The organism is Pedobacter sp. MC2016-15, assembly GCF_026239695.1.
Lineage (GTDB): Bacteria > Bacteroidota > Bacteroidia > Sphingobacteriales > Sphingobacteriaceae > Pedobacter.
This window is the reverse complement of the sequence record NZ_JAPIVS010000001.1, coordinates 576,714-807,399: the sequence shown is the minus strand read 5'-3', so window position 1 is coordinate 807,399 and position 230,686 is coordinate 576,714. Positions and strand designations below refer to the sequence as shown.

Genomic DNA, 230,686 nt, shown 5'->3' with positions numbered 1-230,686 from the left:
ATATTGATGAGCTGATCAGAAGAAGGGTACAGAAGGACGATCCTAAGACTGTCCGGATTACTAACTGGAGGGGCTGGGCTGTTGCGGCATCGCTGGTGCTGGTCAGTACCATTGCTGGACTGTGGTTTTTCAGGGCTCCTCAGCAGGAGACATTGGAGCAGCGGGTGACTCAGCAGCAGGAGAAGTTGCAGCAACAGGAGACCTTGCAGCAGCAGGAGACTGAGCAGCTGAGTAAAATCAAGCAAAGGCCCGCTGAGAAAGAAGTCAATAAACAGGATTCTGTTTCCAGGGATCATACCATCCTTGACCGCATGCCTCAGCCTGAAGCGCTCTCTGTGAAGATCAATGTTGATGCAGCAGGGGCAAAGGGCGCTCGTCCTCAGAAAATTGTTGAAGGAATGAACTCTTCTGCTCAGGAATCTCTCATTAAAGGTATACCAGATTCAGCCTTGAAAGGGGATCTGGCGAAGCTTGATCGACTGGGTGATGCCGATTTAAATGAGGTTGCTGTGGTTGGTTACGGGGCACAGAAGAAAGCAATGCGTCCTCCTTCTGCAAGTGCAATAGTTAAACCGGATAGCTTCCCCCATGCGCTTGAAGGAAAAATCGCCGGCGTCAATGTAGATGCAACAATAGACTCCATGAACGCATATAAAGGGGGACTGTCAGAAGTAGTGGTTGTTGCAAGCGGAGTTGCCAAAAACCGTGCTTCGCAACCAGTTGTAAAACCTGTGATATTGGGCAAAGCACATCCTGCCATAGGTTGGGATGCCTACCATCAATATCTAAAGGAAAATGCTTCAGTACCTGATTGTAGCAGGGGGACAGTGACCCTGGCTTTTATGATCGGTGCAAATGGCGCTCCTGATCATGTGATGGTGGTTAAAAGCCTGAATGAAGCAGCAGACCGGAAGGCTTTATCGCTGATTCGCAATGGTGCGAAATGGATAGGCGATCCTGAAGAGCTGGAAAAAATTATCACTTTGAAAATCAGGTTCCGTTAGTGGTCTAGGGCTTTATTCTTTTTGCCAGATCGAGCTCAAGCGCGCGGATATCTGATAACACAATCTCGGCCATCTTTTTTGCCCCGAGCTCGCTGAAATGGGTATCGTCAATCTTCCCTTCAGGATAATTCGGGCTTTCCCCTGGTCGTAAATGGTTGAAGAACTTTTTCGATCCTTCTGCTCCGGCTTGCTGCAGGAGTGCCTGGCTTTCTCTGTCGAGATCGATCAGGGGGACACGCTGTGCTGCGGCAACTTTACGCACAAGTGCAGCATACACTTCATGGGTACCTTCTAATTTTCCTTCAGCATTAAACTTGCGGCGGGCTGCAGGGGTAATCAATACTGGATATGCATTCTTAAACTTTACGTCTTTGATAAAACGGCTGAGATTTTCTGTGAACTCATCCTCAGTAGTATAACTTTTCTTGGTAGGTACTTCATCATTGTGCCCAAACTGTATCAGGACATAATCTCCTTTTTTCAGACTGTCGGTAATAGATTTCCAGAGTCCTTCATCAATGAAGGTCTTGGTGCTGCGGCCGTTTTTTGCAATATTCTTTACGGTGACACTACTGTCAAAAAAATGCTGAAAGGGCATGCCCCATCCGGTTTCCGGAAAGGCTTTGGCTGCTTTATCAGACATAGTTGAATCTCCTGCCAGATAGACGGTGATGTGCCTTGGAGCCAGCACAAACGACATCGTTACGATTGCCATGACTGCTATCAGGATGTAGCTTACATATTTTGATGTTTTCATAATTGATCCGATATCAAAATAAATGTAACCAAAAGAGAATACAAGAACTGATCAAAATGCGCAATCGTTCCCGGAGCAATAAACCTCGCTTATGCTTGTTTCTTTTTGAGCGCTCTGCGCATATTTCTGATATACGAAACCGGAACATCAGCAATGCGAGCCGCTTGCTCATCAGTGATTTTTAGCTCTGATAGGAGGTTTGCTACGACAATGTCTGTTTTCTTTTTCTCTGCATACTTGTAAAAAACATCATTCTCAACCTTAAAAAATGAACCTAATGAATCCATAACCTTTAATAATTCTTGTTCAACACCTGTACGTAATCGTGCAAATATACGTAATTGTTTAAAATATCTACTTTTATTTAAATTTTGAGCTAATGATTTATCGATTCCATCTACAATGGTCTTAACGACTTTGTATCGGCTATCACTTCTATAATTGGCGAGTATTCCTAACATCTTTATCTCTGGATTTTCTGACCTGAGAAACAGTTTGTAATCGATATCATTTAATCTGATTAGTTCGAAATCGAATGTTAAGTGTTCATTTACGATGTTAGTTGGCATTTTAGGATTCTTTTCGGATAGAAATATTACGAACTGTTTCACAGGAAGTTTATATTTCCGCAATAGCATGATATAATAATCTGCCATGCGATAAACCATTTCGCTATCATCACTGCGTTGAAATTCCAGATGAAGTACATATGATTTCCCCTGAGAATCCGTGATTTTCTTCAGCGCATCTGGTTTTCTTTCCTTGGTATGCTGAATATCATCAGGCAGCTCCTCACTATCACATACGTCCAAAGCAAGCACGTCCCTGATGATTACCGGCAGGGTGACGTCCAGATTCTCCTTTATGATCTTGTCATATTGGCTGGCTTGCTGGGTTGCTTCGCTTCGCATTGACACGAAGCAATGGTACTTTACTTTAAATCACAAAGTCAAATTTTAAAATAAATAATTTTCAGAATATATGCGAGATTGAATCATAGTATGACTTCCCCCGGAATCCCTAAAATCAGTGATGGATTTTTCAGAAGTTGAGATAACTGAATTAATCCTAGTAAAACTGTAGTTTATTTTATAATATTACGATTTGGAATTTCACCTGTTATCAATGAAACACGTTTATACTTTTGTCGCGCTCGGAACCCTGATGATATGTAGCCTAACTGCCTGCAGGCAAAAAACTACACCAGCAACAGTAGCTACAGAAAAAAAAACTCCCACTTATAAAAAAGCAGCAATTTGCTGCGAATCCAATATCCCAAGCCGCTTTAAACTGGCAAGTGTAGACCTGGATGCAGACCCTCTTGCTACAGCCGGACCTGCTGGTTCACACAAGAATATGGTCTGGGTGAAAGGTGGTGATTTCATGATGGGGGGCGACAATAAACAGGCCGGACCTGATGAGTTTCCAAAACACAAGGTAATCCTGGATGGCTTCTGGATTGACGTCACAGAAGTAACCAATGCACAATTTGCCGCCTTCGTAAAAGCGACAGGCTACAAAACTACAGCTGAACAAAAACCAGACTGGAATGAACTTAAAAAACAAGTGCCCCCGGGAACTCCTGAGCCAGATCCAAGTCTGCTGGTACCGGCTTCGCTGGTGTTTAAACCTACGACGGGAGCAGTAGAACTCACCGATTACAGTCAGTGGTGGACCTGGGAGAAAGGGGCCGACTGGAAGCATCCGCAGGGGCCGAAAAGTAATATCAAAGGCAAAGACAATTATCCCGTGGTGCACATCTCCTGGTTTGATGCGAAAGCATATTGCAAATGGGCCGGGAAAAGGTTACCTACAGAAGCGGAGTGGGAATGGGCAGCCAGGGGTGGATTAAAGAACAATATCTACCCATGGGGGAATGAACCCATCAATACCGGCAAGTCAAAGGCCAATACCTGGGAAGGTAATTTTCCTTACAAAAACACCCTAAAAGATCATTTTTATAATGCTGCGCCGGTAAAGTCTTTCCAGGCAAACGGATATGGATTATATGATATGGCAGGTAATGTATGGGAATGGTGTTCGGATTATTATGATAACAAATACTATCAAACGATAAATAAACCGGCTGGGGTGAAAGATCCTTCAGGCTCTGCCTCGTCGTATGACCCCGAAGAACCATATGCAAAAAAACGTGTCATCCGTGGAGGATCCTTTCTTTGTAACGACAGCTACTGCTCTGGTTTCCGCGTGGCGCGAAGGATGAAGAGTACGGAGGACAGTGGTATGGAACATCTGGGCTTCAGATGTGTACAGGATAAGTAATAAAAAAGGGGAAATACAAAGTATTCCCCCCAATTTCAATTTACAATGAAACAGGTCACAATTGGCGTTGGCGCCTGTCTCAGATCACGAATTAAAATTGGTGTAAAGATATGACAAATATTCAAAATGCCCGACGCTTATCCGGAAGGCATGAATAAGAATGGAACCTATTTAATTATAATTCTATGAATATCAGATATTTACTTGTGTTATTGCTCGCTGGCTCCGCCCTAAGTAATATAGCCTCTGCGCAGACAGCTCCAGCTAAATCCAAACGTCCCAATATTATCTTTATCCTCTCGGATGACCATGCCTACCAGGCAATTGGTGCTTATGGCAATAAAATAGCGAAAACACCAAACATCGACCGCCTGGCAAACGAGGGTGCACTGTTCAAAAATGCGATCGTAACCAATGCCATCTGTGGTCCCAGCAGGGCAACTTTCCTCACGGGGAAGTATAGCCATAAAAATGGCTATCCCCTGAATGAGCAGAAGTTTGATACGGATCAGCAATTGTTTCCCAGCCTCTTACAGGAAGCCGGATACCAGACCGCATGGCTTGGGAAATGGCATCTTGGTAACCTGCCGAAAGGATTTGATTACTACAACATTCTCAATGCCCAGGGCCAGTATTATAATCCTGATTTTATCAGTTCCGCAAGAGATACCACAAGGATTGAAGGGTACGTAACCAATATCATTACCCAGCTCGCCACACAGTGGATCGATAAACGCGATAATTCGAAACCCTTTTTCCTGGTAGTGGGAGAGAAGGCTACACACAGGGAGTGGTTTCCGGATCTGCCGGATTTAGGTGCATATGATGATATTACTTTCCCACTGCCCTCCACGTTTTACGATTCTTATGAAACAAGGCTCGCTGCGAAGGATCAGGACATGACGATCGACAAAACGATGGTGCTGACAGACGACCTGAAGGTGCATGCAGATTATGACCTCAGCGCCGAAGAGCTGAAACAGGAGCGGGAGGCTTTGATTAAAAAGCTTTTTGGAAATTCGAGGCCCACTGCCGCTCAGGAAAAAGCGATCGATAAAATACTTAAGGGAGGTATGTACCGCAGGTTTAACCCTGAACAGAAACGTGTTTTCTCTGCCTATTACAACAAGATCACAGCGGACTTTGATGAGAAGAAACTCAAAGGAAAAGCCCTGGTGGAATGGAAATTCCAGCGATACATGAAGGATTACCTGGCTACAGCGAATTCACTCGACAGAAACATCGGTAAGCTGCTGGACTATCTGGATCAGACTGGCCTTGCAGAAAATACGGTGGTGATTTATGCCTCAGATAATGGTTTCTACCTGGGAGAACACGGTTGGTTCGATAAACGTTTCATATATGAAGAGTCGCTGCATGTACCGCTTGTTGTGCGTTATCCGAAAGTCGTGAAAGCGGGTTCTGTTGTCAACGGCATTGTACTGAACAACGACTGGGGTCCTACGGTACTTGACATCGCAGGACTTCAAACACCGGCAGCCATGCAGGGGAGATCTTTTCTCCCGCTCCTGAAAGATGAAGCTACAGCAAAAGACTGGAGAAAGGATGCCTATTATCACTATTATGAATTCCCGCGTCCACACCATGTACATCCGCATTTTGGTATCCGCTCCGACAGGTATACTCTGGCCAGATTTTATGGTGAAATCAATAGCTGGGAACTGTTCGACCTCCAGAAGGATCCGCAACAGCTGCACAATATCTACGGAACCAAAGCTGCTGAAGCTATAACGGCCGACCTGAAGCTGAGGCTGAAGAAACTGATCGGGCAGTATGAGGATACTGAAGCACTGAAAATATTCGGCGAAAAGATCTGAGCGTATGCTGATATAGCTGAGGGCATCTACAGGAAGAATACTGCGCATGACAGTAAAAGGTTTGTGCAGTGTTTTTCTATATTTACAGCGTGAAACCAAATAAAGATTTCCCGCTCCATCACCTCCCTGCAACTCATTTTCTGGCAACAGATCAAAGTACAGCATTCGGAGAGCATATGCCCAGTCACCGCATAGATTTCTATGCAATCGTATGGTTTTTGGAAGACGGCGGCACTCATTATATTGATTTCGAACCTCAGCCGGTGCAAAAGCACGTCATCTACCTGATCGGTAAAAACCAGGTACACTCTATCCCTGTGGCCTCATTGCCAGGGGCCAAAGTAATTGCCTTTTCTGCAGCCTTCTTTGATCAGATTCGGGAACCTTTTTTGCGGCAGTTATTTTCTCCCTTTCAGAATGCGGGGCTACCGATTCCGGAAAACATGATCGAACCGATGTCACAGTTATTCAGCCTGATCTTACTGGAGCATCAGCAGGAGGCAGACGGCGACTTGCTTAAAACATACATCACTGCTTTTCTCACCCATTTATACCGCTTTGGTAAACATCAGCAGGTAACGGCAGAAAATGAGGACTTCAGGATGTTCCGCGTATGTCAGCTGATAGAAACACATTTCAGGGAGGAGCGTACGGCTGCCTTTTATTCCGGCATCATAGGTCTGACCCCCAAGCGCATCAATGAGATCCTGCGACAAAAATCAGGTATCACCATCAGCGGATTGATCAATCAGCTCCTGCTTGTTGAAGCCAAACGTGAACTGTACCATCGCCGGCTATCGGTCAAGGAGATCGCCTACAAACTCGGCTTTTCTGATCAGTCGTACTTTGCCAGGTTTTTCAGGAAACATACAGGCATGACACCCGAGCAGTTTAAAGCGAAAGAAGCTTCATCCAGAATCCCCTAGAGCAGCGAGAAACTGTTAAAGTTCAGATTGTGCTGATTAAGGTTCGTATTGTGCGGTACTTTGTCTTCACTGTCCCCAACCTTTGTTTGTTATATATTCAGAATATTTAAACAACGCAAATGGAAAGATTAAAAGATAAAGTAATCGTGATTACAGGCGCCGCTATGGGCCTGGGTTATGCTGCAGCTCTGGAAGCCGCTAAAAATGGCGCTTTGCTGTCGCTGGTCGACTATAACGGAGAATCACTGGAGAAGTCTAAAGCCGATATCCTTGCCCAATATCCTCAAACCCGTATCCGCATTTCAGTAACTGATGTGTCTGAAGAAGCAGTGGTAAAACAATATGTTGATGATACGATCGCTGAGTTTGGCCGTATCGATGGATTTTACAACAATGCAGGAATAGAAGGCCGTCAGGCACCGATGGTCGATTACGATCTGGATGTCTTCAAAAAAGTAGTTGATATCAACCTGATGGGGGTATACTATGGTATGAAATACATTATCCCGGTGATGCAAAAGCAGGAGTATGGCCGTATCGTCAATGTAGCTTCAGTAGGAGGAATCAGGGGTGTGATGAACCAGACCCCGTATGTGGCGACTAAACACGCTGTCTCAGGTATCACCAAGACTGCTGCCCTGGAATACGGAAAGTTCGGTATTTCCACCAATGCTATCGCTCCGGGAGCAATACTGACGCCGATGGTTGCCGAAGCCTTCAGACAGGTAAATCCTGAAGATCCTAAAGCTGCCGAAACCGTGTATGCACAGGCCAATCCAACCAAGAGATTAGGTTTACCGGAAGAGGTGGGAAAACTCGTCGTGTTCCTGCTGAGTGAAGACTGCAGTTATGTAAACGGGCAGATCATCGCCATTGACGGCGGACAATCCAATTCTTACGGAAACGTTTAATACTTGCAGAGCTTACCAGACAAAAGCTGGTAAGCTTATTTTATTTTCGTAAACAGCATCAGTCCCGTAGACCAGTTGAAGGTCGTCTGCACAAAGTCGCTTCTCTGTTTGAGCGTTTCTACCAATGCATCCACTCTTGACGAATGCCCTTCAGGCCAGTTCGGCTGTGGCAACAGGTCATCGATCAGGTAAAATCCTCCCACTTTGATCAGCTCAAGAGTCTGATCCAGTACTTCAAATTTCCCCGGCATGGCATCTGCAAAGATCAGATCAAACTGTTCGCCATCGTAAAATGTCAGCCATTCATTGCCATCCGCAGTATCAATTGATATTCTCAGGTCATCACTAAAAGTATCAATGGCTACCTGCTGAAAATCCGCATTAATATCAATTGATATGATCCTCGAACTTTCATCTGCGCCTTCAGCGATCCAGGCGAGAGATAGCCCTGTGCCAGTGCCGATATCCAGGAAATGCCCTGATGGTTTTGAAGCTACTAAGGTCCGGAGCAGCGATCCTGTTTTCAGATCGGATGGCATACTGAATTGTAATTTCGCACTAGCCTCCAGTAGCTGAGCGTAGTATTTTGGGACAATAATCTGTTCGTCGTCTAACATGCTGATGGTGATGTGTTTTCTTGTGATTACGTCCTGTAAACTATGTAATAAATTCCGTTATCCCGAAAAAATGTGAAAAATAACGCAAAATGCCCAAACATTTTAGCAGTAATGTTGTATTAATTACTCCGCACTTGCGGAACCAATACTCCTTCTAATCAGATATATGAAGCTATTGCTACCAAAGAAGTACATTTTCCTGGCCATGCCCTTACTCGTTTTTACCGCGCAGGCACAGGAAATACCCGATACGCTAAAGCGCCGGCAAGTACAAACCGATTCACTGAAAAAACCAGTGGCCCCGAAAGATTCTGTACCTCCAACCACTGCCAGTCAGGCTGATACTGCTGCACAGGGAATTGTGAAAGGGATTGTGAAAGATGAAAAAGGGCTGCCCGTTCCGGGAGCTGTAGTGCAGATCCGCGGACAAACCTCAAAGGTGCTTACTGATGCCAAAGGGCAGTTCAGTATTCGCCTGCCCAGCGTGACCAGCGCGATACAGGTTTTATTTGTAGGTTATACGACCAAGATCATTCGTCCGGGGGAACAAAAAAACATCACGATCACGCTGGTTCCTTCCAGCAAAGTGCTGGATGAAGTAGTGGTGACAGGATATTCTTCACAGCAGAAGAAAGACCTTACAGGTGCGGTATCCATTATCAAACCTTCTGACATTGACAATATGCCCGTTGGTGGTGTGGATCAGGTACTGCAGGGTAAAGCTGCCGGGGTTTCTGTAACCCAGGGAACAGGTGCCCCTGGTGAAGGTATTGCGGTTCGTATCCGTGGTATCGGTACCATCAACAATAACAACCCGCTATATGTGATCGATGGGGTGCCTACACCTTCAGGCATCAACCAGATTTCTCCCTCAGATATCGAAAGTATCAATGTCCTCAAAGATGCATCTTCAGCATCCATCTATGGGGCAAGAGCATCGAACGGGGTAGTGGTTGTAACCACTAAAAAAGGACAATCCGGCAAAGCCAAATTTAACATCAGTCAGTATACCGGTGTGCAGGTGCATGGGGATCTGATTAAGATGGCCAATACACAGCAATACGTAACTGCTTTCAATACTGCGGCAGCAGCCGATGGCAGGGAGCAGATCCCGGCAAGTCTCGCTGCAGGACTACCTGATGTGAACTGGCAGAAGGAAGTACTGAAACCGGCGGTGGTAAACAATACCAACTTTTCTGTGAATGGTGGAAATGAAACCGGCAATTATATGGTCTCCGCGAATTATTTTAAACAGGATGGACTGATCAAAAATAGTTCGTACGACAGGCTGAACCTGCGTACGGCCATCAACAGCACATTATCAAAAGTATTTTCAACGGGGGTAAACCTAAACCTGTCTTATGCAAAAACCAAACAAGTAGGTGCATCAGGCGACGGCTTTGGGGATGGAAACCAGGGAGCCAGTGTAATGCGTTATGCGTTGTTCCGTACTCCTGCCACGCCAGTATTTAAAGACAATGGTGATTATGTAGATCTTCCGGAAAACCCTGCCTTCTTCGGAGACGGACTTAACCCGGTGGGTTATGCGGATAACTTTGACAGGGGTTACAATGCCTATAGTGTGTTGGGAAGCATCTTTGCTGAAGCTAATATTGCAAAGGGCCTGAAGCTGCGCACAACATTTGGCGGTAACCTGGTGATTACAGACTTTAAGCAGTTCTTCGCCATCTGGGGAAGCGACCGCTCGCTGAACTCCCCGGGAAGTCTGGCACGTTCCAACTCCAACCAGTTTGATTACAACTGGACAAATACCCTGACCTATAATATCAAACTTGATAAAAACCAAACGCTGAACCTGCTTGCCGGAACAGAGGCGATCAAGAGTCGCACGAATGGCCTTTCCGCTTCAAGGTCGATATTTCCTAACCAGTCGCCCAACTTCCAGTATCTCGATAACGGAATAGGCGTACAGCAAAACGGGGAGAACGAATCGCGCTGGGCACTATTTTCTTTATTCGGCCGTGCCGATTACCAGTATGCTGATAAATACCTGGCCAGCTTCACGGTTCGTCGTGACGGATCATCGAGGTTAAGTCCTGATAACAGGTATGGGAACTTCTATGCAGGATCCATAGGATGGCGCCTTGATCAGGAGGAGTTCCTCAAAAGTTTTGAGCAGCTATCTCTGCTGAAACTGCGTGCCAGTATCGGGCAGACGGGTAACCAGGAGATCAGCAATTATGCGTATACGACACTCAATTCCTTCGTAGGTTTCTATCCGTTTGGGGGATCGCCTCAGATCGGAAACTCACTGACATCGAGGGGAAACAGCAATATCACCTGGGAAACAAGTACACAGACCAACTTCGGACTTGATGTCGGCTTCTTTGATAACAACCTGCAGTTAAGTGCTGATTATTTTATCCGTGATAATAAGGATATCCTGTTTGCCAATCCGCTGGCGCCAAGTGCCGGGGGTGGAACGAGTCCTTTTATCAATGCAGGAAAAGTACGCAACCAGGGATTTGAACTGCAGCTTTCATACCGCAGAACCTTGTCTGACGACTGGAGTTTTGATGTTTCGGGAAACCTGGCAACACTGCAAAATAAAGTGCTTTCACTGGCGGGTTTACCAATATTTGGCGGACGTATAGGAAACGAATACAATGCTACATTAACTACCGTAGGGCAGCCGATCGGTGCATTTTACCTGATCCCAATGGAAGGGATCTTCCAGAATGAGCTGGACATCTTTACGCACGCTTACCAGGGTGTGGGAATACGTCCCGGAGATGTAAAGTATAAAGATACAAATGGTGATGGTGTCATCAATGAGAACGACCGCGAGATTGCCGGCAGCCCGATTCCAAAACTGACTTACGGCTTTACCGGTAATGTAAAGTTCAAGAGCTTTGACCTGAGTTTCTTCTTCCAGGGAGCTTATGGAAACAAGTTATACAATCAGGTAGCTACAGATTCTGAAGGTTTCTACAGGGCTTTCAATATTACGGAAAGGGTGGCTACAGGGAGCTGGACCGGCGAGGGAAGTACCAACGAGTTCCCGCGTTTGACATGGAACTCCGCATCATCTACCAACAATACCAGACCTTCTACACGTTTCCTGGAGAGCGGCTCATACCTGCGTCTGAAAAATGCGCAGATAGGGTATAGCTTTACGCCAAACATGTTGTCAAAGCTGAAGATCGCGTCAATGCGCGTATATGTCAGCGGTCAGAACTTGCTTACGTTTACCAAATATACCGGACTTGATCCTGAGATTTATACCAGCAGTAATGCGCAGGGCGAAGGCGTAAGAGCTGTTGGAATCGACTGGGGTACTTATCCCTCGGCCAGAATTTACACTTTAGGCCTTAATGTTAACTTTTAGATCCATGAAGAATTTATATATACTACCGCTATTTGTTTTGCTGCTGCTTGGTTCAGGGTGCAAGAAATTCCTTGATCAGCCAGCGCTGGGTTTTTACTCTGACGAAGACCTCTTCAGTACGGATGCCACTACGGTCACTGCGGTGAATGCTGCCTATATTCCTTTAACCTTTACGGATGCTTCTGCCAACCCGGTGTGGGTGCTGGGTGATGTAGCCTCGGATGATGTGGTCATCGGTGGAAATGCGGGTGAGCAGGCCGACTTTACAGGTGTCGATTTGTTTAATATTCTGCCTACAAATGCTGCCGTGCAGGCTGTATGGTCGCGCTTTTACAATGGCATCAACCGTTGTAATGTGGTTACCGATGGACTAACGGCAGAAAACACCAAGGTATCTGAAACAGTGAGGACGCAGGCGCTGGCGCAGGTGAAATTCCTCAGGGCTTACTACTATTTCATGCTGACGAATTTCTACGGGAATATTCCCTTGCGTTTGAAGGTGGCTACACTTCAGGATGGCAAGGTTCCGGCATCTACACAGGCACAGGTATATACGCAGATTGAGAAAGACCTGACGGAAGCAGCAGCAGGTTTACCGGAAAGATGGACAGGCACAACAGATATTGGCAGGGCTACAAAAGGGGCAGCGCTCGCCCTGCTGGCTAAAGCATCTTTGTTCCAGCAGAAATATACTGAAGCTGCGGCTTTTGCCACACAGGTAGAAGGTTTGGGATATCAGCTGACAGACAATTTCAGGGATAATTTCAGTGCTTCAGCAAAAACGAATAATGAGGTGGTTTTCTCCGTATGGCATACCCGCGGGGCACAACCGCTACAGGGAAATTCACTGAACTACTGGTTTGCACCGCGCTCTTTAAACGGGGCAGGGGTGTTTTACCCTACACAAAGTCTGGTGGATAACTTTGAGAGCAACGACCCGCGTCTGGATCTCACCGTAGCCAGAACCGGACAGCCTTATTTTGACAGCGAATTTCAGACATCCTGGACGACCACAGGATATCTCTCCAAAAAACATGTACAGCCGATCAGTGAGGTTCCCTCTACGACAAAAAATGATGGTAACCTCAATTTTGAAGCGATCAGGTTTGCAGATGTGCTGCTGATAAAGGCTGAAGCACTAAACGAACTTGGACAGTCCTCGGCTGCTTTGGTGCCTTTAAACAGGATCCGTGACCGTGCCCGCAGGAACTTCAGCGGTCCTGCGCCAGCAGGATTACTGCCTGCACTGACGACGACAGATCAGTCGGCATTGAGGACGGCCATCCGTCGCGAGCGCCGTTCAGAACTGGCACTGGAATTTCAGCGTTTTCTGGATGTGATGCGTTACGGACAGGCTTATGCGGAAGCGGCTATTCGTCCGGGAGCGCCTAATTTCAACTATACAACCAACAAATTCTTCCCTATTCCGCAAACAGAAATAAATGTGAGCGGGGGACTATAATCTGAATGATCATGACTCTTAAGAAATATAATACATTGTTTTTTGCTTCCCTGCTGACTGCGGTGGTGGTTTCATCCTGTAAGGATGATGATGTAAAGCCGGATTATGCATCCAATAAGGCGACTTTGCAGCAACTCACAGATTCTGTCAGTCAGGTATACACACAGAGTGTAGAAGGACACGATCTGGGCCAGTACCCCAAACAGGCGCGTACGACCTTAAAACAGGCGGTAGACCTGGCTACGCAGGTCATCACGGGAGAGCATACCCAGGCAGAAGTGAACAATGCTTTTGCCAACCTGCGCAGGGCAGTGGTAGATTTTACGGCCAGGAAGATCGCAGAAGTGGCGCCGGAAAACCTGGTGGCAAAATGGCTGTTTAACGGAAATCCGATGGATGCCACGGCTAACAAACATGATGGTACGCTGATGTCGGGTATTATTGGCAATGCAGCAAACCACTCTGACGGTGGTGTTTTGCCTGTGCTGACGACCGACAGGTTTGGTACTGCCAACAGTGCATATGAATTTGCCAATGGTGCCTATGTTGAAGTACCTTACGCTGCCGCACTGAATCCGGAAATCCTGAGTCTGAGTTTATGGATCAATCCCAAAGAATCTTACGGTGATAATTATATCATGTCACTGAACAAATGGAATGGCTTTAAGTTCCAGCTGCAGTCGGACAACTTCCTGTTCCTGACACTGAAAACTGGCTCGGCAACGTACGACCGTGACAGTAACCCGGGTAAAATGGTGAATGGTGCATGGCATCACGCTGTGGTTACCGCCGGAAATGGACAGATCACGTTTTACGTAGACGGTGTACAGGTGAAGTCGGAAAGTGCTGCGGGAACAGCATTTAAGCTGGTTACGCCGGTGAATCTGGCAATCGGGCAGATCCTGCCAAAAGGAATCCTTAACTTTACTGATACTACAAGTCCTTTCTATTTCTCCAATGCGGCGTTTTTTAAGGGCTCTCTGGATGATATCAGGTTCTATAATAAAGCGCTGAGCTCTGATGAGGTCATGAGAATATACAATAATGAAAAACCAGATTAATCGCTTTATACAGTTAGAATACAGTAGTGGTATCATTCTTTTATTCAGTGTTTTAATAGCGATCCTTTGGGCTAATTCGGGTTTCCAGGGATCGTACCACCACTTATGGGATATCAAACTCGCCCTTGGGGCTGGTTTGTACCAGCTGAACGAACCCATTCATATCTGGATCAACGACGGACTGATGGCGATCTTTTTCTTTGTGATCGGGCTGGAGCTGAAAAGGGAATTTCTGGAAGGGGAGCTGTCCTCGCTGGGCAAGGCCACGCTACCAATGGCTGCCGCCTTAGGAGGGATGATTGTGCCTGCCCTGATTTATTTTCTGATCAATAAGGATACCTCAGCAGAACATGGCTGGGGGATACCGATGGCTACTGATATCGCTTTTGCTTTGGCCTTGTTATCTATGGCAGGAAAACATGTTCCGGCATCAATAAAGGTATTTCTCTCTGCATTGGCCGTGGCTGACGACCTGGGGGCTGTACTGGTAATTGCCTTCTTTTATACCTCAGGAGTGGATTTTGTAGCCTTAGGTATCGCTGCGATATTTGTGTTTGTGCTGGTGGCAGGAAACAAGGTCGGGATTACTTCTGTATTTTTCTATCTCGTTGTCGGTATCGCCGTCTGGCTCTGTTTCCTGTTATCAGGCGTACATGCTACACTGGCAGGCGTTGTTGTGGCCTTTACGATTCCATCCGGGAGACTGCTGGAAAGGATGGAGCACGGTCTGCATCCATGGGTGGCCTTTCTGATTATGCCGCTGTTTGCATTGGCCAATTCCGGCATCAGTATTGGCGGAGATTTTCTGAATACGATTGTCAATCCGGTATCCATCGGCGTAAGTGCCGGACTGGTGCTGGGTAAATGCATTGGGATATTTCTCTTTACCTGGATCATGGTGAAGATAGGTGCTTCCAGGCTCCCTTCGGGGGCAACCTGGAAACACTTGTTTGGCATGGCGCTTTTGGGCGGAATCGGCTTCACGATGTCCTTATTTATCAGCGGACTGGCATTTAAGGAGTCACTGCTGATTGATCAGGCCAAGTATGGGATTTTGATTGGATCTGTGGTAGCGGGAGTGCTGGGAAGTATGGTGTTACGCGCTGACTAAATCTGCAATGATCAGTTTTTTCATTTTCATGACTTCCTGTAATACGCGCTGGCCGCGTTCGGGATCTGTTACCAGCTCTCCGATATTTTTAGGTACAATCTGCCAGCTGAGGCCATATTTATCCCTTAGCCATCCGCATTGAACTTCCTGTCCGCCATCTGCGGTCAGCTTATCCCAATACTCATCGATCTCTGCCTGAGTATCACAGTTCACTACCAGGGATGTTGCTTCATTGAATACTGCATGGTGATCTGCTGAGCTGTCCATTGCGGTAACAATCAGGTTGTTGATCGTGAATTGTGCATGTTTAACCAGTCCCGCTGTGTCATCATCCTCCCCGGTATATTCCATGATACCCCCAACTCCCGAATTGGGAAAGAGCTGACTGTAAAAATTCACTGCATCTATAGCTTTGCCCGCATTGTCGCCGGTAAACATCAGCGAGGGCCAGATCTTTTGTGTGACGCCATCATTGCTGCCGGTATACAATTGCCAGGAGACCCCGAATTTATCCTGCACCCAGCTGTAACTTTCACTCCAGTCGTATTTGTCGAGCGGCATGAATACCTGCCCACCTTCAGTAAGACTTTGATGGTATCTGGCTGTTTCTTCAGGTGTTTCACTGATGACCATGAAGGAAAATGTAACATTGGGTACCGATGCAGTACCATCATTGAGCAGCATAAAGTGTTGTCCGCTGAGCTCAAGAAAGGTGACAATAGGGTTAGTGCTGAGCACTTTTCCCTTTCCAAAAGTCTGCAGATAAAAATCTGTGGCTTCTGCTACCTTGTCTTTCAGGATAAGGCAGGGATAGATTGCATTCTTAACTGTTGGTGTTTCCATAAGAGATGTATGTTTGTGAAACCTGGTCGGTTATCACAAACATACTATCCTTTTGAAAGAATTACCGGGTGTGTGCACGACATCATGAGGGGCTGATCGCGACAACGTACGATCTGTTTCAATCGATATATTCAAGTGCAATGTTATTTTTCTTTGTGAAGTGTTCAATAATTGCCTGATACTGTTTTTTATCCAGGGCATCAGGATAATACCTTTTATCCCGGCTGACATCTGTTTTTTTAATGCAGATTTTTTCTATATCACGGCTAAACACAAGATTCCCGTGGATCTGAGCCTCAATATATTTGAACATCGGAATAGAGTCTGGCGCCAGACTGATGCCACTGACCTGTTTGTATAACCGCTTGAGTATAGCTTCATGCATATGCAACAGAAGTCTGTCCATGTGGAAATAATCAGCAGTATAAAGAGAGATGTCTGGTTGTGATTTGTAACGAAAGGAATCACGGTCTGTAAAGGTACATCTATGCTTTACATGCTCTTTCAGCACCATATGCGACCAGCCATAATCTCCTGCAACGGCTCCAAATTTTTGTTTTTCGAAATTAATGGCAGCATATTTCGGACGTAACTCCGGTTCAAAAGAGCGGTTATTTCCTTCATCATATGTACCAAATAATTTAATTCTGGTTGTCACAGAATCAAGAGCTGATGAAAATGCGTTTTTGTGAGTTAGTCTTCCGCGGTTAGCAGAGAAGTCGAACATTTTTTCCTCAACTTCATCCCGGTGCTCCATATACGTTTTTGATTTGGGACGGCTGAAGCAGTTTTCAAAAATATCTTTGTTCAGGGGAACTTTAAAGAGCGCATCCGCTTCAAAATTGATCGTCAGTTTAGAGTCTCTCAAGTGAGCAATCATTTGTTTTCGCACTTCAGCTGATTCATGGACGCTTATTTTCAAATCTCTTGCCAGCCGAAATTCCACCTGAACTTCGTCCAGCACCTGCGTATGTTCAAGCTCATGGTCGGTGAGCGATAAAATGTCACTGGCAGCGAGCCGCGCTTTTACCCTGTTTTTTGGTTCAGGTATGCGTTTGGGCCTTTTTTGTAATTTCATATCACCTCGATTCTATTGTAGATATAAAATTATAGCACATAGAATCGAGGTTCAATACCCTAAATAGGTGAGATTAGAATTTAATCTGCAGCTTCTCTGCAACGAGTTTTCCACCTGCATAATATTCAAAAATCCAGTTGTCATTCTTTTTGAAGACAATACCGTTGGCAGTCCCGTTGCTGGCAATAAATTGATTTTCTGCTGAAGTTTTGTAAAGGGTAAGAATGATTTTTGGCGCCGTGTCAATTAACTGATATCCGTTGGCAGTAGGCTGCGCATACAGCGTTCCGGCTGCAAGTTTGCTTTCTGCAGCATTAGCGCTTGCTGTGCCTGCCGGAACTGCAGTAGAAGCCGCTGGTGCCGTCACTGCTGCTGAAACAGTTGCTGCAGTAGCTGGGCTTGTTGTAGCGGCGGCAGGTGTATTGGCAGAAACTGCTGCACTCGCCGCAGGTGTACTTGTGCTGGCAGAGACAGGAACGGCCGCAGTTGCAGCTGAAGCGGGCTGATAGGCATAAGGAGTATCACTTAGTGAGGTGAATGCATCTCTTAAGGCCAGATTATAGGATACATTATATTCTTTTTCCCTGCTTTTTCCCTGTTTAGTTTCAAAAACAGTCTTACCATAACAGTCTTTTAACAACATCGTTACGTTGGTGCTGAACATGGTGTTTTTTTCAAGCAGATCAGCCACCAGCGCAGTACATTTATTGTTCGCAATTTCTGTTGGCAGCTCGTCATTATCCAGATATACCGTAAAACCTTTGTCCTGCAGCAATGCCTTGGTGAGGGTATTTAACTTATACTGATCTTTTTGTTTAAGAAAAGCGAATTTCTCTGGTACGATCACATATTTATAATTATTAATCGTGTTCTGGGCAGAGACTGAAAAGGGGAGCAGTACAAGAAATAATAAAATGTATTTGTTCATATCGTAAATGGATTTATCCAGCAAATATATAAAAACCATTATCCTTTTTTCTACGTAGGTGAACCATATCAATCTATAATTGACAGTTGAAAATCCATATCGCCCACAACCATTACGGATCTTTATCGTAATAGGACTTATCTTTCTGATAGGTCTTAAGGTCGCGGCACCGGTACTGAGGGTTTCAAAGCTTTTTGTGAAGACGGTTACGCTTACCCCTGACGCGGAATCGGAAAAGTCGGATAAAGAAGCCGACAGCGATTATAACAAGAACAAAGAGTATTACAGTAACTATAACAGTAATGATCATTGCCATTCATGGTATACCGAAGTTGTCCATTTTTCTTCGTATGCCATCGATTATGTTTCTTCCCACTATTATCAGATTACCACACCGCCCCCTGATTCAAGTTTACAATCTATCGTTTAATATCGGGCTATTGAGCCTCACATTTATCATTGTAAACAACATCCTATCTTATGAAAAACTTTAAATTACCCATGGCGGGTTTGGCGATCTTATGTGCCACAGTTCTAACTATATCAGCTTGTAAAAAAGACAAAAATGACAGCGTAAACAACGAACCGGGCATTATTGGTCCTGATCTGGCATTATTTGCGCTGACAAACAACAATCAGCTGCTGACCGTGAATGCGAGAAACGTTTCTTCCATTACCAAACAATCGGGCATCACGGGTCTGCAAACTGGCGAAACCTTATTGGGCATTGATTTCAGACCTGCTACCGGAACATTGTACGGAATCGGAAGCACCAGCCGCATTTATGTAATTAATACAACCACAGGTGCAGCTCAGGCAGTTGGTACGGCACCATTTACCCCTGCAATCAGTGGTTCTGCTATTGGTGTGGATTTCAATCCTACTGTAGACCGTATCCGTCTGATCACCTCTTCGGGACAAAATCTCAGGTTACACCCCGAGACAGGAGCTGTTGCCGCAACGGATGCGCCGCTCAATGGCGTGAATAATGCAATTGTGACTGCTGCAGCGTATACCAATAACCGCGCAGGTGCAACATCAACCGTATTATTTGACATCGACGTAACCACAGATAAATTGTATAAACAAGACCCGCCAAATGACGGTAAACTTGTAGAAGTTGGAGCCCTGGGTTTTGATGTGGAGCAAGCGGGTGATTTTGATATCAGCTCGGATGGAACAGTTGCTATTGCGGCGTTAAAAGTTGCCGGCCAAACCAATTTGTACAGCATCGACCTCACTTCAGGTAAAGCAACCAAAATTGCAAACAATTTCAGCAATACGATTATCAGCATTGCTATACCAATCGCACCTGTAGCATTATAAACAGGCAATGTCTGCTTAGGGTAACATTATTCCCTATGTTAAACAACATGGTAAATATTGAGTTGATTTGCAAGAATTGACTCACACAGGGTCAGCAATACTATTGTCTGGCCCTGTTATATTTTAATAACATATGGAATATATCAGATTAGGCAAAACAGGAATGTCTGTCTCGCGCATTGCGCTGGGCACCATGACTTATGGTACGCCAACAGAGCGCTGGCCATGGGCATTAAATGAAGAACAAAGCCGGCCCTTTATCAAAAAGGCGCTGGAACTGGGCATAAACTTCTTTGATACGGCAGATGTATATACAGACGGGGCAAGTGAGGAAGTGCTGGGAAGAGCCCTGCGCGATTTTGCAAAAAGGGATGATTATGTATTGGCTACCAAAGTATTCATGCCGATGAGTACCGATAAAAGCCTGAATGGTAAAGGTTTGTCGAGAAAACATATCATGAGTGCTATTGACGCGAGTTTAAAACGTCTGGGGACTGACTACGTAGACCTTTACCAGATTCACCGCTGGGATTATGAAACGCCCATTGAAGAAACAATGGAAGCGCTTCATGATGTGGTAAAAGCCGGAAAAGTCCGCTACATCGGGGCTTCATCCATGTACAGCTGGCAGTTAGCGAAAGCACAATACACGGCAGACCTAAATGGATGGACGCGTTTTGTGTCGATGCAGCCGCATTATAACCTGATCTACAGGGAAGAAGAAAGAGAGATGATTCCTTTCTGCCAGGATCAGGGACTGGGAATTATCCCATGGTCGCCACTTGCCAGGGGATTACTTACCGGTAAAAGGACTAAAGAACGTAACGAGACAGAACGCTCAAAAACTGATGCTTTCGGTAAATCTCTGTATTCCGTGGATTCGGATTTTGATATTGTAAACAGGGTTTCAGAAATTGCTGAGCAAAAGGGTATCCCTAATGCACAGGTGGCGCTGGCCTGGATGCTTTCGAAAGATGGTATCACCTCACCGATTATTGGTGCAAGCAAACCCGGACATATTGAAGATGCAGTAGCAGCAGTTTCTGTAAAATTGAGCGATGAAGAGATCCAATCTTTGGAAGAGCTTTATCAACCTCATCCTGTATTAGGATTTGAATAATATCATTTTAGATTGGCCTTTCATACAGAGAGGCCAATCTTTTTTACTTTCCTACTCTCATCAGGATTGGGAAGGTGACATCTCTCTCTGCATCGCCCCAGGCATCCTGTAAATCTGAGATGACCAGATCCAGCGGATTGCTGTCGTTGGCCTTTTTGTAATGTTGTACGGCCGACCAGGTATTCAGATACCCGATGAGTTGTTCAAAATTCCAGGAAGTTTTAATGGAAAGCTCCGGGACAGGTACCTCCTGAAAAGGAAAAGGCAGGGTATGGTAACCCTGATCGATGTACTTCCGCTCCTCATCCCAATAGGGGCCTAAAATTGTCTTGTACAGTTTATGGATAATGATATCCAGCTCTTCATTGATCTGCATCACCCCATATCCGAAGGCTGCAAAAATCCCGAAAGGCTTTAAGGTACGTTTCACCTCTGCATAAAAAGCATCGAAATTGAACCAGTGGATAGCTTGTGCAACCGTAATCAGGTCGAACGTGTTATCCTCAAAAGTACTTTTGTCAGAACTCTGCAGCAGGTAGGTGATATTGTCTTTTTGTACGGCGTGCGACAATTGGTTCTGACTGATATCCGTACCATACACGTCTGTGAAATGTCTGGCAAGCTCCCGGGCAACCTGGCCATTACCTGTGGCACAATCCCAGGCGGTATGCTGCTCACTTAAAAGGGAAAAAAGAAAGTCGTATAATTCGGATGGATACGTAGGTCTGAACTGTGCATATCCCGCTGATTGTACTGAAAAATTATCCTTCATAAATGGGGTTAAATGTTTAAAGCCGATTTAAAACTAACTTGTAAAACCTCCAAAAAACGAATAATGTTTTTCATGCTGAGCTTTTCGACTGAAATGCACACGATTGTTACTGAGTAATCACAGGTTTGTATTTTGTAATCTTTGCTTTGAATGTTGCAATTTTTGCCTTTACGGGCCAGCTAATTTTGGGTATTCAAAAAACAAAGACAATATGGAAAATTTAAATCAACATCCTGCAATACAGGATAAAGTAGTAGTCATTTCAGGGGCCAGCAGCGGAATAGGAGAGGCCATCGCCAGACATCTGGCAAAAAAAGGAGCGAAGGTTGTTCTGGGCGCAAGGCGGACCGACAAGCTGGAAGGGATCTTAAAAGATATTGAGAGCGAGGGTGGCAAGGCGGCTATTTTTGCACTTGATGTAACGAACCTGAACAATTTCAGGGAATTTGTGTCTTTTGCTGAACAGACCTTCGGAAGTATCGACGTACTGGTGAATAATGCTGGTGTAATGCCTTTGTCGATGATCAATGCCTACAAAACGGATGAGTGGAACCAGATGATTGATGTGAACATCAAGGGAGTACTTAATGGCATCGCTTCGGCACTTCCGGTTTTTGAGAAAAAAGATAGCGGACAATTTATCAATATTACCTCTGTAGGAGACCGCTGGGTGGGACCAACATCTACAGTTTACAGTGCCACAAAGTTTGCCGTGCGGGCAATCAGTGATGGTTTGAGACAGGAAGTGAGCCATAAAATCAGGGTTACCATTGTTGCTCCCGGGGCGACGGAATCAGAACTTTCCAACTCCATATCCGATCCGGAACTGAAGAAAATGGCTGATGAACAATTCAGGTCCAATACCATTCCTGCGGAAGCAATCGCCAGAGCCGTAGCATTTGCGATTGAGCAGCCCGAAGATGTGGATGTAAATGAGCTGGTGGTACGTCCTACGGCCCAAAAGGCCTATTAAGGCTGGTCTTTGAGGTAGCCGAGCGACTTCAGAAATGCGGTAGCTTTTGAAAGGGTAAGCAGGTAGTAGTAACTATCCCCCGAAGGTCTGTAGTTGAAAAAACCATGTACCTGTCCTTCGTAAAATAGTAACTCACACCTGTTGCCGTTCTTCTTCATCGCTTCCTGATATTTTTTGGCGGTATCTACAGCAACAAGCTGGTCTTTGGTCCCAAAGAAGATAATCGATGGAGCTGCCCCGGGCTTGATGTTATGAAATGGAGATACCTCCGGATAGCGGGCGCCAATACGGTCGTAACCATAATTTCCGGGGCCGTTGTTAAATACAGGGTTGAACAAAAGGAGGGCATTGGGCCTGGAGCTGATCATCAGGTCTTCACCTTTATTGTGATCCGGTGTGAGATCTGCCGCTGCAGCAAGATGTCCTCCTGCAGAACCACCTCCGGCAGCCAGTTTATCCGGATCTATGCCCAGTTCAAGGGCATGCTGACGCAGGTATCGTATGGCCGACTTAGCATCGGATACAGCTTCAAAAGGTGTGGTATGATTGCGTTTCTGATAACGGTAATCTGCAGTAATGCCGATCATTCCTTTGCCGGCGTAATATTTAGCCTGTTCCTGGAACTGTGTCATTGAGCCGGTGATCCAGCCACCCCCAAAAAAGAAAACTATTGTCGGGTACTTGCGACCTTTTACGTAGTCCTGAGGGTAGTACATTTTGAGATGAAGGGCTGTGGTATCGATTTTCTTGTAAATCACATCTTTCACCGGAGCTTGTCCGAATCCTGACTGAGGCTCAAGAAAAATGCAGATGGCGGCTGAAAAAAGGTATAGGTAAAATAACTTCATACCTAAAGGTAGTGATTTCAAAAGAAAACCCTGCGGTTTACAAACACGCAGGGTTTCAATTCCTATTTGGTTAGTTTAGGGTTACATCCTGCCGGGTCCCTGCTTTGTAATACAGTTCGGCAAGTGTCTTTTGATAGCCGGAAATCATACTTTCCCGCTTAATTTTCATATCTATCAGTTTTGATTCACGACTGTTGATCAAAAACAGTGTGCTCTCTCCAAGTTCAAACTTCTGCGTTTCACCTTTCAGCAAAGTCTGCTGATTGTTGATGCTTTGTATTTGAACATTCAGCTGTGCAGAGTAGGCAGTAAGGTCGTTATAGGATGCCAGGATGTTATTCCTGATCTCGCGACCTGTCTGCTGAACATCGTAATCCAGCTCACGCTGTTTGATCTTCACCTCTCTGAGCTTTCCGCGCTCAGCACGTAAAAACAGCGGGAAGGCAAATTCAATGCCCACCTTGTAGTTGCTCCAGTTAAAATCATAATAATCAGGCACATTGTTCCTGAAGTTATTGCGGTTGGCGATGAGGCTACCACTGACATTCAGTTTAGGTTTTAACATTTCCTGTCTGTAACTTCTTTCAATGGCCAGCTGTGCACCTTTACTTCTCAATTTGAGCAGTTCAGGGTGTTGCCCCGAAGCCCTGCCGATCAGCGTATCCAGTACGGCCTGCTGAGGTTTGTTAATATTCTCGTCGATCAGCTCTGGCATCGCTTCCAGGGGCAGTTCGAGTGGGTTGCCCTCAGCGCTCCAGAGATGGTTTGACAACACGAGGCGTGCATTCTGTAACTCGATCTTCGTTTTTTCTTTCTGTATAATACGCTCCTGGACGGTGATGTAAGCCTCCACTGAGTCGATCACCGGTTTATCACCGATGGCCGTCTGCCTGCTTAAAGCTTTAAACCTGCGCTCTGCAAGTTCTACACCTTCATTTACGAGGGTAAACTGTCTGTAAGCATAATACCAGCTCCAGTAATCCTTGACAACAGCATACCAGACACTGTTGATCTGCTTCAGCTGTTCTGCCTCGGCATATTGTACCATTGCTTTAGACTGTCTCAGTGTGCTGCGTCGCGCATCAATGATCAATCCCTGTCCTAATGGGATGCTTAATCCAACACCGGAAAGTCCACCTGCAGGGGTACGTGTTTCAGGGTTGGTATAAGTGCCCACACTGCGGTCGTAACCTACTTTCAGATCAGCTCCGGCAAGCCAGAGTGGCACTTTGAGTTCACTGTTCCAGTTGTTGTAATATTCTGTATCACCAAACAGCTTGCGACTGAAACCGGCCTTTATTGCCGGGTCAAAATAACCCAGCGACTGCAATACATTGGCCCGTGCAGATTCGCTGAGCAGGGCAGCCTGTTTCACAATAGGGTGGTATCTGAAAACCAATACCTGCAGATCTTCCAGCGTAAATACTTTTGCTGTATCCGTTACAGGTTTGGTTTGGGCAAGCGTATTGAATGAGGCAAGCAGCATAAATATGAGCATGCCTGCGGCAGGAAATCTCCTGAAAAATATCTTCATCTGACGACCTCCATTATTTAATCTTTCTTACTTTTACCATCTCCTGATGGCTCTTTTTCAAGGCTTGGCGGGAATCCGTTAAGCTGTCGCCAGATCTCATACCATAGTGGTACTGACCTGAGGATGATCCTTCCGTATACTCCCGAACCCTGGCGCAATTGCTCCGGCCATGGCTCATCTTTGGTTGGAACAGGGTTAGCCTGGCTGATCAGCACGCGGTATTTACCACCAGTACTGCTCACGCGGTCGATCGCATAGATTTTACCTGCAAAGGTACCCACGGCAACCGATGGCCATCCTGAAAACTGTACCGAAGGCCAGCCTTCAAACTGTATCCTCACATCACTTGTATCCAGAATCAGCGGTACATCCATTGCACTTACATAAAGCTCTGCTGCAACCTGTGGTGAGCTGGGTTGTAAGGTAGCCACTGATTCACCTTCCTTAATGTTTTCACCAATACCGGCCTTCATCGTTTTAACGATAAATCCATCTTGTGGTGCCCTGACAATATATAAACCTCTTCTGATGGTGATGTTGGAGATATCGTTTCTCAGTTTGGCAATCTCGCCCTGTGCACTGGCTCTGCTGGAAATTGCAGAGCTCATGTCTGACTGTGCCTTTGCCAGCGACTCCTGATATTTCGCCCTGATGTTATCCAGGTCTATGCTGGAGTTCAATAGGTTTTGTCTCGAGTTATTGAGCTTGTTCTGCGAACCAATTACTTTTGCATTGTCTTCCTGCAGTTTCAGCCTGCGTGTTTCAATGTCTGTAAGCGAGAAGAGTCCGTTTTTATAACCGGCTTCATAACGTTCCAGACGTGCTTTGGTCGTTTCGAAATATTTCTCTACAGCAAGCAGTTCTGCACTGTCAATCTTCACATAGTTCTGCGCTTGTTTCACTTTATTTTCTGCGGCGCTCAGCTGGAACTTCAAACCATTGGTCATGGCCCTGATTTGTGAATTAGTAGCTTCCATCTTTTGCGTTGCTGCAGTTTCGCTGCCACGTTTCGCATTAAGCTGCTCGTTTAAGCGTGCCGGAAGTTCAGGGTCGAAATAGGACTGACTGGTTTCCGAAATCACCAGAATAGTATCTCCTTTTTTTACGGCCTGGCCCTCACGTACAGCCCAGTGTTCAATACGTCCGCCGATTTGATTTTGTACCGTCTGAGGCCTGTCTTCCGGTCTCAGGGCAGTGACTGTACCACGACCCGGGATGGTTTGTCTCCATGGTAGCAGCAGCAGGATCACAAAGAGAACCAGCACGAACAGCATAATGCGCCCCAGTAATTTTGGCCCTTTTGCCTGCAGTAATTTGGAATTTGTCTGCAGGGACAGCTGCTCCCAGTTTTTGATCTGGGTTAAATTTTTAGTCATATTACCCATGTGTTCTATCTCCTTCTTCGAGTTCAAGATCAGTAACTACAGCAAGTTTCTCACTGCCGGTTACCATATCAAAAACGGTATTTAAATTGGTCATCAGTTTTTCGATGGCATAACTGATCTGTACGATAATCACTTCAGCTGCTACAAACTGTCCGAATGTCATCTGGCGTTCTACTACAAAGTATGAACCCATCAGCAACAGTGCACCCATGAGTACGGTACGCATGGCAACTGCGCTAAAGAAGAATCTCTTCAGGATGCTAAAGTGCTCATTACGAGCCTGGATGTAATTAGCCGTAATCTCATCAGTACGGGTTAGCACTTCGAGACGTTTGGCCGGATCCTGTCTGTAGGCATCCAGGTCACCTGCTACTTCCTCGAGATAGGCAACCACTTCATATTTATGACCTGATTCTTCAATGCTGGTATTGAGACCTTGTCTGTAATACAGCGCTACAATCAGCACAATTACAAGCAGAACGAATATACCGAAGGCCATAAATACCGGATGGTAGAAGGAGAGCAGGATCACGCTGAAAAATATCAGCACTGCTGCAGCAACGATATCCACGAGAAGTTTTGTTAATCCTTTTTGTATGGTAAGGATATCAAAGAAACGGTTAACCAGCTCTGCAGGGTTTTCACCTTCGAGCGCCTGTTTTTTGATACGTGGTAAGCGGAATGCAAACTCAAGCGCAGCTTTTGCAAATATCTTTTGTTCGATCACCTCTACAAGGGTAAGCTGACCGATCAGCAGCAGTCCGCCACTGACAATACCGATCAGGATAACGCCGATGAGAATGTAAGTTGAACTGTACATTGCGCCGTTGGATAACAGGTTAAAAACCGCACTTGTGCCCAATGGGAGCGTTAAGCCGATTAACCCAATCAGCATCGCATAGATGTAAATGTAATTGATAGTTGAACGTTCGTAATGTAGTATACGTACGAGTCTTTGCCAGGGCGTTGGAGCACCGGCAGCATGATGTTTCTTCATCCTGTTGGGAAATTTTTAATAAAGTAATTTTGAATGTGTGCAGGAATAATGCACGTTATAAGTTATGCAAGTACGTCCGGAGGCGGCGTGGGTACGGCTTTCAGCGGGTGGCTGCCGATCTGCATAATGTACGAGTAAATGCTGAGTGGTAAAGGGTTCACCCATAGCAGATCACCATGGTCAACGTAGATAAATTCACATCTGATCAGCTTCTTTTCAGTTTTATCTGTAGCTTCTTCTTTTGCGTCTTTACCTTCGTCTGTACTTTTTTCTACAGCAATAGGATCAATGTTGAGTGAAAAATGAGAAATAGAAAGCGCGCAGACTTTTAGCAGCATGGAACTGAGGAGCAGCATGCTGAAAAGGTTTCTGAGCGACTTTGTATTAATTATATTTATCATCAATCGCGACAAATATAATAATTAGTTTTTTTCGGACGTAAGCACTTTAAACATATTAATGCAAGATTGCTACACAAAACCGGAGATATTTCCCTAATCTTTTGCTTTAAAAACCTGCTTGCCGCCAACTACAGTACTTAGGACCTTAACAGATTGAATCTGAACCGGGTCAATTTTAGTGATGTCTTTATCCAGGATGACAAAATCCGCCAGCTTACCATTCTGCAGAGATCCTTTAATCTTTTCTTCAAATGTTCCGTAAGCGCCGTTGATGGTGTAAGCCTTTAAAGCTTCTTCTACGGTAACTTTTTGTTCAGGGATCCATCCCTCAGGGTTTTTATTGTCGAGTGTGCGACGCGTTACTGCGGCATAAATTCCCAGCAGCGGATCAGCAGGAGCTACGAACCAGTCGCTTCCAAAAACCAGCTTTGCACCTTCGTCCATTAAAGTGCGGAATGCATAAGTAGTTTTTGCACGCTCATGTCCGATAATAGTTTCTGCCCATTGTCCGTCATCAATGGCATGGTATGGCTGCACACTTGCCATAATATCCAGACCCTTAAATCTTTTGATATCCGATGGAAGAATATGCTGTGCATGTTCAATTCTGAATCTTCTGTCTTTTTTACCGTTTTCTTTTTCGAGTTTTTCAGCCAGATTGAGTAGTGTATTGATGGAACGGTCTCCAATTGCATGAATCAGTAAATGGAGATTTGCACTGTCAGCAGATTTGATACGCTGATACAAGACATTTGCCGGCACGACAAAGAAACCTGAGTCGCGCGGAGCATCAGTAAAGGGTTTCATAAAGGCCGCTGTATGTGATCCCAATGAACCATCTACAAAACCTTTAACACCACCAAAGCGTAACCATTTATCGCCGGTACCTTCCTCTTTGATCTGTTGTGCTATTTTCTGCCAGTTTTTTAATTCTGCTACCGCATATATTCTGGTTTTGAAATTTCCTTTTTTCGCAGCTCTTTTCAGGACATCGAAATAATCGCCGTAGCCCGTACCCGGAACGGTAACGACAGAGGTGATGCCACGTGCTGCATAATAATCCATTGCTGCATCAAAGGCTGCCTGTTCCTGCTCCGGTGTAGGATGAGGAACAGCACTTCGAATATAATTCAGTGCATTATCTTTAAATAATCCTGTGATTTGTCCCTTAACCCGGATTACTTCGCCTCCTTTGACGTCTTTGACCTCGTTGGTGATTCCTGCTAATTTTAAAGCTGCTTCATTGGCAAGCGCCATGTGTCCGTCGATACGGTTTACCCATACAGGATTGTCCTTTGTTACAGAATCTATCCAGGTGTGGTTGGGCAGCTCGCCTCCCCAGTTATGATGGTCAAAATTGCCGCCGATAATCCAGGTGCCGGGTTTCAGCGTTTTGGCATAATCCGCGATTCTTTGTATAAACTCTTTTTTTGTTTTTGCCTCATGCAGTTGTACAGATGCCAGTTCAAAGCCACTTTCTACAAAGTGTGAATGGCTGTCAATAAAACCCGGAACTACCAGATGATCATGCCCGGCATCCGTAGTCTTAGTATCTTTGCCCGTAAGGGCCTGCATCTCTTCTTTGCTGCCAATTGCCATCAGCGTGTCGCCGGCAACAGCCATAGCCTCTGCCCATGGTTTTTCAGGGTTGCCTGTCCATATTTTTCCAACAATTACTTCATCGGCAAATTGTTTCTGCTGACAACTGGTGATACCAAAAATGACCAGCATGCTTAATGCTGCGGCACTTTGAAACTTATTGCGGAGGCTAAGAGTTGATTTCATCAAATGTTAATTTAATAATATGATCTGCATATATATTAAACTTTACTTGAATAAACCGGCTGTGATTAATATCGTTTAAGCTTTGGACAATATTTGACCTCTCAGACCAGATGCACTATTCTGCATCTACAGGCTCAAAATATTGAGCAACCAGTTCCTGCAGGTTATTAAGAATTAAAGGTTTATGCAGATAGGTAACAACATCCTCATAACTTTCTGCTCTTTCTCTGTCGCTGGGGTTTAGTGACGTGGTCAGCATAATGATCGTGATCTTCGCCTTTTGTGCTTCAGGGAGTTTTCCGTATTCGTCAAGGAATTCCCAGCCATTCATAGCAGGCATATTGATATCTAAAAAGATAATCCCCGGCTGAATCATCTTTTTCCCTTCGTAGGGGCCGGTGCTGGTGAGATAGGCGAGGGCATCAATCGCGGAGGTGTGGGTTTGGACTAAGGCATCGATACCGGCACGTTTGAGAATCATTGTGTGCAAAAAGTTTGTCGGGGTATCATCATCAATTAACAGGATGCATTCCAGTCCTTTGTACTTTGTCATTAAAATTATATGTGTTTTGATATTGAAAAATAAAACTGACTTCCAGCAGCTGGTATAGACTCCACCCAGATATCACCTTTGTGCAATTCACAGATCTTCTTACAGTTGGCCAATCCAATACCATTGCCCTGGTATTCGTCCCGGTTATGCAGACGCTGAAAGATCAAGAAGATCTTATGGATATATTTAGGTTCCATGCCAATACCGTTGTCGCTCACTTTGACGGTCCATTCATCTTCATCTTCCTGGCAGGTGACTTCAATAATGGGCTTGCGGAGTTTTGAGCGGTACTTGATGGCATTGCTGATGATGTTCTGAAAGAGCTGGATGATCTCGGTCTCATAGCCGCGGATCACCGGCAAATCGGTATAAGTGATCGTGGTGCCTGTCTCTTCGATGAGCTGGAAGAAGTCAATTTCAATATCTGCCAGTATCTGATTACAATTGATATCTACAATTGTCTTTTTGATGCCTATGCGTGAATAATCCAGCAGGCCATGTATCAGGTTTGTCATTCGGCTGGCTGCCTGGTCAATGATCTCCAGGAACATCCCCGCATTCTGATCCAGCTGGGCACCGTAGGTTTCTTTGAAAAGGGCATTGAAGCTGGAAATTGTTCTCAGCGGCTCCTGCAGATCATGAGAGGCAATATAGGTGAATTGTTCCAATTCTTTATTTTTACGATCCAGTTCGGCAATGTGCTGCAGCTGCGCCTGTTCAGCGATCAGTTTGTCGGTAAGATCGCGGGTCACCTTGGAGAATCCTATTGTATTACCTGCGGAATCGTGCAGTGCGGTGATGGTGATTAATCCCCAGAAGCGGGAGCCATCTTTCCTGAAGCGCCATCCCTCCGCCTGCGCCCGGCCTTCGTTTGTAGCGAGTTCAATAAAACTCTCCGGAAGTTTGGAGGCCTGGTCTTCTGCAGAATAGAAGATACGGAAGCTCTTACCAATGATTTCCTCAGGTGAATAACCCTTTATTTTTTCTGCTCCTTTGTTCCAATTTTCGATGTTGCCATCGAGATCCAGTAAAATGATTGCATAATCTGTGATTTCCAAAATCATTTTACTGTGGCGGTCTTCGTAGACTTGTAACTGATCTTCTGACAATTTTGTAGCAGTGCGGTCGCGCAGGATCTTGGTGAAGCCAATGACATTGCCACGCTCATCGTGAATGGCAGTGAGGAGGATGTTTGCCCAAAACCTGGAGCCATCCTTACGTATCCTCCATCCCTCATGGGTAACTTTGGAATGGGTGGCAGCTTCATTAATTAACTTTGATGGTAGCTGCGCTGCCCGATCTTCTGGTGTGTAAAAGACCTCGAAGTTGGATCCCAGAATTTCATCAGCAGTATAACCTTTGATTTTCTCCGCTCCTTTATTCCAGTTTTCAATGTTCCCTTTCTCATCAAGAAGCACAATAGCGTAGTCCTCAATTTCATGAAACATATTAAAGAGGCGTTGCTGGGAAAATTCAGGATTATTCGTCATCTCATCAATTAGGAAGCAAATATACTTACAATCTATGCTGAGCAGGCTAATAATATTGAATTTTAGGCAAATAAAAGTGTATTTATAGTAAGTATAATTTTATAATTGCAGGAAAATTATACTTTTAAACCAGTAACATAATAATTAATTAAAATGTTTAAACACTGAAGGTGTCTTGTTGTTTTAGCCATCAGCTTTAAGGGAAGAAATGGGTGTAAGTGTTGCGGCTCTGTACGTTTGATAGAATATGGTAGCTGAAGAAATAAAGATGGCGACCATGGCACCGGCAACAAAAAACCACCATTGAAGATCTATGCGGTAGGCAAAGCTGGAAAGCCATCTTGAACACATGATATAGGTTACTGGTATGGAGATGACTATAGAAAATAATACTGGTTTGATAAAATCGAGGGATAAGATATAGATGAGTTGAAATGTCCGGGCACCCAGGACTTTCCTGATGCCGAGTTCTTTAAATCTTTTTTCTGCAGCAAATGTTGCGAGACCGAATAGGCCCAGGCTGGAGATCATGATAGCCAGAATGGAGAAGTAAGTTGCGAGGGCTGCCATCCTCGTGAGGGAGCTGAACTATACCCAATTCATGGTTGTGTTCAATATATTAATATTAGGTCTATATCTGATCATTAACGGGTATATAACCGGAAGTTGAGAGGACTGTGCAACAAGTTTGCAGCGTGTTTCAAACGACTAACTGTCGTAACAAACACGTCGGAAACTCGTTGCATAGTCGTTCCAAACCCCTTCCAAATACCGGTTATATACCGATAGCTTCCCCAAGACTGACCCTGCAATATCAAGCATAACAATCGGTTAACTTATACAATAGCTTTTTCTGGCAACAAAAGCTATTGCAGCTTTTTGTGATCAGGTTAGAACCCTTTCATAGTCACTGGGATGTAGTAATGTACGCTCATATTATACGTTTTATTGGTATATACCACACCAAAATAGTACTCAGCATTCACCCAGGTTTTGTCTCCGCTAATTGTACCTGGAGAAACATTATTGTCTGTTGATGCACCTATCAGGATTTCCTTCGGGCTAAAATTCGGAAGACCCACGTAATTTGTAAAATAATCAAGAGCAACCATGCCCCTATGTTCCCTGAAGTCGGTTACAATAACTTTTGAAAAATCAATCTTTTCTACAGATTCAGGTAGGTGCCCGGCGCTTTTCCTAACCAAAAAGTTATACATCACCCCATCACCCTTTACCTTGCTGATATCAACAAATCCTTTTAATTTTTCATTTTTAGCGAAGCCTTTATCCTCACCCAGCATAAATCCGCGGTTGAGGATATACACATAACCTTTATCCACTTTCTGCAACATCAGTGAATATAGCTCTGGGTTTACAGGAAGACTCTCGGCTGTAACCAGTTTAATGGCGTGTTTTTCTTCCAGCACTGTTCCGTTCTCATCCGTGACCTTAATAATGAAATCATAATCACCGGTAGGAGCCTCTTTCGGGATCGTGAAATGTTTGTGAACATTGGTGTTTTTTGTACCCTTAAATTCTGTCCAGATCAACTCAAATGACCAATTGGAGGGATAGGTAGTGCCTGTCTTTTGACTAATATTGATCTGAACAGTGTTGATCTTGTCGCCGGCAGTTACGTCCATATCCAGATGGAAGTCTCTGCCAATGATGCCCTGACCGTTATTGCCTGATCCTATCTCCAGGTTGGCAATCGTTGGTGCCGATAGTGCCTGATCATCACTGTCTTTTTTACAGGAGATGAAAAACATGGACGCAATAAGAAATAGTAGTAATGATTTTAAAGATTTCATCTTAAAAAAAAATATAGTTAAAGTTGTAAATGAGTATGCATTAGAATTACTCCAAAGCTGATTGAGATCGGCAATGGTGTTAAAATCGTTCAGTAGAGAAAGCTGTTTTAGGAAAGTAATGTTGGGGGACCTCTATTGCTAAAAGCCTGGAGGGTGCATTCGTAATCACAGACATAGGAACTGCATGGAGGTGATACCTCATTTGTTGCAACTACAATAACATTGTGTACTAAATGTACAGGAAGATAAGTGCTGTGTTTATGAATTATAAAATCACATATCTCACACTTTTCAACGGCAGACACAGCATCTGTAGAAATATCCTGTTTATCAAATGCAAATACTTTGTGGGCATGAGCAAGCTGTAAAATGGAGATAAAAAGCAGAAGCATCACCAAAAACATCGACAGGAACCGATGAATTTTATTTGGAGAGGAGAGCATCTGCTTATACATATGCTACAAAGTTGCATCAATTATTTTAATTATCAAGATATTTTGAGACAAATATTTTAATAAATTATCTGCAAGGTATGAATGCTCTCAGAACAATTGTTATGATACTAAAAAGGCATTCATTTAATTAGATGCCTTTTTAGTATCGTCATTGGTAATACTGCGTTCACTTTTCTTGATTGCGCCTTGCAGCTTACCAAATTTCCAGTTCAGTCCCAGCGTAACACGCCTGAAAGGATTGTCGCGCGTTTGTTCCTGTGTAAAATTCACACCTTCGCTGTAACTTCTGAAAGTCCTGAATTGCTGGAAGGGATTGGCAACCATGGCAGAGAAGGTCAGCTTGTCTTTAATGATGTCCTTACTGCCGCTCAAACCTATAAAATAATAGTAATTGGACTTGCCCTGTAGTAATACATCCGGTGCGCCATAGTTGTACGAGAGGCTCGCCTTCCATTGTTTCTCAAATTTATAGCTGGTATTTAAGTTCGCGTACCCTGTAATGCCACTATTTTTGGTATTAACTCCATTGATTACGCCCTCCAGCCAGAGATGATTCAGGTTAGCACTTACGTTCATGTTCCATTTATCTGTCAAGGGGTAAGTGAAATTGGCATTTGTTCCCAGCATTTTGTTTTTCCCGATGTTATATGAGGTAATTCTGGTTAGGTTAAGGCTCTCGATATATTCAAATACCTGTTGCTGCGTGTTATTGGCAAAGTTGTAGCTAAGGCTGAGGTTGACTGAGCCCTTTTTAAAATTACTGTAGGTGAGTTCAAAGTTATTACTGAGGGTAGCCTCAAGATTTGGATTCCCAAAGGTTTCGAAGTTTGGCCTGGATTTATCTACAAATGGGTTAAGATCCCATATTGCAGGGCGCTGTATGCGTTGGGTAAAACCCAGACTGATACTCTGGCTGTTCTTCAGGGTACGGTTAACGGAAACTGAAGGGATCAGGTTAAAGTAATCTGACTTCACTGTAGAATTTGTGCTTTCAAAGTTTCCGGTTACATAGGTACCCTCCAATCTGGCCCCAGCCTTCATTGTCCAATCTTTAAGCTTCAGGGTATAGGTATTGTAGATGCCATAGATGTTCTGATCATTACTATAGCGGTTACTTTGTGCGGGATCAATCAGATAGTCGTTTTGCGACTGGTTAAAATTGAGAAACTTGAAGTCACTCTGTCCGTTACGCAAAATAGCTTTAGCCCCGGCCTCAAAAATAAGCTTTTTAAAAGGGTTGATGTAGTCTATCTGGGCAGTTTGCTCCTTTGATTTGCTGATATTGTCCTGTTTGTAATCAGGTCCTGTAAAGTTCACTCGATTATTAAACATCACATCATTCAGCTGCGGCTCTGAACTGTCAAAGAACTTGTAGGAGAACGTAAGCAGGTGCTCCTTTTTGTTCTTAAAGCCTTTTTGAAAATTAAACGTATAATCAGTTCCGCCCCATTCGTACCTGGTGCGGCTATCCATGTCATACGTAGTACGCAGGTCGCCATCAGTGATCACAAACCGGTTATTCAGATCCTGCTGGTTGTGCCCGCCATATGGGTTGATCTCAACGGTAACCAGATTTAGCGAATCAATTTCATAGCTGACTTCTCCGCCCCCCCATGCCCATTTGTTATCAATTTTTTGAAAGCCTAATGAATTAAGGCTTGATGGTACTGCTGTACCGCGACTGTTTCTGTTGTCAGTCAGTTTGATCCCATCAACTTTCCAGATGCCTGTTCCTCCATAGAGATTTACCCCTAGTTTATTGTGTTTAACAGTAACGTTCATATTGCCACTGGGACCACCAGGAAACTGCTGGCGAAAATTCAGGTTGCCATTATAACCATTTTCCACTTTCCTCGAGGTCATGATATTAATGATGCCCGCCAATCCTTCACTTTCATATTTGGAAGGGGGAGTGGTGATCACTTCAATCTTCTGCACACCAGCAGCAGGCATACTTTTGAGATATTCTTTAGGGTCACGTGTAAGAATCCCTGAGGGTTTTCCATTGATCAGGATTCGATAATTCCCGGTTCCTTTGAGCTTAACGTTATCATCTGCATCTACTGAGAGCAAAGGTACTTTGCGCATCATATCCATCACTGACATCACCTTGCTTTCCGGATCAGCCTGAATATCATATGTGATACGATCGGGCTCTTGTTTGATCAGGGGTTTGCTGCCCGTAATTGCTACTTCATCGAGTTTGTTGCCGCTTGCGCTCATGTTGATCGTGCCGAGATTTACATCTCCCTTCAGGTTGCTGACTATTTGCCTGGACTGATATCCTATTGAGCCGATGACAAGGGTATATTTCCCGCTGCGGATTCCTGTAAAGGAGAATTTTCCCTGCTGATCAGATATTGTACTTTTTAGCACCGCTGAATCGTTTTTTAGTGCGATCGTAAAAAATTCGCCTGGTTTATTGGTAAGGCTGTCTATCACAGTGCCAGCAATCAGGTGTTTGGTTTCCTGCGCTTTTAAACTGATAACATTTAAACTGCATTGCAAAGCAATGAGAAAGGAGAGTAGATACTTGGTCATAAAGGAAATGTCTTACAATGATTAACATTGCTAAATAGATGCAGCAGTTTCCCAAATGTTGCAAACATCTTGGTTATTGTTACAGTAGTAAAGTTTTTCCAGGACGAGACAGACTGGCTTTTACTATTTATCCGTTACAGATTTTGGTAACATTAACAAAAACGGTAAAGCTTTTGAATAATCCAGATCAGGATATTCCAGACCTAATGCTCTTATGTTTTTATAATAAGTTTCATGCTGAGTATAGTAGTATTTCTCAGACTGAACAAACCAGGATTTATATCCCAGCTTCTGTGCAAGGAACCATTTTTCAAATAATCGGGCACTACGACCATTTCCATCATTCCAGGGATGTATCTTTACAAATACAAGGTGTAGCATGCTGGCAAAGAAGAAAGTTTCTGAGATAGTCAGTTCAGCGCCCAGCAATATTTCAAGATCGGCGTATAATTTGTCCATTTCAGACGGTACTTCAATTGGAGTAGCTGCTACATATTCGATACGCCCGTCTTTAGTCGTAACAAACATATTCTGATTTCTGAATTTACCAAGCCAATTGGTAGAGACAATATGTCTCGCCAGGATCATATGCATCTGAGCAAACGTCTCTTTCCCTGGTCTATTTTGAGAGGCGAATTGATAAGCAAGATACAGGTCGTCTATTTTACGGGTATAGTCAGGCTGAAATTCAATATTGAAGCGCTTATGCTTGATGTAGGAATCAAGCTCTATTGCTTCTCCCTCAATTTTGCTCGAATACACGGAAGCCACTGAAGTATAAAAGCTAAATTCAGTTGTTGAAAGTTCAGCATCTTCCAATTGATTGAATGCAGTTAACAGAGCTTCTTCTGAAACCACATCTTTATAGTGATCTAATAGATCAGTAGGAATGATATGTAAGTCCTCTCTTGTCAACATTGAGACTAGAATTAGTTATAAACAAAAAAAGGTTTAAATCTAGATTTAAACCTTTTTTTACTATTTCAGCGGAGGAAGAGGGATTCGAACCCTCGGTACCGTTGCCAGTACGACAGTTTAGCAAACTGTTCCTTTCGGCCACTCAGGCATCCCTCCGTTTAAAATTGTTACCCGTTTTCCGGGGTTGCAAATATAGTAATAGAAATATATTTACAAAAATTATTTTAAACGTTTTGCAGGTAATCTATACGCACATGATAGATGCTCATAAGCATGGTCTTGAATATCAGTTTGATAGTTTCAAGATCTTTTAATGTTAAATCGCAATTATCTAATTGATTTTGTTCCAATTTATAATTTATGATGCGTTCTACGAGGTCATTTATGTTTTGAGCGTCCGGATTTTTGATACTTCTTGAGGCTGCTTCGACCGAATCTGCCAGCATTAATACCCCTGTTTCCTTAGAAAATGGAATAGGACCAGGGTATCTGAAGATATTTTCGTCCACAAATTTCTCAGGAGAATTCTTCAGGAAAGACTGGTAGAAGAAATCCACACGTGTATTTCCGTGGTGCGTTCTGATGAAGTCGATCACACTTTCCGGTAATTGGTTTCTGCGCGTAATTTCTATGCCTTTATGCACGTGTTTGATGATGATCTGGGCACTTTGTTCATAAGGCAGCTTATCATGCGGACTGAGCGAGGTATTCTGGTTTTCTATAAAATACTGTGGGTTCTCAATTTTACCGATATCGTGGTACAGCGCACCCGCTCTTACCAGTAATGAATTACCACCGATCTTAAAGATGGCAGCCTCAGCCAGGTTCGCTACCTGCAGTGAATGCTGAAAAGTACCCGGTGCTTTAAAAGCAAGCTCCCTCAGCAATTTATTATTGGTATTGGTCAGCTCTATCAATGCCACATCGGATGTAATGCCAAATACCCTTTCAAACGCATAGATCAGCGGATATGCAAGTAATGATAACAAGACGCTGATTACAAAAGGCACAAAGTTAATCCATTCGATTTCCTGGAAAGATCCTTCGCGCAGCAATGCTATACCCAGGAAACAGATAAAATACGCCGTGAGGATAAACATTGCAGAAAGCAGCAGCTGCTCCCTCTTGATCAGGTTACGGATACTGTAGATCGCCACCATTCCCGCAGTAGTTTCATAAAATACAAACTCAAAGCTGTTGGGTACAAAAAAGCCTGCAATCAGGATCACCAGTAAATGGAGATACAGCGCCAGCCTGGTATCAAAGAGGATCCTGATAATAATGGGAACGATACAAAAAGGAATATAGTAGACGTTGGGTAGGTTCAGTTTGATCGACCAGGTTAAAGCCAGCAGCATGGTGGTAATCACCAGCAGGAGCAGGGAAAGCTGTCTGTTATCAGCAAAGATATCTTTTCTGAATAAGTTCAGGAATACCATCTGCAGACTTAATACAAAGGCCACCAGAAGAATCTGCCCAAGATAAACCAGCTTGCTGTCGCCGATTGTTTTGGTTTGCGCCTCATAAGTTTCTTTAAATGATTGCAGCTTTTGATAAGCTTCGTCATCAATTACATTGTTTTTGGCAATGATCACCTCACCCTTCTGCACCATTCCGCGGGTAGTGGAAAGACTGTTGATCGTATTGTCCTGCACAATCGCCGTCAGCTTTTCATCAAATACAATGTTTGGCTGCAGGTGGTCTTCAACCAGATTCATCACCACTTCCTTCTCCTTCAGGTTGATGGAAGTAAAAGTGCTGTTGAAATAATCCAGTCCGCCCTGAACCGTAAACAAATCCTGCGTGCTAACGGTAGTAGAGATATTATTGTCCAGAAGGGAAATATCATAAAACTTGCTGCCCTTCTCATGTTTGGAGTTCGTTGCAATGATCCCCCTGTCGTAAATACTTTTGAGCAGCTTCAGCGAGGCAGCTTTCGTCGGTTCCTTGGCTTCCTCAGGAAAGGTATTGCCGCGCCATTTGACATCAAATTCATTGGTATAGGCTTCTTCAACACTGTTGAACAGATCCCGGTTATAGCGATAGATCGGCAGCACATTTGCCAGTGCATCTTTTTTATCGGTACTTACCTGCGGAGCGGTTTTGAGTATCGCAAAGCTGAAGGGGGAGATCAGGTCTTTGTTGAGCCACACCCTTCCTTTCTGAAATTCATATCTGAACCGGGGCTGCTTGGGTAAGAAAAAAGTAATGATCAGCACAGTCAGCGCCATCATAATATATTTAATATTAGAGGAGTACTTTCTGTAGAGTATTCTGTGAGAGTTCTTTTTGATTTTCGCCAAAATGATTAAATTGATATGTCAAAAATAGGAAAAAAGATCACTATTCTAACGTTTAAAAAAACCGCTGAAAAAGCAGTTTGTGTAGTTTATACAAACGTGAATAAAAATTGTTTGGATTATTTAAAAAAATATTTATCTTCGATTACTAACCAAAAAATAACGGTATGATTACAGTAGTTTTAACTTCAGTATTAGGGATCATCGGTCTGGCTCGTTTACAAAAGAACGTACGCTAAAACCTTTTAAAAAAAATTGCAATAACAAGCTTCCATCAGCCATGGAAGCTTTTGTTTTATCGGGCTATTCTATTGTTATTATCAGTATTTTTGCTGAAATTTTTAACCATGCAGCAAAGTGTCCTGATTATTGACGACGAAAAAAAGATTTGTAGCCTTCTCGCAAGAATAATTGAACTGGAGGGTTTTACGGTTTTTCAGGCCAATACAGCAAAAGATGGACTGAAAACGCTTGCTGCACATGAAATTCAGGTAGTGATCAACGATGTGAAACTCCCCGATATCAATGGCATAGAGCTGGTCAAACAGATTAAAGAACTGAAGCCCTATGCAGAGGTGATCAGTCTCACCGCATTCGGAACCATTCAGGATGGCGTGAAGGCCATGAGAAACGGAGCTTTTGATTATATCACTAAAGGTGATGATAATGATAAGATTATTCCTCTGGTTTATAAAGCTATGGATAAGGCCAGACTACAGTACCGTGTCTTTGAACTGGAGTCCAAAATTCAGAAACAATATGACTTCAGCTCTATCCTCGGACAATCCAAATCCATTCTGCAGGCGGTCGACCTGGCCAGGAGGGTAGCACCAACGGATACTACCGTATTGTTGCTTGGAGAAACGGGAACAGGGAAAGAAGTTTTTGCCCAGGCCATCCATTATGAAAGTCCGCGTAAATTAAAGCCTTTTGTAGCTTTGAATTGCAGTGGCTTTAATCCCGACTTACTGGAAAGTGAGCTTTTTGGTTACAAACAGGGGGCATTTACCGGAGCACTGAAGGATAAAAAAGGATTGCTGCAGGAGGCAAATGAAGGCACGTTATTTCTGGATGAGATTGGAGAGATGAGCCTCGATCTGCAGGCCAAACTCTTACGCGTACTGGAGAGCCAGACCTTCATTAAGGTTGGAGATACCCAAACCTCGAAAGTTAACGTAAGGATCATCGCCGCGACAAACCGCGACCTGAAGGCAGAAGCTGAGGAAGGACGTTTCAGGCTGGATCTCTATTACAGGCTTTCTGTATTTTCTATTGAACTGCCTGCACTGAAAGACAGGAAGGTGGATATCCCACTGATCGCCGGCCACTACCTCAGGCAGTTTTCAGCAAAAGTGAATAAACCTGATTTTACGATGGACAAGCAGTTCATCACGCTGCTGCAGAACCATGCCTGGAAAGGAAATATCAGGGAACTCAAAAATGTGATTGAAAGGGTCGTGATCCTCGCAGATGAGGCTGTGCTGGAAGCTGGCTTACTCCCCTATGAGTTTCATCAGGGCATTGTAGAAGGCGATTCCATGAAAATGGAAACGGTAGAAAAGATGCATATCCTCAAAGTATTAAAGTATACGCAGAATAATAAAACCGAAACCTCAAGACTGCTTGGCATCGGATTGACAACACTTTACAGAAAACTGGAAGAGTATCAGATCAGCTAAAACTAATTAGATTCATTCTATACTGTATTTTCTCTGTTATTATAGGTCTTTCGGTCAAACAAATGCTCGAAATTGGTAGTTCATACCGAACACTATAACGTACCCTAATGATAGAAAAAGATTCCCGCCGCGACTTCCTCAAGAAGTCATCTGTGATCACTGCCATTGCTTTAACCCCGGTAGCCGCAGTTAAAGCATCTGATCTCAAATTAGACGAAAGACTTTCCGAAGCCATTGAACAGATGCCGCTGAGTATCGAGATCAATGGTAAACAACATAACTTAAAAGTAGAACCCCGAACAACCTTGCTCGACCTTCTCAGGGAGCGGTTAAAACTGACGGGAACCAAGAAGGGATGTGACCAGGGCCAGTGTGGTGCCTGTACTGTCCATGTAGATGGTGTGAGGACGCTTTCCTGCCTGCAACTCGCGGTAATGAATGACGGTGCCAAAATTACTACAATTGAGGGCTTGTCGGATGGAGATAAGCTGCATCCCATGCAGGAAGCTTTTATCAAACATGATGGTTTCCAATGTGGATACTGTACCCCCGGACAAATCATGTCCGGCATTGCCTGCATCAATGAAGGTCATGCCAATTCTGAAATGGAAATAAGAGAGTTTATGAGCGGAAACATTTGCCGCTGTGGTGCTTACGGCAACATTGTCAATGCAATTAAAGAAGTGAAGGAGGGAGGCAAGATATGAACAATTTCCAATACAAAAGGGTAAGCAGCCCCCTGGCAGCGATCACTGAATTGTCAAAGAATCCCGCTGCAAAACTGATTGCCGGTGGAACAAACCTGGTTGATCTGATGAAATATGGAGTGATGGCACCGGAGAAACTGGTGGATGTCAATCATCTGAATTTTGATACGATTACTAAGAAAGATGGCTTGCTGCACATTGGTGCGACGGTAAGAAATGCTGTCGCCTCGGAGAATGCCGATGTGCTGAAATACCAGCCGCTACTGTCACAGGCCATGCTTGCGGGTGCTTCGGCGCAGCTAAGGAACAAGGCAACAATGGGCGGTAACTTGCTGCAGCGCACGCGTTGCGGATACTTTTACGATGTCTCTGCACCCTGCAACAAGCGTGTACCCGGATCTGGTTGCGGGGCCATGGAAGGATACAACAGGATGCACGCGATATTTGGCGCCAGCAGTTCCTGTATCGCCGTTAACCCTAGTGATATGAATGTCGCTTTGACGGCATTGGATGCGGTAATTTTAGTGTCTGGCCCTAAAGGTGACAGGAAAATTCCCATCAGTGAATTTCACCGTTTGCCGGGCACACATCCTGAACTGGATACGACACTGGATAAAAAGGAGATCATCACAGGGATCAATATTCCTGATAATAATTTTGCTGCACATACGACCTACCTGAAAGTGCGCGACAGGATTTCTTATGCCTTTGCATTGATATCGGTAGCGGTAGCGCTGGATTTGGAAGGTACAACAATCAGGGATATCCGCCTGGCAATGGGTGGTGTGGCGCACAAACCATGGCGCTTAAAAGAAGCAGAGCAGATGCTGAAAGGCAAAGAAGCTACTGTAGAGAATTTTAAAATGGCGGCCGAACTGGCAATGAAAGGTGCCAAAGCATATGAGCATAACGCTTTCAAGCTGAAATTAGCTCCAAACACAATGGTTCAGGCCTTAAAAACAGCTTCGGGCATAAAGGGATAGAAGATGAGCAAAAAACATTTAGAAAACGCAGATATGGAAACCGCACTGTCACGTGTGGATGGCCGTGTGAAGGTGACAGGAGCTGCGAAATACACGGCAGAGGTACAACTGGAAGAACTCACTTACGGAGTTCTGGTAGAAAGTACCGTAGGTAGCGGTGTGATTACCGCGCTGGATACCAAAAAAGCAGAATGGGCACCAGGCGTAATCGCTGTAATCTCACATTTAAATACGCCCGGTGTGCCCGAATACAAGCTGCAGAATCAGGATGTGATCCAGAAGCAGCTGCGTGCTTTCGACAGCCCGAATATCTATTATAACGGTCAGCCAATCGCTGTCGTGATTGCTGATACTTTTGAGAGAGCCCGGTATGCGGCGACGCTGGTGAAAGCAACTTACGCTAAACAGCAGTCATATAGTAACCTGGAGGATAACCTGTCAAAGGCTATTATTCCAAAAAAAGCAAAGGCAGACCCTAAGGGATTTACGACCGACTTTACACGTGGCAAAGCCATGGCTTATAAAGATGCAGAGTTTCAGGTGAATGAGGAGTATATCCAGCCATCTGAGGCGCATCATCCTATGGAGTTGCATTCCATTATCGCCAACTGGGAAGCTCCCGATAAACTGACACTGGTGGATAAAACTCAGGGCTCACAACAGACTGCGGCCAGTATTGCCAAGTCTTTCCAGCTTCCCGTAGAAAATGTGAAGGTGTTATCTACGTATGTAGGTGGTGCTTTTGGCTCTGCCCTGAGGGTATGGCCGCATGAGATTATTGCCATTCTGGCGGCAAAGAAAGTACAGAAACCGGTGAAACTGGTACTGCACAGAAACCAGATGTCGTACATGGTGGGCTATCGTCCCTATACCTTGCAAAAGGTAGCGATCGGTGCTTCAAAGGATGGGAAGATTGTAGGTTTATCGCATGCTTCCTATGGTAAAACTTCCATGTATGAAGAGTTTACAGAAAATGTCCTGATCATGTCGCGCATGATGTATGATATTCCTAATGTGGATACCAAATACAGGATCGTTCCGCTGAATGTGAGTACACCGGCTCCGATGCGCGGTCCGGGCGAAGCTACAGGCTCCTTTGCACTGGAGTGTGCTTTGGATGAGCTTTCCTATAAGCTGAAGATGGATCCTATCGCTCTGCGCCTGGCCAACTATGCTGATAAAGACCCCGATAAACAATTACCATGGTCGAGCAACTACCTGAAAAAATGTTACGAGCTGGGCGCTGAAAAAATCGGGTGGAACAAGCGTAAAACTGAGCCTGATGCCAACCAGGAGGGAGAATGGAAAGTGGGATACGGTGTGGCTACAGGAACTTTTGGTGCCTTCCGCGGCGGCGCCTCGGCAAAAGCTACATTCAGACCTGACGGTACACTGCTGCTGCAATCCGCGATCGCTGATATCGGACCTGGTACGGCGACTTCAATGACGGTGATTGCCTCCGAGAACCTGGGAATCTCCACAGAGAAGATCAGTTTTCAATTGGGTAACTCCACTTTTCCAAAAGCCCCTATGCAGGGTGGTTCGAATACGGTAGCTACCGTAGGATCTGCCATTATCGCTACCTGTGAAAACCTGAAGGTTGAACTGGCTAAGCGTGCTGCCAAGCAGAAACCGGAATGGAACAATGCTGTGGCCAGGGATATAAAAATTGTAGGTAATCAGCTGGTTAATTCCAATGATCCTTCGTCAAGAGTGGATATCGCTTCACTGTTTAAGGGGGATAATCTGCCTGAACTGGTGATCAAAGGCGATGCTGCGCCGGGTGAAGAAAGCAAAAAATACTCGTTCTACTCTTTCTCTGTACACTTTATTGAGGCGCATGTACATGAGCTGACAGGAGTGGTGAAAATCAAGAATGCAGTTTCTGTAATTGACTGTGGTACAGTGGTGAGTCCTAAGACGGCGCGGAGCCAGAGCATGGGCGGACTTGTGGGCGGTATTGGCATGGCGCTGATGGAAGATGTAGTGCTGGACGATCGTACGGGTCGCACGGTTACTGCCAGTTTTGGCGACTACCATGTGCCTGTGCATGCAGACATTCCCCAGATGGAACTGATGTTTGTTAACGAAAAAGATCCGTATCTTAACCCCATGGGCTCAAAAGGCTTAGGGGAGATTGTGATCATCGGCGTAGCACCGGCTGTAGCAAATGCAGTATACAATGCAACGGGCAAACGGGTGAGAGATCTGCCTATTACACCAGATAAACTGCTATAACATGAATAACCCGCAAGAGCAAAATCATTTGGAGGTACATAGTTTCCCGATCGGGCGCTTTGTACCTGCAGAAAACTATACTGAAAAACTGCTGGAACGCTGGATAGGTTCTATCAGGTCCGTTCCGCTGTTATTTGATTACTGTATTGAGAATCTGGATGAAGCGCAGCTGAACACTCCTTACCGCGAGGGAGGTTGGACAATTATCCAGGTGGTGCATCATGTGGCTGACAGTCACATGAATGCCTATATCAGGATGAAGCTGGCGCTGACCGAAGAGCGTCCGGTGATTAAACCCTATGAAGAGAAACTCTGGGCGGAGCTGCCGGATGTAACGGATGTGCCTTTAAATGTATCGGTTACGCTGATCCATTCCCTGCACAGACGATGGGTATCACTGATGATGCAGCTGACAGACGAGGATTGGAAACGTGAATATTTCCATCCCGGGGATCAGAGTTATATCCCTTTGTGGCAGATGGCCAATAATTATAACTGGCATGGCAAACATCATGCAGAGCAGATTCTATCGCTGCGATCGAGGATGGGCTGGTAGAGCCTTTTATGTTTGCGGATAGATAAGTAACCTCGATTGATGTTCAAATAATTGCTCCAGTTTACTTTGTGTATAGGTTAGGGACAGCAGGTAATTGCTTTCCACCTTCCGGTCGAGCACAAAGATCAGCAGATCATCTGTCATTAACCTCGACTTCAGTAATTTCCACTCTTTCCAGACTTCAGTTGGATTAAAGATAAAGTTGGCATTTGTTTTCGTCACTGCGAGGAAATGTTCGATATGCAACTGTGTAGGCTCATCGCAATAGCAGATCACATCAAGACTCAATTCTGAACTCAGTTTACAAACCTTTGATAACCAGACCGCCATGTTTTTCTCCATCAGATCTGCGGGAGGGCAAACCAGCTGAATATTCTTATGTACAGTGATAGGTTTCGCCAGGTGCAGCACAAACAGGTTGGCAGAAGAGTTTTCGATCAGCGCGGATGATTTATCACCCAGAAACTTATCAATAACTGTAGTGCGTCTGCGCCAGCCGGTAATAATAATATTGGTCGATTTTTCTTTTGCTATCCGCAATACTCCGCTGGGCACATTGTGGTCCAGCGTTGCGATAATCTCTACCTCGGTACCATTTCCCGAAGCATATTTTACGGAGTCATTCAGTTTTTTGCGTGCAATGAGCAGGTTAGCCTGGGCATTATCGCTGTCAGGAACAACGGAGAGCAGACTGATGGGCTGTGTGCTGTTCTTATCCTTAAATAACACTGCAAGATCCAGCATGGAGTCCATGTTGTTGAAATCGGCAATGGGAATCAGGATATTCTCTGTATAATGCTGGTCAGGCCCGCTGATCTCTTCGGCAGACACGATAGCGCGGCTGGCACGCTCGGTGGCGAATGAGGCTACTACGCAGGTCACCAGGATCAGGATGATTGTTCCGTTCAGGATATTGTCGTCAATGATCTTTGCCTGGTAGCCCACGAGAATAATAGCAAGCGTTGCCGCGGCATGTGCACTGCTCAGACCGAAAATCAGTAAGCGCTGGTTTTTAGTGTATTTGAAAATCCATTGCGTAAAAGTTGCGGAAAGGTATTTTCCCAGAATCGCTACCAGGGTGAGTGAGCCTGCGATGATTAAGGCATCCGGCCCGCGGAACAACACCCGAAGGTCGACCAGCATCCCTACGCTGATCAGGAAAAATGGGATAAACAAGGCGTTACCTACAAACTCTATCCTGTTCATGAGAATCGAAGAATGGGGAATCAGACGGTTTAATGCCAGTCCGGCCACGAAAGCACCGATAATAGGTTCAATCCCTGCCAGCTGGGCGAGGAATGCCGAAAAGAAAACGACCGACAATACAAAAATATAATGTGAGGTTTTTTCACTCTCCAGTTTGGTAAAGAACCATTTTGCAATCTTTGGAATTACAATAAATACCGTAGCCGTGAAAATGGTCAGTGAAATTGCCAGCTGAATCCAGAAGGCACTGTTGAGCTGTCCGTCTACAGCACCCATAATAATCGCGAGGATGATCAGTACCGCAGTATCAGTGAGGATGGTACCCCCAACGGTTACTGCTACCGCTTCGTTTTTAGATATACCAAATTTGTTGACAATAGGGTAAGCCACCAAAGTATGCGTGGCGAACATGCTCGCGGTAAGAATGGAAGTCAGCATGGAATAATGCAGTAAGTAATAACAGACAGGGAAACCAATCAGGATAGGCACGGCAAAGGTCAGGAATCCAAAAACAAAACTTTTGTGTTTTTTACGCTTAAAATCTGCAAGGTCAAGTTCTATACCGGCAATAAACATGATATACAACAGCCCTATCGTAGAGAAAAGCTCAATTGCAGAATTTTTTTTAAGGATGTTAAAGCCATTGGGGCCGATCAGGATGCCGGCAATAATGAATCCTACGATGCCCGGGATTTTAATTTTTCCGAGTAGAATAGGGGCGATGAGTATGATAAATAGAATCAGCGAAAAGATCAGGACCGGATTGGTAAAAGGGAGATCGAATTGTTTGGTAATATGATCAAAAAAATTCGTGTGCATAGCTGTTAATGATGTCAAAAGCAGCAAAGTAGTCTTTTTTTCGCTGCTTTCCATCTGTTGAATGTCATTCTGACCGCTGAGCGTAATATTTCGAAAATTATTTCTTAAGCTACAACTAATCCTATATTTTAGTGAAATCTATGGAATATTCAATTTTAGGAAAGTCTGATCTTCATGTGAGCAGGATAGGTTTTGGCTGTATGTCCCTCACCGGGACTGCCAGGCAAAATGAGCAGATTGTTCAGCGTGCATTTGATTTAGGTATCAACTTTTTTGATACGGCGGATCTGTATGAAAAGGGAGAGAACGAGAAATTGATCGGCGAACTTCTCCATACTAAACGTGATCAGGTGATCATTGCTACCAAGGCAGGTAACCAATGGCGTGCAGATGGCAGTGGCTGGGACTGGAATCCTTCCAAAAAACACATCCTTGCCGCAGCAGAGGAAAGCCTGAAACGTCTGAAAACTGACTACATCGATCTTTATCAGTTGCATGGCGGTACGATTGATGATCCTATAGATGAAACCATAGAAGCTTTTGAACTGCTGAAAGAGCAGGGGAAAATCAGGTTTTACGGGATATCCTCAATCCGCCCTAATGTCATCAGGGAATACGTGAAAAAATCCAATATAGTCAGTGTCATGATGCAGTATAGCCTGCTGGACAGAAGGCCGGAAGAGGAATGTTTTGCTCTCCTGGAAGAACATCAGATCAGCGTACTCAGTCGCGGTGGTGTAGCCCAGGGTTTACTGGTAGACAAACCTGCCAAGCCCTATCTGAACTGGTCTGCCGAAGAGGTAGCCCGCGCTGCATCGGCGATTCAGGAACTGAAAGCCGCAGGAACTGCCGCCCAGACGGCCTTGCGTTTTGTGCTGCAGCAGCAGGTTGTGGGTAGCGCTGTGATCGGCATCCGTACGCTGGAGCAGCTGGAGGATATCGCTGCCGGCATTGATCTTCCAAAGCTCAGTGATGAAGAAATGAAGATATTACAATCGGTTACGGCCTCACAATATTATTCAGACCACAGGTAGTTATGAAACTCTGTTTTGATACCAAGTTTGGCCCTCATTCAAATTATTTCCTGGAGAAGATCTGGAAGGGATTGCTGGATGGGCCCGGAAATCTGGACCATAGTTATTTTACCTATCTGGAACGTTATATCGCACGGTACGGTGAAGGCTGGGAAGGCGAGAAGTTCAGTGAGTTCCTGGAACCCAAGCTACACACCATCCGCAGGGATCCTGAAAACAAATGGGTTGCCGGAATGGATATACAGCCTGTGATCAACATCAATACCAGTGATGAGTTTCAGTTTGCGCCCACCCTCAAATGCCAGTCGGTACAACGCATACAAATTGACTATTCGGGAATGATCAATCCCTTTGGTCCTGCAATATTTATTGATTACCAGCTGCTGGATCATGCATCCCTGTCAAGGATGGTCAGAAATGATGGATTTCCTACGGTAAAAGACTTCCTGTACTATTTCAATGAAGATTTTACAGGGAATATGATTCACTGGACACCGATGATTTACGAATAACAGTATAGACAAATTCATCGTAAAGGGTCGCATCTTCACCTTCTTTCAGTCCCTCGTGAGGAATGGCAAAATATTTACCAGCAATCTGATGTCCTTCATCTATACGGGTAATCTCCAGACTCAGAAAACCGTGCTGCATGGTACAGAAGTTCTCCAGTTTCACCGTGTCAAAGATCTCACTGTTGCTGGTGTAGAGCTTTTCATCCGCCTCCGCGAGCCAGTGCAGTTCATCAAAACCTCCGGCTCCACATACAATGTAGGGCGTGATTTTACCGCCTTCATAACTTTTACTGAAACGCTGGTAATTATGTACATGTCCACTCATCACCAGATCAGGGTAAACGCCCGCTTCTTCAAAGGCACTCTCCAGGAAGGTGATCATCGGCAGACTTGAGCTGTGGTTAAAATCCGCTGAATACGGTGCGTGGTGTAATGCTACCAGGATTGCCTTTTCCTGATGTTCAGTTGCTGCATGTTTGAGCTCTTCAATAAACCATTGTTTCTGCTCTTCAGTAACAACACCATATTTAGGCACGTTAGTAGCCAGGCCAATAATATTAGCCACAGGCGTCTGAAGCGTCCAGTAGACATGTGGCTGCATACCGCTTTTGCGTGCCGGATCTGTACCAAATGGAACGGGCCTGGGTTCGGTACCGCAGAAGACACTGCTGAAAGGAGCAAGGCTGGTATAAGGGTTTGTATTCAGCGGGTTGACATCGCTGTCATGGTTGCCGGGAATCGCAAAAATCGGCAGGGGGTAATCTCTGTATGGAGTAAAGAATTGTTTTTCGTACTGATCTGACTCTCCGAAATGATACACAATATCGCCTACATGGTACAGGAAAGAAGGTTTTTCATCACTGTTACTAACTTGTTTTCCCATCTGCTCGGCAATTAACCGCTGGAAGGCCGGTGATTTTAACCCTCCGGTATCTCCGGCTACCTGGAAGATCATTTTGTCTGCAGACGGAGTTTTGATGCCGGCTTTGAGGCGGTAGGGGTATGCTCCGAGTGGCTCGGGCAAGGGTTGGAATTTGTAGGTGTCGTCGGGCTGATTTAATTTAAATAACGGCTTTGTAGGTATACTCTTCTTTTCTGACAGCATGTTGATTTACGCGTTTTTTATCAGGATCGATTCCAGCACATTAGCAACATCGTCACATTTATCTGTGGCCATTTCAAGGCTCTGGAGGATCTCCTTTTGTTTGATGAGCTCGATGGCGTCTGTTTCAGATTCAAACAGGTACGCAATGGCAGTGTTGCATAGAGAATCTGCCTCGCTCTCTCCTTTATTTATTGTAATACAAATATCGGCAATTATTTTCATATTCCTGAGATTACGGAGCTCTAAAATTGCAGTTTCGAGTTGTTTACACATGTTGCAGATCAGTATGCTAACCTGTACGATCTCTTTGCTAAAAGTATTAACCTTATAAAGTTCGATGTTGAGCGAAGTAGCATAGATGTAATCGGCAATATCATCTATTGCACTTACCAGTGAATGGATATCTTCCCTGTCAAAGGGTGTGATAAAGTTCTTGCTGAGCTCAAGGTATATGCTGTGAGAGATCTCATCACCAACCTGCTCCAGTCGCTCGGTTTCTCTGAAATACTTTTCACGAAGCTCTTCATTGTCCTCAGTTACAGTTTTAACCAGACTCTCTGATATTTCAACCAGGTTCCTGATATCACGTTCAAATAGTGGCTGGAATTTTTTATCACGGGGGCTGAAGAAACTGAAAACGGAGTTCATGATAGGTCTTTTAGATTGTTGTAAATTTAAAAGAACAATGTTAAGCCTTCGTGAATTCAGGGTAAGGTTTGGGATTAGCTCCCTGCAATCAGAAGGAGATCTTTCTCAGATACCAGTTCCGGATCTTTGAACTGCCGGTTTAAAATTGCTTTACGGATTCTGACTTTTCTGGTAGAGGTGATGATCACAGCTCCTACAGTATTAAAAGTATGGGATCTGTAGGATCCGATGGAAGGGTCAAGTTCATGAATACGCATCAGCAGTTCATGTATTACAAAAATAGGTATCGGCACAGCACAAAGCTAAGTTAACAGTTTCGTAATATATAATTATCATTCTGTTAATGAACTCGATCAGTTAACATTGATTTAATATTGTATTAAATGGATTTAGCTGAATCTTCGCAAAATTTTATTCCTGTAAAAATAAACAACACAACAATGTTATATGGATTGTATTGATATAAAAGAAATAAGGAAAATAGTGCATCTCAATGACTTAACAATTACCTACATTTGCGCCACTTAATTTTAAAATATCAGAATGGGAAATCACAAAGATGTCAATAAACTAACAGCAGCTGGTTTATTAATAAGCTTAGGGATCATTTACGGAGATATCGGTACTTCTCCGCTTTACGTATTTAAGGCGATCATTGGCGACAGGATCATAACTTCAGACCTGATTTTAGGAGGTTTATCTTGTATCATCTGGACGCTCACGCTTCAAACCACGATTAAGTATGTTATCATTACTCTTCAGGCAGACAACAAAGGTGAGGGAGGAATCTTTTCCCTGTACTCACTGGTTAAACGCAAGGCAAAATGGCTGATCATTCCTGCGATGATCGGAGGGGCAGCATTGCTCGCCGACGGGATCATGACTCCGGCGGTGACGGTATCCTCGGCTATTGAAGGACTTGGCATTATTTATCATGACCTGCCTACCGTGCCAATTGTTATCCTGATCATTACTTTTCTTTTTGGTATACAGCAATTCGGTACTTCTTTTATAGGCAAGGCATTCGGCCCGATCATGTGGTTGTGGTTTACCATGATTGCTGTCCTCGGAGGCGTTTATATCGCTCATTTCCCGGAAATAATGAAAGCGGTAAATCCATATTATGCCTATCATATCCTGACCACCAATCCTGAGGCTTTCCTGATTATCGGTGCAGTATTCCTGTGTACCACGGGAGCTGAGGCTTTATATTCAGATTTGGGCCATTGCGGTCGCTCCAATATCCGCGTAAGCTGGGTATACGTAAAACTGTGTCTGATCCTCAATTACATGGGGCAGGGCGTTTGGCTACTCCAGCTGCAGGGCAGGAAACTGGGAGATATCAATCCTTTCTTCCATATTATGCCCGACTGGTTCCTGCTCTACGGTATCCTGATTGCCACCGTGGCAGCAGCAGTAGCAAGTCAGGCCCTGATATCAGGCTCTTTCACTCTGATCTCTGAGGCTGTTCGTCTCAACCTGTGGCCTAAAGTAAAAATCAATTACCCAAGTAATTCAAAAGGACAGTTGTATGTGCCATCCATGAACTGGGTATTATTTATAGGATGTATTCTCGTGGTGCTGATTTTCCGTAAGTCGGAAAATATGGAGGCCGCTTATGGTCTGTCTATTACCGTAGCCATGCTGATGACCACCATCCTGGTATCGATCTTCCTCATGCGCAAGAAAGTGCCAATGTATGCAATCGTGATTTTTCTGACGATCTACGGCGTGATTGAATTAACCTTCCTTGCAGGAAATGCAGCAAAAATCCTTCATGGAGGCTGGTTTACGCTGATCCTGGGAATATCGCTGTTCTCCATCATGTGGGCCTGGTTTAATGGCAGAAGAATCCGAAACCGCTACATGCGTTTTGTAGATATTGAGAAATTCTACCCGATCATCAGCAAAATTTCTGAAGATGAATCGATACCAAAATATGCTTCGCAGCTCGTATACCTGACCAGTGCGAATTTCAATTCTGAGATTGAGTCGTCCATTATGTACTCCATGATCCAGAAACATCCGAAAAGAGCCGATGTCTATTGGTTATTGCATGTGGATGTAACCGATGAACCTTATACTATGGAATACCGGGTGCAGCAGCTTATTGATAAAAAACTAATCAGAATAGATTTTAAACTGGGCTTCAGGGTAGAGCAAAGGGTTAATGTATTGTTCAGGAAAGTGGTGGAAGAGCTGGTTAAAAACGGAGAGATTGATATCACCAGTAAATACACCTCTCTGAAGGAACACAAGATTGCCGGTGATTTCAGGTTTGTCGTGATCGAAAAGGTATTGTCAACATCCAGCAGTCTGCATTTTATCGAGCGTGCAACCATGATCTATTATGGTATACTCAAGACTTTTAGTGTACCTGAAGAGAAGGGCTTTGGTCTTGACCTGAGTTTTGTCGCGGTAGAGAAAGTGCCTTTGATCGTAGATCTGCCTACAGATTTTTATCTGAAAAGACTGGTTTAGCGGTTTTGCTTGTTAAAATCTGAGGGTCTGATATTGGTGACCTGGTAAAAAGCTTTGCTGAACGCGGCAAGGCTGTTGTAGCCTGTCAGATAGGCTATTTCTGTAGTACTGTGATCATCCTGCAGGATCATTTCTATAGCCCTGACGATTCTCAGCAGTTTCAGATATTGTAAAAAAGATATGTTGATGGTCGACTGAAACAGTCGCGATAATGTCCTTTCACCCATTCCAAAACGGCTGCCGATATTCTCGAGCGTAATTTGCTGACCGAAATTCTGTGCCATGTATAAAATGACAGGTCTCAGTTTAGTATTGTTGGTTGTCGGCAATGCAATGGGGAAAGATTTGGTGCTCATCTGAGGGAGCATGTTTTTGATGGCCGCCAGAAAATGGTAACCGCTATCTTTCTTTTCGATATAACCAGCCCAGTTATTGGTGAAGCCAATCATTTCAAAGAGCAGATTGTTCACCGGGTAGATTCCAAATTTTGTATAAAAAGGATCTGTATGATCATCTTCAGTATAAAAGTATAAGTTCCTGGTAATGGTGGCTGATGTTCTCACTTTAACATAATGCGGCAGGTTACTGGGGATCCAGATATAGTGACGGGAGGGGATGAAGTACGTTTTATCTCCTGTGAAAATATAGGCAATACCGCCGTCTACGTAAGTGAGCTGGCTTTTGGAATGGGAATGTAAAGGCAGTATACGCTCCATTTTCTCATGTACCACATACACACTTTTAGGCTTGATTTCTATGGCGTCGAGGTATGTTTCTATCTCAGTTTTCTGCATTGGCTGGAATGGACAAATATTTGGTAATATATGTAAAATTACAGCTTATTCATAGCCGTAATTTTGTGTAACATTTTAATATCATGTACTACCGTAATAAAAAATTCGTTCTCACCTGCTCTTTGCTCTTCCTGCTGAACACCACAAATGCCCAACAGACTGAACATATTCAGCTTTCCCTGTCCCAGATCTGGGATAAGGTGGTGACCAATAACAAACGCCTGAAAATGCAGGACCTGAAGGTTTTGCGTACAGAAGAAGGCATAAAGGATGCGAAGGCAGAGCGCCTTCCTGAAATTTCTGCGGAAGCGGAATACTCTAAAATCACCAATTTGCCGATCTATACCCATGGTTTACTACACACGCCTGATCAATATGAGCTGCCCGTACATACCAGCTACAGTTTTGGTGGAGAGACCTATCTCAATTTATACAACGGAGGGAAGGTCAGTACTAAAATTGCTCAGGAAAAAAAAGAAAATGAAATCGCTGTTGAACAGAAAAACCTGAGTACTGAAGAAATTAAGTTAAGGGCGACAGCCTACTACCTGGATCTGCAGCGGAGCATGATCTTTAAGGAACTGCTGCTGAAGGATATCAGCACACAGGAAAAGCAATTGTCGGAGATCAACCAGCTGCTGAAAAATGGGGTAGTGCTTAAAAGTGACGTGCTTAGAGGTACCCTGCAGTTGTCGCGCCAGAGGATGTCGCTCCTGCATCTCGATAATGATATCCTCATAGCCAATCAGAAACTCAATATCCTGACAGGGATGCCGGATCAAACCGTGATTGAACCTGAAAAGGCTGAGCAGGCTGAATTACCGGTACTGAAATCCTATACGGAGTATCTGACTGACGCGATGGAACATTCTCCTGCCTTCAAAATATCTGAAAAGGAAGCGCAACTCAGCAAGCTGAATATCAAGAGTGCAAAGGCTAACGGAGCGCTTAAACTCGGGCTGTTTGCCAATTATAATTACAGCTATCCGCAGATTCTGATTTATCCGTACTCGGTAGCATTATATGGTATAGGTTTCGGTGGCATCAAGGCCAGTTATCCGATTTCTTCCCTCTATCAAAACAGGCACAAAGTAAAGGCTGCAGAGATACAATATAAACATCAGGAGGTGGAACATGCCGATACTGAAGACAAGATCAGACAGGAAGTAAATGAAGCTTTTCTGAGGTACAGAGAATCCCTGACACGCATAGACGTGGCCAGAGAAAATATCAGTCAGGCCACAGAAAATCTCAGGATCGTCAACAATACATATTTCAATCAGCTGTCGCTGATTACAGATCTGCTGGATGCAGACACCCAACTACTGCAAACCCGCTTTGACTATGCTGCGGCAAGAATAGCAGCACAATTACAATATTATCAACTACAAAAGGCCATAGGTAACCTCTAAAATGGAAACGAACACTAAATATACGCAGACCGATCATTTAATTACAAAAATCACGGCATGGATCGCCGGAGCAATAGCCCTTGCCCTTGCTGTCTGGGGTGGCATCACCCTTGCAGAATTGTACAAATATGAAGATACCAACGATGCCCAGGTAGAGGAATATATCAACCCGGTGACCTCACGTGTGACGGGCTTCATCAGGGAAATCAGATATGAGGAGAATGAGGAAGTAAAAAAAGGAGACACGCTGCTGATCATTGACAACAGCGAGTACCAGTTACAGCAGGAAGAAGGGGAGGCAGCGCTGACGAACGCCGAGGCACAGATCGGCGTGCTGGAGAGTAATGTAGAGACCAGTGCAAGAATGTCACAGGCAAGCCAGTCGCAGATTGCTTCTGCCCAGGCTAAACTCACCCGGGCTCAGCAGGATTACGACCGCTATTCCAAACTATTTAAAGTAGAATCAGCTACGCAGCAGCAGCTGGAGAACAGTCGCGCGGCGCTGGATGTAGCCAGTTCGGAGTTTCGCTCTGCTCAGGAAAATTACCAGGCTTCACTGTCTAAGGTCAATGATATCAGAGCGCAGAAAGGGGTGTATCAGGCAGAGATTAAACGCCGTAAGGCATTGTTAAACCGGAGTAAACTGGATGTGGGCTATACGGTGATCCGTGCACCATACAATGGAAAAATGGGCAGAAGGACGATCCAGCAGGGGCAGCTGATCCAGGCAGGACAAACCCTGGCCTATATTGTAGACCAGGATGCGGGTAAATGGGTAATCGCTAATTTCAAGGAAACGCAGATTGCGCATATGCATGTTGGCGGTACTGCCGAAATTACTGCAGATGCTTTTCCGGATCATACCTTTAAGGGTACAATTATTTCCTTATCCCCGGCAACAGGAGCACGTTTCTCTTTATTGCCCCCAGATAACTCTACGGGTAACTTTGTGAAGATCGTGCAGCGGATACCGGTGAAAATTAAACTGACCGAAAGTCCGCAGGCACTTGCCCAGTTACGCGCCGGAATGAACGCTAATATCAGTATAAAAAAAGATTAGATGAATCCCGTATTACCAGTTTTTAAATCCTGGGTCCCTGTATGGCTTATCAGGATTACGATGTTTATTGTAATTATCCCCGGATTGCTGCTTTTTGGGCTTTCCACAGCAAGTGCCGCGGGAGCCGCAGGGTACTATGGTATAGAACCTGCAGATGTGCAGTATTCTATGATTGCATTTTATGCGGCCGTAGCAGGATTTTTTGCGCTGGAAAGAAGGTTTTTTGTGTTCACGGCCACACGTGAGTATTTTTTGATCAGCACGCTGCTGCAGGTCGTCACCTCTTACATATGTTTTCATACGCATAGTTTACCTGTCCTGTTTGCCTTTAGGTTTATGCAGGGGATGGCCAACTGTATGTCCACCAGTATCTGTATTACGTTGATTTTTGGAAGCCTAAGAAGTGAACGGGCCAGGGAGATCGGCTATTCGGTTTTTTACGGACTGCTGTTGTGCATCACGCCGGTATCCACAATTGTTACGGCGCCAATTATCGATGCGTTCGACTTCAATGTCTTGTACAAATTCATCATTTTCGCATACGTGCCCGGAACATTGATGCTGCTGCTGATTATGAATAATATCAGGCTCAGCAAAAAGATGCCATTATACCAGCTTGATTTTTATAGTTTCTTTTTGTACTCCTGTCTGCTTTGCAGCCTGGGGTATATCCTTTTATATGGGGAGCAGTATTATTGGTTTCAGGATCAAAGGATTGTTTACTATGCAATGGCCTGTATCGCCTTGCTGGCGCTGATCATATTCCGTCAGCTGCATCTGAAAAGGCCGTACCTTAATCTGGCAGTATTCAAATCCCGGAATTTTAATATTGGGATACTGATGATCCTGACCTTATATATTGTCCGTGGTGCGCTGGGTATCACTTCACAGTATTTCGCCACTGTCCTAGGGATGGACCCAATACATATCGGGTACCTGATGATCGCGAATATAGGAGGGATCTTTTTAGGGGTGCTGGTGTCATCACGACTGATTATCTTAAAAAGGCCGATGCGCCTGATTTGGCTTTACGGATTCTTTCTGCTGCTGATTTTCCATGTATGGATGTGGTTCCTCTTCAGTACGCAGGCAGATGCCGGTACGTTTATCATTCCCCTGATCGTACAGGGCGTAGGAGCAGGAATGCTCATGGCGCCGATTATTATCTTTATGATTTCCTCAGTACCCGCGGCGCTGGCAGGTTCTGCCTCGGCCATGGGTGTGTTCTTCAGGTTTCTGGGCTTCTGCAGCAGTATCGCGATTATCAACTACTTTCAGCTACAGCATAAGGCGATTCACGTGAACAGGTTTCAGGATCAGCTGAGCGGAGTAGAGGGGATTGCGGGCGACCGGCTTACAGCCTATGCAAAGGCGCTCTCCGCAAAGGGAGTAGCGCCAGATCAATCGGTTCGCATAGCCAGGGGCATGCTGGGCAGGGCAGTGGACGCACAGGCCTCACTGCGTACAATGATGGACTATTATCTCTTCATTAGTATCGTGCTGTTTGTCATCCTGCTGGTCATCGCTCTGTTTCCATACCTGAACAAAACAAGAATTAACCTGCTGGCAAGTCAGCCATCACCTGTAGGGTATTAGGTGCGGATGATCTTTTCATCCTCATCTTCGTCATCATCTCTCTGACCACCACCAAGGTCGGTTTTGGTGTTTTTACCGTGTAGAGATTCATCGTTTTGGGGAAGTGGACTGCCCGAATTGGTGCTTTTTTTCTCCTCTTTAGAGGTTTTTTCTTCTTTTATTTGATTTAAGTTTTCAACAGCAGGTAATTCGGCACCACCTCTGTGTGTACTGGTGCTGTTGAATTTAGGTTGCGCAATATTTTGAGGATTCTCTACGTCATAGTGCTCATTATCAGTAGCTTTGTCTTTTTGCTCTTCTTTGTGATTTTCCATAGGTGTTGTTTGTTTTAGATGTCCATTATCTAACAAACCCGCCTTCAAATGGTTTTAAATATGCTTGTGCGCATATTAAAAGCGCATATTCATGCGTTATTGATTTGGAAGAAAACCAATAATTATTACCTTTAGAGCCATAAATCAAATTTAATTAACAAAATATCATGGAAAAATTCGCAAAATTAAAAGAACTAATTGCCGGAGTTGAGGCTGATGCAGACAAATTTTACAATTCAGGTAACGGTGCTGCCGGAACAAGAGTACGTAAAGCAATGCAAGATTTAAAAACATTAGCTCAGGACATCCGTACTGAAGTGACTGAAAAGAAAAACAGCGCTAAATAAGATACTTTAGTTTCGCGAACAGCAAGCTATTACAAAAATCCCGACCGGCATCTGCCGGCCGGGATTTTTGATTTTATAGTAATTATATAAAAAGTAACTCTAATTCTGTAAATCCCTCCGCAAGCTGCTGCCGATCTTTGTCAGTATAATTTGATAAGATCCAGATCATGAAATTCAGCACTTACTTTGTCTTGAGCATCATCCTTTTAATAACATCTATCCAGAGTGCTCAGGCACAGGAACCATCTGCTTCCAAACCAAAAACGAAACGGTACGATTTAACAATAGGCCATAAGATGGCCAGTTATACCGGTAAGGAACGAATGGCAATGGCTATCAACGGGACAATACCAGGACCGGTTCTCGAATTTACAGAAGGGGATACTGCGTTAATCTATGTTCACAATACCCTGAAAGAGGAAACCTCTGTCCACTGGCATGGATTAATTCTGCCTAACCGCTATGATGGCGTGTCTTATCTCACCACACAACCTATCAAAGCTGGTGAAACTCATGTCTTCAAGTTTCCGCTGGTGCAGAACGGCACTTACTGGTATCATTCACATAGAACCATGCAGGAGCAGATGGGGCTGTATGGAGCTTTTATCATCCACAAAAGAAAACCGGAAGTGCTTAAGGAATACACCATGGTGCTGAGCGACTGGGCGGATATGGATGCCATGGAAATTGACCGCAGTCTGCATAACGGATCTGACTGGTTTGCCATTCAGAAAAATTCTGTACAAAGTTATGCTGAAGCGATCGGCAAAGGCCATCTGAAAACGAAGCTGAAAAATGAATGGAAACGGATGACGGCGATGGATGTGAGTGATATTGCGTACGACCGCTTCCTGATTAATGGAAAGACTGTGGACGAGCAGCCGCAGTACAAAGCAGGCGATAAAGTTCGGCTGAGGATAGTCAACGGTGCCTCTTCCACTTATTTCTGGCTGACTTACGGAGGCGGAAAGATCACTGTGGTGGCCAATGACGGAATGGATGTTGTTCCTGTGACTGTAGATCGCCTGATCGTTGCCGTGGCTGAAACCTATGATGTGATCGTTACCATCCCGGATGACGGCAGTTTTGAGTTTCGTGCTACCTCAGAAGACAGGACGAAGTTTACTTCGCTATGGCTCGGAAAAGGTACCAAAAACAATGCTCCTGTGCTGCCGGTACTGAAATATTTTGAGGGCATGAAGATGATGAACGAGATGTCCACTCCCGGAGGCAGGATGAAGAATATGGAGGGGATGGTGATGACGAATCAGCAGATGGACATGAACAATGTGATGTATCCCGAAATCACGGGTGCTGCAGATGGTAAAGTTCCGGAGGGGGACATCAGTACGCTGAGTTATGAGATGCTGAAATCTCCCGTTAAAACGACGCTGCCTGCCGGGCCAGTCAGACTGCTGAAGTTTGACCTGACCGGTAATATGGGACGTTATGTCTGGTCGATCAACAATAAAACCGTATCAGAGGCTGATAAAATATTGATCAGAAAAGGAGAAAATATCAGGATTGTCCTCACTAACCGCACGATGATGCGCCATCCTATGCATCTTCATGGACATTTCTTCAGGGTGCTCAATGGGAAGGGCGACTACTCCCCGCTGAAAAATACGCTGGATATTATGCCCATGGAGACTGATACGATCGAGTTTGCAGCAACGGAGAGTGGCGACTGGTTTTTTCACTGCCATATTCTCTATCACATGATGAGCGGCATGGGAAGGATCTTTGAATACGAAAACACTCCGCCCAATCCTGAGCTGCCTGACCCGCGTGCAGCCTTACGCCAGGTCTACAAAGACGATCGTAAATTTCATGCAACAGCAAATGTGGGTCTGGAAAGCAATGGTTCTGATGGTACGGCAGCCATTGCGAATACACGCTGGAAGATCAATACCCTCTGGCACCTGGGTACCAGCAAAAGCAAAGGATATGAAAGTGAAACGATGGTAGGGAAATATATTGGTGAGATGCAGTGGTTTATGCCTTATGTTGGTTTTGATTACCACTATAGAAGGACGGATGAACAGGAAAAAAACCTGTTCGGGCAGCGCAGCAACAAGAACGACCGCAAGACGGTGGTTGCCGGGTTTGCCTATACCTTACCCATGCTGCTTATTGCCGATGCCAGGATTGACGGCGATGGTAAATACAGGTTTCAGCTCAGCAGAGAGGATATCCCGCTGAGCAGAAGAATGCGTGCAAACTTTATGGCTAATACAGATAAGGAATATGCTGCCGGGCTGAAATACAGCCTGTCCAAATATATCTTATTATCCAGCCATTATGATAGTGATATGGGATGGGGGGCTGGTCTGACGCTGGTTTACTGATCATGCAGAGGCAACATCATTCCTCAAAATTATCATAGTAGGTAAAGTCCTGTGTGATCAGATTGTTTTCAATGGTAAAAATGGTACAGATGGGTAAATGAAATTTTGAACCGTCTGCTGCTGTACCTGTGGAGATAAACTCTACAATTATATTTTTCGGCCCTGAAGGATAAAGTTTAATCACTTTGTCGTTGAGGTCAGGGAAAATCTGACTCAACTCGTTGTATTTGGCAATCACCTGCTTTCTCGTTTGCCTGACGATTCCCTGCCCAAGGGAAGGATCTTTGAACTCAGCGGTTTCAGTGTACATACCGGCCATGGCCTGCCAGTTGTGCTGGTTGAGATATTCAAAATAGCGGAGTACCAAATTCTCATTACGTTTATTGCTGTTATTTTGCCTGCTGCAGGAGCAGAACACCACTAAAAGGATGGAGAGTATTACAAGATTTTTCATAATTATGTAATTTGTTAGCTAATTTACTTCTAATGTTTCAAATGTAAAAGCTTATATGTCAATATTTTTTATAAACTCTTGAATAAAATGTATCTTTACGAGATAAAAAACTTATCTTTTGATATCGTATAAACATAGTTTTTCTGCCAGTTTCTTTGCCTTTCTTACTGCAGCGTTGATTTTTTCTGTTGCCGGTGTATTTGCGCAGGCTGCTGATCCCTTCTTCAAAACGATAAAGACAGAAAATGGGCTGTCACATAATAAAGTGAACTGTATTCTCAAAGATCACAGAGGTTTTATCTGGTTTGGGACAGAAGATGGGCTGACTCGTTTTGACGGTAAATATTATGTTGTTTTTAAAAGTAAGCCCAATGATAAGACTGTCTTGTCCGGAAATATCATCACTGACCTTTATGAAGATAAAGAGGGTATTTTATGGATTGCTACTGCAGATGGGGGAATCAGCAGGTATGATTACCGTCAGCCTGTTTCCCGGCAGTTCAGACAGTTCAGACACAATGCCCATGATCCCAAAAGTATCCCCGAAGATGCCATAAAAAAAATTGTTGAAGACCGTAGCGGAAAACTGTGGCTGGCAACCAGCAACAGCTATGTCGTCCGCCTGAATAAACAAAGCGGAAGATTTGATACGCCGGTAAAATCCGGTACCTCAGGTATTCTGACATTGTTGATGGATACCAATGACACCCTGCGGGTAGGCAGGGCAGGAGGTGGACTGCTGAGTATTAACACCCGTACGCTTGGTTTTAAGTACGATGAACCCTATAAAAACTTGTACGCTAAATTGCCACATGCCAGTATCGCAGCAATCTTCAGGGATCATGAGTACGACCTCTGGTATGGCAGCTGGGACAAGCTGGTCTACCACCAGCGTGCAGGAAGTGGGGTTTTTAAAGCTATCCTGCCTTCACAGGGTATGAAGGGTGTCGTTCCGGATGATTATGTTTCTTTCGCCGAAGATGAAAATCAACAGGTGTGGATGGCGGGAAAGAATACCGGCGTCATGGTGTACAATAAAGACAGTGGGCAGTTTACCAGTTACCGGCACGATCCTCTTAAGCCCGGATCACTGAGTGATGACCAGGTCAATGTGATCTACAGGGACAGGCAAGGGATTATCTGGATAGGTACCAATAATGGCGTAAGCATGCTCAATTCTCTCTTTTCTCCTTTTACCTTTAATTATCTGCCGGATACTGATCAGCCCATAAAAATCTATGATTTTTACAAGGATAAACAGTCAAGACTCTGGATCGGGACAAGTGCAGGAATTTATATCAAGTCGCCCGGCTCAGCGGGTTTCGAGCATCGCAAAATCGTCTATAAAGGGCAGCAGCTGTCGGTTACCAAATTTTTTGCTGACCAGGACGGATCTTTTTACCTGGGTACTGATTATACGCTGTTTCGCTATGATCAGCTTCGCAATAAACTGAGCCTGCTGCCAAATACGCTGAAGGATCCGGTGATGAAAAAGATCATCAGTTCCAGAATCGTCTCCATTGTACGGGATACGATAGATCAGCATCCTGTATTGCTGGTATCTCCATACGGACATTATCTGACTTATTATGATTTTACGCTTCAGCAATGGTTTTCCAGAAAAACCGAGCGAAAGGACATTGTTAAGGAGCTGAATATCAAAGATAACCTGATCCGGAAAATTTATAAGGACAGTCAGGGGCTCACCTGGCTGGCTACTACCAGACAAGGGCTGGGTAACCGGCAAGGCAATACCGGGCCGGTCAGCTACCATACCTATGATCTTCAGGACAAAGCGACGATCAGTAGTAATGACGTTTTTGATATCAAAGAAGATGTCAAAGGAAATTATTGGGTAAGCACTTATGGAGGAGGCTTAAACTATTTAAACCCGCGTTCAGGCAAATTTACCCACATCAGCGAGTCGAGCAACCTCAGCGAAGGCTTACAGCTGGATATTCGCGGAAACTTATGGATGATCTGTAACGGACATTTTCACCGGTATGACCCCTTAAAGAAAAATTACAGCTGTTATGACCTGCCAGGCCTGCGGATATCAGATGGCGTAAAAGGGTATATCTACAAGGATAACCAGAGAAATATGTATGCTGCGGGGGATAATTATTACGTCGCTTTCAACCCGGATGCTGTGGCTTTGATCGACAATCAACCGCAGATTTTCTTTACCGATTTTAAGATTTTTAATGTCTCCTACAACGAGATGCTGATTGAAAAAATCGTCAGATTGAGCCATGAGCAGAATTATTTCTCATTTGAGTTTTCTGCTCCTGAGTTTTCGGGAGAGAACATTCAGTATGAGTATATGCTGGAAGGAATAGACCGTAACTGGATCAGCTCAGGCAAGCAAAATGTGGCGAGCTACTCCAATCTGAAAAGTGGTAAGTATACGTTTAAAGTGAGGGCAGGTAACTGGAAGGGAAGTCCCCTGAGCAAGTATAGTGCTGTGGTGATTGCTATTGCTCCTCCTTTTTGGTTGACCTGGTGGTTTTTCCTGATTGTAGTGTCATTCCTGGCACTGATCATCTATGGCATCTACAGTTACAGGATCAGGGAGATTTACCGGCAACAGCTGGTCAGGAACCAGATCGCACAGGATTTGCATGATAATATCGGATCTACGCTGAGCAGCATTTCAGTATACAGTGAGGTCGCCAAAATCTACCAGGAGCAGGATAAGGGAAGTCAGCTGGTAAAGGTGTTACAGACGATAGGAACCACTGCTATCGAAATGATCAGTGAAATGGGGGATACCGTTTGGGCAGTCAATTCCAAAAATGATAACATGGGTAGTATCATCCAGCGTATCAATTCATATGCCCGGCCCCTGTGTGCTGCCAGTGATATCCTGTATAAGCTGAATGCTGATGAAAAGCTGATGGATATCAGTCTGGAGATGACTTTGCGCAAGAACTTATATCTTATTCTCAAAGAAGCGATTAACAATGCGGTAAAACATTCCGGATGTACATCAATCACTGTAGACATAAAGCTCAGGAAAGCAGTATTTGATATCTCAGTTACTGATGACGGAGAAGGGTATGATGTGGATGCAGTGGTGTCTGATCAGTCGGATTCCCTTTCAGGAAATGGACTGAACAATATCAGGAGCAGGGCCGCAGAGCTGATGGGGGAATTACATATCATCAGCAGCCCGGGAGCGGGAACTACCCTAAGGTTGACTTTTAAGTAGCTCTTCTTTTTCCATATATCTTTTCAGCAGCACCAATTGGTTTTTTGCACGGTTTAGGTTGTGTCCCTCATACCTGGAGCCATAATACACATCGTCCAGAAGATAATCCGTCAAAAAGCGAAGGGCCTGCATGTAGATCAGGAACTTGCCGGCATAGAAAAAATAGGATGCTTCATTGTCGTTAAGGGTATTTCCCATTTCTGCTGTGTATCCCTTGTAAATCGCATGATAAAAGTCGATTCGTACTTCAATCTTTCCCATATCGGTTTCTTCCTCACTTACCGGGCATACATAGGTACGAATCATATCGCCGACATCAGAGATAAAGTATCCGGGCATCACCGTATCGAGGTCGATAACGCAAAGACCTTTTTCCTGTGCATCAAAAAGGACGTTGCTGATTTTGGTATCATGATGAATTACGCGCAAGGGGATCTCATTTCCAGTGCTGATCTGTTCAAAGGTCTCCACGATATCTTTATTTTCAATGATGCAGGAGATCAGCTTTGCAGCAATCTTTTTCCTTTCAGCCGATACAGGATGGTCGCATGCATGGAGGAATTGCTGGTAGCGAAGACTCAGATTGTGAAAATCCGGCAGGGTTGCGCGTAATTGACTGGCATCGAAACCGCTCAGGAGCCGGCTGAACTTTCCAAATTGCCCCGCAGCTTCAAATGCTTGTTCAGGGTGTTCTGCAACATTCAGGGAATGAGATGTTTCTACAAACCTGAACAGTCTGAAATATGCTCCTTCGATTTGCAGCATAGATTTTCCCGACAGATCTTTTTCTGCTGCTATAAAAAGATAATCAGGGTAGACAGTGTCAAGGTATTCTTTGAGCAGCCTGATGTTATGATCTATATCAAAAGGTTTTTTAAACACCTGATGGTTTACCTGTTGCAAAATAAATCTTCCGGTATCAGTCTTGACTATCCAGGTGTGGTTAATCAGGCCGTCGCCAAATGCTTTGATCTCTGATGCAGATGGATCAATGCCGTATAAAGGAAGTATTTTGTTCAGCATAAATGACCCGGATTTGATGGTATGTGGTAAACCTAAACAATCTTTCGGAAAAGACTATTGATGAAGAAAAAATCCGTGGGTTAAATTAGCTGATCGACTTCCCGAAAGGACTAAAAGCAAGATTCATCAGTTTAAAGTGCTGGCGTCCGAAAGGGATACCTACAATGGTGATGCAAAGCAATATGCCGAAGAACAAATGGGTCAATGCAATCCATATCCCTCCGCATAACAGCCAGATGATGTTCATTACAGTGGAGAGGCAGCCAGTATTAGAAGAAGTATCTGTGATCCTGATCCCAAAAGGGGCAAGGCCTACGAAGGCAAATTTAAAACATTGCAGGCCAAAGGGAATGCCAACAATGGTGAGGCATAAGATAAATCCTCCGATCAGATATTCGAAAAAGATAAAGATTCCGCCAAAGATAATCCAGAGAATATTGCCTATAAAGTTCATGGTTGGTTTTTATCATTAGATAGCAAATGGGTTAATTAGTTACAGGGTTTAATAAAAGGATTGATTCTTAGCGTGTTACTATTGATATTCTTATAATTTGTTTGTAGCTTTAATATACCAATTATAAACAGGAGGAACTATCATGACTGTTATTCAAAAAATTGAGCGCTGGGGCGATCTGCATACCACTAAAGCGCTGGACATTGTTCGCATTGGATTAGGAATTCTTATTTTTTGCAAAGGGATTGCAATTGTAAGCAACACGCAGGTACTGCAGGAATTCCTGCTGGAGAAGAGTGTGTTTGGTTTTTCTGGCTTAATGGCCAGTGTGGTCATTCACATTGCCGGTTTTGTACATCTCGTGGGCGGAATCCTGATTGCCATCGGTTTGCTGACGCGCTTTTCTGCGGTCATGCAGATTCCTATTCTTCTGGTGGCTGTATTCTTTGTGAATGTATCAAGAGGTTTCAGCATGTTAAACTCAGAGTTATGGCTGTCTTTGATCGTTCTGTTATTACTTGTTCTGTTTTGGGTAACAGGTTCGGGACCTTACTCTGTAGACCATGCCATGAAGAAAAGGGCGCAGCTGCAAGAATAAAAAGGAAAGCATAAAAAAAAGCAGCTACTATTTTTTTAGAAGCTGCTTTTAAGATGTACACCCAATAGGATTAATATCGAACCAGTTTGTTGAGGATTTGAGGAAATTATCTGATATCATTACATGAATTTTTACCACCCTCTGTATGAGTGAACTATTAAGGACGTTGTTAATGACGCAATCAGTCCCAGCAAATAGGATTTAAACTTGGTCACTCCTGAAATAATTTCAAATATTCTGTGAAAGTAAATATGCGATTCCGTTTATATCCAGTTTGTTCAGTTAGAATACCCAAGTTGCAAAAGTCTTTAATTAAGGCATTTGCACTTTGTTTACTGGTATTTAATACCTCAATGACATCTGAGACGGTAATTACTGGTTTGCTGTAAAGGAATTGAAGCAATGCTCTTGCATTCGGCAATTTTTTTCCCAATGACATTATTGTATCTTTTTCAACCTGATCTCTGAGGGCGATAATTTTTGTAAATGTCAGGATTGCATTTTTTGCTGTTTCTATAATGCCAACAAGGAAAAACTTTAGCCATTGTTCCAGATTGTTATGTATCGACACGCCCATTAAATTATCGTAATATATAGACCTGTGCTTTTCTATAAAATCAGATAAATATAATGTTGGTTTGGTAAGGACTTTTTGGTTTATCAAGTAAAGTGTGACTAATAGCCTGCCGATCCTTCCATTCCCGTCTAAAAAAGGATGGATTGCTTCAAATTGATAATGAGCTATTCCTATTCTAATTAAATGTGGTACTTTAATCTGATCATTATTCAAGAACTTTTCCAGGTCGCTTATACATTCGTCAACTTGAGAAAAATGGGGCGGTATAAATGAAGCATCGTTTATTGATGCTCCACCTATCCAATTTTGACTGCTTCTAAATTCCCCAGGAAGTTTATTTTTCCCGCGCACACCCTTCAATAATATTTTATGCGCATCTTTTATTAATCTGGAAGATAGGGGTAACTTTTCCAGTTGGTCAATCGAAAAGTTAATAGCTTCAATATAATTTTGCACTTCCTGCCAATCATCTTTAGATTCTGGGCTAATATCTTTTGCTTCCAGCACAGCTTCATCCATTCTCGTGCGGGTTCCTTCGATACGACTTGATTGGGTTGCTTCCTTCACGATATGCATTCTGATAAATACGTTCACATCCGGGACAAAACTAGAAAAAGCATTGAGCTCCCCTAAATGGAGATTAGCATCTTCTAACAACGTATTGATTTCTGGACTATTTATATTCCACTCAAAATTAATTGAATTAGGAGAAAAGCTTTTGTAGCCAAATTGTTTAGTAAATATTCCTGATTGATGATCCCTTAAATTCATACACTACAAATTTACTAAAAATATCCATAGTCAAGGGAAATGTGTTTTACCTTGACTATGGATATTTTTAGTCAAGGTAACTTAATATGGGATAGTCACGAATATCACAATACATAAAGGCACCGCGGATACGTAAAATGTTTGTTTGTGAAAAGGTGAAGTTTGATGAGAAAATATATAGATATATTCATCTTGTACATCGAACCACCCGCGTGAATGAAGCAGCCTCACTGATCTACTTCATAAACAAGGAATTACCTCAAAAAAAAACAGGAGTCAAGTCGAAAAAACGAACTGACTCCTGTATGGTACACCCAATAGGATTCGAACCTATGACCTACGGTTTAGAAAACCGTTGCTCTATCCAGCTGAGCTATGGATGCGTATTTCCCTGTTAGGAGCGCCAAAGATAGAATTAATGTGGAATATCAGCAAATCTATTTTAAAATAATATCATAATTATGCTTCTTTGAGACTCATGATCTTCTTGCCGGGATTCATTTCGGCATAATCTAAAACCATATTCAAAATATAATCATTTGAAGGATAAGGCTCTAGGCAGGACTTCAAACTTTCCATGTCGCTGACATCAGTATGGAAAGAAATATACCCCATACCATAAAATTTTCCTTCTTCTACCCACAAACAGCTCTGTTCATCTTCATTTCTGCCAGAATCAATCAAGGCAAAGGAGGGTAGGGTGGATTTTAAATGCGCTACAGCAGCTTTCACCCGGGTGTTGTAGCTGTAGGGATGTTCCAGCCCCTGGCAGGCCCCATGACAATTGCCGGTATCCACAGCGGTGCATGAAGCCCTGTTCTTCTGAATAAAACATAGCTTTTCACACAGCTCATGCTCTGTAATCATGCCTCTCAACATGCTCTGACCTGCCAGTAAGCTGTTGAAGGTGAACAGCGCATTGGTGTTCTTTTTATATTTATCAATACCCAGCCGCATGTAGCCCTTCTGATCTTCAAAAGTATAAAGAGCATACTTCTGTTCAAAACGCTTCAGCGCACGGTTATTCTCGGGCCAGTACTTTTGAATTTCTGCAGCCTCAAGGATCAGCGCCATCAGTTCAGTTCCGCAGATCGTGAAATCAATCTGATGGATATTTTTAAGAAATTCCTGTCGCTGTTTCTTGATGCTGTTTCCTGAAAAATGTGAGCATACTCGTTTTTTGATATTTACGGCTTTGCCGATATAGATGATTTTACCCTTATTATCTTTAAAATAATAAACTCCGGGGTTGGAGGGCAGGGCATCTATGGCAGACCTTGATAAATTGGCCGGTAAAACCTGCTCCTTTGAGGCCTTATGCAAAGACTGTGAGATCAGTCCCTCCGTATCGTTTTCCAGCAGAAGGCTCAGCAGCAATGCGGTTGCAGCGGCATCTCCACCGGCACGGTGACGATCATTCAGCGGAATCCGCAGTGCCTGACACAATTTTCCGAGACTGTACGAGCTATGACCTGGAATAATCTTCCTGCTCATTCGTACTGTACATAGCTTTTTTGACACCAGATTGAAGCGACTTTGTGCCAGCTGATGCCGCACAAAGGAGAAATCGAAATTGACATTATGCGCAACGAATACCTTATCATGCAGCATCTCATAGATTTTTGGAGCAACGTCCGCAAACAATGGCGCATTGAGAACCATGTCATTACTGATGCCGGTAAGACTTTCTATATAAAAAGGAATTTCCTGCTCCGGGTTGATCAGTGTTTCAAAAGATTCTATAACCTTTGAACCATCATGAACAAGGATGGAAATCTCGGTAATTCCATTGCCGGAAGCGAAGCCGCCTGTGGTTTCAATATCTACTACTGCGTATAACATTTATCAATTGATATTCTTATACAAATGTGCTAATAAATTTAGTAATAAAAATGAATAATAATTTTATTCTCTAATGGCATGTAAATGGCATAGATAAAAATGAAATGAGGATAAGTAATGTCTAAAAAAATACTGGCGGTGGATGATGATAATGATATCCTGGACGTCATCAAGATCATATTGGAAGATGAAGGCTATGATGTGTTGACACTGGCCAATGGAAAATACGTGTTTGATATGGTGCAAGAGAACTTCCCGGACCTGATTCTGCTGGATGTAATGCTTGGCGGACTGGACGGTAGAGATATCTGCAGAGCGCTGAAGGAACATGAGCAGTACAAAAAGATACCAGTGGTGATGATCTCAGCAAGCCACAATCTGAACAACCTATTGCTGATGCCGGGGGCACCAGATAACTTTCTGGCGAAACCTTTTGATATCGACCGTTTAATAGATATGGTAAAGTCACAGCTGGTGGCTTAGACCAACTGTACTAATTAATAGATAAGATCGTACTAAATTGTAGATAATTTAGCCCTCAACTGTGTCAATTGTTATAGGATTGTGCAGGATCTTATGAATAGGACATTTATCGGCAATTTCAATCATCCTGCTTCTCTGCTCCGCTGTCAGCTCTCCCTTAAGTTCAATTTTGCGGCTGATCTTTGTAGAGGCACTCATTTCTTCTTCTTTACAAATCGTCAGATGAATTCTTACTGAGTCCAGCGGGATTTTTTTTCTGTTGGCATACATCTTCAGCGTGATCGCCGTACAACTCCCTAAACTTGCCAGGAGCAGGGCCCCAGGGGTCATTCCCTCGTCCGTACCTCCAAGCTCTTCAGGTTCATCAGCATAAATAAAATGTCCGCCTGCATAAACTTTGGTCAGGTATTTCTCCTGGTCCAGTTCAGTTACGGCAGTGATTTGATTATCGTTCATCATTTTGTGTTTTTATCAGAGCCACAAGATATATTTTATTCGTGAAAGACCCGGTATAATCTGACAGAATCGGGCAGCGAAATGAATGTTGAAAAATAAATTTAACAGCTAAAATGTTATAGCTGTTCAGAATCACAAGCAGTTAACAATTAAATGTTGCCGGCTTAAGATTTACTGAACATTTGATGTCCATATTTGTTAAGGTAAATGAACTAACCAGATATGAGTATGTTAAGTAATTATCTCAACTTTCAGTTTGATGTGCAGGGTAAACCTGTGACAGGTTTTTGTATGAGAATCCAGGACGATTTTCATGAAACCTACGCCGTGATAATGGATGGTTATCATTCATTTTGTGTTTGGCTGGATAAACCCTCATCGACGTGGAGGTCGTCCAAGTATGTGAATGTTGAGCCTGGTGTTCTGGAGAAGATCATCAATCATTTAAACGTTCATCAGTTAGCGTAGCTAAACGAAATAAAAAAAAGCCTCTGCCTGAGATTAATCAGCAGAGGCTTTTTTTATGCCCGGATTATTTGTGGAAGAACAGGTAAGAGACCAATACTGCTGCAATAATTCCGGCCAGATCCGCAATTAAACCGAATGGAATAGCGTAGCGTGTACGTTTGATACCTACAGAACCAAAATAGAGGGCAACGATATAGAAGGTGGTATCAGCAGAGCCATTAAAAACGCAGGAAAGCCTGCCCACAAAGGAGTCGGGACCATAAGTTTTCATCGTATCCACCATCATAGCTTTGGCACCACTGCCGCTGAGTGGTTTAATCAATGCCGTTGGCAAGGCCGGGGTGAAATCTGTATTGATACCCATGTGCACAAAACACCAGGTAAAACCATCTACGATATAACCGAGAACACCGGAATTTCTGAGTACACCAATGGCGACAAGCATACCTACCAGGTACGGAACAATCGTGATACATGTGGTAAATCCTTCTTTTGCACCTTCTATAAAAACATCATATACATTGACCTTTTTGCGCAGTGCACCCAGGATAAAGATGATAATAATTGAAAACAGGATGATATTTGAAGCAACCTTTGATACGAGCTGTATCTCATCCTTAGTCAGATAGTTTGTGAAATAGTAGATCAGTGCGGCTATTCCTAAAGTGATACCCCCGAGCCAGGAAATGACCACACGGTCGAACAAATTGATCTTTTGCTTAAAGGCGACTGCAATTAAGCCCACTACAGTTGCAACATAGGTGGCAATCATGCAGGGAATAAAGATATCTGAAGGGTCCGCGGCACCCAGGATTGCCCGCTGGGCCATGATCGCGAGAGGGATCAGTGTAAGACCGGAGGTATGCAGCACCAGAAACATGATCTGCGCATTGCTGGCCGTATCTTTATCAGGATTAATCTCCTGTAAACTCTTCATCGCTTTCAGCCCGAAGGGGGTGGCAGCATTATCCAGCCCCAGCAGGTTTGCCGAGAAGTTCATCACCATATGACCCGTTGCAGGATGATTTTTTGGTACTTCCGGAAAGATACGGCTGAAAAAGGGACCGATGATACGTGAGAGAAAGCCTATAGCTCCGGCTTTCTCTCCGATGTTCATGATTCCCAACCATAACGTCATGATTCCCGCCAGTGGCAGTGCAATATCCATTACCCCAATTTTGGCCGACTCAAATGTGCCGTCAACAATCAGTTTAAATATTTCTGTATCCCCAAAAAAGATCAGCCTGATCAGGGCCACCACAAAGGCAATAAGAAAGAATGCTACCCACAGATAATTTAAAGCCATTAATTTTTATTTGAAAGCATGAAGGTAAAGAAAAATTAAGGCTTATCATCAGTAAGCTCAAATCCCCAGGATTTTCCTTTCTCTGTCGCCGGAATACCGCTGGTCATCCATACCGGTGCTTTTGCTCCCTTCAGGTAATAATCAAAAAACTGCTGCTCCCTGATCTGGATATCTTTCCTGTTCTGGCGCAAGACAAGGTTGTGTGCTTCGTTGTTATAATTCAGCAACCAGGCAGGTTTCCCCAGCCTTTTTAAGGCAGTAAACATTTCGATACCCTGATACCATGGTACGGCCCCGTCAGCGTCATTAGACATGATGACAACCGGCGTGCTCACTTTCGGGATAGAGAAGAGTGGTGAGTTTTCTATATACAACTCCGGTTTCTCCCATAGGGTTGCGCCGATTCTGCTCTGCGTTTTCTCATACTGAAACTGTCTGTTCATCCCGGTCTCCCAGCGGATACCACCATAGGCAGAAGTCATATTCACTACTGGTGCACCAGCCCAGGCTGCGGCATACATATTGGTTCTGGTAATCAGGTGAGCTACCTGGTAACCACCCCAGCTTTGTCCCTGGATACCAATTTTGGCACCATCCACCCAGCTGTTTTTCTTTAGCGACTCTACTCCGGAATTGATAAATTCTTCGGCAGACTTGCCAGGATATCCCTTTTCATAGCTGATATCCGGAGCAAAGACCAGGTAGCCGTTGCTGACAAAATACGAGATATTTAATCTGGAAGGGGTAGGAGCAGGCGGGATATAATTGTATAAACCTTCTGATAGTTTTTCATAGAAATAAACGATCATCGGGTATTTTTTTGAAGGGTCAAAGTTCTCAGGTTTGTATACTATTCCTTCGGACTGGTAACCTTTCGGCGTAGTCCATTTTACCAGTTCCGAAGTACCCCAGTTATAGGATTGCTGCTGCGGATTGGTATTGCTCAGTTTGGTTTCTGCTTTCAGATCTGAAGATACATAGACATTTGGTGAAGTCGTATAGTTGGCTTTGTCATAGATGTAACGCTCTGCACCTTTGGCCTTCACCAGGCCTGAATATTTAAACTTCGCCATCACTGCCAGCTCAGGATTCTTACTGTCGCCGGCATGTGTCCTGTAGTAGCCATATTCTTTGTTATCATTGTTGAATGCTGATAACCAGATATCATCCTTGCGGGTGATAAAACGCTCCTCAGGATCTGTTTTTTCATAACGGAAAGTAATCTTATTTTGTCGCCCAAATCCATTGGTAATCATTTTGGCAGCAGACTTTCCATCCGGGCTGAAGCTCCAGATATCATATCGGTCATAAATCAGTACCTGTTTATCATCTTCTGTCCAGCCGGCTACTCCATATGCTGAAGGATCTGCAGGTACATCATTGTCTTCCTCAGCAAATTTGATCTTACCGTCTGTATTCAGGGCAGTGATCTTTCCACTGGCAACACTGTAGGTAGACCACACAGAGGTTTTTTTATCAAAATATAAAATGTAATTACCTGCAGGAGATGCAGAGGCATCCCCATCAAGAGCGGAGATGATCTTTTTTCTTACGCCCGTTTTAATATCTACCAGATAATAATCACGGATACGTGCACCTGTCCATTGCGCCTGGATTCTGTTGCCATAATCTGAAGAAGTAAGCACAAAGCTTGCATCCCCATCTTTGACGATACTGGATTCCGGCATTTTCAGGTCAGTTAAAGGAATCACTTTAGGATCACTGCTGAAGATATCGATCACACTGAGGTAACTTCTTTTTAATTCTTTATCTGAATTTTTAAGCTGCATCGGCTGCAGATAATCATCTTTATATCCCCAGACATCTACTTTGGCATTCTCAAAATCAACCAGCGTAGTATCCTTGGCTTTTTTCAGCGGAGCGATACCAAAGAATAACTTTGTACCTTCCTTACTGAAGCTCAGTTTGCCATCACCACTCACCGTCCATTTGGCTGGTAGACCGTCGATTTCATTGTCTACGAGTACCTGAGCTGTATCAAGGGTAAGCGAGTTATAGTAAATTCCATAATCTTTAATTTCCGTTTTTTCCGGCGTTGTTTCGCCTAAAAATGCCACCTGCTCACCATCCTGGTCGAACACAAAACCACTGAAGTTTCCTTTCACGTTTACCAGCGTTTTGATGGTGCCTTTTTCGGTGTTAAAAACGAAAACCCCTGCTTTGGCGGTATTGTCTTTTTTTGAACCGGGAGAAGTAAAGATCAGTTGTTTACCATTTTTGCTGATCTCATAAGCCGTTACATATTTGAAAGTCCTTTCTACACCTGTAACCAGGTTCCTGAAAATCAAATCAGAACTTTCTTTTTTGTCTTTGTTTTTGCTGGTGTCCACAGCAGGCGTTTTTTGATAAACCAGATAATCACCCGCTTCTTCCGGAATCTGAAATGATTTTACACCTGCAATTTTAGTGACTGCACTGGTGCTCAGATTGACAAAACCCAGAGAGTCTTTAGACATTTCCTCAGGTTTTTTCTTTTTGATCTTCTCTTGTCTGGTAACCGAGAAAAGAGGCTTGATGAGAAAAGCCGCATACTTTGAGTCGCCTGTAAACTTGAGCAGGTCGCCCCGTGGAATAGTTAATTTTGTACTGGCAGACAGGCTATTCAGGTGCAAATTTGCATCCCCTTCCTGTTTTAAGATTGAAAACCCTGCCCACTGCCCGTTGGCAGATAGTTGTTTAACACCAATACTCTCCCAGGAATCATAAACCGTATGGTCTAGTGGTTTTTTCTGAGCAAAAAGGGAAGTTGCCAAGAAGAGGAGGATAATTGTGAGTTTTTTGTGCATGATTCGGAATTAATTTAGATAGTAATATTGTTGAAGCATAAAAATTGCAAATTATTATTAATAAATCCTATTTGTATATCAATTTTTACACGTTTTGGATGAAAAAATCAGCGTCGGGAGTATCAAAAAAAAACCGCCTCATAAAAATATGAGGCGGTTTTCGTCAAAAACAAGGAGGGACTATTTGTTCTTCTTGTCTTGTGATTTTACCTGGTTTTGCTGACGCATGTAATCGTCTAAACGCGCCTGGAACTTAGATTTTTTCTTTTGCTCCTCAGGTTTTTTCTTGTTCTCTTTAAGAATGTTGTGAATTTTCTCATCGTTAACCATCGACTTGATGAGGAACTGCTGACCAAAAGTCATCATGTTCGCCAGGAAGTAGTAGTAGTTAAGTCCTGAAGGATATTTATTCAGTACGCCAAGGAATACGATCGGCATAATGTATCCGATATATTTCATTTGTCCTGTAGCTCCTGATACCTGGTTATTGAAATAAGTATAAATCAGTGTAGAGATGGTCATCAATACACACATTAAACTCAGGTGGTCGCCAATAAATGGAACAGTGAAACCAAACTTGATGAAATCGTCATAAGTGGAAAGGTCATGCATCCAAAGGAAGCTCTGTCCTCTCAGTTCGAATAAATTCGGGAAGAAGAAGAAGAAGGCCATCACGATTGGCAGCTGAAGCAGCATCGGCAAACATCCGCCCAGTGGATTTACCCCAACCTGTTTGTACAGTTTAAGATACTCCTGTTGCAATAAGGTAGGGTTATCCTCACCAACCTTTGCTTTGATCTCATCCATCTCCGGCTTTAAAATTCTCATTTTAGCCATCGAGATATATGATTTATAAGTCAGTGGTGACAATACAAGTTTCAGAGCAATGGTTAATACTAAAATGATTAAACCATAGTTCCAGCCAAAACCTTCAAGGAAGTTAAACACCGGAAGAACGATGAACCTGTTGATATATTTCAACGGCCAGTAACCCATTTCTACCAGTTTCTCCAGCTCATGTCCCTGTGCTTTCAGTACTTTGAACTGGTTTGTTCCGAAGTAGAACTTCATTTTGTAGTTCTGAGCAGCAAGCTGACCGAAAGGAAGATTTACATTTGCCGAATAACCTTTGACTTCACCAGGTGTGGTCAGGATTTTAACACTTGAATTGGCTTTTACAAAAGGATCTGCCGGAATCAGAACTGCTGAGAAGAAATGCTGCTTGAAAGCTATCCATTCAATTTTGGCCTTGTTCAATTCCAGGCTTTCGTCTTTTGCAAAGCTGAGGTGATCAGGATTCTCATCCACATACTTATAGTATGGTGCCGAAGATTGCTGTTCTGCCTGTAAAGATTTCTCCTGTTGCATCAGGATAGCCTGCCAGTTGAGAGCAATACTGTCTCTCTGGATAATCTGGTTCATGCCATTCAGGTTGATGTTGAAATCAACGTCATGAGAATCAGCACTTCCTAAAGCGTAACTGTATTCAATGTATTTGTCGGCGCTATAGTTGGCACGCATCACCAATGAATTGCCAGTCTGTGTAGATGTAAAATAGAGATCGTCAGTTTTTACCAGTTTACCACCAATGTTAAGGGAGAGGCCAAATGAATTCTGGTCGCCATCAAAAAGTACTACTGGTTTGCCCAGGTAATTTTTTTCACCTTTAACTTCAACAGATTTGATTTTACCACCTTTATTGGTAAAAGTTAATTTTAAAACGGCATTTTCAAGTACAGATGTGGTAGCTGCGCCTGTTATATTTCCACCGAAAGGGCCATTTAAAGCAGATGAATCCGGTGCCGGTGCTGCTGCAGGTACTGTAGCCGGGCTGGTTTTTACACCAGCTTTTGCTGCAGAGTCCAGGGAGATCCGCTCGCGTTCTTTCTTCAGTTCAGCCTCACTCGGCTTGAAAAAGTAGAAGGAACCTGCCAAAACGATCATAATCAGGAATAATCCTGTGAATGTATTTCTATCCATTATTGTTATTTAAACGCGTATTAGTTTGTTTTTTTCTTCGCGTACTCCATTGCAGCGGCGACAAATTTAACAAAAAGTGGGTGAGGATTAGCAACTGTTGACTTTAATTCGGGATGAAATTGTCCACCAACAAAAAACGGGTGGTTTTTAAGCTCAATAATTTCTACCAGTTTACTGTCAGGATTTATTCCTGAAGCAATCATTCCGGCTTCTTCATATTGTTTCAAATATGCATTGTTAAATTCATAACGGTGTCTGTGACGCTCATGGATATGTGCTTTTCCGTAGGCGCTGTAAGCCTTAGTACCTTTTTTCAGGTCGCAAGGATATGAACCCAGACGCATGGTACCACCTTTATTGGTTACTGTTTTCTGATCTTCCATCATATTAATTACGGGATCAGCAGTTTCTGTATCAATTTCAGTAGTGTTTGCAGTTTTAAGTCCCAGTACATTACGGCCGTATTCGATCACGGCACACTGCATACCCAGGCATATACCAAAGAAAGGAACTTCATTTTCACGTACATAACGTATAGAGTCAATTTTTCCCTCTATACCGCGGCTTCCAAATCCCGGAGCAACCAGCACACCATCCAGATGGCCCAGTTTTTCAGCAGCATTATCAGGATAGATTTCTTCAGAATGGATATATTCAATTCTTACCTTGCATTCGTTTTTAGCGCCCGCATGGATAAACGATTCAATGATAGATTTATAAGCATCCGGTAATTCTACATACTTACCAATCAGACCGATTCTTACATCAGCAGTTGGGTTTTTCAGACGACCCAGGAAGTCTTTCCAGCTTTCCATGTTTGGCTCGTTTTTCTGTGGCAGTTTCAATTTGCTGAGAACAGTTTTATCCAGCTGCTCTTTCATCATTAATAAAGGCACTGAATAAATTGAAGAGGCATCCATAGACTCAATTACCGCATTGACGTTCACATTACAGAATAAGGCAATCTTTTTACGGATGTCCATATTGATATGATGTTCTGTACGGCATACCAGGATATCTGGCTGAATACCATATTCCAGTAACATTTTCACGGAATGCTGTGTAGGTTTTGTTTTCAGCTCGCCGGCGGCAGCAAGATAAGGGACAAGCGTAAGGTGGATCACAATAGCATTGTTGGCTCCGGCTTCCCATTTAAACTGCCGTACAGCTTCTACAAAAGGTAATGACTCAATATCTCCGACAGTTCCTCCAAGCTCAGTAATGACGATATCAAATTCTCCTGTTTCACCCAGGATACGCATGTTGCGTTTGATCTCGTCGGTAATATGAGGAACAACCTGTACGGTTTTTCCGAGGTATTCGCCCTGGCGCTCTTTATTAATAACGTTCTGATAAATTCTACCGGTAGTAATATTGTTGGCCTGCGAAGTAGGCACATTTAAAAAGCGTTCATAGTGGCCCAGATCCAAATCTGTTTCTGCACCATCTTCTGTTACGTAGCACTCGCCATGCTCATAGGGATTTAATGTTCCGGGATCAATATTAATGTAGGGATCGAATTTCTGAATGGTTACACGGTAACCTCTTGCTTGTAAAAGTTTGGCTAATGAAGCGGAGATGATGCCCTTCCCTAATGAGGAAGTAACACCGCCCGTAACAAAAATATACTTAGTCATGTTTGTGAGTTTGTGAAATAAGAGCTTTTTTTAGACCTCTCTTATTGTTTTTGTACGGGATACAAAGCTACGGAAATAATGTCAGATTTTTGGCTAAATATTAGAATTTGGCTTTTTTTCAGGCAGAATAAAATGCCCTGAAAACAAAAAAGACCTGGTAAGATACCGGGCCTTTCTTTATTTTATATTTGGTTAGAATATGCTTGATTGTGCGAATGTTAAAGTCGTATGCCGTAACACTAAGGTAAATCTAATGTAATTTTTATAATATTGCATATCTAATGTAAAAAAAATCGGTTGTCATTTATAACATATTGATTATCAATGCTAAAATTTAACGCCCTAGTGAGGGTTTTGTCATTTATATATCAAAAGATAGGTAATTAAAAGTGAATTTAAAATTTTGAGACTAACCCTTATCAGACACTCTTAGTGTCTTTAATACACTAAGTATATTTTCTATTTACAGCATTCGTAATAGGCCAGCACTTTTCCGGCACGTTCTGACCAGGCGATATACACATTACTCTCCTTGCCGAGACGGTATTTGAATCCGTTGAGTTCAGATTTTTTCAGCTCTTCAAAAAAGTTTTTGTCGGGTGTATTTTTATCAGGAAGTTCATCAGCTGTAACCGCAGGTTCAAGAAAGTTCTCTTCATCCAGAAACAGGCCGAGTTCATCCTCCATAAACTTGACTTGTTTTTTCTTTTTCCCTAAATCAACATTGTCTTTGTAATTTTCAATGAGTGAAGTAGCCCTGATCGTTTTGCTGTAAATTTGTCTGCCGGCGGACGTGGTAATGCTGAACAGCAGCTCCATATCTTTAGGCTTTTCGCCCTTGAGTATTATTTTGAAAGTATCAAGCGTGCTTGTATCACTAAATGATCTTAGTGCAACTTTAGTTCTTAATGCAGGATCAACAGCGGCCGGTTTGTCCTGCTGGCAGGCCGTAAAGAATAAACAAATGGTAATAAAGGTATAAAAAGCGTATTTCATGGAGCAGCAAATTGATTGCCTAATATAGCTAATTAATTACCCTTCATCTTCATGATTTTTTCAAGATCTTCTGGTGTGTCTACGGCAATGGATTCCATGTCAGTCACCCTGGTTTGTATTTCATAGCCATTTTCTATCCAGCGCAGCTGCTCCAGACTTTCTGCAAGCTCCAGAGAAGAGGGTTGTAACAGGGTGATCTTCAGCAAGGTTTCTACAGTATAGCCATAGATACCTATATGTTTATAAAACTGATGCGTTTTGAGCCAGTTGTCCTGTTCAATATTTCTTAAAAAGGGGATGGTATGTCTGCTGAAATAAATTGCCTGCTGACGGTGGTTGAGTACAACCTTTGGAATATTCTGGTTGAACAGTTCATCCTCATCTTTGATGCGTTTCACCAGTGTAGCCAGTTTTACTTCCGGATCAGCAAAGCAGGAGCTGAGGAGGTCAATCTGAACGGGATCAATGTAGGGCTCGTCACCCTGGATATTAATGATAACTTCATAACCCGGGAACTTTTCTGCAACTTCTGCACAGCGGTCGGTACCACTCTGGTGGTCAGAGCGCGTGAGTGCAAATTCTCCGCCGAAGCGTTTCACTTCTGTAATAATGCGTTCGTCATCGGTAGCAATCACCACCTGATCAAGACTGGATGAACTGCAGGCCTGTTCATACACCCGCTGGATCATGCTTTTTCCTGCAATATCGATCAGGGGCTTACCCGGGAAACGGGTAGAGGCATACCTTGCGGGTATAATTCCAAGCGTCGCCATCTTAGAAAAGTCCGTTGATTTCTGCTTCAATAGACTGGATCACCTGACCCAAATCTTCAGGGTTGTTGGTAAAATCCAGTTTGTCCTTATCCAGGATCAGGAGTTTGCCCAATTGATATCCTTTGATCCAGGCTTCATATTTTTCATTCAGTTTAGAAAGATAGTCGAGACGGATCCCGGCTTCATAATCACGGCCCCTGCGCTGGATATTATCAACCAGAGTAGGTACTGAAGCACGGAGATATACCAGCAGGTCTGGTGGTTTGATAAAAGAAGTGATATTATCAAAAATATCCTGGTAGTTCTTATGGTCACGGGTAGTCATCAAACCCATTTCGTGCAGGTTTTCTGCAAAGATGTGTGCATCTTCATAGATTGTCCTGTCCTGGATGACGTTCCTTTCATTTTTCTCGATATCTACAATCTGCTGAAAACGGCTGTTCAGGAAGTATATCTGCAGGTTGAAGCTCCAGCGTTTCATATCGCTGTAAAAGTCTTCCAGGTATGGATTGTTATCAACGGCCTCATACAAGGCTTCCCATCCGTAGTTTTTGGCCAGTAAACTTGTTAAAGTAGTTTTTCCGGCGCCGATATTTCCAACTATTGCTATATGCATACGATCAGTGTGATGAGCTTAAGGTAGTAATTTTTATTTATTGATAATTTAAAATGGTTTGAATCCGATCAGTTCCCTAACTTCTCTGATCGTCTTCCTGGCGCTTTCACGTGCCTTTTCGGCCCCATGATTGGCAATTTTACGTAGATAATCATCATCTTTCGCAATTTCTTCAATGCGCTCCCTGATAGGAGAGTTGAAGGTGATCATGTCTTCTGCAAGTTGCTTTTTAAAATCTCCGTAACGGATTGCACGTTTATTATACAGCTCATCAAAATGTGCCAGCGTATCTTCGGGAGAAACAATCTTCATCAGATCGAACAGGTTTTGTATCGGCTCTGGCTTAGGCTGGTTTTCTTCTGTCGGCCCGCCATCAGATACCGCTTTCAGTACTTTCTTGCGGATTACCTCAGGTGCATCTGCCAGGTAAATACAGTTGGCGTCACCCTCAGACTTGCCCATTTTCCCTTTTCCGTCCAGTCCGGGTACTTTTACCAGGTTTGCAGAATAACTGAAAGCATAGGCCTCCGGGAAGTAATCATTGTTATATAAACGGTTGAAACGGTTTCCGAAAGTACGTGTCATCTCCAGATGCTGCTCCTGGTCTTTTCCTACGGGCACTTTTGTAGCTTTATGCAGCAGGATATCCGCTGCCATCAGGGATGGGTAGGTGAGCAGTCCGGCATTGACATTGTCGGGCTGTGAACGGATCTTATCTTTAAAGGAAGTACTTCTTTCCAGCTCGCCCATATAGGCGTTCATATTGAGGTAGAGGTACAGTTCTGTTACCTCAGGTACGTCCGACTGAATATAGATGGTGCTCACTTCAGGGTCGATACCGCTCGCGAGATATTCTACTAATACGTTTTTTACATTGCCATGCAGATCGCCCGGCGTGGGATGTGTAGTTAAGGAATGAAAGTCGGCGATGAAAAAATAACAATTATATTCATGCTGCATCTTTACAAAATTACTTACAGCACCAAAGTAATTGCCTAAATGTAATTTACCTGTGGGACGTATGCCGCTTACTACCGTTTCTCTCATTGTATCTGAATTTGATGAAACCCTTTGAGGATTCAAGAGGCCGAAATTAAGAAAAAACCGTTAGAAAGAATTGTGTTGTGGATTTTTTGTAGTTTTGATTTCAATGATACGTTTGTTAAAGCGAGTACACTACTTCTATTTTCTCTTCATCATCCTGCTCTTTTTTATCCTCTTTTATCCTTTCTATTATCTTGTGGCAAAGCGACCGGCATGGTATGGTACACTCAACAGACTGAGGGCGCTAAACAGTTTGATTTGCAGCGTTTTTACGGGTATATTTTTCCGCTTTACCTATGAGGAGCAACCTGATAAAAACCGGCATTATATCTACTGTGGAAACCATACCTCGAATCTGGATATTATGATCTTCTGTCTGTTGGCCAGGGGTAGGTTCAGTTTCATGGGTAAGGATGAACTGCTAAAAAACCCGGTGCTGAAAATATTTTTCAATACCATTGATATTCCTGTCAACAGGGGTAGTAAAATGTCATCATTCAGGGCATTTAAGCGTGCTGGCGACCATCTGAGGCAGGGGATGAGCCTGATCATCTTCCCCGAGGGCGGGATTGCCATGGAGCATTATCCGCCGGTGATGACGCCTTTTAAAAACGGTCCCTTCAGACTGGCCATAGAAACCGGCACTGCAATCCTGCCGGTGAGCGTTACTGATGCCTGGAAAAAGCTGTGGGATGATGGCCTCCGCTTTGGAAGCCGACCGGGAATCTGTGATATTTATGTACATAAGCCGGTTTATACAGAAAATATGACGGCGGATGATGCGGATCAGTTAAAAGACACTATTTTTGATCTGATAAAAAGTAAAGTGATAAAGAAATGAACATAGATAAACAGACGATATACAAGGTTGCCGATCTGGCGAGAATCGAGATCGGGGAGCACGAGCTGGAAAATCTGCAGGGGGATATGAATAAGATCCTTACTTTCATGGAGAAACTGAATGAGCTGGATACCACAGCAGTGGAGCCCCTGGTTTATATGAACCCTGAAGTGAATGTCTGGCGTGAAGATGTGGTAAAGCAAGAGCTGACGGTGACTGAAGGATTGAAAAATGCTGCAGTACACAATGAAGACTTTTTCTTCGTTCCTAAAATACTGGATAAATAATTTCTTTTGTAACAATCGCAGTCAGGGTGGTGTCTAAACCGAAAGCTTGTGTTAGCTTTATTATAAGTAAAATATTTAGGCGAAAATGGAGAACCCCTTAATTAGTATAAAAGATCTGGGTCGTAAATATGTGATTGGAACAGAAACCATTCATGCCCTGAAATCAGTTTCACTGGAGATTTACAAAGGTGAATTTGTAGCCCTGATGGGTCCTTCAGGTTCAGGGAAATCTACACTGATGAATATTCTCGGCTGTCTGGATACACCGAACAAGGGCGATTATATCTTAAACGGGATCAATGTAAGTCAGATGTCAGATGACGATCTCGCAGAAGTGAGAAACAAGGAGATAGGTTTTGTCTTTCAGACTTTTAACCTGCTGCCGCGATCTACCTCTCTTGACAATGTGGCTCTGCCCCTGATCTATGCCGGGGCGAGTAAAAAAGACCGCGATGCGCGCGCAAAACAGGCCCTTGAAAATGTGGGCCTTGGCAACAGGGTTACGCACAAACCCAATGAACTCTCGGGTGGTCAGCGCCAGCGTGTGGCAGTAGCACGTGCCCTGATCAATAACCCCTCTATCATTCTTGCCGATGAACCTACAGGTAATCTCGACACGAAAACTTCAATTGAGATCATGGGACTGATGGAAGAAATCCACAGTAAGGGGAATACGATTATCCTGGTTACCCATGAAGAGGATATTGCACAGCATGCACACCGTATCGTGAGAATGCGCGATGGATTGATTGAAAACGATTATCTGAACACAGATGTGAAAACCGTTTCTCCGCGACTGACCAAATTAAAGGAGAGTGGTGATGATTTTGAGCAAATTGGTAAACACTGATGAAGATCTACACAAAGACCGGGGATAGAGGAGAGACCTCACTTATCGGGGGGACAAGAGTCCCAAAATACCATCTCCGGATAGAATGTTATGGCACAGTTGATGAGCTTAATTCTTATATCGGGCTGATCCAGTGTCAGGATATTGACCCTCATGCCAGGCAGATTTTAAAGGAAATTCAGGACCGCTTATTTACCATCGGTTCATCACTCGCCGCAGATCCGGAGAAATCCAGGATGCAGATCCCTGATCTCCACGCCGCAGATATTACGCTGCTGGAAGAGGAAATGGACCGCATGAATGGGCTTCTTCCCGAATTAAAGCACTTTATCCTGCCGGGAGGCGATATCATTGTCTCGCATTGTCACATCGCCAGGTGTATTTGCAGACGCGCGGAGAGGCTCACCGTACATCTTGCTGCTGAAAGTAATGTGGATAACCAGGTGACGGTTTACCTGAACCGATTGAGTGATTATTTGTTTGTATTGGCAAGAAAAATTGGTTTCGATCTGAATGCGGATGAAAACCTCTGGTTACCAAGGTTATAAAAAGTGGAAAAAAAAGTTTGTTTTCATCAAGTTTTTTAATATACTTTTGCAAATTAAATAAGAACAATAAATTAGTATAGAATATGTATTGGACACTAGAATTAGCATCACACCTGGAGGACGCTCCATGGCCTGCAACAAAAGACGAATTGATTGATTATGGTATCAGATCCGGAGCTCCTGTAGAGGTGATTGAGAACCTTCAGGCTTTGGAAGACGATGGTGAGCCGTATGAAACAATCGAAGAGATTTGGCCGGATTACCCGACTAAAGATGATTTCTTCTTCAATGAAGATGAATACTAAAGACTCATAATTCAAGGCTCCGTAACGGGGCCTTTTTTTTGGAACGAAGATTGTTTAATAATTGTCAGCGGATTGTCTTTTGGCACTCCCTGTATTAAATTAACAAACTTAATTCTAAAATTTACAACTATGGGAAATTTACTTTATCTGATCGCAGTAGTACTTGTTATACTTTGGATCATTGGCTTCTTCTTCCAGGGATTTGGTAATGTGGGCGGATTGATTCACGTATTACTGGTAATCGCTGTAATCGCAATTCTCCTAAAAATCATCAACAGAGCAGCTTAATTATAAAAAGGCTTCTGAGAAATCAGAAGCCTTTATCTTTTTAACAGGAATGAGGCAAGCTCAAGATCCTGTTCATAGGTAATTTTAATATTACTTCTTTCGCCAGGCAGAATATGGATGCCAAATCCGGCCCTTTCAACTACAGAGGCATCATCTGTAAACTCTTTCGAATAAACTTGCTGATAAGCCTGATTTAACTGTGAACTGAGAAAGGTTTGAGGGGTCTGAATAAGATACAGCTCGTCCCTGTTTAGGGCGGAGGATCCTCCTTCATTGTTCCTTATCCTTACCGAGTCTACCGGCTGGATCGCTGCAATCGCATTTCCTTTCTCCATTGCCATTTCAAAGGAAGCCTGTACAAGTTCCGGGCTTACCAATGGACGTACAGCATCGTGAATAGCAACTACTGCCTCGGTATTAATCACCTGAAGACCGTTTTTTACAGAATCAAACCTTTCCTGTCCACCTTCAATCACCTGATGTGGAATATTGAAACGATGAGTAGCACAAAGTGCTGCCCAAAACTGATGTTGCAGGATATTGAGAACCAGGATAATCTCAGGCTGTGCTGCAGATCTGTGGAATGCCTCAATGGTGTGCATCAGTACGGGTTTCCCATCCAGTTCTAAAAACTGTTTGGGAATATCCCGGTTCATTCTGTTTCCTTTTCCTCCGGCAACAATAATGGCGTAATGTTTCATTACTGATCTTCGTATCTTACAATTAGATGATCAGCATTGCATCACCGTAACTGTAGAAACGATATTTTTCTTTCAGCGCTACGTCATACGCATGTCTTACGTAATCATAACCACCAAATGCACTGATCATCATCAACAATGTTGATTCTGGTGTGTGGAAGTTGGTGATCATTGAATTGGCAATACTGAAATCATATGGCGGGAAAATAAACTTGCTCGTCCAGTCGTTCGCCGGTTTAAGCGTTTTTCCTGAAGATACAGCAGATTCAATAGCACGCATAGAAGTAGTTCCTACCGCACAGATACGTTTTTTGTTTTCCAAAGCCTTATTAACGATAGCAGCCTGTTTCTCCTCGATGATGAACTGCTCAGAGTCCATTTTATGTTTGGTCAGGTCTTCTACTTCTACGGTTCTGAAAGTTCCGAGGCCAATGTGTAAGGTTACTTCAGCAAAGTTAATACCTTTCAGCTCCAGGCGTTTCATCAGCTCACGGCTAAAGTGCATACCCGCAGTTGGAGCAGCAACGGCACCTTCATGTTTTGCAAAGATCGTTTGGTAACGCTCTTTGTCCATCGCAGTAGCCTTACGTTTGATATATTTTGGAAGAGGTGTCTCTCCTAAGATTTCGATATTCTTTCTGAACTCCTCATCGGTACCATCAAAAAGGAAACGGATCGTACGTCCTCTGGAAGTGGTATTGTCTACAACCTCTGCTACCAGCAGGTCATCATCACCAAAGTAAAGTTTGTTGCCAACACGGATCTTACGTGCAGGATCAACTAAAACATCCCATAAACGCAGTTCTCTGTTCAGTTCGCGTAATAAAAATACTTCGATGGTTGCACCTGTTTTCTCTTTATTGCCATATAAACGGGCAGGGAAAACTTTGGTGTTGTTCAATATCATGACATCCTGATCATCAAAATAATCCAAAATATCTTTAAATATTTTATGTTCAATCTCCCCGGTATCTTTGTGCAGGACCATTAAACGGGCTTCGTCTCTTTGATCTGAAGGATTGCTGGCAACTAAGGACTCAGGTAAATTAAACTTAAATTGAGATAACTTCATGTTTTTTTATAAAATAATTGAGGGCGCAAATTTACAAAAATTTATAGAAATATTGTGTAAAATGACTTTTTATTTGTAAGGAATTTAGATACAGAAGGTGTCTCATCTGAGCTTCACCGGAGTTTGTTCGGGATAGGTACATGGTGCTGGTTTGACAGGTGAGACATTAGTCCGACTTTTATATCAAAAAGTCGGACTAATGTCGGACTAGTGTCGCACGACTCTCTCTTTCGATCCGGGCAAAACCACTGCATCACCAGATAAAAAAGATCTTGAATGCTGTAACGTTTTTAGCTATTTTTGATCTAACCCATAATTATGATCATATTCAGACTGATAGGAGAAAGTTTCAGGTTTGCTGCCGATGCCCTCCGCCAGAATAAGCTTCGCACCATGCTCTCGCTCTTAGGGATCACGATTGGTATATTTACGATTATTGCGGTGTTCTCCGGTGTAGATACATTGAGGAACAAGCTGCAGGCGAGTGTAGACAAGCTGGGTTCAAAAACGCTGTTTGTGCAGAAATGGCCATGGGGATTTGGGGGCGACTATCCATGGTGGAAGTACGTGAACAGGCCGGAACCCTCGCTGCGTGATTATGAGGGTTTAAAAACCCGTCTGGAGCATGTGGACGGGATTTCCTATGAAGCTACTGCTACCAGCAGAACGATCAAATATCGCAGCAGCTCTGTCGAAGGAGCAATTCTGCACGCCGCCACGCAGGACTATGACAAAACCTGGAACCTGGATTATCAGGAAGGGCGCTATTTTACGGATAATGAAGGTAAAAATGGTGCTCCTGTAGTAATCCTTGGGGCAGAAATCGCCAAAGGCCTGTTCTCCGGTGAACCTGCAGTAGGGAAACAGATCAAAGTAATGGGTCGCAGGGTTACCGTAGTTGGAGTATTTAAAAAGGAAGGGGAGGACATGCTGGGCATGTCACAGGATAACAACATTCTGATCCCCTTGAATTTTGCCAAAGGTTTATTTGATGTGCAGAGTGGAAACTATGACCCGCAGATCAACATCAGAGGCAAGGAAAATATCGCACTGGAAGAAGTGGAGAGTGAACTGCAGGGCGCCATGCGTTCTATACGCAGGATCAGGCCCGGTACTGAGGATGATTTTGCGCTCAATAAAACAACGATGATCACCAACCAGCTGGATACCATGTTCAAAATGGTAAATATTGCAGGCTGGGTCATTGGAGGGTTTTCTATCCTTGTCGGGGGATTTGGCATTGCCAATATCATGTTCGTTTCTGTCAAAGAGCGGACAAACATCATAGGCATTCAGAAGTCGCTGGGCGCAAAAAACTATTTTATACTTTTACAGTTCATGTTTGAAGCCATTGCATTATGTCTTCTGGGTGGAATGCTTGGTCTCGCACTTGTGTACGGCCTTACGCTGATTTCCAAGTATGGATTTGATACAGAAGTTGTACTGTATATGAAGAACATTTTTATGGGAGTAGGGATATCGCTGATCATCGGTACCATATCAGGATTCTGGCCGGCCTATTCTGCTTCGAGATTAGATCCCGTAGAGGCAATCAGATCTTAAGATTTTCTCAGGAACCAAAAGGATCATCTCAGGAACAAAAAAAGGTCTTAGTCTTTCGATGCTGTATGTTGCTGAAGCGCAACATACAGCATCGAAAGACTAAGACCTTTTTTTATGGAAGGGGTTTTCTAGCTAAGTTTGGACAGTGCTTCTTTAATTCTGGAAACAGCTTTAACCAACTGGTCTTCTGCGGCTGCGTAAGAAATACGGATACACTCCTCGTTACCGAAAGCTTCACCTGTAACAGTTGATACATGAGCTTCGTTCAACAGGTAAAGGCAAAGATCTTCAGCATTGCTGATCACATTACCGTTGACACTCTTACCGAAATAGTCTTTTACAGTAGGGAAGAAGTAAAATGCACCATCAGGAAGATTTACATGAACACCCGGGATTTCTTTCAACAACGCATAAACGATATCCCTGCGTTTCCTGAATTCATCTTTCATCGCTGTAACTGTTTCCAGACCGTTCTGATAAGCCGCTAATGCTGCACGCTGGGAGATAGAAGATGTACCTGAAGTAATCTGTCCCTGTAATTTATCACATGCATTGGCGATTTCTTTATTAGAAGCCATATAACCTACTCTCCAGCCCGTCATTGCATAAGCTTTAGAGAAACCATTGATGATAATTACGCGGTCTTTAATCGAGTCAAATGCAGCGATAGATGCATGTTTGTCAACAAAGTTGATATGCTCATAGATCTCGTCAGAGATGATGTAGATATTTGGGTATTTGTCGAAAACTGCAGCAAGGCTGGCCAGTTCTTCATGTGAGTATACAGAACCTGTAGGGTTACACGGAGAAGAGAACATGAACAGTTTGGTTTTAGGCGTAATTGCCGCTTCCAGTTGCTCAGCAGTGATTTTGAACTCATTTTCTACTGTAGCATTGATGAATACAGTTTCACCTTCCGCCAGTTTGATCATTTCTGAGTAGGATACCCAGTAAGGAGTAGGCACAATCACCTCTTCACCCGGATTAACGAGGCAAAGAACCGCATTTGCCAGAGATTGTTTTGCTCCTGTAGATACCACAATCTGGTCAAAAGTATAGGTCAGGTCATTTTCATTCTTGAACTTCTCAACAATCGCCTTACGCAGTTCAGGATATCCGGAAACAGGAGTGTAGTAAGAATAATTTTCGTCAACCGCCTTCTTGGCTGCTTCCTTCACGTGCTCCGGCGTAAAGAAGTCTGGCTCACCGAAGCTCAGGTTAATTACGTCAATTCCTTTAGCGGTGAGTTCTCTCCCCAGCTTTGCCATCTTAATGGTCTGTGATTCTGATAGATTGTTGATCCTTTGAGATAAAAATGTCATGATTCTTTGATAAGGTAGCAAATATAAAAACCTGAACCAACAATGGACTAAAAAAAAATACTTTTTACGGTATTATCATGCTGAAAGCGTATTTTTGGGGGCTAAATCATTCCCCCTTGCTGCCTAAAAAGAAAGCGATACTTGTTTCCCTCTGCATTAGCATACTACTGATGCTGGCCAAATTCGGTGCATATTTCATCACACATTCCAATGCGATCCTCACCGACGCAGCAGAGAGTATTGTGAACGTATTTGCCAGTGGCTTTGCATTTTACAGCATCTACCTCGCTACGCTGCCCAAGGATGAAAACCATCCCTACGGACATGGAAAAGTGGAGTTCTTCTCCGCCTTTGTGGAAGGTACACTCATCGGCATCGCCGGACTCATCATTATCTTCAAATCAAGCTACGACCTGATCTTTCCGAGGCAAATCTTTCAGCTGCTGGAAGGTGCAGTGATCATCGGGAGTACCGGGGTGGTCAATCTTTTCGCCGGATATTACCTGATCCGTACGGGGAAAAAGCACAGGTCGCTCACCCTCGAGGCTGATGGCAAACATTTGCTGACAGATGCAGTGACCAGCGGCGGACTCGTACTGGGCATCCTCCTGATCAAAATGACACAGATCTTCTGGCTGGATAGTGTGATCTCGATATTGCTGGGAATATACATTGTATACAGTGGTTACAAACTGACACGTACCTCTGTTGGCGGACTGATGGATGAGAGTAATACCGATCTGGTAAAAACGATTGTGGGGATTCTGCAGGACAACCGGCAGGATGCCTGGATTGATGTACATAACCTCCGGGCACAGCAGTATGGTTCGGATTTACATATCGACTGCCATATTACCCTGCCTTATTATTATGACCTGAACCAGGTGCATACCGAGATTTCGGATATTGATAAGCTGATCAATGGCAGCGGAGAGCATGATACCGAGCTTTTTATCCATGCAGACCCCTGTTTACCGGAGTGTTGCAGCTACTGCAGAATGAAAAACTGCCCTGTGCGCAGCGAAGCTTTCAGCGGCGAGATCACCTGGACGGTGGACAATGCCACCAAAAATAAAAAACATTTTCAATGAGTTATTTCAATGTTAGAGTATACGGCTTGTTAATCAATGAAGAACAGCAGTTGCTCATTAGTGATGAACATGCTGAAGGCAGAAGCTTCAGTAAATTCCCCGGCGGGGGTGTGGAGTATGGCGAAGGACTTACCGATGCGCTGAAGCGCGAGTTTATGGAAGAGTGTAATGCCGAAATTGAAGTGATCAGCCATTTTTACACGACTGATTTTTTTGAGAAATCTTCATTCAACGAAAGTCAGATTATCAGTATCTATTACCTGGTGAGAGAGGCCGGTCCACTAAAATTGAGCTATAAAACCAAAGTCTTTGATTTTGATCCGGATACGCAGCAATCTTTCAGATGGGTTAACCTTACGAAACTTTCTGAAGATGATGTAACCTTCAGAACAGATAAAACGGCAGTATCACTCTTGCTTTCCCTGATGGCTGAAGGTGATTAAACAGCAACAACCTTTTCCGGGGTGATCGCGTAGAATTTGTCGCCCTCCTCGGATCTGATTTTGCTCAATCCGGTAAACAGGCTAAAGGCTGGTAGTATGGCACAGGTTTTACCAAAATAAAAACAGGCCAGTTTGAGCTGCTGACGCGCCCTGCCGTAAATGGTGATGCCGGGATGGATATGTCCCGTGATGTTGTAGTATTCATCGAAAACTTTGGGCTGGTCGTGCACAAACCTGAAGGGGAAACACAACAGTTCTTTGGGACAAATTTCTACCTGCAGATCGGTGTACTCGTCAGTTGACAGGAGATCATGGTTGCCTTTGATCAGGATCACCCGCAGATCGGGAAATGCCGACCTCCATGCACTGAAGGCCTGTACTTCTGTATTCATGTCCGAGTGGAACATATCTCCGGTAACGAGAAGAATCTCCGGGTTATATTTTTCTATCAGCCTGCCTAGTTTGTCCAGGTCTGATTCTGTCACTGTTGCGGGCACCTGTATGCCTGCTTTTCTGAAATGTGCGGCCTTTCCCATGTGGAGGTCGCTGATGATCAGCATTTTTTTAGATTCCCAGTAAATTGCCCTATCCTTATCTAAAACTAAACTTTCCCCTTTACAATTGATGGTCATTCTTTTTCCTTCGTTGTACCCTGGCGGTTTTCTTTTCCGCTTCGGCAGTCATTCTTGCTATTCTTTCTCCCAGTTCCTCAGAACTCATGTTCTCCCTTAAGCTGTCTACCTTGATCGGGAAGCAGAGGGGAGTATAACTTTCGGCTTTCACGATGATCACCTTGCTGGCCTGTATCCTGTGTAAAGCTGCTGCCAGCCTTGGTTCCTCAATCTGCTGATAAAAGGCTTCGTCGTAAGCCTGCCGCAATAATAGGTTATGTTTATCGTAATCGCTAAAAACATTAAAAAATAATGCTGAGGAGGATTGCAGGTGTTTGTTGGCAACATACTTACCCGGGAATCCCTGGAACACCAGCCCGGATATACAGGCGATATCCCTGAACTTACGCCTGGCCATCTCCGTAGAGTTGATACTGGCGACGATGTCTTCGCTCAGGTTCAGCGGGCTGAACAGATCTTTGATATTCTCCTCATCGAGGGGGATGGGCTTTTCACTCAGCAGCTCAAAACCATAATCGTTCATGGCGATAGAAAAACTGATGGGTTTTGACTTTGATAAACGGTAAGCGATCAGGGCGGCCATGATCTCGTGCACCTGTCTGCCCTCAAAAGGGTAGGCAAAGAAATGGTAACCGTCGCGGGTTTTGATCAGCTCAATCAGAAACTCATCATCCTTGGGTACATGGGAAACTTTTGCCTGCCGTTCAAACAGGGGCAAAATGATATCGAGTTCCACATCCTGGTGTGTCTTGTCGAGCGTCTGATTATATTTCTGGCGTAAGATCGCCCCGAGATTGGCGGTGAGCGACATCCTGCCACCGTTCCAGCTGGGGGTGATCGCCGTTTTTAGCTTGCTCTTTCTCACCAGCGCAGTCATGTCCTTGACCATGATGAACTCCAGCACACGTCCGGCCAGTGTAAAGCTGTTGCCGGGTTTGATTTTCGAAAGAAAGGATTCCTCTACCATACCTACGTAGCCTCCGGTCATGTATTTCACCTTAATCATCGCATCGCTGACGATTGCACCAATGTGGAGGCGGTGACGCATTGCCATCTGGCGGCTTTTTACCTTCCAGAGGGCATCTTCTTTTTCTACTTTACTAAATTCAGTATATGCTGTCAGGCTTTCGCCGCCGGTGGTGATAAACTGCATCATCCAGCTCCATTCTGATAATTCAAGCTCCCGGAAAGCATGGGTTTGTTTAACCTCCTCAAATAGTTTTTTATCATCGAAACCATCGCCCACGGCCAAAGTAACCATATACTGAATGAGCACATCGAAAGAGAGCACCATAGGCTCGCGACTTTCAATGTTGTTGGTTTTTGCTGCTTCTTTGATCGCTGCGGCTTCTACCAGCTCCAGCGCATGGGTAGGGAGGAAGAAGATTTTTGAAGTTTCATAGGGCGAGTGTCCGCTGCGGCCGGCACGCTGGAGAAAGCGCGCCACTCCTTTCGGGGAACCGATCTGCACAACAGTATCCACAGGCTTAAAATCTACCCCCAGATCCAGTGAGGAGGTGCTTATCACCGCCTTTAGGGCTCCTGTATGAATGGCTTCTTCGATCCAGTTACGCAGGTCATAATCTATAGATCCGTGGTGAATGGCGATTTGTCCCGCCAGGTTTTCATCCAGTTTCAGCAAATTCTGATACCACAACTCGGCCTGTCCGCGGGTATTGCAAAAGATCAGCGTGGTTTTACTTTTCTCGATCACCGGCAGCAGCTTGTGTGCAAGCTTATGTCCCAGGTGCCCCGCCCAGGGTAGCATATCAATATGATCCGGAAGTATAGACCTGATCTCGATTTTCTTTTCCAGTTCTGCCACCACGATCGTCTTGAGCACTTCCTCATAGGGCACCAGAACCTCCAGTGCCTGTTCCAGGTTTCCTATAGTCGCAGAGATGCCCCAGATTCTCAATAGTCTTTCCGGATGTTTCTCCAGCAGCAGTCCCCTGATGCGTGAAATCGCCAGCTCGGCCATTACGCCGCGTTTGCTGCCCAGCAGTTCGTGCCATTCGTCTGCAACGATACATTGCAGGTTGTCGAAGTAGCGCGAAGTATCTTTCTGTGCCAGCAGCAGGTGCATGCTTTCGGGAGTGATGATCAGTACCTCCGGCATCTGTTTCTTCTGTTTGAGCTTTTCACTTTGCGCCGTATCGCCATTGCGGACACCCACATGCCAGTCGAGCTCCAAAGCCGTACATACTTCCGTCATCGCCCTTGCCAGATCCTTGGCGAGCGAGCGCAGGGGTGTGATCCAGATCAGCTTTAAGCCTTGCGGTTTGCGTTTTTTTGTTTTTACAGGTTCCTGGTTATTCAGTTCATCAATCACCACTGCGAGGAACATGGAAAACGTTTTCCCGAAACCTGTAGGTGCATTTACCAGTCCGCTATAACCTTCGGCATAATACTGCCAGGCATCGGTCTGAAATTTGAATGGTTTCTTCTTGCTGCTCTTTAGCCATTGGATGACCTTTTTATATCCTTTACTTTTTTCCAGCGTCATAATGTTGAAGCTAAAAGTTGTCGTAAATCATCAAGTGTATTGATCTCTGCGGCCACCTTGTCTTTGCGCCAGCGGGCGATGCGGGGAAAACGCAGGGCAAGTCCGGCCTTGTGCCGTTTACTTTCGGCTATACCCTCAAAAGCAATTTCAAAAACCAGTTCGGGTTTTACGGTACGTACAGGGCCAAACTTTTCTATCGCATTTTTCTTCACAAAGGAATCTACCTCTTTAATTTCTTTATCTGTCAATCCCGAATAGGCCTTGGCCACCGTGATCAGGTTTTCCCCATCGCGCACGGCAAAGGTATAGTCTGTAAAGTGATTGGCGCGCCTGCCGCTTCCTTTTTGTGCGTAGATCATCACCGTATCAACCGTATAGGGGTTGATCTTCCATTTCCACCAGTCGCCACGCTTGCGGCCACTGTGGTAGAAGGAACTCAGTTTTTTGAGCATGATGCCTTCACTGTTATTATCGCGGGAGCCTTGCCTGATTTCCGCCAGCTGCTCCCAGTTGCTGAACTGGATTACTGGTGATAGTATCGCCACTCCGGGAGTGATGATTCCCGCAACAATGTCTTCCAGTAAGCTCCTGCGCTCAGAAAGTGGGGCTGTACGGATATCTTTGGTTTCGAATTCCAGCAGGTCATAAATGTAAAAACCTATCGGGGCGTCATTTAACTGCGATTTGTTAATCGTCTTTCTGTTGAGCCGCTGTTGCAGGATACTAAAGGCCTGCACCTGCCCATCTTTTACCGACAGGATTTCCCCGTCGATCACCGTCCCGTCCGGCAGCTCCTCCCTGAGGAAATGAAGCTCAGGAAACTGGTCGGTCACCAGCTCCTCGCCGCGCGACCAGATAAAAAGCTCCCCGTTGCGCTTCACGATCTGTCCGCGTATGCCATCCCATTTCCATTCCGCCTGCCATTCGTCAGTTCCTCCCAGTGAGGCAGGTTCCGCTTCCAGCGCATAGGCGAGGCAGAAAGGGTAGGGCCATGAGTTATCGGTATTGACATGCGATCCGGCTATGAGTTCATCATATGTAATCTCTCCGGGATTCCATTTTCCCATGATACTGTGCATGATCTTATTGCTATCCGTATCACTTTGTTTGGAAATGGCATTTACCAGCATCTTGTTAGACACCCCGATTCTGAAATTGCCGGAAATCAGTTTGTTAAAAATAAAGCGCTCCTGCGTATCCAGGTTGTCCCATGCATACAGGATAAATTCCTTTTTCTGCTCATCGCTTTTTCCATTCAGTGCCGCCAGGTCATTGATCCACTCATGCAGTTTCCTGTCGGTCGTATGCCTTGCTGGTGGCAGGACCAGCGCGATCGTCTCACTGAGGTCGCCCACACTGTGGTAACTTTCTGCAAACAGCCATGCAGGGATTTCACTCAGCTCCGTAGCCCATTGCCGTATAAGGGCCGTAGGCACTGGCCTTTTGGGTTTTTTACCCGTGAACATAGCAATTACATAAGGTTTATCCTTTTCATCGGCCGTGCTAAAATAACTAACCAGGGCAGCGATCTTGTCGTTGGTCTTATTGCTCGTTTCCAGCTGCTGTATCAATTGTGTGAACCTTCTCAAATCAAGCTTCTTTTAAGATTTCTTCTTCTTCATCGTCTTCATTACCATAACGGGTCACCACCTCTGCCGAGGGGATTCCGATTTCATTCAGGTATTTGGAGAAGGTGGAGACGAAACCATGGGTAACAAATACTTTTTCTGCTTCGGTAGCTTTGATGGCTGATAAAAGACCTGGCCAGTCGGCATGGTCACTCAGTGCAAAACCGGCATCTGCTGCACGCCACCTGCGGCCCGCCCGTACCTGCATCCATCCGGAACAAACGCCGGTGGCTGCCTGGTGCAGGCTCTTCATCCATTTCCCGTCTGCCAATGCAGGTGGTACAATGAGAATACCCTTTTGAAGTTCATCTTTTTTTATTTCCGGCGTGATCCTGATCGTTTCGGGCAGGTCTACGCCAGCTTTTATAAAGCCTTCGTTGAGGTTGGCGATAGAGTTGTGTACATAAATAGGTGTATCTCCTGCAAGGTTTTTGATCAGGCGCTGTGCTTTTCCAAGACTATAAGCCACCAACACACTCGTTTTCATCTGGTCGTGGTTATCGGAGATCCAGTTTCTGATTTGTCCGAAAACCGTTTCCTGAGGCAGCCATTTGTAGATAGGTAGCCCGAAAGTGCTTTCAGATACAAAGGTGTGACATTTTACAGGTTCAAATTCCGTGCTGATGCCGTCATATTCTACTTTATAATCTCCGGAGACCACACAGATTTCGCCTTTGTATTCCAGGCGTACCTGCGATGAACCAATCACATGTCCGGCGGGGAAAAAGCTTACTTTTACGCCATTGATGCTGATTTCCTCGTTGTAAGGCAAGGTCTGGACGGGCAGGTCGAAGCCCAGCCGTTGCAGCAGGACTGGTTTGGTCAGCTCCTGGCACAGGTATCCTTTGTTGCCCCACTTTACGTGGTCGGCATGCCCATGAGTAGTGACAGCCAGGTTTACAGGTCTCCAGGGGTCGATATAGAAGTCGCCCTGCTTACAATAAATGCCTTTATTGGTGAATGTGATAAGTGCCATTGCAGGGTACAACAATGTCCTGATACAAAAGTTTTAGCACTCCAAATAGGAGCCTGCTAAAACATAAAAACAATTTAGGGGTTTAATAAGGGTGAAAAAAATACCCCCATACCTACCTATAGAAAATTACGGAATTATCGGAAATATGAAGACTGTGGCCCTGGTGTCTCTAGGTGGCAATATTGACTTTATGTGTTTTCCGGATTTTGATTCTCCGACAATCTTTTCCAGCCTGCTGGATAAGGAAAATGGCGGAAGTTTCTCTATCACTCCTCAATTTGATTGTTTTAAAACAAAACAGCTCTACATTCCCGGAACTGCGGTATTATTGACACGGTTTTTCTCTGATGATGGCATTGCTGAAGTCACTGATTACATGCCTATCGAAGAAAATGACAGCAACAAAAGTGTCTGTGCAATAGTCAGGAAAATTAAAACCATTCGGGGAAATGTGGATTATCACATCAAATGTTCTCCAAGATTTGACTACGCAAAAGCCAGCCATCAGATCGAAAAAAAAGGTCACAATGAGTTGATATTCAATACGGTAAATGATGGCAACACGATGGTGCGCCTGATGGCTGATTTTCCTCTTAAATACAAAGGTGATAACGGCTATGCCGATTTTTCCCTTGCTCAGGGAGAAGAAACATGGATCGTACTGGAGTCTGCCGAAAAAGGAGATGAGAAAGAGCTGCGAAGTATAGATTTTTATAAAAGCTCGAGCTATCAGGATACCATCAGATTCTGGCGGCGCTGGATTCATAAGTCTACATACAAAGGTAGGTGGACCGACCTGGTACTGAGATCGGCGATTACCTTAAAGCTCCTTACCTCCGCTACCTACGGTTCTATGGTTGCCGCGCCGACCTTCAGTTTGCCAGAATCAATCGGGTTCGATAGAAATTGGGATTACCGCTTTACCTGGATTCGTGATGCCGCATTTACGATGTATGCCTTTCTGCGGCTGGGTTACTGGGAAGAAGCTTCAGAATTTCTGAAATGGATTCACGAGCGCTCCGGTGAAGACGTTCTGAAACTGATGTATGCGATAGACGGCTCAGATGTACCTGAAGAGGAGGTGCTGGAGCATATGGAAGGCTACATGGCCTCCGGACCGGTGAGGATCGGCAATGCGGCTAAAGACCAGCATCAGCTGGATATATATGGAGAGCTGATCGATACGATATACCTGTATAATAAGAATCATAGTAAAATCAACTACGAGTTCTGGCAAACCGTGCAGAAACATATTCTTTGCGTAGTAGATGGCTGGAAGAAGCCTGATCATGGCATGTGGGAAGTACGTAATGGCAAGAAGCAGTTTTTGCATACCCGTCTGATGTGCTGGGTGGCGATGGACAGGGCAATTAAAATTGCAGTTGACCGGTCTTTTCCGTATCCTGAACAGGAATGGAAAGAGGTTAGGGATGCCATATACGTGGATATTTATGAAAACTTCTGGAATGAGAAGCTGCAGTCCTGGGTGCAGTATAAGGGCGCTGATGCAGTGGATGCCTCCGTGTTACTGATGCCCCTGGTTCATTTTGTGACACCTGATGAACCACGATGGCTTTCCACCTTAAAGGTAGTTGAGGAAAAGCTCAGTACTGATGTGCTGATCTACCGCTATGACAACGATGGCGATGCCGATGGCCTCGAGGGTGTAGAAGGAACTTTTAATATGTGCTCCTTCTGGTTTATTGAAGTACTGGCGAAAAATAAGGAGATTGATAAAGCGCTGGAACACTTTGAAAAGATGACAGGCTATGCTAACCACCTGGGGCTGTTTGCAGAGCAGATCGGCAAAAGGGGAGAGCATCTGGGTAATTTCCCGCAGGCATTTACTCACCTGGCGCTGATCAGTGCGGCACTCGAACTTGATAAACAACTGGACAGAATAAAACCATAAAGATATACAAATGAAAAAATTGGAGAACAAAGTAGCCCTCGTGACCGGATCAGATTCCGGTATCGGGCTCGCTATTGCCTTAGAATTTGCCAAACAGGGGGCTAAATTGATCGTTTGCTATCATAGCAAACAGGAGCGCGGGGAAGAAGCACTGAAACTCGTGCAGGAGCATCAGGAGGAGTCACGCCTGATCCGCCTGGATGTGAGTGATGAAGAGGAAGTGGAAGAACGTATGGAGGAGCTGATCAAAGATTTCGGCGGCATAGATATTCTGGTGAACAATTCCGGGGTGAATGGTTCCGGGATCCCGATCGACGAGATGGAGACGGACACTTTTGATAAAACTATTCGTACCAACTTATATGGCACATTTTTTTGTAGCAGGAAATTTATACAACACCGTAAAGGATTAAAAAAACCGGGCAAGATCATCAATATCTCCTCCGTACACGAGGAGATCAATGCTCCCGGCAATGCAGATTATAATGCCTCAAAAGCAGGTGTCAGAAATTTTATGCGCACAGTGGCGCTGGAGACAGCACCATTTGGTATCAATGTAAATAATATTGCACCGGGAATGATTCTGACGGCAATGAACCAGGAAGCAATGGACGATCCTGAAGTTCGTAAAAGAGCGGAGGAGAATATTCCTCTTGGCAGAGCCGGAAAGGCGGAAGAGATTGCTTATTTAGCACTGTTTCTCGCCTCAGAGGAAGCTAATTATGTGACTGGTAGTACTTATTTTATGGACGGAGGATTGTCCATCAACATTGGGCAGGGCGCTTAATCAAAAAAGGCTTGCAGGATATTTATTTCTGCAAGCCTTTTTTGATTATTTCCCTCCGGGAGCACAATGCTCCTGAAGAAATTTGGTGTATGTCCTTGCCAGGTGCTCCCTGGTTCCGGCACCTTCGCCAATGCTATGTGTGCGGTTAGGATATGACATCATCTGAAAAACCTTCTGGTTGCGGATCAGTTCATCAATCAGCATTTCTGCATTTTGATAATGCACATTGTCATCTCCCGTTCCATGAATATACAAAAGATTGCCCTGCAGGTTTTTTGCATACGTGATCGGAGAACCCTTAACATAAGCTTCCTTGGATTTTAATGGCGATCCCATATACCTTTCCTGGTAAATATTGTCATAAGTAAGCTGGTTGCCCACTGCTGCAATGGCTATTCCGGTTTTATAGATTTCCGGATGCTGGAACATCAGGTTCAATGTGGATGAACCGCCACCGCTCCATCCCCAGACGGCCACACGGTCTTTATCAATAAAAGGCCATTCGAGGATCTTCTTCGCTGCGGAAGCCTGATCATTAATATTCAGTAAGCCTATATTTTTATAAATGCTCTTGCGGAACTCACGTCCTTTTGGTGCAGGGGCGCCACGGTTTTCAATAGAAATATAGATATATCCATCTTTAGGCATATCACCCGCATACAAGAAGTTATAACCAACACCATAAGTATCCGTCACTGTTTGTGAGGCAGGTTCTCCGTAAACATAAAATACCACCGGGTACTTCTTGGTTTGGTCAAAATTATCAGGTTTTTTCATCCAGGCATCTAGTTCGGTACCATCATCAGTTTTCACCTTGAAGAACTCCACTTTATTTTTAGGCTGCTGCATCCTGCCCAGCTGGTTGGTTAAGCTGCCTTCCATGGTAAAAGGATTACCGGTATCGATACGCATCCATTCCCTGATCGGGCTGACATTAGCACTTTCATAAGTATGGCTTGCAAAACTTCCGTTCGGTGAGATGTCATACTCATGTGTGCCAGGAAAAATCGATGGTGTCACGCGCTCCAGCTGGCCTTTGCCATCCAGTTTAGTTTTATACAAATATTTTTGGGTAGCATTAGCCGGCGATGCCATAAAATAGAAAGTGTTGTTTTTCTCATCGATCAGACTGCTTTCAATCACATCATAAGCACCTTTATTGATCAGCGTTTGTTTTTTACCATCCTTGCTGATCCGGTAGTAATGACGCCAGCCGTCTTTTTCGCTGATCCAGATAAACTCCTTGCCACCATTGATCCAGTGCCATTGCGGAGCAGCATCAACCCATGCCTTATCTGTTTCGGTATAAATGTTTTTAACCGTGCCGGTCTGTGCGCTGGCTACAAATAATTTGGAGACATTTTGCTCCCTGTTCAGTTGCTGGAGGATGATATCACTGGTGTTGGGTATCCAGTCCATCCTGGGGATATAGTTCTGGACCTGATCACCGGGAACATCTACCCAGTTAGTTTTTGCGGTACTGATGTTGACAATACCAAGTTTGCATGCCGAAGGGTTTTCTCCAACAATCGGGTATTCCACAGGGACTACAAAAGGATAGATAGAATCCGTGTTGTTGATCATCAGGAAGTTTTTGATCTTTCTCGCATCAATCTGCCAGTAGGCGATCGAAGTTCCGTCAGGGCTCCATCTGAAACCATCCCTGCAGTCGAATTCTTCCTCGTACACCCAGTCGAACGTTCCGTTGATCAGCCGGTCGTTGCCGTCAGTGGTCAGGGCTGTAGTAGTTTTTGAGGCAAGATCATCCACATACAGGTTGTGTCCGCTCACATAGGCTACCTTACTTGCATCAGGAGAAAGTTTAGCAAACATCAACGATGAAGCAGGCTTATCCTTTCCGATCTGTATCAGTATGTTTGCTTTGAGGTCGGCCAGCCAGTAATCACCTCTTGTTTCGTAGCGCCATACTCTTTTTGCGTTGGTATAGATGAGTACTTTGGTACCATCAGCGGAGATGACAAAACTTTTAATCTTCAGCGGTTGGTTAGCGCCCTGTGGTGTCAGCTGAGTTCTGTTGAGAATAGTCTTTCTGTCCCTTTTTGGAAGGGTGATGTCAACAATTTCTCCATCAGAGATGTCATAATAGCCATTGCCGTCTTTTGTCCAGTTAATTCCCTTTTCTGTTTGTGCGTAGGTATTTGCACAGAAAAAACTGACCAGCAGCAGCAGGCTAAGTTTTAAAATTAGTTTTTGCTTCATTGGGTGTCAATATTTTTATTTCAGTTAGTTTTGAGCTTCAGGCTCCTGCAGGTTTTTTGATCAGAGCGACAGAAAGTGATGGTAGGCCGACTGCATAAAAGATTGGGCATTCTTCAGCAGCAGCTTTGTATTTCCGGCGTCCTGGGGACGGTCATTGTATAAAACCGTCTTACCTACATTGTCAAATGTAACACATTGTTTGTTATCGATAAAACCCATTCCGTTGTCCCAGCTAAAATAAGCGAAGGATTTGCTGTTCGGATTGAACAGGTTTTTGCTCCAGATAAAAGGCTCTGCACTGATATCCAGCTGATGAAGGAGGGTAGAGGCGATGTCAATCTGGCTGCCGACACCATCCATATTTTTTCCACGGTACTGCTCTTTGATGACATCGCCGAAAAATAACAGCGGGATGTGGTATCGCTGGGGGATATAGACCTGATTACGTCCTTTCGGCATAATGTGCCCGTGGTCGGCTACAAAAATGAAGAGCGTATTGGCATACCAGGGTTGTTTTTTTGCTTTAGTCAGGAAGTCGTTCAGACAGGAATCTGTGTAGAAGGCCGTACTTTTAAATTTAGCGACATTGTCGCTGTTCCCAAATTTATAGGCACCCGGTACTTCAAAGGGCTCATGGTTGGTAAGCGTCATCTGGGTAGAGAAGAAGGGTGTTTTTGCCTGGTTGAGGTGTTTCAGCTGGGCATTAAATACCGTCCCGTCATACGCTCCCCATTTAGAATTCATGTCTTTACTATTGAAACTTGACTTGTCCACCAGCAGCTGGTAACCATGACTGAGTATAAATGCCTTATAATTGTCAAACTCCGACTGCCCGCCGTAAAAAAAGGAGGTCTGGTAACCATTTTTTAGCAGGGCACCCGGTATCGAAGGAATTTTTTCCATTTTCTCCGGGAACTTTACGATGCTTTCTGCTGCCAGGCTGGGGTATCCGGCAAGTGTTCCGATAATGCCTTTATCAGTTCTGTTGCCGGCAGAATAGATTTTGCTGAACAGCACACCCTGCCTGACCAGGCTGTCAAATTTTGGGGTTATCCCATCTTCATCGCCCAGCGTTTTGGTGAGGTCGGCCGTAAAACTTTCCATGATGATGAGCACCACATTGGGGCGGTTGTTTTTGAGAATATGAACAGTGGAATCCTTTTGGATGCTGTATAAATTCCTGATTTCCTGAATGGCGGTGTGTTCCGGCAGGTAATTATAGGGGTTCCGCTGCTTACGCCTTGATTTAAGGACATCAGCTATCAAATTCCATTCTGTATTGACAGCGGCGTGGTTGAGTATCTGCTGATCGCTGTAGTAGGCCATGCTCTGGTTATTTGGAGATACGCCCCAGCCTCCGCGGATCATCAGAAATGTTAGCCCAAGCAGCAAGACACTGAAAGGAATTTTAGCCCATAATGGAGCTTTCTCCGGTGACAAGTCTTTGGCAAGGATCCATTTGTTCAGCACGAAGCCGGAAGCGATCAGAAGGGCCAGAATAAAAATATTTATAATGATGGGAGAGGAGGCGCTGGAAGCAAGCGCTTCATTTGGCGATGAAAATGCAAATCGCAGGGCTTTGGAATTGATTTTACTGCCCCACTCGCGATAGATATTGAGGTTGATTACTGAGATGACGCTGAACAGTACGATGTAAACTTTGTTCAGGGTTCTGAGCCAGTGCATTTCTCTCTTTGCAGGAAGGATAAGGTAGCTGAAAATGAAATACAGCAGGGGTGCAGCGATCATGTAAGCTGCTGCGGCGAGATCAAGCCGGATGCCATGCCAGGCAATAGACAACGTTTCGATCAATCTGCCATTTGGTATGTCATTCAGAAAATTACATACGAAAATGATTCTGTCCAGCAGAAAGAACAGTAGCCAGAATATAAAAAACCGGGCAAAAAAAATCAGGACTTTTAACATTACCGCAAACTTAGATAAATTTGCAGCGCTAAAAATCCTGACTTTGTAAAATTATTTCTTTTTTATTGACCGCCCATTGCTTTAAGCGCTTCCATGGTAGTCAGTTCATATGACGGTGGAACGGCTAATGAGATTGGACCCACTTTTTCCTCTACCAGATTTTTGATGACGATATTGGCTTTAACACCATTTTGTACCCTGCTGAATTTTACCGGAGTAGCTCCAAGTGCTTTAAACTCTGATCCCGAGATACCTTCAGGCAACTGAATGTCGTTGGTAGCCCAAAGTTCAAACGTGGCGCCGGTTTCATCTTTGTAGGTATATTTCTCTGTATCGTAATTGCCTAATTTTTGCTTCTCACCAGTAGCTTTGAAATCACTCAGTACAGGTGTTTTACCCATCATCTGCTCGTTATCTTCTTTGGAAGTTTTTACGGCAAATTGTTTTTGTGCGATAGGTACATCTACCAATACAAGACCGGTTTTTGCAACGGCATCATTGATTACGGTGATCTTTGCAGGTCCCTGCTCCATTTCAAGTTTGATCAGGCTTCCGTTGAATTTGAATTTCGTTTCTGGCGGCAGCTGTGCAGCCATCGCCTTTTGGTCAGCACTTAAATCATAGGTAACAGCATAAGTAAGTGTACCTTCATTAACTTTTTTCTGTGCATGTGCAAGTACAGCGGTGCTGATCAGAATTGCAGCAAGTACACTCGTTTTAATCGACTTTAACATATTGTTTTATTTATAGTTTACCATTTAATTTTTTCCTTGCTGATAAAGGCAGCAATACCTTTTTTGAAATCATCGCTTTCCCTGACCCTGGCATTGATCTGCACAGCTAAGTTAAGGGCATTTTCCAATGCAGGATTAGTCGTTTGTCCGATAAGCTGCTTCGTCACCATTAATGAATTACCCGAAGTCTCATTGCAGAGCTTCAGCGCAAAATCATGTACTGTCTGACTGATTTCTTCTTTATTTGTTACATAGGTAATCAAATTATACGCCAATGCCTGCTCTGCGGAGAATAAATCTCCTGTAAGCAAGATCTTTTTAGCAATGGTCTCACCTGTTTTGCGCATCAGGAAGCAGGATACAATGGCGGGAACAAAACCCAGTTTGACTTCAGTGTAGCCAAAATTGGCTTCCGGAATGGCAAAGGTAATATCGCAAACCGTCGCCAGTCCGCATCCCCCTGCAATCGCATGTCCTTCTACTTGTGCAATAACCACTTTGGGTAAATAGTAGATGGTGGTAAACAGCGTTTTCAGGTTCTCACTGTCTCTGACATTGTCCTCATGGCTGTTCTGCTGCAATTGCTGCAAATATTCCAGATCTGCACCTGCACTGAATGTGTTTCCCTCTGCCTTCAGAATAATCACTTTCACCTCTTCGTCATCTGATGCCTGTAGCAGTGCTGCTGTCAGGGAACTGACCAGTTCAGGGTTAAAAGCGTTACGTTTTTCAGGACGGTTCAGCGAAATCGTAGCAATACGGTTGCTCACAGTATATAAGACCAGGGGTGATATCATGTGAATACGAATAGGTTTATATTTTTTTTAGGTTAACCAAAGATGCTTTTATTTGTTTGAATACAAGAACAGAGTTTTTAAAATTCAGCGTGTCTTTGTCAATTTTAGCTACGAACCTACCGTGCAGGGGCAGCAGGATCCTGAACTTCCCGAAGCGGAGCAGGTGATCTCCGGTCAGGCTTTTCCGCTGAATGCTGATGCTGACAATCTTCCTCTGGTCAAGCGCGGGCTGTATGTGGTATTTAAAAGCCGCAGTGCCCGGAGAAAGACTTGTCAGGACTAAGGCTTTATTTCCCTGAAGAAAAGCCGCTGCGTAGTGTTTATTGATCGCATAAAAGATGATGACCATCTGCTGATGAGCGGCTGTCTTATCGCGCAGCAGCGAGGCCTGGAAAAGGATCAGCAATACGAGTCCGCCAAATAAATGAGAGATGGTTTTTTCTGAAAAAGCTCTCAGCAAAAGGAGGAGCGCTGCACTAAACAAAAGGAGTTGAATCTCCGAAATCCAGATCTGGTTGATGGTTGAGTAGGGGAGGCCGGCAATTTTGGACAGGCCCTTGTTCATGAAAGTCAAAAGCCACTCAAATGGAACTGACAGCCAGTAGAAACGAAAGATCAATATGGATAGTCCTATGTACATCAGTATGGTTACCGGCAGTGTGATAAACAAATTGCTAAGCAGAAAATAAACCGGGAACTGGTGAAAATAGTAGATGCTTAGCGGCCAGGTAAACAACTGTGCAGCCAGGGATACGGAGATGATGCTCCATACCTGCTGTAATGGCCAGTACGTAAAAGTTATCAGCGCGAAGATCCCTGGCTGCAGATAAATCAAACCCAGGACGGCAAGGTATGAAAGCTGAAAGCCTACATCCCAGAGCAGTGCAGGTTCATTGAAAAGCAGACAAAAAGCGGATACGGTAAGGACATGGTATCCGTCACTATTCCTGCGCAATACTTTGGTAAGGATCAGCATGGAGAGCATGATGGCCGACCGCAATACAGATGCTGAGCATCCGGTAATAAGGGTATAAAACCAGATCAGGCTGATGATGATCAGCATCTTCATCCATTTCAGGAATGTTCTCCTGTTCATCCATGCCAGGGCGTATTCCAGGACGAGGTATACCAATGCCACATGCATGCCCGAAACAGAAAGCGCATGGATGGTTCCGGTCCGGGAATATGCGGCCATCGTTTCCGCATCCAGGTCTGCCCGGTAGCCAAGAATCAGGGTAGCAGCAACGGCAAAAGCTTCGTTATTTCTGATGAGTTTCCGGTAAAGCTCAACCTGTTCTTTGCGGACTGCCAGGGTATACCTCAGCAGTGGAGAACCCATTTGCTGATGGAGTGGGACCAGCTCGGTACCGGAAAGAAAAGCCTGGTGATAAATGTGCTGGTTGGCCATCCAGGTTTTGCTGTCAAATTCCCCCGGATTGCGGGGTGCAGGAATCTCCTTAAACCGGGCGGGGATCAGGTAAACCTGACCATAAGTTACTGCAGGAAACGGGTTCTCTCCAGATCGTATACTGAGCATGAGCAGACCGCCAGATGCAGGAGAGATTACCCTGGCCCTGAAGCGTAAAGATCCCGCAGTTTCTCTGGGCTCTTCATCAACGTAAATCTTTAGAAACGCTGCTTTTTTTTCTGAAAAATGATCAGAATTTAAAGTATCAGGATGCGTTAGCGTACGGGATGCTCCCAGAAGAAAAAAGCACATTAGGAGCAGGAAAGTTAATATTGGTTTGTGATTATAAACTTTAAGTGATTTGTATAAGTAATTGAATATGAAAAGTAAAAGTAAATCTAAAATTAGGAGAATATGAATAAACAAATTTAATTTGGTAAAATCACAGTAGTGCAGAACGCTTATTCCTGCGCAAAATGCGGCAAGAATCCTGATAGAAATCTTTAAAGGAGACTTGCTGGCCATACTAAAATTGATAGCGCAACTGAAGCCTGATTTCGGGTTTGTTAGTCCCATTGATTTCGTCCAGTCCGGAGCCAATTTTATCCTTGCCGGGATAGTAGTAAACAGCATATCTTGCCCATGCTTTCAGCTGTCGCGAAAGGCTGTAATTCATGTTCAGATAAAACCGGAATCCCCGGCCGTTGTAGAGTCCTGAACCGGCACCATAAAGCACATCATCTTCATAGGCATAGATCCTGTTTTCATAGGTTGGGGTATTGAACCAGGCTATCCTGGTATTGGCTGCAAGTCTGGATGAAAGCGGACTGTAATCTGCATCCTGGTAAACAAGGTAGCCATAACTTGAAGCCGCAGATCCTTTGTGGTAACTGGTGACTTCAAACCTGTTCCCAAACTTGAGTTTTCTGTTGAGCTGCCAGTCTGCAGCCAACCGGCAGTTGTCCTTATTCACCTTTGCCAGTGGATTCTTTGGAAGATCGCTGCGCAGGTTTTGTTCACTGAGCTGGTGGCTAAGCTTCAGCATCAGCTTTATCTTTTTTTGGGGCTGATAACTCAGCATTCCCATGAGCTCGGCTCCTGTTGAAGCGCTGTCAATCCTGTATCTGGCCCAGGGAAAGCGATACAGGTCTGCATAAAGGGAGAGATCCCAGCGCTTATTTGGAGTAAAGTGGAGGCCTCCATACCAACCCTGTTCATTACCTGAAGAAGATCCGGCTCCCACACCCTGGCTGTAAAAACTAAAAAAGTTCTTTGCGTAGTTTCTGTACAGGAGGACCACTGATAAAGATTTTGAGAGGCTGCTCATGGCACCCTGTAAAACTGCAATGCCTCCGGGGGCACTTTTTGCAGTTTCGCCAAATACATAGATATTCCGGAGATTGTAATTGTAAGCTATTCCCAGGTTGCTCAGCTCTTTTCCCTGAAAGTTATGTTGCCGGTACAGGGCTTTTCCGCTGCTAAATTCATGTTCATAGGAACTGTGATAACTGATCAGGGTCGCTTCCAGATTGTCATTTCTGAGCTGCAATGCCAGGCCATATAAGATTTGCCTGAGGCTTCGTTTGTTTTTGATTTCTGAGGGTGTACGGTGCAGACCGCTCTTGCCAGGAGTTGTCAGGCTGAACTGTCCTGCAGAATTCCGGCTTAAACTAGCATCTAAATCTCTTAACGATATAAATGATGTTAAATCAATGATTTTAAAAATTTTATAAGTTGATCCTACGCCCCTGAAAAAGGAAAACTCATCAGCAGAAGTATAGGGTTTCAGGCCTGTATCTTTCTTCGCTACTCCTGCTACTTCAGCTCCCTTACCAAAAGAGGATCCCGTCCAGAGCGTCAGTCCCTGCCCAAACTGAAGACTGTAATCACCAATAATGATCTTCCTGAACCTTCCGTTCTTATAGAGGGCAAGACTCATAGATAGGAAATCAATGCCCAGTCTTTCACCAGCATCCTTATCTGCCGTCAGGGAAAAGGACAATAGGTCGTCCAGCTGATATTTGTACTTCAGCAAAAGTTTCTGGGGACTGCCGAGGTAACGGCTTCCCGGGAGATCCCGAAAACCTTTCTGTTTTTTTAATACCTGCCCGTAACGCAGCAACAGCTCGTTGCTTCCCTTTGTGAGCAGCTTTCTGAAACTGAACAGGTTTTTGTAACCGGCTTCCGGCTTCAGGCTGACAAAGGGCAGGAGCCGCAGGATGGTTTCCGGGTCAAATCCATTGATAGCCTGGAGTTCCAGAACATCCTTTAACTTCCCGTTGAGGCGTATATGGTGATAAAGGTTACTGATCTGAAGGGGGGACAGGAATGCCAGCTCTTTGAGCTGATCAGGTTTGGGCTGGTTTAAATCGATGGGCTTCCTCCGGTAGAAGGACAGGCGCTCAGTCAATGCTGAAAGCTCCTCCTCGTCAGAAACACCTTCTGCAAGATGAGCGCTGATACTTTTTACCGCTGCATCTTCCTGTGCAAGCGCTGCCCGGCGGGAGCAGCAAATGAATGACGTGAGCAGCACATACAGCGCTGTCACGAACTGAAGTGATAGATACCTTGACATGAGGCCAAAGTACTACCGATAAATTAATTTGTTTAATTTATTATTTAAATCTCATCGTTTAACTTCAGCAGGAAATCCTTTAGGCGTTCCAGTGATGCGATGATCTTTTGGTTTTCTTTCACATCCCCGCTATTGTTTTTGAGGTGGTCTTTGGCGCCTTTGAGGGTGAAGCCCTTTTCGTCAACAAGGTGAAAAATCATCTTCAGATTCTCCACGTCTTCAGGTGTAAACAGGCGGTTTCCTTTCTTGTTTTTCTTGGGTTGAAGGATGTCAAACTCTTTCTCATAAAAACGGATTTGAGAAGCATTTACGCCAAACATTTCCGTCACCTCACCCATCGTATAATACATTTTATTAATTTCCCGTTCCTTGTAAGGCATAGTTTTATGTTGATAGTTAGTGTTTTACAGCTTTTATGTAAAGCATTCAAATGTAGCGGGATTTTAGTAGAATACCGCAATAAAATTTTAATTTTGTTGAATAATTTTCAAGCAAAGAATGACAGCAAAAGAAATCAGACAGGCGTATTTAAAATTTTTTGAATCGAAACAGCACCATATTGTTCCTTCAGCACCTATCGTAGTAAAAAACGATCCAACCCTGATGTTTACCAATGCGGGAATGAATCAGTTCAAAGATATATTTTTAGGTGAGGCTCCTGCAAAATATCCGAGGGTAACCGATACACAACGTTGTTTAAGGGTTTCGGGTAAGCATAACGACCTCGAAGAAGTAGGTATTGACACCTATCACCATACCATGTTCGAAATGCTGGGCAACTGGAGTTTTGGAGATTACTTCAAAAAAGAAGCTATTGCATGGAGCTGGGAACTGCTAACTGAAGTCTATGGTATTCCAAAAGACAAACTCTATGTTTCGATATTCGAGGGAGATGAGAAAGAAGGGCTGCCGAGAGATACGGAGGCGTATGAATTGTGGAAACAATTTGTTCCGGAAGACAGGATTATCCTGGGCAATAAAAAAGATAATTTCTGGGAGATGGGCGATATGGGCCCCTGCGGTCCATGTTCAGAAATCCATGTGGATTGCCGTCCTGATGAGGAGCGTGCTGCAGTATCCGGTAAGGAGCTGGTCAACGCAGATCATCCCCAGGTAATAGAGATATGGAATAATGTATTTATGCAGTTTAACAGGTTGAAGGATGGTTCCTTACAGCCTTTACCTGCACAACATGTTGATACCGGTATGGGCTTTGAGCGTTTGGTCCGCGTATTGCAGAATAAAGCTTCAAACTACGATACAGACGTCTTCCAGCCGCTCATCCAGTTCATCTCGCAGAAAGCTGGTATCGCCTATGGCGCTGATGAAAAAACAGATATTGCGATGCGTGTCATGGCAGATCACATACGGGCGATTTCGTTCGTTATTGCCGATGGCCAGCTGCCGGCGAATAATAAAGCGGGTTATGTGATCCGCAGGATTCTGAGAAGGGCCGTACGTTATGCTTATACTTTCCTGGATCTGAAAGATCCTTTCCTGAACCAGCTTGTTCCTGTGCTTGCAGAACAGTTTGCAGGTGTTTTTGATGAGCTTTCCTTACAGCAGGATTTTGTGCAGAAGGTAGTGCTGGAGGAAGAAGTTTCCTTCCTGAGAACACTGGCTACAGGTATACAGCGTTTTGAAAGTTACACCCGCAAACAGGCAGAGTTTCTGATGTCGGAGAACGCTATTGAGCAGGGTAAACCCTTTGAAGATGCATGGGTGTACAGCATCCTGAAAGACCAGATGGTGATCTCGGGAGAGTTTGCCTTTGAGCTGCAGGATACTTACGGATTCCCAATCGATCTGACCGAGCTGATGGCCAGGGAGAAGAAATGGAACGTAGATATGAACGAATACCAGATCAGTCTTGAAAAACAGAAGTCGAGATCCAGGGCTGCAACAGCGGTAGATACGGGCGACTGGATCACGGTGCATCCTGATCCGGAAACTGAGTTTGTGGGCTATGATGACCTGGAGATTGAAACCAAGATCCTGAAATACAGACAGGTGACGGCTAAAGGTAAAGAGCAATACCAGATTGTACTGCAGAAAACTCCGTTTTATGGAGAAAGTGGTGGTCAGGTAGGTGATACAGGCCGTCTGGAAGACCATAGCAGGATGTTCTTCGTAGAGATCAACGATACAAAAAAAGAAAATGGAGTCATTGTTCATTACACAGATACGCTTCCTGAAGATATAGACGGACAGTTCTGGGCGGTTGTCGATGAAGATAAGCGTGCTCAGACGAATAATAACCACTCGGCGACCCATTTGCTCCACGCTGCATTAAAAAGCGTCCTGGGTGAGCATGTGAATCAGAAAGGCTCGCTGGTTAATCCGGATTACCTGCGATTCGATTTTTCTCATTTTGCCAAGATTACCGATGAGGAGCTGGCGCAGATTGAACATATCGTGAATAAAAAAATCAGGCAGAACATTCCGCTGAGAGAACAACGACAGGTCCCTTATGCCGAAGCATTGTCAAGCGGTGTTACTGCTTTGTTTGGCGAGAAATATGGGGAGGTGGTACGGATCATTACCTTTGATGACAACTATTCCAAAGAGCTTTGCGGAGGTACACACGTGCAGGCAACAGGTCAGATCGGTTATTTCAAGATCCTGTCTGAAAGTGCTGTAGCTGCGGGCGTACGCAGAATTGAAGCCATCACTGCAGATGCTGCAGAAACTTTTATCAATCAGCAGAACACAGAGATCAATCAGTTAAAGGCGCTCCTGAAAGGTAATAAAGACCTTACCGGCGCCGTTTCTGCACTGATTGAAGAGAATGCGAAATTGAAGAAAGACGCTGAAAAAGCGGTCATTGAACGTTCAGCAAATCTGAAACATGAAATTGTGCACCACATGAAGACCATCAATGGGATCAATGTGATTGCAGTACAGGTGGATCTGCCCAATGCCGATGCAGTGAAAAATCTTGCTTTTGCTGTGAAAGACCTGGTGGATAATCTTTTCCTTGTATTTACAACGCTGATTGATGACAAGCCTGGTATCACGGTGATGCTGTCAGAGAACCTGGTGAAAGAAAGATCCCTGAATGCTTCAACTATCGTGCGTGAACTGGCTAAAGACATCCAGGGCGGTGGCGGCGGACAGCCATTTTATGCTACTGCGGGCGGTAAGAACAAAGAGGGATTGCCTAAGGTGCTGGACAAGGTTACCAGCCTGGTGCCGGCAGAATAATATTTTATTTTATCAGCGATGTGTTGAACATCGCTGATATTTTTCTATTTGCTGGAATGATCGTCGGTTTCCAGGGGTACGTGGATTGCCGAAAATACCCCATCCGGATCAAATTTCTTTTTCAGCAATTGCACTTTCTCCAGGTTGCTGCCATAGGCATGCGCGATCTGTTCCTGGTCGCCCTTACCTAGTAAATTTGCATATCCTCCGGGAATGGAATACCGGGCCGTTTTTTCATATAGGTCATCGGTCCATTTCCTGTGGCTGTCAGCCTGAGCATCATCATCCAGCGTCCATTCGGAACCAATTAACAAGACAAAATGCCGCTCTCTTAATCCAAAGGCTGTATCTGCCAAAGGTACTGTCGTAGCTGCACCATGAATTTCCATCAGTCCGATGACGGAAAGGGGTGATGTTTTATGGTTAACAGCATCGGCGATGATCGCTGTTAAATCAGGATGAAGTTCGGTTAACCATCTTGTTTTTGCATAAATACGTCTTCCATTGATAATGAATGGGGCAAAGGACTCCAGCAGACTTTTCATGTTTGTTTGCGAGATCTGTTCACGCAAGGGTGTACCTAATTTTCTGATCCTGTCAATCACAAGCTGCCCTTTTTCAGGATCACCGAACCAGTTTGGTGCAATGTTCAGCGTAGATTTACCATCCGGGGTTTCAATTACCTGAACAAGGACAAAAAGTTCATCAGGGGCTGTTTTCATCAATTCGTTGTATCCCTCCAGTATTTGTTTTGCCTCCTTGAGGTCGAACATGATCCTGCCGGCCAATAAAGGTTTTGCAGGATGTAACTGAATGTGCAGCTGAGTGACCACTCCAGGTTTCCTCCTCCGCCACGGAGTGCCCAGAGCAGATCAGGGTTTTCAGTTGCACTGGTATGTACCAGGCTTCCATCTGCCATTACAACTTCAGCCGCCAGCAAATTATCCGAACCCAGGCCGTGTGAGGATGTTGTGAGGCCATATCCTCCACCAAGTACAAAGCCTGCAACTCCCACTTCTCCACTCGGACCCGTCACCGCTACCAGCTGATGTTCATCTGCCGCTGCGATCAGTGCTATGCTTTTCACACCGCCTCCGATAAGCGCTACAGATGCTGTTGTGTCTATACTGATGCTGTTTAAGCGCGTCAGGTCGATCACCAGTCCTCCATCCGCAAAAGCAAGGCCTTCCCAGTTGTGTCCTCCGCCCCGTACAGAAAGTTTCAGTTTCATTTTCTGTGCATAATCTACCGCTGCCTGTACATCTTCAGTATTTTCGCAGGCGCAGATCATTGCCGGCAGATGATCCGTTGCGGCCCAACCCTGGTATGAACCAGCGTAGTGTTCAGTTCCGGGCAGAATAATTTTTGGTTTTAAAAAATCCTCCAGGTCTTCAGTAGTTTTCTGGTTCCAATCAATAATGCTCATCATGTTTATCGTTAAATGCGCTGTAAGTTGCCTATATCACTGTTATGGGTCAATCCCCAGTATTGGGGGTAATACAGTAATGATCATCCCGATTTTACCCGGTTTAGGGTATATGGAGCACTGATGTAACTATTTATTTTGCAGGGGTAAATGATATCCTATGCTAGAAGAAAAAGAATATGTAACCAGCGGGGCGATGTTAAAATGCAGTTGTGGCACCATACCCACACCATTTAAATCATCTTCCCTAAGCGTTTTGATCGCCGGAAAGCCGGCCTGTACCACGAAAGATAAAGTCCCCATGTTGAACATTACGCCCTTCGGCCTTTGCAAAACCACGAAGATCCCTTGTATACCTGCGCTGCTGTTATGGATGGATTTCCAGGCTGATGTTAAAATCGAAAAGGCCAATCCATTGCTCAATAAATCGTGGATCATGTGCAGCCTCGGTGGTAAAGTAGAAATTCAGCATACAGGACAGTTTTGATATGAGCAGCAGGAAGTTAATTACAGATATCACCGTAGGAACCAGGAAAATTCCGAAGATCATTTCTTTCAGACTGGAACAGCAATTTAATGCGCACCATTATTTTGAACTGGAGTTTGATCATGATTATTTGGGTAAGTCTTACATGATCCAGCTGGATGACAGTCGAGGACTCATCGGAAAAACCCTGACTGCAAGTTTTGGCTATGCTACAGGTCAGCAGCAAAAATTTGTGGGGGTAGTCACTGATATAGAAGTATCCCAAAATCAGCATTCCTATGTTGGGATTACCCTGAAAGGATATAGTCCCACGCTGTTGCTGGACAGCGGACCGGCGATGGGTTCTTACCTGAACAAGAGCCTGGCAGAAATGGTAAAGCTGGCCACGGCAGGCGTGCCCGGTAACGACTTCAGTATCGCTATCAACCCGGAGCGCAGTAAACCCGTAGCATATATGATTCAATACAGGGAAAGCGATTTCGAGTTTCTAAACCGTTTGAGTGCTGATTATTATGAATGGTTTTATTATGATGGGCAGAACCTCAATTTTGGTAAGCCCAATAAGCAAAAAGAAATAGACATCACTCAGGGCGATGATTTGCAGCTGCTGCAGTATGGCATGCACCTCACACCCGTAAAAAACAGCAGTTTTTCCTATAATTCCCGGCAGGATGAGACCCTCCGCAATCAGGGTTCGGCAGTGTCTCCGGGAATGCCGGATCAGGCTTATGCCCTGAAAGCCGCCGGATCGGTCTTTGGTAAATCTTATGCCTATCCCTCTGCGATAAGGATAGACAATAACAGCGAAATGAAAGACCTGGTTGATAATGAGCAAAAAGCAAATATCAGTCAGTTACTTAAAATCAGGGGCAGGGGTGATAACCCGGGTTTGAGTATCGGCTCAATAGCTGACGTAAAAATGAAAGTAAAAAACGACAAGGGTTTTACGCTGGAGAACCTGGGTAAGTTTCTGATCACCTCTATTGTACATTTAATAGACGATAAAGGATTATACCATCACCGGTTTGAGGGGCTGGTCGCAAGTACAGAGCGGCTGCCCTTCAAAGATGTGCTGCGTCCCGTACCGGAACTGCAGCTTGCCGATGTGATTGACAATGCAGATCCGTTAAAGCAGGGACGTGTGAAATTGAAATTCAAATGGCCCTATGGTCACAATGATCCCACAGACTGGCTGCGTGTGAGTACACCTGATGCAGGGAGTAGCAGCAATGTTGTGCAGAACAGGGGTTTTGTCTTTGTGCCGGAAAGCGGAGACCAGGTGGTAGTGGGATTTGAGGAGGGCAATATCACCAGGCCAGTCGTCATGGGCAGTGTCTTCCATGGTAAGAACGGTATTGGAGGGCAGCAGAATAATGATCAGAAATCACTGACTTCCAGAAGCGGGCATATATTGAGTCTCCATGATAGCGCGGGGATTACCCTTATGGATCATACCAGGCAGAATCATATCGCAATAGATGGGAAAGATGCTGTTACTATGACTGCTGATCAGACGATTACGCTGCAAACGGGTTCCGTAAAGATCGTTATGGATAAAAAACTGGACAAGATCACAATACAGGCAAAACATATAGAAATATTAGCCTCGGATGATTTCAAACTGCGTGGCCATAGTTCCGGAGCACCGGCTAAAAACGGCAGTTTGGAGTTTGATGAAAAACTATCGATCTCTGCCCGGAAAGACCTTACGTTACACGGACAGTCTGCCCTTGACCTTACCGGAGATACCGTAAGTATGAGAGGTACCGAAACCAATATAGAAGGTAGTCAGGTCAAGATTAATTCTTAAAATAAAAAAGGGCGTTCCGATATGAAACGCCCTTTCTGTTTTAGCTCTGTTCCCAGTTGTTTTTGTGGTCGGCACTGCCGATAGTCAGCTCATCTGCAGATATATGTATATCCTGTCTGAGGTGGTTTCCCGGTAACAGTGCGTCCTGCAGGGAAACAATATATGCTCCCTTGAATTTGAGGTCTCTGAGGTTGGTCTTGGTGTCTGCTTTTTTAAGCTGTATCGTCCCGTCAAACTTTGTGTCGGTTAAAAAGTATTCAGACAGCGCATTGCTTTCTGTGTCTGAATCAACGGTCAGGTAGATTTCTCCGCCAATTACTCCGCCGGTGGGCTTGCCATTCTGGCCAATATTTCTGCGCATAGACTGACTATAGGAGAGGACTGCATAATCTTTTCCCTTAACCGTTAAAACTGCTTTTGATGTTAATTCTGCCATAATCTTGATTTTAAATGTTGATATATAAATTGTTAATGTTAAACTTGCTGACTGTATTCTGATGCCCAGGTAGTTTCTTCATCTTCGCCCTTATAGCCGTCCAGTTTCACCAGGAAACTCTTGGCAGGGAAGTAGGGGGTAATGTGAATGTCCAGGTGGATCAGGTCTTTCTTTTCATCGTCCTGTTCAAAACGCATGATTCTGAAGCGCTCAATCAGACGGTTGGGGCCCTTGATGTTGTCCAGGAACCTGGTGATCTGTGTGCGCAGATCTCTTTCTGCCACTGAGTTCCAGTTTTCGAAAGCTCTTCTGTTCAGAAAATCGAACAGCACTTTGGTGATATAATCAAATACCCTGACCACAGAGTACGTTTGCATGCCGATGTTGTCGCCATTAAACAGCGTCTTGGCCGAAAAGGCCATGACTTTACCATATTCATTCACCATCGGCACCAAACCAATATTCTCCAGTTGCGAGATCTCACTTTTTTTGAGGTCGAACCGTACGGCATCCACATCGTTCATTCCGCCATGTTTTTTACCGGCGGTTACCTGAGACATGAGGGTATAATACATCTTGCCTGCCAGTGCTGCAGAGCCAGGAACGGGGAGGTCTTCCTTTTCGCCTACTTCTGCAATCTTTCCTCTGCCCAGCAGCCAGTTGCAGGTCATGATAACGTTAGACCTGAAAGCATCGGCTCCTGCAAGGTTAGCTTCTGTAAACAGATCAATGACATCATCCGGCTGATCGAGATCCGCAAAGTCAGTAATCAGCATTACCTTATTCTGGTAGGCGATTTTGCCCCACTTCTCTACTACTTTATTGGAGCCCACATATCCGGGGATTACCATCAGCGAGTAGTTATTGCGTAAGTCCAGCCTGTCGTAATTCTGCTTCAATTCGTCACTGACATAGTCGGCAACAATAGGGTTGTCCAAATCCTTCACCTGGTCCAGAGATGCATTCAGCACCACGAGGTTTTTCAGTTTATCTGTTTCTGTGTTCTGATAGAAGAGGTTTACTGCGCGGTAGGCTTGTTCCAGCTCTCTTGAGCTCTCCAGTGCAGCGGCAATATTCTGGTTCAGGTTTTGTTCTGCCGACTGTAGTTTTTCTGTACTTCTTTCGGTCATAGCGGCTACAGAATCAGAGTTTTCCAACACGTCAAGCCATGCCTGGATCTTTTTTTTCAGTTCCTCACGCTCTTTTTTCTTTTCCGTTCCTGTCAGAAAAATCTGCTTTCGCGCTTTTCTGTCGGGGTTTAAATTCTGTATGCCGTCAATTGCGCCTTCCAGCAGGTCCATGCCACCTACCTTAACCAGTCTGTCGAGACTCTCCCCCAGGCTGGTTGTGGTTTTTGCTGTTCCGGTCGGTTTGTATGCTGCTGAAAGCGAGTCATCCTGTGATGAGTGTTGCTCTTCTGGGCTTGCCATATGCTTATTTTTTGAGTTAATGATCAGTGTTCTATTATTTTGCTTCTTCGAGTTCTGCTAAAAAAGCCCTCAAAGTGTTTACAAAGGCATCTTTTGTGTCCGCATTGTCGAGGGTCGACTTTAGAGCCTTATTTGTTTTTAGCTGTTTAATCACGCTCAGCGACATCTCTTTATCAAAATTTACATTGCTGAGGTATGGACTTTTTGCTACGATATTCTTTACAGAGAAGTCTGCCAGGGTATTAAACTGAATAGCTTCCGTCAGCGGCGAGCCATCGTACTTTTCAAAGGCCGCAGTGACGGCAGGTTTATAATGGTTGAATACGTCCTGCACAGTTTTCAATCCTTCCACCTTTTCAGGTTTCAGCTGCTCTGCATCAGTCAGTTTCTGTATAAACAGGGTTTTGTTGTGTGCGATATCTCCGAACGCTTCTGAAGTGTCTACTCTTCGTTCGTTACCGCCAATTTCATAGTTGAACATAGTCTTTGAATTAGGGATGAATAAATTCTTGTGTTATTTGCGTTGTGATTGCCCATTCCAGGCGATCTTCAGTAAGATGTTTGCTGATGATGATGCTCTGGCCTTTCTTCAGCTCACCCGAGATGATATATTTTGATATAGGTCTTCTCAGTTCCTGGCGTATCACAGCAGACAATTGTCTGGCGCCATACCTGGGCGTAAATCCACTGAGAGCAAGCATTTTCTTTGCGTCCTCATCTATTAAAAGCTCGATTCCTTGCCTGTGGAGGGCTTCAATCAGGCTCTGTAGCTGGATTTCGAAGATCCTGACCACATTCGATTTCGTAATCGGAACGAAAGGCACGATCTCTGACAAGCGGGCGAGGAACTCCGGACGGAAATGGGCAGACATGATCTCCAGCAATTGGCGGGAGGCCGGATAAGTTCCCTTCTCCGCCTCGGCAGCGATCCATTCACTGCCAATATTGGAGGTGAACAGTACCAGGGAATTTGAAAAATCACCCTCTTTACCGAGTCTGTCATGCATATGCCCTTCGTCCAGGATCTGCAGGAAGGTGTCAAAAACTGAAGGGTGGGCTTTCTCGATCTCGTCGAACAGCAATACAGAATAGGGCTGCTGCCGGATTTTGTTGACCAGCAATCCTCCTTCTTCATAACCCACATATCCGGGCGGAGCTCCATATAATAATGCTGCTGAATGTTCTTCTTTAAACTCGGACATGTCAAAGCGGATCATGGCCTTTTCATCATTGAACAGGAACTCGGCTATAGATTTCGCGAGTTCGGTTTTACCGGTGCCTGTAGGACCAAGCAGAAAAAAAGAGCCTATGGGCTGACCTTTTTTGTTGAGGCCGCTTCTGGATTCGAGAATAGCATCAGAGATGGATTTAACCGCCTGATCCTGCCCGACAACCCTGCGTTTCAGTGATTGTTCAATATTGAGCAACTTTTCCTTCTCCTGTGCCTGAATCTTACCCATGGGAATGCCGGTCTTATAAGAAACTACGGCAGCAATATCTTGTTTTACAACCTGTTCTACTTTGTGCAGGGCCAAAGCCTGCAGCTCTGCCAGGATTTTGCTGGTATAGGCCTGATATTCTTCTGCTTTTTCAAAGGACTCAGGCTGCGTTTCATTGTTAAGCTGACCCAGCAATACCGGACTGATTTTGTCCTGAAGCAAACTCAGTAGCCAGCGGTGTTCTGCCACTGAGTTTTCCTGCTTATTGGCGATCAGGTGACTCAGTTGTAACGAAAGGCCTTCGAGAACGTTTTCTGAAGTATCGTTCATCATTTTTATCGCCGCCATGGTACGGTCGAGGAGGTCAAATGCTGAATCGGGAAGCCTGCGGTCTTTCATGTACCTCTTTGCCAGTCGTACACATTCCGGGATGGCCTCAGCTGAAATCTTTAATCCATGATGCTCTTCATAGCTGGTTTTCAGCTTTTCCAGCATCTTTATTGCCGATATTTCAGTGGGTTCGGCAACCTGTAAGACTTCGAACCTTCTGCTGAATGCCTGTTCCGGTTCTATGAGTTTGCGGTACTCCTCTATGGTCGTTGCCCCGATCACCGTGATGGCCCCTCTTGCAAGCTCTGGTTTTAATAAATTGCCGGCACCACTGCCGATAGGGCCTTTTGGGTCCAGTAGCGTATGAATTTCATCGATAAACAAAACTGCTTTATCAAACTGTTTAATCTCTCTGATGATGTTTTTTAGTCTGTCTTCTATTTCTCCTTTGTAGGAGGCTCCGGCGATGAGCGATCCCAGGTCGAGCTCAAACAGCTGGATACCTTTTAAGCGTTCAGGCACCTCAGCGCTGATAATATCCTGCGCAAAGCCATCAATCAGTGCTGTTTTGCCAACGCCGGCATCGCCGGTAATGATGACGTTGGGTTTGGTTCTGCGGCAGAGGATCTCCATGATCATTCTTGTTTCCCTGTCCCTGCCGATAATCGGATCGGTTTTACCTTCGCGGGCCATCGCGATCCTGTCTACACCATATTTGTACAATGCGTTTGTTGAAGGAGCTGCGTTGCCGGCCGCAGGAGCGGAGATCGCCTGCTTTACTTCCTGATCGCTCAGGTAGAAGTCCAGTAATTCCCTTTCTTTAAGGGGGAAAGACTTCAGCTGTTCGGGAGAGAATCCGACGGTAGGTTTGCATAAGGCAGTGAGGACACAAACGGAGGTGATCAGATCAAGCCCAAGTTTGATTCTCACTACATCAGCTGCGTCAAAGATGGCGGGAATCTCCTCACTGCCGATGATTTCGTCCTGCGGAGCAGTGCCTTTGGGCAATTCTTCAATCCTAACTTCTGCCCAGTCGCTCAGGTAATCTATGTCTTTGCCCAGGGCCAGCAAAAGGCTGTGCAGACCTGCGTCTTTGTGCATGAGTCCTTTCAGCAGATGGGGAGGGCTAAATACTGAATGAAAGTACTCCCGTGCAGTTGCCTGTGCCACCCTGATACTAAATTTTACAGATTCGTTAATATTGCTTAGGCTCATCATCTATGGGTTTTGCTGTTCTGTTTGTGTGCTGAAATTTTGCTCTGTGATATGGTAATAGGTCTTGCCGTTTGAGATAAACTGCTCTCCTGTTTGTGTTACGCGTTTGATATTGCTGTCTGCATTGAGCAGAAACCTGATCCAGTTTTCGAAATCCCGCTGCGGCATATGACCTTTCAGGTCGCGTACGGTATACTTGTCTGCAGTTTGATTCTTCAATGGCATGCCCGTCGCAGATTTGAGATATTGAGAGAGGCTCATGGCTTTGATCTTCCCACGTGAAATTTTCAGATCCAGGTTGCGTTGCAGGATGTTGAAATAATTCCTCACCAGTTTCCTCCTGAAGGAGGATTGATCTGCCTGCAGGTTCTGACCCATCATTAATGACATGATTTCATTCAATTGTCTGAACTCTGCATCACTCAGGATCAGGGAGTACTGCAATAGATCCCGGTTTTTTTCTACCACATCCTGCGCGGCATCATCAGTCAGGTAGTATTTAAAGGCATTATGCGGCATCTGATCTGCCGTATTTTCGGAAACAGGTGCCGGTAGCTGGCGTTCAATCATTGGTGACAGGTTTTTGCGCGTGATACCGGCCAGACGGAAAGCGCTGTCCAGTGAGCTGATCTGTGCGGTGATATCCTGATTGCTCTCCTTCAGGAAACGCTTTAACGCGATGTTCATCGACTTGCTGGAGTTTACAGAGCCCTTGGTAGGGAAGACCACGCCACCCTGTATGAGGCTATTCTCCGGATAATCAAGATAGTAGGAGATGGAGTCTGGTTGCGTAGTGTTGTAGGCTTGCGTACCAATGAGCCCTTCCCCTTTCACCAGGAAGCTCTTTTTGCGTTCAGCGGAGATCATCGCCGCATCGGAAACCAGTTTCTTTGACTGCAACACAAAATTATTGAATATCTGATTATAGTCGCTGTATACCTGGATGGCCAGCAGTCGCGCGTCTGTGTCCCCAAAATATGCGGTGAGCTCTTTGAATTTTGCCTGGGATGCGGTACTCGTCTGATCTCCCGTACTTCCAATTAACACGACCAGATTGGTTTCAAAAGGATGTTTTTTTAATGTATCAAGGGCCGCCCTGATGCCTTCATATACAGGTTGCGACCCGATGATTCCGTTACACTGCTGGGTCTTTACGGCTTCTGTTGCCAGGAAACTTGTCAGCTGACGGTAATCTGACGACAAGGGGTTAACAGATAAACCCCGGGATTCGCAATTCTGATCATCTCTGTAGACAACTGCGCCAAATTTCAGTTGCTGTATTTTTCGGTATTCACTGAAAATATGATCGAATGAATGGATGGTGTTGGTTAAACCCGAAAAATATCGGGCCATCGTACTGCCACCATCGATCACAAATATGACATTTACCTTGTGTATGTTTTTCCTGATGTTCAGATAGGTAGGGTAATTGAGTAAAGCGCCGTTAATGGTCACCAGGCTATTGCCTGATTTGTCATACACATCCGCCGCTTTTCCCATGAGCAGTCCTTTAGATCCCTGGTCGGCAATCACCGGGCTGCTCTTCAGCAGCATGTCTTCGGTTTTTAATAAGGGGTCGCCATGTTGATGATGGATCGTCATCGATGCAGAATCAGTTTGCTCCTCTGTTTCTGGCTGAGCAGGAGAGATGTACAGGCGCTGACCCCAATTGTGAACGGCATCAGCAGCTACCCAGCCATAGATGCTTCTTTTCGCACTGTCGGCCACCAGTTGTTCTTCATTTCCAATCAGATACCTTTGTCCGTCTTCAGTTTTTTTGAAGATATAATTAATTTCATGAAGCCTGATTTTACTGCGCTGTTTCTTCAGTTCCGGAGAATTGTATACATAGACAGAGTCGGTTTGGTCGTAATAAGCAGCTGGCACTGTCAGCGGTCCCGGGCCGCTGATGATAGCAATCGACTTTTCGGCGAAACCTGACTGCCGGTTGATGTCGGACCGCTGCCGGAGCAGCATTTTTGATTTCGCTATCCATCCATAACTCTGGATCATTTTCTTGTCCATAATCTTTCTGCCTTTCAGGATTCCGGGCTGGTACCGTACGAGTTTGACAAAGCCATTTTTCTCTGCAGACACGTAGAAGGGCTCCATGAAAGCGAGTTTTTTCATCACCAGGCTTCCTCCGGGTACGGTGGTAGTATTGTTGTCGTCCCTGTCTGAGAAGATGATCCAGGGAGTTTTGCTTTGAGGCATATATTTTACCTTCTTTCCGAAAGCTGTAGGTGAGCCGGACTGAGCCATCAGCAAGGAAACAGGGGTCAAAAGTAGGAATAGGATACAGATGTTTTTTTTCATGTCTATTTTTTGAGTACTCTGGCAGAGTGCTGTTTAATATTTAATAAGGTTGCGCAGGGCGAATTCGGGCTGATATTCAGCTGCGCCTTATCCACGCTGATCTCTCCTCCAAAGGTGAGCCCCATGCAGTAGGAGTAGAAGTCAGACGTTTTACGCAGGCTGTCCTGTTCGATGGCGACAGATACCTTTTCGTTATTGCAGAGGTAAGTGCGCGTCAGATAATAATAATTTGAATTGAAGTCGGCCCCATTTGCAATCGCCTGTAAACGCGCCCTGATATCGTCAATAATCTTACGTTCACCTTCACCGGGAATCACGATATCTGTATCCAGAACCGCAACCGGGTCAGTAATAAATAAAGTGTGGTAGCTGGCTTTCAGGTTTCTGTCTGTCCGAAGTTTCACCAGGTACTTTCCCGGTTTGTGGAAGGTGTACAGCGCTGTTTTACCCTTCACATCCAGTCTGCTGGTTTCTCCAAAATACCATTCAAACTGATTGGCCCTGCCCTCTGCTTCGAGCCTCACTTCTTCATTCACTACACCCGAGGTTGGGCCACTGATAGTGATTGATGTGTCGGGCACTGCGGTCAGCGTATCTCTTACTGTTACAGGAAACTGTTGCCTCAGGGAGCCGTTCACGGTCAGCCTCACTATGTAGGAGCCGGATTTATGATATTGATAACTGCCATTCTGCGTGGCAGCATGTTCCCCGTTACCAAACTCCCAGAGCCATGTTTTGCCATTTCGCGTATTGTCGGCAAATACGATTTTTTCGTTCAGATACAGCTCATCTTTAAGTATCCTGGCGTCAATTGCAGGCTGCGCAAAAAAGGAAGTTTTAAAAATAAAGATAATGGCGGTTAGCAGCAGGATGGCAATGAAAATGTAGAGCAGGAAATATCCCTGTGAATTGCTGCTGACTGATTTTCCCTGTTTGATGGTCGTGTCGGACATATGGAATTTATAATAAATGTTATCTGTTCTGGTTACCGATGCTCTGCCTGAGCTGAGTGGTAGAAAGTTTACAATCCTCGAGTGATTTGCTGAGTCTTTCCAGGTCTTTGCTGTTTCCTTTTAGTTCACGTCTGTTATAGAACATGCTGCTGTACAGTTGTGAGGCTTGAAGAAAGGTCTTGTAGCGCTGATCTGATGCTCTTCGCTGGTAAGCGGATTTGATAGATGCCAGTTCATTTCTGATATCATTTTCGAGAAAAACCGCCTGTACGCCGGGATCAAACCTGATAATCTGTTTATAGGTAGTATCCACAGTTGCCCTTTGTTCCCTGACTGTACTTTCAAAATCCTTATCCTGCTGCAGTTTCTCTGTGAGTTCTGCAGAAGAAACGGTTCTCTCGGCACCGAAATCATGAAAAAGCACAATGCTGAACAGAATAGTGCTGAAGAAGAATATACCAATGAGAAATAGAAACTGCTCCCTACGCTCTTTTACGCTTAGTTTTATCATCATCATTAATGTCCAAAAATCCCTGCCTTCAATTTTCCTTCAACCCTGTGATTGGCATTTAAGCAGGTTTCCAGCTGATTGCGTATGTTTTCAATCTGGAATTTGGTTGCATTTAAGGAATCCTGGACTGCAGCCATCTGGGTAATATCATCCGTCATCTTTTGATACAGCTGGAAGCTGGCTGCGTCAGATGGATACAGCTTGAGGATATCTTTAATCCGGAAATTTATATTTTGTATATCTCCCATCAGGATCGACTGATTATTTAGTGATTCGGAGCTGACAGTATGATAAGTTGATAGCTGCTGGAATCTGGCAAGTAGCTCGTCAGTTAACAGGTTAATCTCTTTTCTTCTCAGGAACAGCGCATCCGTTTGCCGGACTCTTTTCTCAAGAATCTCATACTCGTGTTCTGATGCTAAAAGGAATATGAAAATGCAAAAAACAGATATTATTATTAAATTAATAAAGTTTAGTATAAAATTTTGATATGATTTGTTGATTTCATTAATGTTTAAAGGTTTCATAGCCTGTATGTGTGTGTTATAATATGTTTGTTATCTTATAGAATAATAGTTGTGGTGAATACGTTATAAATTAGCTTTTCATGAATAAAATAATGTCTGAAGTAATTAATATCTGTATCAGTTAATATAAAACTATTATATGTCGTCTTTATTGTATAAAAAACCCTTCCGGTTAGGCCGTGTGTTTTCCGGTTCGGATTTAGAGCCCTCAGAGCTCGGGAAATCCATATCTCAGCATATTGAGCTCATGATTTTCACCAGATTTGGGGAGCACCGTTTCGATCGTGATTTTGGCTGTGAGATCTGGGATCTCGACTTTGAACTGATCGTGAGTGAAACGATCTGGGAGGAAAAGTTCAAGCGTTCATTACTCAGTTCGCTGGTTTATAATGAACCCAGATTAAATGAAGTGGAGCTGAATGTTGAGCTTGCAGAGGTGGAGAAAACCTACCAGGGGATGCATTACCGGGGACTGAAAAAAAAGGTGAGTATCTCTCTGAAAGGTAAGATAGTGCTGACCGGCGAAAATTATTATTTCAATACATCAATATTTCTTAGTCCCCTATGCGGCTAGCTGCATTATCATCTAATTACAACCACAATGGAAAATATATTTTATTCCCCAAAAGCCGAGATCAGTAACCGGATTTTGAAAAATGCACGCGATTACTGGAATATCAAGAATGCAGCAGATTTTGATCCGCTGGTCAAATTATTGATCGAGGCACTCAGCACAGAGCTCTTTAATGTTTCCAATGAGCTGAAGAACCTGGAGAATAAGCTGCTCGATAAAATATCAAGGGTGCTGGCTTCAGATTTGCTTACCTCGGCGCTGCCTGCCCATGCAATCCTGCATGCTACAACCGTAGAAATGACAGAAACGATAACTGAGAAAGACCAGTTTTTCTATAAGCAGAAAATGCAGGTGATGGAAGGTGGTAAGGAAGGAGCCGGCAGGGAGATCTTTTTTAGTTCGCTCAAGCCCCTGAAGTTGTTTAATGCTGATGTAGCTTATATCGCTAACGGGAACAATCTATTCCGTGTTGATGCCAGGGCTGATAAGTCTTTTCTCAGCCAAACGTTGCCGGGGCGTAGAATGGAGAACAATACAGTTTATCTGGGTATTCAGGTACCGGAAAGAATAGACTCATACCAGGGTATGAATTTTTATTTTGACTGGCGTAACTATCAGGTAGAGGAGAACAGCTATGAACTCCTTGCGCTTAGTCAGTGGTTTCAGGATAGCCTGCCCGTAAACATGGCAGGTTATCAATATTACCTCGATAGTGATAAAAGCACTACATCGCCTTTTGATCATCATGATTTACTAAATCTAATCGCAGAAGATATTGATGCCATCTACTCCAACAGATTCCTGACAATCGCAAATGACCGGGCGCAGCCGCCGCGACTGCAAATTTATCCCAAAGAATTTGAGAACTTTTTTAGCCAGGAAAATCTTCAGCACTTTACAGTGCCCATATTGTGGTTTAAAGTCGTATTTCCTGTCGCCATTACCCATGCAATGCTTGATGAGCTGCATATTGTTGTAAATGCCTTCCCGGTTGTCAATAAGAAGGTGCACGATTTCAAGCACCGGTTAAAAATGATGACAGATATTGTACCGCTCAAACTTCCGGAGCATGACCACTTTCTCAGCTTGAACAAGCTGTGGGATAATCTGGGTAATGTCTATACCGAAATACCCTATGTTCATGATGATCAGACAAAAACAGGGTCATTCTCAATCCGTTATGGTGGGGCTGAACGTTTTGATAACAGAAATGCCAGGGAGGTAATGGATTATCTTTTTGAATTACTGAGGGATGAGAAGGCTGTATTTTCGGCTTATGGGGTTGATTTTTTGAATCATACTCTTAAGGAACTGGAGCAAAATATATCCCTGATCGAGCGGAAGACAAAAGTGCAGCTTAACAATACGAGCGAATTACTGAATTATTTAGTAGTCAAGCCTGTAAATGCTGCGGATATGCTGTTTTCAGAATGCTGGACCACCAATGCTGAAGCCGGAAACCAGATTAGACATGGGAGTATCCTGGAGCCTTTTGAAACATCGAAGATCAATTCTGGAAGTATTTTCCTGCTAAGTACTTCACAGGGCGGGAGGTCTCGCCTCGATGCAGGTAACCGTGTGCAGGCCTTTAAGTATGGCCTTACATCGGGCAATCGCGTAGTGAGCAGGGCAGATATTGTGAACTTTTGTTTTTACGAACTGGGAGATTATATCACTTCGGTCGATATCAAAAAGGGGCTGCTGAATTCAAAAAATACAAATGAAGGTTTTATTAAAACTACTGATGTTTTTCTGAGCCCGGTGCCTGGCAGCCATTTAAGTACTGAAGAATGGGAAGCCCTATTGCGGAACACCCGGGCTAAGTTACAGATCAGAAGCGTAATGAACATACATTACAGGTTGATTTTGTCATAGAAAAACCGTGTACCCCAGTAATGAGTGATTACTTTCCGGACCTAAGATAGCCAGCTGAGTTTGTTGATCGCTCAGCAGTTCAATAGTAACTACTGTCTCCACTGGCAGCAGATAGGAGGTCACAAGATCGATCAGAGCGGACTGTGCGGTGCCGGGGATAAATTTGATCAGTTCCTCTGTTTCCGCCGGTCCCACAAACAGTGTTACTTCATCCTCATAGCTTTCAAATGTATCGCCGATGACTGTGTTGATGCCCAGGCTACCGGATCCCATGGAGAAGAGCATATCATCATCGATACCTGTTATTCTTTTTTTTTGGGATTGCTGGGCTGCCCTGAAGGGAATTTTAAACAATACAGTTAACAGCTGCCCAAAAAAAATCAGATTGTTCCGTTGATGTTGTATTGCAGGTAAGAGGTGAATCCAGATGATCCGCTGCTCATTATCCAGCATTTCAAGCTCTTTCCATTCTGATGCAAATAAATTTGTGAAGTCGTTGTACCTGGATTTTTTATCCAGCCGGTTCTCCTGCCATTCCAGGATGACGCGCATATGGTTTAGTTCCGCTTCAAAAGGCATAAAAAATTTCCGGGCTTCCTTTTCTTCTCTCTGTCTGTTTTTGATATCCTCAAGCATTTGCTGCTTGTCCATCGCAGTACTCCCGATCGGTGGCTCGTGGAATAGTCCTTCTGGAAGCATGTCATACAGCCCGGCACGGTTAATATATACCGTAAAACAGTCCTTGTGTTTGCTTTCAGAATAGTAAGGCGTATACCCATCAATATTTTTAGCTATACTGGATTTTTTTGCTCCTACGGGAATAATGTTCAGTTGATCTGATTGGAGTGTTCCGTTTTCAAACAGTTCTGCGACTTTGCTGGTCGCCTTATAATCTGTATTCAGCTCATTGCTTAAGTTGAGGAAGTTTTTCATTTATTTATTTACTATCAAATTAAAATAATACAAAGAAATAAACGTATATATTTTATAATTAAATATAACAATGTGTTTGTATTTAAATGATGTGATTAATACTACATACGATCCATGAACGTTCAATCCTTTTTTTTAACATATCTTCTCCTGCCTGTCGTTGCAGTGATATCTGGAGTTATACTCATTATTGAAAATAAAAAACAACAGCTTATTCCCGGTAAAAAGCTGATAGCAGGTGTGTTGCTTTTAAGTTTGCCCCTTGCGCTGCCCGGAGGACTTGGGTTTTTGGGGCTTGATTTTATGCCCTGGGCTTATCTCATTTGTCAGCTCTATGATATTGCCCTCGGTTGTGCTTTCGTCTACCTCATGACTGTTCATTATCCAAAAGAATTACTTGAAAGAAAAATTTTTGTAGCTCTTGCCATGATGATCAGTATGCTGCTTGGATTTTATCTCTTTCAGCTGTTGTTTAACTGGTTGAGTGACATTTCCTTTGGTATGTGGGCTGGGAGTAGTATCCTGAGTTTTATCATACCTCTGCTGTTCTGGTGGGCTTATGTGGCCCTTATGAGCGTGCCAACAGAAATTTATAAGATATGGCAGTATCCTGCAGTACCCGTTTCTATAGAAATTGATCACCTGGATTTTAACAGGATGCTGGTGCTGGAGCTGGAATTGTATAAACATACTGATGATCCTGAGCCCATTAAGGTTAAAGCGAAGGCTCCTGAGAACATGGTTTTCGGAAATTGGTTCTACAAATTTATTGACGATTATAATCTGAAGTTTCCAAAAAATCCGGTGCAGTATGTGGGCGACTACAGTGAGACCTACCGATGGATATTCTTTGTGAAGACCTCTTTTTTTAAACGGAATCTTTTCATCGACCCTGATCTTGATATTTTCAATAATGGCATCACAGAAAAGGTGACGATCTATGCAAAGAGGATTTCTGAGGATGATATCACCACGAATTTAAAGGGTGACGACAGTATTTTACTATAACTTAAGACAGTCAACATATGATTTCCCCATTAAAGTATAAGCCCGTAAATTGGGTGGACGGAATGAAGCTATCCAGCCGTCATTTTGTGCATACAGACCTGTATCATCAGGATTTTGTTAGAGATGCGAGTTCGGTATTTATTAACCGGTTCAACTATGGCCTTTTGCCGCCTTCTGCCGCTCAGCGCAGCTCCCTTGATATGGAAGTGACGGAAAAGGCAGGCAATCAGATAGAGGTTGTCCTGAGACGATGTAATGCGGTTACTGCTGAAGGCTGCAGAATTGACATTGCTCCGAATGCAGAATACAATAACCAGATTTCCTATACCCAATATTTCGACGAGAAGAACACTGAGGCCGGACTTTACCATGTCTTACTGCTCGTTAATCCATTTGAACGCGTGCCGGATGGTTTTCCCGATCCCGAAGAAAATCCGCCGAGATATCCATCGGTTACTGCGAAATACAGTATCGCGATACTGCCTGCCACGGAGATTGCTCCCATGGCCACCGATCAGTACCGCTTGACGATCGGGCGGCTCATCTTTAATGCTGGCAAGGTTTCGGTTGATCAAACTTACATTCCACCGGCTAGCTGTATCCTCAGTCACCCTGGTTTAATCCGTTACTACGAACTGTTCAGTACGCTGATGAACGAGCTGCAGTTGTCGGCATTTAAGATCATTGATAAGACCACAGGAATTGATTCAGTGACGGCCCTTGGCAAGAATATCCGTCTGCTTTCAGAAAAGTTACTGGATTATCTGGCGCGGGTCTTCTTCGCCTACAGGAACGTCGGTTTCCAGGAATCGCCCATCTACATCGCAGAATACTGTGCTAACCTTGCCCATGTTTTTTTTACAGGAATTAAGCTCACTGCGGCCAGGGAAAGGGAGGACATGTTGAAATACTTTTATGAGTGGAGGGACGTGACCCCCGGAAATTTTGAAGAGCTCCTTGCGCGTACTATCGAGTTGGTCTATGACCATCAGAATATAAATGAATCCTTATCGGCTACAGAGGAATTTCTAAAAGTCTTGTCTGCACTCTGGGCTAAGTTAAGTACCCTTGAATACATTGGTCAGCACAAAGAGAATATCGTTGTAGCTGAACAGCAGCTGGTACAACAGGTGCAGACTAAAAGAACCTGGACACTGCTGGATTAAACCTAAGAGATTCTGAGTTTCTGAATGCGCACTGCATTTAAGATTGCAAGCAGGGCTACACCCACATCGGCGATTACGGCTTCCCAAAGGGTAGCCACGCCGCCGGCGCCAAGGGCAAGCACTATGATTTTTATGCCCATGGCCAGGGCAATATTCTGCCATACAATACTGCGGGTAACTTTGCCCACCCTGATGGCGGTAACGATTTTTGTGGGCTGGTCATTCTGGATGACAATATCTGCAGTTTCTATAGTAGCGTCGCTGCCCAGTCCACCCATTGCGATTCCCGCGTCTGCAAGTGCTACGACTGGTGCATCATTGATACCGTCACCCGCGAAGGCAATCTTCCTGCCTTCGTTTTTTAAAACCTGTACTTTTTCAACTTTGTTTTCTGGTAAAAGATCCCCGAAAGCCTGGTCAATGCCCAGTAACCGCGCAATTTTATCTACAACAACTTGCTTGTCGCCGCTGAGCATCACCGTCTTCAGTTTCAGAAGATGCATGGCCGCTATCGCTTGCTGTGCATCTTCCTTCAGTTCATCGGCGATCGTGATGTATCCCCTGTATTTCCCGTCCAGAGCAATGAGGACGATAGTATCCTCCTCCGTGGCAGCGGCCGGGTCGTAAGAGATATTAAACTGATCCATTAACCTGGTATTTCCGGCAAGTGCTTCGGCTCCGTTAATGGTGCCCTTTAATCCCTTACCGGCAACTTCTTCGATGTTTCCTGCAGATTGTATAACAGCTTTGTCTTTAGCATGTTTGGTAATAGCAATTGCGATAGGGTGGGTGGATTGGTTCTCGAGGGCGGCAGCTATGCTGAGCAATGCGTGTTCATCACCATCTGCCGCTACAACTTTCTGCACTTCAAAAACTCCCTTTGTAAGGGTGCCCGTCTTATCCATCACGATGGTGTCAAGAGTAGTCACCACATCCAGAAAGTTGGAGCCTTTAAACAGGATCCCATTTTTTGATGCCAGTCCGATGCCACCGAAATAGCCCAGAGGGATGGATACCACCAGCGCACAGGGGCAGCTGATCACCAGGAATACCAGTCCGCGGTACAGCCATTCAGAGAAATTGTAATCCGGAATGAGAAAATAAGGCAAGCCGACTACCATGACTGCCAGTGCAAATACCGCTGGTGTATATATTCTGGCAAATCTGGATATAAACAGCTGCGTTTTCGACTTCCTGGCTGTCGCGTCCTGAACCATTTCCAGGATCTTGCTCAGCTTGCTGTCGGCAAACAGTGCAAGCACCTTTATTTCTATAACGGTATTCAGGTTAATCATCCCTGCCAGTACCTGATCGCCCTTCAGCTTCGAGTCGGGCTTACTCTCGCCAGTCATGGCCGCAGTATTAAACGTTCCCTTGTCTGATAACAATTCACCATCCAATGCTACTTTTTCGCCCGCCCTGATCTGGATGATCTCGTTGATCTTCACTGTAGAAGAGTGTACGCTTTCCAGTTTCCCATCTCTCAGCACATTTACCGTGTCCGGACGGATATCCAATAAGGCTTTGATGCTGCGTTTTGCATTGGATACAGCACTGTCCTGAAACCATTCGCCAATAGAATAAAATACCATTACGGCCACACCTTCACTATATGAACCTATACAAAAGGCACCTATTGTAGCTACACTCATCAGGAAAAACTCATTGAAGAAATCCAGGTGCATGGCCTTTTTAAAGGATATCCTTAGTACCTCCCAACCTGCCAGTAAGTAGGCAGATCCAAAGATCAGTAGCTGGATAATACTGGCGGGGCGGAAGTTAAAGCCATAGTCAAGGACAAGCATGACAGCAAGAATGAGCAGAGCCGATAAAAGAGGTAGCTGACCTTTCCAGCCGGAATCATGTTCAGATCCGTGATCGTGGTCATGGTCGTGATCGCTATGGTCATGTGCTTCATGATCATGACTGTGGTTACGCTCCTTTTTTTTTGGTTCCGGTTCTGTTGAACAGCATTCGCATGCATGTGGTCTACTCATCTATTATTTTTCATTTTCCTATGCGAGGGTATACTGTAAAAATAAAAAAAGTTGTAGAGTATATGGTCATTTTGTCCATATACTTTACAACTCAATGATAATATATTGAGGGCTTAGCCCCAGGTCTTAACCTCTGCGATTGTCGCGTCCGTGGTTTCCGCCATGGTGATCATCTCTGCCACGGTTTCTTCCGCCACGATCATAGTGACCTCTGTCCGGACCATGGTGTTTATCAAATTTTGGTCCTCTGTCCCTTCTGTCATAACCACGTCTTGGGCCACCATAATAGTTGTTTCTTTGGATGACAGTAGTTCTTCCCGGTCTGTATCCGCGACCACGGTAATTAGTGACGTATGTAGTGCGGTAATGGTTATGGTTTCTCCATGGATCACGTGAGTTGATCACAACTTTCCGGCCTCCGTAAAGATCGTAGCCTCTGTAGCGTGAAGGAAGGTAGCGTCTGTGCACCCAGCTTCCGCTTTCTAAGTACACGTAATTTCTTGTAGGAACATTATAGTAGCAGTCTACATCCGGCAGGTAATAATAGTCTACATGATTGTAACCCCGCGGTCCCCAATCCGGCTGCAAGCCGATGTTTACACTTAAACTTACCTGGGCTTGTGCAGGTACAGCTGCCAGAGATCCAATCCCGATTGCTGCAATTAAAAGTAATTTTTTCATAACGGTTACATTTGTGTGTGATAACATTAGTTCAAAGTTTATGCCAATGATTATAATTTTTCTTAGCTCATGTGCATCAACTTATTTGGTTATATTTGTGAGACAGTAATTCCCGACATTAGTTTAATATATTGCCCTTAAATGATTACGAAAACTGCAATTTCTGCCACAGAATTTGAATTGGTATCAGGCTTAGAGATTCACGTTCAGTTAAATACGGCTTCCAAAATATTTTCCTCAGACAGTGCTGCTTTTGGTGCAAAACCCAATGAAAATATATCCACGGTGTCTCTGGCACTACCGGGAGCATTGCCGAAACTCAATAAAGAAGTGGTGTCAAAAGCCATCAGAATGGGCCTGGCCCTCAATTGTACCATCAATCAGACAAACTATTTCGACAGAAAAAACTACTTCTACGCTGATCTTCCAAAGGGGTATCAGATTACACAGGATAACCGCCCGATCTGTCAGAACGGATATATAGATCTTGTTTTAAGTGATGGCACAGAAAAAAGAATAGGCATCAACCGCATCCATCTGGAAGAAGATGCCGGTAAAAGTATGCATGATCAGAACGACCGCTATTCTTATGTAGATCTGAACAGGGCAGGAGTGCCGCTGATTGAGATCGTAACTGAACCTGATATCCGCTCCGCTGAAGAAGCTTCTGCGTTATTGACGGAGATGCGCAAACTGGTAAGGCACCTAGATGCGAGCGACGGAAACATGGAAGAAGGTAGTTTGCGCTGCGACGCCAATATTTCTATCCGTGAAGAGGGCAGTACAGAATTCGGGACGCGCTGCGAGGTCAAAAACCTGAACTCGATCAGGAATGTACGCAGAGCGATGGAATTTGAGTTTAACCGTCAGAAGGAATTGGTATCTGCTGGCGGCGTTATTGTACAGAGTACGCTGACCTTTGATGCTGATCATGGCACTACGGCGCCAATGCGTACAAAAGAGATGGCTAACGACTACCGTTATTTCCCTGATCCGGATCTGCCGCCGGTATATATTTCAGATGAATGGCTGGCTCAGCTCAAAGCGGACATGCCTGCCTTGCCTAAAGAAATTACCGCAAAGCTGATTGCTGATTTTGGCATCAGTAATTCTGAAGCCGTAATTTTTGCTGAAGATACGGCCTTGCTGGAATATCTGAATGAGGCGCTTACAGTTGTAAAACAACCTAAGAGTCTGATCAACTGGCTAACTGGTCCTGTACGGGCAATGCTCAATGAGCAGCAGCTGACGATCTCTTCATTTGGGATCAGTCCTCTGCAGTTCGCCGCGGTGATCAACCTGGTGGATGACAAGAAGGTAACGCAGCAGACCGCCCTGCAGCAATTGTTGCCGGCGATGCAAAAGGCTCCTGGCTCTGATGCACTGGCACTGGCAGGGGAACTGAACATCCTGATTGTGGAAAACAGGGACGAGCTTTCTGGTTTTGCTGATCAGGTGCTGGAGAAATTTAAGCCGCAGGTCCTGGCCTATAAAAATGGTAAAAAGGGCGTGCTGGGATTGTTTGTGGGCGAAGTGATGAAACTGGCAAAGGGCAAGGCTGATCCGCAGAAAATCAATGCCGTGCTCGAAGAAAAATTAAAATAAAACCAGCTCTGAATAAAATGAGCTTAAATATGATATCAATGAAAAAGATCATCTTTTTTCTGGCCCTCTGCACCGCATTTGTGGCCTGTAAAGACAAAAGTAAATTTGAGATAGGGGGTAAATTTGAAAATGCTACACCTCAGGCTAAAGTTTACCTGTACTCCATTGTTAAAAATACAGAAACGGCTATAGATTCTACAGTATTATCAGACAAGGGGGATTTCAAATTTGCAGGTGATGCCCCTGATGTAGATTTTTTTAAGGTTAAGATTGATCACAGTGAATATGTGCTGATTGCGAAAAATGGCGATGTGATCAAGCTGGAGGCCGATCTGTCCAGTCCGACGCTTGATTATAAACTTTCGGGTGCCGACGAAGCAGATAAACTGGAAGAGCTGAACAAAAACCGCAATGAATATGTAGCTAAACTTACAGCACTGGAAACACAGTTCCAGGAAAATGTGGCGAAGAATCCGGAGAGCAGACAGGCCATCATCGCACAGATGAGCCCTGAACTGATTAAGGTGAAACAGGGCCTGATAGATTATATCCTGAAGTTCGCGATGGATAATACCAGCTCCCTGGCAAGTTTTTATGCGATCAACTCGCTGAACCCGGGAGACTATGAGCAGGAGATGCTGGCCTATGCAGAAAAAATTAAAAGCAATTTTAATAAAAACGAAGCTGTAACGGAGTTTCTCGTGAGGATGGCAAAACTCAGGTCTGTACAGGTAGGACAGCCAGGCCCGGCATTCAGTATGCCTACAATCGATGGTGAGACAATCGCGCTGAGCAGTCTCAAAGGAAAATATGTGATGCTGGATTTCTGGGCCTCCTGGTGTCAGCCATGCAGAATGGAAAACCCGAATGTGGTAAAAGCTTATAATAAATATAAAGACAGGAATTTTACCATCGTCGGGATTTCTCTGGATAAAGATGCTGCAGCCTGGAAACAAGCGGTGATACAGGACGGCTTGACCTGGACACACGGCAGCGAGCTCAATGATTTTGAGAGTACAACGGTAAGGGCTTACCAGGTAGATCAGATCCCTGCATCCTTTATTATTGATCCTGAAGGAAAGATCATTGCTAAAAATCTGCATGGAGAAGAACTCGATTCCTTTTTAAATAAGACTTTACGATAACCCTAATTCCATGTTAAACTAACTGATGCTATTAACAATTTGTTAACTTGCATTTAACGTCTTAGTATAATTGATTACTTAATTTCGTAACAAATATTTAAAGCCATGAGCACCGTAAAACAAAAGATCCTGATAGTTGATGATGAACCTGATATTTTAGAGTTAATTGAATACAACCTTAAAAAAGAAGGATACCAGGTTTATTTGGCCAGTAATGGACAAGACGGTATCGCGGTAGCGAAGAAGGTACATCCTGATCTGATCATCCTGGATATCATGATGCCCAAAATGGATGGGATAGAAGCCTGCCGTTTGATGCGCGCCATTCCGGAGTTTAAAAATACTTTTATGGTATTTCTTACCGCCAGAAGTGAAGAGTACTCTGAGATTGCCGGCTTTAATGTAGGAGCTGATGATTATATCGCTAAACCGATCAAACCAAGAGCTCTGGTAAGCAGGATCAATGCTATCCTGAGACGTAATGTGAGCACTGACGAGGTTTCTGATAACAAGGTTGAGATAGGTGACCTGGTGATTGACAGGGAGGCTTACCTGGTTTACCAGAACGGTGAGAAGGTAGTTTTAGCGAAAAAAGAATTTGAATTATTGTACCTGCTGGCTTCAAAACCTGGTAAAGTTTACACCAGAGAATCGATCCTTAAAAATATCTGGGAAGATTCTGTAGTGGTAACCAACAGGACGATTGATGTCCATATCCGCAAGCTCAGGGAGAAATTAGGTGAAACTTATGTTGCAACAGTGAAGGGCGTGGGGTATAAGTTCGAACTTTCTTAGTACTTTTGTACTTTAAGAAAACCACACCATTGAAATATCCTGTATTTAAAGATCTTATTCTATTCGAAGACGATAACCATATCGTTGTAAACAAGCCGCCATTTGTAGCCTCACTGGACGAACGTGGCGGCTCAGGCGAAGTAAACATCCTTCGCCTCGCCAAACAATACTCAGAAGATGCCCAGGTATGCCACCGCCTGGATAAGGAAACCTCGGGGGCAATCATCATTGCCAAGAATCCTGAAGCTTACCGTTCTGTATCGATGCAGTTCGAAAAGCGCAAAATCAAAAAAACGTACCACGCTGTTGTAGATGGTCAGTACGCGTTTAATGAGCTGTTCATCGACCTTCCCATTTTGAACGACGGAAACAGAAGTGTAACGATCGACCGTAAGGAAGGTAAACGTGCTGAAACGATCTTCAACTCCATTAAATTTTATAAACATTACACCCTGGTAGAATGTAAGCCTATCACTGGCCGCATGCACCAGATCAGGATTCACCTTGCTACTCAGCGAGCTGCCATTTGTGGTGATACCTTGTACAAAGGGAAGCCGGTGTATCTGTCTGCTATCAAAAAAGGATACAGAATTGCCAAGGAGGATGAGGAACAGCCGATCATGAAACGTTTTGCACTGCATGCCAAACATTTGATCTTCAAAGGTCTTGATGATAAAGATATCGAGATTGAAGCGCCTTATCCAAAGGATTTTGCCACACTGATCAAATTGTTAGATAAGTTCGACTGCTAAACTCAGAAACTATGTATGTAAGGCTGGTTACCTATCTTGACACTCTCAATCAATATCGGCGGACTAAGATCTCAAACAGAAACTTTCTGGTGTTTGCGGCTTTGCTGGTGGGTATTCTCGCCGGACTGGCGGCCTCGGTACTGAAATCTCTGACACATCACATTGAAGATTTTCTGCAGGATGGCTTTCACTGGGATTATAAGTATTACCTTTTTCTGGTTTTTCCTTTCATCGGTATTCTGCTCTCGGTGATGTATGTCAGGAGGTTTATCCGCAAGGGCAAGTTTGAAACGGGTTTAACACCCATTCTGCATACCATTTCGCGTAAGTCGAGTCGTGTAGAACCGCATAATATTTATTCCCAGATCATCACCGCTGCGCTTACGGTAGGCTTCGGGGGATCAACGGGTTTGGAGGCACCTATTGTACAGAGCGGCGCTGGTATCGGTTCTGTGATCGGACGTTTCCTGGGCTTGTCTTACAGGGAAACCACAATGCTACTGGCCTGTGGTGCTGCGGCAGGTATTGCCGGTGCTTTTAACAGCCCTATTGCAGGTATTGTCTTTGCCATTGAGATCCTGCTGCCGGAATTTTCCATCCCGGCCTTTATTCCGCTCCTGTTAGCTTCTGCAACAGCGGCCGTTGTTGCCAGGTTCTTTTATAATGAACAACTGTTCTTTTTGGTTACTGAAGGCTGGCAATTTAATGCGCTCATCTGGTACGTCATCCTGGCTGGACTGATCGGTCTCTTTTCCATCTATTTCAATAAGATATATTATTTTATCAAACATGTTTTCCATGATATCAAAGGTCCTTATCAAAGGGTAATTGCCGGTGGTGTAGTGCTGGGAGCCATGGTGTTTTTATTCCCGACTTTATATGGAGAGGGCTATATCACGATGAAGAACCTGCTGGGCGGCAATTACAGTACGGTGATTACCAACAGTATTTTTGCTTCGTACAGCAACCTGCCATGGGCCATTATTCTGTTCACGACGATCACGCTCTTTGCCAAATCTGCTGCTACGCTGATTACGCTTGGTGCCGGCGGGAACGGGGGGATCTTTGCACCCAGCCTGATCATGGGGGGACTGATTGGCTTCGTTCTTGCATTTACCATAAACACGCTGGGCATAGCTCAGGTGAACGTGGCTAATTTTATTGTCGCAGGTATGGCAGCATCCCTGAGTGCAATCATGCATGCTCCGCTGACAGGAATATTCCTCATCGCAGAAATTACCGGGGGTTATGTGCTGATGGTTCCGCTGATGATTACTTCTGCAATCGCTTACCTGATCAGCAGGGGCCACAGTAAATATTCTATTTATACAAAACCTCTGGCCGAGAGTGGTGATCTGATGTCTCATGAGGATAAAGATTCCACAGTGCTTCACATGATGAAGCTGAAATATCTGATTGAAAATGATTACCTGCTGCTGAATGAGAATGATCGTATCTCTGAGCGTTTACCTGATATCCTGAACTCTAAGAGGAATCTTTTCCCTGTCAGCGGAGAGGATAAAACTTTCAAGGGACTGATTTATGTTGAGGATGTGCTGAAGAAAGCAATCAATGCAGAATCATCGGCAGAACTAACGGTTCATGATCTGATGCAGACTGCTCCTGACGTTTTATACATGACCGATTCGCTGAAGCAGGTACTGGCTAAAATGGAAAAGGAAAATGCCTGGTTGCTTCCTGTACTGAATGAACGTGAGGAGTATATCGGAATTGTTTCCAAGACTGCGATATTCAACAAGTACAGAGCGTTGCTGAGCCGGCAGGCAGATTACATGACCTAAGTCTGAGAGACTCTACGGGGGCAAAAAACACCCCTGTGGTTTCAATGCTGTCAAATGGAAGGGCATTTGAAGGCATCGAAACCACAGGGGTGTTTTTTTTAGCCAGGTTTACCCTATGGGATTATCCAATTGCCGGGTGCAAACCTGTCCATTGCCTAATCCGCCATGCTACAGATGATCTAAAAAAAAAGAAGTGTTCAATCGATGCCTTCAAATGCCCTTCCATTTGACAGCATTGATTGAACACTGCTTTTTTTTTGCGAAGCCTGAAGACACTCATCAAGCTAAACACTCCTCAAGCCAATATAAACATTTTACTCCGTCACTCTCTTCAAGCCAAATTTCTCAATTTTGCTATACAAGTGACTCCGCTGAATATCAATATCATCAGCTGTTTTCGAAACATTCCAATTGTTCTTTTCCAGTTTAAACTTGATAAACTCTCTCTCCGCATGATCTTTATAATCCTGGAAGTTATTAAACTTATCATAGTTGGTAGAGCTCACCGCAGAACCATTTGTGCCATTAGAAGAACCTGCGGCTCCAATATTGGTTCCTCCGCCCGGATTAGCAAATGCTGCTACATCATGCTCGGTAATGACCTTGTCGCTGAGGATAATTAAACGTTCAATCATATTATGCAACTCACGCACGTTACCTGTCCATGGTAGGCCTTTTAAAGCTTCCATACCAGCATCACTGATCTTTTTTACCGGCATGCCATAATCCTTGCAGATATCTTCAAGGAAGCTCGATGCAATTTCAGGAATATCTTCGGTACGTTCTGTCAGGTGAGGCACGTGGATATTGATGACATTCAGGCGGTGATACAAGTCCATTCTGAAATTACCGTCTTCGATTTCTTTCATGAGGTCTTTGTTTGTCGCCGCCAGTACACGTACATTCACTTCCAGCTCTTTTTCTCCCCCTACACGGGTGATCTTGTGTTCCTGCAGTGCACGTAATACTTTAGCCTGTGCCGAAAGACTCATATCGCCAATCTCATCCAGGAATAATGTTCCGCCATTTGCCAGTTCAAATTTACCGATACGCTGTTTTACGGCAGAGGTAAATGAACCTTTTTCATGGCCAAACAATTCACTTTCAATCAGTTCGGAAGGAATTGCCGCGCAGTTTACTTCGATCAGCGGACTTTCTGCACGATGTGATTTCTCATGCAGCCAGCGTGCAACGAGTTCTTTACCACTACCATTGGCTCCGGTAATCAATACACGGGCTTCGGTAGGGGCAACGCGTTCAATCGTTTCCTTGATCTTGTTGATATTTTCTGAGCTCCCAAGAATGTCTCTTGTTTTGCTTACTTTTCTTTTCAGTACCTTCGTTTCGGTAACCAGGTTACCTCTGTCCAGTGCGTTTCTTACTGTAATCAGTAAGCGGTTCAGGTCGGGTGGTTTGGAAATGAAATCAAAGGCACCTTTTTTACTGGCTTCAATTGCTGTTTCTACCGTGCCGTGACCAGAGATCATGATGAAGGGAAGGTCAGGGCTGTAGGCCAAAGCCTGTTCCAGCACTTCCATACCGTCCATCTTGTTCATCTTGATGTCGCACAATACCAGGTCAAATTTCTTTTTCCTGATCAGATCTAACCCATCAACTCCATTATCGATATCCTCAACGTCATAATTCTCATACTCTAAGATTTCACGTAAGGTGCTTCTTATTGCACGTTCATCATCAATAATTAATAATTTTGCCATAGGTGGTACTCTCTCTTCTCTTTTGTTGGATACTAATATATTTACTAATTATCAATTAATACTGATAAATAAAAAAAATGCAAGCCTATAAGCCGGGTTCTGTACCCTTTAACGGGGCTTCTATCATTAATCTACTATAAATGTTGCCATTTATCTCTAACGACCTACCCACTGACATCGGACGAGCAGCCCTACATACGTCAGCCTATTTGGTCTTTCAACTCCCGGGGTTTACCAGCTCCTCCGGTCGCCCGGAAAATTCGTGAGCTCTTACCTCACGTTTTCAACCTTACCTGTGCCGAAGCCATCGGCGGTATACTTTCTGCGGCACTTTCCATAATTCAGGTCTTCATTCCCAAACCTCTTCCCGTTAGGAAGCGGGATGCTCTGTGTTGCCCGGACTTTCCTCTTTAAGATGCAAAGCATTACTTACAGCGATAGAACGGCTTGCATTTGGCGCAAAGATATAAAACCTGCCCAAGATTAAGCCTACTATTTTTCCCTACCTGCACTTATTCAGATCGGCAGCTACCTGCTCAGGTGTATACATTCCCTGTTTGTGTCCAAAACCGTTGGTAATGTACACAATCAGCTGTGCTATATCGATTGGAGCAAGGTTAAAATCAGGCATTTTACCTTCGTACACCTTGCCATGGATTGTCAGTGGTTTGGATACTCCGTTTTTGATAAAGCAGGCCAGCTGTGTCTTGTTCTGCTTCATAAATATGCTGTCCGTTAAAGGGGGTGTCAGCTCCCCGAGTCCTTCGCCTTTTTCGCCGTGGCAATTCTGGCAATGCCTGATATATAAGTCCCTGCCGTTTACGTAATAGGCATCACGCTGTACAGAATCTGCGGTCTGGCAGGAATAAAAAATACAGATGACCGTGAAGGAGAAGCTCAGGAGGATGATCAGCTTTCTCACTATGATTTATCTTCAGCGAGTAATAAAGGAATATCTTTTTCCAGTTGTGCCACCTGTTCAGGATTAGTGCCATCATAAGCGCCACGGATCCGTCTGTCCTTATCAATCAAGATCAGAAAGCCCTGGTGAACATATCCCTGTTTATCATTGTCATCCTGTGCTACAGATACGAGGTAGCTTTTGGTGGCCAGCGTATACACTGTATCCTTCGCACCATAGGCAAACTGCCACTTCGGGCCATCAACACCGAGCTTCTGTGCATACTTTTTAAGTACTGAAGGCGTGTCATATTTGAAGTCTATGGTATGGGACAGGAGCATCACATCGGCATTATCCTTATAGTTGTCAAAAATCTTTTTCATGTTCCGGTGCATAATCGGGCAGATTGTATTACATGAAGTGAAGAAAAAATCGGCTACATATACTTTTCCTTTAAAGGTGTCATTGGTGATTTCTGTACTGTCCTGGTTGAGAAGTTTAAAAGCAGGAATCGTTTGGTAAATCGTGTCTACGGTCGTAGAACCGTCATTATTTGTTACCGTTTTCGTATCTCTCATCCCATAATAAGGTAGCTTTCTCTCCCCCTTACATGAGCAAAATAACAGGATTACCGCCAAAACAAAAGTGTATCGAAACGTCAAATGGTATTTCATATAAATTGATTGTTAAGGCAAAGGTACATTACTGTGAAAATAAAGTGTAACGTAGCTGTAAATATTTATTAGTTTTGCCCCAAGAATTTGTAACACTTAATGAGAAAAAGATATAACGCTGCCATTACAGCTTTAGGGGGATATGTGCCGGAGACGATTTTAACTAACCATGATCTTGAAAAGATGGTGGATACGAATAACGACTGGATTATTTCAAGAACTGGTATTGAAGAAAGAAGGATTTTGAATGATGATTCACTGGCCACTTCTGATTTAGCAACAATGGCGGTTAAAAGGCTGCTTGAAGACAGCAACATGAGCCCGGATGATATTGAATGTGTAATTGTGGCAACGGCAACGCCCGATTATATCATGGTCTCTACGGCTAGTATTGTGTGTGAGAAAGCGGGATTGAAGAATGCCTGGGGCGTAGATTCCAATGCTGCATGCAGCGGGTTTTTATATGCTCTTACCCTGGGTGCCAGTCTTGTGGAAAGTAACCGTTATAAAAATGTAATCGTTGTAGGGGCAGACGCGAACAGCTCTATCGTGAATTATGCCGACAGAAATACCTGTATCCTTTTTGGAGATGGAGCCGGCGCTGTATTACTCGAGCAAACAGAAGAAGATGCTGGTCTGGTAGACAATGTATTCAGAACGGATGGGGTAGGCAAAGAACATCTGATTGTTACTGCCGGCGGATCGTTGCATCCATCTTCTCCTGAGACACTGGATCAGAAACTGAACTATATCTCTCAAAACGGCAGGGTCGTTTTTAAAGCCGCTATCGAAGGCATGACGCAGACTTGTACAGAGATCATGGAAAGAAACGATTTGCAAACAAAGGATGTCGATTGGTTAATTCCACATCAGGCCAACCTGAGAATTATCAAGGCTGTAGGCGAGAAGCTGGGTCTTGATGAAAGCCAGGTGAAGGTGAACATCCAGCGTTATGGAAATACCACTGCTGCAACCATTCCATTATGTTTATGGGAGTTCAAAAATGACTTTAAGGAGAACGACAATATGCTGCTGACCGCTTTCGGTGCAGGATTCTCCTGGGGTGCCACCTATCTAAAGTGGGGAAAGTTAAGAAGCTAAAAATCTGATGTTAACACGGGCCATTGCGATATTGCTTTTATTCAGTTCGGTTTCAGTAAACCTGTCGGGACTCTTCGTCTTCGCAGGTTTTGAAATGAATGAAAGTTATATTGCAAAGGAACTTTGTGTCAACAAAAATAAACCTGAACTGCACTGTAACGGTAAGTGTTACCTGATGAATAAACTCAAACAGGCGCAGGATAAGGAACAGAAACAGGAGCAACAGTTCCTCAAAGTACAATTGCAAATGCAGGAGGCCCTCGTTGCCATGCCATTTGTCTTCAAACAATATTCCATTGCAGCCATTAATTTTTGCATTCCTACCAATACGGGAATGCCGGTTGCCAGGGTGAATGCGATCTTTCATCCTCCTCAGTACAGCTAGCTGATTATCTTTTTTATTTCCTGAAAAATCAATACCGCAATGACCTCAGCTGCTGAGCTTCATCTGCGGGCTATGCACAACACAATAACAATACTGATGAGACTATTATTAGGCATTTTTGCAATTGCAATAACCGCAGGCGCATGTACACCCGCTGCAAATTATAAATCGGAAAGAGACGAAGTGATGAAGTTTCACGATGTGGTCATGGAAGACCATGGGAAACTGATCGACAACCAGATGAAGCTGGATACACTCCTCAAATCCCTTCCTGCATTAAAAACAACATATCCTGAGCTGGACACGCTGAAAGAAAAGGAAGCGATGAAAGATACGCAGGGACGACTGAACAGGGCAGAGGACCTGATGAACGACTGGATGCATAAATTTGAACCAGACGTAACAGGCAAATCAGATGCTGAAGCTGTTGCGTATTTTAAGAGCGAGCGCATCCGGATAGGCAGGGTAGACAGCGTATACAAATCTGAGATTCGTCTTTCCAATACGTACCTCTCTAAATTCCGCAAGTAATGGGACAGCGATTCATTTTTAGCATTTTGCTGCTGGGCCTGATGGCAAGCTGCAAACAGAAAGAACGACGCCTGCCTTTTCTGCAACAGGAGATCACAGGTACAGACACAACGTATAAAACGATTCCAGCATTCAGTTTCCTCAACCAGGATAGTGCGGTGGTGAGCGACAAAGATTTTGAGGGTAAGATCTATGTGGCAGATTTCTTCTTTACTTCATGCCCTACCATTTGCCCCATTATGCACCGTAACCTCCTGAAGGTCTATAAAAAATACAAGGCTAATCCTGAGGTTAAACTGGCCTCCCATACCATTGATGTGAAGTATGATACGCCCTCCAGAATGAAGGCGTATGCTAAAAAGCTGGGTGTTGAAGGTAACCAATGGGAGTATCTCTGGGGAAGCAGAGACAGCATCTATGCACTGGCAGAGCGTCATTACCTGGTTACTGTAGGTCAGGATAGCAAGGCACCGGGCGGCTTTGTACATCAGGGTTATCTGATCCTGGTAGACAAACACCACCGCATCAGGGGTGCCTACGATGGCACTGTGGATGAGCAGGTGAAACAGCTCATGGATGATATGGACGTTTTACTGGAGGAGGAGTAACATGGGAGATACTACGTCAGTACTGAAGCGCCAGGTAAAGCGCAATATGTACAAATGGCACCGGATCCTCGGTATCATCACGGTTATCCCTGTGATCTTCTGGACCTGCTCGGGATTGAGCCATCCGGTGATCGCCCACTGGTTTAAGGTACCTGTGGCACATGAATATATCAGGCCGGAGACGGTCGACCGCAGTCAGATGAAACTCTCCATCCAGCAGGTGCTGACAAAAAACGGTATCAATCTCATTACCAGCGCCAGGATGATCAGCTTTGGTGGACAAACATATTATCAGGTAAAAAACAGGAAGAGCGAAATATCCTATTTTTCTGCTACTGATGGTAAACAGCTGCTGAACGGCGAACAGCTGTATGCAGCCTATCTGGGCAGGTATTTCCTTGGCGACAGTACTTCCAAAATAAAATCCATCACAAAAGTGACCAGCTTTGGCGGAGAGTACCAGTACGTCAACCGCCTGCTTCCGGTTTGGAAATTAGATTTCGACAGAAAGGATCAGATGGATGTGTATGTAGAGACTGCCCAAAGCCGCCTGGCAAACTACAATGACAGCAACCGCAAGGTCTTTCTGTGGCTGTTCAGCAACTTCCATAGCTTTGCCTTTATCGCAAACATCACTAACAATACCTTCAGGTATATCGTCATCCTGGTATTGGCCTCGATTGTGATCTTCTCCACTTTAAGCGGATTGCTGGTGTATGGGGTGTTGTGGAAGAAGTTCAAGAAGCCTGCCACAGGACAAAAGATAGGTTTTCTGCGCCGGAATCACCGCGTGATCGGAATCGCTGTATCGCTGGTGACGCTCAGCTTCATTGGCTCCGGCGCTTATCATGCCACGCGTAAGTTTAAACCTGATGACAGAATCAACTACGTGTCTGAACCGGAGATCAATAACAGCCAGCTGGCCTTTTCTTCAAACGAACTGCCCCTGAACTGGGACGAGGTGAGCAATGTGGCTGTGACGCGTTTCAACAGCAAAACCTACTATCAGGTTAAACGGCTTAAAAAAGAAGATGACAGCTGGAAAAAGCAACAGGTAGCCAAAGCTGAAAGCTTTGGGCAGCAGCAGCAGAAGAACCAGCCCGATCTGGATTACTACGATGCGTCCACCGGCCAGCTGTTGCCTGATGGGGTCATGGAACACAGTTATAGTCTGGTGAAGCAGTTTGTAGCCCAGGGCGCTGCAGATGGAGAAGCGGCATGCTGTGAAATGATGTCCAATGCAGCAGCGGATCAGTCGGCCCCGCTGATCATTTCTTCTTCAGACTTCATGACTAAGTTCGACAGTGATTACGGCTTCATCAACAAACGTTTACCTGTGGTAAAACTGGCCCTGAGTACGCCTACGCATCTGACATACTATGTGGAACCGGCTACAGGACGAATGGCAGCAAGGGTACAGGACAGTGACCGTCGTGAGGGATTGAGCTTTGCCGTTTTTCATAAATACCTGCTGGTAGATTTTGCGGGCAAGAACTTCAGGGACTTCCTTACGGCTTTTGCCGCGATGGGCGTTCTGGTAGTCAGCGTGCTGGGGCTTATCTTGTTTATTAAAACGAATTAGTTATTAAAAATAATTGTTCTGCCAGCAAACAAATCAGAAACAATGCTGTTTTAAAAATAACTTAACAGGATAGAGCATGAAAATATTCAAAATCTTCTTACCCTTTCAGCAGATGCTGGTAGCAGTAACAGAACTCTTTAATAGCAAAAGCACCTTATCTCAGACGCTTGTACCAGTAAGGGTAAAAGAAGCTGATCGCTTCGCTGCGCTCAAAGCGCGCGAATCTGAGCGGAGAAACAACATACTTTAAGCATACCATGAAAGCTGCCCCAAAAAGGCAGCTTTCATTTTTATACAAACATATTATGGCAAAAACAGTAGCGGCAAGCCTAGTAGAAATACTGGAGCGTGCCGGTGTAAAACACGTACATGGAGTTGTAGGTGACTCCTTAAATGGATTTGTAGATGAACTACGCAACTCAAAGACGATCAAATGGATTCACTACCGGCATGAGGAAGCAGCAGCCTTTGCTGCGGGTGCTGAGGCACAGCTGACAGGTCGTCTGGCGGTATGTGCAGGAAGCTGCGGTCCGGGAAACATGCACCTCATCAACGGCTTGTATGATGCACACAAAAGTAATGCACCTGTGCTCGCTATTGCAGCGCATATACCGAGCGAACAGATAGGTACCGGATATTTCCAGGAAACCCGTCCGGAGTCGCTCTTCCGCGAGTGCAGTTATTACTGCGAGACCATCGCTTCAGCCAGGCAGATGCCGCGTGTATTGCAGATTGCCATGCAGCATGCCATTGGCCAGAATGGGGTGGCCGTGGTGAGTATTTCCGGCGATGTTGCCATGGAAAAAATGGAGAACGAGAATCTGGAGCATTCCATATTCCTGAACAGGCCCGCCGTTCGTCCTTCAGATGAGGAACTGCAAAAGCTGGCGCAGCTGATCAATGAGGCCAAAAAAGTAACCCTGCTCTGTGGTGCCGGTTGTGCCGGTGCACACGATATGCTTCTGGCACTTGGTGATAAGATCAAGTCGCCCATGGTGCATGCCCTGCGCGGTAAAGAATTTGTACAATATGATAACCCCTATGATGTGGGGATGACTGGCCTGATCGGTATTTCTTCGGGCTACCATGCCGTAGAGGAGAGCGACCTGCTGCTGATGCTGGGAACAGACTTTCCCTATAAGGAATGGTTCCCTTCAAAGTCTAAGATCGTACAGCTTGACATCCGCCCCGAGCGACTCGGACGCCGATGTAAACTGGACCTGGGATTAACCGGTGATGTCAGGGAAACCATCCGTGCGGTGCTGCCATTCCTGGAACAGGTTACAGACAGCTCCTTCCTGGAGAAATGCCAGGAGCGTTATGCAGATAACCGCAAAAACTTAATGGAACATGCCAAACCTGTAAAAGGAAAAGCGATACATCCTGAATTCCTGAGCAGGGTGCTGAGTGAGCGCGCCGCCAGGGATGCGATTTTTACTACAGATGTGGGCACTCCTACAGTATGGGCAGCACGGTATGTAGATATGAAAGCAGGGAGGAGGCTGATCGGGTCATTCAACCACGGTTCTATGGCCAGTGCCATGCCACAGGCGATTGGCGCACAGCTGGCTTTTCCGGAGCGGCAAGTGATCGCACTTTGTGGCGACGGTGGCTTTGCCATGCTCATGGGCGATATACTCACGATCCTGCAGTATGATCTTCCTGTCAAGCTGATCGTGTACAATAACAGTTCACTGGGTTTTGTAGCCATGGAGATGAAAGTCGGAGGGATGCCTCCTTTTGGTACCGATCTGAAAAATCCGGATTTTGCAAAGATGGCCGAGGCCATAGGTATCAAGGGTATCAGAGTAGAAGAATCTGAAGATGTAGAATCTGCTATCGCGGTAGCACTGGCCCACCCCGGACCAGTACTGGTAGATGTGGTAGTAAACCAGGCAGAATTGTCGATGCCACCAAAAATAGAATTCGAGCAGGCGAAGGGGTTCAGCATTTATATGCTGCGCCAGACGCTGAAGGGCGATGGAAAAGAGGTTTGGGATACACTGAGTTCAAATTTTTTGGGTAACTAGCACTATGAATATTTTTATTACAAGGGTAATTCCCGAAGTTGGACTGCAGCTGCTGCAGGACGCAGGTTTTACCGTGAAACAATGGACTGAAAAAAGAAAACTGACTACTGAGGAGCTGATCTCTGAATGCCAATGGGCGGATGCATTGCTGAATGCCGGGCAACAGCTCAATAAAGAGTTCCTGGAAGCGAGCAGTCACCTCAAGGTGATTGCACTCAACTCTGTAGGATATGATAATGTAGATATTGAAACGGCCAGCCGCTTAAAGATCCCCGTAGGTAACACCCCCGGAGTGCTGAGCGGTGCAACTGCTGATACGGCATTTTTGCTGATGATGGCAGCGGCGAGAAATGCTTTCTTTATGCACAAAACCATCATCAATGGCGAATGGGATTTCTTTGAACCTACCGTCAACCTGGGTAAGGAACTGACAGGTGGCACCCTGGGCGTATTTGGTTTGGGTAAGATCGGTATAGAGATGGCAAAACGTTGTGCCGGTGCCTTTGGGATGAAGATCATCTACCATAACAGACAGAGGGATGAAGCGGCAGAGAAAGAACTCGGAGCGGTGTATGTTTCTTTTGAAGAGCTGCTGAAAGAGAGTGATGTCATCAGTGTGCATACAGCGCTTACACCAGAAACTGAAGGTAAATTCAATGCCGAGGTCTTTAAACAGATGAAACCTTCGGCAATCTTTGTCAATACTGCCAGGGGAAAGATTCACAATGAACAGGACCTGATCAGTGCCCTGCAGCATAAGGTAATCTGGGGTGCCGGACTTGACGTGACCAACCCTGAGCCCATGCAACCGGGAAATCCCCTGCTGAGCATGCCCAATGTTGCTGTATTGCCTCACATCGGCTCCGCAACAGAAACAACGAGAGACGCGATGGCCAAGCTGGCGGCTGAAAATATTATAGCCGGACTCAAAGGGGAGCAACTTCCCTTTGTGGTTAATCCCGAAGTTTACGGCTAAAAACTAATGACCGGGCTCCCGGAGATGAACCTGGTTTTTCAGATCTTCGATCTCGTGCTGCAGACGTTTGATCTTCTCCAGCAGACCCATAATGGCCTCGATGCCTTCGATATTGATCTGCAGCTCATAGTGGAAATGGATAAAACGTTCCATTTCCACCAGCTGCTTGTAGTGTATGTATTTATTCTCTTCAATTACCGTGAGCACAATCAGGCCCGAGTCCTCAAGGGCGCCGATAAAAGAAGGTTCAACTGCGTATTTTAGACAGTAATCGTTGATTGTGATTAATTCTGTTTCCATAGCGATATGAATAAAAAAAATGCACCTGGCTTATTTTGAAAGTTCGCGCAGCTCATTGAAAAGCGCTGTTTGTTTTTCTGTTAAGCCTGTTGGTATTTTAACAATATAAGTTACGAAAAGATTCCCTGAATGTCCCTCTTTTTTGTACACCGGGAAGCCCTTGCTTTTCAACCTGATCTTAGTGCCGTTCTGTGTCCCAGGAGCCACTTTCAGCTTCACCTTCCCGTCCAGTGTATCCACCGTTACATCGCCGCCAAGTACAGCCGTATAGAGATCAATTTCCTTATCCAGATAAAGATCATCATTCAGCCTCTTGAATATAGGATCGTCAGTAATGTTGATCGTGAGGAACAAATCTCCACCCGGACCATTGTTCGCGCCGGCACCGCCTTGTCCCGCCAGCTTGATCACCTGTCCGTTCGCGATACCTGCAGGAATCGTAATTCTCAGGTTTTTACCATTTACCGTAATGGTAGGCTTGTGCGTAGTTGCCGCTTCTCTGAAAGAAATCCTCAGCTCTGCCTGCAGATCCTGCCCTTTAAACCTGGCGCTGTTTCTGGACGACCTGCCGCCGCCACCAAACATGGATTCGAAGAAATCAGAGAAATCTCCACCGCCAAATCCTCCGCCTGAACCGCCGCCACTAAAGCCTCCTCCAAAACCTCCGCGACCGCCGCCGCCAAATGGATTGCCGCCGCCCTGGTTAAACTGGTCGGCATTTTTCCAGTTCTCGCCATAGTCATCAAACTTTTTCCTTTTTTCAGGATCATTTAAAACCTCATTGGCTTCATTAATCTGCTGAAACATCTTATTGGCCTCTTTGTCGTCGGGATTTAAATCGGGATGGTACTTACGCGCAAGTTTTCTGTATGCTTTCTTAATATCGTCCTGAGATGCCTTTTTATCAACGCCCAGGATTTTATAGTAATCAATGTATGCCATAGTGTATTAGATAGTATTACAAATTTACGTTTTCTGACGTTAATAATTACGACAGCAACACAATCCCTTGCCACAAGATTGTCAACGATGTAATTTTTCGTCAAATGTATTATTATGGTTGCAAAAATATCTTCATAGTATTTGTCAGCTAATTTTTATTAAATTGCTGGTAGAGTTTATTACCAAATCCAAATATCTACTATGAATCAAACGAATACTCAGCTTAAGCCGAACCCCCGATCCATCTCCGTAAAAATCTGTAAATTTTCCCTATTGGCGTAAAGCTGTAACTGTCCTGCTAAAAAATAAAATGCATGAGACAGTTGAGACTGTTTCTGAATTAAATTTTATTTTTCTAGCTTGGCGACCTAATCAATAACCAAATGAAACCCCTTTCTATAAAGGACATTGCTAAAAAGGCAAATGTATCGATTACCACAGTTTCCTTCATATTGAATGGCAAGGCAGAAAAAATGCGCATCAGCCAGGATATGATCACAAAAGTGGAAACCATTATCAAAGATTTAGGCTTCAGGCCCAACCAGGTAGCCAGGAGTCTCCGCACAGGAAATACAAAGACCCTTGGTTTAATTGTAGAAGATATCTCCAATCCATTTTTTGCTTCAATTGCGCGTCTGATTGAAGATAAAGCATACAAACACGGATACAAAATCATCTATTCCAGCACCGAAAATAATATCGATAAGGCTAAAGGGCTGATCAAGATGTTCAAAGCCAGGCAAGTTGACGGATACATCATCGCGCCGATGCTGGGCATGGAAGAAGATATCCGGGGCCTGATTTCAGACCGCACCCCGGTAGTGGTATTCGACAGACATTTACCTGGCCTGGAAGTGAGTACAGTGCTCGTCAATAATGAAGAGGGAACACTGATGGCTACCAAGTCGCTCATCAAACAGGGCAAGAAGAATATCGCCTTCATCACCGTCGATGTTGAAGCGGATGAGATCAAGGACCGCTACAATGGATATGTAAAAGCGCTGAAGGCGAACAAGATCAAAGTAAATGATAAGATCTGCAAACTGATCCCTTTCGCCAATACAGCTGAAGAAACTACCGCAGAACTGCTGACTTTCTTTACGGAGAACCCGGATCTGGATGCTGCAATTTTTGCAACCAATTATTTAGCCGTTAGAGGCCTGTTTGCCTTTAAGCAAATGAACAAAAAAATTAGTGACGACTTTAAGGTGATTGCCTATGATGATCATGATATTTTCAAGCTCCATTCCCCAACCATCAGTGCCGTATACCAGCCTGTGGACGATATTGCAGATCAGGTGATCACGCTGATTCTGAAAGGTCTGTCAACTGTTGACACCTTTGAGGAACCTGAACTGAAGCAGGTTGTACTCTCCTCTACGCTGATCGAAAGATAAATTCCAAATAAGTGTTGAAGAAGCCCCATTATCCTGAAAAGGGTAAGGGGCTTCGATTTTTTTAGGGGAGGAGGACTAAGCCTGCAGATCCTCCATTAAAGTTTTGATTTTTGCTCCGAGTGCGGCATCAGCTTCTTTAAACTGCGCTTTATCAGCCAAAGGACCGTTTACGCTGCAGTAGAACTTGATTTTCGGCTCTGTACCTGAAGGACGAGCAGAGATGATGCTGCCATCTTCAGTGATGAACTGCAGGACGTCAGATTTAGGGAAGTCAAGTTTTGTCTTCTCACCAGTGCCAAGGTCAGTCTCTACACCCAGTTCATAATCTTTCAGTAAGCTCACTTTAGATCCGCCAAGCGTTACAGGTGGGTTGCTTCTGAATTTCTCCATCATCGCCTTGATTTCTTCAGCACCGGTTTTTCCTTTTTTAGTGAGGGAAACCAGTTCTTCTTTATACAGGCCATATTCTACATACATGTCCAGCAGTGCATCGTACAGGCTGCTGCCTTTGTCTTTGTAGAAAGCCGTCATTTCAGCGATGAAAGCGCAGGAGATGATTGCATCTTTGTCCCTTACCAGTTCACCAATCAGGTAACCGTAGCTTTCCTCACCGCCACCAATGAATGTTTTCTTGCCCTGCAGGTTTGTGATCAGCTGACCAATAAATTTAAATCCTGTTAAGGTATTATAATAAGTTACGTTTTTCGCTTTTGCGATCTGCTCAATCAGGTTAGAAGTAACAATTGTCTTTACGATATACTGATCGCCATCCAGTTTGCCTTTCTCTTCCCAGGCTGTCAGCAGGTAGTTGATCAGCAAACTTCCGGTTTGGTTACCGTTCAACAGAACGAACTCACCGTCATTGTTTTTCACTGCAATACCCACCCTGTCAGCATCTGGGTCAGTTGCCAGAACCAGGTCTGCATCAATTTCCTGTGCTTTTTTCAGCGCCAGTGTCAATGCTTCTTTCTCTTCAGGGTTAGGATAGACTACTGTAGGGAAATTACCGTCAGGTGTACTTTGCTCTTCTACCAGCGTCAGGTTGGTAAATCCAAACTGCTCCAGTGCTTTTGGTACCAATGTAATACCCGTTCCGTGGATTGGAGAGAACACAATTTTAAGATCTTTCTGACGGGCAATAGCTTCCGGAGATACTGAAAGTTCAGTGATCTTATCCAGGTAAAGCTGATCGATTTCTTCACCTATCAGTTCCACTTTGCTGTCTGCGCGGTCAAATTTTACTTCGTCAATACTTTTAATATTTGCTACTTCTTCCATTACGAGTACATCGTCAGGAGAAGTAAACTGTCCGCCATCGGCACCATATGCCTTATAGCCGTTGTATTCTTTTGGGTTATGTGAGGCAGTCAGCATCACACCACTGCGGCATCCCAGTTCTCTGATCGCAAAGGACAGTTCCGGAGTAGGGCGCAGGGCAGAGAAGAAGTAAACATGGATACCATTTGCAGAAAACACATCAGCAGTAATTTTGGCAAAATAATCTGAGTTATTTCTGCTATCGTGAGCGATAGCTACTTTCACCTGCTCACCAGGGTACTTTTTTAAGAGGTAATTGCTCAGTCCCTGCGTTGCAGTACCGATTGTGTATTTATTGATGCGGTTAGAGCCCGGGCCCATAATTCCACGCAAACCACCTGTTCCAAATTCAAGACTTCTATAGAAGGAGTCCGTCAGCTCAGTGGCTGATTCTGTATCTACTAATTTTTGGATTTCATTCTTTGTTTCCTGATCATAATTGCCGTTAAGCCATTCGTTAATGGTGTTTTGTGTAGCTGCTTCTAGTTGCATGTTTTCAATTAATTAGTAGATATATATTGGTTGCTTAACAAAAAAGAGGTGCCATGTGTTTGACAGTCCTGCAAATTCGTTTTATAAATCCAAATTTATTCTGTTTATGTCGTGTTTATTTGGCGCCTTTTGCTAATTTCACGCCCCAGTACAATTATATACCAAAAAAACTGAATTAAAAATACTTGCATCAAATTTAATAATGCAGGGATGTAATTTTCAGTTATAAAATTAATTTAAACAAGAAAATGAAGATTTTAAAGTTTGGCGGAACTTCTGTCGGAAGCCCTGAGCGCATGACGAAGTTGCTGGATATCATTAATCCGGCGGAAGAGCAGATTGTAGTTTTATCAGCAGTGTCTGGTACAACGAATAGTTTAGTGGAAATTTCAGGCAAACTTTTAAAGGAAGATAAACAGGAGGCGTTAACTTTGATTAACGCATTGAGAGAAAAATACAATGACTTTGTTGCTGAGCTCCTTCCTGCGGAAGAGTATCGCGAGCAGGGACAAGAGGTTGTAGATTATCATTTTCAGTTCCTGGCTTCATTGGCAAACGATTTGTTTACTCCTGTGGAGGAGAAGGTTGTACTGGCGCAGGGAGAACTGCTCTCTACTACTTTATATCACATTTACCTGAAATCCATCGGTGTGCCATCAGTATTACTGCCGGCACTGGATTTCATGAAGATCGACGAAGACAATGAGCCTGATATTGCTTTTGCAACGGCAAATCTGAAGCCTCTGCTTGAGAAACATGCAGGAAACAAGCTCTTTATTACTCAGGGTTTTATCTGCCGCAACAGCTTTGGGGAGGTGGATAACCTTCGCCGTGGCGGAAGCGATTATACCGCATCCCTGATTGGGGCGGCTATTTTAGCTGAAGAAGTGCAGATCTGGACAGATATCGATGGTATGCACAACAACGATCCAAGGATTGTGAAAGGCACCAGACCGATCTCTCATTTATCATTTGATGAGGCGGCGGAGCTCGCTTATTTTGGAGCAAAGATCCTTCACCCGCAGTCGGTTTTCCCGGCAGCAAAATATAAAATACCGGTACGTCTCCTGAATACGATGGAGCCATCGGCAGCAGGAACGCTGATCTCGTCGGAAAGTGAAAAAGGAAAGATCAAATCTATCGCTGCCAAAGATGGCATTATTGCCATTAAGATCCAGTCGAGCCGCATGTTGCTGGCTTATGGTTTCCTCAGAAGGATTTTTGAGATCTTTGAACGCTATAAGACGCCAATTGATATGATCACCACTTCGGAGGTGGCTGTATCACTGACGATAGATTTTACAGATAACCTGGATCAGATTATGGAAGAGCTGCGTGATTTTGGTTCTGTGGAGGTCGACCGTGATCAGACGATCGTTTGTGTGGTGGGCGACTTTGGTTCCGAAAAGCATGGTTTTGCTTCAAGGGTGCTGGACTCGATCAAACACCTTCCTGTACGAATGATCTCTTACGGAGGTAGTAGCTACAACATTTCGCTGCTGGTAAATACCAATGATAAAACCGAAGCGTTAAGAAGTTTGCATAACCGTATTTTTGAATAATTATCTCTTTTTGAGGTAAACAAGGATAGCGATAACGATGAACATTAGTGCGACAGAGAGTCTTACCCTTCTGTCGTACTCTTTACGGCTGATCTTCTGACGCTGTAAGTCGAAATAGTTACCCATGTAAATTAATACCATTCCAACAAGACAAAATACTATAAGATATTTAAACATTATGTTTTCTAACAAAGATATAACGCAATTTGCAGAATTAGAAACACCTTTCTACTATTATGATCTGGCATTGTTACAGCAAACGCTTGATTCATGTGCTGCTGCTGCAAAAACTCATGGCTTTCATGTACATTATGCGATGAAAGCAAATTTTAACGATACCCTGCTGGACAGGATCAAGGCTGTAGGCTTTGGGGCCGACTGTGTAAGCGGTAACGAAGTTAAGAAAGCTATTGAACGTGGGTTCGACCGTAACCAGATTGTTTTTGCAGGTGTAGGGAAGTCGGACAGGGAGATCAACGAAGCCCTCGACGCAGATATTTTCTGCTTCAATGTAGAGTCCGTTCAGGAGCTCGAAGTGATCAATGAACTGGCGGCAAAGAAAAATAAGGTCGCTAAAGTAGCCATCCGTATCAATCCCAATGTGGATGCGCATACACACCATAATATTACTACCGGTCTGGATGAGAATAAATTTGGCGTAAATGCATGGGACCTTCCGGCATGTGCAGAAGAGTTGAAGAAATCTGCTCATCTGGAGTTTGTGGGTATTCACTTCCATATCGGATCGCAGATCACCAACCTGGATGTATACAAAAACCTTTGTGTGCGCGTAAATGAGTTCGCTACCTGGTTTGAAGACCGTGGTTTCCTGGTGCGCATCCTCAATGTAGGTGGTGGCCTGGGTATCGATTACCATAACCCGGAGCAACAGATCCCTGATTTTGATGCCTATTTCAAGATCTTTGGTGATTTCCTGGAGAGAAGAGGCAATCAGGAAGTGCATTTTGAACTCGGAAGGGCTTTGGTTGGACAGTGTTCGTCGCTGATCAGCAAAGTTTTGTATGTGAAAAATGGGAAGAAAAAGAATTTTATCGTCCTTGATGCAGGTATGACCGAGCTGATGCGCCCGGCTTTGTATCAGGCTTATCACCAGATTGAGAACATCTCCAAACAAGATGCCGCAACAGCAGTGAAATATGATGTGGTAGGGCCAATCTGTGAGAGTACAGACTGCTTTGGAAAGGAAGTGGCTTTACAGGAGACACAGCGTGGCGACCTGATTGCGATCAGGAGCACTGGTGCTTATGGAGAGGTCATGAGCTCACATTACAACCTTCGCGAGAAGGTGAGAGTTTCATTTGGAGAATAAAAAAACGAGAGGCTGTTAAAGCCTCTCGTTTTTTAACTCTTTTTACCGGTCACGAAGATCACTACTCCGGCCAGCAGTACAATTCCGCCGGCATAGGGTGGCCAGTTTACAGATTTTTCTTTATCGGCAGAAACCTGGATAGGACCAGCGTCGATAATCTTTTCTTTTTTGGTGTAGGTAAAGCCTGTCCATATCAGCAGGATGGCACCCAGTACGATTAAAACTAATCCAATGCTCTTGTTCATAGTGTTTTGGTTTATTCTTCTTCGAAGAAATCGCCTAAGCCACCAAGGTAATGTTCTGTTATGCCTGCCGTAAAATCATCATAGTCTTCGTCCGGTATGTTGGTCTGAACAAATTCCAGTGAAGTTCCTTTTTTATCGGGGTGCAGTTTGATCGTTACAATAGATGGTTCGTTCTCTTCTCCAAAGTACCATTGTTGTACAATTCTTTTGCCAAAATCAAATTCAATATTTTTCCCTACGATATCCCCGTCCCAGAAGGAGAACTCTGTGCCGGGCTCTTCAGTAAATTCTACCTCAGCGCCGGTCCAGAGCTGAATACTTTGCGCTTTGGTCAGGGCCAGATAAACTTCTTCGGGCGTAACAGGTAGGGGGTAGTATTTTTTAAAGGTCTTCATTGCTGTGTTTTTTGTAAAGGTACACGTTTATTTGAAAGCATTGATACCTGTAATATCCATTCCTGTGATCAGGAGGTGGATGTCATGTGTTCCTTCATAGGTAACTACAGATTCCAGGTTCATCATATGGCGCATCACTGAGTACTCACCCGTGATACCCATGCCGCCGAGCATCTGCCTTGCGTTACGTGCCACATCCAGCGCTACTTCAACACTGTTTCTTTTTGCCATGGAGATATGTTCTGCACTGGCCCTGTTTTCAGATTTCAGTACACCGAGGCGCCAAACGAGCAGCTGTCCTTTGGTAATTTCAGTGATCATCTCTGCGAGCTTCTTCTGCTGCAGCTGGAAGCCACCGATAGGTTTGCCAAACTGGACACGTTCCTTTGCATAGCGCAAGGCCGTATCATAGCAGTCCATTGCCGCGCCCAGGGCACCCCAGGCAATGCCATATCGTGCCTGGTTCAGGCAGCCCAGCGGCCCCTTCAGTCCTGAAACCTCAGGGAAGATATTCTCTTTTGGAATTTTTACGTTATCAAAAACCAGCTCACCTGTGGCCGAAGCCCGCAGGCTCCATTTGTTGTGCGTTTCGGGCGTCGTAAACCCTTCCATGCCACGCTCTACAATCAGACCTCTGATCTTCCCGGATTCATCTTTCGCCCACACTACTGCGATATCTGCAAAAGGTGCATTCGAGATCCACATCTTTGCCCCGTTGAGCAGGTAATGATCGCCATTGTCTTTGATATTGGTCAGCATCCCGCCTGGGTTAGAACCATGATCCGGCTCCGTCAGTCCGAAGCAGCCCATCAGCTCACCAGCGGCCAGTTTGGGCAGGTATTTACGGCGCTGCTCCTCAGAACCATACGTGTAGATCGGGTACATCACCAGTGAACCCTGTACAGAGGCGGTGGAACGGATCCCTGAGTCGCCGCGCTCCAGTTCCTGCATCAGGATACCATAGGAGATATAGTCCAGTCCGGCGCCTCCGTATTCAACAGGGATAGTAGGGCCAAAGGCACCAATTTCTCCCAGTCCTTTGATCAGATGTTGTGGAAATTCCGCTTTCTGCGCATAGTCCTCAATTACAGGACTCAGCTCACGTTTCACCCAGTCGCGTGCCGAAGATCTGATCAGTTTATGTTCTTCAGATAGTAAATCATCGATGAGGTAATAATCAGGTGCCTCGTAAAGGTCTTTCTTTCCGGATTTGTTCATGTGTATCAGTATATTTGGCGGAGCAGAATCTGGTATTTGCTGTCTCTCTGTCTGAATTCAAAGTTAATAATTTCGGATAAGGGCTGGTGAAAACCAATCAAAAATATAATTTTGCTAAACAGACCAAACCTATGTTTATACAAACCGTCGCTTTAAATGATGTCAAATGTTTTGCCTTCCATGGTTATTATCCTGAGGAGCAGCTCACCGGAACGGAATTCCTGGTCAGTGTAGCTGTGACCTTTGTGCCTGCCGGTGGCGATACCGAAGACCTGGAGCGCACGGTGAACTATGAGGTGCTCAATATGATCATCCTCGAAGAAATGGCGAGCACAAAAAAAATGCTGGAGTCTGTGGTGAGGCTGATCCTGAACAGGGTGATCTCCGCCTATCCCTTTGTACAAACGGCGGTGGCAGGTATTAAAAAGATGCATCCCCCGATGCCGGGAGAGATTCATCATTCCTTTGTCCAATTGTCTTATACCTCAGAAAAAAAGAATTAGCGTGTACAGCTAAAAAGATTAGATATGTCAACTCCCTCTTATACCAAAATTACTCCGGCACTCCTGGACCAGATCGCTGCTGCTGTAGGTGCCGGAAATGTATTCACCGATCAGGGCTCTTTAGCTGATTACAGTCATGATGAAACCGAAGATCTTCGATACTACCCTGAAGTGGTGGTAAAACCTGCAGACACTGCCGGGGTTGCGGCCTTAATGAAACTGTGTAACGAAAATCATGTGCCTGTTACGCCGAGGGGCGGGGGGACAGGTTTAAGTGGCGGTGCATTACCTGTTTTTGGCGGAGTACTGTTGTCCATGGAGCGGTTTAAATCAATCCTGTCAATAGATACTGATAACTTACAGGCAACGGTAGAGCCGGGAGTAATTACCGAAGAATTTATCAACGCGGTGGGCGAAAAGGATTTGTTGTATCCTGTTGATCCTTCCAGCAAGGGCTCCTGTTTTATCGGTGGAAATGTTGCCCATGGTTCCGGAGGACCGAGGGTAGTAAAATATGGTACCATCAGGGAGTACATTTTAAACCTTGAAGTAGTGCTGCCAACGGGCGAAGTGATCTGGACGGGCGCCAATACATTGAAATATGCATCAGGCTATAACCTTACACAACTGATGATCGGTTCTGAGGGTACATTGGGGGTAGTTACTAAAATTGTAACCAAACTGATTCCCAAATCTGAATTCAGCGTGGTGATGCTGGGTTCCTTCCCGGAGAATGAAACGGCCTGTGCTGCAGTTTCTGCCATCTTCAGAGCCGGAATCACACCTTCTGCACTGGAATTCATGGAGCGCCGTGGCGTGGAATGGGTAATCCACTATAATGATATCAAATTTGATCTCAAAGATGGTATCAATGCTTTTCTGATGATAGAGTTTGATGGCAATGATATGGATACCATCTTCAAGGACTGTGAAAAGGTAAATGCCGTGCTGGAATCCTTTGGTTGTACGGATGTGCTTTTTGCAGATACTGCACAGCAAAAGGAAGAACTCTGGAAAATGCGCCGCACCATGGCAGAATCGGTAAAATCGAACTCTGTTTATAAGGAAGAGGATACCGTGGTGCCACGTGCAGCCCTGCCTAAACTGATCAACGGAATTAAAGAAATTGGTTCAAGATATGGTTTTGAAAGTGTATGTTATGGCCATGCGGGCGATGGAAACCTGCATATCAATATTATTAAAGCGGGCATGAGTGATGCCGACTGGAAGGACAGGCTGAAGGAGGGGATTGCTGAGCTCTTTGAGCTGACTGCCGCTCTGGGAGGTACGATTTCAGGAGAGCATGGCATTGGCCTGGTGCAAAAAGAATTTATGCCGATCAAATATTCGGAGATACATCTCAATCTGATGAGAAGTATTAAGTCGGTGTTCGATCCCAACAGTATTCTCAATCCGGGAAAGATATTTTAGGACAAAAAAGAAGGGCAAACCTTGCGGAATGCCCTTAGAACCCTAAACTAAACACTCAATTATGAAACTTTAATTTCTTTACTTTCTGGCTGAACATCTGTTTTCTTGCCAATGGTAATGGTTAAAATTCCATTTACATATTCTGCGGCAATTTTTTCAGCATCAACGCTTTCAGGTAAAACAAAAGATCTTGCGAAAGACAAGTAATCAAATTCTTTTCTGCTGTAGTTTTTCTTTACTGCAGCATCATCAGCTTTTTTCTCAGCCCAAACGGATAAGGTTTCTTTTTTCAGATTGATCTGGAAGTCAGCTTTCTCCAATCCCGGAGCTGCCAGTTCAATGGTGTAATCATTTTCTGATTCCAGGATGTTCACGCCCGGAACTTTGTGAATTGAGTGGTTTTTATTTATCGCGTCACTGAACAAAGAATCAAATACGTTGTTAAAGTAAGGTGCTGTGTTTCTGGTGCGGTTGTTAAAATTTACTAATGTCATGGTTATATTCTCCTTTATTTTTTAAGTTTTAATAATTTACAAACCACAGTTCAACTCCCATACCAACCCAAATTCTCTATGATTTTTAAGACATTATGGCGTTCTAAACCAAAATCAACCGACAAAAAGTCAGTTGAACCTGCAAATTTCGACACATTCAAGTATAAAACCTCCATTGAAACCCGGTTTGCAGATTTCGATATGATGGGCCATGTTAACAACGCAGTTTATTTTACCTACATGGAAATGGCACGTACCAAATACTGGAAACACGCGATCTCCTGGGACTGGGAAAAAACAGGGGTAGTCATCGCACAGGCCTCACTGGATTATGTACTGCCTGTATTCTTAAAGGATAAAATCACGATGTATGTGCGCACTTCCAGGATTGGCACCAGCAGTTTCGACCTGGAGTATACGCTGGTGAAAGAGGTGAATGGTAAAGAAGAGGTCTGTACCAAAGGAAAAACCGTTTGTGTGGCGTTCGACTATGCCACTAAATCTCCTTCGCCCATTCCCGAGGCAGAGAAAAGTAAGATGATTGATTTCGAGCAACTATAAAAAAAGCCCCTTCACAAGAAGGGGCTTTATATTTTTGATTCAAAAAGAGACTAGGTATAACCCAGGATCTTTAATACCTGTTTACTGTTTTGCTCTTCGCCAAAAACTTCAAAGTTGAAAGTCTCATCGCGGTTTCTGCGGATAATCACGTGCTTCGGACTTGGCAATAAACAATGGTGAATACCGCCGTAACCACTCAATACTTCCTGGTAGGCTCCTGTATTAAAAAAACCCAAATATTGTACCTTACGTGTCTTAGGCATAAACACAGAGTTCATGTGCGCTTCCTGGTTGTAGTAATCCTGTCCGTCGCAGGTAATACCACCAAGGTTCACCCTTTCGTATTCTGCATCCCAGTTATTGATCGGCAGCAGGATGTATTTTTGGTTTAAGGCCCAAACATCAGGCAGGTTGGTGATGAATGATCCATCCAGCATCAGCCATTTCTCACGGTCATTCTGTTGTTTACGTCCCAGTACTTTGTATAAAATACCAGAAGCTTCAGCAACGGTGTATTTACCAAACTCGGTGATGATATCCGGTTCAACTACATCGTGCTCAGCACAGATTTCCTTGATACGTTTAACGATCTCATTCACCATGTATTCATAGTCGAAATCAAATACCAGTGAATCTTTAAATGGCATACCACCACCAATATCCAAAGTATCCAGTTCGGGATTGATCTTTTTAAATTTGCAGTACAGCGTTACATATTTCTCCAGCTCGTTCCAGTAATACGGAGAATCCGTGATACCTGAATTTATAAAGAAGTGCAGCAGTTTTACCCTGAAGTTTGGATTAGCAGAGATCTTATTGTTATAAAAATCAATTACATCTTCCATACGTACCCCTAAACGGGAAGTATAGAACTGTGAATCAGGTTGCTCTTCAGCAGCGATACGGATACCTAAATTACAAGGGGTGTCCATCTCTACCTCATCGTCAAAAAGGTTAAACTCCTCTTTGTTGTCCAGAACAGGGATGATGTTTTTATAACCATCATGCAGCATGTCAATGATATACTGTTTATACTGGTAAGTTTTGAAACCGTTACAGATCACGGTGATATCTTTTGTCAGTGCACCTTTTTTCTCCAGGGCTTCAATCATCGGCATATCAAAAGCTGAAGAGGTTTCCAGGTGGATACCATTCTTCAACGCTTCTTCTACGATGTGTCTGAAGTGGGAGCTTTTGGTGCAGTAGCAATACTTGTAATCACCGCGGTAGTTATTCTTAATGATCGCTGTCTGGAACAACAGTTTTGCCTGCTGGATCTTTTTGCTGATCATCGGAAGATAAGTGAAACGCAATGGCGTGCCATAGGTTTCAATCATTTCCATAAGGTTCAGGTCTTGAAAATACAATTCGTCATCTATAACGCTGTAGCCTTCCTGAGGAAAGCCAACACTTAGATCAAGAAATTCGGAGTAACTCTGCATTTATGGTCGAATATTTTTTGCAAAAATGTAATTTTAAATTGAGAAACAGCTTTAATAAATCAAAATACTGTCACGCACAGGTAGTATTTATTTTTTACCCAGATGTATCTCTGCCAGCATACATCTTGCGCTTCCTCCACCATTCTTTTCAATGGTATAAATCGGCGAATGGACGATCTGGCTGTATTTTTCCAGCCTTTCTATCTGGCTGGCATTCAATGATAAATATGCTTGTTCCGACATGATTAACAGCAGATCTCCGTTATTGTTTTGTACCTGCAGCATATTCCCGGCAAAGCGGTTCATCTGATCATAGCTGATTTCAACGATTTCATGACCACTGCTGCTGAGGTTTTCTATGATGGTTTTTCTTTCCTTTTCGTCTGGGATTGCATCCAGGCAAATGACTGTAAAGCCGCTGCCGATGCACATCATCACGTTGGTATGGTAAATAGGAAAGCCTTCTGCATCAACAGCCTGGAAGGGGATGGCCCGGTAGCCCGACTGTGCGCAGAAATCTTCCAGTACTTTTTGATCGGTCCTTACTGACAGGCAGGCGTAGGCAATTTTGTTCTCCCTGTCCAGCACCATGCTGCCGGTACCTTCAAGGTAAACGCTTTTCTGCTCATGTGCAGAAAGATCGGTGATCCCGGAGATGGCGAAATTTTTACCAAGGCTTTCTATAATATCATTGCGGCGTTCCCGGCGGCGGTTTTCAGAAAACATGGGATATAGAAATACCTGTCCGTTCTCATGAAAGGATACCCAGTTGTTGGGGAAGATAGAATCAGGGGTTTCAGGTTCAGGTGTGTCGTTTATGACCGTTACGTTTACTCCTTTTTCGCGGAGCAGGCTAACGAAGTTATCAAATTCCTTGAGTGCCAGTGCCTGTACATTTTCCTCATCTGAGGCCTGCTGAAATTTATTGTTTCCGGCGGTCTGTTCGTTGAATTTGAAGTCGACCGGGCGGATCATCAATAGCTCGTTTGTGGTTTGCATGCTCAAAGGATTATAGGGTATCTCTTAACAGGGGCAGGCTCATACAGTGGAATCCACCTCTGGCGCGTGATAGTTCTGCCGAAGGCATCAGGATCAGTGTATCTGTAATTTCTTCTGCACCTACCTTTCCGCTTTCCAGATCGGGAATCAGGTCTTTAACGTGTACAACAGCAAATCCATTGCTTTTAAAAGCCTCGATGGTTTTATCATTACGGTCGTAGCCCAGAACAACACCTTCTTTAATCGCCAGCAGGTTACAGGAATCTGTCCACTGCTCGCGGGCGTCATAAGGAAAGGCCCCGTTTCCGCTATAGATAAACTTTGTTTCTCCGGAGCTGCCGAGTTCATTTGTACTGATATCATTTAACAAGGCCTCGATGCTGTCAAATGTTACAGGCTGATCCTGTCCTTTCTTAAACTGGATGATTTCTGTGACGTCTTTGGTATCTGGTTCGATCAGGTAATTGATAGGTTCTACCGGAGCACTCAGCTGGTTGCCGGAGATGGATCTCAGCAGGGTCCATACATTGCGTTTCACCTGGGTGAAAACGGTATCAATATGCATGAAATCTCTTTTATTCGGGATCTTGACTACAGTAACTTTATTCACTACGTTGTTGTCGAACAGCAGTTTGATGGCTTCGTTGGCGCCGTAGGCAGATGTTCTTTCACTGCATCCGATCAGCACGTGATTTTCGCTGACCATCATCACGTCGCCGCCTTCCAGTGTGGTGCGGTGTTCCTCTTCTTCACCGGGGCGCAGAAAATGCTGTGCAGCATCAGGTATTTCGAGGATATTGTCCGCATATGCTGCAAACAGGGGATGGTTAAAGAAGATATAACGCATCAGTAAGGTTTCTCTGCTGCGGGCTTTCTTTGCGGGTTTATTCAGCAGAATATGGCTGTTGATGGTAATGCCTACATCCCTGGTAAAGATAAGGTTGGGGATAGGGGCAAAGATCATCAGGTCGTCGGCGAGGCTGCCGGAGATAAAGATTTTGGCGAGTTCCGCAGGATCAGTATCAATCAGCTGCAGCTGTAGTTTATAGGTACATCCTTCAATGGCACATACCGAAGCGGTCAGTTTTTTTCTGATCGATGAATCTTTAAGAATATCTGACAGCAGGTTTTGTATTTCAATAACCGCCACTGAGCTGTGGAAGTCGGGATGGTCTGGTTTAAAGAATTTCCTGTCCGCTGTCTCGCTGTCGATCTCAGCAAGTCTGCCCTTGATTTTATCAGGATCAAGGAAGTACATCAGCAGTTTCACATAGTAATCGTATTCGTCTTTGCGGATGGTATCCAGGTGAACAATATCCTCAAAAAGCCAGTCCTGCGCCTTTGAGGGTACTACTTTTCCGAGTCCGCTATCGGGACTGTGGATCAGTAACTTACGCAACCGCCCGATCTCGGTGCTTACTTTCACTTCAAATTTCTCGTTATATTCGGTCATACTCAGTTTATGGTGAAGCAAAGCTATCCAATATTTTTTTAAAATATTATATTCGCTCATTATTGCTTATTTGGTTATTTTTGGCAATGGATTTTATGATTACGGAAGTAGTGAAAGGTCTCAAGCAACTCTATAACCAGGATGTTGAAGAGAGCCTGATCAGTATACAGGATACGCGTAAAGAGTTTGAAGGGCAGGCAACAATAGTAGTTTTTCCATTTGTGCGTTTCTCCAAGAAATCGCCAGAACAAACGGCAAATGATCTGGGTGAATACCTGGTAGCCAATCTGGAAGTAGTAACGGCTTTTAATGTGGTAAAGGGTTTTCTCAACCTGAGTATCACTAATTCATACTGGATGGATCTGTTTAATACAGATCTGCTGAGACCAGACTTTGGCAAGATTCCTTCCAACGGTAAAAAGGTAATGGTTGAATATTCTTCGCCAAATACAAATAAACCGCTCCACCTGGGGCATGTTCGCAACAACCTTTTAGGTTATTCTGTATCGGAATTGCTCAAAGCAAATGGGTCTGAAGTTTATAAGGTGAACCTGGTGAATGACAGGGGTATACATATTTGTAAATCGATGCTGGCCTGGCAGAAATGGGGCGAACAGGAAACGCCTGAAAGCTCTGGCCTCAAGGGCGATCACCTGGTAGGTAAATACTATGTGATATTCGATAAGGAATACAAAAAGGAAATCGAAGCGCTGAAGCTGACAGGACAAACGGAGGAAGAGGCGAAGAAGAATGCGCCGCTGATCAGGGAAGCACAGGCGATGCTGCTGGCCTGGGAGAATGGTGATGAAGGGGTGATTTCTCTTTGGAAAAGGATGAACGGTTGGGTATATGATGGCTTCGCCGTTACTTATAAAAACCTGGGGGTTGATTTTGATAAGTATTACTATGAAAGTAATACCTACCTGTTAGGAAAAGATACGGTAGACGAAGGACTTGAAAAGGGTGTTTTTTTTAAGAAGGAGGATGGCTCGGTCTGGATCGACCTTACAGCAGATGGCTTAGACCAGAAGCTGGTATTGCGTGCAGATGGTACATCGGTATACATCACACAGGATCTGGGTACCGCACAGATGAAGTTTGATGATTTCGGTATGGATGAGTCGATCTACGTTGTGGGTAACGAACAGGATTATCATTTTAAGGTGCTCTTCCTGATTCTGGATAAGCTGGGCAAAAGCTGGGCGAAGGGATTGTATCATTTATCTTATGGAATGGTAGACCTGCCAAGTGGCAAGATGAAATCACGTGAGGGAACAGTAGTTGATGCTGACGACCTGATTGCGGAGATGGTGGCTACGGCGAAACAGAAAACTGAAGCACTGGGTAAAGTTGATAATTTTAGTGAGGAAGAGAAAGAAAGTCTGTATTATAAAATCGGGATGGGTGCGCTGAAGTACTTCCTGCTAAAAGTGGAGCCTAAGAAGAGACTGCTGTTTGATCCTGCAGAATCTATCGATTTCCAGGGAAATACAGGGCCATTTATCCAGTATACCCATGCACGTATCAAATCTTTGCTGAGCAAAGCTGGATTCACAGCAGGAGTTCTTGTAGACAACCAGATTGAATTGTCAGCTACTGAACTGGAGATGATTATCCTGCTGGCTAAATACCCTGCAGAAATCGCGGCAGCAGCAAAGACATTCAGTCCGGCGAGTTTAGCGAATTACATTTATGAAGTCGCGAAGATGTTTAATAAGTTTTACCATGAGATCCCGCCGATTGTGAAGGAGGAGAATGAGCAGCTGAAACAGCACAGGTTAAATCTGAGCTGGGTTACTGCAAATGTAATTAAGGATGGAATGCGGATTTTAGGGATTGAGGTTCCTGAGAGGATGTAAATTCCCTGAAAAGGGGAATATCTAAGGGTAAAAAAACATGGCTTGTATTTCAATGCTGTATGCTGCTGAAGCGCAGCATAAGGCATCGAAATACAAGCCATGTTTTTTTTTGGAAAGGTTTGTTCTGGGTTGGGTGCTTTACCTGCATCCGCATATCAAGACTTCAGCCTTATTACCTCGTTCTTATACTTCTACCTTTTACTGAAGCCCCTTGGTCAGGCATTTACTTATCTTTTTCGACACCTGATTTTGTGTTAACATTTTCTTTTTTTCTGAACGTAGGGAACTTCATCGGGCTTTTAGTTGGTCTTTCATCACCAAATAAAACACCCCATTGTTTGAACATTTCTGTTCTGTCGAAGATCACCTTCAGCACAGCAATTATTGGCATGGACAGGAACATCCCGGAAACACCAGCGATGCTGCCTCCAATAATAACTCCGAGAATTGACATCAGCGCATTGATTTTTACTTTTGAACCCACGATACGCGGCATCAGGATGTTATTATCCAGAAACTGTACACCCGCAATAACCGCTAGTACAGTTACCACAGGACCTAAGGTTGCTGCAGATGTTAACGTGAGCATTACACCAATAATATTACCCAGCAGTGCTCCTACATAAGGAATCAGGTTCAGTATCGCAAATATGACTCCAATCAGGAGGGCGTGTTTGATGCCCAGCAGAAGCAAAATACCTCCAAGCAATACGGTCATATAGGTAACCTGAATCAGCAGTCCTACGAGGTAGCTTTTGATGATCGTTTCGGTCTCGTAGATCGCATCCTTTACTTTAGGATGGTCATCAGTTTTGAACCACATGAATACGAAACGCAGTAGAATGTCTTTATAAAATAGGATCAGGTAGATGTAAATTGGTAGTAAACCAACAAAAACAAACACAGAGCTGAGGGTTACGGCTGCACCGCTTGCCATTCCGCCAGCCATGGAGAGGAGATCATTACTTTTTTTGTTGATGAAATCTACCTGTTCTTTGGTAGAATAGTGACTTACCTTACTCACCCACTCGCTCAGGGCCTGCAGGTGTATGGAAACGTTAGCTTTAATTTGCGGGAAATCCTTGACGAGACTGGCCACCTGCGAGGAGAAGAACCAGACAATGAGTCCCACAAAAATCGCGACCAGCAGGATAGGCAGTATAATGGCGAGGGCTTCAGGAACTTTATATTTTCTCAGCCAGCGATAGATAGGCACCAGCATAATGGTGATAAAGAATGCCATAATTACGGGCATAATAATATCACTGCCAATCACCAATACAGTGCCCAGCAGCAGTATACCCAATAATTCCAAAGATCTTTTAACGGTTAGTGGCAATTCCTTCATTTTTTAATCAGATTGTTAAGTTTCCTTCATTAACTATGCAAAGCATCCAAATGTTTGGGTAGATTTGCACAATCTTATAAAAACATATATAGCCATGATTACAGATGAAACAATAGTAGCTTTATCCACTCCTCCCGGATCGGGTGCGATAGGGGTGATCCGCCTTTCCGGAAAAGATGCTATTGCGATTACCAACTCGGTTTTCAGTGGTAAAGACTTACTGGCACAAGCTACTCATACCTTGCATTTTGGACTGATTAAGGATGGTGACATCGTGATCGACGAGGTGGTGGTGAGTTTGTTTGTAGGCCCCAGATCTTATACCAAAGAAAACGTGGTGGAGATCTCTTGTCATGGCTCTAACTATATCATACAGCAGATTATCTCCTTGCTGCTCAAAAAAGGTGCTGTTGCGGCAAAACCGGGAGAGTTCACTTTGAGGGCATTCTTAAATGGTGCCATGGATCTTTCACAGGCAGAAGCGGTGGCCGACCTGATCTCTTCGGATTCACAGGCCGCGCACAGTGTGGCGATGAACCAGCTCCGTGGGGGCTTCAGCACTGAGCTGAATGTGCTGCGCGAACAGCTGATCCATTTCGCTTCCATGATTGAGCTGGAGCTTGATTTCTCTGAGGAGGATGTGGAGTTCGCCAACCGCGATCAACTGCAGGATCTGATCAACAAGATCACACTGGTCCTGAGTAAGCTGATCCGTTCCTTTGAACTGGGAAATGTGATCAAAGAAGGAATCAATACGGTGATCGCAGGAAGACCGAATGCAGGGAAATCTACATTGCTGAATGCCTTACTGAATGAGGACCGTGCGATTGTGAGTGAGATCGCAGGAACAACAAGGGATACAATTGAAGAGGTATTTAATATCAATGGTATCAATTTCCGTCTGATTGATACGGCAGGGATACGTGAAGCTACAGACACGATCGAAGCTATAGGGGTGGAGAAGACGATGCAGAAGATCAGTCATGCGTCAGTTTTGATTTATCTTTTTGACGTGGTGAACATGACGGCACGCGAGATCCATGATGATATCAATAGCTTATACAAACCGGGATTTGTTTTTATTGCTGTAGCAAATAAGATGGATCTAACCTATACCGACAGGATCAAGGAGCTGGACCTTCCCCTGGATATCCAGTTTGTTTCTATCTCTGCAAAGGAAAATACCGGGATTGAATCACTGAAAGAAGTGCTCTACGACGCAGTAGTTGGAGACAAACTTTCTGAAAACCATACCCTGGTAACAAACATCAGGCACGTAGAAGCGCTTCGTAAAACACAGGAGTCGTTGCACAGTGTTTCTGAAGGATTGATCAATCCTGTAACTTCAGATTTCCTGGCTACGGATATTAAGCAGGCGCTGTATTATCTCGGTGAGATTACCGGCAAGGTGACTACGGATGATTTGCTGGAGAATATTTTTAGTAAGTTTTGTATCGGGAAGTAAAAAGGACACATGTCGTCAACTGAAGTCTGTTAAGCTACAGTTTTAAAATAAACCTAAAATATAGCTTATTGATAAACATCAATGAGATCCGAAAGCGTCCGGGATAATTTTGTCACAATCAAAAAAAAGATTAATCAAAACTATCCCTAATGGAAATTTTCAATTTTAGCTTAAACTCTTCGCGGCCGCAATGGATCGCTGACCGTCCTTTCATTTGCCTCATCTTTATTTTATTCATGCTTTCGCCCATGCTGAGCGCTGCCCAGGGATATATCGAGGGTGTAAATATCAGTTATGAACACATCCCAATGAAGATTGATTCCTCTGCAGGAAATCAGAAATTTACAGGCAACAATCTCAAAGTATCGGCTACCATTCCCATCTTCCTGAAGGCGGACAAATCCAGGTATCTGATCGTAGGGGGAAATCTGGAAGCCTTCAATTTCTCTGGTACCCATCCGGATTTTGAAGTGAAGCGTGTATACAGTATCTCGCCCACCTTCGGCTACAGCACAATGTTGAGCAAAAGCTTCAATCTTACAGCCCTGCTGACACCCACCATGAACAGTGATTATAAAGATGTGAAGAGCTCTGATATTAAGTTCGGGGCAATCGTTAGAGGAAGCTGGAAGGCCTCGGAGAAAATTACCTGGAAAGCAATTCTGGGTTATCGCAGGCAATTTTATGGTCCGCAGTATGTAGTGCTGGTAGGTATGGACTGGAAAGTAAACGATAAATGGCAGATCTTCGGGGATGTTCCACACAACCTGACAGCGAGTTACGCCATCAACCAGAAGATGAACACGGGGTTTAACCTGTTCGTGCAAAACTCGACATACCGCTTGAATAATATGGACCGCTACTTTGAATACAATACTGTTAACCCGGGACTTTTCCTGGAACGGTACGTCTCCTCCAAATGGGCAGTGCGCGCAACGGCAGCCTATACGCTGATCAGAAACATGGAGATCTATAACAAAAATGATAAAGCGGATGGCTTTGTCGACTTCTATGAACTGGGGGACCGCAAAGATCCGATTAATCCCGAGGTTTCTCCGGGACTCTCGTTTAAGATCGGTTTAAGCTACAGAATTTTTCCAGGCAGAAAGTAATTATTTGATATGAACAGAATTGTTATTGGATTAGTAGTTGCCGGATTGGTGACGCTCTTCAACAGCTACCCGGCGCTGGCACAATTGATGCCCAGTATCAAAACAGCCGGGAATAAAAGGATGTCCGGACAAATCAAAGCACCTGAAGAGGCTCTCACGTTGAGTAGGTTTAACAAGGATGGTAAGGTGCATATACTTGCTGTTTTGGAAGACAATGGCATCAGCGTAAAAGGTGTAGATCTTAGTGACGAGCTCAGGAGTTATGAACAAAATTCTTTTAATCTGATCGGGAATATGAATTTTAATGAGGTCCTGGGATTGATCCGCCGGGGCTCCAGGAAAGTGACAGTGAAATATTCTGAACTGTTGCCAGCTCTTACGTCAGACAGACATTTAGCTATAGGGATCAATTACGAAGAACACGGTAAGGAGACAGGTCAGGTTAGGCCTTTTATGTTCCCGAAATTGGTAAGGACCGACGCTGCGGTACAACAGTTGGAATATCAGGAGGGCTGGCTGCTGGACCATGAGGTGGAGCTCGGCATTGTTTTCCCTACAAATGTCTGTGCAGTTGAGGAGCTTGACCGCATGATGATCGGCTTTCTGGTGGTGAACGACTTTACCGACCGGGCGGAGCTGATGCGCAAGATGGATAGTCAGAATGTAACGGGTGGCAAGGGATTTCCTGATGCTAAAAGTAAAAAGGGCTTTCTACCCACAGGACCCTATATGGTTATCCCGAAAAACTGGCGTGCTTTTGTGAAGGAGCTGCAGTTGGAGCTTTCTGTAAATGGAGCAGTGAGGCAGCATGGTAACGCGAAGGATATGGTTTGGAACATTGACAGGATCGTGGAAAAATCGCTCGCTGCCAGGGGCGAAAAGAAGAGTTACTACCAGGAGAAAATGGTAAAACTCTTTGAAGGGGAATGCATCCCTGCCAATAGTATAATTGTAACCGGAACGCCCTCAGGAGTAGTATTCAAGGCGCCTGCCAAAGGTTTTATCATAGGTACAGTAATGAGATATATTTTTACAGGTGCCTTCTTCACCGAGCAGATGCATCCTTACATCTTAAAAAAATACCTGCATAAAGAAAGGAAGAATCCACGCTACCTTAAACCAGGGGATTTTGTGGAGAGCTCTATCAGCTATCTGGGAACCATCAGTACTACCGTTACAGCACATACTGCGAAGTTGGGATGCCGTTAATTTTGAATTATCTTTAACACATGAAAGACTCTCCGCAACTGCATAAAATTGAAGCCTTTATCCGTACAATCGTTCAACCGAACGAAGAGGAATGGGAAGCTTTTACAGAAATAGTGAGATTTAAAGAACTTCGTAAAAAAGATATGCTGCTGGAAGAAGGGAAGATCTGTAATTTTATTGCTTTCCTGAATACCGGTGTGATCAGGGAATATGCTTTCCAAAACGGCAGGGAGGCAACTGTGGATTTTGTTTCTGAAGGTCAGTTTGCCAGTGATTACCAGAGCTTCATTTTGCGCTCTCCCTCAAAGCAGTATCTTGAAGCATTAACAGATGTGGAACTTCTTATTTTGAGCAGGGAAGGCATAAACGGATTGTACGATAAGTACAAGGTCTGGGAACGCTTCGGGAGGTTAATCATCGAAAAGATTTTCTGCGTAAATGAAGCTAAGCGAAAGAAGCTGATCGCCACCACGCATGAAGAGCAATACCGGGATTTCGCTTCTGCTTACCCTCAGATTGTACAGCAGGTGCCTCAGTATTATATCGCGTCCTATCTGGGTTTGACGCCAGAACATTTAAGCAGGATTAGGAAGAAGGGGTAAAAGGATATGAAACATTTGTTAACCGGACTTTCCACTTTTGTGCGTTGATTCAATTTAGGATGAATTCGCTACGCCATCCCGACTATCCAAGTTTTGTTCACTATATCTGGATGTTCACGTAACGTAAACATCCAGATATAGTGAACAAAGCTAACAAGGCCAAACAGTCCAAAGGAAAGAGCTCCTTAATTAAACGACTGCCTGAACTCCAAAGGCGATACATTTGTCTTTGTCTTGAAAAGCTTATTGAAAGATTGTGAGTGTTCAAAGCCCAGTTCATAAGCAATCTCTGAAACGGACAGATTCGTAGTTGCTAATCTTTCTTTGGCTTTTTCAATGATTGTATTCTGAATATACTGTTGTGTATTCAGTCCTGTCAATGAACTCAACATATCACTCAGATAACGTTGCGATAGCTGTAACGCTGTGCTGATATATTTCACAGATGGCAGACCGTTTTTCAGACTTTTCTCTTCTTCAAAATAGTTGCTTAAGAGATTGTCCAAAGAGGTGACGATGTCGTGATTGACCGCTTTCCTTGTAATAAATTGCCTGTTGTAAAAACGGTTGCTGTAATTCAGCAATAACTCTAATTGTGAAACCAAAACATCCTGGCTGAAACCGTCGATGTTGTTGTCTAGTTCAGTGGCAATTGTGGTAAATAAATTGGCTATAATTTCTTTCTCTTTGGCGGATAAAAATAACGCTTCAGAGACATCATAAGAAAAAAAGCCATACTGACTGATAGTGCTTCCCAAGGGATAATTTCGGATAAAATCCGAATGGAAATATAACGCTATACCTTCATAGCTTTCCAGGTTCTCTGGTGGGAAAACGATTTGTTTTGGCTTCAAAAATGCCAATCCACCTTCCTCAAAATCGTAATATCCTTGTCCATATTTTATTTGTCCCATGAATTTTGGCTTAAAGGAGATTTTGTAGAAATCAAGACTTACTTTCTGCCCTTTCGGAAACATATCAATGGAAACCTTATTGTAGTCGACCAACGCAATCAATGGGTGCGACGGTGCAGGAAGACCCAATAACCGCACAAGTTGCGATATACTATTGATATGATTGATGTTAGATTGTCTTTGCATTTTCCCGGTCACTAATGTAATCAACTTTGTTTTGCTGGACGAATAACAATATCGCCAATTTCTACATCGCTTGGTTGGCTGATGGCATAAATTACAGCATTTGCAATGGCTGTCGGACTGATGGCAATTTCTTCCATTCCTTGTTGAATAGCTGTTTTCATTGCTTCGTTTTTTATATTGCTCGCAAAATCTGTCTTCACAAATCCCGGCGAAATACCAGTTATGCGTATGTTTCCGTTGGACTCCTGACGAAATGCTTCAGCTACAGTGCGTATGGCATTTTTAGTGCCCGCATAAACTCCTTGCATTGGCACAATCTTTATTCCTGCTGTAGAAATGATATTAACGATATGTCCCGACTGTTGTTGTTTGAATACTGGAATTGCTGCTGCCATCCCATACAGAACGCCTTTGAGGTTAATGTCAATCATTTCTTCCCAACCGTCAATATCCAATTCGTCGACGCGGCTTAATTGACTGACACCAGCATTGTTTATAATAACATCTAATTTTCCGTATTGCTCAACCGCAGTCTTTACCAACAGCACTAAATCGGCTTTGTTTTTTACATCGATTTTAGTAAAAGCGGCCTCGCCACCTGTACTTTTAATTTCTTCAACAAGTTCTTGTAATTGTTCTGCTCGTCTTGCACCCAAAACAACCTTTGCACCATTTTTCGCTAACGCTATCGCAATGGCTCTACCCATTCCACTACTTGCGCCTGTAACGGCTACAACTTTGTCTTTTAGATTTTCCATATTTCTACCTCTGATGATTACTTGTCTATTTGTTTTGCTAAAACTTCAGGATAGCGGTCGCCAACAACTGTAATTCCATTTACAGTGTTATTGATTTCGGCAAGTTGACCGGCTGTCAATACCACATCTAAACTGCCGATGTTTTCTTCTAAACGGTGTAATTTTGTAGTCCCTGGTATTGGTGCTATCCAAGGTTTTTGCGCCAGGAGCCAGGCTAATGCCAATTGTCCGGTCGTCACATTTTTCTGTTTAGCAATCTTAGAAAGGGCATCCACTAAAATCAGATTCGCTTTTATATTTTCTTCGCTGAAACGAGGAATGATATTTCTGCGGTCGACTTCCTCCAGTTTTGTTTTAATCGTACCTGTAAGGAAACCTTTGCCCAGCGGACTGAAGGGAACAAACCCGATTCCTAACTCTTCTAATGTAGGGATGATTTCTTTTTCAGGTTCTGTCCAGAACAAAGAGTACTCGCTTTGTAATGCTGCTACCGGTTGAACCGCATGAGCCCTGCGAATAGTTTTTGGACCTGCTTCCGACAAACCGAAGTATTTTACTTTACCCTCCTGTATCAGGTCTTTCACTGTTCCTGCAACATCTTCTATTGGAACATTCGGATCAACTCTGTGCTGATAAAGCAAATCGATGTAGTCGGTTTTTAATCTTTTTAGCGATGCCTCGGTTACAGCTCTGATCGTTTCAGGTCTGCTGTCTAAACCTGTTGTTGGTCTGGCGTCTTTACATCCAAATTTTGTGGCTATGACAACGTCTTTTCTAAAAGGCTGTAATCCTTCGCCAACAATTTCTTCATTGGTGTAAGGTCCGTACGCTTCTGCAGTATCAAAAAACGTAATGCCCCGTTCAACCGCGTTGCGTAGGAGAGTGGTAGCCTCCTTTTTATCAAGACCTTTGCCATCCAAAAAATTTAAACCCATACAGCCAAAACCCAATGCAGACACTTCTAATCCGCTATTTCCTAATTTTCTTTTTTGCATAATCTTCTTGAGTTGTTTCTAAAGTGATAAATCTCATTGCAAAATTCTAAATAGTCCTTCGATCAAATGTATCCGGATTGGTATTTGTTGTAGTCAGATTGTTAAAGCGGGCTTTCCGCTACGCCCAGATCTGTGATATCCAGCAGATGCTCCGCTTTCCGTATCGCTTCATCAGTAAATGTGTGTTCGTTCTTCATTTTAAACAACTCCTTGCGTTGGTGATTATGAATATCCGCCATGATCTGCTGAAATTGCTGGCGTTCAGAACTGTGGTTCATGCAAACTTCTTCAGAACTCAGAAAGTGCAGGTGACCATCAATCTCACGCCGGAGCTTTTCGGCATAGGCCTTTACCAAACTGTTGTTTCCTGCGGATGAATGCTTTTCATTCAAGCGCTGCAGCGCAACGGTTTCCAATCTTAACCTGATACCTGCATGCTGTTCATGTGGCGGTAATATCGGGTCCAGTTCTGCTATTTTGGTAAACCTGATCACTATAGGAAGCGTAAGTCCCTGAAAAACCAGCGTAATGAGGATCACCACAAATGTGATGAAGATGATCAGATCGCGCTGAGGAAATGCTGTGCCGTTACTCATGTACAGCGGGATGGATAAAGCTGTAGCCAGTGACACCACGCCACGCATCCCTGCCCAGCCGATGATCAGCGGATTTTTCCAGCCCAACGAAGGCTTACGTTTCTCTCTGCTGCTAAACCAACGCGGAATGTGAGCCGTAGAGAATACCCAAAGCAGACGGATGATGATGGAAATGATACTGATAAACACCCCATACTTTACCGCCTGGAAAACAGATACATCGCCAAGGCCACGCACAATCTCCGGCAGATCCAGACCGATCAGGATAAAGACCAGCGTATTCATTACAAATATTAATGTATGCCAAACCCCCATCATATTCAACCTTGTACCACCCGTCTTGAACAACTCATGTGAGCGGAAAGACATAAACAACCCGCCGCTCACCACGGCCATGACACCGGAATAATGAAAATGTTCCGCAGATAAAAACAAAATATATGGCGTCATTACCGTTAATGTAGCATCTATAGCCGGCGTGGTGGGTAAAAACCGATGAATCACATACATGACATGTGCCAGCGCAAGACCTACAACTATCCCCATGCCTGCTACAACAAAAAACTGCCCCACTGCCTGCTGCATGGAAAAAGCTCCCGTCAGTATAGCCGCCAGGGCGAAACGGAATACGATGAGTGAGGATGCATCGTTCACCAAACTTTCACCTTCCAGTATCGTGAGGGTACGATGTGGAACTTTCAATCCTTTCAGGACTGTAGTTGCCGCTACCGCGTCCGGAGGGGATACAATACCGCCAAGTAAAAATCCCAAAGCCAGCGTGAAGCCGGGGATATAGGAATGCGCAGCGTAAGCCACCACCAGAGAAGTTAAAAATACCAGTCCGAATGCCAGCAGAGCGATCCCTTTTTTCCATCGCTTAAACTCTTTCCAGGAGGTATACCATGCTGCTTCGTACAGCAAAGGCGGCAGGAATATCAGAAAGATCAGTTCAGGATCAAGTTTCAGTGCCGGAATGACCGGAGTGAAACCGATACCCAGACCAGCAAGGACCAGGAAAATTGGGTATGCTACACGGATCTTGTGGGCCAGCATAACCAGCAGCATCACCACAAAAAGAAGTCCGAGTACTAAAAGGAGATTTTCGTGCATCGTGATTTAAAATTTGAATGCCAGTACCGAACCAACAAAGAATCCATCCTTGTGCTGTGGTATCACATAATTGATAAAATCACCCGTTTCAAAGTATTGTACACCAAGATTGTAGTACAAGAATTTGTTAATGGTCCAGGTGGCCATGGTGATATAGGAAGTGCCGATGTAACGTTTGTCTGATCCGGAAGACGACAAACTTAAAGAGCCATCAGGGCGATAAATCCCATCCTGCAAAGATTGTCGCCAGTAGAAAACCGTAGCGAAAGATAATAATACCTTCTTGCAGGGTGACCAGGACACGTTAGGATGTAGCGACAGTAAATTTGCCGGACCAGCCTGCGGGTTCATCCCGAAATAGCCCCCATTGGGATGCAGCGCATTGAACGTCCCCAGTCTACCGTCGTCCTTTTTGTTGTCGCCTGAAATAAAATCACTGCGCAGCTTGAGGGCTGGCGATCCTTTTAGCTGAGTAAATCTGTAGCCGATCTCTGAAGAGCCGCCCCAGGCGCGGATCTTATCCGTTCCGAAGGATCCCACCTGATAACCCAGTTCAAAATTGTACAGGAATTCACCACCATTCTTCCAGACCCTGGCACCGAAGGTATGCCGGCTTTCATCTGCGACACCTTCATCAAAACGTGCAGCTGTTCTGTCAATACCCAGGTAGTACAGATCTACATTGAAGTTTGGTGTTGGGGTGTAAGCACTATATACTCCCCACAAACGTGCCCTACGGCCCAGGGCATTATCAAAAGTTCCTGGATTTACCTTTCCGCTGCCAAACACAAAACCATCAATCTGGAAATTTGGAGAAGAATAAGCCGCTTTAGCTCCGTCAAAATACAGGCGAAGGTTGGGACCTTCACGCACATCCAGCAGTCTGCCACTACCATATTGTATCTCCTGACGACCAAGTCGCAGCGTCAGCTTGCTGGATGCTGCTTTCCAGGGAACGATATCCACGAACAGGTTCTGCACATTCAGATGATCTTCGTCGATAGGCCGCGGGCCATTCTTGCGCCCGTTCTCTAAAGCACTGCGCAGTTGTCCGAAAAAGCGGAAGCGCTCGCCCAGATGAAGATCTGCATGAAGATGGTAGCGCTGCAGCACAAAGGTATTGCTACCGGTGTTCATGGCACCCCAATCCTCATGCTGGGCACGGTCAAATTCTCCGCGCATCTCTCCACCAAATGACAGGTAATGCTGTCCCTCCTGCGAAAGCGGCAGGAACTTAATCCTGTTGTAAAATGTACGCGTGCTGTCTTTCAGAGCTGTATAATCTTCATCATACCTTAACAGCTTAAACTGCTGTGCCCGGGAAAACTGTACGGAAAATAACAGACTTGCAAATACAAAAATCTTAAACTTCATTATCAGGCGTAAAATGGGATTTAGTTCAGGCTCGCCATTAGCGACGATTAATTCAGTAGACAGGCAAATCTCTGTAATCAGGTTAAAAGAGAAAGATGATATTTGTAGCAAAAAGTAGTAGATAAATGTCTACATGCTTTATCTACAAATATCATCTTTCTGTTAGGATAGGATGTTGAAATTCGATTTATCAAATATTATTGATTATTTCACAAATGGACAATTACAAAATACCTGCTCAAACCCGCATCGGCCACGTACATTTAAAAGTAAGCAACTTACAACGGTCGCTTGATTTTTACTGCGGCGTGTTGGGATTTGAGCTTATTACCACCTACGGCGATCAGGCTGCATTCATATCAGCGGGAGGATATCATCACCATATAGGATTGAACACCTGGCACAGTAAAGATAGTGGGCCGGCACCTGAGCGTGCTCCCGGATTATATCACACGGCGATACTTTACCCGGAAAGAAAAGACCTTGCAGCTATTTTACGTAAGATTCTACAGGCAAAGTATCCGATCACAGGTGCATCAGATCACGGAGTGTCAGAAGCAATTTATCTTGATGATCCCGACAAAAACGGAGTTGAACTTTACTGGGACCGGCCGCGGGAGGAATGGTTTGATGTCAACGGGAAACTGGAGATGTACAGCAAACGATTGGATCTCGAAAATTTACTTACTCTTTAAACATCTTAAGCTCTTATATGTCACGTTTCAATTTACCCATCTGGTTGTTTTCTTTATTACTATGTCATTCCATTGCGAAGGCCCAGGTATTTGAGAAAACGGCTGTCCTGCATGGAGACACAATTGTATTTCCTATTACTTTGATCAATGCCTACCCATTTATTTCGGCTACAGTGAATGGTGTGAGTGGTAAATTTATGTTTGATACAGGACATGCAAAAAGCATGATGCTGAATGATCACCTGGTTATATTGCCTGATAAAAAGCCGAAGGGTGATGGTTTCGTTGGCAGCGGACAATCGTTTAAGGTGAATGCTAATGACACCATTCAGGAGATCAAATTTCCAAATGGTATTACGTTTAAAAATCTGGAAAACATCAATAGTGCGAACTATGACTTCCTGCAGAAATACGTCACGCCAGATTTCCTTGGCTTTATTGGCCATGACTTCTTTCAGGGTTACGTGTTTAAGATTGATTATATGCACCGGAAAGTTACGTTTTATAAAAACTCTGCCGAACGCAGCAAGTCCAGAGATTACTTAGCACGTGAAAAGATATTGGCGGTGCTTGATTTTGAAATCAGAAAGATAGTGAACAGCCCCATTGTTAAATTGAAAATAGACGGAATAAATGTTATCGGTGCATTTGATACCGGTCAGAATGGATCGTTACAATTGGATAAATCTTCAAATGAAGCCCTCAGAAGTAAAGGTGCTGTACAGAATTCTGGTATTGACAGCAGTAGAGATACCTTACTGAATGTAAAAAATATCACCATCGATGGAAAGCTTGAAACTTCATTAAAAGGAGTTGAATCAACAACATTAGCGCATAATCAAATCACCAGAAAAGCATTGGGTATTGATGAACCCAACCTGATGACCTTCGGTTACAGATTTCTCTCCCAATACAAAACTGTATGGGACTATGCCGCAAAGAAAATCTACATCCTGGAATACTAAATTATTTTATATGCTGCTGGCGTTTTACGCGACTTAAAGTATCCTTATTGATACCCAGATAAGATGCAATAATATGTTGCGGAAAACGCTTTGGCAGCTCAGGATAACATTCAACAAAATCAGTATAACGCTTTTCTGCCATTGAACTTATGGACGAGGTAAGACGGCGGTTATTGGCCATGATGTTACGCTCATCAAGCTGCATCTTCATTGCACGAAATGCAGGAACATTCTCCTGAAGTAAAATTGTACTTTCCCTGCTCACACAAAGCAGTTCACAAGGCTCCCAGGCATCGATATTATAGCAACTTGGCGTATGTTCCGCAAAGCTCTCACGGTCGCCCATCCACCATTCTTCTATACCCAGGCGTACAATGTGATCAGCACCTTTGTCGTCCACAGAATACATCCGCATTGCACCTTTAACGATAAATGCAAAGTGCTTGCAGCGGTCCCCGGCTTGTAATAAAAATTGTCTTTTTTTTAATCTGGACGGAATAAATGTCTGCCTGATCAATGTCTTTTCCTCCTCTGTAAGAGGTTCAGAATAGAATTTTTTCAGGTAGTCAAAAAAAGCGTCATGCATATAAACCTCGGATTTCCTTTAAGTATTGAATTTTGTGATGGCGCTGCAAAGATACGATTAAAAGCACATTCTTGCTAGGAGTACCCCTATAGGAATGGTCTATTTGTCTGACATGATGGGAGTTATTTCATGTTCAATCAGCGTCTTCTTTGGGCATCACAGGTCTTTCATCGACATATGTCGACATTCTTTTTCTACTTATATCATCTTTATGATCTCTCAGGAACTGGAAATTTGAGTCATTATAAATCGTTAACCTTATAACTAATAAAAACATGTCAAAAAATGTAAAAAAAGGCCTCGAGGCCCTTCTACGTCCGGAGGACAGTATTGTCGTATTGATCGATCACCAGCCGTTTCAGTTCACTAACCTGAACAGCCATGATCCACAGTCGATCGTCAACGCTGCTACGGGGCTTGCCAAATCAGCGAAATTGTTTAACGTACCAACCATCCTGACTACTGTTATCGAAGATCGTGGCGGTTTACTGCTCAAACAGATCCAGGATGTATTCCCTGAGCAAAAACCTATCGACCGTACTTTTATCAATACCTGGCAAGATCCTAATGTTACTGATGTAGTTGCGAAAAGCGGCCGCAAGCAGCTGATTATCGCTGGTCTTTACACCGAGATCTGTGTGGCTATGCCAGCGATTCAGGCTGCCGGAGAGGGTTATGATGTATTTGTGGTAACTGATGCCTGCGGAGCTGTATCCGTTGAAGCTCATGATATGGCCGTTCGCCGTATGGAAGCTCATGGCATTACACCAATCAACTGGATTGCTGTAATCTCTGAGTGGCAACGCGACCATGCCCGCACTGAAACTGGAGAAGGCTTTGCCAATATCCTTGTTGAACATGGCGGTGCTATGGGTGTAGCATTCCTTTGGGAACAACAATTATTAAATACGCCTGTTGGGGCATAGTCATCCCTTTCTGAAAAACGCGGCATGCTGACCAATCTCAGTGTGCCGCGTTTTTTTTACCCTTATTCACCATCACATGACACGGCAGAAGCCCTCATGAGAACAATCATCAAAAGATAATATGCATATAGGTATTGATAGTTTTGCCTCGGCAATGTACAGCAGCAATGAGCTGAACAGCGAGCAGGCCATGGAACAGCTGCTGGATAGAATAGTGGCAGCAGATGAGGCCGGACTGGACGTTTTCGGCATCGGCGAACACCATAAAAAAGATTTCCTGGACTCAGTTCCGGCAGTGATACTTGCCGCAGCTGCCGCCCGTACGAAAAGGATAAGGCTGATGAGTGCGGTGACGATTCTGAGTACTGCAGATCCTGTGCGGGTTTTTCAGCAGTTTGCTACACTGGATATCATTTCCAAAGGACGTGCAGAGATCATAGCTGGAAGGGGTTCTGCAACGGATGCTTTTCCTTTGTTCGGCTTCAGGCTGAATGATTACGATGCCTTGTTTAAAGAGAAATTGAAGTTACTGCTGCAGATCCGCGACGAGGAGTTCGTTACCTGGTCGGGCAAGTTCAGACCGGAACTAAAAAATCAACCCGTGTATCCGCGGCCGCTACAGGAAAAGTTACCTGTGTGCTTGGGAGCTGGCGGTACACCAGAGTCTTTTGCCCGTGCCGGGATGCTGGGGCTTCCTTTGATGGTAGCAATTATCGGTGGCGACACAGAACGCTTCCGCCCGTTGGTTGATCTTTACAGGAAATCTGGCGAAGTAGCTGGGTTTACACCTGATCAGCTCAAGGTAGGCTTACATTCTCCGGGATATGTTGCAGAAACCGATCAGCAGGCTATTGCTGATTATTATCCGGGATATGTAGAAGCCTGGACTAAAATAGGTATGGAACGCGGCTGGCCACCAGTGACAAAAGCACAGTTTGACGCTGGGATTGCTGATAAAGGGGCATTGGTAGTTGGCGGACCGGACCGGGTGGCAGAAAAGCTGCACAGGCATAGCGAAGCTTTGGGAGGTGTAGATCTGTTTTCTTTCCAGATGGATATCGCCGGACTGACCCACGAACAGCTCACAAAAGCGATTGAGGTGATTGGTTCAAAACTAATTCCTTTGATGAAATAGTATATCTCAGTTTATATTAAATAAAATTTTTTATTTTAGTTGTCGTAACCCTATTGTTATGAGAATTAAACGCTATTTACTATTATTTTTTATTGCTCCGTTCAGTTTGTATGCTCAGAAGCCAGTCCTACCGGGAAGCTCAGAGATTAACACCGCTCATTTAACACCTGGCAAATCACAATACATCATTTATTATGTAAAAGATACTTCCTGGACAAAAAAAGGATCTTTTACCCATGACCTTTCTATATCGGGCAACCAGATCAAACTAGTGGCCGACTATACCGACCAAAATGATAAGTGGTACAGAAAAGTGAGCTCTACGGCAGATTCAAAAACACTGGCACCAATTGATTATAAATTTGAGAGCACGAAAAGCAAGTCGGAGCTCAGCTTTGGAAATACAGTTACAGGTAAAGTTCATTACCTGGATGGCAGAAAGGATGAGAGCATCAATGTTACGCCTAAAGAAAAGGCGGTTGACTATAACCTAGCAGAATATTTATTCACCACTTTACCGCTAAAAACGGGTTACAAGGCTACAATTCCTGAATTTTATTATGAACCTAAAACTGATAAGCCGGTTACCAACTATATCATCAAAGATGTAAAAAGTTATGTATACCGCTCTCCAAAAACCGGAAGCCATGAAAGCTGGCTGGTAGGCATACTTGAAGAGAATACAGGTGCGCTCTACAATTATGTGATTGATAAGAATCAGCATAAAATATGGCAGCGTGAGATGTCTCTCGGTGGTGGCATGTGGGAGATCTGTGTAAATGACGAACTGGAATATCAGCCTATCAAAAACAAGTTCAATAAAGCGGAAGCCCTGGCGAAATTTGAAAAAGGAAATGGCGTAATCCTGGGAACTACTTTTGCAAGGGACCGTTCAAGCAAATTAGCAGTATTGAATATCAACAAGGCCCAGTATGCACCAAAGGGAACTATTGTTACTATCCTGCCCAACCAGCCATATATTGAAGAATGGAAAGAGGTCAATAAAAAGATCAGAAAAGGAAAGAAATTACCTGAAGTACCTATAGACAAAAATGTCCAGGCATGTATCAGAACTACAAAAGTATACGATGATAAAGGGCATTTTGAATTTACTAACCTGATGCCCGGCGAGTATATCTTATCGACTTCTTTCGGCTATACGCACAACTATACGTATCAATATTATGCAGGAACATCATACCTGATGCATCCGAGTGGTGCGGTATTGAGTTCAAACAATATCTACAACTCAGCCAGTGCCTCTACAGGTGCCACAGCAGATATAGAGACACTGGTTACAGTGAAGGGTGATGATGAACCTTTGAAGATTAACCTCAAGGACACGCGATAACAGGATTAACGCCAGCCCAATCCAGGAGCTACGTGCTCCAGAATAGCTGAAAGTACATGCACATTATAATTGACGCCCAGGGTGTTGGGGATGGTCAACAGTAAGGTATCTGCCTCCTGTATAGCTTCGTCTTCGGCCAGCTCTTTAATCAGTTGATCAGGTTCTGCAGCATAGCTCCGTCCAAAGATGGCGCGTTTATCACTTTCGATGTAGCCAATCTTGTCGGATTGACCAGACTCACGTCCAAACAGTTGCCTGTCCTGATCATTGACAATAGCAAAGATGGAACGGCTTACCGAAACTCTGGCTTCGCGTTCATGTCCGGCTTTATTCCAGGCTTCCTTGTACAGTCTGATTTGTTCAGCCTGCTGGATATGAAAAGGCTTTCCGCTTTCGTCAAATTTCAGCGTAGAACTTTGCAGGTGCATGCCATTTTCTGCTGCCCACACGGCGGTAGCGTTGGAAGCAGCACCCCACCAGATCCGTTCGCGCAATCCTTCAGAATGCGGTTCTAAACGTAACAAGCCCGGAGGATTAGGAAACATCGGGTATGGGTTGGGCTCGGCAAAACCTTCGCCTTTCAGTTGTTCCAAAAACTTCAGGGCTTTCTCACGACCCATATCGGCATCTGTGCCCCCTTCTGCAGGTTCATAGCCGAAATGACGCCAGCCGTCGATCACTTGCTCCGGTGAACCTCTGCTTAAACCTAATTGTAATCGCCCGCCTGAGATCAGATCTGCAGCGCCGGCATCTTCTACCATGTACATCGGGTTCTCGTAACGCATGTCGATTACACCGGTACCTATTTCTATTTTCTTTGTCTTTGCACCGATTGCTGAAAGCAAAGGGAAAGGCGAAGCCAGCTGAGCGGCGAAATGGTGCACACGGAAATATGCGCCATCGACACCCAATTCTTCTGCAGCAACGGCCAGGTCGATCGACTGTAACAGTGTATCTCCTGCAGTTCTGGCCTGGTATGCAGGATGGTTCTGCCAATGACCAAAGGATAAGAAACCTATTTTCTTCATAAATTATGGGCTTTTGTGCTCTCGTAAAGATAAAATCATCATTTCAGAATATTGTGAGGGCAAAGTCACAATTAGTCGTTAACCAGTATGATCTTGCCCGTGTGACTACCATCTTCCAGTGCACGATGCGCCTCTGCGGCTTGCTCCAGCGGGAATGTTTTGTAGATAACGGGCTTGAATTTTCCGGCATCCATCAGCGGCCATACTTTTTCCCTGATCGCTGCTGTAAGTGCCTTTTTGTAGGAATACTCACGTGATCGCAGGGTACTACCACTTACGGTCAGCCGCTTGGTCATCACCTTGCTGATATCCAGGGGAACCTGAGGACCCGCCACAGAATTAATGTATACGAGGCGACCTTCGGGCTGGAGGATATTGATGTTCTTCTCAAAATAATCTCCGCCAATCATATCCAGGATGACGTCGATACCCTCTTCTTTTAATTTTTGTTCAAAATCTTCTGTTTTATAATTTACAAAAGCATCTGCCCCGAGATCTGTACACAGTTTTCCTTTTTCTTCAGAACCTACGGTGACGAACACTTTTGCTCCAAATAGTTTCCCCAGCTGTATCGCGGTAATTCCTATTCCGCTGTTGCCACCGTGAACCAGTAGTGTTTCACCGGCTTGCAATCTCCCTCTTTCAAAGATGTTAGACCAAACGGTAAATACGGTTTCCGGTAAACTGGCGGCCTGAGCAAAGCTGAAGTTTACAGGCACAGGAAGGCATTGCCCTTCTTTGACAACTACATATTCCGCGTAACCTCCACCAGCTATGAGTGCACAAACCTGATCACCTTTTTTCCAGAGCGTCACCTGATCTCCGCATTCTTCCACTATCCCGGCTACTTCCATTCCGGGGATCTCTTGTACGGTGCCCTTGGGGGCAGGATATTTACCTTGTCGCTGGGAAACATCTGCCCGGTTTAATCCCGCAGCTTTAACCCGGATGAGAATTTCTTCTGCTCCAGGGCTCGGTGTGGTATATTCTTGTATCTGTAAAACTTCTGCGGGACCTGGCTGTGTGATGATAACTGCTTTCATATATTATGCTAATATTTTTAGCTTTAATTTGATATTTACCTTTATATTTAGTTTATCTTTGTATCTGCAATTTATGCAGATGTTTTGACAACTTATGTTTAAACAGGCTTCTTATGGCAATGTTTGAAGCTCTGTATGAATTTGCCAAATCAAAAATGATAAGAATGGAACAATTGAGTTTTTTCCCTGAGGCAGGACAGACGCCAGGATTGCCGCCAGAATTACTGGAATATCATCCGGGGCTGTTCAACGAGAGGGAATGCGCATTGCTGTTGCATAAGTTTATTGTGCAGTCGCCCTGGCAGCAAAAGGTGGTCAGGATGTACGATAAGGAGGTGGTTACGCCAAGGCTGTGTGCATGGTATGCGGATGAAGAGACTTATGATTACACTTCCCTCAGGCGTTCTACGCCCAACAAATGGACGCCGGAGTTAATGGCGATCAAACAAAAAGTAGAACAAATCGCAGGCGTGAAATTTAACAGCGTCCTCCTCAATTACTACCGTGATGGCAATGATTCTGTGGCCTGGCACAGCGATAATGAGAAGGCATTGGGTAAATATCCTGTCATTGCCTCTGTAAGTTTTGGTCAGGTGCGTAGTTTTGATATCCGCTACAAACAAGACCATAGCGAGAAGTATTCTATCAAACTGGAAAGCGGAGCACTGATGATTATGAAGGGAGATTTGCAGCAAAACTGGGAGCACCGCATTGCAAAATCACTGAGACCTATGACTGCCAGGGTAAACTTGACTTTTAGGGTTGTGATTTAATTTTGTCTATCAGTAAATATATTGGCTTGTATATCCTAATCCAAGCTGAAAATATTTCCTTCTAATGTAGAATCCTACTTATATACGATCCGCAGTTTAGGTACTGTTTGAAATAATTAATTTCTTTATTGTTTATTTAAATCTTAATGGTTACATTTGTTGTATTAAAATCAACTGTTTATGAGTATTTATTAAATATTATATAATTTTATAACATCTCTATAATTGAGGTGTTCTATTTAAGAACCTCGTCTGCAAATGTGGAAATTTACGAACACGAGGGTAAGTAGAGCACCGGGTTGCCTATATTTGCAAATATAGGTCCGGCGCAGCTTATTGTAGTGTTCGAATAGTTTAACTATTCCCCGCTTCCACCGGGTAATGCAGACTGCAAGAACTGTTGCCGGACCTATTCTTGTTTCAGGCCTTTTTCAATTCTTGTAAATGGTTCTATTGAAGTTTTTTAATCAATAGCATCCAAATGAAAAAGAACCAGATCACCTCGCAGCACTTCACAAAAGTTCACAAACCACCGGATTGAATCTATAGCCTACTAAAGAGGTAAGTCAATTCCTCTATTTTCCTTTTTTATCCAGTACACCTATTATATTCTAACGATGAAAATAATCGTTGTGGCCGCGCTTTGTCTTTAGTGAAGAAGCGGACAACATTTTAAATCAACCAAAAAACTAGAACCAAAATGACAGCATTTAAAGAAACCCCAAAACTCCCTAATCAAGATCACACTGAGTTTGCAGCACTTATTAAAATGTTAGCAGACAAGTATAAGCCCCTATATATATACCGCTTTGGTAAGCTGATGGAATCCAATTTTAACACGGGTTGTTTCATCGCCGATTCTGCAGCTGAAAATTACAGATACTATTTACTGATGGTGATAGACAGTGATGCAAGAATTGAGCATGCAGTGCAGGACTATGCAACCAGTCACCTTGAGCACGGCACAATTACAATTTTAGTTCATGGAAAACAAGCAATGATTGAAGCGATAAAGGCAAACAACAAGTTCTTTATCACTGTAGCCAATCATGGAGAGTTATTGTATAGTCATGATCCAACGGTCAGATCATTTCAAGTTCCAGAATATATTCCTACAAGAGCAGCAGAAAAAGCTAAAAAACATCATCAAAGACATCTATCTCGGGCTACTGGTTTTATAGATAGCGCAATGGAATGTCTCCGTACAGAGAAGTGCCATCTGTGCTTATTTATGCTTCATCAAGTTGTTGAGCAATGTTGTCTTGGCATGATCAGAATTCATTTGGGTTACAAGTCTGATATTCATAATCTTTACAGGCTTCTTAGATTATGCGATAGTTTTTCACCCGCAATGTCAGGATTGTTTCTTGATGAAGGTGAAGAGGGTAGAAGGCTATTTGATCTGATCGCAAATAGTTATTCTGCGGCCAGGTATCAGGATGTTTTTGAAGTGTCTCGGCAGGATGCAAATAAACTACTTACTCAGGTAGAGTCATTCCTTACAATGGCAAATATTCTATGTATCGATAAAATTGAAGCTCTGACAGTGGAGGCGGCAAATTACAAACAATTCAAATTGGGAGGTATGATTTGCGATAATTAAAAAAACGGAGGTCCACCTGGTAGGCCTCCACTCAGAGCAATACAAATAACCCTAACGGAAAGGAATACCCTTCTGGGTATTCCTACCTTAAACCTACATCAACCCTACATTAATCCTACCGTTGACCTACCGATTGTCAGGACACCATTACATATACCATAACTTTCTTTCTGTAATGATGTAAACCAGGGCGGAACGTATTTACTAAGAAATACTGCGACAAATGCGTATTATATACGACAACTCACTTGTTATAAGGTGATTATATACTTTTCTTCATTATCATTGCTCAGACATTAAACTCAAAGCAATGGCTACACAAAAATTTGGTCCTCTGGGACCTTTCTCCGGAAAACTTGGTAAAGTGATCGGGTATGTAGATAAGCAGGGCAATCAGCGTCTTCGTACCGTTGGCAAATATACTTTTGATAATCCCAGTGACAGCTTAAAAGAAATCTGGCTCAAAACCACTATTGTGGCAGCAGTTCTCAGGCCTGTCAAAGATTATATCAAAATGGGTTTTGCTCTCCAGGAAAAGCTAACAGGAATACACTATTTCAACCTCGCGGCAGCTGCAGCAAGGAAAGTCATAGAGGGAAATTATCCTGACCTAAAGATAGATTTCAGCAAATTAAAATTATCTGAGGGTAAGATGCCGGCTGTAGAAAATCCAAAAGTAACCAGGGTAGATGATGGACTGATGTTCTCCTGGAACGGCGAGCAGCGGGAGGAGGGTATATGGCCAACTGATCTGGTGATGATAATGGCTTACCTGCCAGATCATTCAAAAGCCTATTTTTTGAGAAGTGCTGCCAATCGAAGACAAGGCTATGCATTTCTCAGTTTGCCCTTGACACCCTCAGGGCAAAAGCTAGAAACATATATGACATTTATCTCTGAAGATCATGAAAGTACCTCCAACAGTATTTATACCGGTCAAATCACATTAGATCAGGCTGTTTACTAATTCTAGCTAAGTATTATATTTCTGAAACTAATGAAAATTTTTAAGTTTTTGTGAACACTTTTTTCATATCAAGATTGATATAATGTGTAATTAGTTTCCATAAATTAGATAGCATACATGTATTGTAATTAATCCAATTGTTAATTTTTAATTTAAACAAAACCATGAGTAAGAACCTACATGAAATGGTAACCGACTTAACAGTCGCAGTTGCAGATTTATCAATCCTTGTCCGAAGGCATCTTGAAGCTGTAAAGTACCAGGAAGAAATCTTCCTTCGTACCAATGACGTTGCAGATATTTTAAAAGTATCGCTCCGGACAATTCAGCGATATGTCAGACGTGGAATTATTAAAGCAAAAAAGGTGGGCGACATAGACTTGTATTCAAAGTCTGATGTATTTGCCCTCCTCTACAAACTTTAGATCCCTTCCCTTTTTCCTGGCCAGGAAATTTCTTCGCTCCAACTCTTCCGTTCCCACCTTATGCAAACAATTTAACTGTATCAGTGCGATAAGCTGACACAGGGTGGTATGCTATTTCCATTTTCTTTCACAACAAACAAGCTTAACTGCTATCACGCAGCCACAGACTTGAATTAACAGAGTATAAATTTTAAATCTTAAACAAAATGAAAAATTCAAAAAAAATGCCAGTTGCTAAAACTACAAATCTATCCTCAAACACAGCAGTTCAACCATTTCAGCAGCAGCTTGAGGAGAATGAAAAGTCTGCTTTACTATTATCATTCTTAAACAATATTGATATGGCGATTGAGATCGGCTTTATGAATTACGGCAGAAAGAGCTCCATACTAAAAACGGCGATAAAGTACAATCAGGATATTATTACCGGAGAGTTCCCGAACCTGGCTATTGACTATGCTAAAGTTATAATCAGTAAAGGCAGTCTTTACAGTCCTCTTGCTAAAATTATTAAACCCACATCACTAGGTTGCATTAACGTATGGTGGTACTTTGACGCAGAGCAAGAGAACCCAAATGACAGGGCTACAATTCTGATGTATAATCCTGATAAGCAGGATTACATGTTTGTTACGGGTTTAGTGCGACGGGAGGATAGAGGGTTTTGCTACAACCGGACAAAAAGGGACTTGAATTGCGTCATGCATGTTTATCTCTTTTTTGTGTCTGAAGATAAGAAGTCGGTCTCAGACAGTATCTACTTGGGTAAAAAATAAATTTCATCCGCACATTATAACTTAAATTTTATCTTATGAAACAGAAAATCATTCCATTGTTTGAAGTAGCTGAGTCCGAATGGACTGTAACTTCATATGTTTTTAAATGGGAGACAGAATTGTTGTTCCTCCTGTTATTGCTGATCTGGTGCTTGGCACCTTCATGGCTGCATATCTTGGACCAGACCACAGGGAGTGTGGATCAAAGTATATGGTTGCTTATCCTGATCAGTCTTATCACCTTTCTATTGATTTTAGCCTTAGTCTGGTGGCTGCTCCAGAAGTCGTGGTCCAGACTTAAACTCCCTTCAATTCATCTGATCCTTTCACAATTTAATAGATTAACGACATGTCAACAACTCGGATTTTACTGGGCTACCTATGCGTTGCTCTTGCTGGCAGCGCTGGGATGCCTCATCGCCCTCTGCTAACCAAAAGCTCTACACATGAAATGGTATTGCGCAATACTGTGGTGCAGCTGGCTAGACAAGAATTAGGAGTGAGGGAGAAAACGGGCAACAATGATGGAGCAAGGGTGGCAACATACCTTGCCACCGTTCAGCTAAAACCTGGACAACCGTGGTGCGCTGCTTTCATATCGTTCATTTTTAAGCAGGCAAACCTAACTAAACCACGAACTGGATGGTCACCTGATTTGTTCCCGGCCTCTCGATTAACTAAGCTCTGTTCGCCGGCAAATCTGGCAGGTATTTACTTTTCAGAATACAAGCGAATTGCACATGTGGGCCTGATTAAAGCAAAAAAAGGCGATTGGTTAACACTCGTGGAAGGGAATACGAATGTCGCAGGCAGTAGAGATGGAGATGGTGTTTATATGAAAGTAAGGCATATTAAAACTATAAATAAAATTGCTGATTGGATAACAGAAAGGAGAGGCGGGCCATGAAGAGTTTAATAGCGGGTTTATGTCTTCTATTGACTAGTTGTACTTTATTGCAGAATCTAACAAAAACTCGGCAGGAAGAAACAGAATCTACCAGGATGGATACTGAAGTTCAATCTTTATCCGAAGTAAATCGGGATCTTAAATCCACATCTGTCACCTTTCATCGTGATTCTGGAAACCTTAAGTACATGGTGGAGCTCTGGCCAAAGGGAAACTTCGTATTTTCACCTCAGTCGGGTTTTAAGGGCGAAGCAAGTAAAATCCTGATCTCTGGCAGCGCAAGTAATGTGTCAACAGGAGGGAGTCTTTTGGACAGGCATGACCAGGGTCAAGAAAAAGCTAAAACGGTGCTGAAGAAAAAGATTGATAATAAGGCTAAAAATGTGGTCGCTAAAACTAATCGTTCCGTATCCTGGAAGTGGATTATCGCTGTCATCGTTACACTTACCATTTTCCTGCTAGGGAGATTTCGGTTAAAACTATGGGAGATTATTGCCATTTACTCAAAAATGCTGCGACAAATAAGTACTCAATACGACACAGATGTCTGAACTATAGGAAGTTAACATTGAGTCGTTTAGGTTTGTATCACGGATTCAGGCTATTGGTACGCCGATCCGAATTAACAGATTTATAAATTTAAACTTTAAAAAATGGCTACAATTCTAAAAGGATTTCTAGACAACTTCAGAGGCTTGTTAGGAAACGCAGTAGGGGCTAAATGGAGGACACTTAATGTGATTAAAGGTCGGCCCAGTAAATCATCCAAACCCGCAACAGAGGCACAACTGGCGCAACAAATGAAATTTAGTCTGGCAACAGAATTGGTTTCAACTTTTAGTGCGCAAATCAAAGTTGGGTACCAGTCGTACTCAAAAACAACTACAACGCCTACTAATGCAGCGGTAAAGCAAATTTTATCAAATGCGATTATTGGCATCTATCCCGATATTAAGATAGATTATCCAAAAGTACAATTGAGTAAAGGTTCTTTATTGGGGGTTGATGATATTAAAACAGTGTGGAATGAGGAGGACGTGACTTTAACCTGGAGGAAGAATGATTTCGAATCTCCTTCCCGCAATGACTCCGATAAAATCATAATGATGTTTTATGATCCTCTCATTAAACAATTTCTGCTTCATTTGGGCGCCAGACGTGGGGAGCTCACCACCAAAACCACTATGCCATATACGATGCGGAATCATCCTATTCACGCTTATATGTTCCTGGTTTCTGAAGATGGAAAAAATGTTTCCAATTCAGAGTATATAGGTGAGTTCAAATTCACTTTGCCTTTCAGAAGCGCTGTATAAGAATAACCCTGGTAGCATCGACCAACCTACCAGGGTTTTTATTTCACTTCCAGGTTTAATTTTTTTGCCAGAAAATGGTGTTTTTGAACCCTTTCAAAAACTATTAAGAAAATGAAAAATATTGAGATTAAAATCTTATCATATTGTTAATTAAATAGTTATGTGGTCTTTTGTTTCGTTAAAAACCATCCATTTTACAAAATTTCTGTATATCACTATTTATTTTTTATAAACTATTTTAATTATTAAAAGATATTTAATTATTTCGTAGTAATAATTGTCTGCCATATTATCTTAAATATTTACCGTGATAGACTTAACCAAATATTTATCCCGAACATTGAACAAGGAACGCTCCGATAAGAAAATATCGGAACATGAGATCGCCCTGGCACTCGCCAATGCAATTCTCCTGGGTTATACAGAATTAGGATCAATTTTACCTACTCAGGCAGAAACTGCAAGCAATTTGAATATTTCACAGTCTGTAGTCAAGCGGGCTTGGAAAATACTTCGTGAAGACTATAAATTAATTGCTGCCAGTCGCGGTGTAGGTACACGTGTTATTACTGACTTGTCATTACATCAGAGAAAGCTTTTGGAAAGCAGGATTTTAAGTTCGTCTAAACCTGTGCGAAAACGATATTTTGAAAAAGAATGCATTAATGAATTTGATCAAATATTTGAGCGCGAGTTTTCAATTGCCTCTTCATATTACAACAAAATGGACTATGAGGAATATAAACTGAAGGAACTTCCCGGGTTAATTTCAGCATTTGCCCAGATGATGACCATTAAGAAGTCTTATACTTTTACGGATGCCGAGGTCTACTATACCGATGACTATGAAGAGTTAATTACCTATTGCTGCGAAGAGTTTAGCAGGCCGAAAAGCACGATTGTACTACTGGACCAAGCTTCCGGAGGAATACATACTACAATTGTAGCAGCCAGGCGGAAAGTTCATTATATTTTGAAGAAGGAAGGTGAAAGTGTTCTGCAAGAATTGAAACTGTTATGTCAAAGCCAAAACTCACCTGCAGAAATGGTCTATGTGGGCTCGACGGCTCCCTTTCCACTCTTATATTATCGGGATGAAATGTTTTGGCAGCAGCTTCTTGATTTGCAAAAGCTGTATCACTTTAAGATACTGCTGGATGAACGATTACCGAACCTCATAGAAGTTCCTAATTTATTTAAATGGATTTCTCCTGCAAACAACACCTCAATCATTTCCATAAACGCGATCAGTGTACACAGGAAACTAAATTTAGCAACGATATTTTTGGGTGGATCAGATGATGTGAAAAGGATAAAAAAAAGGCTCAAATCGAGGAGAAAACTAATCTATCCAGTCCTGAATCATTTATTGCTGGACATTCTGAAAGGAAATAAGTTGAATGAGATTGAACAACAAATTATCAAGCGAATAAAGAGTGTAATTAGTGCAGTTAAAAAAATGTTATTAGCTTCAGAACTATTTGTTGATGAGTATATTGTGAAACAGCAGGCATACTTTTTTTATCTCGAGTTACGATCAGGAGAAGTACTGCCAAATTTATATAAAAAACTAAAATTAGAGGGAATCATCATCATGAATCCTAAAACTTATCATTTAGGTCCCGAATTTAACAATGGTTTTTTGCTCAGTGTAGCGCATTATCTTGACACACAAGAGGTGCTACAGGATCTGGCAGAAGTCCTTAGATATGTAAAAATAATCCGTAAACACTAATACCATGACATCGGTAAAACACTCTCAAAAAGACCTAAGCGTAATAGAGCTGGCAACTTCAAAACAAATATCTTTCAGAACAGCCCGGCAATGTCATAATAACGGGATGATATTCTTATCTGACATTCTCAACTTTCATAATAAGGGATATAGATTTGACCGTCTTAAAGCTTGTGGCACAAAGACAGCCAATGAATTATTGAATGTTTGTAGTGTTTATCAGGGAGTAGAGCTATCATTTAATAATGAGAAAATTGATGAGGATGTGAAGGATGTGATAAGTTTGCTGCCAGAAGGGATGATGGATATGTTAGAAGCTTATTGTGAATTTCTGTTTTGTAAAATAAGTCGAAGATCATACAATGCCCTGAAACGTGCCATCGGTAATGATGAAAAAAAAGTCATCTTATTTATGCTTGATAAAAGTACACGCTTTCTGAGTTTACGTAATATTGGGGTAGTCTCAGCGAGGGAGTTGGAACAGGTGCGTGTAGAACTAATAAGATATATAAATATTCAGTTGAAATGACAACCTACTCATTTTAGAACAGCCAGAGCAACATTGCTCCGGCTGTTCTTATATTTAATATCCGGAGTTCTGTTTTAAATTCGTTACCCTGTTCAACTCTGTCTGTGGAATGGGGAACAGATAATTTTTCTCTGTAAACACGCGGCTTTCTACAGTGAAAGGAGTATAGGTCAGCCTGGTTCCCGTTCTGGTAATCTGCATGCCAGTAACTGGTTTATTGATGATTTCCGCTGCCTTCTTCCAGCGGCGCACATCAAAAAACCTGTGGCCTTCAAAGCATAACTCTACGCGGCGTTCATTCTGAATCCGCTCACGCATCTGTGCCTGTGTTAATCCTGCAGGTAGGGCAGGCATGCCGGCACGGTTGCGTAACTGGTTTACAGTAGTATAGACATTCGTTACCGGTCCGCTGGCTTCGTTCAATGCCTCGGCATAATTCAGTAATATTTCAGCATACCTGAAGAAAACCCATGGGCGGTTTCTGTTAACCGCAGTTGTACCCGTAGCCCAAACGGCACTTTCTGATAAAAATTTGCGTAAGTAATAGCCTGTTCTCGTATTGTTCGTATTGGTAGGCACATTATCCTTTCCGCCAACAAACGTTTCCACTGGTCTCGACTTAAAGGACTGACCGTTGTAAATTACAAACAAGGCCAGTCGCGGGTCGCGACCACTCGCACCCGTAGTTGAATAAGGATCTGCAGAATTGTAGCCCGAGGTATTATCAGTGATAGGCTTGCCACTTACCCTCATTTCGAAGGCATTTACCAATTCCTGCGTCGGGTTAGTCCGTCCGCGGCCTTCGTAACTGATTGGCGCATTATTGCTTTCGATAGAATTTGTAGCACTCACATTTGTGGCGAATATTACCTCTGGATTATAGATCAGCGCTGTAACTGAGAAATCCCATAAGTTTGGTAACTGTGCCAGTGTCAACAGCGAATTTTTATTCAGGTCGATCAGCTGCCTGGCCGCATCAGCTGCGGCAGTCCATTTGCTGAGGTCGCCACTCACATTATAGAGCGGACTGGCCGCGTACAGCAGCACCCTTGATTTTAAAGCCAATGCAGCCCCGGCAGTAGCACGGCCGCGGTCTGCCGTACCATAATCCGCCTGTGATGCCGGTAAGATTTTTACCGCCTCGTCGCAATCGGCAACGATCTGTGCAACCACCTGGTCAACAGAATTCCTGGGCAGGTCGAGATTATCAGTTGTAGCATACGAACGGTTCGCAATAATAATCTGTCCATATCTTTTCATCAGTTCAAAATGATACATGGCCCTTAAAAAATATGCTTCTCCTCTTAACCTGGGGATATCCGTTGCCGGCGTAATGGCGCTCGTGCTGCTGTTCTCCAGAAAAAGATTGCTCCTGCGGATGTAAGAATACATATTGCTGTACTGGTCATCAATTGTACGCAATGCCCCCCAGGTACCGTTGTTAATGATGTTTATTCTCGAGTTGACGTTTGAGTTTACCGCTTCGTCAGATGCTGCAGCCAGCATTGCCCCCTCAGTATCTACATTGTAACCGTTGATCAGACCTGCATATACCGTATTCAGAAATCCCCGCGCATTACGGTCCGAATTCCAGACATCCTTTTCCCTGATGCTACCGTCGGTATAGTCAAAATTCAGGTAATCCTTTTTGCATCCAAGGCAGCAGATCAGCGCGATAATTAAGAGACATCTGGAGTAATTCTTATAGTGATTTTTCATCTTTTCTTTCTTTTTACATGATTTATAGATCGATACTCAGTCCCAAAGTGAAAGTTTTGGAATATGGATAAGTTGTTCCCCTGCCAGCGATATTCACTTCCGGGTCGGCCCCGATACCCAGGTCGTTATTAGTAAACAGGTTCAATGCTCCTACATAGAGGCGCGCATTATTTACGCCCATTCTTGAAGTAAACCTGTCCGGCAGGTGCACACCCAGCTCTATCGACTTCAACCGGAGGAAGTCGCCCGAGCGCAGCCAGAAATCAGAAGCTGCCGTGTTGTTTCCGCGGTCGGCAATACCTAATCTAGGATATTTCGCATTTTCGGCATTTGCCGGGGTGTAGCGGTCGAGGCTCAGCTGGTTGAAAGAGGAGGGACCACTGTTCACCAGGCTTTGGATATTCACTGTACGGCCAATCACCCCCTGAAACTGGCATACCAGGTCTACAATACCATACCTGAAGTTACCGCCAAAACCATAGTACGTGTCAGGGAGGCTTGATTTGTCGATACGCACCTGGTCGTTATTGTCAATAATCCCGTCAGGAACACCCGAAGGGCCGCCTACATCTTTATATTTGATATCACCTGGGGCAACTCTTCCCGCGAGGGTTTGTACCGGACTGCTATTGATCTCTTCCTGCGATTTGAATAGTCCGTCTGAAAGGAATACCAGCATGGAACCTGCAATATGGCCGATAGTGCGCTGGTATTCAGGTAGTCCGATCTGGCCGTTCTCTGCCAGTACTTTACTTTTCGAAATCAGGATATTCCCATTGAGTCCCAGGCTAAATTTCCCTAACTGCCTGGAGTAAAATGTTGATGCCTCTATACCGCGGCTTTGTACTGCCCCACCATTAACCAGGCCGGCATTCTGGCCAAGAAGACTTGGAAACTGATTGGCTGTCAGAATGTTATTTCTTCTGGTGTAATAGTAGTCAAAGGACAGACCAAGAGAATTCTTCAGAAAATGCGCATCAAATCCGGTGTTCAGCATGCGGACAGTCTCCCAGGTGATATTGGGATTCCCGAGGTTAGCTTCTGCTGCCGAATTTGTGGCAGCTGGCGTATTGCCGAAGCTATAACCTCCGGTGCTGAGGTTACGGGTATAAAAACTTTCAAAGGGAAAGCGTGATCCGCCGATATCCCCATTGCCCGCTATACCATAGGAGGCTCGTAATTTAAGATAACTCACTGCAGGAATTGTCTTGAAGAATTTCTCCTCAGACATGATCCATCCGGCCGCAAAAGCTGGGAAGAAACCATAACGCCTCCCCGGGGCAAAGTTCTCTGAACCCGAATAGCCGGCAGTAAATTCAGCAAAATAGCGTTGTTTGTAATTGTAGTTAACCCTTCCACCGAGGCCCTGGTTGCGATAATCCAGTCTTTCCGGAGCTTTGTCGGCGAATCGCTGACCACGCACAGAAACATTTAACGCGTGTTTACCTATGCTTTTTTCGTAATCAAAACCTGCCCAGAACTCATTCTGTAAGGCATTGTTGCCATAGGTGGTCGACCGGTATTCCACTGGGCTGGCCGTCAGGTAATTTGTTGGCGTCGACAACGTTTGATCCACCACGGTATACTGCTGGGTAATGCCCGAGATATAATTACCTACACCATCGTAAGAACCCAGCGCGTTGAATGAAAGTCCAGGTACCCAGAAATCCAGCTTTTGTCTTACACTCAGCGTAGCCAGCAGTACCCGGTTCTGATCACTCACATAACCACTTTGCTGTAATAAACCGGTAATGTTCTTGGTATACTGAGAGGTACCCCCCAGCGTGCCGTCCGCGTTATAGATCGGATAGGCGTTGGGCGGCGTGTTGAAAATATTATTCATCACGTCGGTCAGCCCCGTGCCGGGAGACAGTCTGTTCTCGTTGCGTACACCTGCGTTAAGGCTTACTGTAAGATATTTACTGGCTTCAAAATCTATATTACCCCTGAAATTGAGCTTTTTAAATCCAACGTTAGAATTGAATGTGGGAGTTTTGGTATCTTTTAGAAAACCCTGTTGGTTCAGGTAGCTCACAGCTGCAAAATAACGTACCGTGCGTTTACCGCCACCCATAGAAAAGGCATAACGTTGCAGTGGCGCAGTTCCACGCAGATAGTCCGCCACGTAGTTATTACTTGGGTGCAGCAAAGGCGCTGAATTGTTGCGGTAGGCATCCAATACCTCCTGACTGTACGGCGCTGTACCACCATCATTCAGGCTGGCTTCATTATAAAGAGAAGCATAATCATAGGAGTTTAGCGGGCGGATCAGGTTCGTAGCTTTCTGCAGTCCCCCCTGTGCGTCAAAGTGTATGTAAGACCTCGTCGGGTCGCCCTTCTTTGTCGTCACCAGCACCACGCCATCACCACCGCGAAGTCCATACCATGCCAATGTCGCTGCATCTTTCAGCACGGTGATATTTTCTATTTCTCTGATATCCATATCGGCAAAATCCCGTTCAGTACCATCAACAAAAATGCGTGCGCCATTGCCGTCGGTCTGGAAGGAATTGATGCTGCGTACCCGCACAGCAGTAACCGTAGTTCCGGGTGCTGTTCCTACCTGCGACTGATACAATCCAGAAACACGTCCGGAGAAAAGATTGCGCAGATCATTGGTGGGTAGCTGCGGAATATTCGTGCTATTGATAGAGGTAACTGCCCCCGATACTTCCCTTTTTTTGCGAATGGCGAAGGGGATATTTACGTTATCCTCTTCAGCAGCATCGATGGGAGCGGCCAGGAGTTTGATTTGTAGAGTGCTCTGATTTGCCAGGACATGCTGCTCCGTCAAATACCCAGGACGCTTCAAAATCAATACGTCGCCGGGACTGCCCTTGATACTAAATTCTCCTTTCAGCCCTGAATGGATCTCTCCGGCTTTCTCCTGGATGAAAACGGAAACACCATCGAGGGGCTTACTGTCAGCGTCCAGCACTCTTCCCTGATATAAAATACTTACCTTATCTGCTTTTTCCTGCTGCGCTTTTGCTGGCGATACCAGCTTCAGGCTCAGGAAGGGGAGTAGCAGCATATACTTGATGAAAATTTTCATACGATTTGATCGAATTATTTGTAAATAAATCAGGCTTACTACCAGCCCGGGTTTTGCAGCAAGATCCCTTTGGATTTATTGATCTCCGTCAGCGGGATGGGATACAGATATTGTCTTTCCTGAAAAGGACTGCGCTGATAGGCTTCCTCTACAGGGACAACAGCATAGGTAAAACCTGTTCCGTTCCTGACCACATTCATCGCTGTAAGTTGTTTTGATACCAGCTCCGGACCTTTCTTCCAGCGCATAATGTCCCACCAGCGGATATCCTCAAAGGCGAACTCTACACCCCGCTCATTCTGAATGCGGCTGCGCATCTCCTCCTTACTTAAGCCTGCGGGTAATCCCGGCATTCCTGCACGTGTCCTCACACGGTTCACATATTGGTAAACTTCAGCCGTAGCGCCGTTCACCTCATTCTGGGCTTCCGCATAATTGAGTAGCACTTCTGCATAGCGGAAATAAATAAAATTGATCAGACTGCGGGCGGTTGCGTTCGTTCTGTACACTTCAGGCCATAACTTTTTGCAGTAGTAACGCGTACGCGTGTAGGTAGGCGTGTTGATCCTGAAGTCGGCCCCGCCTTCATACATCTGTATCTGGCGCCCTTGCCAGGTCATATTGTTATAAATGATATTGGCGTAAAAACGCGGATCGCGATTGACATAGGGATTCTGCGGGTCGTAGCCCGATCCCGCTGTGTTGATCGGCGCACTGCTGATGATCGGTCCGGTAGCTGTATTCCGTTTGACAGCTTCGTAGAGGTCTACATGATTCTGCGTAGGGTTGAGTAAGCCCTGTGCACCTCCAGAACCGGGAGACATGACAAAGTCATTCAAAAATCCACCGATTTGTCTCGGGGCCCGTACCTTGATCATGATATACTCCGGGGAATTGTCCACGTTCAGCAGCGTATTGTAATCGGCCTGCAGTTCATATTTATTCATGTCAATGATCTCTTTGGAGGCTGCTGCGGCAAGGTTCCATTTGGAGGGATCGCCCGATGCATTATGTAATGGACTGGCATCCAGCATCAGCAGACGCGCCCGTAAGGCTTTCACAGCGCCGATGGTAGGTCTTCCGAAGTTACCTGCATCCCAATCCGTTGCCGGAGAATAGTTTACCGACGATTCTACCTGCAGTATATCCTCGGCCTCTTTCAGGTCGCGCAGGATAAAACCAACCGTTTCCTGATACGAGTTTCTGGGCAGGTCGATTTCTTCCGTTGCACTATACACCCGGTCAGTGATGATCACACCACCATAACGTTTGACCAGCTCAAAGTAAAACATCCCACGCAGGAATAGCATCTGTGCGCGTACGATCTTTGGATTAAAGATACTGCCCGACCAGGGTACCTGATCCAATTTGGATAATACCGTATTTGTGATACGAATACCCTGGTACATCCGGGAGTAAGTATTGGTGATATCGGTGCTGGATATCAGGTAATTGCCCGCCCAAACCGGGAACATGCTGTTTAATATTCCCGTAGCTTCATCCGTATACTGGCTGGTAGTTCCCTTGTAGGTATCCTGAAGGCGGCCATACTCATCGATCATAAAATTATAGGCATTGTCGGCAAACCGTGTGGCCAGCAAAGGATCGGCAAAAACTTTGTCCTCGGGCAGTCTTGTCCCCAGATCCAATTGCAAAAAGTCTTTTTTACAACCTGTCTGACCTAAGCAGATCAATAAAACACAACAGGTAAATATTTTCTTCATCATAAAGTTCAGATTAGAATTGCACATTGATACTTAAATTGTACACCCTTGATAAGGGATAGATGTTAGAATTGGCCAACCCCTGCGCCTGCGTTGATCCATTGGCGATCTCCGGGTCAAGCCCCCCTTTAAATTTTGTCCAGGTATATAAGTTCTGTCCGGTCAGCGCCAGCCTCATGCCTTGTACCCCGAACTTTTTCGCAAGAGCTGCAGGGATCTGATAAGCTACTTCGATATTCCGCAGTTTGACATAGCTGGATTGCTGCAGCAGGAATGAATTGAATACATAACTGGGATTATTTGCATAACCCGTAGGTTTTGCCACAGGCCAGGTAGCGGTTTGGTTATCGGCCGGTGATTGCCATCTGCCCAGCATCGGGCTATATACCTGGAAGCGGCCCGGGTCATAAGGTAAAACATTGGAATTCACATCAAATGCACCCTGGAAAAGTGCCGATACCGACAGCCCCTTGTAGCTCAGGGTAGGTTCTACGCCCAGTATTCCCTGCGGTATATCTGTGTTGCCGATAGCTACCCGATCCTGAGGATCAATCACGCCATCGCCGTTGGTATCCTGGTATTTCAAATCACCCGGGATCACCTTAACACCCGTCACGTTATTGACAGGACTCGCGGCAATATCTTCGGCGTCCTGGTAGAATCCGATAAACTTGTAGCCGATGTATTGCCCCAGCCGGGAGTTAATCAGACTTTGATAGGCCGGTAAGTTAACCGCCTGATCGGTTATTTTGATCTTGTTGCGGTAATGGGAGTACTGAACCTGTATGCCATAGTTGAAATTCTTGTTCAGGCTGTTGTATCCAAGTTCTACTTCAAAACCTCTGTTATAGTTTGCACCATAGTTCACGATAGGCAATGTGGCGCCATAAGTCAGTGCAGAAGAATTGGTACGCCTAGTAGCGATCAGCGTCCTGTCTTCGTCGTAAATATCAGCGGTCAGTTTGAGCTGACTCTTGAAGAAACTGGCTTCAAAACCGATATCCCTTTTCAGCGAATTTTCCCAGGTAATATCCGGGTTTCCGAACTGGTTCTGGTACACCACAGAATTGGCGGTCGCGCTGCTGCCGTTGCCAAAGTATACGATATTGTTGGCACCAGACATCCCGCCGGTGGCATTTACAGCGTTCCCTCCGTTGATATAGTTGCTGTTGTACAGAAAGCGGGTTTCGCCGGTAGCCGCAGGATTGGAATATCCGGTTTTTCCCCATGAACCCCTGATCTTCAGAAAGGAAAGCCAGCTTACATCCTTCAGAAACTTTTCGTCGCTCAGGTTGTAGGCGGCAGAAACTGAGGGGAAGAAACCATACCGTTTGCCGGCAGCAAAGTTCTCTGAACCATTGTAGGCCCCGTTGAACTCCACAAAATATTTACCGCCGAAATTGTATTTGGTACTTAAGACCACACCCTGGTTGGCAAATGGTGCGTTGGCAACATTGCGCTGAACGCCGCGCAGTTCCCGCTGGGCCAATGCCAATACCGAAACGTGGTGTTGTTTGAACAGGCGGTCGTAATTAAATCCCAGTTGAAGATTGGATTTATTATACCCGTCGCGACTGGTATTTACACCTCCTAAATTATCATTATAAAAACCCGGGATGGGCACGATTTCACCCGTGGCCTGGTCTACCTGGTATTTCGCATAACTGCCCGATTGTGCCCTCACGCCGATGATATAGGCATCCAGGCCCAGCGTTCCTTTGAAACTCAGTCCTTTGGTGATCACATCAAGCTTTTGGTTCAGCACAAAGACACTCTCGATGGTGTTATTGATCCTGTTGAAATAACCATTTCGGGTGAGCTGCGAATAGGGGTTAAATGTATTGACCCCGATCCTGGAGTTCTCGAGATTGTTATACAGATCATCCAGGGCAGCTAACTCAGGTGTAGCACGGCTGGTATATTCGGGAAAGAAGGGTAAACCAAATGCCGGAATCGCCAGCATCCTGCTGATGATGGCCTGCGTGCCACCGGTATCGCCGGTAGCTGCTGTACCACCGCGTATGCCAAAGGTATCTTCCACGCGGCCTCCGAATTTGATGCTGAATAATGTCGACTTGCTTAGATTGAAATCGAGGTTACTGCGGAAATTATAGCGCGTAAACGAATTGGAAGTCCGGTAGCCGTAAATGGGCTGAAACTTTTTAAACATACCGTCCTCAAATAGGTAACCCAGTGAGATAAAGAACGTAGCGAACTTACTGCCGCCACTGAAATTGAGGTTATGCTGCGTGCGCATCCAGTTATTTTTGGTTACAGCTTTATACCAGTTCACATCCGGAAAACGCAAAGGGTCTGAACCGTCTTTGAATTTGATCAGGTCCTCATCCCTGAACGTTCGCTGATCCGGCTGATATAACTTTGCTGCAATGAGGTTATTTTCCCCTTCAGTCTGGAAGCTTGCTGCATCAAATGCATTTACTGTATTAGGGAGCCCGGTAAGGCTCACCAAGCCAGCGCCACCCGAGTAGGATACCCTGAAGGCGCCGTCTTTTCCAACTTTTGTGGTCACGACAATCACTCCGTTACCGGCTTTGATACCGTACAGTGCAGTTGCCGATGCGTCTTTTAATACACTGATGGATTCAATTTCATTGGGATCGATGTTTCCGAAGGAGGTGCGTTCTACACCGTCTACAATGATCAGTGCTGCAGAATTGGAAGAAGATCGTCCCCGGATAAAGATATCTGCTGCATTTTCCCCGGGAACACCGCTGCCCTGGCGGGTCACTACACCGGGCACGCGCCCGATCAGGGCATTCGTCATATCAGCAACCGGGGTCTTCACCAGTTCCTTTCCGGCCAGGGTGCTGTAAGCTGCGGTCTGCTCGCTGCGCTTCTGCGTTGAGCCAAATCCCAGGACCACGACCTCGCCCAGATTACTTGCTGCACTGGCCAGTCTGATGGTCATGTCAGCAGAGGCAACTATTTCTGTGGTGGTATAGCCGACATAGGAAACGACTAGTGTTGCATCAGCAGGAACTGTAATCGTGAATGTGCCATCGCCGCTGGTGGTAACGCCCCGTTGGGTACCCTTTACCTTGATGGTTACGCCGGGCAGGGTTTCACCCTTTTCGTCCACGACCTTGCCTCTGACGGTGATATCGGCAAAGTGTGTAATTGTTCGGTTATCGACAACAGGTTCTTCAAATGCAGCGCTAAAAGCGACTGAACAGGGACAAAAGATCAGTGGAAGTATTACGAGCGCATCTTTGAGCGTCAAAAAATGCAGGCGCAGGGGTATAGAACGGACTGGATAGGTAAGTCCTTTTTTCATAATTATAATTTCTTTATGTGAATAATAGGTTATGGCAGGTGACAGGGAGGGGTGTTGTATTGATTTATGTCATAGGCGGTTGATTATATTTGGTCATCAAAGTAAATGAGTGGTGACTGGTCGTTTTGCTCAATCACTTTCTTTATCGTCTCAAATTGAGATCTCATTTAATCGCCATCTGGCATGATTTACTATACTGTTCAAATATTTGACTATTCGTCTCATTTTAACAGAAAAGCAGATTTAACTAATTCGATTTAGTTTCCTGATAATTAGAGTCGTAGGGTTAAAAAATTTATGAGATTCAGGGACGATGTTTAAGACATGTACAAGTCGCCCTGATTTGAAGTATATTTGAGATGACCAATTATGAAATGTATACTTTCGGGAATAGCCATGATCTTATGGGTATGCCTTGTGCCTTTTAAGGCTGGGGCACAGTCATATTATTTTAAACATTTCGAGACCGAAGACGGCCTGGTTAATAATTCCGTCAATACGATTTCCCAGGATCACAACGGATTCATCTGGATCGGTACACGCGGCGGTCTGGTCCGTTTCGATGGTTATACCTTCAAATCAATCTGCAACAATAATCTCAGTTCTGAGAACCTCTGGAATGACTTTATCACTTCAATAGTAGAAGATCAACAGGGTAAACTCTGGATAGGAACAGGTAAAGGGATTTTTCATTATGATCCGCTTACAGAGGAGATCAGTTCACTGCAGAAAGGGCCGCAGGCTTATATCAATGGCTTTGTGATCGACAAACGTGGCGACTTCTGGATTCTCGGTCAGAACCAGCTCTTCTTCTACGACCACAAATCGCATCAGCTCGATGACATGAAAACGCAGGTCTCACGGATTGCGCTGAAGCCTGATGGGAACCTGCTGCTGGGCAATTCTGATGGCATCCTCTATACCTGTGATACGAAAACAAAGCAGATCTCGCATAAAAGGGTTGTCGATGCCCGAATTGCGCCGAACATGCGGGCGATTACAGAACTCTATCCGATAACGAACGAAAAGATGTTTATCGGCTACAAACAAGGGCTGATTATTTACAATAGCAACACCGGGGATACCGAAGAAGTTCCATTACTCCGCGATGCAGAAAATGGTGTTCTGGTGCGCGATATCTACCGGAGTAAGGAAGATGAGTACTGGATTGGTACCGAGACGGGTCTCTACATCTATAACCTGAAAAAGAAAAGTTGTGAGCGGCTGACAAAAAAACCGGGAGATCCCTATGCGATTTCTGACAATTCAGTTTACTCCGTCTTCAGAGATAAAGCTGGCGATATGTGGGTAGGAACCTTTTTCGGGGGGCTTAACTACCATTCGCGCCAGAATGCCAGGTTTGACAAATACTATCCGGTACCCTTTGAGAACTCCTTGTCCGGAAATGCAGTGAGCGAAATCTGGAAGGATCCAAAAGGTAATTTATATATCAGCACCGAAGATGCAGGGCTTAACCGATTGGATACCAAAACCAAAGCTTTTACCAACTATACCTCCGATACAAGGAAAAACAGTGGCTTCCATTCCAATATACATACCCTGCTGGGCCTGGGTAACCAGCTGTTTATAGGCTCCTTTTATCATGGCATGCAGATCATGGACCAGCGAAGTGGCAGGATTACCGATGAGTTCAGGATCATCAATGAACCTGGAGAGAAGGGGAGTGACTTCGCGCTGACGATGTGCCTGAGCCGCGACATTGAGGTGATCGTAGGTACTACAGGTGACTATGGTGGTTTATTCCGTTATGTTCCCCGGAAAAAGACTTTTAGCCGTTTCAAACAGCTCAAATTAGGTACTGCTGTCTACCATGTTATTCAGGATCATGAGGGGAAACTCTGGGCTGGATTGCGGTCGCAGACTGCAGTATATATCAATCCTCAAACGGGTAAGCAGGGCAAACTTGTCTTTGGCGACCCCAAAAAGGAATTCTCTGTGCATTTTATCATGGAGGACAGTCAGCACGCCTTATGGTTCTCCACAATAGGCGGCGGTCTGATCAAGCTTGCTGCAGACCGGCGCTCATTCAAAAAATTCACGAGGAAAAATGGTTTGCCCAGTGATGTATTGTATGGAATGGTAGAGGATGAACAGGGCCATCTTTGGATAGGATCAGCAAAAGGACTGGTTTGCCTGGATATCCGCACGGAAAAGATCAGTGTTTACACACGTGCCAATGGCCTGATTTCCGACCAGTTTAACTATAACTCGGCCTGCAAAGGTGATGACGGGCGACTTTACTTTGGTACAGTCAAAGGCCTGATGGCTTTTGATCCGCGGGAACTTTACCAGCAGGAGTTTTCGCCACGGATTTATTTCACCGGTTTTCAGGTTAATAATCAGGAGGTTCTTCCTGCCGGGAAAGGCAGCGCTCTGCAAAAGTCTGTCAATTATACAGATACGATTGTACTGGCGCCGGAGCAGAATAGTTTCAGCATCGAGTTCGCCGCCCTGAATTTTAGTTCGCCGAAGTTGGCACAATACCGTTATATGATGAGCGGTATGGACCGGTCCTGGACCTATTCAAATTCAAGCCGCAAAGCCTATTTCACCGATCTGTCACCAGGCCGTTATACATTTACTGTCAGGGCCAGCAGTAATATCGGCACCTGGGCAAGCAAAGAACGAAAGTTGTTTATCGAGGTTTTACCTCCCTTATGGCGTACAAATACTGCATATATCCTCTATGTGATCTTTGGGGTACTGACCGTCTTTCTGGCGCTGCGGTACTATCACCGCTACCAGAGAAAACGGAACGAAACCAAACTCAAGCTCTTCGAGCATGAGAAAGAAAAAGAAGTTTACCAGGCAAAGATCGAGTTCTTCACCCACATGGCACATGAAATACAAACCCCGCTTACCCTGATCAGTGTGCCGGTAGGGAGGGTCCTGAGTAAAGCAGAAGATTATCCGGCCATCAGTAAAAGTCTGAGTACCATAGGTAAATATACCAATCAGCTGATCGAATTGACCTCCAGGCTCCTGGATTTCAGGCAGACAGAGATGGAGCAGTATGGTCTTAACTTCGTGAACGCAGACATCAGCAGTTTGCTGCGCGACCTGCTCGATTCCTTCGCTGAACTGGCGCAGGAATATCAGATCAGCATAAAGTCTTCCTTCCCCGAGGAATATATTGTGGCGTTTGTGGATCGCGAAGCGTTTTATAAGATATCCAGTAACCTGATGACGAATGCAATCAAATACGCGGCAAGCTCGGTGTTTGTAACCCTGGCCCCATCAGGTGAGGATACTTTTACGATCAGCATTGCGAATGACGGGAAAGCGATACCTGAAGAATACCATGAGAAGATATTTGAGCCCTTTTTCAGAGTCAAAACCAGCGCGAAACCTGGCACAGGAATCGGGCTTTCCCTGGCGAGGTCGCTCACGGAACTGCATAAGGGTACCCTGGTGCTGGCTTCTGGTGCGGCAGACCGGATTGTTTTTAAGTTGACACTTCCCCGGCATCAGCAATTCGAATTTAATTTAGGCACCTGGAAAAAGATAGGATAACATGAGGGATAGTATTTTGATCATTGACGACCATGAGGATCTGCTCAATATGATGCAGGAGATCTTAGAGGATGACTACAAAGTATACCTGGCGGGAAATGCTGACCGTGCCCGGGAGCTGCTGGATACGGAAATCATCCACCTCATTATCTCAGATGTGATGATGCCGGGTATGGATGGTTTCGAGCTCTGCCGTACGGTGAAGTCGGACATCGCATACTGCCATATTCCCGTAATGCTGCTGACTTCCCGGAAGGGGGTAAATGATCATATTCAGGGCTTCGAGAATGGCGCTGATGCCTATGTAGCCAAGCCTTTTTCCGAGAAACTGCTGAAAATCCAGGTCGCCAGTTTGTTATTAAACCGTTCCAAAATCAAGGATCACTTTGCCAGCTCCCCCTTCGAAGACATGCGGGTAATGGCGCATTCCAAAGCGGATGAAGATTTTCTCCGGAAGCTGGAGGAATTTATCCGCAAAAATATCAGGAATCCCAATATTGATATGCACAGCCTTGCAGATCACATGTTCATGAGCAGACCTACATTTTATCGTAAAGTAAAAGCGCTTTCCTGCTTAACGCCGAAAGAATTGATTGATATTACCCGGCTTAAAAAAGCCGCCAGCCTGATTGCGCAGAACCGCTATTCGCTATTTGAGATCGGTGTGATGGTAGGCTACCGGTCTCACAGCATGTTCAGCCGCAATTTCCAGAAATATTTCCAGATGAGTGCCCTGGAATACATCGCATCTTTGCCAAAGGCGGAAAGGTAAAAAAGCGCTTTTACTGATTATTCTCCTATCGGAATCGGTATGTTTACATTGATCGGTGCAGCTAGACCGAAATTTGGTGATCCATTCGTGTTCCAGGTAAATTTCTGCATGCGTGGCGTCCTGGTACCACCAGGATTGGCTGCGGTATTGCGCGCATGGTAGACCACCCAGTTCTCGCTACGGAAGACCCCATTGGCATCTGTATAACTGCTGGTAAAAAAGCCGTTATGCCCCGGACCATAAACACCTCCCGCATCATTCCTCGTTAAGATTTGTGTTTTGTTGATCCAACTGGTGGCGAGCAGCGGATTGGCGCCGGAGCTCAGCTGTATCGATCCCAGGCAGTAGTTGTCGCTGCCATATCTGCTGCCGGAAAAGACAATGAATACCGGACTGCCGGCGTCTTTCTGCAGGGCAATAGGACCCTCGTTAACCCCCAGACCAGTGCCGGTCGACTCATATCTCTCCCAGGTGTTGGTGGGTGTAGAGATCTTTACCCTCGGGCCGCTGATCGTCCATGGGTCAGACATAGGCGCGATGAACAGGTGTTGTTTCCATTTGGTGGCGATGTCATCCCAGCCCGACCATACGAAATAGTTATTTGTACCAACAGTCAGTACGGTCCCGTCTATCGCCCATTGGTCGGATGGATCCGTGATCTTTCCTTTGAAGGTCCAGGTGCCTGTGGTTGGGTCGGCATTAGGGTTCTCCAACACATACATGCGGTGATTGGCATCTGCGCCGTCATCCGCCGCAAAATAGATATACCATTTGCCGGCAATAAAAAACATCTCCGGAGCCCATAAAGCATGAGAGTAAGCGGTTCCGGCGGGAGGGGTATAAACGGTTACGATGGGATAGTTATTCATCAGGGCCATGGATGGCGTTTTGAGGATAGAAATCCTGCTGCCCTGCGTAAACAGGAAATAGTAAAAACCATCTTTCTGTGCAACAAAAGGATCCGCCCGGCTGCCGTTGGCCAATGGGTTCTGGAAGTTGAGGTTGGTCAGGCGAAACTGATTTTGTGTTCCTGTAACGGTACTTCTCTGCTTGATCTTAGTGCCTGAACCTGCGTTTTGGGGATCAACCACCATCGCCATACTGTTCGCTTTATTGGTAAAGGAATAGCTGTCGTTTGCAGCGGTGTAACTGATTAACCAGCGCTGCGAATCGCTGCCGTTGTCGGTCTGCTGTACCAGCTGATCTCCTGTGGTAGAAGATGGCGACGTGAGGCACTTGTTGCTGGTGACATTGACAACTTTGTAATAGGTAGCGTCGGTTTTGATCAGCCGCCATTTTTGTCCATTGTTCGGAAACCATGGCCATTGCTGGATCTTGGCCAGGTCAGTGCTGGTGTTTCCGGCGACTTCCACGACGGGTCCTGCGGGCAGCGATGAAATGCCACGAATCCTATAGATGCCGCTGTCTATGAGCGTTCCAAAAGGTGCAGCCACAAAGTTTACCTGTGGGCCATTCATCTCCTCGCCGCTTAGCTCAACGGGGTTGAGCGTTTCCTTCTGAATCTTCTGACAGGAGGAAAAGATAGATAGGAGCACAGGGATGAGTAAAAAGAAAATGCTTTTATTTTTCATGATCTAGTGTTTAGTAGATCAAAAATAGAAGCTGACGGACAGTAGCTTAACTCATTTACTTTACGAATCGTCTCAAATATCAGGTAGGCATAAAACTTGAGTCCTGTATTAACGGAGGGTTTGTCTTTTGACTCTGCTCAACGTCTCTTTCGTAATACCCAGATACGAGGCAATGTGATGCTGCGGGAACCGCTGTACCAGGTGTGGGTATTTGCTGGCGAATTCCAGATAGCGTTCTTCTGCTGTCCCACATATCATTGAATTTAACCTTTTGTGTAAAGCAATGGCGTGCCTGTCATCCATCACCCTTAACATTTGCGCTATGGCAGGAATCTGATCTGCCAGATCATAGATATCTTTTGGCGAGATGATCAACATTTCCGTGTCTTCCCAGGCTTGAATGTTATAAAGTGATGGTTCCTGTGTGATCAGGCTTGCCCGGTCGTCTGCCCAGTGATTTTCAACATACAGCTGTATAATCTTCTCGTTTCCCTTATCATCTATGCAGTATTGACGAATGGCTCCTTTAGTAATAAAAGCGGTAAACTTTGATACACAACCAGATTTTAACAAGAATTGTCTTTTACGCAGCTTTTTTGGCTGGAACGTACTTTTTATCGATTCTATTTCAGAGGAATTTATTCGTAAACCTGAATATGCTTCAATGTAATTGATTAACTTCTGATACATTTATTACTGCCCCTTGTTATTCAAATTTAGAATAAAATCCTCTCAGATGCTAAATTATAATTATTGAAAGTGGTAACCACCAAAAAACTTGATTGGTGACCATGATGGCAGCGGTTCCGCTAATTTAGGCGTCAGCTCTACGAATTTTCCGGCACCATAAACCACTCTGCCGCCCACAACGGTCAGTACAGACTGGAGGTCTTTGATCTGGTCATCGGGTATAGCAAAGTAATCATCACTAAGCAGTACAAAGTCTGCCAGATTACCCGGGGCTATCCGTCCTTTTTCATTTTCATGGTTTTCGAACCATGCCGCACCAACGGTATACAGACGTAAAGCCTCTTCGCGGGTCAGGCGGTTATCTTCAGCCAGGATGACGTTACCCGAAACAGCTTTTCCTGTTACTGCCCAGCTGATGCCCAGCCATGGGTTAGCCGGAGAAACACGGAAAGCATCTGTAGTGAGCGACAGGGGAATTCCGCTTTTCATGAGATCTCTGAACCTTGGTGTATACAAAGCTTTTTCCATGCCATAAGTCTTTGCAAAAGCTTCCCCGTGCAGCGCCATTTTATTGTCGAGTGCGATGCCGCCGCCCAACCTTTTTATCCTTGCTATATTTTCATCACTGATCGTCTCTGCATGTTCGATTGCCCAGCGCATGCCGTCCAGTGGCGTGGTTTTTACCACGTCTTCCATGGCGTCAAGAAAGGGCGTCAGATTTTCATTGTAGGTCATGTGCATGCGGAAGGGGATTCTCTTCAGTATGAGTTTTCGTACATATTCTTCAGCATATTTCTTCATCTTTTCCTGAGGAATGATGATGGCAGGTTTGTCAAAGTTCTCGTGGTCATGAACCTCGGGGTTAAGCACTTCGCCCGTTCCTTCATATTCATGGCCATGTTCCAGTGTCGGATGCAAGTTTTGTCCCGGACTCAATGGCGAAATCTTCGTAATACGTTCTATCTCTGTATCTACCCAACTCTTGTTCGGATCATAGTTAAATCCAAGGTCTACGAAGGGGAAACGGATATTCAGCCTGTTCTCTTTGATTAGCGTTTCAATAGGGGCGTGACCCTCAGGATAACCCACAACGCTACTGTTTTCAATGACTGTAGTAAGCCCGAAGCGGTTCAGGTCTTTGATCACGTATTCCAGTGAGCTTACCTGCTCCTCCGGCGTCGTTTCCGGCATCATGGCATCCATTGCTACAAATACGAAGGTATTCGCATCGATCACACCGGTATAGTTTCCTTTTTTGTCTTTTTGAAGCTCCGTGCCGGGAGCGACTTTGAATTTTGGTGTTCCGATCCCGAAGAATTTCATTGCCGGCTTGTTCAGCCAAATTCTGTTGTAAGCATACTGCACCCAGAGCAGCTTGTCTGGCACGGCTTTATTCAATTCCTCTATCGTTGGCTGACGGTGTTCCTTAAATTGATAGGGAGACCATGCGCCGGTCACCTTTACCCATTGACCTTCCGGTGTTCTTGCCGCTTGTTCTGTAAGCATTTCCAGCGCGCGTTTCAGTGTAGGTACACCGTCCCATCTTACCTTTTGATTAAAATTGCGCTCATTTAAGGGATGCATATGCGAATCTTCCAATCCGGGGATCAGGCGTCTGTCCTCTGCATCGATCAGGCGCGTGTGGGCATCCTTCAGGGCCAGGATTTCCTGATCATTCCCAACAGCATAAATTCTGCCGGCACTTACGGCGAGTGCTGTGGCTTGTGGTTGCGCTGCGGTTAGGGTCGTGATCTTAGCGTGATAGACGATCAGGTCAGCACCGTTTACCGGTTTTTGCGTTTGCCCATACAATCCTGATCCAATACATGCTGCTGCGATTAAGCTAATAGTTCTTTTCATATCTGATTTTGTCTGATTAATTTTTGATGATGTTACCCTTGAGGTAGCTGAGACAAATTTTATTAATCCTGATAAAATGAGGTGATGATATTTGATTCATAAAATCGTAGACAAATGTCTATAAAAATTCCGGAGAGCTTACATTTTTATCTTTGCTGTAAATTCATAAAATACCTATTATCAGTGTTTTGTGTAATATTTATCCTCGGTTTGTTGGTGAATTCAGGCATTTTAGTTTATATTTACCTAACTATCAACAATATTAAATCTTAAAAAACAGCAGGACTTTTTCATGTACAATGTATATTTCGACTATCTGAAAAAATTCAGCGCTACACCATTAACAAGCGATGAAAAGGCACTGATCAGACGAAACTTTAGACCATTAAGATTAAGGAAAAAAGAGTACCTGTTGCAGGCTGGGGATATTTGTGAAAATTACGCTTTTATTGTAAAGGGTGCGATGCGCATGTACTCGGTGGATGATAGGGGACAGGAGCATGTCATCAGGCTGGGCCTTGAAGATTGGTGGATGGGCGACCGTGAAAGTTTTTTCAATCTCGTTCCCAGCCGGTATCATATTGATGCGCTGGAGCCTTGTCATTTGCTTTGTATCACGAGGGAAAGGGATCTTGAGCTGCTCAATAACGTTCCGGCATACGGCATAATGAAGATGAAGCTCGATCAGCAGATGGAAATAGCAAACAACCAGCGGCTGACTTCAGCCCTGGCTGATTCTGCGGCTAAGCGTTATACCGATCTTATCCAACGTTATCCTGCATTTGCTGACCGATTCCCGCAGCATATTATCGCATCCTATCTCGGTATTAGTAAAGATACGCTTAGCCGTGTCAAACTAAAGCTCAAACAAACACAGTAACTAAGCTGCGCGTACGACAATAGTCGACATAATTTGATATTATATCTCATCGTCTTTTAGTGGCTTTCAATACCATTTTTACGTTGTAACTAACAATTTAAAAATACAATCTTATGAAAGTCGGATTTATAGGTGCAGGCCATATCGGTAAGGCACTTGCGAAAAAATTTGTAAATGCGGGATATCCCGTGATTATTTCTAATTCAAGGGGAGTTGAATCTTTGCAGGCTCTGGTTAAAGAATTGGGAGAATTAGCATCAGCCGGAACAACTGAAGATGCTGCTAATGCAGATCTGGTTGTGCTTGCCGTCATGTGGGACCAAATAGCTGGCGCGTTGGAGAAGGTAAAAAAACAGCTTGCCGGAAAAATAGTTATCGATGCTACGAATAATATGAATAGCGGCGCTGACGATCAACCTACAAGTATTGTGATTTCTGAACAGATACCTGAAGCGAAGGTTGTGAAAGCTTTCAATACGCTGATGGCAGCAACGCTGGATGCTGACCCTGCTGTTGGTAATGGTAAGCGTGTGATTTTCTTTTCTGGTGATCATCAGGATGCGAAAGAGACTGTCGGAGAGATCATTGCTAAATTAGGATTTGCAGGAGTAGATCTCGGGGGGCTGAAGCAAGCTTCTCCAATCACGGAGTTTGCAAAGCCGCTTTCTGGTTTGAATTTGATTATGTTGTAACATAAGCGGTCTCTATTTATATATTAGAGGCCGCTTCTTATGATATATTCAAAATTGATTTTGAATCAGAAAAAATCACTTATTTTATTGATCGAGTATCGATTCCATTGTCTGTTGAGAATAGCTAGGAAGCTTCTCATACTCAATTAGGTTAACCCTTTCTGGTTTCTCAAGAAGGCGAATAGCATTATCATAAGGCTTAAACAAATCCTTTGATTTAGGCTTAGCAAGGATAACATCAAACAAGTAATCATTTTGTTTTGCATAATCCTGTAAGTCTTCAAATTGCCCAAAATATTGCCATGCTTTTCGCTGAATGGACTCAGGTCTTTGCAGGTCAAAACTGACGGGCTTTACTAGATGCGTGTTGTCTTGTTCTTTCCAAGCTATGTCAAATCTGATAGATGGGCTGGTATCCGGACGTATAGAATAATCTAAATATATGTTGTTTGTCTTATTCAATGATTGATCATTAGTCAGGAATTTGCCCAACAGATTTTTATATTTCTTGAGCAAAATGGACTCATCTATTTTCTTAGTATTGCTGTCTTGAATCTGGAACACAGAAAAGTATAAATTATACAATTGATCTGTGATTTTTTCGATATCTGGTGTGTAAAGAACAGAGTTACGATAATTTCCAAATTGTAAAGCAGAGGCATCAGGCGCCAAGAATTGATTTTCTAAAAATTGCTGTAATCCGCCCTCCATATCAAAATCATAGAATAAGTGTGGGTTTTTGTTTAAGATATTCACACGCTCCAGAAAATACCGGAAGTAAGATTTTATAGTTTTTTCAGGAACATTTGGATAAGCATATTTAAGTCTGATGAGCTTCTCGGGATATATAAATTCCAATCTTTTATACTGCGGAAAATACGCAATAAGGCCAATATTCAATACCTCTCCCAATATTTGCGAGTGGTGGTATTGTAACAAAGCATATTGAAATTTTCCTTTTATCATGCAATGAGGCTTAACATTATCAGACAATATTTATTGGAATTTTGTTTGAGGGAATAAAGATACTGAATTAATCGATCACTTCCACCAACGTCAATTCCAAACCCTTGCAGTTGAGCGATCAATGATTCAATTTTATTAACATCCATTCTGTCAAGATACTCTCTGAAGGTGTCGAAAAGGTTTCTCTTTTGGCCCCGGTAAGATTTCAATTTTGAGTAGAATAAGTGATGTTGATAGATCTGAGGCCAGTTATTATTTTTAAATTCCTCTAATATTGCTTCATAAGCATCCTCAGAATCGCTATCAATAAAATGAAGACAGAGTTCATGGTCAATCACAATGAAACCATCATCATCCAGTAGTAAGTTTGCTTTATTATGGTGCCCCCCTCTGTCTGCGTTCATTATCATACAATCGAAAGCAAATAATGTAGCGCAATCCCAAATACTAAAAGTTGACTTTTTAAGCTCTTCATTTACTAAACTAGCGTTGACAAGCCTGCTACAGAATGTTGCACCCTGATGTTTGCTTTGCAACTCTTTTAAATCTTTAGGAGTAAGTGTGTCAACGAAATCCTCGTCACTAAGGTCTATCACATAACTCTCAGGGGTGTCCAAATCGAACTCTCTGGCCAGTTCACTACAAATAAACTCCTTTGCGATGTGACAGCTTTGGGCAATATTATTTGGTGTAAATAACTTTACTACACAAGGAAACAATTTTAGATCTGGATCACCTTCGTCAATACATGACACGCTCCAGGGTTTGGTTGAGCCACCCTTGAGTTTACCATCGAAACGTATTGGCTTTAATTTGATCACATTATTATTTTGACCTAAAATATGGATTTTTTTCCATTTAGATCCAGTGAACATTTACGAGATGAAACAATTGCTCAGGTGTAAATCGCGTTTACCCTACTTTCGTCGGTAAAAGGATATGACTATTACTGGCCAGTGATAAGAGATAAACTAAATCCTGGAAGGTGCCTTGCCAAAAGCCTTTTTAAAAGCAAAAGAAAAATGAGAGAGGTTCTCAAAACCAACATTTAAATACACATCCAGAGGCTTCTTTCCTTTTTGCTTAATCAGGTAATGCGCTTCCCTGAGTCGCTTATCTAGCAGCCACTGGCTGGGCGTTGCCTTAAAAATCTTTTCGAAATCCCGTTTAAAGGTAGCCAGGCTGCGTCCTGTAAGCTTTGCAAAATCCGCTGAACGCACATTGTAGATAAAGTTCTGTTTCATAAATTCTTCCAGATCTATCTTCTCGGGCTCTGAAAAATCAAACAGAACCTTTTCCAATTCTGGCTCCAGATTCAGTAAAAGCGCTACGGCTTCCTGTGTTTTCAGATTGGCAATTGCCGGTATCAGTGGTTTATTGAGTTTAAAGTAGGAAAGAATTGATTCAAAATAACCCGTTAACAACTCATCGGAAGGCATTATCCGAAGTGGATCACCCAAATACCTTTGCTGACGCGCTATCTGCGCTTTTTCAGCGTACTGAGATAGAAATGCCTGGTCCAGTATAATACTGATGGATTGAAAGTCCCCACCCGTAGGAGGTACCTGAACAGATTTGATCAGCTGCTGACGGCGAAACAAGCCAAGATTCCCTGCTGGAAGTATCTGTAAACCCTTCTGCGTTTGAACGCTCAATTCACCAGCTATGATATAACACAGTATATTTTCTCCAATAAACTGCTGGCTCACATACTCCTTCCGTGCAGAACAGGAGTAAAGCAAATTATTCATGCTGATGAGTGTAGGATCCGCCATTGTATAAACGCCAAAGATAAGTTTATTCAACTAAAGCAGTATCTCCATTTCTCCTAAGACCGAAGCAATGCTGAGGGCGATTGCCCAAACTGCTTCTTAAATGCAAAGGAGAAATGTGACAGATCTTCAAAGCCAAGATCCAGATAGATATCTCTGGGTTTCTGGCTTTGGGTGTGGATGAGGAAATAAGCTTCTTCCAGACGCTTTCTCGTTAACCAGCGGGCAGGCGTTTCATTGAAGGCTGTTCTGAAATCCCTTTTAAAGGCCGATAAACTTCGCCCTGTTAAGAAGGCAAAACGCTCCAGCGGAATGTTAAACCGGTAATTGCGCGACATGAACTCTTCGATGTCTATCTTTTCCGGCGCTCCGAAGTTAAAGAACACTGCAGCAAGTACAGGATCTTTCTGCAACAGGATCAGCAGCAGCTCCTCGCGTTTAATATCTGCAAAGCTGCTTTCAATTTCTGCTTCACCCTTGTAGTAAGGGGCCAGGGAATGGATGTAATTTTCGAGACGCGGGTCAGTGTGCAGCATCACGATCGCATCATCATGCGCCGCAACACCAATCGCAATAGCGTGTTTTGCTAAAAAGCTCCTTAAAAAAGCTTCATCCAGTACGATTACGATTTTTTTGAAATCACCATTCAGTTGCTGCTTGTTGTATCGCAACAAGTGATTTTTACGCGCAATACAGGAGTCGCCCGGAACAAGTTCATGGTGTTTCTCCGCATTGTAAACCTGCATTGTTCCCTGCAGGATATAAAGAAAAAAATGCTCCGGAACAATTTGTTCCGGAGATATACCAGGGCCTAAGTGGCAGGATTGAATACCTTGTATCTGCATGATCTCGTTTCTCTTACAAAAATACTCATTCTGTCAAACTATCCGCACTTGCCAGAATTGCTTCCTTGTTACTCCTGAACTCCCATTCAAAGAAATCCTTTGCCTTTTGATTAGACATCTCTATATAACTCGAAGCATCTAAGGGCTTCAGCGCTGCGATATTCTCCGCCAGCTCAGGTCTTTCCTTCCTGATCAGTTCCGCCACATCGTAAATACTCATTACACCCGTGGAAGTGGCCAGGAACCTCTCGCCAGCGGCATTTGTTGCCGTCATGGCCTTCAGGTGGATTGCCGCTACATCACGAACATCTACGATACCAAAGGTAAAACCAGGCGTTTCTTTCAGTTGTCCGGATAAGATCGCCTGAATCATTCCGATGGAAGTAGAATGATCTTTCCCCAGCGCCGGACCGAAAACCCCGACAGGATTGATCACCGTTAATTCCAGTCCGCCACCTTGTTCAGCGATAAAATCCCAGGCAGCTTTTTCTGCGATCGACTTGGATTTCACATAAGCGTTATCCGTCAGGTTAGGATCTGTCCAGTCCTCTTCTGTGAATATGTGGTCTTTGGGATCCCTGCTGTAACCTATGGCTGCAAAAGAGGAGGTAAGCACTACCCGTTTCACTCCGGCCTCACGTGCCGCCTTTAAGACCCTGAGCGCTCCGTCGCGGGCAGGCACAATCAGTTCCTCTGCATCTTTGGGATCTGCGGCAGGGAAGGGGGAAGCTACATGCAGCACGTATGTACAACCTTGCACAGCCTCATCCCAGTGATTGTCCTTTGTCAGGTCGGCCTCCACAAAAGATAGTTTTTCTCCAGAACTGATACCTGCTTCCTGCAGCAAGCCAATTACTTCATCTTTTCTGCTTAATGACCGCAGTGTAGTTTTTACGGTATAACCTTGTTGTAAAAGTTGTTGAATACAGTACAGCGCAATGAAGCCTGTACCGCCAGTAACCAATACTGTTTCTTGTTTTGCTAAATTTTCCATATGTCAATTTCCTGAGACAAATATCCACTGAAACTCGCAGGAGCGGGTTGTTCAAACGTCCAATTTTTCTTTGTTCAAACGTCCATTTCAGGCATGAAGTTAAACAAGAAATAAATTGCGTTACAGTTCTGTTACACGTAATCCGCATTTTTTCGGTCATTATGGCCTATCTTAGCGCTTTACCAGTACTGGTTTATGAAATTTCAAAGATCCATAACAACTAAAAGCCTCTTTTTCCTGAGCATTTTGCTCATGGTTCTTTCGGGTGCTTTTTTGCATATGGAATCTGGTTTTGAAGATCACCTGCCACAGAATGAAATCGTGGTTCCCAATGTCATCAGACTCAATTACAACAGAGCGCAGAGCTTGTTTAAAGGAGGTCTGGATGATACCAAAACGACGGTCGACAATAAGTGGATCAAGAACAGGAAGAAGTACCGCAGGCTGATTGACGGGACTGATGATCATGAAATTTATGCTAAAACCATTCAGTACGCCTCCTACACGGAACGTTTCTTAAGAACACATTACGAAACACCATTTTTTGTTACCCAGCAACACGCTTTCTTATTCAGGCTCAGCGTTTTCTAGCTTTTATGCAAACAGATAGTTTTATGATATGCCTGCTATTTATTGATAGCAGAATATTGTATTGCGCCCAAAATATGCATATATGACAGCTAAGATAACCCCGAATAATGAAATTGAAATTATTAGTGATACTAATTCTGGCAGCAGCTTTTCAGTCCTGCTCTCCAGGTAATACCAAAACAGAATCTAACGACGTCTCCGCTTTCCCTGTAATCAAACTCGGAAAAAAAGACACCTCCCTTGCGTTTAATTATGTCGCAGATATACAGTCGCTCCAGAATGTAGAAATCCGATCCCGCGTACACGGCTTTATTGATAAAATCCTCGTTGATGAAGGTCAGCAGGTAAAAAAGGGACAGCTCCTGTTCCAGATGAACGATAAAGAATATCAGATTGCCCTCAGCAAATCAAAATCCAACCTGGCAAGCGCCAGATCTTCACTGGAAATCGCTGAGGTGGAACTGGAAAGGATCAAAACACTCGTGCAGAAGAAAGTGATTTCTGTGAGCGAACTCACCCTGGGCAATGCGCGACTGACCGAGGCGAAGGCTAAAGTAAGTGAAGCACTGGCGATGGTAGATGAGGCCAACCAGAAGCTTTCCTATGTATCTGTACGGGCACCATTTGATGGCGTCATAGACAGGCTGCCTTTTAAGACTGGAAGTCTGGTAAGTGAAGGTGCACTGCTGACCACTGTTGCGGATAACCACCAGATGTATGCCTATTTTGATATTTCTGAAAATGAATACCTGCAGTTTACGCGCTCTGAAAAAGGTCGTTTTTCACAGAACAAGGAAACCACACTGATACTATCTGACGGCACGGTATATTCTTTAAAGGGTAAAATCCAGACGCATGAGAGTTCCTTCTCTGACCATACAGGCTCCATTGCCTTCAGAGCGATCTTTGAAAATCCCAAAGGCATCCTGAAACACGGTGCTTCGGGCAAGGTGCAGTTGTTATCGCGACTGGATAACAGCCTGCTTGTACCGCAGAAGTCGGTCTTCGAGATTCAGGACAAAAACTACGTATTTCTGCTGGGCAAGAACAACCGCGTAAAGATGAAAAGCTTTGTGCCCAAATTGCGTATCGCGGAATATTACGTGGTAGACTCCGGACTGAATGCGGGCGACCAAATCGTTTATGAAGGTGTGCAGAGCATCAAAGATGGCGCTGAAATCAAACCTGTTGATCCCAAAAACAAGAATCTGATCGCAAAAAAATAATTCAATATTCAATTGATAGTTCCGCTTCATCGCATGATGGGGCAGGGCTATGCCTTATTCAAAAAAAATGGTTGAAACCTTTATCAGAAGGCCAGTGCTGTCACTGGTGATTTCTCTATTATTGATTTTGCTGGGGGTGCTGGCGCTCTTTCAGCTGCCCATTACCCAGTTTCCGGACATTGTTCCTCCTTCTGTAGTCGTTACCGCGAACTACAACGGTGCCAATGCCGAGGTCTGCGCCAAGGCCGTATCCACACCCCTGGAAAGGGCCATCAATGGTGTTCCGGGGATGACCTATATGAACTCCGTAAGTAGCAACAACGGAGTTACACTGATCCAGGTTTTCTTTGCTGTAGGTACCGATCCGGACCAGGCGGCGGTGAATGTGCAGAACCGGGTAACCACGGTGCTGGATGAACTCCCCGAAGAAGTAATTAAAGCCGGGGTAACTACGGAAAAAGAGGTGAACAGTATGCTGCTCTATCTTAATGTGACCAGTACAGACAAGGACATGAACGAAGAGTTTATCTATAACTTCGCTGATATCAATGTGTTGCAGGAGCTGAAACGTATCGATGGTGTAGGCTTTGTGCAGATTATGGGTTCAAGGGATTACTCCATGCGCGTATGGCTGAAGCCCGACAGGATGTTGTCTTATCAGATCTCTGCAGAAGAGGTGATTGATATGATGCGCAAGCAGAATATCGAGGCTGCACCAGGTGTTGCCGGTGAAAACTCTGGCAAAGGGGTTGAGGTGAAGCAGTATGTACTAAAGTATGGTGGTAAATTTAATAGTCAGGAGGAATACGAAAACCTGGTATTAAAAGCCGACAAGAGTGGTGCGCTGATCCGGCTGAAGGATATTGCCGATATAGAATTTGGTACAGTAAGTTATAACATGGTTTCCAAAACAGACGGCAGGCCTTCCGCTTCGATTATGATCAAGCAGAGACCAGGGTCAAATGCGAGTGATGTCATCAACAACATCAAGACCAAGATGGCGCAGTTGAAAGAAAGCAGTTTCCCTCCGGGAATGGAATACAACTACGCTTATGATGTATCCAGATTCCTGGATGCCAGTATTCATGAAGTATTGCGTACGCTGGTAGAGGCTTTCATCCTGGTTTTCATTGTGGTATTTATTTTTCTTCAGGATTTCAGGAGTACGCTGATCCCCGCCCTTGCGGTGCCGGTAGCCTTAATCAGTACGCTGGCATTCCTGCAGCTGCTGGGTTTCTCCATCAATATCCTGACGCTTTTTGCACTCGTGCTGGCCATAGGTATTGTGGTAGATAATGCCATTGTGGTGGTGGAGGCGGTGCACGTGAAGATGACGGAGGAACACCTTCCGCCTATGGAAGCTACGATAGCTGCCATGAAGGAAATCAGTGGCGCCATCGTTGCGATTACCTTGGTGATGTCTGCTGTGTTTGTGCCGGTGGCCTTCTTATCCGGACCGGTAGGGGTGTTCTACAGACAGTTTTCACTGACGCTGGCGATCTCCATTGTGATCTCAGGCGTAAACGCGCTGACATTAACGCCGGCGCTCTGTGCGATTATGCTTAAACATGCGCCAGAACATGATGCAACGCAGAAAAAAGGAATTGTCGCGCGCTTCTTTGGGATGTTTAACAAAGGATATGATAAAACTGAAAGAAAGTTCAGCAATATAGTTACCTATGTGATCGGTAAAAAGCCGGTAACGCTCTGTATGTTGTTGTTCTTCTGTCTGGCTACCTGGGGCGTGAATAAACTTCTGCCTTCGGGCTTTATCCCTTCGGAAGATCAGGGTATGATCTATATCAATGTAACTACGCCTCCGGGATCCACTGTAGAGCGTGCGGAGAAAGTGCTGGACGAGATCGAGGCCATAGCCAAACAGCTCAAGCCGGTAGAGAATATCAGTACGCTGGCAGGTTACAGTCTGATGAGTGATATCTCCGGTGCCTCTTACGGTATGGGAATGATCAATCTGACGCAATGGGAGAACCGTGAGGAATCTGTGAATGAACTCATCGCCCAGTTAAAGGAAAAGACAAAGGGTATCAGTGATGCCTCGATTGAGTTTTTCGCGCCGCCAACGGTTCCTGGTTTTGGAAATTCAAGCGGTTTTGAGCTGCGCCTTCTGGATAAAAATAAGAGTGAGGACCTCACAAAAACTGCTGGTGTAGCCGATGACTTTTTGTCGACACTCAGAAAAGATCATGTCATTGCCGGTGCATTTACGAGTTTTGACCCCAACTTTCCGCAGTATATGATCAATATCGATCAGGATATGGCTGCGCAAAAAGGCATCACTATAGACAATGCGATGAGCACACTGCAAACGCTGATCGGAAGTTATTACACAACGAACTTTATCCGCTTCGGACAAATGTATAAGGTCATGCTGCAGGCTTATCCGGAATACCGCAGCAAACCGACAGACTTGCTGCAGTTGTATGTGAAAAATGATAAGGGAGAGATGATCCCGTACTCAAGTTTTGTGACGCTCACGAGGGTATACGGACCGGAGCAGATCAACCGCTACAACATGTATACTTCTGCCATGATCAACGGGGATGCTGCCGAAGGTTTCAGTAACAGTGACGCGATTACCGCGGTGGAAAGGATTGCGAAGGAGAAGCTGCCAAAAGGCTTTAGTATAGAATGGTCTGGTATGACCAGGGAACAGATCCTGTCGGGAAACCAGGCTGTGTACATCTTTATCATCTGTCTGGTCTTTGTGTACCTGATTCTGGCTGCACAGTATGAAAGTTTCCTGCTGCCGCTTCCGGTACTCTTATCTTTGCCTGCGGGTATTGCAGGTGCGTTTTTCACGCTTAAACTAGCCGGGCTGGAAAACAACATCTATGCGCAGGTGGCGCTGGTGATGCTCATTGGATTGCTGGGAAAAAATGCCATCCTGATCATCGAGTTTGCAGAGTTTAAACGCAAAGCAGGGGCGAGTGTGACAGAAGCGGCGAAAGCGGGTGCAGTATCCAGGCTAAGGCCAATTCTGATGACTTCCTTTGCCTTTATTGCCGGACTGATCCCGCTCTGTATTGCCACGGGGGCGGGTGCTGTAGGTAACCGTTCCATCGGCTCTGCCGCTGTGGGAGGTATGCTCTTCGGAACCATCTTCGGGATATTTCTGATCCCTGGCCTCTACGCAATATTCGCTGCTATGGGCAAGAAAAATAAACAGAGTACTGAACTACAACCAAAAGCTGATGTATAACATAAAAAGCACACATTTATATCTGGTTTTGCTTACTGTTGCTGCATTTGCAGGATGTAAAACCATCGAGCCCCAGGGCAAACCTGACATCACACCCATCCCGCAAGCATTTGCAGACACGGTGAAACGCAGCGCTGCAGCAGTAAACTGGGAACATTTGTTTACGGATACCAACCTCCGTACCTTAATTGATACGGCTCTGGCAAATAACTACGACCTGAAGGCGGGTCTGCAGCGGATTACGATTGCTGAAGCGAATGTGAAACTGGCAAAAGCGAGTTTCCTGCCTTCCTTAAATGCGAATGTCAGCGGTGGCGTAGATAAATTTGGTAAATACACCATGAACGGTGTGGGTAACTATGATACCAATTTATCACCGAATATCGATGGCAGACAGCGGATTCCTGATCCTACGGCAGATTTCTTTATGGGCTTCAGAAGCTCATGGGAAATTGATGTCTGGGGAAAGCTCTCCAAGCGCAAGCAGTCGGCCTATCTGCATTACCTGTCCAGCAATATGGGCCAGCAATGGTACCGTACACAGCTGGTAGCACAGGTGGCGGCGATGTATTATGAACTGGTAGCGCTGGACAGGCAGATGAAAATTCTGAAGGCCAACATCAAGCTGCAGAACAAGGGTCTGGGTATTGTGGAGGCACAGCTTACAGGTGGCCGCGCGACCTCCCTGGCCGTAAAGCAGTTTAAAGCGCAAAAGTTGTCTACAGAGGGAAAACAATATGAGATCAGACAGGCGATCACGAGGACAGAAAATGAACTGAACAGCCTGCTGGGGAGGTATCCCGAAAAGATTACCAGGGATTCTACAGCAATTATGCAGCTGCTGCCGGCAAGTGTTTACGCAGGTATCCCTTCGGAGGTCTTATTGAGACGTCCTGATATCCGTGAGGCAGAACTGGAGCTGAAAGCTGCAGATGCAGATGTACAGGCTGCACGCCGGGCGTTGCTGCCATCGCTTTCTCTGGATGCATATTCCGGTTTCAATGCCTTTAAATTGCCCTTGTTATTTTCTCCGGGTTCTCTGGCCTCAGGTGTGCTGGCAGGTTTAACGGCGCCGATCTTTAACCGTGGGGTGCTGAAAAACGGAACAAGGGTAGCTACTGCGAACCAGATGACGGCATTTTACAACTATCACCAGCATATCGTTCAGGGCTTTCAGGAGGTCTCCACACAGATGACGGCTATAAAAAACTACAATGCAGCATACGAACTTAAAAGTGATGAAGTAAAGGAGTTGCGTGAAGCACTCTCTACCGCCAACGATCTCTATCTTGCAGGTTACGCGAATTACCTGGAAGTGATCGTTGCGCAGGGGAGTGTACTGAATGCAGAGATTGAGCAGGTAAACCTGAAACGTCAGTCGTACACTGCTTTGATTCATTTGTTCAGGGCAATGGGTGGCGAAAGTAATTAAACATATTGGGGGCTAGGATATTTTAGCCCCCAATTATTTATACCTTTTGGTATATTTGGAATATGGAAAAAAAGATGGGCAAATCCGAACGTACCAGGGCAAGAATCATTGAAACCTCTGCAGCGATCTTTAACATAAAGGGTTATGCCGGAACATCAATGTCAGACCTGACGGAAGCTACGGGCCTCACCAAGGGAAGCATCTATGGCAACTTCGCCAACAAGGAAGAAGTAGCGCTCGCTGTCTTTGATTTCAACCACAGAAAGGTGATGCAGCTGGTACAGAGCAGGGTGGAGCAGGCAGCAAATTATTACGATAAACTGCTCGCTTATATCCATGCCTACGATCATTTTACCCGGAATGGTTTCCCGGAAGGAGGCTGCCCCATCTTAAATACCGCCATTGAGGCCGATGATACCAATAGCCTTTTAAAAGAGCGCGCCGCGAAAGCCATTAACAAGTGGAAACTCCATGTTCAGGACCTCTATCTTGGCGGAATTGAAAAAGGAGAGTTCAAAAAGACCTTCGATCCCTCCCAGTTTTCCCTGTCGCTGATAGCGATCATTGAGGGAGGTGTGATGATCGCCAAGGTGACCAACAGCCAGAGCAACCTCGACAAAATCATGAAGACCGCGCGGTACCTGCTGGATCAGGTAAAAGTATAGGTATAAAACTAATTCACCGTAAAACCCTGCAGGTTCTCCTGTATATACCTTTCTCCCGCAACACTGCTTGCCGTTACGGCCCTGAGGTTTACATTTTTGACCGGCAATTCATTTTGTCCAAGTACCCTTGATACAAATTTGACATCCGCCGCACTTACATTTTCCAGAAAGATATCCTGTATTGGCGTCAGCTTCCTTTCATAGGTAGGTACCAGTGTACGCCATTGGTATAACACATCCGTTTCTATACCCAGAATACCCAAGTCGATCTTCCCTGATTTGATATTGCTGGCAAAGATGTTTTTTACATAGCCCCCCATTCTCTCGTTCGTTTTGATAAAGATCAGGTGATCCAGCTTGGCACCCTGCAGCACTTCACACTGATCCACAAATACATTTTCAATGCCCCCTGACAGTTCAGAACCAATAGCCACAAGCTGATGCCCGTTTTTGACTACGCAGTTGCGGATGACCACATTTTTTGAAGGAGTCTTGTAAATCCATCCTTCGGGATTTCTGCCCGATTTGATGGCGATCGCATCATCACCCTGATCAAAGGTACAGTTCTCAATCAGCACGTTCTGGCTCATTTCCGGGTCTACGCCATCATTGTTATGCCCGTGCGCATATACATTCACTTTTCTGATCACTACATTTTTTGACAGGTAGGGATGGATTGTCCAGAAGGGGCTGTTGGTAATGGTGATGCCTTCTATGAGCACGTTTTCACAGCGGTTAAACTGAATAAACTGCGGGCGCAGGTGTGCAGTGTCGTTAACCATCTTTCTTTGTTTCAGAGGCTTGCGGTCCCAGGCCAGGTTATACAGGCGCTTGATGCTTTCCATATGAGCTTTCGGTCGCGCAAACCATTTCTGCCAGACTTCCATTTTTGCCTTGATCTCTCCCTGACCGGATATAGCAACGTTTTTGCAGTCATAAGCGTAAATCAGCGGTGAGTAATTCATACATTCCATGCCTTCCCAGGTAGAAGATACCGCAGGAAGATAATCCTCTGGGTTTCCTGAAAATAACAATTGCGCTCCCTTTGCAAGGTGCAGGTTTACATTGCTTTTCAGATGAATCTTTCCTGTGAGCCATTCCCCCGGAGGAATCAGCACCACACCACCACCACTGGCATTCGCTTTTTTGATCGCCGCGGCGATAGCTGCCGTAGTGCTCTGCTGATCGCCCTTTCTGGCGCCAAAGGAGGTAACGATGAAGGTATCGCACTGGCTGAAATTGGGGATCCGTATCGCAGGCATCTCAAAAGGGGCCTTCACCACCAGGGCATCTTGTATAACTTTAGTGCTTTGTGTAAAAGCAACAATCAGGCATCCAAGGGCAAGGGCCGCAAACACGTTGGTGATTTTATATCTGGTCATAGCCGAAAGATAGCTAAAAAATCGGTTTACCCAACCGGGCTTTGCATACAATCTTCGGGGTTTTGCATACTTCAGGCTTTTCCAAAGCCGCGAACTTTGAACTATCAAATCACGAATATGGAAATCACAAAAGTAAAATTAGGAAGTCAGGGGCTCATTGTCCCGCAAATTGGTTTAGGCTGCATGGGCATGACTGGATTTCAGGAAGGTAACATGTACGGCAAAGCCGATGAACAGGAAGCCATCGCCACTATTCACAGATCACTTGAACTGGGCGGCAATTTCCTGGATACGGCCGATCTGTACGGGCCATTTGAAAATGAGAAGCTGATTGCCAAAGCCATTGCAGGAAAACGCGACCAAT

The 230,686-nt window shown here is 44.4% G+C and carries 201 protein-coding genes, 2 tRNA genes and 1 other RNA gene (2 of these 204 only partly in view); 98 read left to right on the top strand and 106 right to left on the bottom strand.

What is annotated here, in order from left to right; translation table 11 throughout:
* Nucleotides 1–1,004, top strand: partial view of a hypothetical protein gene (locus OQY15_RS03635; protein ID WP_265787864.1) — the 3' portion only. 172 nt of this gene lie to the left of the window's left edge; 1,004 of the gene's 1,176 nt are visible here — the last part of the coding sequence; its start codon lies off the left edge, out of view; it ends in the stop codon at nt 1,002–1,004.
* Nucleotides 1,005–1,008: 4 nt separating this feature from the next.
* Here the strand turns inward: OQY15_RS03635 and OQY15_RS03630 are convergent, their stop codons facing one another.
* The gene (locus OQY15_RS03630; protein WP_265787862.1) at nt 1,009–1,761 is read right to left on the bottom strand and encodes a rhamnogalacturonan acetylesterase; all 753 of its coding nucleotides are present in this window, start codon (nt 1,759–1,761) and stop codon (nt 1,009–1,011) included.
* An 89-nt stretch (nt 1,762–1,850) separates the two neighbouring features.
* A complete protein-coding gene (locus tag OQY15_RS03625; protein ID WP_265787860.1) occupies nt 1,851–2,672 on the bottom strand; it encodes a hypothetical protein in 822 nt (273 codons plus the stop codon).
* A gap of 214 nt (nt 2,673–2,886) precedes the next feature.
* Here OQY15_RS03625 and OQY15_RS03620 point away from each other — a divergent pair, with 214 nt between their 5' ends.
* The 4 genes from OQY15_RS03620 (at nt 2,887) to OQY15_RS03605 (ending at nt 7,719) form a co-directional block, all read left to right on the top strand.
* Nucleotides 2,887–4,044, top strand: a complete 1,158-nt coding sequence (locus tag OQY15_RS03620) for a formylglycine-generating enzyme family protein (protein WP_265787858.1) — start codon at nt 2,887–2,889, stop codon at nt 4,042–4,044.
* 185 nt (nt 4,045–4,229) lie between these two features.
* The gene (locus OQY15_RS03615) at nt 4,230–5,882 is read left to right on the top strand and encodes a sulfatase (RefSeq protein ID WP_265787856.1); all 1,653 of its coding nucleotides are present in this window, start codon (nt 4,230–4,232) and stop codon (nt 5,880–5,882) included.
* A gap of 89 nt (nt 5,883–5,971) precedes the next feature.
* Nucleotides 5,972–6,808 (top strand): helix-turn-helix domain-containing protein, encoded by an 837-nt coding sequence (locus OQY15_RS03610; RefSeq protein WP_265787854.1) that lies wholly within the window; start codon nt 5,972–5,974, stop codon nt 6,806–6,808.
* Between the two features lie 119 nt (nt 6,809–6,927).
* A complete protein-coding gene (locus OQY15_RS03605) occupies nt 6,928–7,719 on the top strand; it encodes an SDR family oxidoreductase (RefSeq protein WP_265787852.1) in 792 nt (263 codons plus the stop codon).
* Between the two features lie 35 nt (nt 7,720–7,754).
* Here the strand turns inward: OQY15_RS03605 and OQY15_RS03600 are convergent, their stop codons facing one another.
* Nucleotides 7,755–8,336, bottom strand: coding sequence for a methyltransferase domain-containing protein (locus OQY15_RS03600; RefSeq protein ID WP_265787850.1), 582 nt, complete (start codon nt 8,334–8,336; stop codon nt 7,755–7,757).
* Between the two features lie 166 nt (nt 8,337–8,502).
* Between OQY15_RS03600 and OQY15_RS03595 the strand changes: the two genes are divergently transcribed.
* From OQY15_RS03595 to nhaA, 4 genes are read left to right on the top strand one after another with little or no spacing between them, the layout of a single operon-like run.
* Nucleotides 8,503–11,685: a TonB-dependent receptor gene (locus OQY15_RS03595; RefSeq protein WP_265787847.1), complete on the top strand. Its 3,183-nt coding sequence runs from the start codon at nt 8,503–8,505 to the stop codon at nt 11,683–11,685.
* Nucleotides 11,686–11,689: 4 nt separating this feature from the next.
* Entirely contained in the window at nt 11,690–13,147 is a 1,458-nt protein-coding gene (locus OQY15_RS03590) for a RagB/SusD family nutrient uptake outer membrane protein (RefSeq protein WP_265787845.1), read from the top strand.
* Between the two features lie 11 nt (nt 13,148–13,158).
* Nucleotides 13,159–14,208 (top strand): LamG domain-containing protein, encoded by a 1,050-nt coding sequence (locus tag OQY15_RS03585; protein ID WP_265787843.1) that lies wholly within the window; start codon nt 13,159–13,161, stop codon nt 14,206–14,208.
* Nucleotides 14,192–15,319, top strand: coding sequence for a Na+/H+ antiporter NhaA (nhaA, locus tag OQY15_RS03580; RefSeq protein ID WP_265787841.1), 1,128 nt, complete (start codon nt 14,192–14,194; stop codon nt 15,317–15,319). The genes OQY15_RS03585 and nhaA overlap by 17 nt, the downstream gene beginning before the upstream one ends.
* Here nhaA and OQY15_RS03575 read toward each other — a convergent pair.
* The 3 genes from OQY15_RS03575 to OQY15_RS03565 form a co-directional block, all read right to left on the bottom strand.
* A complete protein-coding gene (locus OQY15_RS03575; protein ID WP_265787839.1) occupies nt 15,305–16,162 on the bottom strand; it encodes a VOC family protein in 858 nt (285 codons plus the stop codon). The two genes, nhaA and OQY15_RS03575, sit on opposite strands and share 15 nt — an antisense overlap.
* A gap of 118 nt (nt 16,163–16,280) precedes the next feature.
* Nucleotides 16,281–17,240, bottom strand: a complete 960-nt coding sequence (locus tag OQY15_RS03570; protein WP_265787837.1) for a DUF3626 domain-containing protein — start codon at nt 17,238–17,240, stop codon at nt 16,281–16,283.
* A gap of 73 nt (nt 17,241–17,313) precedes the next feature.
* Nucleotides 17,314–18,168, bottom strand: a complete 855-nt coding sequence (locus OQY15_RS03565) for a hypothetical protein (protein WP_265787835.1) — start codon at nt 18,166–18,168, stop codon at nt 17,314–17,316.
* A gap of 79 nt (nt 18,169–18,247) precedes the next feature.
* Between OQY15_RS03565 and OQY15_RS03560 the strand changes: the two genes are divergently transcribed.
* The 3 genes from OQY15_RS03560 (at nt 18,248) to OQY15_RS03550 (ending at nt 20,614) form a co-directional block, all read left to right on the top strand.
* Nucleotides 18,248–18,598, top strand: coding sequence for a hypothetical protein (locus tag OQY15_RS03560; RefSeq protein ID WP_265787832.1), 351 nt, complete (start codon nt 18,248–18,250; stop codon nt 18,596–18,598).
* A gap of 50 nt (nt 18,599–18,648) precedes the next feature.
* Complete coding sequence (locus OQY15_RS03555; RefSeq protein ID WP_265787830.1) at nt 18,649–19,494, top strand: DUF4394 domain-containing protein; 846 nt, start codon at nt 18,649–18,651, stop codon at nt 19,492–19,494.
* A 133-nt stretch (nt 19,495–19,627) separates the two neighbouring features.
* Nucleotides 19,628–20,614 carry an aldo/keto reductase gene (locus OQY15_RS03550; RefSeq protein ID WP_265787828.1) on the top strand — a complete coding sequence of 329 codons (987 nt, stop codon included), beginning with the start codon at nt 19,628–19,630 and terminating at the stop codon, nt 20,612–20,614.
* A gap of 43 nt (nt 20,615–20,657) precedes the next feature.
* Here OQY15_RS03550 and OQY15_RS03545 read toward each other — a convergent pair whose 3' ends face one another.
* On the bottom strand, nt 20,658–21,386 hold the full coding sequence (locus OQY15_RS03545) for a class I SAM-dependent methyltransferase (protein ID WP_265787826.1): 729 nt from the start codon (nt 21,384–21,386) through the stop codon (nt 20,658–20,660).
* A 211-nt stretch (nt 21,387–21,597) separates the two neighbouring features.
* Here OQY15_RS03545 and OQY15_RS03540 point away from each other — a divergent pair, with 211 nt between their 5' ends.
* Entirely contained in the window at nt 21,598–22,359 is a 762-nt protein-coding gene (locus OQY15_RS03540; RefSeq protein ID WP_265787824.1) for an SDR family oxidoreductase, read from the top strand.
* On the opposite strand, the gene OQY15_RS03535 is transcribed toward OQY15_RS03540, so the two are convergent.
* The 14 genes from OQY15_RS03535 to OQY15_RS03470 form a co-directional block, all read right to left on the bottom strand.
* Entirely contained in the window at nt 22,356–23,207 is an 852-nt protein-coding gene (locus OQY15_RS03535; RefSeq protein ID WP_265787821.1) for an alpha/beta hydrolase, read from the bottom strand. The two genes, OQY15_RS03540 and OQY15_RS03535, sit on opposite strands and share 4 nt — an antisense overlap.
* 70 nt (nt 23,208–23,277) lie before the next feature.
* Nucleotides 23,278–24,741, bottom strand: coding sequence for a TolC family protein (locus tag OQY15_RS03530; RefSeq protein WP_265787819.1), 1,464 nt, complete (start codon nt 24,739–24,741; stop codon nt 23,278–23,280).
* A 17-nt stretch (nt 24,742–24,758) separates the two neighbouring features.
* Entirely contained in the window at nt 24,759–26,117 is a 1,359-nt protein-coding gene (locus OQY15_RS03525; RefSeq protein WP_265787817.1) for an HlyD family efflux transporter periplasmic adaptor subunit, read from the bottom strand.
* Nucleotide 26,118: 1 nt separating this feature from the next.
* Nucleotides 26,119–27,123, bottom strand: coding sequence for an ABC transporter transmembrane domain-containing protein (locus OQY15_RS03520; RefSeq protein ID WP_265787815.1), 1,005 nt, complete (start codon nt 27,121–27,123; stop codon nt 26,119–26,121).
* Nucleotides 27,124–27,185: 62 nt separating this feature from the next.
* The gene (locus tag OQY15_RS03515; RefSeq protein ID WP_265787813.1) at nt 27,186–27,524 is read right to left on the bottom strand and encodes a hypothetical protein; all 339 of its coding nucleotides are present in this window, start codon (nt 27,522–27,524) and stop codon (nt 27,186–27,188) included.
* A 93-nt stretch (nt 27,525–27,617) separates the two neighbouring features.
* The gene (locus tag OQY15_RS03510; RefSeq protein WP_265787811.1) at nt 27,618–29,309 is read right to left on the bottom strand and encodes an amidohydrolase; all 1,692 of its coding nucleotides are present in this window, start codon (nt 29,307–29,309) and stop codon (nt 27,618–27,620) included.
* 115 nt (nt 29,310–29,424) lie between these two features.
* Complete coding sequence (locus tag OQY15_RS03505; protein ID WP_265787808.1) at nt 29,425–29,862, bottom strand: response regulator; 438 nt, start codon at nt 29,860–29,862, stop codon at nt 29,425–29,427.
* 5 nt (nt 29,863–29,867) lie between these two features.
* Nucleotides 29,868–31,352 carry a PAS domain-containing sensor histidine kinase gene (locus OQY15_RS03500; protein WP_265787806.1) on the bottom strand — a complete coding sequence of 495 codons (1,485 nt, stop codon included), beginning with the start codon at nt 31,350–31,352 and terminating at the stop codon, nt 29,868–29,870.
* 183 nt (nt 31,353–31,535) lie between these two features.
* Nucleotides 31,536–31,922: an FtsX-like permease family protein gene (locus tag OQY15_RS03495; protein WP_265787804.1), complete on the bottom strand. Its 387-nt coding sequence runs from the start codon at nt 31,920–31,922 to the stop codon at nt 31,536–31,538.
* 320 nt (nt 31,923–32,242) lie between these two features.
* Nucleotides 32,243–33,163, bottom strand: a complete 921-nt coding sequence (locus tag OQY15_RS03490; RefSeq protein ID WP_265787802.1) for a DUF4625 domain-containing protein — start codon at nt 33,161–33,163, stop codon at nt 32,243–32,245.
* Between the two features lie 578 nt (nt 33,164–33,741).
* Nucleotides 33,742–36,159 carry an outer membrane beta-barrel protein gene (locus tag OQY15_RS03485; protein ID WP_265787800.1) on the bottom strand — a complete coding sequence of 806 codons (2,418 nt, stop codon included), beginning with the start codon at nt 36,157–36,159 and terminating at the stop codon, nt 33,742–33,744.
* 123 nt (nt 36,160–36,282) lie between these two features.
* Complete coding sequence (locus OQY15_RS03480) at nt 36,283–37,077, bottom strand: Fic family protein (protein WP_265787798.1); 795 nt, start codon at nt 37,075–37,077, stop codon at nt 36,283–36,285.
* A gap of 69 nt (nt 37,078–37,146) precedes the next feature.
* A tRNA-Ser gene (locus OQY15_RS03475) sits at nt 37,147–37,233 on the bottom strand.
* Between the two features lie 68 nt (nt 37,234–37,301).
* Nucleotides 37,302–39,308: an HDIG domain-containing metalloprotein gene (locus OQY15_RS03470; protein ID WP_265788359.1), complete on the bottom strand. Its 2,007-nt coding sequence runs from the start codon at nt 39,306–39,308 to the stop codon at nt 37,302–37,304.
* Between the two features lie 416 nt (nt 39,309–39,724).
* On the opposite strand from OQY15_RS03470, the gene OQY15_RS03465 reads away from it, so the two are divergent.
* The 5 genes from OQY15_RS03465 to OQY15_RS03445 all read left to right on the top strand — a co-directional run bounded on the left by OQY15_RS03465 (nt 39,725) and on the right by OQY15_RS03445 (nt 45,540).
* Entirely contained in the window at nt 39,725–41,056 is a 1,332-nt protein-coding gene (locus OQY15_RS03465; protein ID WP_265788357.1) for a sigma-54 dependent transcriptional regulator, read from the top strand.
* 107 nt (nt 41,057–41,163) lie between these two features.
* Complete coding sequence (locus tag OQY15_RS03460; RefSeq protein WP_265787796.1) at nt 41,164–41,763, top strand: 2Fe-2S iron-sulfur cluster-binding protein; 600 nt, start codon at nt 41,164–41,166, stop codon at nt 41,761–41,763.
* Nucleotides 41,760–42,746, top strand: a complete 987-nt coding sequence (locus OQY15_RS03455) for a xanthine dehydrogenase family protein subunit M (protein WP_265787794.1) — start codon at nt 41,760–41,762, stop codon at nt 42,744–42,746. The genes OQY15_RS03460 and OQY15_RS03455 overlap by 4 nt, the downstream gene beginning before the upstream one ends.
* 3 nt (nt 42,747–42,749) lie before the next feature.
* On the top strand, nt 42,750–44,984 hold the full coding sequence (locus OQY15_RS03450) for a xanthine dehydrogenase family protein molybdopterin-binding subunit (protein WP_265787792.1): 2,235 nt from the start codon (nt 42,750–42,752) through the stop codon (nt 44,982–44,984).
* A gap of 1 nt (nt 44,985) precedes the next feature.
* On the top strand, nt 44,986–45,540 hold the full coding sequence (locus tag OQY15_RS03445) for a YfiT family bacillithiol transferase (RefSeq protein ID WP_265787790.1): 555 nt from the start codon (nt 44,986–44,988) through the stop codon (nt 45,538–45,540).
* Between the two features lie 6 nt (nt 45,541–45,546).
* On the opposite strand, the gene OQY15_RS03440 is transcribed toward OQY15_RS03445, so the two are convergent.
* Nucleotides 45,547–47,565 carry a cation:proton antiporter gene (locus tag OQY15_RS03440; protein ID WP_265787788.1) on the bottom strand — a complete coding sequence of 673 codons (2,019 nt, stop codon included), beginning with the start codon at nt 47,563–47,565 and terminating at the stop codon, nt 45,547–45,549.
* 140 nt (nt 47,566–47,705) lie between these two features.
* On the opposite strand from OQY15_RS03440, the gene OQY15_RS03435 reads away from it, so the two are divergent.
* On the top strand, nt 47,706–48,599 hold the full coding sequence (locus OQY15_RS03435; RefSeq protein WP_265787786.1) for an aldo/keto reductase: 894 nt from the start codon (nt 47,706–47,708) through the stop codon (nt 48,597–48,599).
* 2 nt (nt 48,600–48,601) lie between these two features.
* Complete coding sequence (locus OQY15_RS03430) at nt 48,602–49,111, top strand: hypothetical protein (RefSeq protein ID WP_265787784.1); 510 nt, start codon at nt 48,602–48,604, stop codon at nt 49,109–49,111.
* Here the strand turns inward: OQY15_RS03430 and OQY15_RS03425 are convergent.
* The 3 genes from OQY15_RS03425 to OQY15_RS03415 all read right to left on the bottom strand — a co-directional run bounded on the left by OQY15_RS03425 (nt 49,068) and on the right by OQY15_RS03415 (nt 51,121).
* A complete protein-coding gene (locus OQY15_RS03425; protein WP_265787782.1) occupies nt 49,068–50,135 on the bottom strand; it encodes a metallophosphoesterase in 1,068 nt (355 codons plus the stop codon). The genes OQY15_RS03430 and OQY15_RS03425 overlap by 44 nt on opposite strands.
* 87 nt (nt 50,136–50,222) lie before the next feature.
* Nucleotides 50,223–50,864, bottom strand: coding sequence for a DUF47 family protein (locus tag OQY15_RS03420; RefSeq protein WP_265787780.1), 642 nt, complete (start codon nt 50,862–50,864; stop codon nt 50,223–50,225).
* Nucleotides 50,865–50,938: 74 nt separating this feature from the next.
* The gene (locus OQY15_RS03415; RefSeq protein WP_265787778.1) at nt 50,939–51,121 is read right to left on the bottom strand and encodes a hypothetical protein; all 183 of its coding nucleotides are present in this window, start codon (nt 51,119–51,121) and stop codon (nt 50,939–50,941) included.
* Nucleotides 51,122–51,407: 286 nt separating this feature from the next.
* Between OQY15_RS03415 and OQY15_RS03410 the strand changes: the two genes are divergently transcribed.
* On the top strand, nt 51,408–53,345 hold the full coding sequence (locus OQY15_RS03410) for a KUP/HAK/KT family potassium transporter (protein WP_265787776.1): 1,938 nt from the start codon (nt 51,408–51,410) through the stop codon (nt 53,343–53,345).
* Here the strand turns inward: OQY15_RS03410 and OQY15_RS03405 are convergent.
* Nucleotides 53,342–54,139 carry an AraC family transcriptional regulator gene (locus tag OQY15_RS03405; protein ID WP_265787774.1) on the bottom strand — a complete coding sequence of 266 codons (798 nt, stop codon included), beginning with the start codon at nt 54,137–54,139 and terminating at the stop codon, nt 53,342–53,344. The two genes, OQY15_RS03410 and OQY15_RS03405, sit on opposite strands and share 4 nt — an antisense overlap.
* Before the next feature lie 83 nt (nt 54,140–54,222).
* Here OQY15_RS03405 and OQY15_RS03400 point away from each other — a divergent pair, with 83 nt between their 5' ends.
* Genes OQY15_RS03400 through OQY15_RS03390 form a run of 3 tightly spaced genes read left to right on the top strand, consistent with a single transcriptional unit; the run spans nt 54,223 to nt 58,207 of the window.
* Complete coding sequence (locus OQY15_RS03400) at nt 54,223–55,551, top strand: TolC family protein (protein WP_265787772.1); 1,329 nt, start codon at nt 54,223–54,225, stop codon at nt 55,549–55,551.
* A gap of 1 nt (nt 55,552) precedes the next feature.
* Nucleotides 55,553–56,611, top strand: a complete 1,059-nt coding sequence (locus tag OQY15_RS03395) for an HlyD family secretion protein (RefSeq protein ID WP_265787770.1) — start codon at nt 55,553–55,555, stop codon at nt 56,609–56,611.
* Nucleotides 56,612–58,207 carry an MFS transporter gene (locus OQY15_RS03390; RefSeq protein WP_265787768.1) on the top strand — a complete coding sequence of 532 codons (1,596 nt, stop codon included), beginning with the start codon at nt 56,612–56,614 and terminating at the stop codon, nt 58,205–58,207. It begins immediately after the preceding gene.
* On the opposite strand, the gene OQY15_RS03385 is transcribed toward OQY15_RS03390, so the two are convergent.
* Nucleotides 58,204–58,521 (bottom strand): hypothetical protein, encoded by a 318-nt coding sequence (locus OQY15_RS03385; RefSeq protein WP_265787766.1) that lies wholly within the window; start codon nt 58,519–58,521, stop codon nt 58,204–58,206. The genes OQY15_RS03390 and OQY15_RS03385 overlap by 4 nt on opposite strands.
* Nucleotides 58,522–58,688: 167 nt before the next feature.
* Between OQY15_RS03385 and OQY15_RS03380 the strand changes: the two genes are divergently transcribed.
* On the top strand, nt 58,689–58,868 hold the full coding sequence (locus OQY15_RS03380; protein ID WP_265787764.1) for a histone H1: 180 nt from the start codon (nt 58,689–58,691) through the stop codon (nt 58,866–58,868).
* A 167-nt stretch (nt 58,869–59,035) separates the two neighbouring features.
* The gene (locus OQY15_RS03375) at nt 59,036–61,216 is read left to right on the top strand and encodes a multicopper oxidase domain-containing protein (RefSeq protein WP_265787761.1); all 2,181 of its coding nucleotides are present in this window, start codon (nt 59,036–59,038) and stop codon (nt 61,214–61,216) included.
* 16 nt (nt 61,217–61,232) lie between these two features.
* Here the strand turns inward: OQY15_RS03375 and OQY15_RS03370 are convergent, their stop codons facing one another.
* On the bottom strand, nt 61,233–61,670 hold the full coding sequence (locus OQY15_RS03370) for a nuclear transport factor 2 family protein (protein ID WP_265787759.1): 438 nt from the start codon (nt 61,668–61,670) through the stop codon (nt 61,233–61,235).
* A 118-nt stretch (nt 61,671–61,788) separates the two neighbouring features.
* Here OQY15_RS03370 and OQY15_RS03365 point away from each other — a divergent pair, with 118 nt between their 5' ends.
* Nucleotides 61,789–64,881: a sensor histidine kinase gene (locus OQY15_RS03365; RefSeq protein WP_265787757.1), complete on the top strand. Its 3,093-nt coding sequence runs from the start codon at nt 61,789–61,791 to the stop codon at nt 64,879–64,881.
* Here OQY15_RS03365 and OQY15_RS03360 read toward each other — a convergent pair.
* Both OQY15_RS03360 and OQY15_RS03355 read right to left on the bottom strand, forming a co-directional pair.
* Nucleotides 64,861–65,904, bottom strand: coding sequence for an aminoglycoside phosphotransferase family protein (locus OQY15_RS03360; protein ID WP_265787754.1), 1,044 nt, complete (start codon nt 65,902–65,904; stop codon nt 64,861–64,863). The two genes, OQY15_RS03365 and OQY15_RS03360, sit on opposite strands and share 21 nt — an antisense overlap.
* 85 nt (nt 65,905–65,989) lie before the next feature.
* Nucleotides 65,990–66,358 carry a YccF domain-containing protein gene (locus tag OQY15_RS03355; RefSeq protein WP_265787752.1) on the bottom strand — a complete coding sequence of 123 codons (369 nt, stop codon included), beginning with the start codon at nt 66,356–66,358 and terminating at the stop codon, nt 65,990–65,992.
* Nucleotides 66,359–66,500: 142 nt separating this feature from the next.
* On the opposite strand from OQY15_RS03355, the gene OQY15_RS03350 reads away from it, so the two are divergent.
* The gene (locus OQY15_RS03350) at nt 66,501–66,956 is read left to right on the top strand and encodes a DoxX family protein (protein WP_265787750.1); all 456 of its coding nucleotides are present in this window, start codon (nt 66,501–66,503) and stop codon (nt 66,954–66,956) included.
* A gap of 211 nt (nt 66,957–67,167) precedes the next feature.
* Here OQY15_RS03350 and OQY15_RS03345 read toward each other — a convergent pair whose 3' ends face one another.
* The 3 genes from OQY15_RS03345 to OQY15_RS03335 all read right to left on the bottom strand — a co-directional run bounded on the left by OQY15_RS03345 (nt 67,168) and on the right by OQY15_RS03335 (nt 70,146).
* Nucleotides 67,168–68,304, bottom strand: coding sequence for a Fic family protein (locus OQY15_RS03345; RefSeq protein ID WP_265787748.1), 1,137 nt, complete (start codon nt 68,302–68,304; stop codon nt 67,168–67,170).
* A 306-nt stretch (nt 68,305–68,610) separates the two neighbouring features.
* Nucleotides 68,611–68,687: transfer RNA gene (locus OQY15_RS03340), tRNA-Arg, on the bottom strand.
* 76 nt (nt 68,688–68,763) lie between these two features.
* Complete coding sequence (locus OQY15_RS03335; protein WP_265787746.1) at nt 68,764–70,146, bottom strand: exonuclease domain-containing protein; 1,383 nt, start codon at nt 70,144–70,146, stop codon at nt 68,764–68,766.
* A gap of 117 nt (nt 70,147–70,263) precedes the next feature.
* Here OQY15_RS03335 and OQY15_RS03330 point away from each other — a divergent pair, with 117 nt between their 5' ends.
* Nucleotides 70,264–70,629 (top strand): response regulator, encoded by a 366-nt coding sequence (locus tag OQY15_RS03330; protein ID WP_265787744.1) that lies wholly within the window; start codon nt 70,264–70,266, stop codon nt 70,627–70,629.
* Between the two features lie 48 nt (nt 70,630–70,677).
* On the opposite strand, the gene OQY15_RS03325 is transcribed toward OQY15_RS03330, so the two are convergent.
* Nucleotides 70,678–71,088 carry an OsmC family protein gene (locus OQY15_RS03325; protein WP_265787742.1) on the bottom strand — a complete coding sequence of 137 codons (411 nt, stop codon included), beginning with the start codon at nt 71,086–71,088 and terminating at the stop codon, nt 70,678–70,680.
* A 225-nt stretch (nt 71,089–71,313) separates the two neighbouring features.
* Here OQY15_RS03325 and OQY15_RS03320 point away from each other — a divergent pair, with 225 nt between their 5' ends.
* On the top strand, nt 71,314–71,553 hold the full coding sequence (locus OQY15_RS03320; protein ID WP_265787740.1) for a hypothetical protein: 240 nt from the start codon (nt 71,314–71,316) through the stop codon (nt 71,551–71,553).
* A 64-nt stretch (nt 71,554–71,617) separates the two neighbouring features.
* Here the strand turns inward: OQY15_RS03320 and OQY15_RS03315 are convergent, their stop codons facing one another.
* The 8 genes from OQY15_RS03315 to trpS form a co-directional block, all read right to left on the bottom strand.
* The gene (locus tag OQY15_RS03315) at nt 71,618–72,859 is read right to left on the bottom strand and encodes a spore maturation protein (RefSeq protein WP_265787738.1); all 1,242 of its coding nucleotides are present in this window, start codon (nt 72,857–72,859) and stop codon (nt 71,618–71,620) included.
* A gap of 35 nt (nt 72,860–72,894) precedes the next feature.
* Entirely contained in the window at nt 72,895–75,666 is a 2,772-nt protein-coding gene (locus OQY15_RS03310) for a prolyl oligopeptidase family serine peptidase (protein ID WP_265787736.1), read from the bottom strand.
* Nucleotides 75,667–75,846: 180 nt separating this feature from the next.
* On the bottom strand, nt 75,847–77,646 hold the full coding sequence (yidC, locus tag OQY15_RS03305; RefSeq protein WP_265787733.1) for a membrane protein insertase YidC: 1,800 nt from the start codon (nt 77,644–77,646) through the stop codon (nt 75,847–75,849).
* A gap of 20 nt (nt 77,647–77,666) precedes the next feature.
* A complete protein-coding gene (locus tag OQY15_RS03300) occupies nt 77,667–79,283 on the bottom strand; it encodes a CTP synthase (RefSeq protein ID WP_265787731.1) in 1,617 nt (538 codons plus the stop codon).
* A gap of 459 nt (nt 79,284–79,742) precedes the next feature.
* The gene (locus tag OQY15_RS03295; protein WP_265787729.1) at nt 79,743–80,279 is read right to left on the bottom strand and encodes a hypothetical protein; all 537 of its coding nucleotides are present in this window, start codon (nt 80,277–80,279) and stop codon (nt 79,743–79,745) included.
* 32 nt (nt 80,280–80,311) lie between these two features.
* Nucleotides 80,312–81,052 (bottom strand): 3-deoxy-manno-octulosonate cytidylyltransferase, encoded by a 741-nt coding sequence (gene kdsB, locus OQY15_RS03290; RefSeq protein ID WP_265788355.1) that lies wholly within the window; start codon nt 81,050–81,052, stop codon nt 80,312–80,314.
* 1 nt (nt 81,053) lies between these two features.
* A complete protein-coding gene (locus OQY15_RS03285; protein ID WP_265787727.1) occupies nt 81,054–81,668 on the bottom strand; it encodes a deoxynucleoside kinase in 615 nt (204 codons plus the stop codon).
* A gap of 48 nt (nt 81,669–81,716) precedes the next feature.
* Nucleotides 81,717–82,715, bottom strand: coding sequence for a tryptophan--tRNA ligase (trpS, locus tag OQY15_RS03280; protein WP_265787725.1), 999 nt, complete (start codon nt 82,713–82,715; stop codon nt 81,717–81,719).
* Nucleotides 82,716–82,818: 103 nt separating this feature from the next.
* Here trpS and OQY15_RS03275 point away from each other — a divergent pair, with 103 nt between their 5' ends.
* The 6 genes from OQY15_RS03275 to OQY15_RS03250 all read left to right on the top strand — a co-directional run bounded on the left by OQY15_RS03275 (nt 82,819) and on the right by OQY15_RS03250 (nt 85,831).
* Nucleotides 82,819–83,553, top strand: a complete 735-nt coding sequence (locus OQY15_RS03275; protein WP_265787723.1) for a lysophospholipid acyltransferase family protein — start codon at nt 82,819–82,821, stop codon at nt 83,551–83,553.
* On the top strand, nt 83,550–83,840 hold the full coding sequence (gene gatC, locus OQY15_RS03270) for an Asp-tRNA(Asn)/Glu-tRNA(Gln) amidotransferase subunit GatC (RefSeq protein ID WP_265787721.1): 291 nt from the start codon (nt 83,550–83,552) through the stop codon (nt 83,838–83,840). The genes OQY15_RS03275 and gatC overlap by 4 nt, the downstream gene beginning before the upstream one ends.
* Nucleotides 83,841–83,925: 85 nt before the next feature.
* Nucleotides 83,926–84,690, top strand: a complete 765-nt coding sequence (locus OQY15_RS03265; RefSeq protein WP_265787718.1) for an ABC transporter ATP-binding protein — start codon at nt 83,926–83,928, stop codon at nt 84,688–84,690.
* Nucleotides 84,690–85,238: a cob(I)yrinic acid a,c-diamide adenosyltransferase gene (locus tag OQY15_RS03260; protein ID WP_265787716.1), complete on the top strand. Its 549-nt coding sequence runs from the start codon at nt 84,690–84,692 to the stop codon at nt 85,236–85,238. The genes OQY15_RS03265 and OQY15_RS03260 overlap by 1 nt, the downstream gene beginning before the upstream one ends.
* 83 nt (nt 85,239–85,321) lie before the next feature.
* On the top strand, nt 85,322–85,543 hold the full coding sequence (locus OQY15_RS03255) for a DUF2795 domain-containing protein (RefSeq protein WP_008240955.1): 222 nt from the start codon (nt 85,322–85,324) through the stop codon (nt 85,541–85,543).
* A gap of 129 nt (nt 85,544–85,672) precedes the next feature.
* Nucleotides 85,673–85,831 (top strand): lmo0937 family membrane protein, encoded by a 159-nt coding sequence (locus OQY15_RS03250; protein ID WP_265787685.1) that lies wholly within the window; start codon nt 85,673–85,675, stop codon nt 85,829–85,831.
* A 32-nt stretch (nt 85,832–85,863) separates the two neighbouring features.
* On the opposite strand, the gene OQY15_RS03245 is transcribed toward OQY15_RS03250, so the two are convergent.
* Entirely contained in the window at nt 85,864–86,532 is a 669-nt protein-coding gene (locus tag OQY15_RS03245) for a 2-C-methyl-D-erythritol 4-phosphate cytidylyltransferase (RefSeq protein ID WP_265787683.1), read from the bottom strand.
* Nucleotides 86,533–86,554: 22 nt separating this feature from the next.
* Nucleotides 86,555–87,604 (bottom strand): tRNA preQ1(34) S-adenosylmethionine ribosyltransferase-isomerase QueA, encoded by a 1,050-nt coding sequence (gene queA, locus OQY15_RS03240; RefSeq protein WP_265787681.1) that lies wholly within the window; start codon nt 87,602–87,604, stop codon nt 86,555–86,557.
* 318 nt (nt 87,605–87,922) lie between these two features.
* Here queA and OQY15_RS03235 point away from each other — a divergent pair, with 318 nt between their 5' ends.
* Entirely contained in the window at nt 87,923–89,167 is a 1,245-nt protein-coding gene (locus OQY15_RS03235) for an ABC transporter permease (RefSeq protein WP_265787678.1), read from the top strand.
* A gap of 128 nt (nt 89,168–89,295) precedes the next feature.
* On the opposite strand, the gene OQY15_RS03230 is transcribed toward OQY15_RS03235, so the two are convergent.
* Nucleotides 89,296–90,489 carry a pyridoxal phosphate-dependent aminotransferase gene (locus OQY15_RS03230; protein ID WP_265787676.1) on the bottom strand — a complete coding sequence of 398 codons (1,194 nt, stop codon included), beginning with the start codon at nt 90,487–90,489 and terminating at the stop codon, nt 89,296–89,298.
* Between the two features lie 77 nt (nt 90,490–90,566).
* Here OQY15_RS03230 and OQY15_RS03225 point away from each other — a divergent pair, with 77 nt between their 5' ends.
* Complete coding sequence (locus OQY15_RS03225) at nt 90,567–91,580, top strand: cation diffusion facilitator family transporter (protein ID WP_265787674.1); 1,014 nt, start codon at nt 90,567–90,569, stop codon at nt 91,578–91,580.
* Entirely contained in the window at nt 91,577–92,023 is a 447-nt protein-coding gene (locus OQY15_RS03220) for an NUDIX hydrolase (RefSeq protein WP_265787672.1), read from the top strand. The genes OQY15_RS03225 and OQY15_RS03220 overlap by 4 nt, the downstream gene beginning before the upstream one ends.
* Here OQY15_RS03220 and pdeM read toward each other — a convergent pair.
* From pdeM to OQY15_RS03200, 4 genes are read right to left on the bottom strand one after another with little or no spacing between them, the layout of a single operon-like run.
* Nucleotides 92,020–92,655 (bottom strand): ligase-associated DNA damage response endonuclease PdeM, encoded by a 636-nt coding sequence (gene pdeM, locus OQY15_RS03215; protein WP_265787670.1) that lies wholly within the window; start codon nt 92,653–92,655, stop codon nt 92,020–92,022. The two genes, OQY15_RS03220 and pdeM, sit on opposite strands and share 4 nt — an antisense overlap.
* Nucleotides 92,639–95,161 (bottom strand): ligase-associated DNA damage response DEXH box helicase, encoded by a 2,523-nt coding sequence (locus OQY15_RS03210; RefSeq protein ID WP_265787667.1) that lies wholly within the window; start codon nt 95,159–95,161, stop codon nt 92,639–92,641. The genes pdeM and OQY15_RS03210 overlap by 17 nt, the downstream gene beginning before the upstream one ends.
* Nucleotides 95,158–96,750, bottom strand: coding sequence for an ATP-dependent DNA ligase (locus OQY15_RS03205; RefSeq protein ID WP_265787665.1), 1,593 nt, complete (start codon nt 96,748–96,750; stop codon nt 95,158–95,160). Before OQY15_RS03205 ends, OQY15_RS03210 begins: the two co-directional genes overlap by 4 nt.
* Before the next feature lies 1 nt (nt 96,751).
* The gene (locus OQY15_RS03200) at nt 96,752–97,765 is read right to left on the bottom strand and encodes a ligase-associated DNA damage response exonuclease (protein ID WP_265787663.1); all 1,014 of its coding nucleotides are present in this window, start codon (nt 97,763–97,765) and stop codon (nt 96,752–96,754) included.
* 91 nt (nt 97,766–97,856) lie between these two features.
* Between OQY15_RS03200 and OQY15_RS03195 the strand changes: the two genes are divergently transcribed.
* Both OQY15_RS03195 and OQY15_RS03190 read left to right on the top strand, forming a co-directional pair.
* Complete coding sequence (locus OQY15_RS03195) at nt 97,857–99,677, top strand: glycoside hydrolase family 15 protein (protein WP_265787661.1); 1,821 nt, start codon at nt 97,857–97,859, stop codon at nt 99,675–99,677.
* 10 nt (nt 99,678–99,687) lie between these two features.
* Nucleotides 99,688–100,464, top strand: coding sequence for an SDR family oxidoreductase (locus tag OQY15_RS03190; RefSeq protein WP_265787659.1), 777 nt, complete (start codon nt 99,688–99,690; stop codon nt 100,462–100,464).
* Nucleotides 100,465–100,509: 45 nt separating this feature from the next.
* On the opposite strand, the gene OQY15_RS03185 is transcribed toward OQY15_RS03190, so the two are convergent.
* From OQY15_RS03185 to OQY15_RS03155, 7 genes are all read right to left on the bottom strand, one after another.
* On the bottom strand, nt 100,510–102,684 hold the full coding sequence (locus OQY15_RS03185) for a S9 family peptidase (protein WP_265787657.1): 2,175 nt from the start codon (nt 102,682–102,684) through the stop codon (nt 100,510–100,512).
* Between the two features lie 60 nt (nt 102,685–102,744).
* A complete protein-coding gene (locus tag OQY15_RS03180) occupies nt 102,745–104,610 on the bottom strand; it encodes an LTA synthase family protein (RefSeq protein ID WP_265787655.1) in 1,866 nt (621 codons plus the stop codon).
* 62 nt (nt 104,611–104,672) lie between these two features.
* Complete coding sequence (locus OQY15_RS03175; protein ID WP_265787653.1) at nt 104,673–105,344, bottom strand: hypothetical protein; 672 nt, start codon at nt 105,342–105,344, stop codon at nt 104,673–104,675.
* 17 nt (nt 105,345–105,361) lie between these two features.
* Nucleotides 105,362–106,141: an enoyl-CoA hydratase-related protein gene (locus OQY15_RS03170; protein WP_265787651.1), complete on the bottom strand. Its 780-nt coding sequence runs from the start codon at nt 106,139–106,141 to the stop codon at nt 105,362–105,364.
* A 16-nt stretch (nt 106,142–106,157) separates the two neighbouring features.
* The gene (locus OQY15_RS03165) at nt 106,158–108,074 is read right to left on the bottom strand and encodes a ComEC/Rec2 family competence protein (protein WP_265788353.1); all 1,917 of its coding nucleotides are present in this window, start codon (nt 108,072–108,074) and stop codon (nt 106,158–106,160) included.
* 1 nt (nt 108,075) lies between these two features.
* A complete protein-coding gene (locus OQY15_RS03160; RefSeq protein ID WP_265787649.1) occupies nt 108,076–110,124 on the bottom strand; it encodes a helix-hairpin-helix domain-containing protein in 2,049 nt (682 codons plus the stop codon).
* Between the two features lie 44 nt (nt 110,125–110,168).
* A complete protein-coding gene (locus OQY15_RS03155) occupies nt 110,169–110,504 on the bottom strand; it encodes a MerR family transcriptional regulator (protein WP_265787642.1) in 336 nt (111 codons plus the stop codon).
* A gap of 118 nt (nt 110,505–110,622) precedes the next feature.
* Here OQY15_RS03155 and alaS point away from each other — a divergent pair, with 118 nt between their 5' ends.
* Entirely contained in the window at nt 110,623–113,328 is a 2,706-nt protein-coding gene (alaS, locus tag OQY15_RS03150; RefSeq protein WP_265787640.1) for an alanine--tRNA ligase, read from the top strand.
* Between the two features lie 44 nt (nt 113,329–113,372).
* On the opposite strand, the gene OQY15_RS03145 is transcribed toward alaS, so the two are convergent.
* Complete coding sequence (locus OQY15_RS03145) at nt 113,373–114,050, bottom strand: hypothetical protein (protein ID WP_265787638.1); 678 nt, start codon at nt 114,048–114,050, stop codon at nt 113,373–113,375.
* On the bottom strand, nt 114,050–114,757 hold the full coding sequence (locus OQY15_RS03140) for an FAD-dependent oxidoreductase (RefSeq protein ID WP_265787636.1): 708 nt from the start codon (nt 114,755–114,757) through the stop codon (nt 114,050–114,052). The genes OQY15_RS03145 and OQY15_RS03140 overlap by 1 nt, the downstream gene beginning before the upstream one ends.
* 157 nt (nt 114,758–114,914) lie before the next feature.
* Between OQY15_RS03140 and OQY15_RS03135 the strand changes: the two genes are divergently transcribed.
* A complete protein-coding gene (locus OQY15_RS03135; protein WP_265787634.1) occupies nt 114,915–115,241 on the top strand; it encodes a DUF4280 domain-containing protein in 327 nt (108 codons plus the stop codon).
* A 1-nt stretch (nt 115,242) separates the two neighbouring features.
* Nucleotides 115,243–117,051: a phage baseplate assembly protein V gene (locus tag OQY15_RS03130; protein WP_265787632.1), complete on the top strand. Its 1,809-nt coding sequence runs from the start codon at nt 115,243–115,245 to the stop codon at nt 117,049–117,051.
* Between the two features lie 40 nt (nt 117,052–117,091).
* Here OQY15_RS03130 and tssD read toward each other — a convergent pair whose 3' ends face one another.
* Genes tssD through OQY15_RS03090 form a run of 8 tightly spaced genes read right to left on the bottom strand, consistent with a single transcriptional unit; the run spans nt 117,092 to nt 125,929 of the window.
* Nucleotides 117,092–117,487: a type VI secretion system tube protein TssD gene (tssD, locus tag OQY15_RS03125; RefSeq protein ID WP_265787630.1), complete on the bottom strand. Its 396-nt coding sequence runs from the start codon at nt 117,485–117,487 to the stop codon at nt 117,092–117,094.
* 38 nt (nt 117,488–117,525) lie between these two features.
* The gene (locus OQY15_RS03120; protein ID WP_265787628.1) at nt 117,526–118,917 is read right to left on the bottom strand and encodes a DUF5458 family protein; all 1,392 of its coding nucleotides are present in this window, start codon (nt 118,915–118,917) and stop codon (nt 117,526–117,528) included.
* A 34-nt stretch (nt 118,918–118,951) separates the two neighbouring features.
* Nucleotides 118,952–119,398, bottom strand: a complete 447-nt coding sequence (locus tag OQY15_RS03115; RefSeq protein WP_265787626.1) for a hypothetical protein — start codon at nt 119,396–119,398, stop codon at nt 118,952–118,954.
* A gap of 10 nt (nt 119,399–119,408) precedes the next feature.
* Entirely contained in the window at nt 119,409–121,904 is a 2,496-nt protein-coding gene (locus OQY15_RS03110; protein WP_265787624.1) for an ATP-dependent Clp protease ATP-binding subunit, read from the bottom strand.
* Nucleotides 121,905–124,217, bottom strand: a complete 2,313-nt coding sequence (tssR, locus tag OQY15_RS03105) for a type VI secretion system protein TssR domain-containing protein (RefSeq protein ID WP_265787622.1) — start codon at nt 124,215–124,217, stop codon at nt 121,905–121,907.
* A gap of 2 nt (nt 124,218–124,219) precedes the next feature.
* Nucleotides 124,220–125,170, bottom strand: a complete 951-nt coding sequence (locus tag OQY15_RS03100) for a PKD domain-containing protein (RefSeq protein WP_265787620.1) — start codon at nt 125,168–125,170, stop codon at nt 124,220–124,222.
* A 19-nt stretch (nt 125,171–125,189) separates the two neighbouring features.
* Entirely contained in the window at nt 125,190–125,687 is a 498-nt protein-coding gene (locus tag OQY15_RS03095) for a type VI secretion system transmembrane protein TssO (protein ID WP_265787618.1), read from the bottom strand.
* Nucleotides 125,687–125,929: a hypothetical protein gene (locus tag OQY15_RS03090; RefSeq protein ID WP_265787616.1), complete on the bottom strand. Its 243-nt coding sequence runs from the start codon at nt 125,927–125,929 to the stop codon at nt 125,687–125,689. Before OQY15_RS03090 ends, OQY15_RS03095 begins: the two co-directional genes overlap by 1 nt.
* Nucleotides 125,930–126,347: 418 nt before the next feature.
* Here OQY15_RS03090 and OQY15_RS03085 point away from each other — a divergent pair, with 418 nt between their 5' ends.
* Both OQY15_RS03085 and OQY15_RS03080 read left to right on the top strand, forming a co-directional pair.
* Nucleotides 126,348–126,782 carry a GPW/gp25 family protein gene (locus OQY15_RS03085; RefSeq protein ID WP_265787614.1) on the top strand — a complete coding sequence of 145 codons (435 nt, stop codon included), beginning with the start codon at nt 126,348–126,350 and terminating at the stop codon, nt 126,780–126,782.
* A 27-nt stretch (nt 126,783–126,809) separates the two neighbouring features.
* The gene (locus OQY15_RS03080; RefSeq protein ID WP_265787612.1) at nt 126,810–128,657 is read left to right on the top strand and encodes a hypothetical protein; all 1,848 of its coding nucleotides are present in this window, start codon (nt 126,810–126,812) and stop codon (nt 128,655–128,657) included.
* On the opposite strand, the gene OQY15_RS03075 is transcribed toward OQY15_RS03080, so the two are convergent.
* Complete coding sequence (locus OQY15_RS03075; protein ID WP_265787609.1) at nt 128,652–129,590, bottom strand: type VI secretion system baseplate subunit TssG; 939 nt, start codon at nt 129,588–129,590, stop codon at nt 128,652–128,654. The two genes, OQY15_RS03080 and OQY15_RS03075, sit on opposite strands and share 6 nt — an antisense overlap.
* Nucleotides 129,591–129,704: 114 nt before the next feature.
* Between OQY15_RS03075 and OQY15_RS03070 the strand changes: the two genes are divergently transcribed.
* A complete protein-coding gene (locus OQY15_RS03070) occupies nt 129,705–130,598 on the top strand; it encodes a TssN family type VI secretion system protein (protein ID WP_265787607.1) in 894 nt (297 codons plus the stop codon).
* A 17-nt stretch (nt 130,599–130,615) separates the two neighbouring features.
* The gene (locus OQY15_RS03065; RefSeq protein WP_265787601.1) at nt 130,616–131,764 is read left to right on the top strand and encodes a hypothetical protein; all 1,149 of its coding nucleotides are present in this window, start codon (nt 130,616–130,618) and stop codon (nt 131,762–131,764) included.
* A gap of 2 nt (nt 131,765–131,766) precedes the next feature.
* Here the strand turns inward: OQY15_RS03065 and OQY15_RS03060 are convergent, their stop codons facing one another.
* Both OQY15_RS03060 and OQY15_RS03055 read right to left on the bottom strand, forming a co-directional pair.
* Entirely contained in the window at nt 131,767–133,761 is a 1,995-nt protein-coding gene (locus OQY15_RS03060) for a heavy metal translocating P-type ATPase (protein ID WP_265787599.1), read from the bottom strand.
* Between the two features lie 126 nt (nt 133,762–133,887).
* Complete coding sequence (locus OQY15_RS03055; protein WP_265787597.1) at nt 133,888–134,442, bottom strand: hypothetical protein; 555 nt, start codon at nt 134,440–134,442, stop codon at nt 133,888–133,890.
* Between the two features lie 141 nt (nt 134,443–134,583).
* On the opposite strand from OQY15_RS03055, the gene gatB reads away from it, so the two are divergent.
* From gatB to OQY15_RS03030, 5 genes are all read left to right on the top strand, one after another.
* Complete coding sequence (gatB, locus tag OQY15_RS03050; RefSeq protein ID WP_265787595.1) at nt 134,584–136,047, top strand: Asp-tRNA(Asn)/Glu-tRNA(Gln) amidotransferase subunit GatB; 1,464 nt, start codon at nt 134,584–134,586, stop codon at nt 136,045–136,047.
* Between the two features lie 38 nt (nt 136,048–136,085).
* The gene (locus tag OQY15_RS03045; RefSeq protein WP_265787593.1) at nt 136,086–137,192 is read left to right on the top strand and encodes a TlpA disulfide reductase family protein; all 1,107 of its coding nucleotides are present in this window, start codon (nt 136,086–136,088) and stop codon (nt 137,190–137,192) included.
* Between the two features lie 105 nt (nt 137,193–137,297).
* Complete coding sequence (locus OQY15_RS03040) at nt 137,298–137,987, top strand: response regulator transcription factor (protein WP_265787591.1); 690 nt, start codon at nt 137,298–137,300, stop codon at nt 137,985–137,987.
* Nucleotides 137,988–138,016: 29 nt separating this feature from the next.
* Nucleotides 138,017–138,739 (top strand): RluA family pseudouridine synthase, encoded by a 723-nt coding sequence (locus OQY15_RS03035; protein WP_265787589.1) that lies wholly within the window; start codon nt 138,017–138,019, stop codon nt 138,737–138,739.
* An 11-nt stretch (nt 138,740–138,750) separates the two neighbouring features.
* Nucleotides 138,751–140,541, top strand: a complete 1,791-nt coding sequence (locus OQY15_RS03030) for a chloride channel protein (protein WP_265787584.1) — start codon at nt 138,751–138,753, stop codon at nt 140,539–140,541.
* 314 nt (nt 140,542–140,855) lie between these two features.
* Here OQY15_RS03030 and OQY15_RS03025 read toward each other — a convergent pair whose 3' ends face one another.
* The 4 genes from OQY15_RS03025 to OQY15_RS03010 form a co-directional block, all read right to left on the bottom strand.
* Nucleotides 140,856–142,259: a sigma-54 dependent transcriptional regulator gene (locus OQY15_RS03025; protein ID WP_265787581.1), complete on the bottom strand. Its 1,404-nt coding sequence runs from the start codon at nt 142,257–142,259 to the stop codon at nt 140,856–140,858.
* Nucleotides 142,260–142,331: 72 nt separating this feature from the next.
* Nucleotides 142,332–142,713: RNase P RNA component class A (gene rnpB / locus OQY15_RS03020), an RNA gene on the bottom strand.
* 48 nt (nt 142,714–142,761) lie between these two features.
* Entirely contained in the window at nt 142,762–143,181 is a 420-nt protein-coding gene (locus OQY15_RS03015) for a cytochrome c (protein WP_265787579.1), read from the bottom strand.
* On the bottom strand, nt 143,181–143,738 hold the full coding sequence (locus tag OQY15_RS03010) for an SCO family protein (protein ID WP_265787577.1): 558 nt from the start codon (nt 143,736–143,738) through the stop codon (nt 143,181–143,183). Before OQY15_RS03010 ends, OQY15_RS03015 begins: the two co-directional genes overlap by 1 nt.
* A gap of 195 nt (nt 143,739–143,933) precedes the next feature.
* Here OQY15_RS03010 and OQY15_RS03005 point away from each other — a divergent pair, with 195 nt between their 5' ends.
* From OQY15_RS03005 to OQY15_RS02970, 8 genes are all read left to right on the top strand, one after another.
* Nucleotides 143,934–144,935: a beta-ketoacyl-ACP synthase III gene (locus tag OQY15_RS03005; RefSeq protein ID WP_265787575.1), complete on the top strand. Its 1,002-nt coding sequence runs from the start codon at nt 143,934–143,936 to the stop codon at nt 144,933–144,935.
* Between the two features lie 7 nt (nt 144,936–144,942).
* A complete protein-coding gene (locus OQY15_RS03000) occupies nt 144,943–145,320 on the top strand; it encodes a hypothetical protein (RefSeq protein ID WP_265787573.1) in 378 nt (125 codons plus the stop codon).
* Between the two features lie 96 nt (nt 145,321–145,416).
* Entirely contained in the window at nt 145,417–145,851 is a 435-nt protein-coding gene (locus tag OQY15_RS02995; protein WP_265787571.1) for a hypothetical protein, read from the top strand.
* The gene (locus tag OQY15_RS02990) at nt 145,851–146,459 is read left to right on the top strand and encodes an SCO family protein (RefSeq protein WP_265787569.1); all 609 of its coding nucleotides are present in this window, start codon (nt 145,851–145,853) and stop codon (nt 146,457–146,459) included. Before OQY15_RS02995 ends, OQY15_RS02990 begins: the two co-directional genes overlap by 1 nt.
* A complete protein-coding gene (locus tag OQY15_RS02985) occupies nt 146,428–148,041 on the top strand; it encodes a PepSY domain-containing protein (RefSeq protein WP_265787563.1) in 1,614 nt (537 codons plus the stop codon). Before OQY15_RS02990 ends, OQY15_RS02985 begins: the two co-directional genes overlap by 32 nt.
* A 76-nt stretch (nt 148,042–148,117) precedes the next feature.
* The gene (locus tag OQY15_RS02980) at nt 148,118–148,291 is read left to right on the top strand and encodes a hypothetical protein (protein ID WP_265787560.1); all 174 of its coding nucleotides are present in this window, start codon (nt 148,118–148,120) and stop codon (nt 148,289–148,291) included.
* A gap of 55 nt (nt 148,292–148,346) precedes the next feature.
* On the top strand, nt 148,347–150,071 hold the full coding sequence (poxB, locus tag OQY15_RS02975; protein ID WP_265787558.1) for a ubiquinone-dependent pyruvate dehydrogenase: 1,725 nt from the start codon (nt 148,347–148,349) through the stop codon (nt 150,069–150,071).
* A gap of 4 nt (nt 150,072–150,075) precedes the next feature.
* Nucleotides 150,076–151,047: a D-glycerate dehydrogenase gene (locus tag OQY15_RS02970; protein WP_265787556.1), complete on the top strand. Its 972-nt coding sequence runs from the start codon at nt 150,076–150,078 to the stop codon at nt 151,045–151,047.
* A 3-nt stretch (nt 151,048–151,050) separates the two neighbouring features.
* Here OQY15_RS02970 and OQY15_RS02965 read toward each other — a convergent pair whose 3' ends face one another.
* Together OQY15_RS02965 and OQY15_RS02960 are read right to left on the bottom strand one after the other, a co-directional pair.
* Nucleotides 151,051–151,347 carry a chaperone modulator CbpM gene (locus OQY15_RS02965; RefSeq protein WP_265787554.1) on the bottom strand — a complete coding sequence of 99 codons (297 nt, stop codon included), beginning with the start codon at nt 151,345–151,347 and terminating at the stop codon, nt 151,051–151,053.
* Nucleotides 151,348–151,377: 30 nt separating this feature from the next.
* A complete protein-coding gene (locus OQY15_RS02960) occupies nt 151,378–152,289 on the bottom strand; it encodes a J domain-containing protein (protein ID WP_265787552.1) in 912 nt (303 codons plus the stop codon).
* Nucleotides 152,290–152,672: 383 nt separating this feature from the next.
* Here OQY15_RS02960 and OQY15_RS02955 point away from each other — a divergent pair, with 383 nt between their 5' ends.
* Nucleotides 152,673–153,686: a LacI family DNA-binding transcriptional regulator gene (locus OQY15_RS02955; protein ID WP_265787549.1), complete on the top strand. Its 1,014-nt coding sequence runs from the start codon at nt 152,673–152,675 to the stop codon at nt 153,684–153,686.
* 75 nt (nt 153,687–153,761) lie between these two features.
* On the opposite strand, the gene OQY15_RS02950 is transcribed toward OQY15_RS02955, so the two are convergent.
* Entirely contained in the window at nt 153,762–155,495 is a 1,734-nt protein-coding gene (locus OQY15_RS02950) for a phospho-sugar mutase (protein WP_265787547.1), read from the bottom strand.
* 248 nt (nt 155,496–155,743) lie between these two features.
* Between OQY15_RS02950 and OQY15_RS02945 the strand changes: the two genes are divergently transcribed.
* Nucleotides 155,744–157,057 (top strand): aspartate kinase, encoded by a 1,314-nt coding sequence (locus tag OQY15_RS02945; protein ID WP_265787545.1) that lies wholly within the window; start codon nt 155,744–155,746, stop codon nt 157,055–157,057.
* Here the strand turns inward: OQY15_RS02945 and OQY15_RS02940 are convergent, their stop codons facing one another.
* Nucleotides 157,058–157,198, bottom strand: coding sequence for a hypothetical protein (locus OQY15_RS02940; RefSeq protein ID WP_265787543.1), 141 nt, complete (start codon nt 157,196–157,198; stop codon nt 157,058–157,060). It abuts the gene before it with no gap.
* A 37-nt stretch (nt 157,199–157,235) separates the two neighbouring features.
* On the opposite strand from OQY15_RS02940, the gene lysA reads away from it, so the two are divergent.
* On the top strand, nt 157,236–158,387 hold the full coding sequence (gene lysA, locus OQY15_RS02935) for a diaminopimelate decarboxylase (protein ID WP_265787541.1): 1,152 nt from the start codon (nt 157,236–157,238) through the stop codon (nt 158,385–158,387).
* A gap of 32 nt (nt 158,388–158,419) precedes the next feature.
* Here the strand turns inward: lysA and OQY15_RS02930 are convergent, their stop codons facing one another.
* The 3 genes from OQY15_RS02930 to OQY15_RS02920 are packed head-to-tail and all read right to left on the bottom strand — an operon-like array spanning nt 158,420 to nt 160,245.
* On the bottom strand, nt 158,420–158,632 hold the full coding sequence (locus OQY15_RS02930; RefSeq protein WP_265787538.1) for a hypothetical protein: 213 nt from the start codon (nt 158,630–158,632) through the stop codon (nt 158,420–158,422).
* Between the two features lie 11 nt (nt 158,633–158,643).
* Nucleotides 158,644–159,027, bottom strand: a complete 384-nt coding sequence (locus tag OQY15_RS02925; RefSeq protein WP_265787536.1) for an SRPBCC domain-containing protein — start codon at nt 159,025–159,027, stop codon at nt 158,644–158,646.
* 27 nt (nt 159,028–159,054) lie between these two features.
* Nucleotides 159,055–160,245 carry an acyl-CoA dehydrogenase family protein gene (locus tag OQY15_RS02920; protein ID WP_265787533.1) on the bottom strand — a complete coding sequence of 397 codons (1,191 nt, stop codon included), beginning with the start codon at nt 160,243–160,245 and terminating at the stop codon, nt 159,055–159,057.
* Nucleotides 160,246–160,376: 131 nt separating this feature from the next.
* Between OQY15_RS02920 and OQY15_RS02915 the strand changes: the two genes are divergently transcribed.
* Nucleotides 160,377–160,748: a dihydroneopterin aldolase gene (locus OQY15_RS02915; protein WP_265787531.1), complete on the top strand. Its 372-nt coding sequence runs from the start codon at nt 160,377–160,379 to the stop codon at nt 160,746–160,748.
* A 24-nt stretch (nt 160,749–160,772) separates the two neighbouring features.
* Complete coding sequence (locus OQY15_RS02910; protein WP_265787529.1) at nt 160,773–162,179, top strand: FAD-linked oxidase C-terminal domain-containing protein; 1,407 nt, start codon at nt 160,773–160,775, stop codon at nt 162,177–162,179.
* Between the two features lie 59 nt (nt 162,180–162,238).
* On the opposite strand, the gene OQY15_RS02905 is transcribed toward OQY15_RS02910, so the two are convergent.
* A complete protein-coding gene (locus OQY15_RS02905) occupies nt 162,239–162,673 on the bottom strand; it encodes an Hsp20/alpha crystallin family protein (RefSeq protein ID WP_265787526.1) in 435 nt (144 codons plus the stop codon).
* A gap of 78 nt (nt 162,674–162,751) precedes the next feature.
* Here OQY15_RS02905 and OQY15_RS02900 point away from each other — a divergent pair, with 78 nt between their 5' ends.
* On the top strand, nt 162,752–163,234 hold the full coding sequence (locus OQY15_RS02900; protein ID WP_265787524.1) for a thioesterase family protein: 483 nt from the start codon (nt 162,752–162,754) through the stop codon (nt 163,232–163,234).
* 50 nt (nt 163,235–163,284) lie between these two features.
* On the opposite strand, the gene OQY15_RS02895 is transcribed toward OQY15_RS02900, so the two are convergent.
* From OQY15_RS02895 to OQY15_RS02885, 3 genes are all read right to left on the bottom strand, one after another.
* Nucleotides 163,285–164,676, bottom strand: a complete 1,392-nt coding sequence (locus OQY15_RS02895; protein ID WP_008246064.1) for an arginine decarboxylase — start codon at nt 164,674–164,676, stop codon at nt 163,285–163,287.
* An 87-nt stretch (nt 164,677–164,763) separates the two neighbouring features.
* Complete coding sequence (locus OQY15_RS02890) at nt 164,764–165,675, bottom strand: arginine deiminase-related protein (RefSeq protein WP_265787512.1); 912 nt, start codon at nt 165,673–165,675, stop codon at nt 164,764–164,766.
* Nucleotides 165,676–165,685: 10 nt separating this feature from the next.
* On the bottom strand, nt 165,686–167,128 hold the full coding sequence (locus tag OQY15_RS02885; protein WP_265787509.1) for an arginine deiminase family protein: 1,443 nt from the start codon (nt 167,126–167,128) through the stop codon (nt 165,686–165,688).
* An 86-nt stretch (nt 167,129–167,214) separates the two neighbouring features.
* On the opposite strand from OQY15_RS02885, the gene argS reads away from it, so the two are divergent.
* Nucleotides 167,215–168,987 (top strand): arginine--tRNA ligase, encoded by a 1,773-nt coding sequence (gene argS, locus OQY15_RS02880; protein WP_265787507.1) that lies wholly within the window; start codon nt 167,215–167,217, stop codon nt 168,985–168,987.
* 223 nt (nt 168,988–169,210) lie between these two features.
* On the opposite strand, the gene OQY15_RS02875 is transcribed toward argS, so the two are convergent.
* Nucleotides 169,211–170,335 carry an AI-2E family transporter gene (locus OQY15_RS02875; RefSeq protein WP_265787505.1) on the bottom strand — a complete coding sequence of 375 codons (1,125 nt, stop codon included), beginning with the start codon at nt 170,333–170,335 and terminating at the stop codon, nt 169,211–169,213.
* Between the two features lie 94 nt (nt 170,336–170,429).
* On the opposite strand from OQY15_RS02875, the gene mnmE reads away from it, so the two are divergent.
* From mnmE to OQY15_RS02855, 4 genes are all read left to right on the top strand, one after another.
* On the top strand, nt 170,430–171,800 hold the full coding sequence (gene mnmE, locus OQY15_RS02870) for a tRNA uridine-5-carboxymethylaminomethyl(34) synthesis GTPase MnmE (RefSeq protein ID WP_265787503.1): 1,371 nt from the start codon (nt 170,430–170,432) through the stop codon (nt 171,798–171,800).
* 149 nt (nt 171,801–171,949) lie between these two features.
* Entirely contained in the window at nt 171,950–172,912 is a 963-nt protein-coding gene (locus OQY15_RS02865; RefSeq protein WP_265787501.1) for a DUF6268 family outer membrane beta-barrel protein, read from the top strand.
* 9 nt (nt 172,913–172,921) lie between these two features.
* On the top strand, nt 172,922–174,121 hold the full coding sequence (locus tag OQY15_RS02860; protein ID WP_265787499.1) for a fumarylacetoacetate hydrolase family protein: 1,200 nt from the start codon (nt 172,922–172,924) through the stop codon (nt 174,119–174,121).
* 20 nt (nt 174,122–174,141) lie between these two features.
* On the top strand, nt 174,142–174,723 hold the full coding sequence (locus OQY15_RS02855) for a Crp/Fnr family transcriptional regulator (RefSeq protein ID WP_265787496.1): 582 nt from the start codon (nt 174,142–174,144) through the stop codon (nt 174,721–174,723).
* 185 nt (nt 174,724–174,908) lie between these two features.
* Here OQY15_RS02855 and OQY15_RS02850 read toward each other — a convergent pair whose 3' ends face one another.
* The 5 genes from OQY15_RS02850 to OQY15_RS02830 form a co-directional block, all read right to left on the bottom strand.
* Entirely contained in the window at nt 174,909–175,823 is a 915-nt protein-coding gene (locus OQY15_RS02850) for a helix-turn-helix transcriptional regulator (protein ID WP_265787494.1), read from the bottom strand.
* Nucleotides 175,824–175,843: 20 nt separating this feature from the next.
* Complete coding sequence (locus OQY15_RS02845) at nt 175,844–176,581, bottom strand: SDR family oxidoreductase (RefSeq protein ID WP_265787492.1); 738 nt, start codon at nt 176,579–176,581, stop codon at nt 175,844–175,846.
* 17 nt (nt 176,582–176,598) lie between these two features.
* A complete protein-coding gene (locus OQY15_RS02840) occupies nt 176,599–177,576 on the bottom strand; it encodes an aldo/keto reductase (protein ID WP_265787490.1) in 978 nt (325 codons plus the stop codon).
* 101 nt (nt 177,577–177,677) lie between these two features.
* The gene (locus tag OQY15_RS02835; protein ID WP_265787489.1) at nt 177,678–179,282 is read right to left on the bottom strand and encodes a Na+/H+ antiporter; all 1,605 of its coding nucleotides are present in this window, start codon (nt 179,280–179,282) and stop codon (nt 177,678–177,680) included.
* Between the two features lie 6 nt (nt 179,283–179,288).
* On the bottom strand, nt 179,289–180,656 hold the full coding sequence (locus OQY15_RS02830; protein WP_265787487.1) for an alginate export family protein: 1,368 nt from the start codon (nt 180,654–180,656) through the stop codon (nt 179,289–179,291).
* Nucleotides 180,657–180,871: 215 nt separating this feature from the next.
* On the opposite strand from OQY15_RS02830, the gene OQY15_RS02825 reads away from it, so the two are divergent.
* The gene (locus tag OQY15_RS02825) at nt 180,872–181,351 is read left to right on the top strand and encodes a VOC family protein (RefSeq protein WP_265787485.1); all 480 of its coding nucleotides are present in this window, start codon (nt 180,872–180,874) and stop codon (nt 181,349–181,351) included.
* 17 nt (nt 181,352–181,368) lie between these two features.
* Nucleotides 181,369–182,316: a hypothetical protein gene (locus OQY15_RS02820; protein WP_265787483.1), complete on the top strand. Its 948-nt coding sequence runs from the start codon at nt 181,369–181,371 to the stop codon at nt 182,314–182,316.
* Nucleotide 182,317: 1 nt separating this feature from the next.
* On the opposite strand, the gene OQY15_RS02815 is transcribed toward OQY15_RS02820, so the two are convergent.
* Complete coding sequence (locus OQY15_RS02815; protein WP_265787481.1) at nt 182,318–182,902, bottom strand: Crp/Fnr family transcriptional regulator; 585 nt, start codon at nt 182,900–182,902, stop codon at nt 182,318–182,320.
* A gap of 275 nt (nt 182,903–183,177) precedes the next feature.
* Between OQY15_RS02815 and OQY15_RS02810 the strand changes: the two genes are divergently transcribed.
* The 3 genes from OQY15_RS02810 (at nt 183,178) to OQY15_RS02800 (ending at nt 186,314) form a co-directional block, all read left to right on the top strand.
* Nucleotides 183,178–183,828: a hydrolase gene (locus tag OQY15_RS02810; protein ID WP_265787479.1), complete on the top strand. Its 651-nt coding sequence runs from the start codon at nt 183,178–183,180 to the stop codon at nt 183,826–183,828.
* Nucleotides 183,829–183,949: 121 nt separating this feature from the next.
* A complete protein-coding gene (locus OQY15_RS02805) occupies nt 183,950–184,963 on the top strand; it encodes an Atu2307/SP_0267 family LLM class monooxygenase (RefSeq protein WP_265787477.1) in 1,014 nt (337 codons plus the stop codon).
* 58 nt (nt 184,964–185,021) lie between these two features.
* Nucleotides 185,022–186,314, top strand: coding sequence for a hypothetical protein (locus OQY15_RS02800; RefSeq protein ID WP_265787475.1), 1,293 nt, complete (start codon nt 185,022–185,024; stop codon nt 186,312–186,314).
* Nucleotides 186,315–186,319: 5 nt separating this feature from the next.
* Here OQY15_RS02800 and OQY15_RS02795 read toward each other — a convergent pair whose 3' ends face one another.
* Nucleotides 186,320–187,342, bottom strand: a complete 1,023-nt coding sequence (locus tag OQY15_RS02795; protein ID WP_265787473.1) for an LLM class flavin-dependent oxidoreductase — start codon at nt 187,340–187,342, stop codon at nt 186,320–186,322.
* A 71-nt stretch (nt 187,343–187,413) separates the two neighbouring features.
* Nucleotides 187,414–188,385, bottom strand: coding sequence for an NAD(P)H-quinone oxidoreductase (locus OQY15_RS02790; RefSeq protein ID WP_265787471.1), 972 nt, complete (start codon nt 188,383–188,385; stop codon nt 187,414–187,416).
* 164 nt (nt 188,386–188,549) lie between these two features.
* Here OQY15_RS02790 and OQY15_RS02785 point away from each other — a divergent pair, with 164 nt between their 5' ends.
* From OQY15_RS02785 to OQY15_RS02735, 11 genes are all read left to right on the top strand, one after another.
* Entirely contained in the window at nt 188,550–189,158 is a 609-nt protein-coding gene (locus OQY15_RS02785) for an alpha-ketoglutarate-dependent dioxygenase AlkB (protein WP_265787469.1), read from the top strand.
* Nucleotides 189,159–189,858: 700 nt separating this feature from the next.
* Nucleotides 189,859–190,761 carry a HEPN domain-containing protein gene (locus tag OQY15_RS02780; protein WP_265787467.1) on the top strand — a complete coding sequence of 301 codons (903 nt, stop codon included), beginning with the start codon at nt 189,859–189,861 and terminating at the stop codon, nt 190,759–190,761.
* Nucleotides 190,762–191,071: 310 nt separating this feature from the next.
* Nucleotides 191,072–191,728, top strand: coding sequence for a DUF6266 family protein (locus OQY15_RS02775; protein WP_265787464.1), 657 nt, complete (start codon nt 191,072–191,074; stop codon nt 191,726–191,728).
* 164 nt (nt 191,729–191,892) lie between these two features.
* Nucleotides 191,893–192,153 (top strand): helix-turn-helix domain-containing protein, encoded by a 261-nt coding sequence (locus tag OQY15_RS02770; protein ID WP_265787462.1) that lies wholly within the window; start codon nt 191,893–191,895, stop codon nt 192,151–192,153.
* Between the two features lie 206 nt (nt 192,154–192,359).
* The gene (locus OQY15_RS02765) at nt 192,360–192,929 is read left to right on the top strand and encodes a DUF6266 family protein (RefSeq protein WP_265787460.1); all 570 of its coding nucleotides are present in this window, start codon (nt 192,360–192,362) and stop codon (nt 192,927–192,929) included.
* A gap of 106 nt (nt 192,930–193,035) precedes the next feature.
* Nucleotides 193,036–193,230, top strand: a complete 195-nt coding sequence (locus tag OQY15_RS02760) for a hypothetical protein (RefSeq protein ID WP_265787458.1) — start codon at nt 193,036–193,038, stop codon at nt 193,228–193,230.
* A 48-nt stretch (nt 193,231–193,278) separates the two neighbouring features.
* Nucleotides 193,279–193,836 carry a peptidoglycan-binding protein gene (locus tag OQY15_RS02755; RefSeq protein WP_265787456.1) on the top strand — a complete coding sequence of 186 codons (558 nt, stop codon included), beginning with the start codon at nt 193,279–193,281 and terminating at the stop codon, nt 193,834–193,836.
* 95 nt (nt 193,837–193,931) lie between these two features.
* On the top strand, nt 193,932–194,387 hold the full coding sequence (locus tag OQY15_RS02750; protein WP_265787454.1) for a hypothetical protein: 456 nt from the start codon (nt 193,932–193,934) through the stop codon (nt 194,385–194,387).
* A gap of 102 nt (nt 194,388–194,489) precedes the next feature.
* Nucleotides 194,490–195,152: a DUF6266 family protein gene (locus OQY15_RS02745; protein ID WP_265787452.1), complete on the top strand. Its 663-nt coding sequence runs from the start codon at nt 194,490–194,492 to the stop codon at nt 195,150–195,152.
* Between the two features lie 340 nt (nt 195,153–195,492).
* On the top strand, nt 195,493–196,887 hold the full coding sequence (locus tag OQY15_RS02740) for a GntR family transcriptional regulator (RefSeq protein WP_265787449.1): 1,395 nt from the start codon (nt 195,493–195,495) through the stop codon (nt 196,885–196,887).
* A gap of 4 nt (nt 196,888–196,891) precedes the next feature.
* Complete coding sequence (locus tag OQY15_RS02735) at nt 196,892–197,416, top strand: hypothetical protein (protein WP_265787447.1); 525 nt, start codon at nt 196,892–196,894, stop codon at nt 197,414–197,416.
* 54 nt (nt 197,417–197,470) lie between these two features.
* Here the strand turns inward: OQY15_RS02735 and OQY15_RS02730 are convergent, their stop codons facing one another.
* From OQY15_RS02730 to OQY15_RS02715, 4 genes are read right to left on the bottom strand one after another with little or no spacing between them, the layout of a single operon-like run.
* Nucleotides 197,471–199,135 carry a RagB/SusD family nutrient uptake outer membrane protein gene (locus OQY15_RS02730; protein WP_265787445.1) on the bottom strand — a complete coding sequence of 555 codons (1,665 nt, stop codon included), beginning with the start codon at nt 199,133–199,135 and terminating at the stop codon, nt 197,471–197,473.
* 22 nt (nt 199,136–199,157) lie between these two features.
* Nucleotides 199,158–202,190, bottom strand: coding sequence for a SusC/RagA family TonB-linked outer membrane protein (locus OQY15_RS02725; protein WP_265787443.1), 3,033 nt, complete (start codon nt 202,188–202,190; stop codon nt 199,158–199,160).
* A gap of 38 nt (nt 202,191–202,228) precedes the next feature.
* A complete protein-coding gene (locus OQY15_RS02720; RefSeq protein ID WP_265787441.1) occupies nt 202,229–203,917 on the bottom strand; it encodes a RagB/SusD family nutrient uptake outer membrane protein in 1,689 nt (562 codons plus the stop codon).
* Nucleotides 203,918–203,927: 10 nt separating this feature from the next.
* Nucleotides 203,928–207,209, bottom strand: coding sequence for a TonB-dependent receptor (locus OQY15_RS02715; RefSeq protein WP_265787439.1), 3,282 nt, complete (start codon nt 207,207–207,209; stop codon nt 203,928–203,930).
* Between the two features lie 369 nt (nt 207,210–207,578).
* Here OQY15_RS02715 and OQY15_RS02710 point away from each other — a divergent pair, with 369 nt between their 5' ends.
* Nucleotides 207,579–210,743 (top strand): sensor histidine kinase, encoded by a 3,165-nt coding sequence (locus OQY15_RS02710; RefSeq protein WP_265787437.1) that lies wholly within the window; start codon nt 207,579–207,581, stop codon nt 210,741–210,743.
* Between the two features lies 1 nt (nt 210,744).
* Complete coding sequence (locus OQY15_RS02705) at nt 210,745–211,515, top strand: response regulator (RefSeq protein WP_265787434.1); 771 nt, start codon at nt 210,745–210,747, stop codon at nt 211,513–211,515.
* A 17-nt stretch (nt 211,516–211,532) separates the two neighbouring features.
* Here the strand turns inward: OQY15_RS02705 and OQY15_RS02700 are convergent, their stop codons facing one another.
* The 3 genes from OQY15_RS02700 to OQY15_RS02690 all read right to left on the bottom strand — a co-directional run bounded on the left by OQY15_RS02700 (nt 211,533) and on the right by OQY15_RS02690 (nt 215,657).
* Nucleotides 211,533–213,107 carry a family 43 glycosylhydrolase gene (locus OQY15_RS02700; protein WP_265787432.1) on the bottom strand — a complete coding sequence of 525 codons (1,575 nt, stop codon included), beginning with the start codon at nt 213,105–213,107 and terminating at the stop codon, nt 211,533–211,535.
* Nucleotides 213,108–213,215: 108 nt separating this feature from the next.
* Nucleotides 213,216–213,797, bottom strand: coding sequence for a Crp/Fnr family transcriptional regulator (locus OQY15_RS02695; RefSeq protein WP_265787430.1), 582 nt, complete (start codon nt 213,795–213,797; stop codon nt 213,216–213,218).
* A gap of 60 nt (nt 213,798–213,857) precedes the next feature.
* Nucleotides 213,858–215,657 (bottom strand): amidohydrolase, encoded by a 1,800-nt coding sequence (locus tag OQY15_RS02690; RefSeq protein WP_265787405.1) that lies wholly within the window; start codon nt 215,655–215,657, stop codon nt 213,858–213,860.
* 292 nt (nt 215,658–215,949) lie between these two features.
* On the opposite strand from OQY15_RS02690, the gene OQY15_RS02685 reads away from it, so the two are divergent.
* Both OQY15_RS02685 and OQY15_RS02680 read left to right on the top strand, forming a co-directional pair.
* Complete coding sequence (locus OQY15_RS02685; protein ID WP_265787403.1) at nt 215,950–216,537, top strand: Crp/Fnr family transcriptional regulator; 588 nt, start codon at nt 215,950–215,952, stop codon at nt 216,535–216,537.
* A 113-nt stretch (nt 216,538–216,650) separates the two neighbouring features.
* Entirely contained in the window at nt 216,651–217,229 is a 579-nt protein-coding gene (locus OQY15_RS02680) for an NADPH-dependent F420 reductase (protein WP_265787401.1), read from the top strand.
* A gap of 84 nt (nt 217,230–217,313) precedes the next feature.
* Here the strand turns inward: OQY15_RS02680 and OQY15_RS02675 are convergent, their stop codons facing one another.
* From OQY15_RS02675 to OQY15_RS02655, 5 genes are all read right to left on the bottom strand, one after another.
* A complete protein-coding gene (locus OQY15_RS02675; protein ID WP_265787399.1) occupies nt 217,314–218,195 on the bottom strand; it encodes a hypothetical protein in 882 nt (293 codons plus the stop codon).
* Nucleotides 218,192–219,070: a HipA family kinase gene (locus OQY15_RS02670; protein WP_265787397.1), complete on the bottom strand. Its 879-nt coding sequence runs from the start codon at nt 219,068–219,070 to the stop codon at nt 218,192–218,194. Before OQY15_RS02670 ends, OQY15_RS02675 begins: the two co-directional genes overlap by 4 nt.
* A gap of 96 nt (nt 219,071–219,166) precedes the next feature.
* Nucleotides 219,167–220,000 carry an AraC family transcriptional regulator gene (locus tag OQY15_RS02665; RefSeq protein ID WP_265787395.1) on the bottom strand — a complete coding sequence of 278 codons (834 nt, stop codon included), beginning with the start codon at nt 219,998–220,000 and terminating at the stop codon, nt 219,167–219,169.
* Nucleotides 220,001–220,023: 23 nt separating this feature from the next.
* Nucleotides 220,024–220,812 carry an AraC family transcriptional regulator gene (locus tag OQY15_RS02660; RefSeq protein WP_265787392.1) on the bottom strand — a complete coding sequence of 263 codons (789 nt, stop codon included), beginning with the start codon at nt 220,810–220,812 and terminating at the stop codon, nt 220,024–220,026.
* A gap of 25 nt (nt 220,813–220,837) precedes the next feature.
* Nucleotides 220,838–221,806: an aldehyde reductase gene (locus OQY15_RS02655; RefSeq protein ID WP_265787390.1), complete on the bottom strand. Its 969-nt coding sequence runs from the start codon at nt 221,804–221,806 to the stop codon at nt 220,838–220,840.
* 195 nt (nt 221,807–222,001) lie between these two features.
* Here OQY15_RS02655 and OQY15_RS02650 point away from each other — a divergent pair, with 195 nt between their 5' ends.
* The 5 genes from OQY15_RS02650 to OQY15_RS02630 all read left to right on the top strand — a co-directional run bounded on the left by OQY15_RS02650 (nt 222,002) and on the right by OQY15_RS02630 (nt 228,940).
* Entirely contained in the window at nt 222,002–222,397 is a 396-nt protein-coding gene (locus OQY15_RS02650) for a hypothetical protein (protein ID WP_265787388.1), read from the top strand.
* A gap of 107 nt (nt 222,398–222,504) precedes the next feature.
* Entirely contained in the window at nt 222,505–223,623 is a 1,119-nt protein-coding gene (locus OQY15_RS02645; RefSeq protein ID WP_265787386.1) for an efflux RND transporter periplasmic adaptor subunit, read from the top strand.
* A 67-nt stretch (nt 223,624–223,690) separates the two neighbouring features.
* A complete protein-coding gene (locus tag OQY15_RS02640; protein ID WP_265787384.1) occupies nt 223,691–226,843 on the top strand; it encodes an efflux RND transporter permease subunit in 3,153 nt (1,050 codons plus the stop codon).
* On the top strand, nt 226,836–228,275 hold the full coding sequence (locus OQY15_RS02635) for an efflux transporter outer membrane subunit (RefSeq protein WP_265787382.1): 1,440 nt from the start codon (nt 226,836–226,838) through the stop codon (nt 228,273–228,275). Before OQY15_RS02640 ends, OQY15_RS02635 begins: the two co-directional genes overlap by 8 nt.
* Before the next feature lie 62 nt (nt 228,276–228,337).
* Nucleotides 228,338–228,940, top strand: a complete 603-nt coding sequence (locus OQY15_RS02630; protein WP_265787380.1) for a TetR/AcrR family transcriptional regulator — start codon at nt 228,338–228,340, stop codon at nt 228,938–228,940.
* 8 nt (nt 228,941–228,948) lie between these two features.
* Here the strand turns inward: OQY15_RS02630 and OQY15_RS02625 are convergent, their stop codons facing one another.
* The gene (locus OQY15_RS02625; RefSeq protein ID WP_265787378.1) at nt 228,949–230,322 is read right to left on the bottom strand and encodes a glycoside hydrolase family 28 protein; all 1,374 of its coding nucleotides are present in this window, start codon (nt 230,320–230,322) and stop codon (nt 228,949–228,951) included.
* A gap of 117 nt (nt 230,323–230,439) precedes the next feature.
* On the opposite strand from OQY15_RS02625, the gene OQY15_RS02620 reads away from it, so the two are divergent.
* A protein-coding gene (locus OQY15_RS02620; RefSeq protein ID WP_265787376.1) for an aldo/keto reductase crosses the window boundary here: on the top strand, nt 230,440–230,686 show its start. The gene runs 758 nt beyond the window's last position; the window shows 247 of its 1,005 coding nt (coding positions 1–247); its start codon is at nt 230,440–230,442; the stop codon falls past the right edge of the window.

Bases quoted from the DNA above. Each gene is read 5' to 3' on its own strand.
- OQY15_RS03630 (WP_265787862.1), bottom strand. From the start codon at position 1,761: ATGAAAACATCAAAATATGTAAGCTACATCCTGATAGCAGTCATGGCA.
- OQY15_RS03625 (WP_265787860.1), bottom strand. From the start codon at position 2,672: ATGCGAAGCGAAGCAACCCAGCAAGCCAGCCAATATGACAAGATCATA.
- OQY15_RS03620 (WP_265787858.1), top strand. From the start codon at position 2,887: ATGAAACACGTTTATACTTTTGTCGCGCTCGGAACCCTGATGATATGT.
- OQY15_RS03615 (WP_265787856.1), top strand. From the start codon at position 4,230: ATGAATATCAGATATTTACTTGTGTTATTGCTCGCTGGCTCCGCCCTA.
- OQY15_RS03605 (WP_265787852.1), top strand. From the start codon at position 6,928: ATGGAAAGATTAAAAGATAAAGTAATCGTGATTACAGGCGCCGCTATG.
- OQY15_RS03600 (WP_265787850.1), bottom strand. From the start codon at position 8,336: ATGTTAGACGACGAACAGATTATTGTCCCAAAATACTACGCTCAGCTA.
- OQY15_RS03595 (WP_265787847.1), top strand. From the start codon at position 8,503: ATGAAGCTATTGCTACCAAAGAAGTACATTTTCCTGGCCATGCCCTTA.
- OQY15_RS03590 (WP_265787845.1), top strand. From the start codon at position 11,690: ATGAAGAATTTATATATACTACCGCTATTTGTTTTGCTGCTGCTTGGT.
- OQY15_RS03585 (WP_265787843.1), top strand. From the start codon at position 13,159: ATGACTCTTAAGAAATATAATACATTGTTTTTTGCTTCCCTGCTGACT.
- nhaA (WP_265787841.1), top strand. From the start codon at position 14,192: ATGAAAAACCAGATTAATCGCTTTATACAGTTAGAATACAGTAGTGGT.
- OQY15_RS03575 (WP_265787839.1), bottom strand. From the start codon at position 16,162: ATGGAAACACCAACAGTTAAGAATGCAATCTATCCCTGCCTTATCCTG.
- OQY15_RS03570 (WP_265787837.1), bottom strand. From the start codon at position 17,240: ATGAAATTACAAAAAAGGCCCAAACGCATACCTGAACCAAAAAACAGG.
- OQY15_RS03565 (WP_265787835.1), bottom strand. From the start codon at position 18,168: ATGAACAAATACATTTTATTATTTCTTGTACTGCTCCCCTTTTCAGTC.
- OQY15_RS03555 (WP_265787830.1), top strand. From the start codon at position 18,649: ATGAAAAACTTTAAATTACCCATGGCGGGTTTGGCGATCTTATGTGCC.
- OQY15_RS03550 (WP_265787828.1), top strand. From the start codon at position 19,628: ATGGAATATATCAGATTAGGCAAAACAGGAATGTCTGTCTCGCGCATT.
- OQY15_RS03545 (WP_265787826.1), bottom strand. From the start codon at position 21,386: ATGAAGGATAATTTTTCAGTACAATCAGCGGGATATGCACAGTTCAGA.
- OQY15_RS03540 (WP_265787824.1), top strand. From the start codon at position 21,598: ATGGAAAATTTAAATCAACATCCTGCAATACAGGATAAAGTAGTAGTC.
- OQY15_RS03535 (WP_265787821.1), bottom strand. From the start codon at position 23,207: ATGAAGTTATTTTACCTATACCTTTTTTCAGCCGCCATCTGCATTTTT.
- OQY15_RS03530 (WP_265787819.1), bottom strand. From the start codon at position 24,741: ATGAAGATATTTTTCAGGAGATTTCCTGCCGCAGGCATGCTCATATTT.
- OQY15_RS03525 (WP_265787817.1), bottom strand. From the start codon at position 26,117: ATGACTAAAAATTTAACCCAGATCAAAAACTGGGAGCAGCTGTCCCTG.
- OQY15_RS03520 (WP_265787815.1), bottom strand. From the start codon at position 27,123: ATGAAGAAACATCATGCTGCCGGTGCTCCAACGCCCTGGCAAAGACTC.
- OQY15_RS03515 (WP_265787813.1), bottom strand. From the start codon at position 27,524: ATGATAAATATAATTAATACAAAGTCGCTCAGAAACCTTTTCAGCATG.
- OQY15_RS03510 (WP_265787811.1), bottom strand. From the start codon at position 29,309: ATGAAATCAACTCTTAGCCTCCGCAATAAGTTTCAAAGTGCCGCAGCA.
- OQY15_RS03505 (WP_265787808.1), bottom strand. From the start codon at position 29,862: ATGACAAAGTACAAAGGACTGGAATGCATCCTGTTAATTGATGATGAT.
- OQY15_RS03500 (WP_265787806.1), bottom strand. From the start codon at position 31,352: ATGACGAATAATCCTGAATTTTCCCAGCAACGCCTCTTTAATATGTTT.
- OQY15_RS03495 (WP_265787804.1), bottom strand. From the start codon at position 31,922: ATGGCAGCCCTCGCAACTTACTTCTCCATTCTGGCTATCATGATCTCC.
- OQY15_RS03490 (WP_265787802.1), bottom strand. From the start codon at position 33,163: ATGAAATCTTTAAAATCATTACTACTATTTCTTATTGCGTCCATGTTT.
- OQY15_RS03485 (WP_265787800.1), bottom strand. From the start codon at position 36,159: ATGACCAAGTATCTACTCTCCTTTCTCATTGCTTTGCAATGCAGTTTA.
- OQY15_RS03480 (WP_265787798.1), bottom strand. From the start codon at position 37,077: ATGTTGACAAGAGAGGACTTACATATCATTCCTACTGATCTATTAGAT.
- OQY15_RS03470 (WP_265788359.1), bottom strand. From the start codon at position 39,308: ATGGCGCTGACTGTGCTGATCATTACTTTTTTCTTACCCAAGCAGCCC.
- OQY15_RS03465 (WP_265788357.1), top strand. From the start codon at position 39,725: ATGCAGCAAAGTGTCCTGATTATTGACGACGAAAAAAAGATTTGTAGC.
- OQY15_RS03460 (WP_265787796.1), top strand. From the start codon at position 41,164: ATGATAGAAAAAGATTCCCGCCGCGACTTCCTCAAGAAGTCATCTGTG.
- OQY15_RS03455 (WP_265787794.1), top strand. From the start codon at position 41,760: ATGAACAATTTCCAATACAAAAGGGTAAGCAGCCCCCTGGCAGCGATC.
- OQY15_RS03450 (WP_265787792.1), top strand. From the start codon at position 42,750: ATGAGCAAAAAACATTTAGAAAACGCAGATATGGAAACCGCACTGTCA.
- OQY15_RS03445 (WP_265787790.1), top strand. From the start codon at position 44,986: ATGAATAACCCGCAAGAGCAAAATCATTTGGAGGTACATAGTTTCCCG.
- OQY15_RS03440 (WP_265787788.1), bottom strand. From the start codon at position 47,565: ATGCACACGAATTTTTTTGATCATATTACCAAACAATTCGATCTCCCT.
- OQY15_RS03435 (WP_265787786.1), top strand. From the start codon at position 47,706: ATGGAATATTCAATTTTAGGAAAGTCTGATCTTCATGTGAGCAGGATA.
- OQY15_RS03430 (WP_265787784.1), top strand. From the start codon at position 48,602: ATGAAACTCTGTTTTGATACCAAGTTTGGCCCTCATTCAAATTATTTC.
- OQY15_RS03420 (WP_265787780.1), bottom strand. From the start codon at position 50,864: ATGAACTCCGTTTTCAGTTTCTTCAGCCCCCGTGATAAAAAATTCCAG.
- OQY15_RS03415 (WP_265787778.1), bottom strand. From the start codon at position 51,121: ATGCGTATTCATGAACTTGACCCTTCCATCGGATCCTACAGATCCCAT.
- OQY15_RS03410 (WP_265787776.1), top strand. From the start codon at position 51,408: ATGGGAAATCACAAAGATGTCAATAAACTAACAGCAGCTGGTTTATTA.
- OQY15_RS03405 (WP_265787774.1), bottom strand. From the start codon at position 54,139: ATGCAGAAAACTGAGATAGAAACATACCTCGACGCCATAGAAATCAAG.
- OQY15_RS03400 (WP_265787772.1), top strand. From the start codon at position 54,223: ATGTACTACCGTAATAAAAAATTCGTTCTCACCTGCTCTTTGCTCTTC.
- OQY15_RS03395 (WP_265787770.1), top strand. From the start codon at position 55,553: ATGGAAACGAACACTAAATATACGCAGACCGATCATTTAATTACAAAA.
- OQY15_RS03390 (WP_265787768.1), top strand. From the start codon at position 56,612: ATGAATCCCGTATTACCAGTTTTTAAATCCTGGGTCCCTGTATGGCTT.
- OQY15_RS03385 (WP_265787766.1), bottom strand. From the start codon at position 58,521: ATGGAAAATCACAAAGAAGAGCAAAAAGACAAAGCTACTGATAATGAG.
- OQY15_RS03380 (WP_265787764.1), top strand. From the start codon at position 58,689: ATGGAAAAATTCGCAAAATTAAAAGAACTAATTGCCGGAGTTGAGGCT.
- OQY15_RS03375 (WP_265787761.1), top strand. From the start codon at position 59,036: ATGAAATTCAGCACTTACTTTGTCTTGAGCATCATCCTTTTAATAACA.
- OQY15_RS03370 (WP_265787759.1), bottom strand. From the start codon at position 61,670: ATGAAAAATCTTGTAATACTCTCCATCCTTTTAGTGGTGTTCTGCTCC.
- OQY15_RS03360 (WP_265787754.1), bottom strand. From the start codon at position 65,904: ATGCTGAACAAAATACTTCCTTTATACGGCATTGATCCATCTGCATCA.
- OQY15_RS03355 (WP_265787752.1), bottom strand. From the start codon at position 66,358: ATGAACTTTATAGGCAATATTCTCTGGATTATCTTTGGCGGAATCTTT.
- OQY15_RS03350 (WP_265787750.1), top strand. From the start codon at position 66,501: ATGACTGTTATTCAAAAAATTGAGCGCTGGGGCGATCTGCATACCACT.
- OQY15_RS03345 (WP_265787748.1), bottom strand. From the start codon at position 68,304: ATGAATTTAAGGGATCATCAATCAGGAATATTTACTAAACAATTTGGC.
- OQY15_RS03335 (WP_265787746.1), bottom strand. From the start codon at position 70,146: ATGTTATACGCAGTAGTAGATATTGAAACCACAGGCGGCTTCGCTTCC.
- OQY15_RS03330 (WP_265787744.1), top strand. From the start codon at position 70,264: ATGTCTAAAAAAATACTGGCGGTGGATGATGATAATGATATCCTGGAC.
- OQY15_RS03325 (WP_265787742.1), bottom strand. From the start codon at position 71,088: ATGATGAACGATAATCAAATCACTGCCGTAACTGAACTGGACCAGGAG.
- OQY15_RS03320 (WP_265787740.1), top strand. From the start codon at position 71,314: ATGTTAAGTAATTATCTCAACTTTCAGTTTGATGTGCAGGGTAAACCT.
- OQY15_RS03315 (WP_265787738.1), bottom strand. From the start codon at position 72,859: ATGGCTTTAAATTATCTGTGGGTAGCATTCTTTCTTATTGCCTTTGTG.
- OQY15_RS03310 (WP_265787736.1), bottom strand. From the start codon at position 75,666: ATGCACAAAAAACTCACAATTATCCTCCTCTTCTTGGCAACTTCCCTT.
- yidC (WP_265787733.1), bottom strand. From the start codon at position 77,646: ATGGATAGAAATACATTCACAGGATTATTCCTGATTATGATCGTTTTG.
- OQY15_RS03300 (WP_265787731.1), bottom strand. From the start codon at position 79,283: ATGACTAAGTATATTTTTGTTACGGGCGGTGTTACTTCCTCATTAGGG.
- OQY15_RS03295 (WP_265787729.1), bottom strand. From the start codon at position 80,279: ATGAAATACGCTTTTTATACCTTTATTACCATTTGTTTATTCTTTACG.
- kdsB (WP_265788355.1), bottom strand. From the start codon at position 81,052: ATGGCGACGCTTGGAATTATACCCGCAAGGTATGCCTCTACCCGTTTC.
- OQY15_RS03285 (WP_265787727.1), bottom strand. From the start codon at position 81,668: ATGCATATAGCAATAGTTGGAAATATCGGCGCCGGAAAAACTACTTTA.
- trpS (WP_265787725.1), bottom strand. From the start codon at position 82,715: ATGAGAGAAACGGTAGTAAGCGGCATACGTCCCACAGGTAAATTACAT.
- OQY15_RS03275 (WP_265787723.1), top strand. From the start codon at position 82,819: ATGATACGTTTGTTAAAGCGAGTACACTACTTCTATTTTCTCTTCATC.
- gatC (WP_265787721.1), top strand. From the start codon at position 83,550: ATGAACATAGATAAACAGACGATATACAAGGTTGCCGATCTGGCGAGA.
- OQY15_RS03265 (WP_265787718.1), top strand. From the start codon at position 83,926: ATGGAGAACCCCTTAATTAGTATAAAAGATCTGGGTCGTAAATATGTG.
- OQY15_RS03260 (WP_265787716.1), top strand. From the start codon at position 84,690: ATGAAGATCTACACAAAGACCGGGGATAGAGGAGAGACCTCACTTATC.
- OQY15_RS03255 (WP_008240955.1), top strand. From the start codon at position 85,322: ATGTATTGGACACTAGAATTAGCATCACACCTGGAGGACGCTCCATGG.
- OQY15_RS03250 (WP_265787685.1), top strand. From the start codon at position 85,673: ATGGGAAATTTACTTTATCTGATCGCAGTAGTACTTGTTATACTTTGG.
- OQY15_RS03245 (WP_265787683.1), bottom strand. From the start codon at position 86,532: ATGAAACATTACGCCATTATTGTTGCCGGAGGAAAAGGAAACAGAATG.
- queA (WP_265787681.1), bottom strand. From the start codon at position 87,604: ATGAAGTTATCTCAATTTAAGTTTAATTTACCTGAGTCCTTAGTTGCC.
- OQY15_RS03235 (WP_265787678.1), top strand. From the start codon at position 87,923: ATGATCATATTCAGACTGATAGGAGAAAGTTTCAGGTTTGCTGCCGAT.
- OQY15_RS03230 (WP_265787676.1), bottom strand. From the start codon at position 90,489: ATGACATTTTTATCTCAAAGGATCAACAATCTATCAGAATCACAGACC.
- OQY15_RS03225 (WP_265787674.1), top strand. From the start codon at position 90,567: ATGCTGAAAGCGTATTTTTGGGGGCTAAATCATTCCCCCTTGCTGCCT.
- OQY15_RS03220 (WP_265787672.1), top strand. From the start codon at position 91,577: ATGAGTTATTTCAATGTTAGAGTATACGGCTTGTTAATCAATGAAGAA.
- pdeM (WP_265787670.1), bottom strand. From the start codon at position 92,655: ATGACCATCAATTGTAAAGGGGAAAGTTTAGTTTTAGATAAGGATAGG.
- OQY15_RS03210 (WP_265787667.1), bottom strand. From the start codon at position 95,161: ATGACGCTGGAAAAAAGTAAAGGATATAAAAAGGTCATCCAATGGCTA.
- OQY15_RS03200 (WP_265787663.1), bottom strand. From the start codon at position 97,765: ATGGCACTTATCACATTCACCAATAAAGGCATTTATTGTAAGCAGGGC.
- OQY15_RS03190 (WP_265787659.1), top strand. From the start codon at position 99,688: ATGAAAAAATTGGAGAACAAAGTAGCCCTCGTGACCGGATCAGATTCC.
- OQY15_RS03185 (WP_265787657.1), bottom strand. From the start codon at position 102,684: ATGAAGCAAAAACTAATTTTAAAACTTAGCCTGCTGCTGCTGGTCAGT.
- OQY15_RS03180 (WP_265787655.1), bottom strand. From the start codon at position 104,610: ATGTTAAAAGTCCTGATTTTTTTTGCCCGGTTTTTTATATTCTGGCTA.
- OQY15_RS03175 (WP_265787653.1), bottom strand. From the start codon at position 105,344: ATGTTAAAGTCGATTAAAACGAGTGTACTTGCTGCAATTCTGATCAGC.
- OQY15_RS03170 (WP_265787651.1), bottom strand. From the start codon at position 106,141: ATGATATCACCCCTGGTCTTATATACTGTGAGCAACCGTATTGCTACG.
- OQY15_RS03165 (WP_265788353.1), bottom strand. From the start codon at position 108,074: ATGGCCAGCAAGTCTCCTTTAAAGATTTCTATCAGGATTCTTGCCGCA.
- OQY15_RS03160 (WP_265787649.1), bottom strand. From the start codon at position 110,124: ATGTCAAGGTATCTATCACTTCAGTTCGTGACAGCGCTGTATGTGCTG.
- OQY15_RS03155 (WP_265787642.1), bottom strand. From the start codon at position 110,504: ATGCCTTACAAGGAACGGGAAATTAATAAAATGTATTATACGATGGGT.
- alaS (WP_265787640.1), top strand. From the start codon at position 110,623: ATGACAGCAAAAGAAATCAGACAGGCGTATTTAAAATTTTTTGAATCG.
- OQY15_RS03145 (WP_265787638.1), bottom strand. From the start codon at position 114,050: ATGAAAACAGCCCCTGATGAACTTTTTGTCCTTGTTCAGGTAATTGAA.
- OQY15_RS03140 (WP_265787636.1), bottom strand. From the start codon at position 114,757: ATGATGAGCATTATTGATTGGAACCAGAAAACTACTGAAGACCTGGAG.
- OQY15_RS03135 (WP_265787634.1), top strand. From the start codon at position 114,915: ATGCTAGAAGAAAAAGAATATGTAACCAGCGGGGCGATGTTAAAATGC.
- OQY15_RS03130 (WP_265787632.1), top strand. From the start codon at position 115,243: ATGAGCAGCAGGAAGTTAATTACAGATATCACCGTAGGAACCAGGAAA.
- tssD (WP_265787630.1), bottom strand. From the start codon at position 117,487: ATGGCAGAATTAACATCAAAAGCAGTTTTAACGGTTAAGGGAAAAGAT.
- OQY15_RS03120 (WP_265787628.1), bottom strand. From the start codon at position 118,917: ATGGCAAGCCCAGAAGAGCAACACTCATCACAGGATGACTCGCTTTCA.
- OQY15_RS03115 (WP_265787626.1), bottom strand. From the start codon at position 119,398: ATGTTCAACTATGAAATTGGCGGTAACGAACGAAGAGTAGACACTTCA.
- OQY15_RS03110 (WP_265787624.1), bottom strand. From the start codon at position 121,904: ATGATGAGCCTAAGCAATATTAACGAATCTGTAAAATTTAGTATCAGG.
- tssR (WP_265787622.1), bottom strand. From the start codon at position 124,217: ATGAAAAAAAACATCTGTATCCTATTCCTACTTTTGACCCCTGTTTCC.
- OQY15_RS03100 (WP_265787620.1), bottom strand. From the start codon at position 125,170: ATGTCCGACACGACCATCAAACAGGGAAAATCAGTCAGCAGCAATTCA.
- OQY15_RS03095 (WP_265787618.1), bottom strand. From the start codon at position 125,687: ATGATGATGATAAAACTAAGCGTAAAAGAGCGTAGGGAGCAGTTTCTA.
- OQY15_RS03090 (WP_265787616.1), bottom strand. From the start codon at position 125,929: ATGGGAGATATACAAAATATAAATTTCCGGATTAAAGATATCCTCAAG.
- OQY15_RS03085 (WP_265787614.1), top strand. From the start codon at position 126,348: ATGTCGTCTTTATTGTATAAAAAACCCTTCCGGTTAGGCCGTGTGTTT.
- OQY15_RS03080 (WP_265787612.1), top strand. From the start codon at position 126,810: ATGGAAAATATATTTTATTCCCCAAAAGCCGAGATCAGTAACCGGATT.
- OQY15_RS03075 (WP_265787609.1), bottom strand. From the start codon at position 129,590: ATGAAAAACTTCCTCAACTTAAGCAATGAGCTGAATACAGATTATAAG.
- OQY15_RS03070 (WP_265787607.1), top strand. From the start codon at position 129,705: ATGAACGTTCAATCCTTTTTTTTAACATATCTTCTCCTGCCTGTCGTT.
- OQY15_RS03065 (WP_265787601.1), top strand. From the start codon at position 130,616: ATGATTTCCCCATTAAAGTATAAGCCCGTAAATTGGGTGGACGGAATG.
- OQY15_RS03060 (WP_265787599.1), bottom strand. From the start codon at position 133,761: ATGAGTAGACCACATGCATGCGAATGCTGTTCAACAGAACCGGAACCA.
- OQY15_RS03055 (WP_265787597.1), bottom strand. From the start codon at position 134,442: ATGAAAAAATTACTTTTAATTGCAGCAATCGGGATTGGATCTCTGGCA.
- gatB (WP_265787595.1), top strand. From the start codon at position 134,584: ATGATTACGAAAACTGCAATTTCTGCCACAGAATTTGAATTGGTATCA.
- OQY15_RS03045 (WP_265787593.1), top strand. From the start codon at position 136,086: ATGAAAAAGATCATCTTTTTTCTGGCCCTCTGCACCGCATTTGTGGCC.
- OQY15_RS03040 (WP_265787591.1), top strand. From the start codon at position 137,298: ATGAGCACCGTAAAACAAAAGATCCTGATAGTTGATGATGAACCTGAT.
- OQY15_RS03030 (WP_265787584.1), top strand. From the start codon at position 138,751: ATGTATGTAAGGCTGGTTACCTATCTTGACACTCTCAATCAATATCGG.
- OQY15_RS03025 (WP_265787581.1), bottom strand. From the start codon at position 142,259: ATGGCAAAATTATTAATTATTGATGATGAACGTGCAATAAGAAGCACC.
- OQY15_RS03010 (WP_265787577.1), bottom strand. From the start codon at position 143,738: ATGAGAGATACGAAAACGGTAACAAATAATGACGGTTCTACGACCGTA.
- OQY15_RS03005 (WP_265787575.1), top strand. From the start codon at position 143,934: ATGAGAAAAAGATATAACGCTGCCATTACAGCTTTAGGGGGATATGTG.
- OQY15_RS03000 (WP_265787573.1), top strand. From the start codon at position 144,943: ATGTTAACACGGGCCATTGCGATATTGCTTTTATTCAGTTCGGTTTCA.
- OQY15_RS02995 (WP_265787571.1), top strand. From the start codon at position 145,417: ATGAGACTATTATTAGGCATTTTTGCAATTGCAATAACCGCAGGCGCA.
- OQY15_RS02990 (WP_265787569.1), top strand. From the start codon at position 145,851: ATGGGACAGCGATTCATTTTTAGCATTTTGCTGCTGGGCCTGATGGCA.
- OQY15_RS02985 (WP_265787563.1), top strand. From the start codon at position 146,428: ATGATATGGACGTTTTACTGGAGGAGGAGTAACATGGGAGATACTACG.
- OQY15_RS02980 (WP_265787560.1), top strand. From the start codon at position 148,118: ATGAAAATATTCAAAATCTTCTTACCCTTTCAGCAGATGCTGGTAGCA.
- poxB (WP_265787558.1), top strand. From the start codon at position 148,347: ATGGCAAAAACAGTAGCGGCAAGCCTAGTAGAAATACTGGAGCGTGCC.
- OQY15_RS02970 (WP_265787556.1), top strand. From the start codon at position 150,076: ATGAATATTTTTATTACAAGGGTAATTCCCGAAGTTGGACTGCAGCTG.
- OQY15_RS02965 (WP_265787554.1), bottom strand. From the start codon at position 151,347: ATGGAAACAGAATTAATCACAATCAACGATTACTGTCTAAAATACGCA.
- OQY15_RS02960 (WP_265787552.1), bottom strand. From the start codon at position 152,289: ATGGCATACATTGATTACTATAAAATCCTGGGCGTTGATAAAAAGGCA.
- OQY15_RS02955 (WP_265787549.1), top strand. From the start codon at position 152,673: ATGAAACCCCTTTCTATAAAGGACATTGCTAAAAAGGCAAATGTATCG.
- OQY15_RS02950 (WP_265787547.1), bottom strand. From the start codon at position 155,495: ATGCAACTAGAAGCAGCTACACAAAACACCATTAACGAATGGCTTAAC.
- OQY15_RS02945 (WP_265787545.1), top strand. From the start codon at position 155,744: ATGAAGATTTTAAAGTTTGGCGGAACTTCTGTCGGAAGCCCTGAGCGC.
- OQY15_RS02940 (WP_265787543.1), bottom strand. From the start codon at position 157,198: ATGGTATTAATTTACATGGGTAACTATTTCGACTTACAGCGTCAGAAG.
- lysA (WP_265787541.1), top strand. From the start codon at position 157,236: ATGTTTTCTAACAAAGATATAACGCAATTTGCAGAATTAGAAACACCT.
- OQY15_RS02930 (WP_265787538.1), bottom strand. From the start codon at position 158,632: ATGAACAAGAGCATTGGATTAGTTTTAATCGTACTGGGTGCCATCCTG.
- OQY15_RS02925 (WP_265787536.1), bottom strand. From the start codon at position 159,027: ATGAAGACCTTTAAAAAATACTACCCCCTACCTGTTACGCCCGAAGAA.
- OQY15_RS02920 (WP_265787533.1), bottom strand. From the start codon at position 160,245: ATGAACAAATCCGGAAAGAAAGACCTTTACGAGGCACCTGATTATTAC.
- OQY15_RS02915 (WP_265787531.1), top strand. From the start codon at position 160,377: ATGTTTATACAAACCGTCGCTTTAAATGATGTCAAATGTTTTGCCTTC.
- OQY15_RS02910 (WP_265787529.1), top strand. From the start codon at position 160,773: ATGTCAACTCCCTCTTATACCAAAATTACTCCGGCACTCCTGGACCAG.
- OQY15_RS02905 (WP_265787526.1), bottom strand. From the start codon at position 162,673: ATGACATTAGTAAATTTTAACAACCGCACCAGAAACACAGCACCTTAC.
- OQY15_RS02900 (WP_265787524.1), top strand. From the start codon at position 162,752: ATGATTTTTAAGACATTATGGCGTTCTAAACCAAAATCAACCGACAAA.
- OQY15_RS02895 (WP_008246064.1), bottom strand. From the start codon at position 164,676: ATGCAGAGTTACTCCGAATTTCTTGATCTAAGTGTTGGCTTTCCTCAG.
- OQY15_RS02890 (WP_265787512.1), bottom strand. From the start codon at position 165,675: ATGCAAACCACAAACGAGCTATTGATGATCCGCCCGGTCGACTTCAAA.
- OQY15_RS02885 (WP_265787509.1), bottom strand. From the start codon at position 167,128: ATGACCGAATATAACGAGAAATTTGAAGTGAAAGTAAGCACCGAGATC.
- argS (WP_265787507.1), top strand. From the start codon at position 167,215: ATGGATTTTATGATTACGGAAGTAGTGAAAGGTCTCAAGCAACTCTAT.
- OQY15_RS02875 (WP_265787505.1), bottom strand. From the start codon at position 170,335: ATGAAGGAATTGCCACTAACCGTTAAAAGATCTTTGGAATTATTGGGT.
- mnmE (WP_265787503.1), top strand. From the start codon at position 170,430: ATGATTACAGATGAAACAATAGTAGCTTTATCCACTCCTCCCGGATCG.
- OQY15_RS02865 (WP_265787501.1), top strand. From the start codon at position 171,950: ATGGAAATTTTCAATTTTAGCTTAAACTCTTCGCGGCCGCAATGGATC.
- OQY15_RS02860 (WP_265787499.1), top strand. From the start codon at position 172,922: ATGAACAGAATTGTTATTGGATTAGTAGTTGCCGGATTGGTGACGCTC.
- OQY15_RS02855 (WP_265787496.1), top strand. From the start codon at position 174,142: ATGAAAGACTCTCCGCAACTGCATAAAATTGAAGCCTTTATCCGTACA.
- OQY15_RS02850 (WP_265787494.1), bottom strand. From the start codon at position 175,823: ATGCAAAGACAATCTAACATCAATCATATCAATAGTATATCGCAACTT.
- OQY15_RS02845 (WP_265787492.1), bottom strand. From the start codon at position 176,581: ATGGAAAATCTAAAAGACAAAGTTGTAGCCGTTACAGGCGCAAGTAGT.
- OQY15_RS02840 (WP_265787490.1), bottom strand. From the start codon at position 177,576: ATGCAAAAAAGAAAATTAGGAAATAGCGGATTAGAAGTGTCTGCATTG.
- OQY15_RS02835 (WP_265787489.1), bottom strand. From the start codon at position 179,282: ATGCACGAAAATCTCCTTTTAGTACTCGGACTTCTTTTTGTGGTGATG.
- OQY15_RS02830 (WP_265787487.1), bottom strand. From the start codon at position 180,656: ATGAAGTTTAAGATTTTTGTATTTGCAAGTCTGTTATTTTCCGTACAG.
- OQY15_RS02825 (WP_265787485.1), top strand. From the start codon at position 180,872: ATGGACAATTACAAAATACCTGCTCAAACCCGCATCGGCCACGTACAT.
- OQY15_RS02820 (WP_265787483.1), top strand. From the start codon at position 181,369: ATGTCACGTTTCAATTTACCCATCTGGTTGTTTTCTTTATTACTATGT.
- OQY15_RS02815 (WP_265787481.1), bottom strand. From the start codon at position 182,902: ATGCATGACGCTTTTTTTGACTACCTGAAAAAATTCTATTCTGAACCT.
- OQY15_RS02810 (WP_265787479.1), top strand. From the start codon at position 183,178: ATGTCAAAAAATGTAAAAAAAGGCCTCGAGGCCCTTCTACGTCCGGAG.
- OQY15_RS02805 (WP_265787477.1), top strand. From the start codon at position 183,950: ATGCATATAGGTATTGATAGTTTTGCCTCGGCAATGTACAGCAGCAAT.
- OQY15_RS02800 (WP_265787475.1), top strand. From the start codon at position 185,022: ATGAGAATTAAACGCTATTTACTATTATTTTTTATTGCTCCGTTCAGT.
- OQY15_RS02795 (WP_265787473.1), bottom strand. From the start codon at position 187,342: ATGAAGAAAATAGGTTTCTTATCCTTTGGTCATTGGCAGAACCATCCT.
- OQY15_RS02790 (WP_265787471.1), bottom strand. From the start codon at position 188,385: ATGAAAGCAGTTATCATCACACAGCCAGGTCCCGCAGAAGTTTTACAG.
- OQY15_RS02785 (WP_265787469.1), top strand. From the start codon at position 188,550: ATGGAACAATTGAGTTTTTTCCCTGAGGCAGGACAGACGCCAGGATTG.
- OQY15_RS02780 (WP_265787467.1), top strand. From the start codon at position 189,859: ATGACAGCATTTAAAGAAACCCCAAAACTCCCTAATCAAGATCACACT.
- OQY15_RS02775 (WP_265787464.1), top strand. From the start codon at position 191,072: ATGGCTACACAAAAATTTGGTCCTCTGGGACCTTTCTCCGGAAAACTT.
- OQY15_RS02770 (WP_265787462.1), top strand. From the start codon at position 191,893: ATGAGTAAGAACCTACATGAAATGGTAACCGACTTAACAGTCGCAGTT.
- OQY15_RS02765 (WP_265787460.1), top strand. From the start codon at position 192,360: ATGAAAAATTCAAAAAAAATGCCAGTTGCTAAAACTACAAATCTATCC.
- OQY15_RS02760 (WP_265787458.1), top strand. From the start codon at position 193,036: ATGGGAGACAGAATTGTTGTTCCTCCTGTTATTGCTGATCTGGTGCTT.
- OQY15_RS02755 (WP_265787456.1), top strand. From the start codon at position 193,279: ATGTCAACAACTCGGATTTTACTGGGCTACCTATGCGTTGCTCTTGCT.
- OQY15_RS02750 (WP_265787454.1), top strand. From the start codon at position 193,932: ATGGATACTGAAGTTCAATCTTTATCCGAAGTAAATCGGGATCTTAAA.
- OQY15_RS02745 (WP_265787452.1), top strand. From the start codon at position 194,490: ATGGCTACAATTCTAAAAGGATTTCTAGACAACTTCAGAGGCTTGTTA.
- OQY15_RS02735 (WP_265787447.1), top strand. From the start codon at position 196,892: ATGACATCGGTAAAACACTCTCAAAAAGACCTAAGCGTAATAGAGCTG.
- OQY15_RS02730 (WP_265787445.1), bottom strand. From the start codon at position 199,135: ATGAAAAATCACTATAAGAATTACTCCAGATGTCTCTTAATTATCGCG.
- OQY15_RS02725 (WP_265787443.1), bottom strand. From the start codon at position 202,190: ATGAAAATTTTCATCAAGTATATGCTGCTACTCCCCTTCCTGAGCCTG.
- OQY15_RS02720 (WP_265787441.1), bottom strand. From the start codon at position 203,917: ATGATGAAGAAAATATTTACCTGTTGTGTTTTATTGATCTGCTTAGGT.
- OQY15_RS02715 (WP_265787439.1), bottom strand. From the start codon at position 207,209: ATGAAAAAAGGACTTACCTATCCAGTCCGTTCTATACCCCTGCGCCTG.
- OQY15_RS02710 (WP_265787437.1), top strand. From the start codon at position 207,579: ATGAAATGTATACTTTCGGGAATAGCCATGATCTTATGGGTATGCCTT.
- OQY15_RS02705 (WP_265787434.1), top strand. From the start codon at position 210,745: ATGAGGGATAGTATTTTGATCATTGACGACCATGAGGATCTGCTCAAT.
- OQY15_RS02700 (WP_265787432.1), bottom strand. From the start codon at position 213,107: ATGAAAAATAAAAGCATTTTCTTTTTACTCATCCCTGTGCTCCTATCT.
- OQY15_RS02695 (WP_265787430.1), bottom strand. From the start codon at position 213,797: ATGTATCAGAAGTTAATCAATTACATTGAAGCATATTCAGGTTTACGA.
- OQY15_RS02690 (WP_265787405.1), bottom strand. From the start codon at position 215,657: ATGAAAAGAACTATTAGCTTAATCGCAGCAGCATGTATTGGATCAGGA.
- OQY15_RS02685 (WP_265787403.1), top strand. From the start codon at position 215,950: ATGTACAATGTATATTTCGACTATCTGAAAAAATTCAGCGCTACACCA.
- OQY15_RS02680 (WP_265787401.1), top strand. From the start codon at position 216,651: ATGAAAGTCGGATTTATAGGTGCAGGCCATATCGGTAAGGCACTTGCG.
- OQY15_RS02675 (WP_265787399.1), bottom strand. From the start codon at position 218,195: ATGATAAAAGGAAAATTTCAATATGCTTTGTTACAATACCACCACTCG.
- OQY15_RS02670 (WP_265787397.1), bottom strand. From the start codon at position 219,070: ATGTTCACTGGATCTAAATGGAAAAAAATCCATATTTTAGGTCAAAAT.
- OQY15_RS02660 (WP_265787392.1), bottom strand. From the start codon at position 220,812: ATGCAGATACAAGGTATTCAATCCTGCCACTTAGGCCCTGGTATATCT.
- OQY15_RS02655 (WP_265787390.1), bottom strand. From the start codon at position 221,806: ATGGAAAATTTAGCAAAACAAGAAACAGTATTGGTTACTGGCGGTACA.
- OQY15_RS02650 (WP_265787388.1), top strand. From the start codon at position 222,002: ATGAAATTTCAAAGATCCATAACAACTAAAAGCCTCTTTTTCCTGAGC.
- OQY15_RS02645 (WP_265787386.1), top strand. From the start codon at position 222,505: ATGAAATTGAAATTATTAGTGATACTAATTCTGGCAGCAGCTTTTCAG.
- OQY15_RS02640 (WP_265787384.1), top strand. From the start codon at position 223,691: ATGGTTGAAACCTTTATCAGAAGGCCAGTGCTGTCACTGGTGATTTCT.
- OQY15_RS02635 (WP_265787382.1), top strand. From the start codon at position 226,836: ATGTATAACATAAAAAGCACACATTTATATCTGGTTTTGCTTACTGTT.
- OQY15_RS02630 (WP_265787380.1), top strand. From the start codon at position 228,338: ATGGAAAAAAAGATGGGCAAATCCGAACGTACCAGGGCAAGAATCATT.
- OQY15_RS02625 (WP_265787378.1), bottom strand. From the start codon at position 230,322: ATGACCAGATATAAAATCACCAACGTGTTTGCGGCCCTTGCCCTTGGA.